Genomic DNA, 224,414 nt, shown 5'->3' with positions numbered 1-224,414 from the left:
TCACGTCATCGCGCTCAAGCAAGGAGCGCGTGGCCGAATGGCGCATCCGGTCGATCGCCTCGTTGGTCGAACTTTCCTTTTCGATATAGGTGTCGGACCGGGGGACGTAGGCTTCTGGCTGATAATAGTCGTAGTAGGAGACGAAGTATTCCACCGCATTTTCGGGGAAGAAGCTCTTCATCTCGCCATAGAGCTGGGCGGCCAGGATCTTGTTTGGCGCCAGGATCAGGGCGGGGCGCTGCAGTTCTTCGATGACTTTTGCCATCGTGAAGGTCTTGCCCGAACCCGTGACGCCCAGCAGCACCTGCGTTTGATCGCCATCGAGGGTAGCGGCGACAAGATCGGCGATGGCGGTAGGTTGATCGCCTGCGGGCGAGTATTCCGAGACGACCTTGAACGGCCTGCCGCCCTCGATCTTGTCGGGGCGGGCGGGGCGATGCGGCACGAATGTGCCGGACGTGTCGGGCTCTTCGAGTCCCCTGCGGATAACGAGTTCAGCCATGCCGCCGGATATGGGGAACAAACCGCGTCCGCGCAACACTGCTTACGGGGCAGGGTGATGGGGGGCACTGGTGTGCGGCGCAAATGGTGATAGCCTGTCGGCCTGCACTGAAAATGGAGAGCCTCATGCGTGCCGCGATTGCCCTGATTCCGCTTATCCTTTTGGCCGCCTGCGGTTCTGACCCCACGGTCGAAAAGAAGAACGCCAGCACCGCCGAAGTGGCTAAGTCCGTGGCCGACGCCGGGATGAAGCTGAAGCCCGGGCGGTGGGAAATGACGATGAATTTCAAGAAGCTCGACATCGAAGGCATGCCGCCCGAAGCCAAGCAGGCGATGCAGCAGATGATGGCGCAGAGCCGCACGTTCAACTCCTGCCTGACCAAGGAAGAAGCGGACAAGCCCGATGGCGGCTTTTTCGGGCAGCAGGGTGAGGATTGCCGCTATGACAGCTTCACGATGGGCAACGGCAAGATTGACGCGACGATGACCTGCAAGGGAACAGGCGGTGATGCAGGTGCCGGGGCCAAGATGAAGATGGCAGGCACCTACAGCGCCGAAGCTTATGACATGACGATGGACATGAATGGCAAGGCCCCGAACGGCAAGACCATGGCGATGCAGATGGCGCTTTCATCCAAGCATGCCGGGGAATGCAAAGGCGACGAAACCTCCTGATCCGGCAAATAAGACGGTTCTTGACGCAAATTTGAAACAATTATGCAAAGCTGGCGTTCATCGGGCGTTAGGCCGATAGAGCGCAGGCAATGCCAATGATCTTGAACCAACCCGAGCAAATCAGCGGAATCGCGCAAATTTCTGCGCGAATCGCGCTGCTGCGCGTCGAAGTGGCGCGGCGCGGGGCGCTGGCGCTGCAACCGCGCCCGGAAGGCGTGCGCGGGCCAAAGTGGCAGGCCTTGCTGGGCGAATTGCGCACTCCGGTTGAGCATTGGCAGGCCCGGCGCCAGCCCTTGATCTTGGATGAACCGCAAGTCGCTTCACGCCCGGTCATGCTGCTGCCGGGTTTCGGCACCCACCCGGCGCGGATGAAGCCTTTGGGCCGCGCGCTGGAGGCGGCTGGACATAGGGTCAGCGACTGGGGCTTGGGCTTCAATTTCGGACCGTCCGAAGACCGCTTTGAGCGGCTGTGCGAACGTGTGGTGACCATGGCCCGCAAGGAAGGCGAGCCGCTGGTGCTGGTGGGCTGGAGCCTAGGCGGCATCTTCGCACGTGAAGTGGCCAAAGCGCACCCGGAGGCGGTGCGGCTGGTGGTGACGATGGGCACGCCGTTTTCCGGCGACCGCCGGGCCAACAACGCATGGCGTGCCTATCAACTGATCGCAGGCCATTCGGTGGATGAACCGCCCATCGGGCACGATATGGCGGGCAAACCGCCGGTCCCAACTGTGGCGCTGTGGAGCGCGCGCGACGGCATCGTATCGCCGCGATCATCCTGCGGGCGCAAGGGGGAGCGCGATCTGGCCATCCCGATGCGCTGCACACATCTGGGCTTTGCGGCCCATCCCGATGTTGCGGCCATGCTGATGCGGCTGGTGGCGGCGTACTGACTGCAATCGGGCACAAGGGCCCACCTTAATTCGCAAGTGCAACATGCGCGCGCTTGGCAAACCCGATCCGTTGTGCAAGCGTTGCGTGTGAACGGGATGTGCCTATGACAAAAACCTCGCCCTCGTTGTATGACGAGATGCTAAACGCCGATGGATCGGTGCGGCCTGCTTATGCAGGATACTGCAAATGGTATGATGAACAGCCACCCGATCTGTTGAGGCGCAAGGGTAGCGAGGCCGAGGCCTTTTTCCGCCGTACCGGTATCACCTTCAATGTCTATGGCAGCGAGGATGCCGAAGAACGGCTGATCCCGTTCGACATGGTGCCGCGTATCATTACCGCGCAGCAGTGGCGCAAGCTGCAGCGCGGGATCGAACAGCGGGTGCGGGCATTGAATGCCTTTCTGCACGACCTGTATCACCGGCAGGAAATCGTGCGGTCTGGCCGTTTGCCGGCACGCCTGCTGAAGAAAAACGATGCGTTCCTGCCCGAAATGGTCGGCTTCACGCCACCGGGCGGGGTCTACACGCATATCGTCGGGATCGACCTTGTCCGCACGGGCGAGGATGATTTCATGGTGCTGGAAGACAATGCCCGCACCCCCAGCGGCGTCTCCTATATGCTGGAGAACCGCGAAACGATGATGGCGATGTTCCCGGAACTGTTCACCCGCGTGCGGGTGCGCGAAGTTTCGGACTATCCGCGCCGTCTGGCCCGCAGCCTTGCCGCCTGTGCGCCCCCGGCCTTTGTCGGCAAAAAGCCGGTGGTCGCTGTGCTGACGCCGGGGATCTACAATTCAGCCTATTTCGAACACGCCTTTCTGGCCGACCAGATGGGGGCCGAACTGGTGGAAGGCAGCGATCTGCGGGTGGAAAATGGCCGCATCGCGATGCGCACCACGCGCGGTTACCTGCCGATCGATGTGCTTTATCGCCGCGTCGACGACGAATTCCTCGATCCGCTGACCTTCAATTCCAGCTCGGTGCTGGGCGTATCGGGCATCATGGATGTTTATCGTGCGGGCGGGATCACCATCGCCAATGCGCCGGGCACCGGCATTTGCGATGACAAGGCGATCTACTCGTTCATGCCCGAGATCGTGGAGTTCTATACCGGCGAAAAACCAATCCTGCAGAACGTGCCGACCTGGCGCTGTGCAGAGCCGGATGCGCTGGCTTATGTGCTTGATAATCTGTCTGATCTGGTGGTCAAGGAAGTGCATGGATCGGGCGGTTACGGCATGCTGATCGGGCCGACGTCTTCGAAAAAGGAACTGGCGGCGTTTGAAGTGAAGTTGCGTGCGCGTCCTGAAAACTACATCGCACAGCCTACGCTTTCACTTTCGACCGTGCCGATCCTGACCAAGGCGGGTCTTGCGCCTCGCCACGTCGATTTGCGTCCGTTCGTGCTGGTCAGCCCCAATGGCATCGACATCACGCCGGGTGGGCTGACGCGCGTGGCGCTCAAGAAGGGGTCGCTGGTGGTGAATTCGTCGCAAGGTGGCGGCACCAAGGACAGCTGGGTACTGGACGACTGATGTTAGGACGCTCTGCAAACGGCATATTCTGGCTGTTCCGCTATCTTGAACGGGCGGAGAACATCTCGCGCCTGATCGAGGCTGGCTTCCGCATGGCGCTGACCCGTGATGCTTCGGATGCTTCGGACGAATGGCGTTCGCTGATCGTCACGCTTGGCCTGCAGCCGGGTTTTGAGGCACGCCATGGCCGCGAATATACCGGCCCGCACGTGTTCAATTATATTCTGCGTGATCGAGACAATCCCGGCAGCGTGATGATGATGACCGAGATGGCGCGCACCAACGCACGCATGGTTCGCGCGGGCATCACGCGCGAGGTGTGGGAATCGGTCAACGATGGCTGGATGCGGCTGCGCGATGCGCTGGCGCGCCCGGTCACCGAAACCCGGCTGGGCGATGTGCTCGATCTGGTCCGCCGCCAATCCACGCAAGTGCGTGGGGCGATGGAAGGCACGATGCTGCGCAACGAGATCTACAATTTCGCGCGGCTGGGCAGCTTCATCGAACGGGCAGACAACACCGCGCGCATCTTGGACGTGAAGTATTACGTGCTGCTGCCTTCGGTCTCTTATGTCGGGTCGAGCCTGGACAACGTGCAGTGGGAAAACGTGCTGCGCTCCGTGGCTGGGGAGCGGGCCTATCGCTGGCTCAATGCCGGGCGGATGGACCCGCGCGGCATTGCCGAGTTCCTGATCCTGGACGGGCGTTTCCCGCGCAGTTTGGCGTTCTGCTATTCCAAGCTGCGGTCCAATCTGGCCAGTCTGGCGCGGGAATATGGCGGTGAAATGCATTGCCACGAAATCCTGCGCGATGCCGATTGCCAGTTTCACCACGCCACGATCGATGCGATTTTCGAGCAGGGCCTGCACGAATTCATCGGCACATTCATCCGCAACAACACCGCGCTGGCGCTGCAGATTCAGCGCGATTACCGTTTCATCGATTAGGCCACAGCTTCATGCGCCTCGCCATTGATCATACCACGCATTATGTCTTTTCCGGGCCGGTCAACCGCGGAATGCAACGGTTGCGGCTGATGCCCAAGACATCGTCGGGCCAGCGCGTGCTGGAATGGAACATGCACTTTGAAGGCGCGCAGTTGCAGGTCGAATATGAAGATCCGCATTGCAATCACGTGGCGCTGATCTCGTTCAACCCCGGCGTGCATGAGGTAACGATCCGTTGCGAAGGGCTGGTCGATACCAACGATGAAAACGGCATCATTGGCCGCCATGCCGGGTTCATGCCGATGTGGCAGTTCGTTGAACAGACCGACCTGACCCGGACCGGCACCCGCGTGCGTAGCCTGCTGGGCGCACTGGGGACAGAGGCAAGCCCGCTGGCGACGCTTCATGCCTTATCGGCCCTGATCCGGGAACGCGTGGAATATGCAGCAGGCCATACGGATTCGGCGACGACCGCAGAAGCCGTGCTGCAGACTGGGCGCGGGGTGTGTCAGGACCATGCCCATGTGTTCATCGCTGCGGCCCGCGCGCTGGGCACGCCAGCCCGCTACGTCAGCGGTTATCTGATGATGGATGACCGGATCGACCAGGAAGCAGGCCATGCCTGGGCCGAAGCCTTTGTCGAAGGACTGGGCTGGGTCGGATTTGATATTTCCAATGGCATCAGCCCCGATGCGCGCTATGTGCGCGTGGCTACGGGCCGTGATTATCGCGATGCTGCGCCGGTTACGGGGATAAGGTATGGTGAACGCGATGAGGCCATGCACGTGAAGCTTGCCGTGCAGCAACAGCGTGTGGAACAATAAACCGGACGAATGGCCTTGGTTGGGGAGATTCGGCGCGCGCGCCGGGTGAGGTCGTTTCGGTTAAATATGCTGGAAAAGCAGGAAAAAATCGGGGCAGGGAAATGACGTACTGTGTGGGAATGATGCTCGACAAGGGCCTCGTGCTGATGAGCGACACGCGGACCAATTCCGGCGTCGACAACATTTCCGTGTTCCGCAAGATGTTTCACTGGTCCGTGCCCGGTGAGCGCCAGATCACGATCATGACCGCAGGCAATCTTGCCACCACGCAAGCCGTGATTTCGCAACTGGAAGAACGCAACAAGGCACCGGGAGAGCGCAAGCCTTCGATCATGGAGGCGGAGACCATGTTTCAGGTGGCCACGCTGGTTGGCAATTTGCTGCGCAGCGTGATTGAAGGGCGCCAGGAGGGCGGCATGAAAGGCGAAGGCCCGCGCTTTACCGCATCAATGATCGTGGCGGGCCAGATCAAGGACATGGAGCCCCGCCTGTTCATGATTTACCCGGAAGGCAATTTCATCGAAGCCAGCTTTGACACGCCATTCTTCCAGATCGGAGAGACCAAGTATGGCCGCCCGATCCTGTTGCGCGGCTATGACAAGGCCATGGCATTTGAAGATGCAGTCAAGCTGCTGATGGTCTCGTTCGATTCAACGCTTGCAGCCAATCTTTCGGTCGGGCTGCCGCTTGACCTGATGGTGATGGAGCGCGACCGGTTCGAGCCGTTGCACCAGCGCCGCATCCTTGCCAGCGATCCTTACTTCAAATCCATTTCGTCAAGCTGGAGCGAAGCCTTGCGCCAAGCCTTCCATTCGCTGCCCGATTATACTTTCACGCAAGGTAGTGATCACGACGGCGCTGCATAGTCCCGATCGTCGTCTTGATGGCAGACTCGCCATGGCCAGATAGGTTACCCTATCCAGCGAGAATCGCGCGAATTTGCAGATTTTGGGCCAAACAGGCCCAACGAGGTCTTTCATGCTTAATGGCCGGGTAGGGATACATCCGTTCCCGACGCGATCTTCCTAAGGAAAAACGGCTAGAGGCGGCCAATCTGCCTTTGGTTTCGGTTCATTCCGAAACTAACCTTTGTGGCCAAATATTTCCTTAGGCGCATAGCAATCCTCATGGTTGAACGCGTCACACTCCACATCCTCGATGGTGATACTGCCCGCAGGGCGCAATTGGCGCGTCTTGCCTTTGCAGCTGGCCATCACGCTGAAATCTATGCCTCGGCCGACGAGTTGCTGGCCCATGCGCCCTCCGGGGGACTGGTGCTGGCGCAGGACGAGCCGGTGGGCGAAGGTATCCCGCGGTTGATTAGCAGCATGATGCGCGCTGGGCATTGGTTGCCAGTGATCGCCATTGCCGAAACGCCAGAGACTGGTGCGGTTGTTCGCGCGATCAAATCGGGTGCGCTCGATTATCTGGCCATGCCATCGCAAATCGCGCCCCTGAACGATGCGATCAGCCGCGCGGCAAAAGAAGCCGACGCATTCCGCGCCCAACGCGCCCGTGCCGCCGAAGCACGGCAGCGGATATCGCGCCTGTCTCTGCGCGAACGTGAAGTGCTGGATCGTCTTGCGGATGGATGCAGCAACAAGGCTATCGCCCGCGATCTGGACATCAGCCCGCGCACGGTGGAAATTCACCGCATGAAGATGATGGGCAAACTGGGGGCACGCCACGCGGCAGAAGCGGTCCGCCTGCGCATCGAAGCATCCGGGCTTGATGAGGTTGCCGCCTGAAATCCACTGTGGGCAGCCAGTATGCATGAAAAGAGGCGGGCACTATCCCGCCTCTTTTCACCTCAGCGGCAGAAAGGCCTTAATGCGCCCGGCTCCAAATGAAAATGATCGCGATGGGCCGCGTTGTAATCGGGTGAAAGCACTGTGCCGAACCGTTTGCACGCGCTGTCGCGCACAGTGCGCAGAAACGCGCGGACCTGTGGCGATGAGTTGTTCCAATCAGACAGCACGCTAATCCGCCGCCCGTCAGCCAGACGGAACGCTGCGATATCAACCGCATTGGCCGAAGCGTGTGCTGAAAGCCGCGTTGTGCCGGCCACATTGCGGCAGGAATAGCTGCCCATCGTTTCGATCCGCACCAGCGGGCTTCCCAGAATCTGCCGGGCTGCGCGGTCCACCCCGAATCGTGCCCATCCCTGCAGCGCCGTCGCCACCGGGCAGGTTACTGGACCGAGATTGGAAACCTCAAGCCGCCCTTCATCGCTTCGCAAGGCTGCCAGTTTGACTGTACCAAGGGTGGAACACCCGGCACCATGGTACTGGTCAGCCAAGGGCGTAAATCGTGCCTCGGCCGAACCTAGATTGGCAAGGCAAGCGCGTGCCTGGGGTGACTGCGATAATGTTGCCCCCGTGCCTCTGGCCGGTTTGCGCGGGGCCTTATCGGGCGTGCCGATGCAACCTGTTAGCAAGGCAGCCAAAGCTGCGGCAAGGATCATGGTCCGAGACATGGATAAAGCGTCGCATGTCATGGTTATCAAAGCGTTAACAGGTTGCTATGCAGTGCTGCACTTCATCGCAAATGAGGCCCGATAGCCCGCTGCAGAGCCGGGCCGGACCATACGGCCGTTCGGGTGCAAGGTGAGTGCCGGGGCAATGGTGGGCGCTGACGGGCTCGAACCGCCGACCCTCTCGGTGTAAACGAGATGCTCTACCAACTGAGCTAAGCGCCCCCGGCGGTTGCGCTATTGCGCGCAAAGCCGGGGGTAGTCAACCGTCGTCTGTCAATCTCCTCAACAGGGCCAATTCATCAGCAAGGTTGGGCTGCCCAATCGCCACGGACCCAGTGGTGAGCCTTGTGCTTCCATGGATCGATGACAATCAGATTGATCCAGCCGTTCTCCACCAGCCGGCCCACGGCATCATGCGCAAGCACGATGTCCTGTACGCGCTGCAGCGGTGCCTCGACGATCACGGCAAGACGGCGTGGGGTGTGGTAAGGGGCGCCATCGTCGCGGAACAGGGATTGGCGCGGAAGGCCCGTGCACAAGTCTCCGCCGCTGCCCTGCACCACGCCAAAGCCGCCGATGACGTTCTGCGTGGTCTTGTCGCCCGCTCCGAACACAGCGTTGTCGATCGCGGAAAACAGATACTGGCAGTTGATCCACTGGGCCACGATCATCGGCGCGGTCATGATCCCGGTTAATGCACTACCGTCTACATCCTGCTTCCAATCATAGCTGTGCAGAAACGCCTTGCCGCCAAGATCGATTTCCTGCGTCAATGCACGAGGGGCGATGATGAAAGCAGCGTTGTCAGACAGGCCCCATTCGGGCCGAACCTCGCCCCAATGTGCAGCACCGGTCAGCAGATCATCTGCCGTCCGCCCCAGCTTTGCCGCGCGCTCTTGTCTGCTCTTTGCACCGGCTTGAACCAAGGCCTTTTCCAGCCGCGCAAGATCACCTGCGTGGCTTGCCGGAACCAGCTGGCGGTCAAAGATTTCAACCGCGTCACGCGTGGTATCGTGCTGGGCAGCAATGAACCAGGTATCCTCTGGCAGGGCGAGACCCTGTTCGGCCAATCCTTCGCGGACAGCAGGCGTATTAAGTATGCCAGCCATCAGCCGGGCATTCGGTCCGCCCGGGTGCCCGCCGCACGCGCCGCAATCAAGGCTTGCGGCAAAGGCGTTGTTTGTGGTGCAGCCGCCATGGCCGACCAGTGCCACCAGCCTCGCGGTCTGCGCCGAAAGCCCGGTCAGGGCAAACATGCCCCGCGCATAGGCAATCTGCTGCTCAATCGGGATACCTCCGCCATGGCTGTGACCTGCATCTTGCGCATGGTCATTGCATGCCACCGGCACCAGTGAATGTCCGCGCTCGCCCATCAGGCGCTTGTGCAAGGCATCGGTCAGCCGCGGGGCGAGCGTGCGAGCCAGCATCGCCACCGCAGCCACAGGCCCTGCCGCTTCGGCTGTGGCAAAGCCGGTGGCACCGCTTTTGGTGGTATCAAGCATGGCCTGCGCATCGTCCATCGCTGCATGCCGCGCCAGCAATGCCCCGGCTTCGGCCTCGCGGCCCGGTGCGGCGCGTTCAGGCACCACATGCGAAGGGGACAGCAGCACCGGCAATTGGTTGCGGGTGGGTGCAGCGCAGGCCGGATTGATTGCTATCGGCAGACCAAAGAAGCCCGCATAGCCCAGCGTTTCATACCGCCCTTGTGCTTCAAGCGCGCGCCGCATCGGTTCTGAACGCACATCAATGCAGAACACAGCCTGCGCCTCTGGCCGAAGCGTCGATTGCGGCGCCGTCAGCCGGGCTGAAGCTCCTTCGAGCTGGGGCGCAAGCGTGGCCAGGAAGGTCGCTTCGGCGGCTTGCTGAAAAATCAGGCCCAGTTGACCATTGCTGTAAGAAGCCACGGTCTTCAACTTTGCCCGGCTTTGTTCGGGCCAATCAGCGGCTGCTCCGGCAGCAAGACCGAAATGGGCCAGCAGCGCCTCTTCGATTGCTTGCGGGTCCGTGGCATCTGGAACTGCGGCAGGGCCGGTACGCTCTACTCCTTGCAGCAATGCAACCAGCGCCATCAGATCAACCATCGTGGCAGGTGCGCCAAGGTTTGCTTCATGCCCGGCATGTTCTGCGCGCCAGCGCAGATGGGCTGCCCAGCCGGGCATCGCGGCCACCAGCGACCGTAACCAGGGCAAGCGCTGATCCAGCGCCACGGCATCGCGCCGTGTTGCAAACAACAACATTTCCACCGGATCGGCGGGAGCCTTGGCCAGCCAGTTGGCAGCAGTAATGTCGCTGATGCGTTGCAATGCTGGATCATGCCGCACGACTTCGCGCAGGCAAGCATAAAGCCCGTGCTCCCGCTTGGGCAAACGCAACGTGGCATTGCGATCAAAGAAGGCCGCCAGCCACCGCGCAAGAATGGCCATCGCCGGGGACAGCGGGCTACGAACCACCGGCACGTCCTGCGTATCCATCTCTGTCAGCCGCGCAACCAGCAGGTTATAGGCGTTGAGATCGGGGCCTAATGGGCCAAACGCTTCGTCCAGCCCGCCGAGATTTTCCACGATCGTCTTGCGCAAGGCAACATAATCGATCCGCCCTTCGGCCATAATCTGGCGCCATTCGGTCAGCGACAGCGATGGCCGCGCCCCGAACAGTTCTGCAGCTTCGAAAACGGCATCTTCAAAGGGTTGATCTTCAAATCCCGAAAGCGGGTTTACCGCAATTGCGCTGTCAAGCGGCCACAATGGCGCAACGGTCTGCCCGGCAATTGAAGCCAGCGCCAGCAATTGCGCGCGCTCTGCCTGAATATCAGGCGTCGAGGACAGGTTGGTGACCAGAGTTTCATGCGCGAGATTTCCGGTGGCGAGGTTCATGATAACGTGTCCTTCGGATCAGGCTGAAAGAGAAAGCAGGCCTAAGCAGTGTGGCTGATGGCATGCTGCTTTCGGGCATTGAGATTTCAGGCATGAAGATTTCAGGCATGAAGATTTCAGGCCTGAAGATTTCAGGCAGGGGGATTTCCCATGTGGATGAGCCGGGCAAACAGCGCCGGAGGCAGTGAAGCCTCGCCGCTGGCGATGCGCTGTTGCACCACCCACCCGGCCAGCAGCAACGAAAGAAGGCCGAACTGCGCGTAGTCGGGGATCAGCGGTTGTGCGGCGTTTGCCTGAAGGGCCGACATTACGGCCAGTGCCGCTGCATTCAGGGCAATCAGCAGGATCGGGGTTGCAGCCACCATCACACCCAGCGGGCTGCGGGGGAGGGCGCGCAGGCCGATTGCCAAGGCGCTGAGCAGCGCCGCGCATGCCAGGCCCACCGGCAGCAGGGCTGCACCTTCACCTGCCAGATTCAGGCACAGCGCACCTGCCAAGGTAGCTAGAGCAATGGCCGCGGGCCACGGCTTGGGCAGGCCCTTTGCGCCGGGCGAAGCAGTAGAAATCGTGCCAGCCGATCCGAGGAACAGCCACGCCTTGAACATCCCGTGCGCGACCATGTGCCACAGCGCTGCTGCATATGCTCCCAGCGCCACGGTCAGCAGCATGAAGCCCATCTGCGCCACGGTTGAGGCTGCGAGCGAGCCTTTCACATCGCTGCGCACCAGCATCATGGCGCTGCCGATCAGCGCGGCTGCTATGCCCACAACGAACAGCGCGAACCGGGCCGAGGTGGCGGCTTCGAGCACGGGGGCAAACCGGACCAGCAGAAAACCGCCCGCGTTGACAAAGCCTGCGTGCATAAGGGCCGAAACGGGAGTGGGCGCGGCAAGTGAGCGCATCAGCCATGACGAAAATGGGGGCAAGGCACACCGGGCCAGCGCTGCGATGACCAGTAGGAATGCAGCGGGGATCGTGAAGCTGCTTGTCATGGCAGGCACGGCTGCGGTGATGACGGAAATTTCGGTGGATCCTGCGCCGATGGCCAGCACGATAGCCGCACCAACCAGCGCCAGATCACCCACGGCGAATGAAATGCTGGCGCGGCGCGAGGCTGAGCGCGCCTCTGCCCATTCACCGACGTGGCCGATCAACCCTGCCATAAGCCGACCGCTTACCACCCAGGCTGCGGCCAGCAGAAGTGCATCGGCGGCAAGCCCCATCAGGACCGTGGCGATGGCAAGGCCGGTGGCCATCCGGGCAAACGATGCTGCGCGCGGATCGGCACGCAACTGGCGGCGCGCGAAGACAAGAACAACCAGCGTGACGAGCAGGCTCAACCCGGAAAGGGCAATGCCAGCCGCAGTCGGCACCGCATAGCCATAGGCCACGGTCGTGGTGAGCAATGCGCCAAGTGCAACAACCGGCAGGTCGGCCACGGTTATCGGAAAGCTTTGGGCAGGCGCACGGTTTGCCTGTCTTGCTCCCATTCCCATCCCTGCGCTCATCGAATTCTGGTTCATCTGCAGCTCCTTTTGCCCCGGAGACGGCGGGATCCCTGTTTGATGATTGTGCAGATGCAACATCAGCGATCATTTCAAAAACGACTTTATCCAATATTGAAGATTGCAAATGTAAATGATAAAAGCTTTCGCATGGCCCTACGCAACCTCGACATTGATCTGCTCCGCTGCTTCGTGACCATCGCTGACACGGCTAGCTTTACCCGTGCCGGGGAGCGGCTTGGCCGCACGCAATCAGCGATATCGTTGCAACTCAAACGCCTGGAAGAGCAGGTGGGGCGCAGCTTGTTCCTGCGTAGTCCCCGCAGCCTGTCGATCACGCCCGATGGAGAGCGGCTGATTGGTCCTGCGCGGCAGATTCTGCGATTGCATGATGCGACCGTGGCCGAGATGTTCGAACCCGATATTGCCGGCTCCGTACGGATCGGTGTGCCCGAGGATTTTGCCACAGCGCACCTGCCAGGGGTGCTTGCAGCCTTCACCCAGGCCCATCCCCTCGTCGAACTTGAGGTGACCTGCGATCTGACACTGAACCTGCTCGATCGCTTCCACGCCGGACACTTCGATCTTGCCATGATCAAGCGGCAACCCACGCTTGATCGGCAGGAAGGTGTCCGGGTCTGGCGTGAGCCGCTGGTCTGGGTGGCACGCGATTGGCAGTCTGCCGCCGATTTTGCGCGGGTGCCGCTGGTGGTCTCGCCCGAGCCTTGCGTCTATCGCAAGCGCGCAACCGAAGCGCTTGATGCGATGGGCCGTCCGTGGCGCGTGGCCTATACCTCCACCAGCCTTGCAGGCAGTCTTTCGGCTGTGCGCGCAGGCCTTGGCATCACGGTGCTGCCGCTGGAGATGGTTCCGGCCAACCTTGCCGCCGTGGGCGAAGATGCTGGCCTGCCGCCGCTTTATGATACGGAAATTGCGCTGATCGAAGCGCCCGGCCTGTCAGACACCGCCCATCTTCTGGCGCAACATATCATCGCTGCGCTGGAGCGTGGCGCCTGACAGTTTCTGCTAACCCGTTCAATCGTCTAGGTTGATGCTGGCAAAGCCGACCGGTTTCACGCAGCGCAGGCCGTCCTCCACCGGATTGGCACAGCGCGCCACCTGTTGGCGCAAGCTGCGCACGTGGGGCCGGGGCAAGTGATCGGACTGCGGCCCGTCGCTCACCACGCGCCAGCGAAGTTGCGCCTCTGCCCGATTGGCACAGACCGTAACACCGGGCGAAGTCGGGCAGCGCCGCTCCTCTTTTGCTGTGAGGTTTGTGGGAAGGCGAAAGCCATGGTGGCTGTCATGCGCAGGCTCAGCCCCGGCAAGAACTCCGGCAGCAATCAGTGTGGCGGCAAGCAAAGTCATCATGGTGCAGGCCTTTCGACCAAGGGGGCACAATAGCCCGGAATTGGGCTGGCAGCGCACCATGCCAGGGGGCCACGGTGCGCCGCCAGTGATCCACGTCCCTCGGCACGCCGCTCCCGGGAGCGGGCCGTATCGGGCCGTGGCGTGCTGCGCGCCCGGAAAAGGGGCAATCTGGCGCGCGGCGCGTCTTAAATCGTGTGGGGGCGGCGCTGAATGGCGGGGGTGCCGCCCCCTGCAAGGTAGGATGGGATAATCGTCCAGTTCGTGAAGAGGGGGGTTAACCTGAAGCGAACTTTGGGAGATCGATTATTCGGTTTTGGCATCCTCTCGGTCCTTGCCGAACCGTGTTGCCAAGCCGAACTTGTTGCGTCCAATCGAAAGATCGGGCACCTTTTGATAGAGTTTTTCTATCGGAGCAACCATGCCATCGGTCAGACAGCTTGAGTATTTCCTGGCTGTTGCTGAACAGAGTCATTTCGGCCGTGCAGCCCGTTTGTGCAATGTTTCGCAACCAACGCTCAGTCATCAGTTACGTGCGCTGGAAGAACGGCTTGGCGTGATTTTGATCGATCGAGCCACACAAAATGCAGAATTGACCCCGATCGGTCGCGAAATTGCCGAGCGGGCCAAGCGCGTCCTGTTGGAGATTCGCGATATTCGCACCGTTGCGGCCCGTTCGCGCAAGCAGCTTTCGGGAATTGTCCGATTCGGCATCACCCCCACCCTTGGTCCCTATCTGCTGCCCGCCCTGATCGGCGCGCTTAACGCCGAGCAGCCTGACCTGCGCTTTTACATCCGCGAAGGCATCCCCACAGATCAAGCGCGCGATCTGGCCTCGGGCAAGCTTGATCTGCTGGTGGGCCCAGCCCCGGTGGTGGGTGAAGAGCTTGAGGTGATGCCGCTGTTCGACGAACCTATGGCGATCGTGGCCAGCCGCCAGCATCGCCTTGCCGGAAATGCCCGGCTGGATCGCAAGGATTTGGCCGGAGAACGCTTTCTCACGCTCGATCCGCGCCATCACTATCACCAGCAGGTTCAGCGTGTCTGTGCGCAACTCGGGGCCGAAATGCTGCTCGATTACGAAGGCACCAGTCTCGATAGCATTCACCAGATGGTGGGCAGCGGCGTTGGCCTTGGGCTGATGCCCGAACTCTATCTGCGCTCTGAAGTGGGCGGCGATGCGATGGTCGTGCGCCTGCCCGTGCGCAACTGGCAGTGCGCTCGCCCGATTGTGGCGGCCTGGCGCAGCCGTTCCGCCAGTGCTGAGGATTATCGCGCTTTGGCTTCGCGCATCCGAGAAGAAGCGCTCAAACTTCTCGCCTGATCTGGCTTTACGGTTGCGGCGTTGTGATGATCCGATCGCGCGCGGCACGAATGTCACCTGCCTCGAATTGCAGCTTCAGCCGCTCCCGGTCACTCGCGCGAAACATGTCTTCGCTGCGGGCGATAGCTTCGGCTGAAATCCCCGCATCGGCCAGCGCAATCCGCGCCATCTTTACCGCCGATTCCATCACTTCGCGCACCACGCCCTTCACCGGTGCATCGCGCAGCCGGATCAGCGCCCGCCGGTCAAACGCGCGGACATAGATGGCGGCGCGCGGGAAGGCCTCGTGCACGGCTTCGACCAATTCGGGGTTCACCTGATCGCCGTCCATGCAGAAGAAGATCATTTCGGCGTCGGCTGCACCGGCCTGCCGCAGCAGGTCCAGTCGGGTGCCATCGCCGAAATAGACTTTCGATCCAAAGCTTGCCGCCACATCGATCATCTCGATGTCGGTATCGACCATCGTGACCGGGATGTTCGAAGCCAGCAACATCTGCGTCACGCCCTGACCGAACCGGCCAAAGCCCACCACCAGCGCATTGGCCCCATCGGGCTGCGGCCCTTCGCGCTCGCCCGGCGCGCTCTCCGCCTCGCGCCGGAAGCGGGCCGTGGCCATCATCAGGAACGGCGTAGTGGCCATGGACAGGGTTACGACCGCGCCGAACAGGCTGGCCGCATCAGGCGCGATCAGCAGCGCGCCTTGCGCCTGCGCAAACAGCACGAAGCCAAACTCGCCGCCCTGGCTCAGCAACAACCCCAGCGCCAGCGCCCCGCGCCACGCCATGCCAAACACCATGCCGATGCCAAAGATCACCACGCCCTTCACCGCAATCAGCGCCAGAGCCATGCTCGCCACGAACAATGGCCGCTCTGCAATCGCCTCAAGGTTCAGCATCATGCCCACGGCAAGGAAGAACAGGCCGAGCAGGATTGACCGAAACGGCTCGACATCGGCCTCCAATTCGTGCCGATAGGGGCTGTCAGCCAGCATCACGCCTGCCACGAATGCTCCCAACGCGGTGGAAAGCCCCAGCAGTTCCATCACAGCCGCCGATGCCATCACCGTGAACAGCGCGGCCACCACAAACATCTCGCGCTCGCCCAGATTGCCGATCAGGCGGAACAGTGGGCGGATGACAAACCGACCCGCCGCAATCAGTCCCACCAGCGCGCCTGCGGTATAGAGCGCCAGCAGCCACCCCGGAGGCCCGCCTGCATCCGCCGGATTGCGGCTCATCGCGCTAATGATCGTGATCAGCGGGATGATCGAAAGATCCTGAAACAGCAGCATGGCAAAGGCGCGTTCGCCAAAGGGTGTGCGCAACCGGCCCGATGATTGCAGCATCGGCAGCACCTGCGCCGTGGACGAAAGCGCCAGCGGCAATCCCAGCGCCAGCGCCGCTTCCCAGCTGAACGGCGTGAACAGCCCGATCACCGCCGTCACTGCCAGCCCGCACAGCACCACCTGCAACAGGCCCAGCCCCAGAATGTCGCGCTTCATCCGCCACAGCCGCGCCGGGTTCAGCTCCAACCCCACCAGAAACAGCAGCAGCGTGATGCCAAGTTCGGCAATGCCCAACTTCTCTTCCGCACCGCTGACAAGGCCCAGCACTTGCGGCCCCACAACCGCGCCTGCGACAAGGTATCCCAAGGTCGCACCCAGCCCCAGCCGCCGAAACAGCAGCACGAAGACCAGCGCAAAGCCCAGCAGCAGGAATCCGTCGCGAAGCAGGGAAGTGTGTTCGGCCATGCTTCTTCTTTACGCCGCGTTCGTTTCATCGCAACTGCCGTTCAGCGTGCGTTGATCTGCGGTCATGGAAAGTCTAGCCAGTGGGAAGCGACGGAGGGGGATTTCATGCGCAAGATTCTGGCATTCGCGGTGGCTACGCTGCCAGCATTGGCAAACGCCCAAACCGCCCCGGCGCCAGCGCCCCCATCTGCTCAGGGCGATGTCTCGCTCACCATCTACAACAACGATCTCGCGCTGGTGCAGGATGTGCGGCAGATGAACCTGCCCACCGGCCGCACCCGGCAGGAATTCCCCGACGTTTCCGCCACGATCCGGCCTGAAACGGTCACGCTGAATGCCAATGGCACCGGCATTGTTGAACAGAACTTCGATTACGATCTGCTCACCCCTGCAAAACTGATGGACAAGGCGGTCGGGCAGACCGTCACCGTCGTTCGCACCAATCCTGCTACTGGTGCCGAAACCCGCGAGGCCGCCACGATACTTGCCAACAATGGCGGCACCGTGGTGCGCATTGGCGATAGGATCGAAGTGCTGAACCAGTATGGTGCGCGGGTGATCTTCCCCAGCCTGCCCGCAGGCCTGCGCGCGCGGCCCACGCTCTCGGTCACGCTCGATACCACCACACCGGGCGCGCGCCCGGTATCGCTCAGCTATCTGTCACGCGGCTTCGGCTGGAAGGCGGATTACGTGGCCCTGTTCGATGAAACCGCTGGCAAGATCGATGTGCAGGGCTGGATCACGCTGAACAACAACAGCGGCACCACGTTTGGCCAGGCCAAAGTCCTGCTCGTTGCCGGAGCGGTCGGGCAGGAAAACAGCGGCTACAATCAGAACTACCGCCCACAGCGTCCGATGATGCCCGGCAACCGCCCCGGCACGCAGACCGCCAATCGCGAAAGCCTCGGCGATTTCTATGTCTATCCCATCGCGGGCCGCACCACTGTGGCCAATGCCCAGCAGAAGCAGGTGAGCTTCCTCGATGTGGCAGGCGCACCGGCCACCAAGGCCTATCACTTCCGCAACGGCTGGCTGCAGAATCAGACCGAGCCGCAAAGCGCCGATACCGTACTGCGCTTTTCCACATCGCGCGAAGCCGGCCTTGGCGATGCGCTGCCTGCAGGCACGGTGCGCGTCTATATGCGCGATGCACGCGGTCAGCCGCAATTCATTGGCGAAAACGGCATTGGCCACACCCCGATGGGCTCCTCGCTCGCGCTGAAAACCGGTGAGGCGTTTGATGTGAAAGTCCAGCCCATGCTGGACAAGCGTGAACGCATCGACAGCGGCGAATGGGAGCGTTCTTCCCGGTATCGGGTGACCAGGCCCGGTCAGGCCGTGCAAGAGGTTACCATTGATCGCGAACTGGTGTTCTGGCGCACGACGATGTCCTACAAGGTCACCAATGCCAAGGCCACGCCGGTTACCGTTGAAGTGGTGCAGGGCGGGCTCGACAACTGGTGGCACGATACCCGCGTTCCGTCTGAAACGATCAAGGGCGAACAGCGCTCTGCTGATGAGCGCGTGTGGCAAGTGCCCGTCCCTGCCAATGGCGAGACCACGCTGACCGTCCAGTTCGACAGTCGCTATTGAGCTATCCAGTGCGCCGCGCGCTCCTTGCCAGTCTTCTGATCTGCGCCAGCGCCCCCGCGCTGGGGCAGGGCATGGTCACATCGCCTGCGCCGGATTCCGTTTCCGTCAGCGTCTATCGCGCGCCTGATCGGGACAGCGACACCGCGATGGACCTCGATTGGCTGGAAGGCTACGCGCTCGTCACCGAAAAGCGCACGGTCGAAATTCCGGCGGGCAAGGCCACGATCCGTTTTGAAGGTGTCGCGGCGGGCCTGTTTCCCGAAAGCGCGATCATCACCGGCTTGCCTTCGGGCGTGCGCGAAAAGAACCTTGATGCCGATCTGCTGTCTCCGCGCAGCCTCTACGCGCGCATGTTCGGACGGCCAGTTACGCTGCGCCGCACGCTGCCGGGCAATGGCGGGGTGCGCGAAGAGCGCGCCGTCATCCGCTCCGGCCCCGATGGCGCGGCGATCCTGCAAACCGCTGCCGGGTTTGAAGTGGCCAATTGCGGCGGGCTGGACGACGAAATTCTCTATGCCGAGGCTCCGAAGGACCTGTCGGCCCGGCCCACACTCTCGATAGAAACGCAAAGCGCCACATCGCACAAGGTCACACTTTCCCTGTCCTACCTGGCCTGGGGCTTCGATTGGCAGACCAACTACGTCATCCACATGAATCCCGATGGCCGCACGGCAGACCTTGCCGCATGGGTCACGCTGGCCAGCAGCGATTCCACCAGTTTTGCCGATGCCGAAACAGCTGTGATCGCAGGCGAGGTAAACCGCGAGGATACAGAGCGCGGTCAGATGCCCTCTGGTGAAGAACTTGAGCTGCAGTGCGAGTTGTCCCCTGCTATGCTCCCACCACCCCCACCACCGGCACCGCCGCCGCCCATGGCCCCGGCACCAGCCATGATGATGGAAAGCGCTGATATAGTCGTTACAGGTCAGCGCGCTAAAGCCATGGCTGCGCCTGTCACCGTCCAGCAGGAAGGGCTGGGCGATCTGAAGCTGTACCGCGTGCCGGTGCCCGTCACCGTTGCCGCCAATGCGCAGAAACAGGTAGCCCTTGCACAAAAGACGGGCGTGAAGATGCAGGCGCTGTATCGCGCAGAAGTGTGGGAAGACAGCGTAAACGAAGTCCGCCAGATGCTCCGCACCCGCAACCGCAAGGAGGAGGGCCTTGGTCTGCCGCTGCCCAGTGGCCCGGTTGCCGTTTTCGAACCGATGGGCAGTGCGATGTTGCTTGCCGGGGAAGGCGGGCTTGCCGATCGCGCGGTGGGAGAGGACGTGGAAATTCTGCTGTCCCGCGCAACGCCGGTCACTGCCCGCATCGAAGAACTGGACAGCAACGACCGCAGCCGCACCTTGCGCCTCACGGCCACCAACGCGCGTCCTGTCGCGGTAAACTTCGAAGCGCGCATCGCCCGCAATGCCGTAACGCAGATCAAGGCGCTCGGTGCAAAGCTCACGCGCAAGGACGGACGGGATATCTGGGCCGTCACGATCCCCGCCAATGGAGTGAAAACGCTCACATACCGCCTGATCAGCCCGAACTGATACCCAAGGCATCATATCCAAGCGCACCACCGTGTCTGGCCCGGTAGCGTTTGCCGCATTTCGCACCAAACCGGCGACGAGATGGCTTGCATGGCCGGTAATGGCGCGGCAGAAAAGGTCGGAAGTGGGGGCACTGCCGATGATTTCAGCACGTATTCGCAAGCGGTTCGCCACTCTGGCCCTCGCGCTGTGCGGTTCGCTTATGCCGGTTGCTGCCCGCGCTGCATGGAATGAAGCGTCAACTACGCACTTCGTCATTTACGCAGACGAACCGGAAGACGTGCTGCGATCCTTCGCCCAGAATCTTGAGCGGTATCATTCGGCGCTGGCGCTGCTGACCAAGCAGGAAATGATCGATCCCAGCCCTTCGAACCGCGTAACCGTTTTCTCGGTGGGTAGTATCGACAAGGTGCGCAAACTCTACGGTGACAAGAAGGCCTCGCGCTACGTCAGCGGCTTTTACATCCCGCGTGCTGGGGGCACGGTCGCGATCGTGCCGGAAATCCCGACAGAACGCTCATCGGATTGGGACCAGTCACTGCAAACACTGCTCCACGAATACGCCCATCATTTCATCATGAGCACCACGCGGTTCCCCCTGCCGCGCTGGGCCAACGAAGGCATGGCCGAATACTTCGCTTCGGCCAGTTTCGGCAAGGACGGATCGATGAGCATCGGTCGCCCCAATCCCGGCCGATTGATGGAGAACGCCTACGCTGCGGATGTTTCGCTGGCAGAGCTGATGGACCCGACGCTCTATTCGGCAAAAAAGCGCACGCAGTACGATACTTTCTATGCCCGCAGCTGGATGCTTTATCACGCGCTCCACATGGAAAAGGCCCATGCCGGGAAGCTCAATGCCTACTATGCCGGTCTGGTGGCAGGAAAATCCTCGCTCGAATCCGCAAAGCAGGCATTCGGCGATCTCGATGCTTTCGATCGCGTGCTTGATGCCTACGGTCGCAAGCGTGCTTTTCACACGTTCGCCATAAAGCCGGTGCTGCTTCCGGTCGGCCCGGTCAAGGTCCGCCGCCTGCGGGTGGGTGAGGCGGCGGTGATGGCCTTGCGCATTCAGCAAAAACGCGGCGTGGACGAAGAAGAAGCGCAAACGATCGTCAAGAACATGCGCACCCTTGCGCAAAGCCATCAGACAGAACCAGCGGTCATGGCTGCCCTTGCTGAAGCGGAATACGATGCCGGCGATCCCGAAGCCGCGCTCGTCGCCGCCAATGCTGCGCTGGCACTTAACCCGGCAGAGGTCGATGCGCACGTCCAGAAAGGCTATGCTCTGTTCGCGCTGGCGATGAAATCAGGCGATGCGAAGGACTTCCGCACCGCGAACGCTGCATTTCTGAAGCTGAACGCCCTTGAAAACGATCATCCGGTGCCGCTGATCTACTTCTATCGCAATTTCATCGAACGCGGCGCAAAGCCCAACGAACTTGCGCTCCAGGGCCTGAACCGCGCTTCGGAAATCGCGCCATTCGATGATGGGTTGCGCCTCACGTTAGGCAGCTACTATGCGAAAGCCGGGAATGCCGAAATGGCCCAATACCACCTGGTTCCCGTTGCCTATGCGCCCCACGGCGGGAATCTGGCCGATGCCGCGCGCAAAATGCTGGATGAAATGAAGAAGCCGGACGAGCCCGCCGACAAGCCAGCGGTGGTTGCTACCCAGCGCTGAAATCCACGGACTCGAACAGAATTCGCGCACCGTTTTGTCTGCATTTAAGCGCCCCGATTTGTCGTGTTTAGGGCTTCTGAAGTGCGGTTAGGTGCTTCTAGGTGCTTCTAGGTGCAGTTCAGGATTTGCCCGCAGTTTGCAGCCTATGATGTCTGCCTCTTGTGGATTTATGTCATCCTTACAACGCGCAAACGTCTGTTCCCAATCCGTCAAAGTACCGCGCCATGCCATCTGCTGCGGTATCGGACAGGGCAATGAAGGCGCGGCGGCGATCGGTTGAATCTTCCGCTCTGCAAAACAGGCCAGCACTGGTCAGCTGGCTTATCCAGCGCAGCGCTGTGGTGGGCGGAACGCCCGAGGCAATACACAGCGAGGTGACCGAGACACGTTTGTGTTCGGCGCGGGCGGCGGTGAGATCGAGCAGCATGTCCCATGCGGGATCGGCAAACAGTTCGCCTTCGAAAAAGCGCGCGCGCAGCTGACGCTGGCGGATGATCTTGCGGACAAGGCGCGGATCAGGGAGCGATGCCTTTGCGCTGCGCACCAGCCTTTGCGAGGCAGGATCGCGGGAATTGCTGCCATCGAAGGAAAAGGCCGATGCTCCCACCCGGTCGCGGATATCGTGGTTGCTACCATGCCCGATGCCGCCCTGATCATCCATCGGGCTTCCAGACAGCGCTTCAAGCTTGTGGGCAATTTCCGAGACTTGCTGGGTCAACCGCAGAAGTGACATGCGATCGGTATCAGACAGTTCGCGCACGCGCGAACTTTGGCCACACAGAACCTGCCCAAGCGCAAGAATGCGATCCGCGCGGCTAGGGCTGACGAGAATCTGCGCCGCGGATTGGTCGAGGCAGCCGAACACATCATCTAGCGATCCCATGCTGGTGGAAACCACCATCTGCACACCTGCCGATGCTGCACGCTGATCAAGTTGTGAAAGGGCCGCCATTTCAACCGGTTCCAGCACCGGGCAATCCACCAGTACGAGGTCACCCAGCGGCATATTGGCGTTTGAGCAGTCCCGCCCGTCAGCCAAGGCTGCAAGTTCTGCAGTCTGTGCAACCCGCAGGCCGGCAGCAGCGGCATCGTGCGCCATTTCGCTGCGCAACCACGCGCGATCTGCAAATATTGAGACGGCAAGCGGCGTAAAAGTCCGCAGCAGTGCGGTATTATCGCTATCGTCAAACTGCGGCCAACCCGCATCGGCTGAATGGGGGTACTCGAACTGTGCCACTGCCTGCGCCATCGCCCTGTTCCTTAGTAGCTCTACTTATAGGAACAGGTGTGGAACAGATGTGGATCAGGTCAAGATCATGTACTTCGATTTTGGATGTAGTCGAAGTTACCACTTCCCAATGAGGGCAGCCAAAACATTGAAAAGATTAGTATTCCTTATGATGGATAAATCCACCAGCACAGGCCGCTAAAGTGCAGCAATCAGCCACAACGACGCGGATATGGCCGCTGTTGGCCGGAGTCCAAAAGAAGACGCGTGCCTGACGACTCGCTGCTGGCCTGAACCCCGGCTCTCGGGCGATTAATCCACGAACGGATCGCGCACCAAAATTGTGTCCTCACGCTCGGGCGATGTGCTGACCAGTGCCACTGGCGTTTCGATCAGTTCCTGCACGCGCTGGATATACTTGATGGCCTGTGCGGGCAGATCGGCCCACGAACGTGCGCCAGCAGTCGTGCCGCTCCAACCGTCCATCTCCTCGTAGATCGGTTCAACCTCGGCCTGATCAGCCGCGTGGCTGGGGAAATAGTCGAGCACTTTTCCGCGCAGGCGATAACCGGTGCAGATGCGCACCTTGTCGAACCCGTCGAGCACATCGACTTTGGTCAGCGCGATGCCGGTGACGCCCGAGATGGCGCAGGACTGGCGCACCAGCACGGCATCGAACCAACCGCAGCGGCGCTTGCGGCCCGTGACGGTGCCGAATTCGTGGCCGCGTTCGCCCAGACGCTGGCCGGTTTCATCTTCCAACTCTGTTGGGAAGGGGCCTGATCCTACGCGGGTGGTGTAGGCCTTGACGATGCCCAGCACGAAGCCGGTCGAATTCGGACCTAGGCCCGATCCCGAAGCTGCCGTGCCCGATACAGTGTTGGACGAGGTGACGAACGGGTAGGTGCCGTGATCAACATCGAGCAGCACGCCTTGCGCACCTTCGAACAGGATGCGCGCACCGGCCTTGCGCACCTGATTCAGCCGCTTCCACACCGGTTGCGCAAATTGCAAAACGTAGGGCGCAATCTCGCGCAATTCGTTGACGAGTGCCGTGCGGTCTACCGGCGGCTGGCCGAAGCCTGCACGCAGCGCATCGTGGTGCGCGCAAAGCCGGTCAAGCTGCGAATCCAGCGCATCCAAGTGGGCCAAATCGCACACGCGGATTGCACGGCGGCCAACCTTGTCTTCATAGGCAGGCCCAATGCCGCGCCCAGTGGTGCCGATCTTGCCCGCGCCTGCGGCCTGTTCGCGCAGCCCATCAAGATCACGGTGCAGGGGCAGGATCAGCGGGCAATTGTCGGCAATCGCAAAGTTTTCGGCGTTGATTTCCACGCCTTGGCCAGTGAGTTTTTCAATCTCAGCCTTCAGCGCCCACGGATCGAGCACCACGCCATTGCCGATGATCGACAGTGTGCCAGTGACAATGCCCGAAGGGAGCAGCGAAAGCTTATAGACCTGATCGCCCACCACCAGCGTGTGCCCGGCGTTGTGACCGCCTTGGAAGCGCACCACGGCATCGGCGCGGCTGGCCAGCCAGTCAACGATCTTGCCCTTGCCTTCATCGCCCCACTGGGCACCGATTACGGTAACATTGGCCATGGATACACTCCTCCACCCTGCCCGGGTGGATCCTTAAAACGCCCTTCGACAGGACTCGGCGTAGTGGACGGGATGAACGAGGCACGGCCCCGGATTTCGGTCCGCGCACTAGGAGCGGAAGGTGGCCCAAGTCAAGGCTGTGAGTTTACAGCGTAGTCCTCAATGCGCTTTTTGGAGATGCTGGTTGGAGATGCTGGGCCATTCTGCTTTCATCAGGGCATTTGGCATCAGGACATCTGGCATCAGGGCACCTGGCTCTAAATCCGGCTTCCCCCTTCGCAAATTCTGCGTCATGTTGGCAATGCTGGTGCCGGGGCAAAAATCGATGCTGAGTTCCGAAGGTGTGAACACTTCGTCCGAGTCAGGTGGGTCCGAGTCAGATGGGGTCTTGGCCAGTTGGCCCGTGATTGATGCCATTCTCGATCAGGCGCTTGATCTTGACCCTGCGCAGCGCGAAGACTGGGTTTTCGCCCAGTTGAAGCACGATCCTCAGGCCCTTGAGCACGCCTTGCAATTGTTGCGCGCACTTGATCAAGCACCTGATTTTCTTGAAGCGGCAATAGACTCTCGTCAATCGTCAGTGGCTGCCGACACAGCCGGGGGCCGCCTTGGCGTGTGGCAGATCGATGGCGTGCTGGGCCAGGGCGGGATGGGCGTGGTCCATGCGGTTACCCGTGCTGAAGGCGGCTTTGAGCAGCGCGGTGCGCTGAAGCGTATCCGGGCCGATGGCCTGATCGATGCCACTCGCTTTGCCACAGAGCGGCAGTTGCTGGCCGAACTGGATCATCCCGGCATCGCGCGCCTGCTGGATGGTGGCGTTGACCAGGAGGGCCGTCCATGGATGGTCATGGAACGCATTGATGGCGTGCCGATCGACCGCTGGTGTCAGGATCAATCGCTTCCTCTGGCACGCCGCATTGCGCTGGTGATCGATCTGGCCGAGGCGGTCAGCGCGGCGCACCGGATGCTGGTGCTGCATCGCGATCTGAAACCCGGCAATGTGCTGGTGGGGAAGGATGGCCGCCCGCGCGTGATCGATTTCGGCATTGCCAAGCGGCTGAATCTTTCGAACCGGACTGAAGGCGCGCTGCCGCTATCGGCACCTTATGCCGCGCCCGAATTGCTTACCGGCACGCCACCCGGCCCGCCTGTCGATGTTTATGGCGCTGCAGCGGTGCTTTATGAACTGGCCTGCGGCGTGCCGCCGATCAACCTTGATGGACTGCCGATTGCGTTGGCCGTCGGGCGCATTGTCGATCAACCGCCAGAGCGATTGATGGCGCGGCGGGCGCAGGTTCCGCTGCTGTCACAAGCATCTACTGCGCTGGTCGAGGATCTTGACGCTATTCTGGCGCGGGCGCTGCGCAAGGAACCGGCGGATCGCTATCCTTCGCTTGATGCCTTTGCCGAAGATTTGCGCCGTGCGCTTGATGGCCGGGCGGTCAGCGCGCGGTCGGGCGACAAGGCCTATCGCCTGCGCCGCGCGGTGTGGCGCGCACGCTGGCCGATTGCGGCGTCCCTGGCGCTGATCGTGGCGCTTTCGGGAGGTCTGGTGGCCACGCTGGTGCAAATGCGCGAGGCCGAGGCCGCGCGTGACCGGGCGCTGGCCGAAGAGGAGCGCGGCGAAGCAGTGCGGCAGTCGCTTTACCTCGTGCTGGCAGAAAGCGCCGATACGGCAGGGGCCGATGCCACATCGCGCGAGGTGCTGGACCGTGCCACCGCGCGCATCACCGCCAACTTCGCGCGTGATCCGGCAGAATCCGCGCGAGTCCTGCATGCGCTGGGCGAATTGTACTTCTACCTTGGCGATTATGAAGCGGCGCAAACTGCTTTGCAGCCCTTGCTATCAGCGCCTGTAGACAAGGTCCCCGCTGAAACGCTGGCTGCAGGGCGTTATGACATGGCGCAAGTGCGGGTCAGGCTTGGCAAGACCGACGAGGCCCGCACGCTGCTGGCGCAGGCGCAGGATTACTGGCGGCAAGACACGGCGAAATGGAGCGCCCGCCTGCTTGATAGCCGTGTGGTTGAAGCGCAACTGGTGCGCGCCACCGATCCGGCAGCGGCCATTGCGCTGCTGCGCGATGCGCTGGTGCAGCACACCGCCATGCACGGGGCTGACAACCGGCAGGCAGGCGTGTTTCACAACAATCTGGGCGTGACATTGCAGGCTTCGGGCGATCTTGAAGGGGCAGCAGAGGCATTGCGCAAGGCCCAGCAAGTTTGGCAGCGTACAGGCCTGATCGAAACACCCGATGCGCTGAATACGGCCAACAACCTTGCCGCGATTGAAACGCTTTCGGGCAGGCCGGAAGCCGCCGAACCGCTATTTGCGCAGGCGGTGCGGGTGCGGCGCAAGCTGTTTGGTGCATCGGGGGGAACAGCGGCGCTGCTCAGCAATCATGGCAAAGTGCTGCTGCAACTGGGCCGGGTCGATCAGGCTTTGGCCGCATTGACCGAGTCTGCGGCCATGGCCGAGACTTATACTGGCACCGGCAGCATGGGCCATGTGGCGGCGCTGTCTGGACTTGCCGATGCGCAACTGGCCAAGCCCTTGTCCGAAGCGCTGGGCACGGCGCGGCGTGCGGTGGCGGCGGCAGCGGGCGGGAAGACTCCGCCCCCGGCAAAGGCGATGGCGTTGCTGTCGCTCGCGCGGGCGGAAAAGGCGTTTGGATCGCGCGCAGCGGCGGTTGAGGCGCTGGGTCAGGCCGATGCGGTCATCGCGGCCCTTGGCCCGGCAGGCGCAAGGATTGCGGCGGCGGCAAAGCAGGTGCGCAGCAGCCTGTAGCCAGTGTTATGGTGCTGCGTTGGTATCGCCCATGTCCACCAGCAGGAGGGCACGCGCTTTCACCCAGTCACGCCGCACCGTGCGTTCGTTGCAACTGAGCATTTTGGCGATTTCCGGTTCGGAATAGCCGCCATAAAAGCGCAGCTCCACCACTTGCGCCAGACGTGGGGCGAAAGCTGCCAGCCGATCAAGCGCGGCATCGAGCGCCACCAATCGGTCGTCGCTTTCCCAGTAGACATCGGGCAGATCGTCTTCGAACGTTTCCGCCACTTGGCCGCCACCGCGCTTGGCTGCGATCCGTGCCTGGGCATGGTTGACCAGAATCTGCCGCATGGCGCGGGCCGATGTGCGCAGGAAATGGGCCTCATCAGCGAAATGGCCTACCTGCCGCAATTTCAGGAAGGATTCGTTGACCAGCGCGGTGGAGCGCAGCGTTTCCCCCGCGCCATAGCGCCACCGCAGATCGCGCGCGATGCGCTTCAATTGCGGATAAAGCGCTTCGATCAGCGGACGGTCTTGGGCGGTGTCCAGCACTTGCACTGCGCGATTCACTCCATTCAGGAAGCAGGTGCGGAATAGGTGACAGTCACCTGCAGCGAACCATCATCTTCGCCGCTGGGGCTGGTGGTGATCTGCATGGCCGGGCTGCTGGTCTCACCCTTGCCCATGGCCAGCATGCGCGCTTCGCCGGTGGCCATTTCCGTAACCACCGCCATGCCCGCAGCCGTACCCTGTTTGCGATAGTGATCGATCACGGATTGCGGTTGCGCTTTGACGGAATAGGCCAGCAGGCCTTCGGCGGTTTCCCCCGGTTTGCTGGCCACGGTGATGACTTTTGCGCCCGGATAGACCGCAGCAAAGACGGGAAGGTTATCGGGCAGGGCAATGCCGCCGCCATCCACGCTGGTGCTGACCGTCACCTTCTCACCGGTTTCGCGGTTTTCAATCGTCTGCTCGGCAGTGTTGCTGCCACAGCCAGATGTGGCCAGGGCAATCGACAGTACGGGAATCAGCAAGCGCATGGTCTACTCCATCGTAGTGTTATGTATGACGTGTGGTGGCATCGGCTGGCAGTGATCCATCGCACCAGTTTTGTGGTTTTTCCGGCAAATGCTGAACGATTAGCGGGCGCGGAGGGAAACTGAGCCGCCCAAGCTGAGTTGCACGCTGCGCGCCGATGGCCAGCATCAGCCGGTTAAGCACGGCCACTGGATCGGGCGCTCCCTCGTAGGACGCGGGATGCCGCAGCAGCAAGGTGGCGCGCCCATCGGCATGGCAGGCCAGCCAGATACTCTCATCGTCAAGCGTGATAGCGAACGGGGCTGAGTCAGGCGGCGGGTTTGTTCGGCGGCCGATCCAGCAGTGCAATTGGCCGCAAGGAGCGCCGCCCGATCCTGCGGCAAAGGCGCTGGGCTGGGCAGATATCTCGCCGGGGCCGGGAATGGCCTCGTCGCGCTCTGTCCAGACGCCTGCGGCGTCAACGCGCAGAACTTTGCCGATCAATGTGCTCACGCTGCCAACCTCGCGACCTGTTTTGCTGAACCCTTTCAAGATTAAACAGGAAGCGCGCGCGAAACCGGACATGCGCCGCACAGATACAGGCAGCGCGCACGAAGATTTTTTGCAAGCCGCAATGTCCGGTTTCATCCGCAATCCCTGTTTTGATCCTGTGAGGGGGTTGCAACCGCATCACCGGGCCCCCGAAACAAGGGGATAGTCCATGCGCACTGCCACCACTCGCCGGATCGGTTTTCAGCACTTCACCACCAGCCGTACTGCCATTGTGGCGGCGCTCATGCTTGCGCCGGTTTGCTGGTCTGAGGCTGCGAACGCGCAAGCCTGCATTCTCGACACCAACGGAAACGACATATCTGATGCAGGAGACTCCGCACGTGGGGCAGAAGCATACGATACAGGTCCGGCAGACTTCGCCGGTACGGCTTGCGGTCGCGGTGCGAGCGCCGACGGAATTCAATCTGTGGCAATCGGCAATCGTGCCTTTGCATCGGATGTGAACACCGTTGCAATTGGCTCCTTCACCTTCGCAACGGCCGAGGGCGCATTAGCTGTTGGCAATTTTGCCGAGGCGGCCGAGACATTCAGCACTTCAGTTGGAATATACAGCAGCGCCAACGGCAACAGGAGTTCTGCATTCGGGTCGTCTAGTGAGGCCTTGGGCTTGTCTTCTGTTGCGATGGGGTATTTCGCGCGCACCACGGATGACGGGTCCGTAGCAATAGGGGGGCAATCGTTGGCTGACGGATTGGGAACAGTCGCGATCGGTGGCGATGCTTTTGGCAGCACAAATCCCGGAGCAAAGGCAACGGCGAGCAGGGCTGTGGCTGTTGGCAGCAGCTCGGAGGCAACAGGTAGCGGCGCAATTGCGATTGGAACTGTCGCCCGCGGATTTGGCGACGAAAGCATTTCAATCGGCCTGACTTCGCGAGCGACCGCTCTTAGTACAATTGCGATTGGCGCCTTGTCCAACAGCAGCGCATCGTATGCAACAGCAATCGGCAGAGCCGCTGAGGCGACTGGAGTTGGTTCAGTGGCTATCGGCAGCGACGACGGTGACCAGGACATCGTCGGCGCACGCGCATCAGGCGTAGGCTCAACCGCTGTCGGCAATGATGCGACAGCCACGGCCAACTTTGCTGCTGCTTTCGGTAATTCAGCTGCCGCCACAGGGTTGAGCAGTCTTGCTGTGGGCGCTGGCGCAAAGAGCGTTGGACAGCTTTCGGTCTCCGTTGGCACTCTTGCCAATGCCACCGCAATCAACACTACGGCGATTGGATCAGACACCAATGCCAACGGCGCAAACGCCACCGCAGTTGGTGCCAGCACCCGCGCCGATGGCGAGAGCAGTGTGGTAATCGGTTATCAGTCCGGCGCAGATGGCTTTGCCAGCATTGCCATTGGCGCGGAATCGGTGGCCGATGGTGATCAGGCGATCACGCTGGGCGGCACCGCGCGCGGCATCGGCGCGATTGCGCTGGGCGGATCGTCGAGCGCTGGGGATGGCAATGCCACGGCGCTGGGGGCCGGGGCCAATGCTTCTGCCGGAGCATCAACCGCGATTGGCGCAAGCGCACAAAGCGCCGGTCAGTCTGCCGTTGCGCTAGGTTCAAACGCCAACGCTGCGGGCGCAACCTCGGTCGCGCTGGGCAGCCTCGCCACGGCGCAGGGCAACAACAGCTTTGCCGCCGGGCACAACACACAGGCCTTTGCCGAGGAAGCGACTGCAGTTGGAGCGGGCAGCTATGCCGGTGCGGCCTATGCCACGGTCTTCGGCGTGCAGAGCACGGCGCTGGGCGCACGCTCGGTCGTGATCGGGCCGCAGGCAACGGCGATGACCGACAACAGCATTGCGCTGGGATCGACAGCGCGGGCAGAGGGGCTGAGTTCTACCGTGATCGGGACCGGTGCGAACGTCATCAGCACCGCCAGCAATGCCGTTGCGCTTGGCGCAGGTTCTGTCGCTGACCGAGAAAACAGTGTCTCGATTGGCACCTTGGGGGCAGAGCGGGTTATCGCCAATGTCGCCAGCGGCGTGGAAAAGACCGACGCTGTCAACCTTGCGCAGCTGGAAAACGTGGCGGTAACCGCGCAACTGGCGCAAACAAGCGCGGCCTCTGCCGTGACCACCGCAAACCGCGCTGCCGCCGATGCAGCTGCCGTGCTGGGCACTGCAACGGCTGCCGATACCAAAGCTACGACCGCGCTGGCCACGGCCAACCAAGCGGCAACAGATGCCAGCACCGCCCTTGCGGCAGTCACCGGTGCGCAAGGTGCGGCTGGAACGGCTCTGCAAGCCGCAACCGAGGCCCGAACTGCCGCTACGGCTGCCCAAGGCACCGCTGACACTGCTCTGGCAGCGTCTGGTGCAGCGCAGGGCACAGCCGATAGCGCTCTGGCCGCTGCAGGTGCCGCACAAGGCACGGCGAACACGGCCCTTAGCGCCGCCAGCGCCGCAGATGCAAAAGCCACCACCGCCCTTGCCGCCGCCACCGGAGCCGCCGCGATCAGCGCCGGGATCGATGGCCGGATCAGCGCGGTCGAAGACAAGAATCTGGTGCAGGACGGCCGCATTCAGACGCTGGAAAACCTCACCGGCACCGCCATCGGCAATGCTGCCGTGGCCAAGGACCGCGCGGATCAGGCGCTTGCCGCCAACACCGCGCAGGATCAGGCCATCGGCACCGTGCGCACGCTGGCCGAAGACAATGCCTCGCGGTTGACGGCGGTGGAGGCCGATGTCGCCACGCTGTTCGGTGCGATCCCTTCGCAAGCCAATGGCATGAATGCGCTGGCGCTGGGCAGCGGTAGCTTGGCGCAAAGCGATGACTCAGTTGCCATCGGCAGCGGCGCGATGGCGGGTGATGGTGCGGCTGTGGCCATCGGCCTTGCCAACCAGGCGATGGGCAATGGCGCGGTGGCCATCGGTGACCCGAACTTTGCCACGGGCGACGGCGCAGTGGCTGTGGGCAAGGATAATACCGCCACTGGCCAAGCCGCCATTGCGCTGGGCGATACCAGCGTGGCCAACGGCGCATCGGCCTTTGCCGCCGGGCTTCAGGCCAATGCCACCGGGGCAAGCGCGATTGCGCTGGGGCAAGAGGCGCAGGCAACCGGTGCAGGGGCCATTGCCATTGGCGCTGGCGCAACGGCGGGCTTTGCCGGGTCAGTGGCCATCGGGGACGAGGCCCATACCGTGCGCGACAACCAGATCCTGCTGGGCAGCCTTGCCAAGACTTACACGATGCCCGGCATCTCCACTGCCGCCAGCCGTGCGGCGCAGCAGGGTGCTGTGAAGCTGGTTACCACCGATGCGGCGGGCAATCTGGCCACCACCGATTTCGATATTGCCCGCTTTGGCCAGCTGGAAAGCAGCGTTGCGGCCAATGGCGTGCAAGTGGTGGAACTGCGCAACCAGCTGGCCAGCTTTGAACGGTCGGCCAATGGCGGGATTGCAGCAGCCATGGCGATGGGCGGCACGATGATCCCGCCCGACGCCTCGTTCGCGGTCAGCTTCAACCTTGCGACCTATCGCGGGCAACAGGGCTTTTCGGGAGCATTGGTGGCTCGCGCTTCTGAAAACGTGTGGGTTTCGGGCGGCATCGCCGGTTCCACCGCGCGCGGCTCCACCGGTGGGCGCGTGGGCGTGACGTTCGGCTGGTAAAGGCTTCAGGTCGGCATTGCTCTTGGGGGGCAATGCCGACCGTTCTCTGGCCGCTTGGCCCTCGATACTTGCCAGCCCCGGATCGAAACGGCATAGCCCGCCCATGCATGATATCCGTTTGATCCGCGAAAACCCCGAAGCTTTCGATGCCGCTCTTGCCCGCCGTGGCGTGGATCCTGTGGCGGCATCGATCCTCGAAATGGACACCCGCCGCCGCGATATCGCCACGCGAATGCAGGAAGTGCAGGCCCGCCGCAACGAGGCGTCCAAAGCCATCGGCGCGGCCATGGGCAGGGGCGATGCGGCAACGGCAGAGGCGCTGAAAGCCGAAGTGGCCGCCCTCAAGACCGAACTGCCTGCACTGGAAGAGGACGAACGCCATCAGACCGCGCTGCAGAACGCGGCGCTTTCTGCCATCCCGAACCTGCCCGCCGATGGCGTGCCCGAAGGTGAGGATGAGGCGGGGAACGTCGAGGTCAGCCGCTGGGGCACGCCGCGCAGTTTTGTCTTTCCGCCAAAGGAACATGCCGACATCGGCCCGGTCCTCGGCCTTGATTTTGAAACCGGCGCGCTGATTGCAGGCGCGCGCTTTACGTTCCTGAAGGGCGGCATGGCCCGGCTGCATCGCGCACTGGCGCAGTTCATGCTGGACCGGCAGACCGGCGAAAACGGCTATCTGGAATGCATACCGCCGCTGCTGGTGAAGGACGAGGCCGTGTTCGGCACCGGCCAGTTGCCCAAGTTTGCCGACGACCTGTTTCGTACGACTGACCGCCGCTGGCTGATCCCAACTGCCGAGGTTTCACTCACTAACTACGTTCGCGAAACAATTATAGAGCCCGGGGCCCTGCCCTTGCGAATGACCGCGCTCACGCCCTGCTTCCGGTCCGAAGCGGGTGCTGCGGGGCGCGATACGCGCGGGTTTATCCGCCAGCACCAGTTCGAAAAGGTCGAACTGGTGTCAATCACGCGGCCTGAGGATTCCGAGGCTGAGCATGAGCGCATGACCGCTTGTGCCGAAGGCGTGCTGCAGGCGCTGGGCCTGCCCTATCGCAAGATGCTGCTGTGCACCGGCGACATGGGCTTTACAGCGCGCAAGACTTATGACCTTGAAGTGTGGCTGCCGGGGCAGAACGCCTATCGCGAAATCTCGTCCTGCTCCAACTGCGGCGATTTCCAAGCGCGGCGGATGAATGCGCGTTACCGCCCCGAAGGTGCAAAAGGTACCGAATTCGTCCATACGCTCAACGGTTCGGGCCTTGCCGTGGGCCGCACTCTGGTGGCAGTCTTGGAAAACTACCAGCAGGAGGACGGATCGGTGGACGTGCCCGAAGTGCTGCTTCCCTATATGGGCGGGCTAACCCGTCTGGTGCCGATCAGCGGATGAGGCATCTGCTGGCCGCGTTGGTGTTGTCGGGAGCATGGCTCACCGCAACGCCGCTCGTGGCGCAAGGCAGCGCGCGCGCGCCCATCGTGGCGTGGACGTATACCGTGCAGACGGGGGACACATTTGCCCAGATCGCCCGCCGCTGGGGCGTGGATATGGCGGCACTGGGTGAAGCAAACGGCATTCCCAGCCCCTATGTGATCCGCATCGGTCAGGTATTGAAGCGCCCCGATCCCAAAGGTGCGCCCAAAACTGTTCCGACGCCGGAACCGGCAGCAAAGCCAATTGCCGCTCCAGTTGCAACCCCCACTGCCGTGCCGCGCCCTGCGCCCACCATGCGCCCGCCTCCACCACGGCGGCCGCCCCTGACCCCGCGCGAATCCGATGCGCCCCGGCTGCAATGGCCCACCGAAGGCGCGGTGGTTACGCGGTTCGGTGAGCGGGTTTCGGGCATTCCTTCGAACGGCATCGATCTTGCCGCGCTTTATGGCACCAAGGTGCGCGCGGCGGCTGCGGGAACGGTGCTCTATGCGGGCAAGGAACCGGAACGCTTTGGCCAGTTGATCCTGATCGATCACGGCAACGGCTTCGTCACCGCCTATGCCTATCTCGGCACGATGACGGTGAAGGAGGGCGACAAGGTGACCGCGTTTGAACGCATCGCGCTGGTCGGCAAGAGCGGCGAGGCGACGCGCCCGACGGTCCATTTCGAACTGCGCCGCAACAATGTGCCGCGTGACCCGGAACTTTACCTTCCGCCGCGGTTGTAGGGGCATGGACCTGAACCTTTTGCGGCGCGGTGGCCAGAAGCCCGGAAACTTGCTGCGGCGCGCGCTGAAAGTGCCGGTCTGGGCCGATCTTGGCCTGCGGTTGGGGGCGGCCTTCGGGCTTATCAGCATTGTCGTGCTGGTCCACTGGATCGACCGCGCGGGCCTGAAAGACACGCACGACGGGCAGATCAGCTTTCTCGATGTCGTCTATTTCACGATGATTTCGATCACCACCACCGGCTTTGGCGATATTGCGCCGGTCAGTGACCGTTCGCGCCTGATCGAGGCGGTGATCGTCACGCCGATCCGCATTGCAGTGCTCTTCATCTTCGTCGGCACGGCCTACAATTTCATTATCAAGCGCAGCTGGGAAAGGTTTCGCATGGCGCAGATCCAGAAGAACCTCACCGACCACATCGTCGTGCTCGGCTTTGGCGTATCGGGCGCAGAAGCGGTGGCGGAACTGATCGCGCGGGGCACTTCGCCCGAATGCATCGTGGTGATTGACCCCAGCGAGGCGCGGCTGGAGGCAGCCTCTAAACTGGGCTGCAATGTGATGGAAGGCGATGCCACGCGCGATGCCACGCTGATCGATGTGCATATCGCCAAGGCGCGTGCCGTGCTCGTTTCTGCCGGGCGGGATGATACCTCGATCCTGATCACGCTGACCGCGCGCCATATTGCGCCCGCTGTGCCGATCAGCACCGTGGTGCGCGCGGCTGATAATGAAGTGCTGGCCAAGCAGGCAGGCGCGTCCACCGTCATCAATCCCGTGCGGTTCACCGGCCTGCTGATGGCCGGATGCGCCAATGGCACGCATGTGGCGGAATATCTGACCGACCTTGCCTCAATCGAAGGGCGCGTCCAGCTGGTCGAGCGGCAGATCACATCGGCGGAGGCGGGCAAGGCGCTGTCCGAACTCACCAGTGGCCGGGGCCTGCGTATTCTGCGCGCGGGCAGAACGATCGGTTTTTGGGAGCCCGAAGCGGCGCAACTGCAATCAGGCGATGTGATCGTGGAGATCGTGCCGACGGCTTCAGCAGTCTGACGGTCACACCAGCAGGAACGCCAGCCCCATCGTCAGGTAAGCCACCAGCCAGAACCCGCCATCAATCAGCGCCAACCGCGTGCTGATGCGTTGCTGGGAATAGCTGATCCACAGCGAGGGGATAACAAAGGCAATCGCAAGGCCGCCCGACATCATGAAATAAAGCCACCACTTCACGTCCAGCGTGGCCTGCCCGACGCGCGCAAACATGTGGCCCATCATGGCTGATGTCACGAACAGGAGCACGGCAGACAGCGCGGCGGTGCGGGCGGGCGAGCGGCGGATGCCCAGTTTGCCCGGCCCCACTTCCTCAAGCCGCGCACGGCCAAACACCGGCCCATACCACAGCGCCGAGACGGCAAGGGCCGCAAGTGTTGCAACCACGACGGCTATCCAGTTGACCGGACCCATTATTTCCTACTTCACCAAGCCCCCGCTGACGCTAACGCTACGCCCCTGTGCCCCGCTTGGCAACGCCATGCGGACCCATGTTGGACACGAGTTTAAGGGCACACGTGACGGGGCGTGCATTTTCGCCTATGGGCCGCGCCATAATGGCAAGCATGACACCCCCTATCGTCCTTCCCGAAGCGCCCAAAGTCGGCATGGTCAGCCTTGGCTGTCCCAAGGCGCTGGTCGATTCCGAACGCATCCTCACGCGCCTGCGCGCCGATGGCTATGCGATGAGCGCTGACTATGCCGGCGCAGATGTGGTGCTGGTCAACACTTGCGGCTTCCTCGATTCCGCCAAGGAGGAAAGCCTTGCCGCAATTGGCGAGGCGATTGCCGAAAACGGCCGTGTGATCGTGACCGGGTGCATGGGCAACGAGGCCGAAGCGATCCGCGCGCGCTTTCCCTCTGTGCTGGCCGTCACCGGTGCGCACCAGTACGAAGCCGTGGTGGAGGCCGTGCATGCGGCCGCGCCGCCCAGCATGGGGCCGTATATTGACCTGATTCCGCAGGCCGAACCGGGCGATGTGAAGCTTACCCCGCGCCACTATGGCTACCTGAAGATTTCCGAAGGCTGCAACCACGCCTGTTCGTTCTGCATTATCCCCTCGCTGCGCGGCAAACTCGCCAGCCGCCGCATCGATGCATGCTTGCGCGAAGCGGAAAAGCTGGTGGCTGCGGGCACCAAGGAACTGCTGGTCATCAGCCAGGACACCTCGGCCTATGGCGTCGATGTGCGGCATGAGGAGCGCCTGTGGAAGGGCAACCCGGTGCGCACGCACATGACCGATCTGGCGCGCGAACTGGGCCAGTTGCGCACACCCGAAGGCGACACCCCTTGGGTGCGCCTGCACTATGTCTATCCCTATCCCCACGTCGATGCGGTGATCCCGCTTATGGCGCAGGGGCTGGTCACGCCCTATCTCGACATCCCGTTCCAGCACGCCAGCCCCTCGGTCCTGCGCGCGATGAAGCGCCCGGCGAACGAGGCCAAGGTGCTCGACCGGATCAAGGCGTGGCGCGCAATTTGCCCGGACCTCACGATCCGCTCCAGCTTCGTCGTCGGCTTCCCCGGAGAGACCGAGGCCGATTTCGAATACCTGCTCGAATGGCTGGAAGAAGCGCAACTCGATCGCGTCGGCGGCTTCCGCTTCGAACCAGTCGCGGGTGCTGCGGCCAATGACCTGCCAAACCCGGTGCCCGAAGCGGTGAAGGAAGAGCGCTACGCCCGCCTGATGGAAAAGACCGAAGCCATCAGCGCCGCCAAACTCGCCGCCAAGGTCGGCCGCACGATCAAAGTGATCATCGACGAAGTGGGCGAACCCGACGAAGATGGCGACATAGGTGCCACCGCCCGCTCACAGGCCGACGCGCCGGAGATCGACGGCGCGGTCTATTTGCGCAATGTGCCTGCGGACCTGCAGCCGGGTGACTTCGCGCATGTCCTGGTCGAGGATGCCGATGCGCATGATCTGTATGGGGTCATCGAAGAGTAAGGCGGTTACTGCTGCTGCGCCAACATCAGCCCATATTGCTTACCAATCATCGTCACCCCGGGCTCGACCCGGGGTCCCGCTCCTTGCGCGCAAGGTTCATAATCCCGCTATTGGCCAAGAAAAAAGCGGGACCACGGGTCAAGCCCGGGGCGACGGCAGGTTTTGGAGAATTTGAACTTGCGGTTTTGCGGCTGATTGTGGGTGGGAAGTTGAAGGTCTGCTTTACCAGTGGTCAGGCTTTAGCGCGCACTGTAAAAACGTGTCATGATGTACGTTTCAGCCGTGACTCCCTTCGCCCCTGGATGTGAATCTGCCGAGGTAATTGTCACAGATGGGCAGTATTCCTGTCGCGCTTTCAGTTATCCATGTGACGCAGTCGAAGGCGAGGTTGTCACAGAGCCATTGCAGCTCTTCGACGAAGTCATCTGCCTGATGTTCGAAGACGCGGGACCTCGGATAGAAAGCACGGGAGACGAAAATTTTCGGCATTGCGGCGTTGCGAAAGTTTTGGATGTCGAAAACGACTTGCTGTCTGTTGGCGAGTTGATCCTCCAAGCCGGAGGACAATTGCCGGGCGGGCTGGCTGTCGGCGACGCAGTGGAGTTCGAGTGCGTGCGTATCGACCTTCGCTAGGAGAGTGTTCGAAGGGCAGGACTTCGAAATGTCCGAAACGGGGTCTTCACCAGAACGGCAGCTTTTAGCCGCAAAACCCGGAAAGTCGCCCCTCACAAAAAGTTGTTCGGCCAGATCATCGTGCGCCACATGTGCGCGGTGGGGGAGCCGTCGAAGCCCAGACCTTCTTCCGGTTCGCGGAAGGTGCGGGTGATGACGTCTTGCAGGTCTTCGGGTTCCACTGCGGGGAAATCGTCGAAGAAGTAGGTATCGTAGAGCGTCACCAATCGCGCGGTCATGTACCATTCGTGGGCTTTCGCATATTCGGCATCGCGCAGCAGGTATGCGGGCACTTCGTAATCGGGGCCGAAGAACTTGTTGTAACTTTCGGGGTAGGCATAGCCGACGCTTTCATCGGGCACATAGCGCAGCGCCTGATGGTACTTCATCGCGAAAGCCACCTCGGGATCGACATAGGGCGCGATCAGTTGCGCGCTCCAGTATCCGTGGTCTGAGCGGATCAGGCAGCCGTTCGAGATATCGTGCAGCAGGCAGGCGATCACCACTTTGTCGGGCAGGCCATCGTCCAGCGCGCGCTTGGCGCTGACCAGCAGGTGCCGCATGGTGATATCGCCAAAGCGGCAGCGGAAGAAATCGAGCAGGCGGGGGCGTTCGGGCATGCGGGGCAGGGCGGGATTGTCTCCCATCATGAACACCGTTTTCGGGTTCAGCCGCCGCAGCAGTTCTTCTTCGTTATCAACGAAATCGGTGCCCTTCCAGCCCACGGGCGAAGGGTAGATCATGCGCTCGCGCCCGGCTTGGGGGTAGGGGCGTTCGGTGGGGTTTTCGGTCATGCGTTGAGGGTAGGCGGGGTATCTTTGTGCGGCAAGTGTCGGAAGCCCACCCCCGACCCCTCCCGCATGCGGGAGGGGTTGGGGGTGGGCATTCCAGCCTATCGGCTCAAAGCACCTCGAACAGCCCGGCAGCGCCCATGCCGCCGCCGACGCACATCGTCACGACCACATGCTTGGCCCCACGGCGCTTGCCCTCGATCAGCGCGTGCATCGTGGCGCGCGCGCCGGTCATGCCATAGGGGTGGCCGATGGAAATGGCCCCGCCGTTGACGTTGAGCAGATCGTTCGGGATGCCCAGCGTGTCACGGCAGTAGAGCACCTGCACCGCAAAAGCCTCGTTCAGTTCCCACAGCCCGATGTCGTCCATCTTCAGGCCGAAGCGCTGCAGCAGCTTGGGGATCGCGAAGACCGGGCCGATGCCCATCTCGTCCGGCTCGGTACCCGCCACCGCCATGCCCACATATCGGCCCAGCGGGGTGAGGCCGCGCTTGGCGGCAAGCTCTGCTTCCATCACGATCACGGCGGCTGACCCATCGGAAAGCTGGCTGGCGTTGCCCGCCGTCACGATCCCGCCTTCGATCACGGGCTTCAGGGCCTGCAGGTTTTCCAGAGTGGTCGAGGGCCGGTTGCCTTCGTCCTTGGTCAGGTGGACGTCGGTGAAGGTGATTTCACCCGTTTCCTTGTTCTGCACGCCCATCGAGCTATTGGTGGCCACGATTTCGTCATCGAACTTGCCCGCGGCCTGCGCCGCCGCCGTGCGCTGCTGCGATTGCAGCGCGTATTCGTCGCAAGCTTCGCGGCTGACGCCATAGCGCTGGCCGACGATCTCGGCGGTTTGCAGCATGGGCATGTAGATGGCCTTGTGCATCGCCATCAGGCTCTTGTCCGGGGCCATGCGCATGTCCGTAGTCTGGACAAGGCTGATCGATTCCTGCCCGCCTGCGGCCACCACATCCATGCGGTCGATGATCACCTGCTTGGCGGCGGTGGCGATGGTCATCAGGCCCGATGAGCACTGGCGATCAAGACTCATGCCCGAAGTGGTAACCGGAAGCCCTGCGCGCAGGGCCACCTGCCGCGCGATGTTGCCGGCCTGCGCGCCCTGCTGCAGCGCGCTGCCCCACAGCACGTCGTCCACTTCGGCAGGATCGATCCCGGCGCGCGCGACAGCGGCTTCAAGCGAAAGCGCGCCAAGCGTTGCGCCCGGCGTGGCGTTGAATGCGCCCTTGTAGGCGCGCCCGATAGGCGTGCGGGCGGCAGATACGATTACGGCGTCACGCATGGGGTAATCTCCTTCGAATGATGATGAACGGCTCAGCCGTTGAATTTCTCGCCAGCAGCGGCCTTGCGCTCCAGCAGCGGGGCCACGGGAAGCCCGTGCTTCTTCAGCCCCGCAACCACGGTATCCAGCCCGATATGGTCGGCCCAGAACATCGGCCCACCGGTCCACACCGGCCAGCCATAGCCATTGAGCCACACGGTATCGATATCACTCGCGCGCTGCGAAATGCCCTCATCAAGGATCAGCGCGCCTTCGCTGATCATCGGATAGAGCAGGCGTTCGCGGATTTCGTCCTTGTCGATGGCGCGCTGCGGTTTGCCTTCCTTGGCGGCGAAATCGGCAATGATCGCCTTCACTTCATCCGAAGGCGTGCGCTGGCGGTTGTCGTCGTAGTCATAGAAGCCCTTCTTGGTCTTCTGCCCCCAGCGGCCCACGGCGCACAGAGCATCGCGCAAGGTTTCAATCCGAGTGGGATCGCGGTGCCAGCCGATGTCTACCCCGGCAAGGTCGGCCATCTGCCACGGCCCCATCGGGAAGCCGAATTCCAGCAGCGCCTCGTCCACGTCCCAGTAATTCGCGCCTTCCATGATCAGCGCATGGGCCTGCGCCTGACGCGGGCTGAGCATGCGGTTGCCGATGAAGCCATGGCATACGCCCGAGACGACCGGGACTTTCCCGATCTTCACCGACAGCGCCATGACCGTGGCGAGCTGTGCAGCACCGGTGGCCTTGCCGCGCACCACTTCCAGCAGCTTCATGATATTGGCCGGCGAGAAGAAGTGCGTGCCCAGCACCGCTTCGGGGCGCGAGGTAACTGCGGCGATTTCGTCAATGTCGAGATAGCTGGTGTTCGATGCCAGGATCGCACCGGGCTTGGCCACCTTGTCGAGCCGCCCGAACACGTCCTTCTTAACGTCCATGCTTTCATAGACGGCTTCGATCACCATGTCGGCATCGGCGAGCGCGCTAAAGTCCAGCGTCGGCGTCAGCCGCGCCATGGCGGCTTGCGCTTCGGCAGCATCCATTTTGCCGCGCTTGACGGTGTTCTCGTAGTTCTTGGCCATAGTCGCCACGCCGCGATCCAGCGCTTCCTGCGTCATTTCCACGATGGTCACGGGAATGCCTGCAGTGAGGAAGTTCATGGTGATGCCGCCGCCCATCGTGCCTGCGCCGATCACGCCCACGCGGTTTATGGGTAGCAGGGCCGTGTCGGCCGGAATGTCGTCGATGGTGGCGGCCAGTTTGCGGGCGGCGTCGATGTGCTCTTTGGCACCGGAAATAGGGTCAGACATTGGTTCTCTCCTGTGGGTCAGGCGCGGCTTGTTGCCAGCGCGCTATAGATCAGCGTCTTCAACTGACGCCGGATGGGGTAGATGAACGAGGGGTAGAGTTGGGTCATGAAAACCGCGTGGATCTTTTCCACCGGGTCCACAAAGAACGCGGTCGAAAAGATTCCGCCCCAGTAAAATTCGCCCGCAGACCCGGGCACCAGTGCGCGGGCCGGATCGATGGTCACGCCAAAGCCCAGACCAAAGCCTGCGCCTGCGTTATAGGCTTCGCTGAACAGCGCGCGCGAGACTTGCGTCAGGTCTGCGCCGCCGGGGAGGTGATTGGCGGTCATCAGTTGGAGGGTTTTCGGGGAAAGGATGCGCACGCCATCTGCCGCGCCGCCGCCCACCAGCATCCGGCAGAAGCGGTGGTAGTCCGCCGTGGTAGAGAGCAGACCGCCACCGCCACTTTCAAAGCGCGGCACCCGGCGCGTGCCCGATTTCTCTGCCGGGTCAAACAGTTGTGGCGGCTCTCCGGCCTGATAGGCCCAGGCATCACCCAGCCGGTGCGCCTTGTCGTCAGGGCAGAAGAAGCCGGTGTCCACCATGCCCAGCGGTTCAAAAATGCGGGTGCGGAAAAACTCGCCCAGACTCATGCCGGAAAGCCGCGCCACGATCACGCCCAGCACATCGGTGCCCACCGAATAGTTCCAAGCTTGTCCCGGCTCGAACTCCAGCGGAAGCTTGGCCAGTTCGGCAATGAAGTGGTCGTTCCCCGGCAGACTGGCGTGCCCGTCCAGCCGCCCCTTGCGATAGGCCGCATCCACGTTGGTACGGTTCTGGATTCCATACGTCAGACCCGACTGATGCGTGATCAGATCCACCATCCGCATTAGCGGCGCAGGCCGTGCGGGAAAGAAGTCCGCATCCCCGCCGCCGCCCGCATAAACACCAAGCCCTGCAAATTCGGGCACGACGCCGGTCACTGGATCGTCCAGCGCTACTTTGCCTTCTTCGACCAGCATCATGAACGCAACCGAGGTGAGCGGCTTGGTCATCGAGGCGATGCGGCACAGCGTGTCCGCAGCCATCGGGGTGCCATCGGCGCGCGCGAGGCCGCTGGTGTGGCGGTAAACCGGCTCGCCATCGCGGGCGACCAGCACATCAAGGCCGGGCAGGCGACCGCTGGCGATATAGCGTTCGTCCAGAAACGCGCCGATCCGGTTAAGGCGGTCCGGTTCAAATCCCAGAGCCTTTGCGTCTGCAAGCAGCATCTTCACCATCCCTCAGCCAAAAATTGCAACGCTTTGAATGCCTTGCATTACCTGCACGCCATCGGTGTTCCACATCCTCAAAGTCTCGCTGCTGAACCCTTCGGCCATGTGGTTCGATGCGGTTTCCAGCAGCCACCAGCCATCGCGCGTGGCGGGGCTGTCTCCCAGCAGGGTGAACGACCAGTTGATTGAACTGATCGGGCCTTGGCGCTCCATCGCCCGGATCGATCCGGGCGGCAGCGTATCGCCGATCAGCACCAGCTCGCCGATGGGGTCGAGCCCATCGCGGTCCTTCAGGCGTACCCAGCGGCGCACTACGCCGGGGCGCACATCGCCTTTGGCCTCTCCGCGGCGCAATTCGAAGTTGTTCACGAAGTGCAGCCCTTCGGGCGAGCCCAGCGTCTCCATCTCGTCATAGGGCACGAAGTTCTCGGCGCGGGGTGCTGCAATCGTGCCATTCGATGGCCGGGCGCGGCCGAACACCCATGCCGCGCGATGGGCAAGGCCTCCACCGCTGTGCAGATCGGTCTGGACATTGGCCACGCTCTTGCCTTCGCGTAGCAAGCTGACAGCAATGTCCACATCGGGGCCAACAGGCGCGATAAAGCCGATTTGCCCGCCTCGCAGCGGGGGCAGATCAGGCCGGGCCTTGCGCGCGGCAGCATAGGCCAGGAACGACGATGCCCCGCCATACATGGTGCGGCCTTGCAACCAGCCGTCAACGGCGCGCAGCGAAAACTCGCTGCCGTCTGCGGCGTTCGGGCTGCTTTCCATTTCCGCAGCAATCTGGCCAATGGCCTGACCTGGCATTTCTGGATGTCGCTCCAATATCCACTCCCGCCTTTTTTGCCGTGTTCCCACGACTCTTCTGCCCAAGGGCTAATGTAAGTTTACGTAAAGGGAAAGGGGTGGAATTGGACGTTTGCGGTGGCCTGTCGTGCTTACGCTACGGCATGCTACTTTCATTGCGCGCAAAAAAATCGGCCCCGGCGATGGTCCTGAAACCGTCACCGGGGCCGCAAGGACCGGCTTTTGGCCGGGTGGATCGGATCAGTGCAGGCTTTCGCGTTCCGCGCGGCGCAGCACCGGGGCCTTGGCAGCGCTGGCGGCGAACATGGCCAGCAGGACGTAGCACGCCAGCGGCAACAGGTATGAGGCGAAGATTCCCGCCGCATCGGTCACCGCGCCCACCAGCGCCGGGATCAGCGCGCCGCCGATGATGCCGGTGCAGAGCAGGCCGGCCGTCGCCTCTTCGCTGGCCGACGATCGCTCCAGCGTCAGCGTGAAGATCACCGGGTACATGATCGAATTGAACAGGCCGATGGACAGCGCGATGTATCCGGCAGACACGCCGCCGACGAGGAACAGGTAAGCGCACATCGCTGCGGCAATCGCGGCAAACAGCATCATCAGCTTTGCCGCAGGGAAGCGCGCCAGCAGCACCGTGCCGACAGCGCGGCCTACCATCGCTCCACCCCAATAGAACGAGACGGCCTTGCCCGCCTGTTCAAGACTGGCACCCCAGATCGCCTTGTCGCTTAGATAGAACGCCATCTGCGTGCCGATGGCCACTTCTGCGCCCACATAGATGAAGATCGCGCCAGCACCCAGCACGGCCCAGCGTGAGGAGAACGCTTGAGCCAGCAGCGCGCCGATCCCGCCGGTAGGCTGGGCTGGTGGGGCCGCAGCGGAAATGCGCGCGCGGTTAAAGAAAAAGAAAGCCAGCAGCACGATAAGCAGCCCGCAAATCCAGAAATAGGCGCGGTCGATCCCGGCCAGCGCCGCCTCGCGCACTTCGGGCGTCAAGGCCACACCGTCAGAAACTTCCACGCCCTTCAGGAACAGCGAAGCCCCAAGTGCTGGCCCGAGAAACGTGCCGAACGAATTGAACGTCTGCGACAGCGTCAGCCGGAAATGGCTGCCCTCGGGATTTCCGAGCGCAGCGGCCAATGGGTTGGCGGCTACTTGTAACACGGTAATGCCAGCAGCCAGCATGAACAGCCCGGTCAGCACCAGCGGATACGATGCGATGTTCGCCGCCCACAGCATCACCAGACAGGCCAGTGTCATCGTGGTCAGCGCCAGCAAGATTGCCGGAACCGCGCGGATGCGCCCGATGATCGCGGCGGCGGGAAAACTCATCACGCCATAGGCAATGAAGAAAGCAAAGGCGGAAAGCTGCGCCTCCAGCGTGGTCAAGGTGAAGATGCCCTTCACGGCGGCCACCAGCGGATCGATCAGCGATGTGATGAAGCCCCAGGCGAAGAACAGCACGGTCAGCGCGGCAAAGGCGGCTTTCTTGGATGCAGATTTCTGGGAAATAGGGCTTGCCGACACGTCTCTCTCCTCCACCAGCCGCTGACGGGCTGCTTGTTTCCGGTCTAGCCGCACGGGCCGACCATGTCATGCCGCCTGCATAGCTATTTATGTGAACGTTGCCATCCCTGATTTTCCGGCCATTCAGAGGGTGCGTTATCCCTGAAGCAGGCTTGACGGCAGTTCGCGGCGCAGCTTGTCGATCAGGCGCTGCACTTTGGGCAGGAGATGGCGGCGCTGCGGATAGACCGCCCAGATCGGATCGTCCTCGGGCCGAAAATCGCCAAGAACTTCCACCAGTGTGCCGTCAGCCACCGCGCGGCTGACATAGAACTCCGGCAACTGGCACAGCCCCATGCCGGCAATGGCCGCATCGAATACTGCCGCACCGTTGCTGCACCGCCAGCGCCCGCGCGGCCGGATCGCGCGCGTCTCGCCGTCCACGCGATAGCGCCAGGTGTCGGATGTGGCTGGAATGCACTCATGTCCCTCCAAGTCATCCACCGTTTGCGGCGTGCCTTGCGCGGCAAGGTAGGCAGGCGCGGCACAAGTGACGATCCCGCGCGTGGCAATCTGTGTGCGGATCAGGCGGCTGTCGGGCAGGGTGCCGGTGCGGATGGCAAGGTCAAAGCCTTCGGACACCAGCTCCACCACGCGGTTCGAAAGGTCCAGTTCCACCGAAAGCTTCGGATAGTCCTGCACATAGGCGCGCACGATGGGAGCCACGAAGCGTTCGCCCAGCGCCGTCGGGCAGGTGATGCGCAAATGCCCCTGCGGCTCGCCCTGCAGGTCGAGCATCGCAATCGCCTCGTCCCGCTCGGCAATCAACCGGCGGAACTGGTCCACCAGCGTGCGTCCGGTATCGGTGAGGCTGACCGCGCGGGTGGTGCGGTGAAAGAACTGCGCGCCAAGGCTCTGTTCCAGCCGCGCCACGGCGCGGCTTACGTGCGATGTGGACGATCCCAGCCGCTTGGCCGCCGCCACAAAGGTGCCCGCATCAGCCACCGCCACCACTTCATCAATCCCGTCCCAGCGATTGCTCATTGTTCTCGTCTTGCAACAGTGTTTATCATATCAGGCGATTTAACACTATCGTAGCAATTATGCTAACAGCCGCCCAACAGATAATGGCCATTCCAAAGGGAGCCGCCAGACCATGAAGACCCGCGCCGCAGTAGCCTTCGCCGCCAAGCAACCGCTTGAGATCGTAGAGCTCGATCTTGAAGGCCCTAAAGCTGGCGAAGTGCTCGTCGAAATCATGGCAACAGGTGTATGCCACACCGATGCCTACACACTCGACGGGTTTGACAGCGAAGGCCTGTTCCCCAGCGTGCTGGGCCATGAAGGCGCAGGCATTGTGCGCGAAGTGGGCGCTGGCGTAACCTCGGTGAAGCCGGGAGACCATGTGATCCCGCTATACACGCCCGAATGCGGCAAGTGCAAAACCTGCCTGTCGGGCAAATCGAACCTCTGCACCGCGATCCGCGCCACGCAGGGCAAGGGCCTGATGCCCGATGGCACTTCGCGCTTTTCCTACAAGGGTCAGACCATTTTTCACTACATGGGTTGCAGCACGTTCTCGAACTTCACCGTCCTGCCCGAAATCGCGGTGGCAAAAATCCGCGAAGACGCCCCGTTCCAGTCCGCCTGCTACATCGGTTGTGGCGTGACCACCGGCGTCGGTGCCGTCACCAAGACCGCCAATGTGCAGCCCGGTGACAATGTTGTCGTATTCGGCCTTGGCGGCATCGGCCTCAACGTGCTGCAAGGCGCGCGGATGGCAGGGGCCAACAAGATCATCGGCGTCGATATCAACCCTGACCGCGAAGAGTGGGGCCGCCGCTTTGGCATGACGGACTTCCTCAATTCGCGAGGTTTGAGCCGCGAGGACACCGTGGCCAAGATCGTCGAGATGACCGATGGCGGCGCGGACTACACTTTCGACGCTACCGGCAATACCGAAGTGATGCGCACCGCATTGGAAGCCTGCCACCGCGGCTGGGGTACCAGCATCATCATCGGCGTGGCCGAAGCAGGCAAGGAAATCAGTACCCGCCCGTTCCAACTCGTCACGGGCCGCAACTGGCGCGGCACCGCCTTCGGCGGGGCCAAGGGCCGCACCGATGTGCCGCAGATCGTCGACATGTACATGACCGGCAAGATCGAGATCGACCCGATGATCACCCACGTCATGGGTCTGGAAGAAATCAACACCGCGTTCGACCTGATGCACGCAGGCAAGTCGATCCGCTCGGTCGTGGTGTTCTGAGCCCGTCGCGGATTTGAGTTTAGCCAGGGCCGGTCGGACGTTACGTTCAACCGGCCCTTTGCCTTTTTCACATCGCCGAAATGCCGCCGTCCAGCTTCAGCTCAGCGCCGGTCATGAAACGGCTCTCGTCGCTCGCCAGATAGAGCACGCCTGCCGCAATATCGTCAGGTTCGCCCACGCGGCCCAGTGGGATCTGGCGGGCGAGTTTGCTCATGACCACCGATTTTTCGATGTTGGCATTGGTGGCGATGCCATCAAGGATCGGTGTATCGACAAAGGTCGGGTGGACCGAATTGCAGCGGATGTCCCAGCCGCGCTTGGCGCAATAGAGCGCAACCGATTTGGACAGCATCCACACCGCCGCCTTGCTGGCGTTGTATCCGGGCATGGTGTCCGATGCGATCAGCCCGGCGATGGAGCTGATGTTGACGATCGATGCAGGCTGGCTTTCACGCAGCAGCGGTAGGGCCTTCTGGCAGCCGAGGAAAACGCTGTCGACGTTGATGGCAAAGCCGCGATGCCATTCCTCCAGCGTGCAGGTTTCGATATTGCCCTTCACGCCAACGCCTGCGTTGTTCACCAGCACCGAAAGCCCGCCCATTTTCTCGGCAGCAAGCGCGACGGCCTTGTCCCAATCATCCGCGCTTGTCACATCGTGGCGCATGGCAAAGGCGGTGCCGCTTCCCAGTTCGGCGTTGATGGCTTCGGCCTGCGCAGCAGCGCCTTCGCCGTTGATATCGGTCAGCAGCACCTTCGCGCCTTCGCGCGCCAGCATCCATGCGTGCGCTGCGCCAAGGCCCTGTGCCGCGCCGGTGATGAGGGCTTTCTTGCCCTGAACTCTGCCCATGTATCTCTCCCGATTATCTACGCGCCCACCACCCAAACAACTCACGCGCCCCCGCGAAGGCGGGGGCCTCAGGCCGTTTACGCGAGTGTTCCGTAACATCCACGAGGCCCTCGCCTACGCGGGGGCGCATGCAGTTTGGCGTGTTGGGAAAGCAGACAAGCAACTTGCGCGGCAACGCGCAAGCGGCAGAAGTATCAGCGCAGAATCGACGGCGAGAGCAACAACAGCATCCGCGTATCGATGGCATACCCCTCAGCCCGCTTGGCCGAAAGGAAGCTCTCGATTTCCGTAAGGGCAACCCGGTGCACGGTAATACCTTCACCTTCCACGCCGCCACCTTCGGATATTTTTTCCAGATCCAGCGCGCGGAACAAGGTGAAAGCCTCGGTCACCATGCCGGGGGAGGAGTGGAACTCGCCCAGTGATTCGATCCGGCCTGCACGATAGCCGGTTTCCTCTTCCAACTCGCGCGCTGCAGCCACCGCAGCGTCCTCGTTCTCCGCACCTGCCTCATCGCCGATCAGTCCTGCGGGCAATTCGATGCACGGACGGCCCAGCGGCACGCGGAACTGCTCCACCAGCAGCACGTGCCCATCCTCGATGGCAAGGATCACGGCGGCCTTGATGTTGCGATTGCGGCCGACATATTCCCACCGCCCGCGCGTCTTGGCCACGATGTAGCGGCCTTCCCAACGCACAAGTTCGGGATGGTCGCGGTACTCTTCTTCAAGGCTCATACTTCGATCAACCTGTCTGGCAGTTCGTTGGTATCATCGGCACTGCGGGGGAAATGTTGGGCCAGAACCGTGCCCACTTCGCCCACCGCAGCAGCCATGCCTTGCGCGATCTGTCCGGCGCGCAAGGGATCGAGCATCGCCTTCATTGCGTGGCCCCATGTTTCGGGCGCAACCTTTGACGCGATAGCTGCGTCGGCGATGATCTCGGCATGGTGTTCGTCAAGGCTGACATAGATCAGCACGCCGGTGCGGCCCGACGTGCGGCTCTCTGCGCCCACCCGAAAGCAGGTCAGCGCCCGCGCCCGCACGCGCGCATTGCGGACGAAGCGCGGGGTCAGCCACAGGCCTAGAGGGGTAAACCGCATCAGCAGGTACATGGCGATAAACTTGAGCGCAGCCACCGTGATGGCCACGCCAAGCACGCCACGTGGGGTCCATTCATGGCCCCACAGGCCTAGCATGCGCTCGACCAGCCCGAGATAGAGCGCAGGTGCAATCTCAAGCGCAGTCAGCGCGAGCAAAGCGGCCACCGCCGACCAGATCAACGCGATGTCGTGATAGGCGTCAGACCGCGAAGTCACGATGGTAACGATCTCACCTGCACTGTGGGCCTCTGCCGCCGCCACGGCGTCGGAAACCAGCTTGTGGTCGGCGGCGGTCATCTTTGGCTGTGCCATTACCAGTCCCCCTACCAGTCACCCGAGGCGCCGCCGCCGCCGGAGTCACCTCCGCCGAAACCGCCAAAGCCTCCGCCACCGCCCCAGTCGGAGCCGCCGCCACCGCTCCAGCCAGAGCCGCGATTGCCGTCCGATGCGGAGCGTGCCAGTTCGCTCAGGCCCCAGAGCACGATGCCGGGATCAATGCCGCTGCGACGCTGCACGTACCCTTTGTTGCGGCGGCCGAACATGGCGATGAGCACCACGATCAGCACCACCCAGAAAATGGCACCGGCGATCACCGATCCGCCGGAACCTTCGCCTTTGCTCGCGGCTGCGGCAGCTTCGGCCACGGCCTTGGCATCAGCGGGATTGCGGTTGAGCTGGGTGAGGATCTGCTCAACCCCGGCCGTGATGCCGCCGGGATAATCCCCTTCCTTGAAACGCGGCGTGACCGCGCTTGCGAGGATGCGTCCCGCCAATACGTCTGGCAGATATTCCTCAAGGCCATAGCCGACCTCGATGCGCACCTTTCGCTCGTTCGGGGCAATCAGGAACAGCAGGCCTTGATCGGTAGATTTTCCGCCCACGCCCCAGGCACGGAACAGTGCGTTGGCATAAGTATCAACGTCCTGATCTTCGAGCGAAGCGATGGTGGCTACCACAATCGCTCGTCCGGTCTGCGCATTGTAGGCAGACAGGCGTTGGGTCAGCGCGGCTTCCTGATCGTCGGGAATGATATTGGCTTGATCCAGCACCGGGCCGGTGGGCTGCGCAGGCATGGCGGCCTGTGCTGTTCCTGCCATCAGCAGAAACAGCACGGCACACAATTGCCAAATGGCCCGCGTCAATGCCCCTTGGGGGCGGGTCATATTACTGGCCAGTCGCCGGAGCAGCGTTCGGCGCAGCAGGCGCGTTCATGTCAAAGTTCACCGTCGGCGCGGCTTCCGCACCGGCAGCAGCCTTGAACGGCACCATCGGCTTGGCCCCATGGATCAGCTTTGCGCCAATCGCATCGGGGAAGGTGCGGATCGTGGTGTTATAGGCCTGCACCGCCTCGTTATAGCGCGTGCGGCTCACGTTGATGCGGTTCTCGGTGCCTTCCAGCTGCACCATCAGATCGGCAAAGCGCGCTTGGCTTTGCAGCTGCGGATAGTTTTCCACCACCGTTCGCAGCTGGCCCAGTGCCTGGGTCAACTGGTTTTGCGCGTTCTGGAATTTCTCGAACTCGGCAGGGTTCGAAAGATCGTCAGTCGTGATGTTGATCGATGTGGCCGCGGCGCGCGCATTGGTCACGTTCGTCAGGATCGTGGTTTCCGATGCCGCTGCACCCTTGGCCGTGGCAACAAGGTTCGGGATCAGGTCAGCGCGGCGCTGATAGGAGCTTTCCACGTCGGCCCAGCGCGCCTTGGCCTCTTCCTCGGCCGTCGGCACGGAATTGATCCCGCAGGCCGAAAGGCTGACCACGGCAACGCTGGCAAAGGCGATCTGGCTGAAGCGACCCATCTTGTTCAAAACGTGTGCGGCCATCGAAAAATCATCCCCTAGATAAGGCCGCATGCACGGCCCGGATGCTACAACAGATAGAGGTATTGCGCACCCGTTCAAGTATGGAACCGGATTGCAACCGTTTGTGTCTTGTCGCTTCGGGGGGTGGATGGCAAACGGGTTGGCCAAAATGGTTAATGTTTCTTAGGGGGAACCGGTCGACATGCTCTCAGAATTCAAGGCATTCATCGCACGTGGCAGCGTGCTCGATCTCGCGGTCGGTGTAATCATTGGCGCGGCTTTCGGCAAGATCGTCTCGTCGCTGACCGACGATGTGCTGATGCCGCTCATCAGCCTGATCACCGGCGGCATTGATTTCAGCCAGAAGTTTGTGGTGCTCGGAGACATCCCCGCAGACTACAAGGGCGAGATGACATACGCCGCGCTCAAGACGGCTGGCGTCGCCATGCTGGGTTGGGGGTCGTTTATCACGGCCATCATCAATTTCCTGATCCTGGCCTTCGTGATCTTCCTGATCGTGCGGCAGGCGAACAAGGTGATGCCGAAACCTGCTGAAGCCCCTGCCGCACCTGTCGGGCCGACCGAAGTTGAACTGCTCGCAGAAATCCGCGATGCCTTGAAGAAGTAAGCTCACTGTCAGCAGTACCGAAAGGGGCGGGCGCAATCCTGCCCCTTTTCATTTCCGCAACACACCCTATATGCACTCCTGCCGGTTTCGACCGGCTATGGTGATAAACTGCGGCGTGCAATAGGCACAGCGGACCCGGGGGCGGTACCCGGCGGCTCCACCATCACTACAGGTTTTGTCCGGGCAACCGGGTAAGATTTGGCCTTGTTGTCGCAAGGGTGTTGATGGGGCCGAACTAGGATCGACGTGTGTTGAAAAGCGCTGTTTTTGCCCAGGCTGAGTAACCTGTTATAGGCTCACAACTCACAAGTGCCAACGACAACGAAGCACTTGCTCTCGCAGCATAATTCTAGGGGCTAACGCCCTGAAGTTATAAAGCGAAAGCACGGTTCGGACCGAACCGGGTAACAGAATCGGAAACCGGGGGCTGGGGGCGAGCCTAGCAACAGAATCGCCCTATTTCCTTTTTCGCTGACGTTCTGTCATCCTTCGATCCTTCGACAAGCTCAGGATGAGCGGGGGGTGAAGATCAGTAGTCATTTCCAAAAAGTCCGCTCATGCTGAGCTTGTCGAAGCATGCTCCACAAGGCTCAGGCCTCGGAGATGGCCTCCGCCCGCTCGCGCTCCATCCTCACCGCGTCCAGAATCTTGGCCCCGGCGATGAACACTGCGCCCGTCGCTGCCAGAAACAGCAGCTGCCCGCCAAATCCCGGATATTCGGTAAGGTAGGCCTTGCCGCGCTCCACTGCGCCCAGCGACAGTGCATAGATCACCGCAAAGGCTTCGAACCGGGTCTTGATAACGAAGAGGCGACCAAACTTGCGAAGCATCCTGAGCGGTGTCCTTTTGTCTTTCCACTGTCACAGCAATGATCGTGCCAGATCATATGGGGCGGGGTGGCAGCTTGGTTAACGCAGGCTTCACTGTAAAGCGCAGCGACAAGCGGACAAGGCCCTTATGTCAGGGATGTGCCAGAGATACGCGCAAGGTTTCAGGCGAGTTCCCGCAATTCCAGCGTTTCCAGCAGCGCGGCGCGCGCCGTTCTCACGCTGTGCGCCAGTGATTCCCGCCCCAGATCAACAGGATCGATTTGTTCGGACCACATAGCTGCCACCACAGCCTCAACCCGTGCAATCTTGGCCTCATCCAGCAGAAAGCGCGGATCGACAGTGGCAGGATCGGCGACAACGCGCAGCCGCAGGCAGGCAGGCCCACCGCCATTGGCCATCGATTGCTTCACATCCACCGGAAACACCCGCCGGATCGGCCCGTTCGAGGCCACGTGGCCCTCCAGCCAGCCACGCACCGAGGGCATTTCCCACGCCTCTGTCGGGATCATGAGCCCCATCTCACCCGTCGGAAGGGTGAGCAGTTGTGCGTTGAACAGGTAACTTCTGATCGCATCGCCAAGGCTGACCGCGCTGGCGGGCACGACGACGATTTCGGCCTCGGGCATCCGTTCACGGATCGCGGCATACGTCCCTGCAGGATCGGCAAAGGCCTGTTCGTGGGTAAACAGCACCCGCTCATTGGCCACGGCAACCACATCATTGTGGAATGCGCCTGCCGCGATGGCCTCGGCCGATTGCTCCACAAACAGGCACCGCGCCGGATTAAGCCCGTGCACCCGCGCCACGGCCCGGCTGGCCTGTTCATGCTGACGCGCCGGGAAGGCACCGCCGGTCTTGCCATAGACGAAGATCTCCAGCCCCGGCGCATCGTGGCGCACGCACATGCGCATATGATTGGCCGCCCCCTCATCGCCAAAGCAGGCAGGCACCGCATCGTGCACCGCAAAGTGCGCGCGGTCCGCAAAGGCCAGCCTCAACTGGCGCACGGTATCGGGCCATTCCTGCGACCGGTGCGGCATCGTGACAAGGTTCGCCGCGCTCAGATGGCAGCGCCCGTCGGCCGTATCCGGCGCGGGGCTCACCGTGGCCGCATTGGCCGTCCACATCGCCGAGGCAGACCATGCCGCCGCGCGCAACCGTCGCTGCGCAGGGTCGGTCTCATCAATGCTGCTAAGCCCTAGCGCGCTCAAAAGCACAGGGTTGGGCCGTGGCAGCGGCGCAAACAGACCCTGCGTCAGGCCCAGCCCCAGATTGTGCCGCATCTTGGCCAACCCCTGCAGCGCCGCCGCACGCGGGTAGGATACTTCGCCGGCATGGTTGGACGAAGCCAGATTGCCAAGGCTCAGCCCCGCATAGTTATGGCTGGGGCCAACAAGGCCATCGAAATTGATTTCAACGAGAGGCATCTTGCACCGGTTTCCAGTTTGATCCGTTCGTATCGAGCGAAGTTGAGACACATGAGTGGGCGTGTGTCTCGACTTCGCTCGACATGAACGAGGAGGGACGGTTAGCGGTTCACAAAGAAGACGTTATCACCCACGCTCACACCCAGCGCAGCCGCCGCCACCGGATCAAGCGTCAATCCATCATCCGTCACGCAAACCTCGGCAAAGGCGCAGCGATAGTCCGCAAGTTTCCCTGTCGCCACCAGCGCCTTCACCATGCCACCTTCGCCTTCGGGTGCCCGCACATGCGCCACTGGCAGTTCCTTCGCTTCACAGATTGACCTGACCCGGTCGGTCCGGGCTGTCATGGTCGGCCCACCGTCGAAGATGTCGACATAGCCTTCATAGGCAAAGCCCTCCTCCTCCAGCATCCGCATCGCCGCGCGGCCCGATGGGTGGGGCAGACCAATGGCAGAGCGCGCGGTTTCGGGCAGCATGGCGATGTAAACGGGATGCTTGGGCATCAGATCGGCGATGAACTGGTTGCCGTTAATCGCGTTGAAATAGTCCGCTTCCTGAAAGCTCATGCCGAAAAAGCGCCCCGCGACGCCATCCCAGAACGGCGATCCACCGCGCTCGTCGATCACGCCGCGCAGTTCGGCCAGGATCTTCTCGCCAAAGCGCTGGCGGTGCATGGCGATGAACAGATAGCGGCTGCGCGCCAGCAGCATGCCAAGGCCGCCAGCGCGTTCGTTTGGGTGCAGGAACAACCCGCCCACTTCGCTTGATCCTTCCAGATCGGTGACGAGGTTCAGCATCTCGGCGCGGAACGTGCGGTTCAGCTCCTTCGAATGCTGCGTCAGCGTGGCCATGCGATAGGAATAGAACGGCCATTTGCGGCCCACGTTGGTGAAGATCTGCGATGTCCCGCGCACTTCGCCGGTGGCCGCATTTTCCAGCACGAAGACGAACAGTTCGTCGTGCGGATTGCGCGGATCGCCCGGATCGGTGTTGGCATAGGCCTCCGCCGCGCGGCCCAGTTTGGTGGTCAGTGCCTTGCGGTCAGCGGGCAGATTGGTAAATCCCCCGCCGGTCAGCTTGGCCATTTCATACAACGGCTGCAGATCACTCGCGCGCGCGGCGCGGATACGGAACGTCATCAATTTCCCCCGGAAAGGCGGTGCAGCACTAGCGCTGATAGCGCGGCGCGCTCGGCCAGCGATGGCACGATCAGGAACTCCTGATCCGAATGGATGGAACCACCGCGCACGCCCATCGTATCAACCACAGGCACCCCGCAGGCGGCAATGTTGTTGCCGTCGCACACCCCGCCTGAATCCTGCCAGCGGATCAATTGCCCCAGCGCCTCACCACATTTGCGCACCAGCCCGAACAACGCGGTGGCCTCGGGCGTCAGCGGCTTGGGCGGGCGCGAAACGCCGCCGTGCAGGTGGATCACCACATCGTGCAGCTTCTCGATCACGCGCACCGCCTCGCGCAGCGCGGCTTCGAACCGGCCAGCCTGTTCGGCCATGCGGGGACGCACATTGAAGCGCAGCACCGCGTGATCGGGCACGACATTGTTCGCACTGCCGCCATCGATCCGCGCCGGGTTCACCGATAGCCCCGGCTCCTCCAGCGCCTTCAACCGCAATGCCAGATCAGCCGCGGCCAGAATGGCATTGCGCCCCTCCTGCGGATTGCGTCCGGCATGGGCAGAGCGTCCTTTGATGATCGCGCTATAGTTGCCGCTGCCGGGGCGTTCGCCCGCCAAGGTGCCATCGGGCAGGGCAGAGGGTTCATAAGTCAGCGCCGCCGCCTTGCCCTTGGCCAGTTCGGCAATCAGCGGCGCGGAGGACAAGCTTCCCGTTTCCTCGTCGGCGTTGATCAGCACGTCATAGCCCACCGAACCGGCCACCGGGCTGGCTTCGAACGCCTGCAACGCCGCCAGCATCACCGCAATGCCCCCCTTCATGTCGGCCACGCCGGGGCCGTTCAGCGTCTCGCCATCCAGCCAGCGCAGCGTCTGGAATGGGTGAGCGGGCGCAAAAACAGTGTCCATGTGCCCCGTCAGCAGATAGCGGCGTGGGGCCTGCGGGCGCACCGCCAGCACCAGATGCGCGCCGTTGGCTGTCTCTTTCTCGGTCCCGTCAGCCGCAATGGCGCTGACCGGGGCGGGATCGACCTTGCGGATATCGCCCGGTAGCACGGCAAAGGCCTGCGCCAGCAAGTCCCACTGCTGTGCAAGGCCGGGCAGATTGCCGGTGCCCGTGTTGACCGCGCACCATTGTTCCACCTGCGCAAGCATCGCGGCGGCATCAATCAGCGCGAGCAGCGCGTGTTCGGTGGAGGAAAGCTGTTGCATCTGCAACCAGCCTAGCGGTTCGGGCGCGCGGGGTGAACCCCTCAAGTCGCTCGTATCTTTGCGCAAGCCCGCAGCGGCGGGCTTGGCCTTGAATACGCTACTTTGTCAGCACTCGCGCGATGGACACAAACTCCTCCACGCTCAAAGTCTCAGCCCGGCGTTGCACATCGATGCCCAGCACCTCCAACGCATCAATCGCGCCCGGCAGGCCCTTCAATGATTGCCGCAGCATCTTGCGCCGCTGGCCAAACGCAGCCTCGGTCACCCGCTCCAGCATCCGCGCTGAAACGCCCTCGGGCATCACGCCCGGCTCCACATGCACGATAGCCGACATAACCTTTGGCGGCGGGGTGAAAGCGCTGCGATGCACCTTCATCGCAATGCGCGGGGCGCTGCGCCACTGTGCCAGCACCGCCAGCCGCCCGTAAGCATCAGACCCGGCCTGCGCCACGATCCGCTCAGCCACTTCCAACTGGAACATCAGCGTCAAAGATTTCCACTGCGGCGGCCAGTCCTGACCGGAAAGCCATCCGGTAAACAGCCCCGTCCCCACATTGTAGGGCAGGTTCGCCGCCACATGCCACGGCCCGTCAAACAGCGATGCCGCATCGATCTTCGTCGCATCGCCCGCAATCACGGTAAGCTGCCCTGGAAAGGCATCCGAAAGCTCAGCCAAGGCAGGCAGGCACCGCTTGTCCATTTCGATGGCGGTGACCTTAGCGCCCGCGCGCAGCAAAGCCCGGGTCAATCCGCCCGGGCCGGGGCCAACTTCCAGCACATTCTCGCCCGCCAGCTTGCCGGGCACCCGTGCGATGCGATCCAGCAACTGCTCGTCAAACAGGAAGTTCTGCCCCAGCGCCTTGGTGGCAAACAGGCCGTGGCGGTTGATGACATCGCGTAATGGCGGAAGGTCGGTCATTGTTGCTGGCATCCTTCGACAGGCTCAGGATGAGCGGTGGGGAGAAGATTGTTCAAGAAAATCCGCTCATCCTGAGCCTGTCGAAGGATGGAATACCCAAGCAACCTCACGGCAAAGCCCTGCGCGCAGCACACTCGCCCGCCATCCGCAGGGCCGCAATCGTTGGCCCCACCCGCGCCGCGCCCGTCCCGGCAATGCCAAACGCCGTGCCATGATCGGGCGAGGTGCGCACGATCGGCAGGCCCAGCGTCACGTTCACCCCTTCATCGAAATCGAGCGCTTTCATCGGGATCAACGCCTGATCGTGATACATGCAGATCGCCACGTCATAGGTTTCGCGCGCCTGCGCATGAAACATCGTGTCGGGCGGCAACGGGCCGAAGGCATCGATCCCGGCCTCACGCAGCATCGCCACAGCCGGGGCCACCACTTCGATATCCTCGCGCCCCATCCGCCCGTCCTCGCCCGCATGGGGGTTAAGGCCCGCCACTGCCAGACGCGGGCGCGCGATGCCATAGTCGCGCACCAGCCCCGCCGCGGCAATCGCCGCGCGGGAACGGATCAGTTCGATGGTCAGAACCTGCGGCACATCGCGCAGCGCCATGTGGACGGTAATCGGCACCACCTTCAGGCTTGGCCCGGCCAGCATCATCACGGCGTTTTCGGGCGTAATGCCACAAGCCTGCGCGACAAACTCGGTCTGCCCCGGATGGGTAAAGCCCACACGCGCCAAGCGGCTCTTGGCAATTGGCCCGGTCACCAGCCCCGCCGCCGCGCCCGAACGGACCAGCCCGGTCGCCACCTCCAGCGTGCGCAGCGCCAGCGTTGCCCCCTCATCATCGGGCGCGCCGGGGCGATAGTCCAGATCGCCCAGATCCAGCACCGGCAGCGCATCGGCAAAGCATCCGGCTACCTGATCAGGCGTGGTCACCGCGCACACTGGCCCAGTCAGCCCCCGCGCCCGCGCTGCCCGCTCCACCAGCCGGGCAGAGCCGACCACGAAGAACGGCGGCAGCCCTTCGGCATCGCGCAAAGCCCACGAAGCCGCAGCAAGCTCGGGGCCAATCCCGGCAGGATCGCCAATGGTCAGGGCAAGGGGAGGCAGCACGCCCACGGCCTTAGCCCGTCCGCCCCATGCTGGCGAGGGCTTCCAGAGCGGGCACCAGTTCGTCAAAATGGTCGATCACCGCATCGGCGCCCAGTTCGTGCGCGGGCAGATCGTTGAAGCCGAACCGCACCGCCACCACCGGCAGCCCCGCCGCCTTGGCCGCGCCCACATCAAACGTCGTATCCCCCACAAACGCCGCCGCCCCGCCGCCGCAGCGCGCCACCATCTCGTGCAGCATGTCAGGCTTCGGCTTGGCACGGCCCGGCCCCAGCGTATCGCCGCCGATCACGCAGGCAAAGCGGTGGAGGATACCCAGCTCCTCAAACAGCCGCACCGCCAGCGCTTCCTTCTTGTTCGTGGCAATCGCGACCTTCACCCCGCGCGCATCCAGCGCATCGAGCATGGCCTCTCCGCCCGGAAAGAACGCGGTGTAGTGCGCGATGTTGTCGGCATAGAACGCCACCAGCGCCGCCTGCAGCCCGTCAAACGCGGCCTCGTCCACCCCGCCCGATTCCGTCAGCGCCGAACGCAGCATCTGCGCGGCCCCGCCGCCGATGTGGCGCGAAACGTCCTCCACCGGCACCGGCGGCCGTCCAGCCAGCCCCAAGGCATGGTTCAGCGCCACACCCAGATCGCGCGAGGTATCGAGCAGCGTGCCGTCGAGATCGAATCCGACGATTGCATAAGGAAAATCGGCCATAGCGTGGGCAAGTGCCGTCCCGTTCTGGAAAGCGCAAGAATTGTCTGGCAAGGATGCGCGTATGACTGTTCAAACGCCCGCCGCTTCGCCCCCCATGTCGCCGCTCGCCATCATCGTCCTCGCCGCCGGAAAAGGCACCCGCATGAAGAGCGACCTGCACAAGGTTCTCCACCCCATCGCAGGCCGCCCCATGCTGATGCACCTGCTGGCCAGCGCCGCGCAGCTTGCGCCAGAGCGGCAAGTCGTCGTCGCAGGCCACGGGCGCGATCAGCTGGAAAAGGCGCTGGGCAGCAGCGCCACCATCGCCGTGCAGGACCCGCAGCTTGGCACCGCCCACGCCGTGCAGCAGGCCGAAGGCGCGCTGGCAGGCTTCGATGGCGATGTGCTGATCCTCTATGGCGATGTGCCCTTCGTTCGCACCGAAACGATGCAGGCCATGATCGCCCGCCTGCACGAAGCAGACGCCCCCGCCGCCGTCGTGCTCGGCTTCACGCCCGCAGACCCGCTGCAATATGGCCGCATCATCACCGAAGGCAGCCGCATCGTGAAAATGGTCGAGCACAAGGACGCGACCGAGGAAGAGCGCCAGTGCCGCACCTGCAATTCGGGCCTGATGGCCCTGCGCAGCGCCGACCTGTTCGGCCTCCTCGCCCGCGTGGGCAACGACAACGCGCAGGGCGAATACTACCTGCCCGACGTGGTCAACATCGCGCTGGCCGATGGCCGCACTTGCGCGGTCGTCGTTACGACGGATGAAGACGAAGTCGCCGGGATCAACTCCCGCGCCGAACTGGCCAAAGCCGAAGCCCGCTGGCAACAGCGTCGCCGCGCCCAGGCCATGGCCGATGGCGCAACCCTGATCGCGCCCAAAACCGTGTGGTTTGCGTGGGACACAAAGATCGGCCGCGATGTGCTGATCGAACCCAACGTGTTCTTCGGCCCCGGCGTGACCGTGGCCGATCACGTCACGATCCACGCCTTCAGCCACCTCGAAGGCGCAACCTTGGCGCAAGGCGTCCAGATCGGCCCCTACGCCCGCCTGCGCCCCGGCGCGGACTTGCGCGAAAAGGCCAAGGTCGGCAATTTCGTCGAAATCAAGAACGCCGTCCTGCACAAAGGCGCCAAGGCCAACCACCTGACCTACCTCGGCGATGCCGATGTGGGCGCAGGCGCCAACATCGGCGCAGGCACCATCACCTGCAACTACGACGGCTATTTCAAACACAAAACCGTCATAGGCGAACGCGCCTTCATCGGCTCGAATTCAGCCCTGATCGCGCCGGTAAAGATCGGCGCGGACGCGATTGTGGCGGCAGGCAGCGCGGTGTCACGCGATGTGGCCGATGGAGAGTTGCGCATGGTGCGCGCGGAGCAGCTGGTGAAGCCGGGCTGGGCGGATCGGTTTCATGATGCGATGAAGAAGAAGAAGGGGTGAAGTAGCATGAAGATCAAGGTTTAAGCACTGCTAAATTTCCTAAGGAACAAAAAGATGAACAGTGTTGCAACCGCTAAGGCACTAGCAGGAAGTTTCCGCGTCGGAGGGCGGGAATGGTCATATAAATACCGTGAAATTCAAAAATTCCGAGAAAATTCTCTTACGAAATATACCCAGTCTCAGCAGAAAAAATATTCGAAAATGGCAAAAAGCTGGTCAAAATATGTAAACTCGGAATGGATTTGTCGCATTTACCTTTCGGCGAAGATGGTAATGATGGCGACTTTGCAATTAAATGCGCTTGAGTTTGGAAACGAAAGGAACTTAAGAATTGTTGGGCCATATCTTTCGTACTATTCAATTTTTTCCCTTTTAAGAGGAGTTGTTTTCACCCTTCCAAATGTCGACTGGTCGAATGGATCCCTTATAACTATGTCGCACAGTAAGGTTGTGAAATTGGCATTTGATCAATTGCGATACCTAGATGATGATTGGGCATCCAATTCGAAAAAAGCCGTTGAACGTCTTAGGCATGAGCGTGAGCTATTATCTTATTGGCATCCGTCTAGTGGTGATGAAAAATTTCAAAAATTTCCTGAAATTCTTCTATTGGCTACGCAACTCGCGGAAATTATGCAAATAAATTCGGAGATGTTGGAAAAGTCAATTATCTCCAACGCCAAGAATGATAGTTTTGTTTTTTTACCTAATTACGCTGAGAATCTTTCCCAAGTCGAGCTTGTTGGGCAGATGCATGTTGATTGGAATGATGCCTACAGACTAAGTTATTTGGCCAGAAAGTGGCCGAGGCCAACTAGTGTTCAACATACGATAACTGAGGGCCACGTTGATGATTTTTTCGGTGCCTGGTGTGCAGATCATCTATCCGATAATGAATCGTTTGATCCCGATTGTGGAAATCAACTAATTTTTGATATGCCCTAAAAGTTAGCCGGATCGGTGGATAATTCACGAACTCACTACACCCTCAATCAGCCCGAAGCCGCTCCCCAACTCTCACCATCAGATTCATCTGCTCGTGCAGAATGGCTACGATCATCGCCGGGGCTTCGTCCTGCGGCAGGCAGAAAACGTAGTGATGCTCACAACGACCGACACGCAGGCGTGGGTGGATTTCATCGAGTCTCCGGTAATGCTCTTCGCCCGCAGCAAGGCGTGCCATACCGTGTTCCAGCGCCTTTACGTACTTGCGCGTCTGGGCATCGCCCCATCGGTTTCGGGTGTATCGGATCACACCCCGCAAGTCAGCTTCCGCTGCTGCGGTCAATACATAGCCACCGCTCAAACTGCGTTATCCGCTCTCAACTCATCCTCAAGGATTGCGCTAACGCTCTTGCCAGAAACTGCGCCACCCAGCCCGTGACCAATCCGCTCTTCCAGTAGGCCCTTGAGTTCCTGCCACGCTTGTTCGTCGTCGGTTGAAGCAGGAAAAAGCCGCTCCAACGCATATTGACGGATCGTCTTGCCCTGCAGCGCCGCGATGGCTTTCAAACGTTGGTGCTGCTGGTCGCTGATGTCGATGGTAAGGCGGCTCATCATGCTGCTCCGATGTGGGTTACCACATTATCAGAAACGTGGGTGCAGCGAAAGACGAACCGCTCGGGATTACGGTGACACTCAACTAAATCCCGAGCCTCACTTTCAATGCACACCAGCACCCACAAAACCCCGTCGCCCCGGAGGTGATCCGGGGCATGGCTGCCTTTTCGAACACATCATCCAAAAACGCCCCAAACGCCCCCTAAACGCCGAATTAACCACAATCCTCTACTACCCCCGCCATGTCGCGCGTCTTTGTCAGCCTGCTTTGCATCATCGGCCTGTCGCCGTGGCACGCGGCACATGCGCAGGGTGTGTTTGATCGTTCGACGCTTTCGGGCGTGATCGTGGCCGGGGCGGTGGTGGCTACGGATGCGCCAGCGTGGACCGGCGGCGGCCTTGGAAAGGTGGAGCATCGCGGGGTGCAGGCCGATGCCGATGCGGTTGTTGCCTGGCGGCCCGATCTGACGCCGCGCCTGTCATCGCACATCGCGCTGGCGCTGCAATCATCGGTGCGCGGAGTGGTGGGGCTTGATGAAGCCTATCTGCGCCTGCGCCGTGATCCCGAAGCGGCGGTTGGCCTTACCGCGCGGGCCGGGCTGTTCTTCCCGCCGGCTTCGCTCGAACATGATGGCGCGGAATGGACCACGCACCACACGCTGACGCCTTCGGCCATCGGCAGCTGGATTGCCGAAGAGGTCAAAGTGCTGGGCGCAGAGGCCACCGTTCACACCGCCCTTGCCGGCAAGCCCACCAGCCTGACCTTCGCGGCCTTCGCGGCCAACGATACGGCGGGCACCCTGCTCACTTTTCGCGGATGGGCCTTGCATGATCTGCGCGCCACCGCCGGTCAGACTCTGCCGCTGCCCCCGGTCACTCCGGCCTTCTTCGAACAGGCCCCCCGCACGCGGCCCGTGATCGAACTCGATGGCCGCATTGGCGCTTATGCCAAGGCAGAGGTAGCCCTTTCCGATGCCTTGAGCCTGAGCACGATGGTCTATTCCAATCAGGGCGATCTCGTGGCGCTGCGCAATGGCCAATATGCTTGGGAAACCCGCTTTGCAACCGTAGGAGCCAGCCTGCGCACGCCCGGAAACACCACCGTTCTGACGCAAGTCCTGTTCGGCACATCGCGCATGGGACTTAATGCAGACCGACAGGCGGTGACCGACGTGTCGTTCGGCTCGGCCTATCTGCTGGTATCAAAGCCCTTGCGCAAAGGCGCGCTGACCGGGCGGATCGAAGCTTTCGCCATCGATGATCATTCCTTCCTCGATATGGAAGACAATCAGGAAAAGGGCGCCGCGCTGACCGGGGCATGGACCCGTCCCCTGTCCGGCACGACTGAGCTGGTGACCGAAGTCGTCGGCGTCTGGAGCGACCGGCCCGCTCGCGTGCGGCTGGGCACCCGCGCCGATCAGGTTGACGTTCAGACGAAAGTTGCCCTGCGCACCCGGTTTTGAAGACGACTTGCAATTGGCCGATCGCGCAAGGGCCAGAACATACCATTTTCCTACAGCGCAGAGATCATGGCAGAGTCCGGCCATGCCACACCCCTCGTCGCCATGCCCTGAACACTCGCTGCAACCGCGTGCGCAGCACCGTGCGGCGCATGTCCCCGGGCGGTTGCCCAGCCAGTGAAATGCCCCTCGCGTTTTTCTCCATGGACTGTGTAAACAGTGTAAACCTTGTCAGGAAAACCGCCGCGAACCTGAACGGAAACACCCCTTCAACCCCGGTTCATTCACCGCTGGACAAAACCCCGCGCGCTCGCAATTGGAAAGACAATCCCAAGGTTTTCATGCGACAGCACGAACACAAACATTTCAGGATCAAGCCAGAACCATGTGCGGAATCATCGGAATTGTCGGCAAGGAACAAGTGGCAGACCGGCTGGTCGATGGCCTGCGCCGCATGGAATATCGCGGCTATGACAGCGCGGGCGTCTGCATGGTTGATGGCGGGGCGCTCGTCCGCCGCCGCGCCGAGGGCAAGCTGCAGAACCTCGTGCTTGAACTTGAACGCAATCCCGCTTCCGGCCTGATCGGCATCGCCCACACCCGCTGGGCCACCCACGGCGCGCCCACCACCAGTAACGCCCACCCCCACGCCACGGGCGAAGTCGCGCTGGTCCACAACGGTATCATCGAGAATTTCAAGCCGCTGCGCGAAGGCCTGATCGCGCGCGGGCGCACGTTTGAAAGCGAGACCGATACCGAAGTCGTCGCCCACCTCGTGTCCGAACTGGTCGAGACGGGGCAGTCGCCGCAGGATGCGGTCAAGGCCGTACTGCCGCAATTGCGCGGGGCCTTCGCGCTGGCCATCGCGTTTCGGCAGCATGACAACATGCTGATCGGCGCGCGCCTCGGCTCGCCGCTGGTGGTGGGTTACGGGGAAGGGGAAACCTACCTCGGGTCTGACGCGCTGGCGCTCGCCCCGCTGACGCAGCGCATCACTTATCTTGAAGAGGGTGACTGGGTGGTCATCACCCGCGATGGTGCGCAGATCTTCGATGCGGACAACACCGCGGTGACGCGCCCAGTCGTCGCATCGGGCGCAACCGCCGCTGCCATCGAAAAGGGCAATTACCGCCACTTCATGCAGAAGGAAATCTTCGAACAGCCGGTCGTCGTCGCGCAAACCTTGCGCAGCTATTTGCGCCGGGTGGAGCAGACCGTGGCCCTGCCGCAGATCGATTTTGATCTTGCCTCCATCAACCGCGTCACCATCGTCGCCTGCGGCACCAGCTTCTACGCCGCGATGGTCGCCAAATACTGGTTCGAGCAGTTCGCGCGGCTGCCGGTGGACATCGATGTGGCGTCCGAATTCCGCTACCGCGATCCCGTGTTGGAAGAGGGCGGTCTGTCGCTGTTCATTTCGCAGAGCGGCGAGACGGCGGACACGCTGGCCGCGCTGCGCCATTGCAAGGCGGCGGGGCAGACCATCGCGGTGGTCGTCAACGTGCCTACCAGCACGATGGCGCGCGAGGCGGACCTGCTGCTGCCCACCCACGCCGGGCCGGAAATCGGTGTCGCTTCCACCAAAGCCTTTACCTGCCAGCTTGCCGTACTGGCGGCGCTCGCGGCTCACCTTGCGGTCAAGCGCGGGCGCATGAACCGCGCCGAAGAGGCCGCGATTGTCGAGCATCTGGTCGAAGTGCCCGCTGCGCTCAACGCCGCGCTCAGCCACGATGACGAGATCGCAGGCATGGCGCACCTGATCGCGCCTGCACGCGATGTGCTTTATCTCGGGCGCGGTGCGGATTATCCGCTGGCGCTGGAAGGCGCACTGAAGCTTAAGGAAATCAGCTACATCCATGCCGAAGGCTATGCCAGTGGCGAGATGAAGCACGGGCCGATTGCGCTGATCGACGAACTTGTCCCGGTCATCGTCCTCGCGCCATCCGGCCCGCTGTTCGAAAAGACCGTCAGCAACATGCAGGAAGTGCGCGCGCGTGGCGGCAAGGTGGTGCTGATCTCGGATGCTGAGGGCATTGCCGAAGCGGGCGAGGGGTGCCTTGCCACCATCGAAATGCCCAAAGTCCACCCGCTGATCGCGCCGCTGGTCTATGCGGTGCCGGTGCAGTTGCTGGCCTATCACGTAGCCGTGGCCAAGGGCACCGATGTGGACCAGCCGCGCAATCTGGCCAAGTCCGTTACGGTGGAATGAACCGGTTACCCCTGCGCCGCGATATGTCGCGGCTCAGGGGAATGCTGGCAGCCTCGCCCTGAATCAGGTCAGAATCTGGGTGCTGGGCAAAGCGAGTGCAGACGTTATTGCGCCATAGGCATCGGCAAAAGAATGTTTCGGAGGACCAATGACAGCGATACCGTCTGAACAAGATCAGCGCGAACACTTTGCCTTTTGCGTGCAAGTGCTTGGCGGGGTCACCGCAGCTTCGCGGCGGCTGGGCATTGATGAGCGCGCACTGCGCCGGTTCATCAGTGGTGAAAAGCCGTTCGGGGTAGGGCTGCTTGAAGACACTGCCCATGCCCTGCGCGCGCTGATAGCCGAAGCGACGGAAGCCGAACGCCAGATTGCCGCAATGCTGCCCGGTCAGTCTTCCACCACGTAGTGGATCGGCTTGAAGCTTCCGCCGTTTGATGCCCCTGCCGAGCACGCCGTAAGGCCTACTATCAGATCGCGGCAGGCGCGCAGGCGGATGAAGTCGCCGGATTTGCTGATCGGTGGCAGGACTTCGATCTTGCCGGTGCGTGCGTCTACCGGCACGTTCATGAAAATGTTGAACGCCACCGGTATGGCGTCGGGTTCAACGCCATAAGGTTCGAGCGCTGCGGCTAGATTCCCAAAGCAGCCCCGGTGCACGGGCTCTTGCGGGTAAAAGTGGCGGAAGGTCGCCTCGCTGCAGGGCGTCAGCAGAAAATCGTGGCAGCCCACAGTGTCCTCGATGATTTTCAGCATCGGGTTTGATCGGTTGGACCACAGCACGTTGCCGGTGGTCAGGCGGATCGTCTCTTCATAATCGAATGTGCGCCCGGACGAGATGACCTCGCGCAGGTCATGCGCGTCAAATGCCAGCAGATCGCTCACCTGCACGCCGCGCGGATCGATCACGCGCAGCACTTGCCCCTTGGCCAGCGGGAAAGCGGTGCCACTGCGGGGTGGGATCTCATGGGGCGTCATGCTGCGTTCGCGCGTTTGTCGCTGAACGGGCAGCGCCATGTTTCGTCCACCAGCCTGCCGCTGTATTGTGCCGCTTCGCTGGCCTCGCCATGGCGGGCGAGCATGGGATTGATATCCCCTGCCAGTGCCACATCGCGGTTGAGGATGGTGGCGCGCATCTTGTCATAGCGGCCGTCCTCGCGCAGCTTTTCGAACTGATCATGCAGATTGAATACGAGCGTGGGCCGGGCAAACCGCCGGGCCGGGCGCGAAGCATTGGGGTGCAGGCCGACCACGAAAAAGGCCTCGCCGCCAAAGCTCAGCGAGAAATGCGGGTCAGCCGGATCGGCGCTGACACGGTGATCATAGGGATGGCCCAGCCACGCATCCTTGTCGGCAAAGGACTGGATGCGCTGCCACATCAGTTCTTCGAACCGCGATTCGTCGATATCAGCAGGGCCTTCAAATGTCACCGCAAGGCTGCGCAGGCCACCCGGATCGGCGCGATATTCAGCTGCCCAGTTCATCAGCGCCTGATGGATGATCAGATCATCCCACGAACTGTCGAGGCTGTGGCAAGCGAGCACCTTGAGCGTGCCGCGCGCCATCGCGGATTTGGCACCAACGCAAGGAAATGCAGCGTTGCCAATGGTTTCGAACAAGGCGTTTTCTGCCACGGCTTGGGTATGCTGGTCGGTCAACATGCGTTTTGTTCCCTTGGCTCCGTCGAACGATCGAGTGGCAAAGGGGTTCCATCACGCGTTGGTTGCTGCGGTTGCCCTGACCTTGTCCCACGGGAACGTTGACTTGCCTGCCGTTGCGCGCCAGTGGCGCGCTTGTCCTGTTCTATCGTGGCAGACTAAACACTCGCCCGGACGGGACAGATGCAGAATGACAGCGGCACCGCGCGGATCGACGCGGTCATCACATGGGTAGATGGCGACGACCCGCGCCATATCGCCAAGCGTTTGCATCATCAGCCGCAAGCGCCGCGCAATGTGAACGGCACCAATCCGCATCGCTGGGCGTGCAACGATGAATTGGGCTATTGCCTTCGCTCAATCGCCAACCATGCGCCGTGGATCGGGCGGATATGGATCATCACCGATGCACAAGTGCCGGACCTGTCCCGCCTTCCGTCGGATCTGGTCAACCGTATCGCAATCGTCGATCACCTGACGCTGTTTGCGGGCCATGAAAGCGTTCTGCCAACCTTCAACTCGCTGGCCATCGAAACGTTATTGTGGCGCATTCCGGGTTTGGCTGAACGGTTCGTCTACTTCAATGACGACGTGTTCCTAACCGGGCCGCTAGAGCCCGAAGACGTGTTCTGCGGTGATGCCCCCGTGCTGCGCGGCGGATGGGTGGATCAGCGCGCCATCGCCGCCGATCCTGCCAGCCGCGATGATCCCACTCTGCTCAATGCACTGACGCAGATCAACGCGGCGGCGCTGGCAGGCTTTGGTGCAGAGCGATTGTTCCGCGCGGCCCATGTTGTCCACCCGCTGCGCCGGTCGGTGCTGGCCCGGCTTTATGATCAGCATCGTGCCGCATTTGTGGCAAATATCAGCCACCGTTTCCGCTGCGTTTCGCAGTTCCTGCCACAAGGATTGCATAACCATGCATGTATCGCAGCCGGAGAGGTAGTGCTGCAGGTGGCGGAAGATCATCTGCATTTGCGCACCGGCGCGGTGCTGGATTATCCGCTGCCGCATGTGCGGGCCTATTTGGCTCGCGCGCTGCAACCCCAATTCAAGTTCCTGTGCGTCAACGATTTGCCGCAGGTCGAAGCCGTCATCCCCGATACACGCGAGTGGATCGAACGCGCTATTGCGGCGTAGTGGCCCTTATCCGAAGTCCGCCACATTGCGCCGATTTCGCAAATGCGGCTCCAGCGTCTTGACTTGAAGCAATCGCAGCGGTGCCCGCTGAAGATGGGTTTCAACCGCAATGCCACAGTCGTAGCGTTTTTCCGCCAGACAAGGGATGTCTTGCTGCCGCTGTACTGAAAGCGCGGCAAAGCTGGGTCAGGTCTTGATGGCGCGGCCGGCAGTGGTGGTGCATGATCTTAAGATCAGTCAGCCAGAATGCGTCCGCGTTGACCCTGATTTGCAGCGGATTCAATGCGTGAAGGCCATATCTACCAACGATAATTCCGCAGGAGTACAGTCACCATCACAGAGGACCCGGGCCAATCCCGAGCAGACATCGCGCGAGCAGGATGAGATGGAAAAGCTGGATTCGATCGACTTCAAGATCCTTGCGCATTTGCAGGAGAACAGCCGGATCACTAACATTGCGCTGGCTGACGCCGTCGGCCTTACGGCAAGCCCCTGCCTGCAAAGGGTGAAGCGGCTGGAAAGCATCGGCCTCATCCGGTCCTATGGAGCAAGGCTGGCGCTGGGCATGTTGGGTGAGCATGTCATGGTGTTCACAGAGGTGACCCTGACCGGCCATCGCACGTTCCGCTTCGAGAAGTTTCTCGATTGCGCCCGCCAGATCCCCGAAGTGCTGGAGTGCCACCATGTTACGGGCGGCTACGACTATCTGCTGCGTATCGTTGCCCGCAGTGTTTCGCACTACAGCCGGGTTCTTGAACGGCTATTCGAAGGCAATGTCGGCATCGGCAAGATTTCGAGCTACATTGTTCTGAGTTCGCCGATCGAGCGGGACAGTCTGCCGCTGGGGGAGTTGTTTGATATCGGCGCAAGCGAAGGCGCTTGATCAGGCACTTGTAAGCTTAAATCTGATGCCCGCGGCATTTCGGCTACTTTATCCTGCTGATGACATTCGCAAGTTCGGCACAAACCTCTGCTCCTCACTGCGTAGACATCAATCAGAAAGTTTGCGGAGGTTTGCAAATGGCTGTGTTTCGTCCGAAGTTCGTGACCTTTGATTGTCATGGCACCCTGATCAACTTCCAGATGGCCGATGTTGCCCGGGAGTTGTATGCAGAGATGCTGGACGAGGCTCGGATGGCCGAGTTTATCAAGAATTTCCAAGCCTATCGGATTGATGAAGTTTCGCAGGACTGGAAGCCCTATGCTGATGTCGTGCACAACGCACTCGAACGGGCCTGCCGCCGCAACAAGGTTTCGTTCAAGCCTGAAGACGCGGACCTGATCTACAACCGGATTCCGACATGGGGACCGCACCCGGATGTTCCAGCAGGGCTTGCCCGTCTGGCGCAGCACATCCCGCTGGTTATCCTCACCAACTCGATGGTGACGCAGATTTCGTCCAACGTCGCCAAACTTGGCGCACCATTTCATGCAGTGATCACTGCTGAGGAGGCGGGGTCCTACAAGCCCCATCTGCGCGCGTTCGAATACATGTTCGATGTGCTGGGCTGCGGGCCTGAGGATATCACGCACGTGTCTTCATCGTTCCGCCATGATCTCATGTCCGCTTACGATATCGGGATCAAAAGCAAGGTCTGGGTCAACCGTGGGCATGAACCAGCCAATCCGTTCTATGAATATACCGAAATTGCCGATATTTCTCAGCTGCCTGCAGTTTTCGGGTTCTGAGTGGCGCAGGGCTGATGGCGCAAGTCGATCTCATCCGGCCGCTGCGATGCAGGGGGAAAAGCGAAGCCGAATACAGGGCGGCTGCCGCATTGCTTGCCCTGCCGCCTTATATCCCTGCCGCTGATTTTCCGCTCGATCTGCTTGAGCGCCATTATGGCTCGACAGGTTCGGTCACAGTCCTCGCTTCGGAATTTGAACGTACTCTTGGCGTGGAGGAGGCGAGTGGACGGCGGCTGATCCTGAAGCTGTCCAATCGGCCCGAGGCAAGGGCGAGCTTCCAGTTTCAGAGCACTGTGCTGCGGGGGCTGGAAGATGCGTCCGATCTGCCGCTGCCGCGCATCGTAACGACGGTGAATGGCGATGATCTGTTCCGTGATGGAGAGGTGTGCGGTTATCTGCAGACGCAGATCATCGGGGCGCCGCTTCATACGCTTGCGCCAACCGCGCCTCTGCTGCGGCAGGTTGGAGCAACGCTGGCGCGGCTGGGGATGGCACTGAGCGGCATTGATGCGCCCACGTCTGATCGGCCGGTGCTCTGGCAGATCGGATCATGGCCGTGGTTAAAAGAACTGCTGACCTATCTTCCCGCTGGGTCGACATCGGACCGGGCCAAGACAGCACTGGCCCACTACCAGACCCACGTTGAACCGCACATCGGCGAGCTGGACTGGCAAATCACGCACAATGATCCCAGCCCGTTCAACATGTTTCAGACCAACAGCGGGATCGCCTTCATCGACTTTGGCGATGGCGGCTGGAACCCCCGGATTCAGGACCTGGTCATCGCGGCCAGCCATTTCGTAACCGATCCGGGCCAGACGCTTGGTGGGGCCGAACCGATCATCGCAGGTTATCATGCGGTGCGGCCGCTGACGGCGCTCGAAATGCGCCTGCTCGTCAGCATGATCCGCGCGAGGCAGACCGCTCTCATCCTGATCAATCACTGGCGCGCCAATCTCTTTCCAGACGAGGCGCAATACATCATGAAAAACGTCAAACGCGCCGAGACTGGCCTTCTCATTCTGTCAGCCCTTGATGCCAATGTTTATGCCAATGCTCATTCGGATGCTGCTGAACGCGCTGTACACGCTGCCGTTGCCGCCAGTTGCTGATGCCCGAATACAATAAACGCGAGTGTTTGAACGGAAAGCCAGCCATGTCGACCGACCTGATGCCAAACCGGTACCGCCCCGGCGAAGTCCTGCTCCCCGAACGCGAAGCGGCGCTCATCGCCCGCCGCGATGCTGTGCTGGGCGCGTCCTATCGGCTGCAGTATCGCAAGCCGGTACACTTCGTGCGCGGCGAAGGGATGTGGCTCTTCGACCCTGACGGCAAGCCCTATCTCGATTTTTACAACAACGTGCCCTCGCTTGGCCACTGCAACGCTGAAGTGAATGCTGCAATGATGGAGCAGGCGGGCCGTCTCAGCGCCAATACCCGCTACCTTGAACCGCGGCTGGTGGACTATGCAGAACGGCTGGTCGGCACCTTTCCGCCAGAGTTGAACCGCGTGGTCTTCACCTGCACTGGCAGTGAGTCCAATGATCTGGCGCTGCGGATTGCGCGGCTTGCCACCGGCAATGAGGGCGTGATCGTATCAGCTTATGCCTACCACGGGACCAGCGCTGCCGATGCTGCAGTTTCGCCGAACTTGGGGGATGCGGTAGACCTCAGCCCGTTTGTGCGGATGGTGAACCTGCCTGGCCCTGCCGGAATTCCAGACGCACAGGCCGCCGATTTCTTTGAAGCCGAAGTGCGTGCCGCCATTCATGACCTGCGCCGTCGCGGGATTGGCGTTGCCGCGTTCCTGTTCGACAGCATTTTTTCAAGCGATGGGGTGTGGGTCGATCCTCCGGGTTTCCTGCAGGGCGCGGTCGACGCAGTCCGGGAAGCTGGCGGCCTTGTGATCGCTGATGAAGTGCAGCCAGGGTTTGGCCGCACTGGCGCGCACTTCTGGGGCTTTGAACGTCATGCCATCGTCCCTGATCTGGTTACGCTGGGCAAGCCGATGGGCAACGGATTTCCGATCGGCGCAGTGGTGGGCCGCCAGAGCCCGGTCGAGACATTTGGCGTGACGGCCCGCTATTCCAATACCTTTGCTGGCAACACGGTGGGTATCGCTACGGCAGACGCCGTTCTGACGATTCTTCAGCGCGACAGGATCCCCGAAAATGTCGTCGCCGTAAGCAAAAGCCTGCGGCGAGGTCTTGAGGAGATCGCCTGCAGGGTGCCCGGCATACTGGGCATCCGCAACGCCGGCCTGTTCTTCGGCATCGATATTGGCCGTTCAACAAGCGACGCCAAGGCGCGCCGTTCCATGGCGCTTGATCTGGTAAATGCCATGCGCGATGATGGCGTGCTGATCAGCACCACCGGAGCCAATGAAGACACGCTCAAAGTGCGGCCGCCGCTGATTTGCCAGCACAGCCACGTTAAGGCGTTTCTGGGTTCCTTCGAAAAAGCGCTGAGTACTGTGAGCCAAAGCTGACACTATCACGGCCGCTGCTTGCCGCTGCCCAGACGCGCGTGCGCATGTCCAGCCCGGTAGCTCGGCTTTTATGTCAAACAGGTCCAAACCCGCACATTATTCAATTTGATGCCTGTCCGCGCTTGACCGAAGGAGCGATCGGCTGCGTCGCATCCGGGGACACGCGGATGATGCCGATGCCGCCCGCAATCTCGATCTTCGTGCCGAAGGGCTCGGAAAACTTCTGCAGGTCGGTGAGGATTCTGCGGGCCATTTCCGGCGATGGAGTTTGAGGAATGCTCGATCGTGACCATGGCACTTTGGCATGGTCTGCACCCAGATCGACGGGATAGATCCGAATTTCTGCCAGCCGCCCTTTGTCATACTTTGCCTGCGCAACATAAGCTGTGAGGTTGATATGCTGCTGCAACCAATCGTTGCGCAGTTCGTCTGCCTCGATATTGGTCAAGCCCTCGGGATTGGGCGGGCTATCATCTGAACCAAACCGCTGCACCGAGAAATTGCCCGGATTGTAGAAAATCGGACGGCCCTTGTAGATCTCGATGCCCTGCATGGTGTGGTTGCCACTCCCCAGAAACATGTCCGCCCCATTCTCGATCAATTCGCGCGCCAAGGTGCGCACATAATCGGGTGGGTAATGATCCTGCGAGTATGCCTGAAAAGCATAGCGGTTTTCATGAATGTGCGTGGTGAACACGACGAAATCGGCATATTCCTTGGCATTGCGCACGGCAAGCACCTGCGACTGCCGGTCAACTGTGTTCATCTCGTAGCGAAACTCGCCGGGCTTTTCATCAACAAGGTAATTTTTGCCGAAGAAGCTCAATCGGCCCGGACGGTCATTGGGAAGCGCGGTCGGCCTTGCTACATCGGCTTCATTGCGGCGCGCTACAATCGCGTCGCGCATCGCCTCCAACTGGTCGAACTGCGCCTGCGTTACCGTCATCCATTGCGTCAGCCGCAGGGGATTGAGGCCTGCCTGCTCGCCATTGTCGTTACCGGTCTTGTTCTGGGCGATCGGATCTGTCCCGACCGGGCCGAACGGAAATGCCGCCACCATGGCAACACGGCCCTGAGGCAATTCCTGAAACGCCGGTTGGCGCGCAATCGAGAGGTTAGGGCCATAGCCGGGGCGTTTGATCCCGGCGGCATCAAGATACTTCATCGTCTCGATCTGTTCGTCCGGCCCGCCATCGGCCTCGCCGGGCGCCACCAGATCAAAACCCATGTCGGCAATGTCCGCCGCCACTTCCTTGGGCGCCCAGTTATTCCGATAGCCGTGCGGTCCGGCCCATGTCTGCCGATCGACAAGGTAGACTTCCAGATTGCCAATCGTCGTGTCGGCATCTTTCAGCACGGCCTTGATTGCAGGGCTGATGCGCTTGCTCGCAGGTTCCTGAAAAAGCAGATCGCCGGTAACGGCAACGGTGTAGACCCCGTCCATCTTGTTGCGCAGTTCGTTCTGCAGATCGCGGTAGGGAAATGTCGCTGCGTCAGGAGTTGAACGATAGGGCTGGGCATTGGCCGACTGCAGGCTGATTGCAGCCGCAGCAAGCATCAGGGAACGGCGTGTCGCATGGGCCATGGTTTCAGACATCCATCGTTGTTGTTTTCGTTACGCTTACGGTAACTGGCTTCACTTTCGCGAGCCTTTCATGCGGGCCTTCTTCACTACAAACCCGAAGCGGACCAGCAGTCCCTTACCCCCTTGGCCCTCATCAAGCTGGATCGCTGCGCCTGTGGCTTCGGCGAGCGATCTGACAATGGCAAGGCCAAGGCCGCTGCCATCCAGTTCACGGTCGCGGTTGAGGCGATAAAATCGGTTGAAGACCAGCGGCCGTTGGTCCGTGGGAATGCCGGGACCGTCATCTTCCACCTCGATGAACGCGTGCGACTCTTCCTTTATACAGCGAACCGCTATCCGGCCGCCCGACGGGATATAGCGGATGGCATTGTCGATAACATTGCCGATCATTTCCGATACGATCAGCGGGTCGCCATTGATCAGCATGGGTTCCTCTGCCTCAAGCGTGATCTCTATGCCATTGCGCACTGCATCGGGCGCATGTTCACCGGTCACTTCACGCGCCACTTGGGCAAGATCGAATGATTGGCGCTGGCCAATGCCTGATGCCAGCGCATCATCAGAACGAGCCAGTGCCAGCAACTGCCCAAGCAGCCGCTGTAAACGAATGGCCGCAGATTCCACTTCGGCAAGGGCAGAACGGCCATCTGCGCTTTGTGTGCCATGGCGCCGTACCAGCATCAGGTGCGTGCGTAACGCGGCAAGCGGGGTGCGCATCTGGTGCGACGCATCACCGGTAAAATCCCGCACCCGCCTGATTGACGCATCAAGACGCCCGAGCAGCAAGTTGAATGTGTCCACCAGACCGCGCAGTTCGAACGGGACGCCGGCTGTTTCTATGGGTTGATTGGCTGGAAGATGTGGCTCGCGTTCCGATATCTGCCGCTGCAGTTTCGTTAACGGCAACAACCCCCAGCGGATGGCGGGCCGGATCAGCAGCGCGGCCATGATGACCAGCAAGGCTTCCAGCAACACAAGCCGAAACAACATCGCCCGTGACAGGGCCTGGCGCTCGTCAAGTGTCTCGGCAACTTCCACGATCACGGGCTGACTGTTGCGGGGCAAATACCTTGCCTGCGTTGCGACGCGCACCGGCTGATCAAGGTATCGATCATAACGAAACAGCGTCTCGTCCGCTGAAACGATCGCGCCCTTCACTTGCGGAAAATCCCGATACCCTGTGATCGTATTTGCGCCGATCCTGACCGCATAATAAACGTTATCCCGCGCTGTGTCTTCCAGCATGCCAAACGCACCGGGCGGCACCTCAAGCGTGATCTGCCCGTTTTCGACCGCAACCGTCTCGGCAATGGCATTGACCGATGCGCGCAATACGCGATCGGATGTGCGCTCGCTAAAACCCTGAATGTACCAGGCGCCACCAAGCCCCAGCAGCAGGGCTATTATCGTCAGCGATGAGGCCAGCAGGAATAGCTGCCTGTTGGCCAGGGACCAATTCCGTGCACGCCACATCTAGTTCGCATCCATCATGTAGCCCAATCCGCGCAAGGCCCGGATGGTAGGGCCTGCTGCACCCAGCTTCTTGCGAAGGCGGGTGACATATACCTCGACCGCGTTGGTGCCTACAGGGTCATCATAGCCGAACACTTCTGCCACCAATCGGTCTTTACCCACGACTTTGCCCGCCCGTGACGCCAGCGCATAGAGCACTGACCATTCCCGCTTGCGCAGGTCCAGTTGGTGCCCTGCTACTTGCGCACTGCAGGCCGAAGCATCGCACACCAGCGCACCGACCGTGATCAGCGGTGATGCCTGCCCCATCGATCGGCGGATGAGCGCGCGGACATGGGCAAGCAGTTCTGGCCCGTCAAACGGTTTGCCCAGATAATCGTCAGCTCCAAGATCAAGGCCCTTGATGCGATCCCCCCGCTCATCGCGCGCTGTCAGAATCAGTACAGGCACCGTGCCGCCCCGGCTGCGCAGCTTTTGCAGCGCCTCAAAACCGTCCATGCCCGGTAGGCCGACATCGAGAATCAACAGCTGGTACGGCTCGCTCCCTTCGATTTCGAGAGCCTCCTCGGCAGAGGCTACTGCATCGGTCGCAAAGCCTTCGCTGCGCAGCAAAGAGACTAGGCCCCGCGCCAGCGAGCTATCGTCCTCGACAAGTAGTATGCGAGCCATGGATCAAGGTCTCCGGTCGTGAAAGGCTCACGAAAGCGTGCCGGTTTAATTGGCAGGAAAGGATGTTGGAGTGGAGAGGAAAATGATCGCGAAGGTGCGTCCTGGCAAGGGCGCGTTCCTTCTTGGCTTACTGGCCATCGGAGCTGCAGTTGCTGCAGCGGGCTTTTTGCTGCGCAATATGCAGTTGTCACCTGCTGCAGGCGGGACAGGTACTTTGCTGATCTACAGCTCTACCGATGAAGACCATTTCGCCACCATTCTCTACAGCTTCAAAAAGGCGAATCCGGCCATCCGGGTCGTCTACAAATCGCTTCCTGCGCGCAACGTCTATGATCGTACGCGCAATGAAATTGACCGGGGCGAGCCGGGGGCCGATCTCGTTATCTCGTCATCGATGGACCTGCAGATCAAGCTGGTCAACGATCGCTACGCGCGGGCCTATTCTTCGCCTCATCGTGTTCACCTGCCGAACTGGGCGGTGTGGAAAAACGAGGCTTATGCTGTAACCTCGGAACCAATTGTCATTGGCTACAACAAGCGGCTTCTGACGGGCAGTGAAGTGCCAAGCAGCCATGATGAACTGGCTGCGATGCTGCATAGTGATCCTGCCAGATTCCACAACCGGATCGGCTTGTACGATCCTCAACAAAGCCCGACCGGGTACATGTATATCCGGCAAGACTTGCATTTCGACAACGACAGCTGGGATTTGATCGGCGGTATTGGCCGTGCAGGTCCGCGCCTGTTCACGTCAACCAAGGAAATGATTGATCGCGTCAGCGCAGGCGACCTGATCTTCGCCTACAACATCATCGGCTCCTACGCCCTGCAACGCGCAAAGACCGATCCCAATTTCGGGGTCATCGTGCCACGCGATTATGTCCTGATCGGCTCACGCGTGGCGCTGATCTCGCGAACGGCAATGAACCCTGATGCTGCGCAGCAATTCCTGGATTTCATGCTTTCAGTTGGAGGCCAGAAGCTGCTCGGGAAAAACAACATGATCCCGTTGCGTGCTGATGCTGTGCATGGCGATTGGGGCCTTGGCGGCGCCAATGAACGGGCAATCCACGTCGGGCCTGCGCTGATGGCAGATCTTGATCGCGTTAATCAGGAGCGATTCTTTTCAAAATGGAAGTCAAGCATGGGCCGTTCCCTGAACGCTCAGGCAAAATCTCAAAAACAGGGAGAGGAAAGCAATGAAAAGCCCACTATTGATGAAAGCGTCAGTTAGCCTTCTGGCATTTATGGTAGTAGTTCCTGCAGCGTTCGCGCAGGACGCCGCTGCAACGGCAGCAGCCGGGGTTGACGCTCTGGTAAGCGACGAAGAAATCATAGTCACCGGATCGCGCATCGAGGGCAATTCGACCTTCAAGGCACCCACACCTGTCACCACGCTCAGCCAGGATCAACTGGTGGCTGCAGCGCCTGCAACAATTGCTGACGCGCTCAGATTGCTGCCATCCATCGTGCCTGCAGGTGGCCCGACGGCCGGCGGCGGCACTGCTAACGGCGGCCAGAACTTTATCAACATGCGCGGCCTTGGCAACGATCGCACCCTCGTGCTCGTCAATGGCATGCGTTTTGTGCCAGCAGGCCCCAGCGGCCTGATCGATACGAATCTCATCCCGCAAGGTCTGGTATCGCGCGTTGATGTTGTTACCGGCGGCGCATCTGCCGCTTACGGATCAGACGCTGTTGCCGGTGTTGCCAACTTCGTGATCGACACCCGCTTCAAGGGGCTCAAGCTGGACACCTACCTTGGCGTGTCACAGCAGGGCGACAATCAGGAATTCAAGATTCAGGCCAGCGGCGGTTTTGATGCGCTGGATGGCCGTCTGCGTGTGGTCGCCAGTGGCGAACATTATAACAGCAAGGGCGTTTCTGGCGATGCGCGCGATTTTCGCAGGGTTGCCGGGAACCAGATCCGTAACCCAGCCGCGACAGCGAACTTTATCCGCGCAGACGATGTGCGCACGCCGTTTACACTTGGCGGGCTTGTCGTCGTTGGAGGAGGTGGCACCACAGCCAACAACAACCTGATCAGCGGTTTGAAGTTTGAACAGGGCGGCGGAACCACGGCGTACGATTACGGTCTGAATGCCACCACCGTTCGCGCAACGTCTGGCACCCAAGATGGCGGCGACGGGTACTCGGTCTCGATCGGCCAGGAAATTGTGCGCCCTTTGAAGCGTGATACGGCCTATCTCCACACCGAATTCGATGTGCTCGACGACTTGACGCTGATTGCCGAAGGCAATTACGGCAAGACAGAGTCGGTGTTCGAGAACAGCCCGACGGTGGCAACTCTGACCGTCCAACGAGGCAATCCGTTCCTTGCCGTTGCTGACCCGGCGCTGGTTGGCAGGATGTCGACACTGGGCGTTACCAGCCTTCGCCTCAATCGCCTGATCCTTGAACGTGGCCCGACGCTAACCACGAACAAGAATGAAACCTTGCGCGGCATGTTTGGCATCAAGGCTGAACTGTTTGGATTGAACTGGAACGCGGCCTATCAATATGGCCGCAACGACAACCATTCTGAAACCGCAAACAACCTGATTACCGCCAACCTGACCCGCGCGGTCAATGCGGTGTCATCGGGCGGCCAGGTCGTCTGTTCCGATACCCTTAGCGCTTCGGCCGCAACGCGCGCCGCTGCAGCAGGCTGCGTTGCCTTCAACCCGCTGGGCTTCAACAGCCCAAGCGATCCTGCGCTCGATTATGTATTTGGCACTTCGGTGTTCGATACACGCACCACGCAAAATGTGTTCGATGCTACCGTGTCCGGCCCGCTCTTTGAATTGCCTGCAGGCCCGCTGCAATTTGCTGCCGGCTATGAATGGCGCAAGATTTCGGCAAACACTGTTGCTGATGCACTCTCGCTGACAGGCGCTTACCGTCTGGTAAACCAGCAGAACTTTGCCGGTAGATATAGCATCAACGAATTCTTCGGAGAGCTTCAAGTCCCGATCCTGAAGGATTCGGTCATTGCGCAAAGCTTGGACATCAACCTTGCTGCACGCCACACCGATTATTCCACCAGCGGCGGCGTCGATACTTGGAAGGTTGGCTTCAGCTGGGAAATCAACGACTGGCTCCGCCTGCGTGGCACCCGCTCACGCGATATTCGTGCGCCTAACCTTGAAGAACTCTACGCAACCGGCCGCCAGAACAACATCACCATTATCGACAGTCTGACCCAGCAGACCTACACCGCTGTGCCCAACCAGACGTTCGGTAATCTGGCCTTGCAACCGGAACGCGCCAACACACTGGTGCTTGGTGCAGTGTTCCAGCCGACCTCCAACCTCAACTTTGCGGTCGATTATTATTCGATCAAGATCAATGGCGCGATCCGCTCTATCGGTGGTGCCCAGGCGGTTGAGCAATGCAATCTCAGCAGCCAGACTTCCTCGATCTGCTCCTTCGTCACGCGCGATCCTGTAACCCGGGCCGTGATCCGCACCCAGACCGCGCCCTTCAACCTGACTTCGCAGGAAACCAGCGGGGTCGATTTCGAAGGACGCTGGAAGATTGGTCTGGGCAGCGGCGCCACAAAGCTGACACTCCGTCTGCTTGGTAGCTACGTACATAAGAACATTGTGTTTTCGCCTCTTATCGCCAACCCCGTCAACGATGTGGGTAATCTGATTTCTCAGTCACTTGGCGGAGCAACAAGCCAGCCGCGCTGGCGCGTGACCGGTACGGCCAACTTCGAAACCGGGCCGTTCGCAGCTTATGTGCAAACGCGATATATCGGCGCATTTACTTGGGACAAGACCCGCACCTTGGGCGTCGATACCGATTTCAACTACGTCGCGCCGCAGGTTTACGTTGATACGCAATTGAGTTTCAAAGTCCCGTTCATGGACCACGATCAGGAGTTCTACCTGAACATCCAGAACCTGCTTAACAAGCAGCCCCCGTATGCACCGATCCCTACCGGGGCCACGCCGCTGCCAACCCAGCCGGGACTTTATGATCAGGTTAGGCGCATGTTCCGCGTTGGTCTGCGCGCACGCTTCTAAGCAAACGCTCCCGCCGGCCAGTGCCGGCGGGAGCCATCAGACCATCACCTGCCACACTTCAATACCTTCTTGAAAGGCCGGAGCGCCATGCCTGCATCGACCAATACCAAAGCCGGACGCATGAAGTCCGTGTTCATTGTTTCCAGCGGCAATTTTCTGGAAATGTATGATTTCATGGTCTTCGGCTATTATGCCAAGGCCATCGGGCAGGCGTTCTTTCCATCAGCGAATGCAACTGCATCCCTGCTTCTTGCCTTTATGACATTCGGCGCAGGCTTCCTGATGCGTCCTGTCGGGGCCATCCTGCTTGGATCCTACATGGACCGCCATGGCAGACGGAAGGGGTTGCTGCTTACACTGGCGCTGATGGGTGTCGGCACGCTGACAATCGCCGCCATGCCCGGCTATGCGACCATAGGTCTTGCGGCACCGGCGCTTGTGCTGGTCGGGCGTCTGATCCAGGGCCTTTCAGCAGGCGTCGAAGTGGGCGGCGCATCCGTCTATCTGGCTGAAGTGGCAACGCCAGGGCGCAAAGGCTTTTTTGTGGCGTGGCAATCAGCCAGCCAGCAGGTTGCAGTGATGTTCGCGGCCCTACTGGGCCTATTGCTGAACAGCCTTTATCCGCCTGAAGTGATGAACGATTGGGGGTGGCGCATCCCGTTCGTCATCGGCTCGCTGATGCTGCCGTTTCTCCTCATTATCCGTGGCGCCCTCAAAGAGACGGAACAGTTCGAGAAATCGACACACCGCCCCGATCTCAAAGCGTCGTTCAAGGCAATCAGCGCCAACTTCGGACTGGTCGGCCTTGGCACAGGCATGGTCATGATGACCACGGTCTTCTTCTACATGATCACCGCCTATACCCCTACTTACGGTAATTCTGTGCTTGGCTTTACCGCAGTTCAGGCGATGCTTGTGCCTCTGCTGGTCGGCCTGACCAACTTCATCCTGTTGCCGATCATGGGGGCGCTGTCGGATCGCGTTGGCCGCCGGCCACAGTTGATTGCATTTTCGGCGCTGGCGCTGGTCACCGGCTATGCCGCGCTCAGCTGGATGGTGGCAGAACCATCCTTTGCGCGGCTGATCTGTGTCGAGCTTTGGCTGGCGTTCGTATACGCCGGATATAACGGCGCCATGATCGTCCACCTTACCGAAATGATGCCAAGCAGCGTCCGCACAACAGGCTTCTCGCTGGCGTACAGTCTGGCAACGGCAATCTTCGGCGGATTTACACCTGCTTTGGCCACATGGTTGATAGACGAGACCGGGAACAAGGCGTCACCCGGAATTTGGCTGACGGTCGCGGCAGGCGTGAGTCTTTTGTGCGCGCTTCTGGCGGGAAAAAGCATTGAGAAAACCGAACCCGACCTTCAAGCCCAAGCTGCGTGAAGACTAGCATGTTTCGCAGCGTAGTTGCGTCTCGACAAGGCCGGATGAACTGATTGGTCGATCTTTTGCGGGGACCTTGCATTTGAGGAACAGATAGCGGCTAGGAAATGATAGCCAACACGCAGAAGTCGTTGCCGGTAAGTCTGCCAGCCTAGCTGAACCGAGCAAAGAGAACCTATGCCCTGTCGTAGACTTTGTGAACAATCACCGGAAAGATTTTGGAGCGTCGTAATTTGGGGCGGCAGCCAACACCGTATAGTTCGGGCCAAGAATAGCGGCTAAAGTAAGGCGGTAGGTCCGTATTCCACCCATCTCTAGTGATGTGCGGGGACGATGTTTATTCCCCAAAGCGGTATTGCGGCTTCGGGAGGAATCGGACCTTCAAATTGATCTTCGTGAACGACGCAGTCTGGTCGAGAACTGCCTGACGACAACTGCTTCGGCAGTTCACTAGTTTCGCTCGACTGTCAGCGTTGTAGTTGCCTATGTCCGCTGCAGCGTTGCGCTTTTATATGCAGCTTCGCATACGCCAGCTTCAACGCATCTAAGATAAGGCTGTTGAACGGGGTGATCTCAATCAGGCAAGATTGGCACTGGAGCAAGCTGCGCGTGAGGCAGGAAACACCTTCGTGAGATCGTGAACACGAAGTGCTGGAAGCGTTAACTCGCTCTTTGCGTTGTCGATCCAGAGCATATTGTTGCCGATCGCTATTGGGGCAATGCAGTCACGCGCTCAAGCCCAATAAAGCGGCAGGATTAACCAAATCCTGCCGCTAAGACAGTCACAACCTTGGTTAGCTCGCTCCAAAATTGCATCGCTGGAACTTACCCTTCAATCAGCTTCGATACGCTCACAATGACGATCGACCAACTGCTTTACATGCGCGCGAAATGACTTTCGTTTATTGTTTCTCGACTGTCGTCTTTTCAAGATAGCTGGTGATCTGAAGTACGGTTTCGAGGTCATCAATCGGCGCTGCCACCATCTTCGTGCCGGGATAGTAGGATTGCGGGTTTGAGATGAACGATACCAGTGTATCGCGATCCCATTGGACGCTCGTTTTCGGATCACGCAAGGCCGCCGAATAGCTGTACCCGGGCAACTGCCCCGACCGGCGCGTAGCCACGCCGTTCAGGTTCGGACCGATCTCGCCGGTGGTAAAGCTTCCGGCAACATGACAACTGGCGCAATTCTGGCCGAAGAGTTTGCTGGCGCGTGCTTCGTCATACTTGAAGTTGAACAAGGTCTGCGTGAAGCGCTCCTGATAAACCCCGCGGCTGTTGAAATCGCCTATCATGTCGCCGGTAACCGGGTTCTGGAAGGGCATCGCCACGCGCTTGGCTTCGTCCGCCGAAGGTGCGCCGGGCCGGATGCGGAGCAGGCGTCCCTTTGCGGAGTCAGTAATCGCATATATGTAGCCGTCGGGGCCAGCTGCAACGGATCGGATGCGCTCTTTGAGGTTGTCGAGCAAGGCTTCTTCCTGCACCACAACATTGTCCTTGACGCGCAGGCGTCTGACGACATGGCCCATCAGTTCGCTCGTGAACAGGTCGCCGCGCCAGCGCGGAAACTGTGTTCCGTTGTAGTAGGTCAGGTCGGACGGCGCGCGCGACGGCGACCAGGATGCCACAGGGTCGACGAAGTCGGGATCCTCCTGCTTTTCGGACATAGGGCGCCCAGTATAGTCGAAACCCCAAGTGACGAGCGGCCAACCATAGTTGCCGCCGGGGGTAACAAGATTCAGTTCGTCACCCCCCTTGGGTCCGATGTCGATAACAAAAATTTTGCCGTCCTCGGTGCGGGTGATGCCGGCAGAGTTTCGGAAGCCTGTTGCCCAGATCTCGGGAAGAGCGCCGTCAATCTTGCTGAACGGGCCATTCGGCACCGCGCGACCATTTCTGTCGATATGGATGATCTTGCCTGACTGGTTGTCGAACCGCTGGACCATGCCCCGGTTCCCCTGACCGCCGGAACCGACGCCCACGAGCATCGTCTTGTCGGGCAGGAACAGAATTCGAAGAATGCTGGGACCGCCCGGAGGAGCTGGCCTGGCCGTGCTGAAGATGATCTGCTGATCGGTCAGTCTCTCACCATCAAATCGTGCTTTCAGGATTGAACCGGTTCTGGCGCTGTCGGTGCCTGTTACTATGGTGAGGTAAAGTGTGTTGTTCACGGCAAAGTCGGGATCGAGCTTGACGTCGAGCAGGCCGTCGAAAATGCTGCCGTTCAGCACCTCGGGCACGCCTTCAACTGCCTTTGGCTGCAGCGAGCCCTTCTTCACTATCCGCAATTTTCCAGGGCGCTCGGTGATCAGCATGTCGCCATTCGGCAGCCAGGTCATCGCCCATGGGTGATCCAGTCCATTGACTACTTCTTCGACCCAGTATTCCCGATCTTCGCCGCGGCCGGCGGGCGCAGCGCGTCCCAAGCCCGTCATCAGAAGTGCAGCGCTTGCGATTGCGGCCATCGCCGGCAGGCCATAAGCCCGCACCCGCGCAAGCGCACTTCTGTTCCGCGTCATGACCATCTCGAAAAACTCCTTGCCTGCGCACCTACTTTTGTAGAACGCAAAAATTCCCGCGGACGTTTGCTGCCTGCAGCAGCACTCGAACTGTGCGTTGTCAGCAAAAGCCCTCTTTCGCCTGACTTAAAAAATTGAAATCTATAGTCTTCGACCAAATTCTTCGGACATGATCGGGAATGAAAAGCAGCGATACCGGTAAACCCATGGCGGCCCCCAAACGCCGCAGGTATACGAGCGCGATCATGACCGAGCGGCGCCAGCGCATCGTTGACTGCGCCCACCGCATTCTGGGAGAAGGCAACGTTCCCGCGCTCACGATTGAACGGCTGTGCCGTGAAGCCGAAGTGGCGCCGCGCACGATTTACCGTCTGTTCGGTAACAAGGAAGGCGTGATCCAAGCGACCGTGCAAGACCGCCTGAGCGAGGTGCGGAGGCATCTGGCATCGCGACAGGCTGAATACTCGATCGACGTTGTCTTTGCAGAACTGGACTGGATGGTCTCGGAGATGGAGCGCGACGACGAATACGCCCGGGTCGTCATCGGCTTCTATTTCTCGATGGAGCAGCGTGAAGCGGCCATCCAGGAATTGCGCTCGGTCGCCTACAACCGCTGCCGCAACTGGCTTGACCGTGAGATCGTCGCAGGAAACACCGACGTGCGGCTCGATCTTGAGCGCACTGCCCAGGAATTCGTGTCGATGGAATTTCTGGTCTATCAGCGCTGGGCGATGCGCAAGGTCACAGCCGAACATTGTCGGCTGGAGCTGCACAGCAACTTTCTGAAAATGGCTGCGCTGGTGCTCACAGGGTCTGCCCGCGAAGCCTGCATCGAAATGCTTGTGGCAAAGCAGAAGCAACTCGGCAGCAGCGCAATCGGCGCAGCGGCCTCGACCAACAGGGCGGAACGCGATGCCGGTCTGCAGTTTGCTGGCGCGGTTTCTAACGGGGAAGAGCATAAGCTATGATCTCGTCAGCGCGCCCAGTCTGAAACCACATGTGCTGTCCCGACGCGACAACGACGTACTGACGCCCACCTGCCATGTAGCTCATCGGCGTCGTCTGGCTGCCGCCGGGCAACTTGTCCCGCCAAAGTTCCTTGCCGCTGGCCATGTCGAACCCGCGCAGATAGCCGTCCATGGTTGCTGCGATAAAAAGCACACCCCCTGCCGTGGTGATCGGACCGCCGATATTGGGTGTGCCAAGTTCGACATCGAACCAGAGGGGAACCGGGAACTCGTGATTGATCGTGCCCAAGGGAACGTCCCACAAGGTCTTGCCGGTTGCCAGATCGATGGCCGTAAGCCCGCCCCATGGCGGCTTCGTGCAGGGCGCCCCGAGCGGTGACAGCAGCCATTCGCGCTTAACCTCATAGGGCGTGCCAGCCATGGGCGAGACATCTTCGTGCGCCGAAAGTTGCACCGTACCGCTGCCATCGCCCTGGCGCTTGCGCAGCTTGATCACCGAGGCAACGCGGCTGCTGTTGATGTAATAGATCTGCCGCATAGGATCGATGGCGCCAGCACCCCAATTGGCCCCGCCTGATGCGGCCGGATAAGTGATGGTGCCGCGCTCGGTAATCGGCGTGAACAGGCCCTCGCTGCGATACTGGGCAATCAGATCACGACATTTGGCCCTGTCGAGGAAAGTAAAACCCCAAGCATCGTCTGGCGTTACCTGTTGCGGAACGATCGGCGCAGGCAAACGCGGGCGAGGCTGCGTGGGTGACAGCCATTCGCCGGGTACGCCGCCCTGCGGCACGGGCACCTCGTCGATCGGATAGACAGGAGCGCCGTTTCGCCGGTCTAGGATGAACACATAGCCCTGCTTGGTCGGCTGAACGAGTGCAGGAATCGTCTGACCGTTGCGCACGATATCGATCAGCGTCGGCTGGGCCGGAGTATCGTAGTCCCAGATGTCATGATGAATGAGCTGGCGGGCCCATACCAGCCGGCCGCTGAGCGCATCAAGCGCGACGATGCTGTTTGCATGCCGATTGTCTCCCGGCCTAAGCCCGCCATAATAGTCGGGCGATGCGCTCGAAGTCGGCAGAAAGACAAGACCGCGCTCTTCGTCCGCGGCCATGACCGACCACATGTTGGCCGCGCCGGTGGTATGGCGACTGTCGCCGCCCCACTCGCTGTCTGATCCGCCCTCTTGCGGAATGGGGTCGAATGTCCAGACTGGCGCGCCTGTTCTCACATCAAAGGCGCGAATGATCCCGCGCGGCGCAGCGGCACGGACATTGTCCAGAACCGAGGAGCCGACGATGATCCGGTCGGACACGACTGTTGCCGGAGCGGCCAGCTTGACCTCGCCCTTGTGATGAACCGGACCGGGATCGACACGCACGATCCCCGCTACGCCAAAGTCCGTGCAGGGCTTGCCATTGCGGGCATCCAGAGCGACCAGTTGCAAGTCGACGCTGGCAAGGACGATCCGCGTCTGGCAGGCTGCGCTCTGAGGCAACGTGTTGTCCTGCCATTGCGACAGGCCACGGCAGGCATACTGATCGGGCAGCGCCAGCTGCGGATCGACCTTTGCATCGTAGACCCACTTTTCCTGCCCTGTGACCGGATCGAGCGCGATGACACGCGAGAACGGCGTGCAGGTAATCAGGCTTCCTGAAGCAAGGATCGGCGTCGTCTCATTCGTGCTGTTGGTGAGTTGCGCAGGGTTGCGCCGTTTCAGCTCCCCGGTGTTGTAGCGCCATGCGACTTTGAGATGTGCGACGTTGCCCGGGGTTATCTGCGCCGCTGCCGTATAGCGGGTGCCCGCATTGCTTGCGCCCCATTGTGCCCAATCGGTGTTGGCCGGGCCACCTTGCGGGATCACCAGTGGCGGCAGCGCCGGATTGGCCCGCCACCAAACCGCTCCGACAATCAGAACGATCACTGCAATGATGACAAGCCGCCGACGCTTCATGGCCTTACACTTCCAGCGTGGCAATGTGCGCCCGTACGTCGACCGTATCGCCTTCTTCGGCAACGATCTCGATCAGTGTGCCAGCCGCGGGCGAAGGCACCTCCACGGTCGTCTTGGCAGCCTCGATTTCCACCAGCGGTTCACCATCGGCCACGGTTTCACCGATGGCTTTGAGCCAGCGGACGATCTCGCCATCCTGCATGCCCATACCGAACTGCGGCAGAAGAACCTTGAGTTTTGGCATTTCCGTTTCCTCAGACGTGTGTGCGTGCAGCGGCGCGCACCAGTTGGCTGGCAGCCGCGACGATGCGATCGACAGTGGGGTAAAGCGGCTTTTCGATATGTGGGGAAAACGGCAGATGTGTATCGGCCGTTGCAACGCGCAGGACCGGACCGCGCAAGGCGTCGAACGCGCGTTCAACGATCTGCGCCGATATCTCGCTGGCGGCGCTGCAGTTCTGGTGCGCAGGATCAACGATGATCGCCCGCCCCGTTTTGCGCACCGATTTCAGGATCAGGTCGATGTCCAGTGGCACGAGTGTGCGAGGATCGACCACCTCTGCCGAAATGCCTTCCTTCGCCAGCTTTTTGGCCGCCTTGAGCGCAAGCGGCACGCCGCCTGCGATGGCGATGATGGAAACGTCGGTCCCCTCTTGCTTGATGTCGCCGCAACCCAGCGGGATCATGAAGTCCGGGTCGTCAGGGACTTCCATTTTGCCTGACCAGCAGGTGCTGTCTTCGAAGCACAACACCGGGTCATCGTCCCTGATGGCAGCCTTGAGCAGACCCAGCGCATCATAAGCGTTGGAGGGCACGATGATCTTAAGCCCCGGCACGTTCATGAACATGGAATAGGGCCGGTCACTGTGCTGGGCAGCGTTTGAATTGCCGTAGAACATGCAGCTGCGGATCACCAGTGGAAGCCGGGCCTGCCCGCCATAGATGTAGCGCGATTTAGCGATGATGCTGATGATCTGATCCATCGCCGGGTACAGGAAGGACGAGATGGTCGCATCGACAATCGGGCGTGTGCCGACCATGGCAGCACCGGCAGCCGCGCCGATGAATCCGTTTTCGGAAATAGGCGTATCGCGCACGCGCTCGGTGCCGAACGCCTCGACTAGGCCGGTGGCCGTGCCGAACACGTTGCAGACGAGATCCTCACCCATCAGGAATACGGTGCGATCGCGCGTCATCTCATCGAATTGCGCTTGCCGGATCGCCTCCAGATACGTTAATTTTGCCATTATTGTGTCCGTTCAAATCTGGACGAATGCAGGAATCGGCAGGCGATCCACAAAAACATCGTCGAAGGCTTCGGCCTGAGAGGGGTAACTGCTGTCGCGCGCGAACTGCAGCGCGTCGGCCACTTCGGTCACGACCTCTTGCTCGATTTGGTCCAGCACCTCCTGCGTGACCCCCGAAGCCAGCAAGCGGACACGGTAAAGGTCAATGGGATCGCGCTTTTTCCATTCGTCGACCTCAGCTCCACGGTCGAGCAGCACCCGGCCCATGTTCACCGCGTGGTCGGCGTAACGGTAGGTCAGGGTTTCGATGAAGGTAGGTCCGCCGCCGCTTCGCGCCCTTGCCACAGCTTCGACCATGGCTGCTTCGACGGCATCGACGTCCTGCCCGTCCACTTGCAAAGAAGGCATGTCATAGGCTTTGGCACGGTCTGTCATCTGCTTTACCGGCACCCCCGCCGAGGCTGGCGTAGAGACAGCGTAGCCATTGTTTTCACAGCAGAAGATGACCGGAAGCTGCCACACTGCAGCAAGGTTCATCCCTTCGTGAAAGGCACCCTCGCCGGTTGCGCCGTCACCAAAGAAGCACAGGGTGACGCGGCCGTTGCCGAGCAGCTTGGAGCCGAGGCCGGCCCCTGCTGCCACCGGCACGCCCGAACCGACGATGCTGGTCTCTCCCAGGCTACCGACAGAGAAGTCCGACAGATGCATTGATCCACCCTTGCCCTTGCAGATGCCCGTGGCCTTGCCCAGCAATTCCGCCATCAGTGGGCGGAGCGCCGCGCCCTTTGCAATCGGGTGCCCGTGGCTGCGGTGCGTGCCGACCATGTAATCGTTGTTGTTCAGGACGATGCAGGTGCCGACGCCGGAGGCCTCCTGCCCTGCATAAGTATGGAGGGCACCGGGGATTTCGCCTTTGGCGTGGATCGTTTCAGCCACGGTTTCAAAATGCCGGATTCGCAGCATTCGCCGCAGTTTTTCCAACGCATTGCTGTTTGAGATGTCGGACATCGTCATCTTCCTCATTGGTATCCGGCGTGTGCCGGCGCCGCTTCGGCGACGATCAGTTCCAGTGGTGCAAAATACATTGGTTCCGGCGCGCCGCTGGTGATGGCGTAGACATTTTCCATGTGGCAGGGCCCGTGACGGGTGCCGAAGAACAGGCTGTCCAGGCTGATGAGCATCCCCTCTTCCATAACGAAGCCCTGCTTCACGCCCGCAAGGCCAGCCGAGGGATACGGCAAGGGGATTTCCAGCGGCATCAGGCCAATGCCATGCGCCACGACAAGCAGCTTTTCCGGCGAAGGGACGCCGTTTTCACGCAGATGTTCCAACCCGATCGCAGGCAGGCTGTTGGTCGAAACACCCGGCCGCAAATGCTCTACCATCTTCAGGAACCCATCGCGCAGGATGTCGTGCAACTGCTGATAGCCCGGTGTGGGCTTGCCGATCACCGCGGTACGGTTGATGTCGATCCACATCCCGTCATGCAGTCCCTGGGTTTCAAGAATGACGATGTCGCCGCTGCGCAACGCGCGATTGCCCGCGGTACGGAAGAGGTCGGGAATGAAGTCGTCGCCCTCGTAACTTCCCCCGAACAGCATACCCCCGTCATCCACCGGGATGACCTTGTTGCGGACCATGAAATCACACAGACGCGCCTGAACATCGTTCCAGTCGGCACCTTCGTGCAGGAGCCCCCCGGCGTGGGCAATGATCTTGTCCGCCAATTGGCCGACCTTACGATAGCGTGCCAGTTCCTCGGGAGACTTGACCACGCGCACCTGCATGATCAGGTCGAGTGCATCGACGAAAGTGTGCGGCGTATGGCGCGCGACCGCCGCCGACATCCGGTGCTCGTCAAACCCGATCGCGGTGTTTGCCAGCCCGTGATCGACAAGTGCCGCGCTGATGGCTGCGGCCACGTCGGGTTGGCAGGTGCCACGGATCGCGCCGGCAATGGACAGGGCATCGGCGGCCAATCGGTCAGGTTTGCGGTCCGGGTCGATATAGCGACTGACCTCGCAGAAATTCAGCATGTCGAAGGTGCGAATTTCATCGAAATGGCAGGTCTTCGTATCGCGATTCAAGACTGCCACCACTCCGACAGTCGCCTCTGGAATGACCAGAATGACCGGGGACGATGCACTTGCCGGGACAATTGCTGCGGCAAACGGCTCCATTTGCGTCCAGCGCTCCAGCACCGAATGATACCCGGTAACATGGCGCACGTCGTGAGGATGGGTCAGCACCAGCGCCGAAAGGCCCTCGGCACTCATGCGTGATCGCAGGCGGGTGATATGCTGGCCAGTCATGCTTCAGGCCGCAGCCTTGGATACATCCGCCTGCAGGGCGCCGGTACTAAGATCGCGGAGAAATTCGTGGTTCAGGATAAAGCGGACGTCCCCCGCATCATCGGTGAAGGCAACCGCGCCGTGGCCCATGAAAAGGTATTCGGTTGGCACATCGCAACGCGCCTCGCTGTGGCGGGAACCGATCGGCTCATAACCGTATGTGCCCGCTGGAGCCGACCCGACATCATAGATCAATTCACCGCTGACCACGAAGTACTGGCCATGTCCAAGGTGCCAATGCGGCGCAAACGTGGCGCCGGGCTGCATCGACACCCACAGCACCCAGTCCCCGGTCTCCTCGCTGTAGCGGAGCAGGCGAACACTCGTGCCTTCACCAAGCTCGTGCGTTGCGACATCGGCAATGTTAACGATCAGGTCACCGACTTTTCCGGCATCATGCTGCAGTATCATCATCACTCTCCCTTGGCCTCGTTGAGGAGGCTCACATTGTTGCGGTGAGGCCCTCGTCCGCCGCGATCACGGCGCCATGCAGCGCACTCGATGCTGGACTGACGAGGAAAAGGATCAGGTCGGCGATCTGGGCGGGTTCCATGAAGAACTGCCGTCGCGGGCTGGGATGGCCTTCCATCAGTGCGGCGATTGCTCCTTCGCCCTCGGGCGTGCGCAAGGGCGCAGTCAGTGGCGTCGCCACCGCGCCGGGGCAGACGCAGTTTATCCGGATGCCCTTGGGGCCTTGCTCGGTCGCAAGCGCCCGCGCCAGCATGGCGACCCCGGCCTTTGAAGCGGAATACGCACTGTCGCCAGCCCGACCGGCGGTGCCGCTGACCGAACTGACAAAGACGATGCGCCCTTCTCCCCTGGCAATCATGGCAGGCAAAGCCGCCTGCGTGACATAAAAGCTGCCCTTCAGGTTGACGTCGATATGGCGATCGAACAGCGCGATCGGGCTTTCCGGCACCGGGTTCGATTGCCAGATTGCCGCATTGTTGATCAGAATGCTGGCTGGCCCCATCGCTTCGGCAAGCTCAGCAACCCCGCGCATCACAGCATCCGCATCGGCCAGATCAAGCCGCCGCGCACAGGCGATGTCGCCCCGGGCAATTGCAGCATCGAGTTCATCCTGCGGCGCGTTGGAAAGGACCCCGACGCGAACCCCTTGTTCAGTCAATGCCCGCGACACGGCCTCACCAATGCCCGAGGTGCCGCCTGTCACCAAGGCCACCTGGCCTGCGAGCACCGTCATTGCGGCATCACTCCGGCCGCGTCTGCATCGGTCAACGGCGTGCAGCGCATCACGACCGGCTCTCCCTCGACACATGCCCATCCTGCGGCGGACATGGCCTTGTGATACGGCATGTCAGGATGGGCCACATAGGCAGCTTCGTTCGCGAACACTTCGGTAACCACGAACAACGCGGGATCCTCGTCCGAGCGCATCACCTGATACACCAACACATCGGGCTCGTTGCTCCGCACGTCCTTCTGGAGCTGGACCATCAGCTGCGCAAAGTCGTTTGACTTGTCCGGTCTGGTGCGGACATGCATCACGATACCGATCATCAATCAGGCCCCTTTCAAATGAACGAGAGAATGCTGCAAAGCGCCGCGAAACTGGCCCAGGGTCCACGGCCCGAAGAGGCTCGCGGACTGATTGCCCAGTTGCTCGCCGCAGCGCCGGACAATGCCGATGCGCTGACCCTGCTGGGTATCGTTGAGCAGCGCGCCGCCAACATTCCGGCTGCGCTGGCCGCGCTGGGACGGGCAAGGGAATGTGACCCGTCCAACCCCGCGCGGCTGGGCAATCATGCACTTGCCCTCAAGCGCGCCGGGCACCTCGAAGAAGCCATAGCCGCGTTGCATGAAGCGCTGGCGTTGCGCCCGCACGCGCCTGTAACCCTTGCCAATCTTGCCGCCTGCCTGATCGAATCCGGCCGCCCCGGCGAAGCGGTTCCCCATCTCGAAGCAGCGCTCGCGATCGACGGGCAGCATTTCGATGCGCTGAACAACCTTGCCATCGCCTTCACCCGCATCGGCAAGGCAGCGCAGGCCCTGCCGCTCTATGACCGCGCCCTTCGGTTGCGCGCCGGCCACCTTGAGACGCTCTTGAACCGGATCGATGCGCTTGCCACGCTCGACACCGATGCTGCGATCAACGACGTTCGCGCCATCCTGGCTACCCACCCTGGCCATCCCCGCGGCTCGAACCAGCTGGGCATGCTGCTCGAGGCCGGTGGCGAGCATGATGCAGCGATAGCCGTCTATCGCGCAGCTCTTGAAACGGGCGGATTGTTTCATCCCATCGGAGTCAATCTTGCCCGCGTGCTTGTGCAGACCGGCCGTCATGAGGAGGCCGTGGCACTCACCGACAGGCTGATCAACGACCTGCCAAGCGTCACCACGCCTATTGCGCTGAAATGCGCGGCCCTCGCACGAGCCGGGCTGCACAAAGAACTTGAAGCAAGCCTTGGTCTCGATCGCTTCGTCAAGGTCATCGACTTTACGCAGGTCGATGGCTTCCCGGACCGGAATACCTTCGATGCCCAACTGGCGCGGGAACTTTCCAGCCAGGCCTCGCTGACTTTTGATCCCAAAGGTTTGGTAACCCGCAAGGGCTGGCAGAGCGACGATCTGGCCAAGGCCGCCACGCCAGCGCTTCGGGCACTCATCAGCATGGCGAATACGGCAATTTGCACCTATCTGGCCGACCTTCCCGAAGGAGATCACCCGTTCCAGCGCGCGCGCCCGAACGAATGGTCGCTCACGATGTGGGGCACCATGCTCGATCCCGGCGGGGAAGTGGGTGCGCACATCCATGCCCCCAACTGGCTTTCGGGGGTGTACTACCCTGCTTTGCCCAACATCGTTGCTGCCAATCAGGAGGGCTGGCTCGTCATGGACAGCCTGCCTGACGAACTGGGCGGTGGTGGAACACAGCGGCGCTATGAACCGGCTGCGGGCCGAATGATCCTGTTTCCGTCCTATATCTGGCACGGCACCCTGCCATTCTCCGGAGACGAGCGTCGACTGAGCTTCGCGTTTGACTGCGTTCCCGCAGGGGTCGGGCGGCCACACCGCCTGACCGGCTAACCATGCCGGTCCGGTTAAAGGCATGAGCCTGACCGGACCGGCAGGTCGGCTCCAAGCACGCTGAGGGACGCGTGCTTGAGCCGGAACCAGGAAACGCCTTTGGAGGGCCATCAGAATTTTGCAGCCAACTCGATGCCATAAGTTCTTGGGGGGGCGTAGTTGGTGAAGTTGAACAGTCCCGCTACCGAGTTCGCCGATACCCGATAGACCTTGTTGAGAAGGTTTCGGCCAAATGCCGACACACGATATCGGTCGCTTGGCGAAGACCAGATCAGGCTGGCGCCAACTAGAGTACGCGCCTCGCCTTGCGTCCGCTCGGCGTTGAGCGTGACCGATTCGTATTCGGACTGATAATTCATATCAGCGTTCATGCTGACCGTGCCCCACGGCTGCGGTGGGAATTCGTAATTGGCAGTCAGGTTGGCGGTGACTTCGGGAACATTGCGCAGCTTCAGAAAGCTTGCGTCGACATTCGTGCCACTGCCGTCGATATCCGTGAAGAACTGAAGATACTTTGCCTTCTGCCAGCCAAACGCAGCCCCAAGTGTAAGGCCGTTCGCAGGGACGGCTGCAAATTCGAGTTCAAGGCCGTAAACCTCTGCCGATCCGGCATTGGTGGTGCGGGTTTCCTGTCCGGGCAGGCCTGTGATCGGATCTGTAAACGGCACCACTGCATCGCGCTGCAGGTCATCATACTTTACGTAGAATCCAGCCGCATTGAAGCGCAGCTTGCGGTCTGCCGTCTCGGTCTTGATCCCGATTTCAAAGCTGTCTGCGGTTTCTTCGGCAAACGGCAGAGCAGAAGTGGCCGACATGGCCTGTTCGTTGTATCCGCCTGATTTGTACCCTTGGCTGTAAGTAGCGTAGGTGTTCACGCCATCGGCGATTTCCCAGCGGACGCCAGCCCGGATGGTCGGCTTCGAGAAGCTGGCGCTGTCGGAATACTCCGGCCAGAACCCAGTGGCGATGGTTGAACGCCGCACCTGTGGCCGCACTGAAAACGACTTGTCCTCCTTGGTGTAGCGCGCACCGAAGAAAACGTGGAGCGGATCGGCGATCTTGTATTCGGCTTCCCCAAACACGGCATAACTGTCGACCTTGTAATCGGCGGTCGACTGGTTGGGATCGCTCAATGCAGTTGGGTCACCCAGGAAGCGCAGGAAGCCGAGAAACGACGTCGCACTGGCGTCGAGGGTTTGGCCCCAATACATGCCCCCAACGGTTATCTTGAACCGGTCGGAAAAGTCGGAACTGAACCGCCCTTCGATGCTGTATTGCTCGCGAACGTCATCACGGGTGGAGACGAATAGAAAAGCGTTCTCACCGGTGTAGTCCGATGGCAGGATTGATTTAGCCCGGCGATAGCCACCGACCAAGGTGAAGGCACCCAGATCCGCGGCGCGGTGTTCTGCCCGCAGATATGCACCATCCACATCGATGCGATGGCCGTTCAGCGTCCCCACGCAGGTTGGCGCATTAGCGTCGCCCGGGCACAGCGTCGTGCCGGTATCAAAGGGGCTGGCTCCGGTCGTCTGAATGCCGGGGAAACCCAGAACGTCGAAGAGGAAACCACTCGGGCTCTCGTTGACGCTTGGCGGGCTGCCGCCGCGGTCACGCAGGATTTCATAGGTCAGCATGATGTCCGTATCGGACGACGGCTCCCACAGCAGCTTGGCGCGGCCGCTGAAGTATTCCGGGCTGCCGAGCGGGCGATTATCGCCGGGCGTCTGCCCCGGAACGACATCGACAGTGTTCGATTTCGTCTGCCGATAAAATCCATCGCCCTTGAGATACGATCCCGAAGCACGGAAATACAGGTTGGAACTGATAGGCACGTTCAGCGATGCTTTTGCCGAAAACGTGTTGAAGTTGGCATAGCCAAGCCGAAGTTCTGCGGCCAGCTTGTCGTCCGGTCGCTTGGTCATCACGTTCACCACGCCGCCTACAGTGTTCTTGCCGAACAGCGTGCCTTGCGGACCGCGCAAAACTTCGATGCGTTCGATGTCGAACAGATCGAACAATTGCGTCTGGACGTGCGCCAAGACGAAGTCATCGACAACGACCCCGATGGCCGGCTCAAACGTCAGGATGATATCGCCAGTCGACTGGCCACGGATGCCGATCGAGGCCGCGTTGAAGCCCGGAACGTTGGTAATGACGACGTTCGGAATGTCGCCGGTTAGCGCACGGATATCCACTGCGAACTTGCGGTCGATTGCCTGCGATGAAAACGAGGTCACGGCCACTGGAGTATCTTGCAGAGACTCCGACACGCGCCGCGCCGTTACGACAATGGCTTCGAGGCTCGAGGTCTGACTTTGCTCGGTATCGCTTTGCGCTTCAGTCTGCGCCAGGGCTGTTGTGCTAACCCCCGAAAGCATAGCAGCAAAAATTGCCGAACAGGCAATAGATTTGCGTTGGCGGAAACCACCCATAGCACTCTCCCAAGTGGCACTCGGCCGTTTTGGCACGGCTCGCAGTGTGACGCGCCGTTCTCCGGCGCAGCCATAAACAAACATATATGTTCATTTTTTGGAAGAAGAAAAATCAAGCAAGTTTGATTTTATTTTTTGGGATAAGCATCATGTTGTATTTGCAAAGAAAGTCGTGCTTGTTGGCAACTGCGAGCCCCGCCGTTGCCTTCCTCTTCGACTCTGAGGGAAAAACCTATAGCTGCCAGCGAAAACCTCATTCTTCGGCTGGCAATCATGGTGGCCACCGGCGTGGTTCGGAGTTTGAAAAAGGATACCTGGGCGGAGTCGGTCACGCGAGCCACGATCTGGCATCCGCGGCCACGGCAGGCTATGCTCACGCCGCTTTATGCTCCTACTGAGCGCCTCAGGTGGCTCACGACATCGACCTTCTTGGCGACACATAAACCGTAACTGGAAAGTTGAAGACGGTAGCCGTAGGCTAGAGCAGATTCCGATCACTCTGGCTCATACCCGGCGGCGATAAAACAGTTGGTGCATTCGTTCGGTGTGAAGCGTGGCAGCGCGTCTCGAATGGCATCCCAGAGCTCGGGGACGGCCCGTGCCGCGGCCTTTCTCAGGATCGCCTTCAACTTTGAGAATGCGTTCTCGATGGGGTTGAAGTCCGGGCTATAGGGGGGAAGGAAGAGCATCCTTGCGCTGAAGGCTTCGATGGCTTCACGCGCTGCAGCAACCTTGTGGGCTGGCAGGTTGTCGAGGATGACGATGTCACCGGGCCGCAATGGCTGCGCGAGGACTTGCTGCGGGTAACCGTCGCAAGTTCACTTTGGCCGGCCGTTTTGATGCATCTGGGAGGGGGCAGAAAGGAACCAGTTTCCGTTTTCCGCTTCGGGCGAAGTTCACTGGCTGACCCGATTTTCTCGGCGGGCTTTGTTTTGTGGTTCCGTTCTGCGGAAAAAGTCTCACGAATACGCGCATTCGCCGCCCGGGAGCGGCCATTCAGGGAAAAATTTGTCTGAAGTGAATGGCGGAGACGGAGTCCGCCAAACTAGTGTCCAACTGCATCCGCACACCGCCAGAAAAACATTAAAAATAAAGGGGTTTAATGAAGTTCCGACCCTCTTCCCGTCCGAATGTGTCCCGTTGCGTTCCCATAAAACCGCGCTATTATAGGGGAATGATTGTGGGAACGCTCTGCTCTTGGTGCCATGGTGGCTCAACTTAGGCAGGTTCGATTCCCGGATAGGGAGCCATAATGCCCAAGAAACTGAGCAACGCGCTCACCCCCTTGGCGGTGAAGAATGCAAAGCCCGGTCGCCATGCCGATGGTGGCGGGCTGCATTTGCTGGTGAAGGAAAGCGGCGCGCGGTCGTGGGTCTATCGCTTCATGCTCAGCGGTAAGTCGCGGGACATTGGCCTTGGCACAGCTGGACCGGACGGCATTTCCCTTGCCGATGCCCGCGACGCCCGCGACGCACTGCGCCTCAAGGTGAGGGCGGGGATTGATCCCCTTGAGGAACGCCAGCGGGTGGCGGCAGTGGCTCTTGCGGCGGCTCAGGCGGCACAGGTTGCCGGAATCACGTTCAAGGCCGTGGCCGAAACTTACATCGGCGCGAATGAGGGAAGCTGGCGCAATGACAAGCACCGGCAGCAATGGAAGAACACGCTGGCCACCTATGTCTATCCGGTGATCGGGGATCTGCCCGTTTCCAAGGTCGGGACTGCTCATGTTTTGCAAATCCTTGAGCCGATCTGGAAAGCCAAGGCCGAGACTGCCAGCCGCGTGCGCGGTCGCATGGAAACGATCCTCGACGCCGCCAAGGCGCGCGGATACCGGGAGGGCGAAAACCCGGCCCGGTGGCGCGGCCATATCGCGCAAATCCTGCCTGTCCGTTCACGGCTCACGCGCGGCCATCACAAGGCTATGCCGTATGATGCGATCCCCGCATTTATAGGCGCGCTGCACAAGCGTGAGGCCGTGGCTGCGCTGGCGCTGGAATTTACGATCCTGACTGCTGCCCGCACTGGTGAGGTGATCGGCGCAAAGTGGGATGAGGTCGATCTGGACAAGGCAATCTGGACGATCCCGGCCAGCCGTATGAAGGCGGGCAAGGAACATCGCGTGCCTCTGTCAGCGCGTGCTGTGGAGATTTTGGAGTCCACGCAAGGGCTGCGCAAGGAATGGCTGTTCCCAGCGACCAAGGGTGGGAGCATGTCCGGCATGGCCATGACCATGCTGCTACGCCGGATGAAAGTTGACGTGACCGTGCACGGCTTCCGGTCGGGCTTCCGCGACTGGTCCGCCGAATGCACCGGCTATGCCCATGAAGTCGCCGAAATGGCCTTGGCGCATACTATCGAGAACAAGGTGGAGCGAGCCTATCGGCGCGGCGACCTCTTCGACAAGCGGCGGCGGCTCATGGACGATTGGGCCACCTATTGCGCCAGGATCCTGGCGGCTGGTGCCAACGTAACGCCCATTCGCAGAGCAGACGCGAAATAGTGGCCAGTCGCGTCTGCGGGTTATGGACGCTTACCCCCTCCTACATTCGCTATAAAATTTGTTTCGCGGTCTCAATTTGGCCGAGCAAAAGGAAGATCGCTTGGTTCATCAGTTGGAATGCCGATACCTGTGTGGCCCACGACCACGAATCTTTTGAAGAAGATCAATCATTTCTCGCCCCAAGACGTTGTTGAGCAACGACTATGATTGCCGCTTATGAAAACAGGTGCCGCTGAATATCAATGAACGCCCCACGTATTTCGGGGATCGAGCCGAGCACCCTCTTGGCGTCGTTTGTTCCGCCGTATCGGATCTGGAGGAAATCGCTGATTCGGTGGGGTGCCAACTCGTCGATGCCCTGAATCTCGTACGCCTGCAGGACGTACGCCAGGAACGCCCGCATTTCCTCCTCGTACCCCGTCAGGCCGGTGGCCTTGGCGGCTTCCACCCGTTCGGATCGTGACATCGGCGCGAGGGTGAAGCGGACGTAGGCGAGGACGTCGAACACGTCGCTTTGGGGGGCGTCGATCAGGCGGCGCATGTCGTCCATGCGGTCGCGGTCGTAGCCCATTTCCTCCAACCGGCGGAGGAACGCCAGACGTCGGTCGGGGTCCGTCCAGACGTTACGCAGTTCGTCCGCGTCCGCGACCATCGTGCTAAGGTCACCAAACAGTTGCTGCATGAACTCCCGTGCCGTGATCTGGCGCCCGTTGAACCAGTACGTCGTCTCCGCGACGTAGCGGATCCTGCGCTCCTTGCCGTCCGCCAGCTTTACGACCACGCGCTCCACAGGTGGACGGGGTTCCATACCCCCACCATCCCTGTCGTCGCCGTCACCCTCCGTGCCGTCGTGGCCACCTCCCCCACGACCGCCGCCGCCACCTCCCGTCGGCTCCTCCGGCTCGCCATCCCATGCAGGATCCTTGAAGTGCTCATAGGCCTTCACGAAGTCGTAGATCGTGAAGAAGTCCTTCCCGTCGAAGGTGCGCGTGCCCCGGCCGATGATCTGCTTGAACTCGATCATCGACTTCACCGGCCGCAGCAGCACGATGTTGCGCACGTTGCGCGCATCCACTCCGGTCGACAGCTTCTGCGACGTCGTGAGGATCGTCGGCAGCGTCTTCTCGTTGTCCTGGAACTCGCGCAGGTGCTGTTCGCCCAGCTTGCCATCGTCGGCTGTCACCCGCTCGCAGTAATGCGGGTCTGGGTTGGTCTTCACCTGGTTGATGAAATTGCGGACCCGGGCGGCGTGATCCTGTGTCGCGCAGAACACCAGCGTCTTCTGGCGCTGGTCGATCTGGTCCATGAACTCGCACACGCGGCTCATCTCGCGCTCATCGATGATCAGCTTCGTGTTGAAATCCGCCTCGGTGTATTCCTTGTCGGGGTCAATCTCCCCGCTCACCACCTCGTCCTCGTCGCTGAAGGTGTAGGTGTCCATCGTGCTCGCCATCTGGCGCACCTTGAATGGGGTGAGGAAGCCGTCGCCGATCCCCTCCTTCAGCGCATAGGTGTAAACCGGGTCGCCGAAATAGCGGTAGGTATCCGCGTTCACGTCCCGCTTGGGGGTGGCGGTAAGGCCCAGCTGCACGGCGGGCGCGAAGTATTCGAGGATCCCGCGCCAAGTGCTTTCGTCTCGCGCGCCGCCGCGGTGGCATTCGTCGATCACGATGAAATCGAAGAAGTCCGGCTGGTAGCCTTCGAATGTCAGGCCGCTTTCCACGCTCTTGCCGTCCGTCATGAAGGTCTGGAAGATCGTGAAGAACACGCTCGCATTGGTGGGCACCTTGCCCTGCTTGCGGATTTCCTCAGGGCTGATCCGGCATAGCGCATCCGGTGGGAAGGCGCTGAAGGCGTTGTAAGCCTGATCGGCAAGAATGTTGCGATCGGCGAGGAACAGGATGCGCGGGCGGCGGACCGGCTCGCGGGTCAGGTTCCAGCGCGACTGGAACAGCTTCCACGCGATCTGGAACGCGATCGAGGTTTTGCCCGTGCCCGTGGCGAGCGTCAGCAGGATGCGCTGCTGATCCTTGGCAATCGCCTCGAGCACGGCGGTGATGGCGTTGTGCTGATAATAGCGCGGCTGCCACTTGCCGCCACCGGTCTCGAAAGGAACTGCGCCGAAGCGTTCGCGCCAGGCATTACCGGTGGGGAAGCAGCGCTGCCAAAGCTCATCGGGCGTCGGGAAAGGCGGGGCGATGTTGCCCTCCTTGCCCGTGTGCATATCGACCTCATACCACTGGGCCCCGTCAGAGGCGTAGGCGAAGCGGGCCTTCAGCCGGGTCGAGTAATCCTTGGCCTGGCCGACGCCCGCGCCTGCACCCTTGCCGTGGCGCTTGGCCTCCATCGTCGCGAGCTTGTGGCCGCGGTATTCAAAGACGTAGTCGGCCGAGAGCGGAGCGCCGCGCTGACCGCCGGGCATGATGCGACCGGGGCAGATCGCCTCGCGCCGGATGTGCGCACCCTCGACCACGCCCCACCCGGCATCACGCAGCACGGGATCGATGCGATTGGCGCGGGTATCGGCTTCGGTTTCCTGCATTGGCTCAGACCAGTTCCCCGGCGAACGCCTTTTGAAGGAAGGATTGGCGGAGACTCGCGATGTCATCAAGCTTAGCCTTGATCTGACTTTCCATCAGCGAGAACTTATCCTGCAATCCCTTAAGCGCTGACGCTTGTTGGTCTTGGGTGTGTCTTTCAGGAACCGGCACCAAGCTTGGCGCTAGGGATTGCCTAGTGATCTGTGGCTGCGCGGCGCCCGTTATGACCGTGCTCCAGTCCATGGCTCCTCTGAAGAATTGCTCAAGATAGTCGACGGAAATCCGATCATCTTTCGGGCGCACGACCATCGCGTTGCCAGTGATCCAACTGAATGGCTCGGAAATGTTGACGCTGCCACAGGTGGCCCCACGGCATGTCACCAGCAACTGCGGCGCTTCGTGGTTGAACTTGTCGTAGCGCCCGATCGGGCCGTTCGCGCCAAACACGATGTATGCGCCATCTGGCTTCAAATCCTTGGCCGAGATGGTTTTTGGCTGATAGATTTCGCACAGGTCGCCGAGCTTCAGCCAGTCGCCGCCGACACCATCAAAGACGGCCCGGCTGGCGGACGCTGAGAGGTTTTCGAGGTCAGTCAGATTGGCTTCGGCGAGGGCGCGGGCGCGGTCGAGGGCTGCGAAGGCCTGATCCAGCACCGCAACAATCCGCTTCTGCTCCTCAAGCGGGGGGAGTGGCACTTCCAGCTTGGAGATGTGACGATAGTGGCGTGCATAGCCTAGGGATGGGAACGGGTTGGCCTCAAGGAAGTATCGGAGAAACTTGGCATCTAAGAAATTTCTTGGTTTGAGGATTTTCACCCCGTCGGCCCCGACGACAAAGTCGAAGTCGATAAGCTTCAATACCTGAGTGTGGTCTCCGAAAATGACCATGGGAGACGACACTTTCACAGCGTCGTTATCGTTGTTCCAATAGCCATTGATAAAATCCGCTTCCTGCGAAACGATTGGAACAGCGCCAGCGTCCAGAAACGATTTTCGCGGAACCTTGGCGGGAATGCGGACATTTTCGATGCATTCCGAGAGCGGCCGAGCCCCCCAAGTCACAGCATTCCCCTGATCTCTTCGAGGATCTGCCGCGTCTCCTCGTCGCGGGCGAGCATGTCGGCGATGATCTGGTCGGGCGCGCGCAGCGGCGCCTCCTCGGGCACGGTGGGGTTGCGGACCGACAAGTCCCACGTCGCCTTGTCGAGATCGTCGACATCCACCGTCCAGCTTTTTGCGCTATCCGCCTTGTCCGGCTGGAGCGCGACGAACTCAGCGAGGTCACCATCGTTGAGCGCGTTGGTTTTGCCCATCGAGCGGCCCGGATCGAGCTGGTAATACCAGACCTGCCGGGTGGGCGCGCCCTTTTCGAAGAACAGCACCACGGTCTTCACGCCCGCACCCTGGAATGTGCCGCCGGGGCAATCGAGCACGGTGTGGAGGTTGCAGCTGGTCAGCAGTTCCTTGCGCAGCTCGACGCTGGCGTTGTCGGTGTTGCTGAGGAACGTATTCTTGATCACCACCGCCCCGCGCCCGCCCGCCTTTAGCTTGCGGATGAAGTGCTGCGTAAAGAGGTAGGCGGTCTCCCCTGACTTGATCGGGAAGTTCTGCTGCACCTCCTTGCGCTCACCCCCGCCGAAGGGCGGGTTGGCAAGCACGATGTCGTGACGATCAGCCTGCTGGATGTCCATCACGTTCTCGGTGAGCGTGTTGGTGTGGCGGATCTGCGGCGCCTCGATCCCGTGCAGGATCATGTTCATGACGCCGAGCACGTAGGCGAGCGACTTCTTCTCCTGCCCGTAGAAGGTCTTGCGCTGGAGGATGTCCCACTCGGCAGCGGACAGGTCAGGCCGGCGCAGGTATTCGAACGCCTCGCACAGGAACCCTGCCGAGCCTGCCGCGCCGTCGTAGATCGTCTCGCCGATCTTGGGGTCTACCACCTTGATCATGGCGCGAATGAGCGGGCGCGGCGTGTAGTATTCGCCGCCATTGCGCCCGGCATTGCCCATGCGCTTGATGCGGGTCTCGTATAGGTCGGACAGCTCGTGCTTGGCTTTGCTGCTGCCGAAATCGAGCGTGTCGACAATGTCGATCACCTCGCGCAGGGAATAGCCGGAGCGGAAGCGGTTGATGATCTCGTTGAAGATCTCGCCGATCTTGTATTCGATCGTATCGGGATCGTCGGCGTCGGCGCTGAAGGTTTTGAGGTAGGGGAACAGGTCACCGTTGACGAAGTCGATCAGGTCCTGGCCAGTCATGGCGATCTGGTGATCGATCTCGCCATCATCGCGCTTGGGCGCGGCCCACACGTCCCAGCGGTATTCGGGATCGAGGATGGGCTGGTATGCGCGACCTTCGAGCTCGGCCTCGTCCTCCTGCGCGGCCTCGAAGTCGTCGAGGTATTTCAGGAACAGTAGCCAGCTGGTCTGCTCGGCATAATCGAGCTCGGACGCGAGGCCCTCGTCGTTGCGCATGGCCCGGTCGATGTTGTTGAAAGCGTTTTCGAACATGGGTGACGGCTAGCCAGCAATCGCCCAAACGACAAGCGGTTCCGGCTGTTCAATTGCAGCCGAATTAGCGTTATGCTGTGTATTCTTGCAGACATAGCAACACTGATTGTCCGATTGGAACACACTTTGGCAAAGTACGGCCTTGGACAGACCGATCTCAATTTGTTGGTCCAACTAAGCCTAGCTGGTTTGATCGCAGAACCTGAACGCCACCTCTCGAATCTCCTGAAGTCACAGCAGCCCATCGAGTGGGAGACGAGGAAAGCTTTATCCGACGCGCTCAATGGCCGACTGACAACGGCGAGTTTAAAAGTGACGCCGACGAAAGCGAATGACTTCGTGCGTCGATTCAGAAAGCTGAGGTCACAGATCAAGATTGGTCGGCGCGCCAAGGAAAGAGAGCTGGAGATCGGTTACGACAAAGCCATTTATGAAGCCGCCGCAAGAAGTTCTTATGCCTCTAAGACAGTCGAAGGGTTTTATACCACGGCCAAAAAGCTCGACACTTGGATTGAAGAATGCCGTAAAAATAAGTTCTCACACTCAGATTTAGCTTTTGAGGTAGCCTATATCTACAGTTGCTTGAAGCAGCAAAACGCAGAGACTGGCTTGAAAGCATCAATCGAAACACTGTTAGAGATTGTCCAAGCCTTCGATGATCTCGTGATCGAGGCAGCAGATAGATCCATCCATCCCGAAAAACTGATGATAGCCGTTGTGACGCCATGATCAGATGTCACCCTGAATCGGAATTTTGAATAAGGGTGAAATGCCACCCTACAAACTCATAGCCACGTCATCGGTCCTCTAGAGACGGAGACGGACAATGAGTGATAAAAGAAATGTTCAGCCCAAGCTGGCCTATAGCATTCGCGAAGCTTGCCATGCATCAAGCCTAGGCCGTTCCACGATTTATGGTCATATCGCTGCCGGACGGCTTCGCGCAGTTCGTGTCGGTGGTCGCACGGTCATCCCAGCAGATGCGCTTCAAGCGCTAATCTCTGGCGAGGCGTGAACCATGCCCCAAAAACAAAACCCGACCACCGAAAGCGGACGGGTTTCGCGGAACAGCTTGGTCGGCACTTCCGCGAAATCTCTTAGCCCGATCCGGACTGCACTGCAACTTCCGCCAATCATTGCTCAGCATCTTTGGCGACCCGATGAGCTGATTGTCATCGAGACAACTGTCATGCTCGCAATCTCGCTGTTTGGAGGCTCGGCACATGGCTGAGCGCGGAAGCGAAGAACAGGGAACGCCCGACATCGGGGCGCTGACAGATCAACTACGGCGAGCGCGGCTATGGGCCTGGAGCATTCTTGAGCAACGTGCTCCTGGTGCTGCTCGCGAGCTTGCCTGGGCAACGATCAACCTTGCCCGTGACCACGACCCTGACACCTACAGCCCTTGGCTCAAGGTTCCAGCATTGGAGCCAGAGGCGCTGCACCGCGCGCTTGATCTTGCTAGCGACATTGCTCGCCTGATCCGAAAAGCCGACGCGCTGCAACCTCACCTGATCAGGACGCATGGGAGGTGCACATGAGTCACCCAATCGACTTGGTCCATGCGTTCATCGGTCGATTTGTGTCCTATCCGTCATGCGAAGCTCAGACAGCCCATGCGCTATGGATCGGTCACACCCATCTCATGCAGCATTGGGATTCGACCCCACGCCTAGCCTTTCTCTCGCCCGAGCCCGGCAGCGGGAAGAGCCGCGCGCTGGAGGTGACGGCACTTTTGGTTCCGCGCCCCGTTGAAACCGTGAATGCCACACCCGCTTACCTGTTCCGCAAAGTTGCCGACCCAGCCGGTTTGCCAACCCTTCTCTACGACGAGATCGATACGGTGTTCGGCCCAAAGGCCAAGGACAACGAAGACGTGCGCGGTATGCTGAATGCGGGGCACCGCCGAGGCGCAGTTGCTGGTCGCTGCATCATGAAGGGTAAGGTGGTGGAGACCGAGGAATTGCCTGCCTTCTGCGCTGTTGCGCTGGCCGGGCTCGGGAACCTCCCTGACACTATCATGACCCGTGCAGTAGTCATCGCCATGCGAAGGCGCGCACCCGATGAGGTGGTCGAACCTTTCCGGGACCGCCTCCAGCGGGAAGAGGCTGCCCCCATACTTGCAGCAATCTCGAGATGGGCCACTACAATTAAGGGGGTTACCTTTCCAGACATGCCGGCGGGTATAGCAGATCGCGACGCCGACGTCTGGGAGGCATTGATTGTCGTTGCCGATCTGGTCGGCGGTGATTGGCCAGGACGCGCTCGTGCGGCAGCCGTCAAACTGGTGGCAGCTGCCAAAGCTAAACCGCCAAGTCTCGGTGTTCGGCTGCTCGCCGACATTCGCGAAGTATTCGCCGAAGCCGATCAGATGACCACGGCAGCCCTGCTCGACGCATTGAATGCCAAGGAAGACGCACCTTGGGGTGATCTCAAAGGGAAAGCACTGGACGGCAGGCGGTTGGCCCGCATGCTTTCCAGTTACGATGTAAAGCCCAGAAAGATACGTGTCGGTCAGGCAACTCAAAACGGTTATCGTCGAGCCGACGTTTACGATGTCTGGCAACGGTACCTGCCTCCCACTCCCGATGTAGAGGGAACAAGTGGAACATCTGGAACAGTCGCATGCTCCGGTGTTTCATATGTTCCGGATGTTCCGCTTACCGGGGAGGAGAAAGCCCGCAATGGGAAAACACGCGTGTGCCAACGGTGTGCCGGCGACGGTTGTAGGTGGTGCGAGGATTAGGATGACAGGTAGAGCGAAGTCTGACCTGGCTCCGTGGCGCACCGGTTTTTGCGGGTGCTGTTGTTCAGGCGCAGGCCCTAGGGCGAGCATCAACCGTCAACGTATTTCGGCACGCCGGAGACGTGATGCGTATGACTCTGACGTCCTTGAGTGGGGAACGAGGAAGACACTATGACTTACGCTCTCGTGGCGCTTCCAACCAAATGCAAACGCAGTTGGGACGTACCCGACCCCTCATCCACTTACTCAGGGGTTAACACATGAGACGCCTGCCAAACGTCGTCAAAAGGCGCATCGTCGAACACCTTGCATGCCATCAAACGCATGCCGAGGTTTCAGATTTGATCTTGGAAGAGTTTGACGTCCCGGTGACTCCTAGGCACGTCCGCGCCTACGACCCCACGTCATTCCAATTCGCCGGTTCGTACAAGTGGCTGGAGTACTACCAAACCGTGCGAAAGCGTTATGCGGACGAAATCGGTGGAGTTGCTATCGCGCAGCGAGCCTACAGAATGCGCCAACTTCAACGCCTCTACGATAAGGCGGTCGAACGAGGCGATCTGAATGAAGCGAGGAGCGTGTTGGAGCAGGCCGCACGCGAGGCGGGCAACATGTTTGTGAGAGCGTGAGTCCGAAGTGGCTGAAAGTTAATGCGCATTCGTTGTTTATGAAACAAGTCTCCATCTGAACGGCTGGGCTTGGGACTTTACAGTCATTCCCGGCGGACGGCTTTCGTGGCGGGTTCACTGCCAAAAACAGCCACTCTGCTGTTTTGGAGATGCACCTGAATTTCGACCGGTACTGGGCCGAAAGCGGAACGCCACTTCGTGGGACGAAGCCGTCGGTCCGAGCCGTGGCCGTGAACCTCAAGTTACGCTGAAACCTGCCATTCTCCTGATCTCGAAGCCCGTCTCTCCTATATCAGTGCTTGAGACATTCCGAAAAGGCTCTTCTGGGACGCGGATTGCCCAAGCTGACTTTTGTTTACACGAATGGTGCATTTTCCGGCACGAGTAGAACTTCGCCGCGCACCATGGGGCGTGTCATACCATCGGCAATTTCGTAGGCCACGGTTTGGGCATGGACTATCAGATCGCGGGTCTTCAACTTCTGTCCGTCTGCCTCCTCTAAGGCCGGCTTGATGCTGGTATCCGCTCTGCCAAAGCCGTTAAGCCGTTGAAGCAGCTCCCAGTCGCGCAGGACATGGATCTGTCCCGCCGCATCGCGCCAGACGCCAATAACGATTCGGTTCACTCTTTGGCTCTGCCCCGTCACTTCGTCGCTAATCGATGCCACCAGAAGCGGCGCATCAAGCCGAGTGCAGCGGGCAAGGAATGCTTCGCGGCCATTTGCCTCCTTCAGCGCCCGATCAAACAGGCTATGTCCCACTCCGATCAGCCGTGTGGGTGCTTGCTTTCTGTCGATTGGAGCGTTGCGATCAAACACAAGGCCCGCATACCGCTTGGCAATCGCGTAGTCGCTCCTGCTCCATTCCTCGGGCGCGATGACCTCCAGCCCATCGGCACGGTTCATTGGCCGCTTGCCCTGGCGTTCCAACTCCAGCTTCAGGAAACGTTCCAGATCGGGCAGATCGACCTTGGGAATATTCCGCCCCACCTGGGCAAAATCGAAACGAGCTACGCTACCAAGCATGTCGCGCACGCTCTTGACCAGATCCTCACCCCCGATCGTGGCCGATGCCTTGTCAAACCAATCAGACAACCCTTGGCGACCAGCTTGTCCGGTCCCGCTGAACTGAGCCTTTCCTTCAGAGAATATCGATTCTATTGAAGGCCCGCTCAGCCCTACAACCAACTGTGAGATATCCTCACGCTCATCCATTGCAACATCAAGCGTGGCCTGAATGCGCTCCAGCTTGGCGTTGAGCAGATCCCATATTCGCGCTTCAACAGTATCGGGATTACGCATGATGAAAACCCGCACGTCGCGCTTCTGGCCATAACGCGACAATCGCCCGACACGCTGATGTAGGCGCATCGGATTCCATGGCATGTCGACGTGGATCAGCGTTGCGCAACGCTCCTGAAGGTCGATACCCTCGCCCGCAGCTTCGGTTGAAACGAGGAAGCGCACCTTGCCTGCGTTGAAATCATCCGCTGCCGCCTCGCGCGTCCAGCTGCGCGGGCCTCGGCCCCCGTCGGCACGCGACAGATCATCAAGCTTACCATCACCGTTGATAAAAGCGCAGCAACCATGCCCGAAGCGCGCGTGGAGGGCATCCACGACAAGGGCCTGCGTTGCCTTGTATTCCGTGAACAGCAGGACCGGTTCGCCCGCAGGCAACTCGTCGCCGATCAGGCTTATCAAGCGCTCGATCTTCTGCTCACGGGCTATCGGTTCGGCCAGCGCAAGCAGTTCCTCCAGACGAGCGACCTCGCCGTCCATCAGTTCAACGAGCAGGCGGGCAGCCGCGTTTTCCACCTGTATCGCGGCGTCATCGAGCGTTTCGGGCTCCTCGGGCGCAGCTATGCTGGCGCGGGCGTTCTGCGCGATGGCCGCCAGCTTGTCGCGCCGCTTGACCAGCGCGCTGCGAATGGCGGCAATGGAGCTGGCTGCCAGCTTTTGCAGCGCGATCAGCAGAAGCATCCGCGCGGTAGCGGCCTGACCGGACAGATTCGAGGCATAGGCCCGGCCATCGAGGATGAACGCGCTTAGCGTATCGTAGAATGCGGCCTCTGCTTCCGAGAAAGCGTATTGGCGCGTCTCGACCGTTACTGGGGTGAACAGTCGCTCGCCCTTTAGATCGGTTACGGTCGCCTTATTGTTGCGTATCATGAACTCGGGCAGCGCAGCCAATTGCTGATCGATATCCTTGTCGGGGCCAAAGCGATCGGCATCCAGCAGACTTAGCAGCGCGAAAAATCCGTGATCCTTGCCGCGATGGGGCGTACCGGTGAACAGCAGCAACGACTTGATCTTCTGGCGGCGCTCCATTTCCTTGAGCAGTTCGAGCGACAGTGTCTCACCCGTGCGCTCATCAGCATGAAGGTGGTGGGCTTCATCGACCACCACAGCGTCCCATGGCTCGGCATCCAGAAACGCACTGGCTTCTGCCCTGCCTTCGGCTACTTCCTGTCGCAGCGTGTGAATGGATGCGACGACCATCTGGGTCACGCCCCAGAAATCGGCAGAGGCCTTGGCGATTTCCCGGCCGTACATCTGCACACGCAGGTCGAACATCGTGTGCAGGCGCTTCTGCCACTGCGGCACCAGCTTGGCGGGGGCGAGTATCAGCAGGCGGCGCACTTGGGCGCGCGCGACCAGCGGCATCAGCACGAGGCCTGCCTCAATCGTTTTGCCGAGGCCTACATCGTCGGCAACCAGCCACCGGAACGGCCATTGCCGATTGACCTTGTGGCACACCCAAAGCTGGTGCGGCAGCAACTGAACACGCGAGCGGGAAAATACGCCCCACTGATCGTTGACCGACCGTATCGCGAGCGCGCTTGCGCGCAGCAAGCCATCAGCGCTGTCATCCCAGCGACCTTGCGACAGTGCAAGTTCTAGCGAACGCGCCAGTGACAGGTCGCTGCGCAGCACGGCGTGAATATCGGCGCCAAACCGAACCACGACGGTTGCGCCGGTATCCGCGATAACCTGCCCCGCCCCATGAACGGGGTGGGAGACTGGGGTTTCGGCTGCCAGAACTGTCACAGCCTCAAGCATAGGTCATCTCTTTCCAAGGATCGGCTGCGCACCATGTGCCGCCAAGGATCTGGCCACGTGCCGCCGGCCAACCACTGCCGCGTTCACGTGTATTCAGCAGTTCGAACGGGAGATCGCCATCGATCCCGAACCGAGTCTCTTCACCAAGCGTATCGCAGACGGCGCGGTGGATTTGCAGCCCTTGTGCGACACCCGAATCAAAATCGCCCAAGCCGATCTTCTGCATGAAATTGCGGATCCGCAGCCGCGCGCTCCAGGCATAAGGTTGGACCCGCGTCGCCTCGTCGGCATCATAAATTCCGCGCCGCGCCAGTTCGCGCACTATCCAGTTTGCCCCCATGCCAAGCGACTTTGCCAGTGGCGCGGCGTCCAGCCCCATCCGGCCGACAATCTGGCTGCTGCTCGGACGAAACAGATCCGTGAGCACCACGTGGGAGCCGTGCTGGGCGATCATTTGTGGCAAGGCCAGCAGGATTTCGCGGTAGGTGCAAAGGTTGCGTGCGATCAGGCACATATCGCCAAGACAGCGGCGCCAGAGGAGATAATCCTCGTCCGCGCCGATGGCGCTCCATTCGATCAGCCGGTCAACATAGGGGCGCAGTTCGTGATCATGCTCGCCAACTCTCGCCAGATCTTGCCACCAATCTTCTTTCAAGCCGCGCAGCACAATCCCGCGTGACTGTTGCGGGGTGATCCGCCCCAGCGTTTGAAACGAGCCGAGCGCCAGCATGGTGAACCAGGCAACGTCGTCACCCGCTTGCAAGGCATTGGCCCCGCACACTTCGTCAAGTTCGCCATACGTCAGCTTGTCATGGCGCGCGGAGAGTTCCTCGCGGTTCTCCTGCCACCATTCGGCTACGTCATTCAGGATTTCCTCGGCGCTGCGTCCGCTATCGTCTGGGCCAATCGTATCGTCGGTGGGAGGTGGGTCTTCAATGCCCAACCAAGCTTCAAGCGTGCCGCGTTGCTGCCGCGTCAGGATATCATAGGCGGGCAGGCCACGAAGAGCCTCGACTGAGGGAAGCCAGTTCAATCCAAGGATCTGCCTAGGGCGATCAGCGAGGTAGATCAGTGCCGCAAGGCATCTTTCTGGCTCCGAATAGGCAGTGGCCAGATGCTGCCGTTCAACATGGGCAAGATAGCGCCGGGCTAATTGAGCAAATTCCACCGCGTCGCCCTGGTAGTCGGGATGCAGCCGGGCCTCAGGCGGCATGAAAGCAGCACGCAGACGCTCAGTTCTTCCCTCATCGTTTTCACGGCTGTCCTGCGGAAACCAAAGTTGGTTAGAAGGAACGTAATTGCCACTTTCCGCACGCAGTTGCACCGTGCGAAGCGCTCCATCAACGCGCTGGCGTTCTTCTGGGTGCCAGCTATCTCGGGCGCTGGAATTGAAGACGGAACCAACCATGGCAGCGAGTCCGGCATCGACTTCGGCGCTCCAGAACAGTTCCTGCGCGAGCGTGCCCAAATCGATCCCGCGTGGAGCATCGAACCCAAGGTGTTCCAACCGCTGCGCCCACAGGTCCTCAGTCGCTTTGACGCAAGCACCGAACTGCGGCCGCCAGCTATAGACCTTTTCGCGGACGGACTTATCCGTGAGCGTGTGGCGGTAGACGCCGTCCACTTCCCCGGCGCAGACTAGGCCTCCCGCGGCCAGTGGCACCACTCCGCATTCGGCGAACAGCTTGGTCAGTCCGTAATGCGCGCCAATCTGATTCGTTCGCGTTTCCGTGCCGTGCAGTTCGCAGGCCAGATGATCGGATGTGTCTCCGATCATGTCTTTGATCAGCCGGGCGAAGAAGGCATCTCGGCCTTCAAGCGCCAATCCAGCAGTCGGTGCAATCGCGCTCCAGCCTTCGAACAGTTCGACAAGCCGTTCACCCAGCGGCCCGCTGAGTCGGCGCATCGCGGCTCGTTTGTCGTCAGCCTGACCATGAAGCCCGCGGCGGCCCTGGTCCATCTCGAACGCACCGTCTATCAGCCACGCGACTTTCAGATCCTCGCCGTCAAGCGGGGCAAGGTTCCACAACCGGCCCCAGCCAAGCGCGAAGGGCACCGGCACTCCTTCGAGCAGCTTGAGATACAGCTGGTGCTTTGGCCCGAGATCGAGCCGCAGCGCGTGCTGATCTCCGCCGTAGGTGACATGTGCGATCTGTTCGCTGGGTGTCGGCGTCACTTCCGCCTTGCCGCTGAGCACCCCTTCGCCGCCACCATCGATCAGGATCACTTGGCCAATATCAGGTGCGGTGACAGGGAGGAACTTGGCCACTTTGGTGAATTCGTCCCATGCGCGGCCAGCATCCCGCTCACGGCCCGGTGCTATCGGCAAATCGACGATCGTCGCCTGCGCTGCGCGGGTGTTGTAGTGCTGTTGAAGCACACGGCCTTCCTCCCATGGGTAGGGGATCATGCCACCACGGATGCCGAACAGCAGCCGCCCACTCGCCACCCGCGTATTGTCACTCAGCATATGGCACGTTTTGAAGCCGAGGCCGTGCTTGCCGCGATCCTCGCCCTCCTTCTCCGACGAATCGAGATCCAGCATGTTGTCGAGATCGCGTTCGTAGCGAAGCGGGGTTTTTGGCCCGCCCGGCACATTGATGGGCCGTCCCCAATGGATAAACCGCAAGTGGCAGATCGCGCTTTTCTCATCGCGCGTCGCCTCAACGCGCACGTCGGACTTTTCGCCTTTCTGGTGGGCCGCATCGACGGCGTTTTGAAACAGTTCAAACAGCGTGCGCTCGGGTGCATAATTGCGGCGCACCATCTTTTCGCGGATCGCTGCAAGCAGCTCGCCTGCTGCTTCAGGCTTCTCGATTGCGGCCCAGAGGTTCTCCTTGGCGCGTCGGCGCGACTGGGTATCGTCGGCGTCGTGTCGGCCCTGCTTGCGATCGGCATCATGGCGTGTGAGCGCAGCCTTGAGGTAATCGCCGCGGGTCAGCTTCTTGATGCGCTCCGCCAAACCGTCTTTGATGTCGGCGATCAGTTCATCAAGCGTGGCCTGATCGGATTTCAGGTACCCGTCGAATTGTGCGAGAACCGCATTCAACTGGTTCGGCATTCGCATGCCGATCGGCTCGACCAGTTTTTTCACCGCGTCGCGCAACAGTCCGGTCGCGTGGTTCAGGTCGCGCGGTTCGATCGGCGACATCGACAATTGCCAGCTGTTTGCGGACCCAGCTGCCTTGATGCAGCCATAGAGCAGCGCGCCTTCACGTTCCGCGCGGGCAAGCATGGGCATCCCCGCGGCCGAAAGTACAAGCGCCTGCCCTTGGCTCAACGGCACCACGTCCAACTTCATCTGGGCCATGTGGTCTGGCAGAGGATCGCAAAGTCCGAGAAGCTGCTTGGAAGCGGCGTCGAGATCTCCGCAAATGGTATCGAAACCCGGGTTGCCTTGAAACTGCTCAGCCACGCGGCGGATCGCTGGCCCACGGCCCAGCATCGCCAGCACCACAAGTGCCGCACTGTGCAATTCATGAAACAGCCGGAATGGGGTGAACAGTTCCTGCGCCTTTTCAGCGATGGGGACGCTTGGGACGTCTTTGCCAGAGCTCGTCGGTACGTAGTTTGCAGGAAGATCGAAGTGCCAGCGGGCGGCGAGGCTATCGCGGTCCTCAACCCCTGTGGCTATGAGCGCCAGCTTGTCGGCCCGCGCAAATGGGCCCGCCTCGCTTTCGACCAGCAGATCGGCAGGGAGGAACTGTGTGGCAGAACGCAAAACCTGATTGTGTGCGGTGAACCCTGCGCGCCACAGACGCCGTGCCGCATCTCCCACTCTGCCATCGCGCTGGGTGGAGATTGCCAGTGCATTGAGCTGGTCGACCACCGAGTCGGTATCAGGCGCGGCGAATTTAACACCAGTCAAGACGGGCCGAAGCGCGTCCTCGCTATCAAAGGCGCGCAGGGTGCTCGCCAGCATCGGCCAGGCCGCTTCCTCGAGATCGCAGTTGGCCTTGGCGAGCACCGTGAGATCAGCCTGATCATCCATCAGATCGACGACCAGCCCGTTAATTCCGTTTGCCGCCATGGCGCACAACACCCGGTGATAGGACTTCGCGCGATCATCGATAAGCCCATGGCGATCAAGCTGGCTCAGCAGGGATTCGGGCAGCTCGCTGCGAAGAACCGGTGCCGGTCCTGCCATGACCTCGCCCCACGCGGTGAGCGCGCAAGGCAACAGATCGTGCACTGCATTCGGCGCGGCGCCGATGCCATTTACAGTAAGCCATGCCCTCTGGCGCAGCTCGTCAAGCAGAGCGGGCCCCAGCGTTGAAATCCGGCCCAGCGCCTCCTGTATTTCAGCACAGAACTGGTGTGGCTCGGCATCGGCCAGCGCGAGCTCAATCTGGCGTTGTGGTGTCCAGTCGTCGATCAGCCCGATCTGACCCGCCTCAGCCTTGCGATCGGGCCACGGATCAACGATCCGCACCAACTTGCGCATTGCCACTGGAACCGCATCAAGCCGGCCGCGCAGCAACGCATCAGGGCGGTGCAATCCATCCTCGCCCGTCACCTTATGCAAAGCCAGCTTCACCAGCACGTCCCTGCTCAAGCCCGAGCCGAGCAGCGCCATCGCCTCCTCATCTGAAAATGGTTCGACTAGAGCGCGGCGGCGCACCAGCTGATCCCCCAGCCAGGCGAGATCGAAGTCGGTTACATTGGCCTTCTCTGCATAATCAGGAAATTGCTTGCCGAAGAACGCAGGGTCGACCATCCGAACGCTGTTATCGGCTGCGATCAGCTTGGTGGCGATGTCCGTCAGTGCGGAGGGCAGACCGACGATGCGTGCAAGGCTATCCGCATCCTTGAGGCCCACATCACCAGCAATCAGGCGGCGCAGCAGCGAAGCGGGCAGGTCTTTGTGCAGATCATCAAACAGGGCGATCCGATCACCCAATGTTCCAAAACGCAGCACTTTTCCGACAACCGCAACCTTATCTGCCGGGCGGTTGGCTGACGCCAGCTCATGGCCCTTCGGCAGTTTGATCGAAACATTGGCGCGCAACTGATAGATTGTTGGTTCAACCACAGCAGCCGCCAGTTTCACGATGCTGCCAACCCCTCGATCAAACAACAGCCTTTCGCCCACCAGTCCCAACACAGTGGAAGGGGACAGCAGCACCGAAGCCTGATCAGAAGCGCGCACAGTGGGGATGATTTTCAGCAAAACCGCTTTGCCGTCGTGTGCAAGCTCGTCCAGCGCTGGTCCGTGCTCCAGCACAAGGGCGATCAGCGTCACGGCCTGATCGGCTACGCGGCCTTGCCTTGCTGCCAGCGGTTCCAGCGCGGTCAGCAGATCAACCGCCTCAGCCTGTGGCAGCGGGCGGGTATGGGGTTCGTGTCCGTCCTCGAGCCATTCGGCCCGGATGCAAAGGGCCTGAGTTTGCACGGCAATATGTGCGAGCAGATCCGGCTCGATCACTGCCTTGGGCAGCACGATCAGCCGATCGGTTGGCAAGTGGCGTGTCAGCAGTTTGATCTGGACCATCGGCGCCATTTTCGCCTTGTCCCGCATGGCGGTGCGGAATGCCTTGGCCATGGCGGAGAGCGCCAGCGGCCCGAGCGCTCCTTCCCTGCCGACCACATCATCGAGGATCGCGGCCAGCGTCTGTGCCGCATCCCTTGCGCCAAGCGCAGCCGGGGCCATTCCGGCGATCAACTCGGCGAGTTCACGGTCACTCCATCGCGGGCGTGCTTCACCCAGCGTTGTACCTTGCGCCAGCACGAAGCCGTGAGCCTCGCGCCACTCTTCAAAGCCTTTCCATGCCTCAGTCAGGCGGCGCGGGTGGGTCGCGTCTGATTCCGGGATCGGGCGCAGCTTGTATGCCTGTTCAATCGACCAGGTCTCCCCGCTCGTATCGAGCAGCCTCGCGAGCGCCCGGCCATGGCAGATCGCACCGGCGTTCTGTGGCCACCACCCTTTTTCATTCCCCAGTGCGCGCACCAGGTCATAGCGGTCTTTGTTGGTCGGCAGCGACTGCACCGCGCTGGCCACTGCATCAAGCACGCATGGCAACGTGGCTTCCCGCTCAAGTGCCTCGTTCCAGCAGATCTTCGCCGTGTCCTGTCGCTCGCTGCCGTCGCCCCTCAGGATCGAAGAGCGATTGCTCGAGACAAAGAAATCACCATGGATGACGAGATCGACGTTCTCATTGCCGTTGAGTCCAGCTTCATCAAGGATGGCATTGGAATCCTTGGCAGGATCGCCAAGCGGCAGATAGACACCCTGCCAGATGCGCAGCCGTGCCGCAGTGCCGTGCTGTGCCGGGTGGCGGCAGACCACCGCCGCACCGTGAGGAGACGCCTTGACCGCTTTAAACCCAGTCAGTGTCCACGCTTTTGGCCATTCCGATCGTTCGCGTAGCGCCATGGCTTCGCCTTCGGGAGCTTGGCTCTGGACGCCATGGACACTGGCGTGCCCGCCATTGACGATGAACTGGCCGCCAAATGCAGAATGCATCGCTGACTGCGCTTCGCTTCCTGGACCGGACAGACGCGTGAACCCGGCTTTCACATCTACACACCAGTCGCTTTCACCGGGGCACCTGATCTCGATTCGCTCAAGATGGCGAAGGCATGCAATGGCAGCGTGAAGTTGAACGCTATCGACGATGTCCTTCAAAGCCTCACGCGGTGTCCACTGCGCTGGCATAATGCGCATCTGGGGATCGTGGCCGGGGCGCAGCGTGGCAGAGCGCAGCGGAATATAGAGCACCAGCCCTCGTTCCATCCGGGCCTGCTCTGCCCAGTCGGACACGATGTCGTCGTCGCGTGTGGACATCGTCTTCCAGGCGTGCGCGTGGTCTGCGGTCTCGATATCCTCGTAGGGGTTCAAGACCATGCTTGTGGGCGTTTGGCTGCCATCCAACCGGGCAAACACCACGTAGGCATCACAGAGGTGGTAAAGTGCCTTTTGCCCCAGGCCAAAGCGGCCGACTGCCTGAGCATCGCCTCCCTTGCCGCCGCCCGCCGCCAGTTGCAGCGCTTCCCAGTTGGCCGCGCTGACAAGCCCACTATTAGCTACGAAGATCCCGGGTGCCCGAAGCAATGCATTGTCGGCCCAAGCGAAGCCTTCATGTCCAGCCAACAGCAGTCGCTTAGCGCCGACATCGTCCGCGTTCTGGACCAATTCCTTGAATATCGTGAAGCCGGAGCCGTAACCTTCAGTGAGCAGGGTCTGGATCTGCTGAATTGTCGCTTCTGGTGGGGTCTTTAGGGCGGTCATGCAGGCTTCCAGTTGGCCCGAGTATAGCCATGGCAGTAGGTATAGTGATTATCTGCATTTTCAACGTGCGATTTATTACCTTGAATGGCTGACATATATATTCAGTACTGAGTGCTGCATAGGCCAACCCCTTGACCGTGAACCATTTTCGCACCCGGGACTCAATGTTAGCCTCCGGCCTTCATCTGCCGACTTCCGACTGAGCGAGGTGTGAGGCCGTTATTCGTTTTTGACCCTTCGCCACGCGTCGATTTTACCCTTGTGTGCTTTCTATTTGAAGTGCGAATGTCCGATCGGAGTGTAGCATTTTGCCGTGGGTGGGGCGAGCCCCACCCACGGCAACAAAGTTCACGTCGCTATCAGAGCGTTGATTTGCTCTCCAACGACCTCGGTTGGTGTTCGAAATCCGAGGCACTTGCGCGGCGTGTTGCTGAGCCTCTGGGTAATAGCTGCCAGATCAGAATCGGGCAGTGCGGCGATGTCAGTATCAAGCGACAGAAATCGGCGGATACGGCCGTTGCTGTTCTCGACGCTTGCCGCGCGATTTTCGATGTCAAAGCCCGCCGTCTCCCAGCACCTTTCCATTCTCGAGAATGCAGGTTTAATAGCCAGTGAAAAACGTGGCCAGTTCGTGATCCACCGTCTGATTCCAGACAATTTGGTCAACACGCTGGATTCCTATGTGCAGGAAGTGTGCCCGGTTTCGCGCCCCCTGAAGCGCGAAAGTGCAGAGCTATCATCGGTCGATGCGCTGGAACGCGAGGCATCCTCTCGGGATTGGCGCATTTCATCGCGTGATGACCGTAGTTTTGCAAAAGGGCAGTCACAGTAATTTGGAGACGGCTGCCAATATCAAGGTGGGGTCAGTCGATATATCATTGGGGCAGAATCCCAGATGCAGTATTCGCTCTCGCGCAACGGTAGCTTGCGCCGCGCAAAGTTGCCATCGAGAAGTGCCCGGCGCCCGGGCTTTCGCCGCGTGGGGACATATGGCCATCGCCCATATCAAAACCGGGGCCGAAAGTCGCGGAGTTCCGGTCGTTTGCGGGGACCATATGGCCTTCAACGGCATACCCGCTGCCGAGCAGCCCCAGCATCTCACGCACTGATTTTACGGTGTTTTTCCCCGTACTTCAGCAGTGTAACTGCGTAGGGTGTGCCCCTGTTCACAGCTTTTGGCGTCGCCGCCTGAATGCGATCCCCTCTTGAATGACCGTCATGGAATCCACTTCGGCAGGGAGGTGCGGCCAGCGCCTTCCGAGCGGAATTGTCCCGTGGTGTCCAGCTTTAAGCAAGCGCGCTATCGGGGAGCGATTATGGGAACCAAGGGCCTTGCTTAAATTTTAGCAAAGAAAATCAAGGTGCAGTGGCGGAGACGGAGGGATTCGAACCCTCGGTACCGGATTTACCAGTACGACGGTTTAGCAAACCGTTGGTTTCAGCCACTCACCCACGTCTCCGGATCGCAGCGGCGAAGCGGGGCTATAGCGAGGGTCATGGGGGGCGGCAAGGGCTTGGGTGGCAAAAATCAGCATCAGGCGACTTTCCGCACAAATCGGCGCTTGGCCGTGTTTCTGACTCGACTCATCGCCCGTTCATTGTCGGCAACGCATCGTTCGATTCTGTTGGAGATTGGACAGTTTCGCACATGGTCCGCTGAAGGGCGGCAACAGGCGTGCGGAATGACGGGATGGGTATCAGGCTGATGAAACGACTCAAAAACCGGATGTTTGCGTCTGCTCTGGCAGCGATGCTGGTGTGGGCTGGCAATCCCGTCGCCGCGCAAGTTCAAACGGTTGATCCCAATGCGGTGATTGACGGAGATCTGATCGCGCCGGGTTCTGCGCCTCCTGCCCCTGTGGCCAAGCCTGCCGGATCAGAAGTGGGCACGCTTCCTGCTTTGCCCGCAGATCAGCCAGCGCCTCCGCCCGCAGGCGCGCCTTATGTCCCGCCCGTGAACGGCCAGCCTGCGGATATGCTACCAGCGGGGCCTGCGCCTGCGGCCTCGCCGTCGGCTGGCGCTGCGTCCTACAAGGAAGATGATCTGATCGGCGCAGCCGAGGGCGTGTTTGGCAAAGGGGCTGCGGGCCTTGCCGATGTGATCAAGGATCTGCTGAAAAAGCAGGGTGAGCCCAATGCCTATATCGTCGGGCGAGAGGCTGGCGGTGCGCTGGTGGTCGGCGTCCGGTATGGTTCGGGCACGCTGCATCATAAGGTTGAGGGCGAGCTTCCGGTATATTGGACCGGGCCTTCGATCGGCTTTGATGCCGGGGCCAATGCCGCCAGCACGTTCGTGCTGGTCTATAACCTCTATGACAGCAACGAGTTGTATACGCGGTTTGCTGCGGGTGAGGGCCAAGCCTATCTGATTGGCGGGTTCCACGTCAGCTATATGCGCAAGGGCGACAAAGTGCTGATCCCGGTGCGGTCAGGGGCGGGGCTGCGGCTTGGCGTCAATGGCGGCTACATGAAGTTCTCGCGCAAGCAGAACTGGTTCCCGTTCTGAGGCGTTTTCGCAACTTCCCACCGAAATTGGCGTCACCGCCCTTATATTCGCAATGCGGGGCTTGCTCCTGAAGTGTTCCGGCGGCATGGAGCCGCCGCGTTTGCTACCCGCAATGGAAGGCCTAAGCCCATGCTCGAGAACCTTGCCGCACAGCCCGCCGATGCTCTGCTGGCGCTGATCAAGCTTCACAATGCCGATCCGCGCGCTGACAAGATTGACCTTGGCGTGGGCGTTTACCGCACTTCCGAAGGCGATACGCCGGTGTTCAAGGCGATAAAGGCGGCCGAAGCGCAGCTGCTCGAAACGCAAGGCTCGAAGGCCTATCTTGGCCCCGAAGGCGACATGGGCTTTGTCCACGCGCTGATTCCTTATGTGTTCGGCAAGGACTTTGACCGTTCTACCGTGGAAGGCATGCAGGCGCCCGGCGGCACCGGCGCGGTGCGGCTGGCGGTGGAAGTGGCCAAGCGTTCGGGCGTGAAGCGCATCTGGATGGGCACGCCTTCGTGGCCCAACCATGCGCAGATCGTTGCGGCAGTGGGCGTTGAGCTGAAGACATTCAGCCACATGACCGCCGATGGCTTTGCCGATCTTGACGCGCTGAAGGGCGCGCTGGCGCAGGCAGAACCGGGCGATGCGGTGCTGCTGCACGGCTGCTGCCACAACCCTACGGGCGTGGACTATACCGAAGCGCAGTGGGACGAAATTGCGCCGCTGTTGGCAGAGCGCAAGGTGCTGCCGCTGATGGACCTTGCCTATCAGGGCCTCGGCGCGGGCATGGAAGCCGATGCCTATGGCCTGCGCAAGGTGCTGTCGGTGGTGCCAGAGGCTCTGGTCGCCTATTCGTGTGACAAGAACTTCGGGCTTTATCGTGATCGCGTCGGCGCGTTCTATGCGGTGACGTCAGATGCGACCGCGCTGGCAAATGCCATGGCCAATGGCGCAACGATTGCGCGCGCATCGTGGTCGATGCCGCCCGATCATGGTGCGGCTGCAGTGCGTCTGATCCTTGCCGATGAAGCGTTGACCGCGATGTGGCTGGCAGAGCTTGATGACATGCGCGACCGGATGCGCTGGGTGCGCGATCGTCTGGCCGCTGCGCTACAGGTGGGGCCGATCAACATGGCGCCGCTGGGTGTGCAAAACGGACTGTTCTCGATGCTGCCGCTGAAGGCTGAGCAGATCTTGGCGATCCGTGAGAAGCACGGGGTCTATATGGCAGGGTCGGGCCGCATCAACATTGCGGGGCTGACCACGGGCAATATCGACCAGTTCGTCGAGGCGCTGCGCGACGTGGCTTAAGGCACGCTGCAATCTAGGGCTGTGCGCCCCCGCCCTTCGATGAACTCAGGGTAAACTTCCGGCAAAGCCGGAAGGCGGGGGCCTCAGGCCGTTTAAACCACCGTTGCGTAACCACCGGCGCTTGCAACACCCCTTCTGTAACAACACCGAGGTCCCCGCCTGCCCTGCGGGCAGTTTATCCTGAGCGGCTGGCTTGCCAGCCAGCCGAAGGGCGGGGACGCCAGGCATCAGCTTGCCTCGCGCGCTTCCTTCAACCTGCCCTGCCGCGCGATCTCCTCGGTGATTGCAGGATTGCGGAACAGCATCGCGAAGGTCTGCTTGTACTCCGGGTTCTCCGGCAGATGCGTCTGCACCGCTGCCGTGGTGGCAAGGCCGCGTTCTTCCACGCCGGTGAGGAATTCGGCGTGAGTCAGGATGTAGAGTTCGTCATTGAGGATGCCTTCCAGCACGCGTTCGCCCACCTGCTCCTTGGTCTGATACAGGTGCATGAAGTTGCCGCCTGATGCACGGCGTTTGTCCGCCTCGGCATAGCCGGTGTCGGCAAGGTCTGCGGGCCGGGTCTTGGCGGCATCGGCGATGTTCGATTGCACCGCACCGGGGCAAAAGGCGCTGCAGATCACGCCACGTGATTCCAGTTCGGGACGCATGCATTCCATCATCGATGTGACGGCGGCCTTGCCCGATGAATAGATCGTGGTCATGCCCACTGGCACCAGTGCGCTCATCGATGCGGTGCATACGATGTGCCCACCTTCGCCGTGCGCCAGAATGCGCGGGAGCATGGTGACGATGCCGTTGATCGAGCCGCCAAGGTTCACACCCATGACCCAGTCCCAATCGGCATAAGTCGCAAGTTCTGTCGGGCCGACAACGGCAACCCCGGCATTGTTGACCAGCAAGTGAATCTTACCGAATCGGGCCTCAACCGCATCGGCAACTTCTGCGAATTGCGCGCGGTTGGTGACGTCCAGTTTCACGGCCAGCACGCGGTCACCGCCTGCCAGTTCTTCCACCGCCGAATCGAGGTGGTCCTGACGGATATCGGCGATGGTCACATTCATGCCCGCGCCCAGCAGGGCTTTGGCAATGCCAAGCCCGATCCCGCTGGCTCCACCTGTCACGAACGCCGTCTTGCCCGGCAGATTTTGCATTGGCCTCTCCTCAAGTGTCTGCCCCGGCATGCTGATACCGCTGCCGGGAATCATTTTTCACGCTTGGTATTCACCAGCCGGGAATTGTATGCAAGACTAACAATATCGACGCTGCAAAAAGTCCGGGAATGGGCAGGTGCGGCAAGAGAGGAAACGTCATGGCAGGTGTTGTCGCGCACATGGATTCTGGGGCGAGTCCCGAAGCGAATATGGTGATGGAGCGCGAATGGCCGTCAAGCGGCTCAGCCTACTGGGCGCTGTTCGTGATCGTGCTGGCCACGTTCCTGACGTTCTTCGATGCGGTCACGTTCGGCATGCTGGCCGAGCGGATAAAGCGCGATTTCGGGCTCACCGACTCGCAACTGGGCTTTCTGGCCGGGCCTGCCAGCATCATCTGCTATTTCTTCGTTGGCATTCCTTTGGCGCGCTTGGCCGATATCTATCCGCGCAAATATGTGCTGGGGGCAGGGGCAGCGCTGGTTGGTGTGATCATCGCTGCGGGCGGCCTTGCGCAAAGCTTCGGGCAGTTCGTGGGCAGCCGCGTGTTTCTGGCAGCAGGCGGATCGGCCCATGCGCCATCGTCCTATTCGCTGCTGGCTGATGCTTTTCCGCCCAAGAAGCTGACGCGGGCTTTCGCGCTGCTGCAATTCGGCTTCATCGGCGGGACCACGTTGGGGCCCCTGATAGGCGGGATGCTGGTCATGGCAACCGCAGGCTGGGGCGCGACGCAACTGGGGCCGCTCACGATCCTGGGCTGGCAGTGGATCCTGATTTTCATGGGGCTGCCATCGTTGCTTGTGGCGCTGCTGTTCCTGACTGTGAAGGAGCCGATGCGGATGGCCCCGGTGGCAGATGCGCCGCAGGTTGTGACCGGCGGCGGTTTCTGGCGCAGCGTAGCGACTTTCATGGGGCTTGACGCCTTCCGCGCGATCAATGCCAAGCCGCGCGTCTACTACCCGCTGTTCGGCGCATTGGCGCTCAGCGCGGTGGAGACGTTTGGCCTGCAATTCTGGCGCGTGCCTTTCATGATCCGCACCTTCGGCTGGAATGAAGGGCAGATCGGTGCGGCGCTGGGCGGGACGATTCTGGTGGCATCGCTTTCAGGGTTGCTGCTGGGCGGAATCTTGGTGGAATGGCTGGCCAAGCGCTACAAGGACGCCAATGTGCGGGCGGCCACGTGCTGCTTTGCGGGCGTTACCGTTTGCACCATCGCCGCCATCCTGATGCCGACCGCGTGGGGTTCGCTGATCCTGTTCGGCTTTTCGGGCATGTTCGGTATCGCAGGAGCTGTACCGCAGAACGCTGCGGTTCAGCGCGTGGCGCCCAATGACATGCGCGGACAGGTGACGGCATTCTACCTGTTCATGTTCACCTTCTTCGGCGCGATGGGCAGCTATGTGGTGGGCAAAGTGCAGGATGTGGTGATCGGCGATCCAGCACAATTGTGGAAGGCGTTGCTGATTACCGCCTGCGTGCTGATGCCGCTGGCCACCTTCCTGATGTTCAGGGCGATCAAGCCCTATCGCGAAGAAGTTGAGCGGCTGGAAGCGCTTGGGCGTTGACAGGCCAGATTGCATCACGCATTTAGTTAGTAACACAAACTAAATAACATGGGAGCTGGACGTGTCTGACGATAACCAGATTGCCGCGCTCGAAGCGCGCCTGAACGACCTTGAGAAGCGCCTGACCGTCCGCGAGGACGAGCTGGACATCCGCAAGCTGCAGCACCTCTATGGCTACCTGATCGACAAGTGTATGTATAACGAGACGGTGGACCTGTGGACCGACGATGGCGAAGTGCGCTTCTTCGGCGGGGTGTGGAAAGGCAAGGAAGGCGTGCGCCGCCTCTATGTCGAACGCTTCCAGAAGCGTTTCACTTATGGCAACAATGGCCCAATCGATGGCTTCCTGCTCGATCATCCGCAGATGCAGGACATCATCAACATCCAGCCCGATGGCGTAACCGCGCTGGGCCGCGCGCGTTCGATGATGCAGGCCGGACGCCATAAGGATTATGAAGGCGATGCCCCGCACCTGAAGGCGCGCCAGTGGTGGGAAGGTGGCATCTACGAGAACACCTACAAGAAGGTGGACGGCGTATGGCGTATGCATATCCTGAACTACATGCCGATCTGGCATGGTGATTTTGAATCCGGCTGGGCCAACACGCCGCATGAATATGTGCCGTTTCCCAAGGTGACCTTCCCCGAAGATCCGACAGGCCCCGACGAACTGCTCGAAGGTCACTGGCTGTGGCCGACGCACAAGGTCAATGCCTTCCACATGAAGCACCCGGTGACCGGCGAGGAAATGATTCCGCAGCGCTGGCAGGGCGATATCGACCGCGAGAACGCGCGCGGCTAACAGCTTGCGGGCAGGTGCCTCCCACCTCCCGGCACCTGCCCGCAAACCTGATGGAACAGAGATGACCCAGTATCCTTCGCTTCACATGATCATTGATGGCCAGCGCGTGAGCGGTGGCGGACGCCGCACCCACGGGGTCGTCAATCCGGCCACGGGCGAGACCATTGGTGAATTGCCGCTGGCCAAGGCGGCTGATCTCGACCGCGCGCTGGAAGTGGCTGCCGAAGGCTTTCGTATCTGGCGAGGCAGCACGCCGCAACAGCGCGCTGCCGTGCTGCAAGGTGCAGCGCGGCTGATGCTGGAGCGGCAGGAGGATCTGGCGCGCATCGCGGTGATGGAAGAGGGCAAGACTCTGCCAGAAGCGCGCATCGAAGTGATGATGAACGTCGGCCTGTTCAATTTTTACGCAGGCGAAGTGTTCCGCCTTTATGGCCGCACGCTGGTGCGCCCGGCGGGGCAGCGCAGCACGGTGAGCCATGAACCGGTCGGCCCGGTCGCCGCATTTGCGCCGTGGAACTTCCCGCTCGGCAATCCGGGGCGAAAGCTGGGCGCGCCGATTGCTGCGGGCTGTTCGGTGATCCTCAAGGCGGCGGAAGAGACGCCTGCATCGGCCTTGGGCGTGCTTCAGTGCCTGCTGGACGCCGGTTTGCCCGCCCAAGTTGCGCAGGCGGTATTCGGCGTGCCCGATGAAGTCAGCCGCCATCTGCTCGGCTCTCCGGTCATCCGCAAGCTGTCGTTCACCGGGTCCACCGTGGTCGGGAAGCACCTGATGCGGCTGGCGGCGGATAACATGCTGCGCACCACGATGGAGCTGGGCGGGCATGGGCCAGTGCTGGTGTTCGGCGATGCCGATATCGACAAGGCGCTCGATATCATGGTCGCCTCCAAGTTCCGCAATGCGGGCCAAGTCTGCGTAAGCCCTACGCGCTTTATCGTGGAAGAGAACGTGTTCGAACGCTTCCGCGATGGCTTTGTGGACCGGGCCGGGAAGATCAGGGTCGGCAACGGGCTTGAAGACGGCGTGCAGATGGGGCCGATGGCCAATCCCCGCCGCCCCGAAGCGATGGACCGGCTGATAGCCGATGCCAAGTCGCGCGGCGCGACATTGCACACAGGCGGTGAGCGGATCGGCAACTCCGGGTATTTCTATGCGCCCAGCGTCCTGTCCGATGTGCCATTGGACGCCGATATCATGAACGAAGAGCCGTTCGGCCCGGTGGTGATGATCAATCCTTATCGCGGTGAAGAGGCGATGATCGCCGAGGCCAATCGCCTGCCCTATGGCCTTGCCGCCTATGCCTGGACCGATAGCGCGGCGCGGCAGAAGCGCTTGGCGCGCGAGATCGAAACCGGCATGCTGGGCATCAACACCACGATGATCGGCGGCGCAGATTCTCCATTTGGCGGGGTCAAATGGTCGGGCCACGGGGCAGAGGATGGCCCGGAAGGCGTGATGGCCTGCATGGTGACCAAGGCCGTGCACGAAGGCTGACCGCCAAGGTGTCGAACCTGTTGTCCAATCCGGGGCGCTCGCTCTATGGAAGGCATCGCGCTCCTGCCCGATTCCCTTACGGACATTGCCATGTTCAGACACCTTGCCGCCGGTGTCCTGCTTGCAATCCTGCCCCTGTCGACCGCTCAGGCCGCGCAGGAGGACGAACAGGTCTGGCTGGCCCAGTTCTCGACGATCAACCTCGACAAGCGCGTGCTGCTCTTCGCCGAAGCGCAAATGCGGCTGACCGATGGCGCGGATCGGCCCAGCCAGTTCTTTCTTCGCCCGGCGCTCGGCTATCAGGCCAGCGATGCGGTGAGCGTCTACGGCGGATATGCGTGGGTCCGCGTCGAGCCGCTGAACGGCGCGGCGGTGACCGAACACCGTGCCTATCAGCAATTGTCGGTGCGGCTGGTCGGTGGCCCCGGAAAAGTCACCGTCAACAGCCGCACCCGGCTGGAACAGCGCTTCATTGTGGGCAGGTCAGATATGGGCTGGCGCCTGCGCAGTCTGGTGCGGGTCGATGTGCCGCTGGGCAAGGGCTTTGGTGCCATCGTAACCACCGAACCCTTCGCCAATCTGGACACGACCACGTGGGGCCAGCGCGCCGGGTTCGATCAGATCCGTGGCTTTGCCGGAATCGGCATCCCGGTGGCGCCCGGCATCGCGCTCGAAGCGGGCTATGCCGGGCAATATGTCAATCGCTTTGCGGCCCCGGACCGCATGAATCATATCGGCAGCGTGTCGTTCAACATTCGGCGTTGATGCGCGGCAGGCTGCCCTTGCCCAAAGGGAGGCCTGTTTGACCCATGACCTGAACACCGGCGGTGATCGCGGATATTTGCGCATCGCCACCGAAGAAGCCTTTGCCACGCAGGAGATCATCGATGTCTATCTGCGCATGATCCGCGAAGGGACGGCGGATAAGGGCATGGTCTCGCTCTGGGGCTTTTACGCCACATCTCCTTCAGAACGCGCGATGCAGATCATGGAGCGGCTGCTCGATCTGGGCGAGCGGCGGCTGGCCGATATGGACGCAACCGGCATCGACAAGGCGATCCTGGCGCTGACATCGCCCGGCGTGCAGCCCTTGCTGGATGCAGGCGAGGCCAAGGCCATCGCCACGCGCGCCAACGATGCGCTGGCCGCTGCCTGCGAAAAGCACCCCACTCGCTTCATCGGCATGGGCACGGTCGCGCCGCAGGACCCGGAATGGTCGGCGCAGGAAATCCGGCGCGGCGCGACCGAACTGAGCTTCAAGGGCATCCAGATCAACAGCCACACGCAGGGGCGCTATCTGGACGAGGAATTCTACGACCCGATCTTCCGCGCGCTCGTCGATGTGGACCAGCCGCTGTACATCCATCCGGCCACGCCGCCGGATTCGATGATTGCGCCGATGCTCGAAGCGGGGCTGGACGGCGCGATCTTCGGCTTCGGGGTGGAAACCGGCATGCACTTGCTGCGCCTGATCACCATCGGCATTTTTGACAAATACCCGAGCCTGCAGATCATGGTCGGCCACATGGGCGAGGCGCTGCCCTATTGGCTCTACCGGCTGGATTACATGCATCAGGCGGGCGTGCGGTCTCAGCGCTATGAGCGCATGAAGCCGCTGAAAAAGACCATTGCCGAATATATGCGGACCAACGTGCTGGTCACCAATTCGGGCATGGCGTGGGAACCTGCGATCAAGTTTTGCCAGCAGGTGATGGGCGAGGATCGCGTGATGTATGCGATGGACTATCCCTATCAATATGTGGCGCAGGAAGTGCGCGATATGGATTCCATGGACATGAGCGCAGAAACGAAGAAGAAGTTCTTCCAGACGAATGCGGAGAAGTGGTTCAAGCTTTGAAGCAGCGCTGCGTCCCCGCGAAGGCGGGGACCTCGGTGGTGTTACAGAACGGTTGCTTAAAACGCCTGAGGCCCCCGCCTTCGCGGGGGAGCAGGGGCTTTTGTTGGTGGCGTTGAGAACAAGATGACGGGAGAGCCAATGACCACGCAGCAGCGCCGTACCCTTGCCCCCGGCGCATGGTACGCGCTTGTCCTCGTCGCGCTGACCAACGCGATGAGCCTGCTGGACCGGCAGATTCTGGCGATCCTTGCGCCTGCGATCAAGAAGGACCTGAACATCGGTGATGCCGAGATGGGGCTGCTCTATGGCACTGTCTTTGCACTGTTTTACGCGCTGTTCTCATTGCCGGTAGGGCGCTTGGCCGATGGCTGGGTGCGCACGCGCTTGCTAGCGATCAGCCTGCTGTTCTGGTCTGCGGCAACGGGTCTTGCCGGCTTTGCCAGCAGCTTTGCGATGCTCGCCCTCTCGCGGCTGGGTGTGGGGATTGGCGAGGCGGCAACCGCGCCTGCGGGGACGTCTTTGCTCTATGACTTCTGGCCAAAGCACCGGCGCGGCTTTGTGATGTCGGTGATGGCATCGGCCATCGCGCTGGGCCTTGGCGGATCGCTGGTTCTGGGTGGTGTGGCCGCCGGATGGTGGGACGCAAATCACGCTGCGGGGGGCCTGAAAGGCTGGCAATTCGCTTTCCTCGTTGCCGCCGCGCCCGGCTTCGTGCTTGCCGCTTTTCTGTGGACGCTGAAAGAGCCGACGCGCGGTCAGATGGATGGGATCGATACGGCACCCGATCCGCGCCCGTTCCGCGCCAGCCTTGCGCTGCTCGGCTCGGTTACGCCGGGGGTACACTGGATCGGCATGAAGGGCAGGGGTGCCAGCGCAGGCATGGTGCGCGGCAATCTGCTGGCGCTGGCGGGCATTGCCACCGCTGCCGTGCTGCTGACGATGCTCAGCACGGCCATAAGCCCCAAACCCGCCATGGCTTTCGGCGCGATTTCGCTCAATCCCCACGCGCTGCAATGGACCGTGATTGGCCTTGGCGTGTTCGTGATCGTCAACCTGATGCAGGGCATGAAACTGGGTGATGCTCAGGCGTTTCGCGTGATTTCGCGTTCGCCCACGCTGATGATGTGCATCGCTGTGGGCACGCTGCAATCGGTCCTGAACTATGGGATGATGGCGTTCAACCCCAGCTTCCTGATCCGCAGCTATGGCCTGACGATGCAGGAAACCGCGCTGCAATTCGGCTTGCTGTCTGCCGCCATGGGCATTGTCGGGCCGCTGGTGTGGGGGCCGCTGTCGGACTGGCTGAACCAGCGCTTTCCCGGCGGCGGGCGGGCGTGGGTCGCGCTGTTTGCGATGGGCGTTTCGCCGCTCATGTCGTTCTGGGTTTACTACGCGGGTGATCCCGGCAGCTTCTACGCGCGGTTCATGATCTACAGCTTCATACTGACCGGGTGGATGCCCCCGCTCTATGCGATCATGTATGACCAAGTGCTGCCTCGGATGCGCGGGCTGACGGCGAGCCTGTACCTGCTGGTGATGACCATTCTGGGCATGGGTATCGGGCCCTATGTGGTGGGGCTACTTTCCGACGCGACCGGATCTTTGCGCACCGCGATGCTCTCGATCAACGTGGTGGCGATCCCGATTGCTGTGCTGATGGTGCTGATTGCGCGCCGCGCGGAGCGAGATGAGGCGGCGCTGCTGGAGCGGGCCGCGCCGTAACTCGCGCGTCCCCGCGAAGGCGGGGACCTCAGGGTTGTTACGGAACGCTTCAGTAAACCGCCTGAGGCCCCCGCCTTCGCGGGGGCGCGGGAAGTTTATCCTGAGCTTGTCGAAGGGCGGAGGCGCGGGAGGAATGCTGCAGTTCTATCTCCCCCTTCTCTTCAGAGTAGGGGGCTCAAGCAGCCTCAAGTCACCCGCCACACCCACAACTTGATTCCCAGCGGATACCTTGCGCCCGAGCAGATGAAAATCGACCGGTTCATCCAGTCATATTTGCCCACTGGCGCGATGAATTCGGGCACGGTGCGGAAATAGTATTCCGCCGGGTCAACCTCTTGCCCAGATGCCAGCCGCTGTATCACCTCCGGCGGGCCGTGGCGCAGACCACGGTTGCGGATCTGGATGACCACGCCGTCGTCGGTTTCCAGCGCATAGATCGCATCGGCCACCGTCACGCCATCGGGCCGGGTCACTTGCCAATCGGCCGCGTTGCCGATCAGCTTACCCTGGATCAGAGGCCCTTCCACGCGCCCGCCACCCACGATGGGAATGATGCGGCGGGTGCCGTCGAAAGTCTCGCCAATTGGGATCGGCGGTTCGAGTTCACCATGCGCTTCGTAGACGAATTCAAGGCCGGGCTGGATCATGCTGCTGATACTCTCAAGACGGGCTTGATAACGCGGCCGCTTTCGCTGGCTTCGAAGGCTGCGTTGATGTCATCGAACGCGAACATTTCCATCAACCGATCAAACGGATAGCGGCCTGCCACGTGGTGCGCGATCAGTTCGGGGATGAACACTTGCGGGTCGCTGTCGCCTTCCAGAATGCCCATCACGCGCTTGCCGCCGCCCATCAGCGAGGTTTCGTTGAAATGGACCATTGCGTCGGCATCGGACGCGCCGACAAGACCAAGGATGCCGCGCGGGGCCAGTTGTTCAAACGCCAGTTCGATCAGCTTGCCAAGGCCAGTGGTATCGAACGCATAGTTGAGGCCAGTGGGGCATATCTCGCGCAGGGCGGCGGCCACATCGGCATCGCCCTTGATCGTATGCGTTGCACCCAGTTCGCGGGCGAGGGCGAGGCGGTTTTCATGCAGGTCTATTGCGATGATCGGATCGGCCCCGGCAATACGCGCAGCCATGATGGCCGAAAGGCCCACCGCGCCTGCACCGAACACGGCGATGGAGCGCCCAGCCTTGACCGCCATAGAATTGAGCACGGCGCCAGCGCCGGTCTGCAACCCGCAGCCGAGCGGACCGAGCAGTTCGAGTGGCACGTGCGCAGCACTGGCGGGCACTTTCACCACGTTGCGCGCGGTGGCCATCGCGTGGGTGGCGAATGATGACTGGCCGAAGAAGTGGCTGTGGATCGGGCCTTGGTCCGTGCGGATCGCAGTGCTGCCATCGGGGCGGGCGCTGGCAAAGTTGTGCAGGCCAAAGGCATAGCAATAGGCAGGCGCATGGTCAGTGCAGTTCAGGCATTCGCCGCAACTGCCGAACGACAGAACCACCGCATCGCCGGGAGCAACATGCGTGACGCCTTCGCCGACGGCCTCGACGATGCCCGATCCTTCGTGGCCCAGCACCACCGGCAGCGGCACCGGCAATTGCCGGTCACGCACGGCCATATCAGTGTGGCACACGCCAGCGCCGACAATGCGCACCAGCACTTCGCCCGCGCGGGGTGCGTCGATCCGGGCATCTTCGATGGAAAATGCCGATGAGCCCTCACGGCAGATGGCGGCACGAATATCGGTCATGCGGCAAGTTCCTTTTCAGCGAGCCCGATTTCGTCGGCATTCGCCCAGTTGCCATGCAGGCCAAAGCGCAGCCGGATCGGGATGTTGACGGTTGCCACGGGGCCTTTTGCGATGTCGAGTGCATCAAAGATCAGGAGATCGCTGCGCTGGTCTTCCAGCCGGTTGCAGACTTGCACGATCCAGCCATCGCCTTCAGGGGCGTCTTTGGAGCGCGGGACGAAGCATGGTTCTTGCAGGCTCGAAACTGGGCCGCACCACCAGTGCTGTTCGTGGCCTGTCTCGAAGTCCTTGTGGAACAGGCAGTTCATCAGCAACCCGCCAGCGCTGCCGCCGCGCAATTCCACGGGGCGCTTCATGTCCATTTCAAGGAACCAGCCGTAGCGGGTCTTGCGCCCCACGAAGCGGTCATCAATACGCGGGAATTCCGATGCCGTATCGGTCAGCCGCACCACTTCAGCAAAGGCCTCGCCGTTGCTGGCCATGTCCACCACCCAGTCGGTGGGGTAGCTCATCGCCTCCATGCCGTTGAACGGGGCGCCGTGCACGTCGGGGAAGAACGGGAACATGTTGTTCTTCGCCTCGCAGGTCACGAAGTGAATTTTCGTGCCTTCCTGCCATGCGTTCAGCACGTGGCTGGCAAAGCAGTTATCGCGCGTGAACCAGCGGATGTCTTCGTTCGTTATACCATCGCGGCGCGGGATGATCCCCAGATGCACCGGCATGGTAGTGTCGAAGCCGAAGTGCGGCATGCCCTTTTCCAGCCGTTCCCAGCTGCCGATCGATGGCACGATATGCAAGACGAGGTAATCCTCGGTAATGCCGAAATCGTGCATCATGCAGTAGTAGGGCACCTTGAACCACACTTCGCGGATCAGTTCGCCCTCGGGGCTCACTTCCATGTACGTCACGTCATCGGTGCACAGCCCGCTTGCGGCATAGCCGATGGCGACCATGTTGCCGGTCTTCGGATCGATCTTGGGGTGCGAGGTGAAGGTCTGCCCGGTCATCTTGCCGCCGAACTTTTCGAACCCGAACGTCTCCATCGTTGCCGGGTCCATGGTCAGGGCGGGGCTGTCTTCCTTCATCGCCCAAAGCTTTCCGGCAAAGATGAAGGCGTTGGTGTTGGCGGTGGAGCGGTATTCACCTTGCACGCTTTCATCATCGGTCAACGGATTGCGATAGGCCCCGAACAGCGCCTTTCCGGCGGCGTTTTCCAGCTTCCACTTGTCGGTCTTGGCCCAGCGCTGGCGAAAGTCCACTTGGCCGTCATGGATGTGAAAGCGGGTGATCATGCCATCGCCATTGAAGGCGATATCGTCGGCCAGCCGGGGAGGAAACTGCGGGTCGGGCTGGACGCGATAGAATGCGCCGTTTAATCCTGTCGGAATCGTGCCCTCGTGCGCGAGGTCGGCAATGTCCGCCTCGATCCGCGAAGGCGTGTTAAAGCCTGAGAAGCTGGGGGTGTTCGGAAATTGGGCCATGGCATCCTCCTTCCAACATTGTATGTATTGCTAACAAATAGACAAGCGGATTTGCCAAGAGTTTCGGGAGCAGGGCATTGATCAGAGACAAGTTTGCCGATGCCATTGCGCCGGCCGGGCACACTGATGAAGCTGATGTTGGTGCAATCAACGATATTCTGGGCTTCCACATCCGTCTGGCGCACGGCGCGTGTCTGCGGCATTTTACCGAAACGTTCACCGATCTGGATCTGACGCAGAAGCAGGTCTCGGTGCTCTGGCTGGTCGATGATCACCCTGGCATCGCTCAGACCGACCTTGCCCAGCGCTTGCGGATGGACCGCGCGACCACGATGGCCATCATCAACCGGTTGCAGGCCAAGCATTTTCTGCGCCGCGACCGCTCGCCCAAGGATGGCCGCAAGCAGGCGCTGTTCCTCCAGCCGGAAGGTCAGGCCATGCTTGCGCAGGCCAAAACCGCGATTGGTGAGCATGAGGCCTGGGTAAAAAGCCGCTTTTCCGACAAGGAAGTGAAGCAGCTCATTGAACTGCTTTCCCGAATCCACGAATAAGTTATAAGCGATAGCAATTAACAGTTTGGACGAGGACCAAGGGCCGCATGACACAGACCCCGCGCGAGGTGATCGAGCAGACGCCGATGGGCGCGCGCCAATGGATCGTTGTGGTCCTGATGGTGCTGTTGAACGCACTTGATGGGTTCGACGTCCTGTCGAGCGCCTTTGCCGCGCCGGGGATCACCGCCGATTGGGGCATTGCCCGTCCGGCGCTGGGCGTGGTGCTTTCGGCCGAACTGCTCGGCATGGGCTTCGGTTCTGTGCTGCTGGGCGGGGCGGCAGACCGTTATGGTCGCAAATTTACCATGATTGCCTGCCTCGTATTGATGGCGATTGGCATGTATCTGGCGAGCATTGCGGCGGCGGTTCAGCCGATGGTTGCCTACCGGTTCCTCACCGGCATCGGCATCGGCGGGATGCTAACCACCACCAACGCGGTCGTTGCCGAAAGCACCAACAGCCGTTGGCGCTCTGTTGCCATTGCGGTTTATGTGGCGGGCTATCCGCTGGGCGCGATCATTGGCGGAGTTGCGGCATCGGAATGGCTGCTACCCACCTACAGCTGGCACGCTGTGTTTCTGTTCGGCGCGGTGGTGACCGCAGTTCTGATCCCCGTCATTCTGCTGCTGGTGCCCGAAACAGCAGCCTATCTGGCGACGAAGCGCGATCTGACGGGCGTGAACCGCACGCTTGCCGCGTTCGGCAAGCCTGCCATCAGCGATCTGCCGGTGATCGTGGCGGGCACCGTCAAGCCGCGCGTAACCGATATCCTGTCCAACCCCAAACTGCGTCCGGTCACCCTGCTGTTATCGTTCGGCTACACATTCCACTGCATCACTTTCTATTACATCCTGAAGTTTGGTGTTCAGATCGTGTCCGATTATCCGCCGGGCTATCCTCCATCGCAGGCGGCCACGGTGCTGACATACGCCAACGTCGGCGGTTTCCTGGGCAGCGCGCTTTTCGGCTTCGTGATGGCGCGGCTGGGAGTCAGATGGCCCACCGCGCTGATGCTGCTGATCGGCGCGATGATGGTGGCCTATTTCGGCACAGGGCGAGATACGCTGAACGCGTGGCAAATGGCGACGATGATCGCTGGTTTCTTTACCAATGCGGCGATCAGTGGGTTTTATGCCGCCTTTGCGCGCGGCTTCCCGGCTTATGCGCGGGCCACCGGCACGGGTTTCGCGCTGGGCGTGGGGCGGCTGGGCGCTGCGGGCAGTCCGTTGCTGGCGGGCACCCTGTTTGGCTGGTTGGGAGACGACCAACTGTTGACGGTGTCGATAATCATGGCGATGGGCTCGATTATCAGCCTCGCGCTGTTTCTGATGCTGCCCGAGCGCGATGGTGACGACGTGATGTCGGAATAGGTTGTCGAGTAAGATCACTTCATCGACAAGCCGGTACTCCATGAAGACCCGCACTGCTTTGGCTTTTGCGCGCAAGGCCACCCTTTTGCGCCGCATGGTTGAGTGCAGGGCCGGTTCGGGCAAGGATGCGGGCATTAAACACGCGCTCATCCTCGCCCCCTTGGCCCTCGCCCTGATCGCCGCCACCCCGCCCAAAGGTCCCGAGGCGGTGGCAGACGCCGCATTGCGCGCCGCGCCAGTGTTCGATGGGCACAACGATGTGCCCGAACAATTGCGCGAACGCCGCCGGGATATGCTCGAAGGCTTCGATTTCCGCGACACCCGCAGCACCGGCGATGTGGCCAAGGGCCTGCCGCCAATGATGACCGACATCTCGCGTATGCGCGCGGGCAAAGTCGGCGCGCAGTTCTGGTCGGTCTATGTCTCGGCCAATCTGCCAGAACCGCAGGCGGTGCAGGCAACGCTTGAACAGATCGACGTAACGCGGCGTCTCATTGCGCAATACCCCGAAGATCTGCAGTTCTGCACCGACAGCAAATGTGTCGAAGCCTCAGGCAAGGCCGGGCGCATCGCCTCGCTGATCGGCATGGAGGGTGGTCATTCGATCGGCGGATCGCTGGCCGTGCTGCGCCAGATGCACGCCCTTGGTGCGCGCTACATGACGCTGACGCACTTCAAGAACACCGCTTGGGCCGATAGCGCCACCGATGCGCCCGCGCATGATGGCCTGACCCCATTCGGCGAACAGGTGGTGCGCGAAATGCAGCGGCTGGGTATGCTGGTAGATATGGCGCACGTGAGCGAGGCGACGATGCGCGATGCGCTCGCCTTGAAAGGCCCGCCGCCGATTGTCAGCCATTCCAATGCGCGCGCGATCAACCACCATTCGCGCAACGTTTCGGACGAAACACTGAAGGCTATCGGGGCTACAGGCGGCATCGTGATGGTAAACTTCTATCCGCCCTACGTGGTTGAAGCCGCGCGCCAATGGTCGGCGGCACGCGATGCCCAAATCGCGCGCGCCAAGGCGCTGAACCGTGGGGACCCAGCCGCAGAAGCCGCCGATCTTGCCGCTTGGGACAAGGCCAATCCGATGCCGCGCGGCACTGTAGGGGATGTGGCAGATCACATCCAGCATATCGCAAAACTGATCGGGGCTGACCATGTCGGCCTTGGCGGGGATCTGGATGGGGTGGAAAACACCGTCACCGGGCTTGAGGACGTATCCACTTATCCCGCCCTGTTTACGGAACTGGCGCGGCGCGGCTGGTCGCAAGCGGACCTTGAAAAGCTGGCGAGCCGCAACATGTTGCGCGTGATGAAAGCTGCCGAAGCCTATGCTGCGGCCCATCGTGCCGATCCTGTGTTGGAAAACCCGACAACTTTCTGATGTCGCGCTGCGAAATATGTGCAGAAACCCTCTCGACGCAGGACTATGATCCGGGCAGAAATAGTTCGGTTCAATAACAATCTTGACGGAGAGTTCCCGATGTTCACCCACAGCTTTCTTGGCACCAATGACGTTGAAAAATCGCGCCAGTTCTACACCGCCGTCATGGGCGCGCTGGGCCACACCACGGCAGTGCCGCTGCCGATGGGCACGGTATTTCCTTCGGCGGCAGGTTCGTTGATTGTTGGCAAGCCAGCCAATGGCGAAGCGCACACCGTTTCCAACGGACACACCTTGGGCTTAAAAGCTGTGAATTCGGGTGCGGTAGATGCCTTCCATGCGGCAGGCCTTGCCAATGGCGGCACTTGTGAAGGCGCTCCTGGTGTCCGCGAAAATTCTCCGGGCCAGCAGTATGGCGCATACTTGCGCGATCCTGATGGCAACAAGATCTGCGCCTTTGCGCCCAACCCAAACGCCTGACATCGATCAAATAAAAATATTGCGGGGCAGAGGTTTAGGTCCTTGCCCCGCAATCGCTTGGGCAACTGTTCACCGCGCCTCGGCACCATTTGGCCGGTTGCTGCGTTATACTGCGCATGAAACCTTGGCTTGTGCACACTCTGATTCTGCCTGCCCTTTGGATTCTCTCCGGGTGCGATGGTGGTTTGGACGGCGGAAAGCCAGTGCGGACGGTTGATGCAATCTCAGTCAAGCCAGCCCCCTCCTTGATCACGGTGCCGGTTGAGGCTGATCTGGCGGATCTTTCCCGTGTGCTCGAACGGTCGGTTCCGATCCAGCTCTGGACGATCGACAAGGAGGGTCAGACCTGCATGAAGAGCAAAGGGCTTGATATCGGAATCGCCACGATCAAGACGCCCAAGCTCAAATGCCGGATCGTCGGAACGGTAACACGCGGACCGATGCGTCTTGAAGGTTCGGGCCGGGATATTCGCATAGCGATGCCGATCCATGCCCGCATCCGGGCCGAAAATGTTGCCGGATTGATCGATGAAACGGCAACGGCGGATGCCATGGCTCATGCCGTTGTTCGGCTTGATATTGCTGAGGATTGGACCCCGCGCGGCAAAGTTGACATCAGCTATGCGTGGCAGGACTCACCCCATATTGATTTCATGGGACAACGTATTGAATTCGCCGAGCAGGCCAACGAGAAGCTGGCGCCCGTGATCGCGAAGCTGGAACGCGATCTTCCCGGAGAACTGGGCAAATTGCACTTGCGTGAAGCCGTGGCCAAAGCATGGTCAGATGCCTTTACCACTGTGTCATTGAACCGCAAAAATCCCCCGGTCTGGATGCGCATCACGCCCCTGGAGTTCCAGTATGGCGGCTACGAAGTGGTTGCCGGAAAGCTGCGCTTGAACCTTGGCCTTCAGGCATTGACCGAGACGTTTGTTGGCAAGCGGCCGGTTGACCCTAAACCCACGCCGCTTCCGCCTGTCAGACGTCTTCAACAGGCGCAGGGGAAGCTGGAGTTCTTCCTTCCGGTCTTTGCCGATTACCGTGAACTTGAACCGGTGCTGATGAAGGCTCTCGTCAAGCGGTCGGCCCGGCCATTTGACGTTCCGGGCGTCGGGCCGGTGATGGCCCAGTTCAAGACGGCCGAGATTTATGGAACCAAGGGCGGAAGGATTGCAGTGGGGATCAATTTTGCCGCACGTCCACAGGCCGGTAGCGAACAAGCCAGCGGCACGGTCTGGCTTACCGGCAAGCCGGTGAATGCGAAAGATTCACGCCGCGTCGGATTTGAAGATTTGAGCGTTACAGGCACTTCCGACGTGACCGGCGGCGACCTGATCATCAACCTGATCAATGCGCCGGGCGTCATCCAGTATCTTGCCGGGTCGCTTACCCAGGATTTCGAACGCGATTACGCCAAACTGCTGGGCAAGGTTGACCGGGCAATTGAAACAGAGCGCGAAGGTGCGTTCATCGTCAAGGCCGATCTGCTGCGCACTCGTTCAGGCCAGCTACAAGCCGCGGGGGAGGGGCTTTATCTTCCGGTATGGGCGGAGGGAACGGCAACTGTGCGCGTGGTTCAGTGAGCTTTACGCGTCGATGATGCCGTAGGGAACAAGATCGCGCGCATGGGGATCGACCACGATCGCGCGGTCACTTGGCGGGAAGGCGCGCTGGTCGCAGGTGTCGCGCGGACAGATGCGGCAGGAAATGCCAATCCGCGTGATGGCTTCGGTCCGGTTCAGATTGATTCCGTCAGCGTAGATGAATTCGTCCGCCAGCGCTGCTTCGCAACCCAAGGCCACGGCATAGCGGCGGGGCTGGCGGTAATAGCTGCCCGATGGTTTGACGAGGCCTTTGGCGATGGAAACATAGCGCACGCCATCGGGCATTTCGGCGGCTTGCACATGGATGCGGTCGGGGATCGCCACGGCCTCATGCACGACCCACAACGGGCAGGCTCCGCCAAAGCGGGCGAATTGCAGGCGGGTTGCCGAATGGCGCTTGGTGATATTGCCCGCCATGTCCACCCGGCAGAAGAACATCGGGATGCCGCGCGCCTGAGGGCGTTGCAGCGTGGACAGGCGGTGGCAGACCTGTTCGAAACTGGCCCCGAAGATCTGGCGCAACTGATCGATATCGTGGCGCAGCGCGCGGGCGCGGGTGCGGAACCATTCATAGGGCATGATCAGCGCCCCTGCGGCATAATTGCCAAGGCCAACGGTCAGCAACTGGCGGGCGGCGTCCGATTGCAGGGTCGCACTTTCGACAATCGCGGCAATTTCTTCGCGCAGGCCCTCGGCGGCAACCTGATAGGCCATCTGAAAGCGCCCGCTTTCAATCGGCTGGTTGGGGTCGAGCGTTAGCCGCCGTGCTGTGGGATCGAAGCGGCGCATCGCCCCGCCGCTCACTTGCTCCACCGCAATGCCCCTGCTTTCCAGCCATATCGCCATTTGCCCCATCGTGGGCGACATACCGGTCCCTGAAAGGCGCACCGCCAGCCTTTCGGCTGCACGATCAATGCTGTCGACATAGTTGTTCGCATGGTGAAACCAGTCGCGCACTTCCTCCCACGGCAGGCGTCCGCCTGTGACATTGTCTGATCCCAGCGCCTCATCAATCGCTTCCAGCCGCTGCACCGATCGACGGTGCTGTTCCCACAGCGTCGCAAAAGCCTGCGCAAAGGCCGGGTATTGTTCGGCCACACGCTCTACCTGATCACCGGGAAGCGTGGCGCCGATCATCGGGTCAGCGGCAGCATCACGCAAAGCGGTCAGCACTGGTTCCACCCGGTCGGCGGCGAAATCCTGCCATTCCACCGGGAAACTGTGTTGCAACCGGTCGGCCAGAACGGGCGTCAACGGGCGCTCATCGTTCTCGATCTGCGAAAGGTAGGACGCGCTGATGCCCAGCAGGCTGGCCATTTCACCCTGACGCAACTTTCGCGTCGTGCGCAGGGCTTTGAGCTGTTCGCCCGCAAAGAGGCGGCGTCTTGCCATTTCCAACGATCCGATTTTGCAAACTTATCCTTCGCAAGTTTGCAGAATAACATTGGACTTGGCAAGCGCGCTGGCGCAGGTGGAAAGCCAATCCGTGGTCTTGCCTTTGGCAGGGCTGCGGTTCCGGCTCTGGCCTTGCACCCCGGGGAGGGGGTGCGGGCTGGAACCGGGCATTTGATCCGGCTTATCAACAAAAGGGTGCCCCGCATGTCCGCCAATATTGCCGAGATGGAAAAACGCCGTCAGGCAGCACGCATGGGCGGCGGGCAAAAGCGCATCGATGCGCAGCACGCCAAAGGCAAGCTTACCGCGCGCGAACGGCTGAAGGTGCTGCTCGACGAAGGCAGCTTCGAAGAAGTCGACATGTATGTCGAACACAACTGCGTCGATTTCGGCATGCCCGATACGGTCATTCCCGGCGATGGCGTGGTGACGGGTTCGGGCACGATCAATGGCCGTCTGGTCTATGTGTTCAGTCAGGATTTCACCGTGTTCGGTGGCTCGCTGTCTGAGCGGCACGCGCAGAAGATCTGCAAGATCATGGATACCGCGCTGAAGGTCGGCGCGCCAGTGATCGGGCTCAACGATTCCGGCGGCGCGCGCATTCAGGAAGGGGTGGCCTCGCTCGGCGGCTATGCCGAAGTGTTCCAGCGCAATGTGCTGGCCAGCGGCGTGGTGCCGCAGCTTTCGCTGATCATGGGGCCTTGCGCGGGCGGCGCGGTTTATTCGCCCGCCATGACCGACTTCATCTTCATGGTGAAGGACAGCAGCTACATGTTCGTCACCGGCCCCGACGTGGTCAAGACCGTCACCAACGAGATCGTGACGCAAGAGGAACTGGGCGGCGCGGTCACGCACACCACCAAGACCTCGGTCGCCGATCTGGCGTTGGAGAACGACATCGAAGCGCTGCTCGCGGCGCGCGATTTCTTCGATTACCTGCCGCTGTCCAACCGCCACGACGTGCCAGAACGGCCCACGTCCGACCCCTATGACCGCGCTGAACACAGCCTCGATAGCATCGTCCCCGCATCGGCCAACCAGCCCTATGACATGCACGAAGTCATCGCCAAGACGGTGGACGAGGGCGAATTCTTCGAAATCCAGCCCAAGCACGCGGGAAACATCATCTGCGGTTTCGGTCGCATCGAAGGCCGCACCGTGGGCATCGTCGCCAACCAGCCGATGGTGCTGGCAGGGGTCCTCGATATCAACTCATCGAAAAAGGCCGCGCGGTTCGTGCGCTTTTGCGATGCCTTCAGCATCCCGATTGTGACTTTCGTCGACGTCCCCGGCTTCCTCCCCGGCACGGCGCAGGAACACAACGGCATCATCAAGCACGGTGCAAAGCTGCTGTTCGCCTATGCCGAAGCCACCGTGCCCAAGATCACCGTCATCACCCGCAAGGCCTATGGCGGCGCCTATGACGTGATGGCCTCCAAGCATTTGCGAGGTGACCTTAATTACGCCTGGCCGACTGCCGAAATCGCGGTGATGGGTGCCAAGGGTGCGGTTGAAATCATCTTCCGCGGCCTGTCTGCTGAAGAGCAGGCGGTCAAGACCCGCGAATACGAAGACCGCTTCGCGAACCCCTTCGTGGCAGCCAGCAAGGGCTTCATCGACGAAGTGATCCACCCCCATTCCACGCGGCGGCGCATCGCGCTGGGCTTGCGCAAGCTCAAGACCAAGAGCTTGGAAAACCCATGGAAAAAGCACGACAACATCCCGCTCTGATTGAGCGCTTCAGTCTGGAAGACCTGACATGACCGACATTTTCATCGTCTCGGGCGCTCGCACCGCCATTGGCTCGTTCGGTGGCGGACTTGCCTCGATGCGTCCGGCAGAAACCGGCGCAATCGTGATCAAGGAAGCCATCGCCCGCGCCGGGATCAGCGCGGACAAGGTGCAGAACGTGGTCATCGGCACGGTCGTGCCGACGCAGCCCAAGGACGCCTACGTCAGCCGCGTTGCCGCCGTGAATGCGGGCGTGCCGATCGAAGCGCCTGCGATGAACGTCAATCGCCTGTGCGGCTCGGGCCTGCAGGCCATTGTCTCGGCGGCGCAAGGGATTGCGCTGGGCGAGCAGGACATTGCCATTGGCGGCGGTGCGGAAAGCATGTCGAACGCGCCGCACATGGTGCTGACCGCGCGCAATGGCCAGAAGATGGGCGATCAGGTGCTGATGGACGCCATGCTTGGCGCGCTGCACGATCCTTTTGAGAACATCCACATGGGCGTGACCGCAGAAAACGTGGCCGAACGCTGCAGCATCAGCCGTGAAGAGCAGGATGCTCTGGCGGTGCAAAGCCACCAGCGCGCCGCCGCTGCTATTGCGGCAGGTTACTTCAAGGAGCAGATCGTCCCGGTCGAAATCAAGACGCGCAAGGGCACTGTCGTGTTCGACACCGACGAGCACGTGCGCGCCGATGCCAGTGTCGAAGCGATGGCGGCCCTGCGCCCGGTGTTCAAGAAGGACGGTACCGTCACCGCAGGCAACGCCAGCGGCATCAACGATGGCGCGGCAGCGGTCGTGCTGGCCAGCGGCAAGGCTGTGGAAGAGCATGGGTTGAAGCCGATGGCCAAGATCCTCGGCTGGGGCCATGCGGGCGTTGAACCGAACGTCATGGGGCTCGGCCCGGTCAAGGCCGTGCCGGTGGCGCTTGCCCGCGCAGGGCTGACGCTAGACCAGATCGATGTGATCGAAAGCAACGAGGCGTTCGCCGCGCAGGCCTGCGGTGTCGCCAAGGAACTGGGCTTCGATCCGGCCAAGACCAACGTCAACGGCTCGGGTATTTCGCTCGGCCATCCCATCGGCGCGACGGGCGCGATTCTGACGATCAAGGCGATGTATGAACTGCACCGCACCGGTGGCCGCTATGGCTTGATCACGATGTGCATCGGCGGCGGTCAGGGCATCGCCATGGTCATCGAGAAGGTCTGATCATGAAACTGGGTCGCCTCAACCACGTCGGCGTCGCCACGCCCGATATCGACGCTTCGATCGCGTTCTACCGCGATGTGATGGGCGCGAGCGACATTACCGAGCCGTTCGTGCTGGAAAGCCAGCAGGTGCGGGTGTGCTTCGTCAATACGCCGGGCGAGAACGGCACCGCTGGCACGCAGATCGAGCTGATCCAGCCAACCAGACCGGACAGCGCGGTGGGCAAGTGGCTCGCGGCCAATCCCTTGGGCGGCCAGCATCACCTTTGCTACGAAGTGCCCGATATTCATGCGGCTAAGGCAGCGTTCGAGGCACTGGGCAAGCGTGTGCTGGGCGAGCCGCGGATCGGCGCGCATGGGACGCTGATCTTCTTCGTCCACCCCAAGGACATGGGCGGCGTGCTGACCGAGATCATGGAAGTGCCGCAGGGGCATCACTGAGGTTTGAGGTAACCGTCACCCCGGGCTTGACCCGGGGTCCCGCTGCCTTCGGACGGCGGTGCGGTCAAAGAAAAGCGGGACCCCGGATCAAGTCCGGGGTGACGATTGAGGGATAGAATAATGAGCGACAAGACACTGGCCGACTGGCAGGCCGCAGCCGCCAAGGAAGTCAAGGGCAAAGACCTCACGTGGCAGACGCCCGAAGGCATTGCCGTCAAGCCGCTCTACACGGCCGAGGACGTGACCGTCGATCCGGGCCTGCCGGGCTTTGCGCCGTTCACGCGCGGCGTTCGCGCCTCGATGTATGCAGGGCGTCCCTGGACCATCCGCCAGTACGCGGGTTTCTCCACCGCCGAGGAATCGAACGCCTTCTACCGCCGCAATCTGGCTGCGGGCCAGAAGGGCCTCTCGGTCGCCTTCGATCTGGCCACGCACCGCGGATATGACTCCGACCACCCACGCGTAACCGGCGATGTCGGCAAGGCTGGCGTCGCCATCGACTCTGTCGAGGACATGAAGATCCTGTTCGACGGCATCCCGCTCGATCAGATGTCCGTCTCGATGACCATGAACGGCGCAGTGATCCCCATCCTCGCGTTCTTCATCGTCGCGGGCGAAGAGCAGGGCGTTGATCGCAAGCTGCTCGACGGGACCATCCAGAACGACATCCTCAAGGAGTTCATGGTCCGCAACACCTATATCTATCCGCCCGAGCCCTCGATGCGGATCATCTCGGACATCTTCGGCTATACCAGCCGCGAGATGCCGAAGTTCAATTCGATCTCGATTTCCGGCTATCACATGCAGGAAGCGGGCGCGACGCAGGTGCAGGAGCTAGCGTTCACCATCGCCGACGGCATGGAATATGTGAAGTACGGCGTGGCTTCTGGCCTCGACATCGACAAATTCGCAGGCCGTCTGTCATTCTTCTTCGCCATCGGCATGAACTTCTTCATGGAAGTGGCCAAGCTGCGCGCCGCGCGCGTGCTGTGGCACCGCGTGATGACCAAGCTGGGCGCGCAGGACGAACGCAGCAAGATGCTGCGCACCCACTGCCAGACTTCGGGCGTGAGCTTGCAGGAGCAAGACCCCTACAACAACGTCATCCGCACCACGATTGAAGCGATGGCTGCGATGCTGGGCGGCACCCAGTCGCTCCACACCAACGCGCTCGATGAAGCCATCGCGCTGCCGACCGACTTTTCCGCACGCATCGCCCGCAACACGCAGATCGTGATTCAGGAAGAGACGGGCATGTGCAACGTGGTCGATCCGCTGGGCGGGTCGTACTACATTGAGAGCCTGACGCAGGAACTGGTCGACAAGGCGTGGGAGATCATCGAGCGCGTTGAAAGCGAAGGCGGCATGGCCAAGGCTGTGGCCGCTGGTTGGCCCAAGGCGATGATCGAGGAAGCCGCTGCCGGACGGCAAGCGCGTGTCGACCGTGCCGAAGACGTGATCGTCGGCGTCAACAAGTACCGCCTCGCCACCGAAGACCTGCTCGACACGCTCGACATCGATAACGACAAGGTCCGCCAGGGCCAGATCGCCCGCCTGAAATGGGTGCGCGAAACCCGCGATGAAACCAAGTGCCGCGCGGCGCTGAACGCCTTGACCGAAGGCGCAAAGACCGGTGGAAACCTGCTCGAACTCGCGGTCGAAGCCGCCCGCTACCGCGCCACGTTGGGCGAAATTTCTGATGCGATGGAAGTCGTGTTCGGGCGTCACGGCACTTTCCCTACACCGGTCAAGGGCGTCTACGGCGCAGCCTACGCGGGCGATGCGCGCTATCAGCAGGTAGTCGATGGCGTCGAAGCCGTGACGCGCCGCCTCGGCCGCACCCCGCGCATGCTGGTCGCCAAGATGGGCCAAGACGGCCACGATCGCGGCGCAAACGTGATCGCCTCGGCCTTCTCCGACATCGGCTTTGACGTGACCTCCGGCCCACTGTTCCAAACGCCCGAGGAAGCCGCCAAGCTGGCGCTGGAAAACGATGTGGACGCCATCGGCGCATCGTCGTTGGCGGCAGGACACAAGACGCTGATCCCCGAACTGATCGGCCACCTGCGCGCAGCGGGCCGCAGTGACATCAAGGTCGTGGCAGGCGGCGTGATCCCGCCGCAAGACTACGATTACCTGCGCGAAGCCGGCGTGCAGGGCATCTACGGTCCGGGCTCAAACGTGGTGGAATGCGCCGCTGATATGCTGCGCCTGCTGGGCCACAACATGCCGCCAGTGGATGCCTGATTCATGCCAACGCTGCTGCGCATCGGTGCGTTCCGGTTCTACTTTTACAGTCACGAACCGAATGAGCCGCCGCACATCCACGTGGATCGCGGGGCAGCAACGATCAAGGTGTGGCTCGGCAGCCTGGAAGTGGCCAGCAGCCGTGGCTTTCGTGCTCATGAAATAGGTGGCATTGTGGCAATGGTTGAAGCGCATCGCGACGAGTTTCTGGAGGCTTGGCATGGGTATTTTGGCTAAAGTTGCTGATGAGCGCGTGCTGGACGTTCGCTGCAACGAGCACAGCCTGATTGTCGATCTGATGGATGGTCGGACCATTTCAGTTCCGCTCGCTTGGTATCCACGGTTGCTGCATGCCACGCCTGAGCAGCGGGCAAATTGGGAGCACGCAGGCGCAGGCTTTGGCATTCATTGGCCCGAGATTGACGAAGATCTGAGCACCGAGGGCCTGTTGCGCGGCGCACCTGCGCCTGAGGCGCGGTAAAAAGTCCGGCAAGGAGAGATGCCATGACGCAGAAGCTTGAAACGCTGTCAGTCCACGCAGGGTGTGAGCCTGATCCGACGACGAATGCGCGGATCACGCCGATCTACCAGACGGCTAGCTACGTGTTCGACAGTGCCGAACATGCCGCGAACCTGTTCGCGCTGGCCGAATTCGGCAATATCTACACGCGCATCATGAACCCCACCAATGCCGCGCTTGAAGCCAAGATTGCGGCGCTTGAGGGCGGCGTAGGTGCACTTGGCGTCGCTTCAGGCCATGCCGCGCAGTTCATCGTGTTCCACACACTGATGGAACCTGGCTGCGAGATCGTGGCGGCCAAAAAGCTCTATGGCGGCACGCTCAACCAGTTCGCGCACAGCTTTGCCAAGTTCGGCTGGAAGGCGATATTCGTCGATGCCGATGATCCCGCAGCCGTTGCCGCTGCGATCACCGACAAGACGCGCGGCGTGTTCATCGAAAGCCTCGCCAACCCCGGCGGCGTGGTGCAGGACATCGCGGCGATTGCCGAGGTCGCTCATGCCGCAGGCGTGCCGCTGATCGTCGACAACACGATGGCGAGCCCCGCGCTGTGCCGCCCGATCGAACATGGCGCGGACATTGTCGTCCATTCGTGCACCAAGTTCCTCAACGGCCACGGCAATTCTATCGGCGGGCTGATCGTGGATTCGGGCAAGTTCGATTGGGCGGCGAGTGACAAGTTCCCCTCGCTCACCCAGCCCAACCCAAGCTACCACGGCGCGGTGCTGACCGAGGCGTTGAAGCCCGTCGGTCCCATCGCCTTCATCATCGGCTGCCGCGTGCTGGGCCTGCGCGATCTCGGGCCGTCGATGGCGCCGATGAATGCGTTCCTGACGCTGACCGGCATGGAAACGCTGGCGCTACGCATGGAGCGGCACTGCAGCAATGCACTGCATCTGGCGCAGTGGCTGCGCAGCCATCCCAAGGTGGCGTGGGTTTCCTATGCGGGCCTGCCGGAAGACCCCTATCACCAACTGGCCCAGCAGTACCTCGGCGGCAAGGGCGGCGCGGTGTTCACCTTCGGCGTGAAGGGCGGATACGAGGCAGGCGTGAAGCTGGTCCAGTCGGTCAAGCTGTTCAGCCACCTCGCCAACATCGGCGACACCCGCTCGCTGATCATCCACCCCGCTTCCACCACGCACAGCCAGTTGGGCGAGGCGGAATTGGTTGCCGCAGGTGCCGGGCCGGATACGGTGCGTGTGTCGGTGGGGATCGAACACATCGACGACATTGTGGCCGATTTAGCGCAGGCGCTGGAGCTGGTGTGAGCTTGGCCTTCGCCTCCCTCTTCCCCGTCGCCCCGGGCTTGACCCGTGGCCCCGCTGCCTTTTGCGAGGTCGCAGGAAAAGCGGGACCCCGGGTCAAGCCCGGGGTGACGATTGAAGTAGGGGCATCGAGATGAATTTTTTGCGCTTCGCCTTCATCGTATTAGTGATCGTCGCGTGCTGGTTGTTCCTAGGTATTTCCGCTTTGGACTATGCGGAAACGAATTGGCACATCTGCGGAATTCCTGATGCAAGCAATCCAACAGCTCTTTGTGAATTCAGAGAGGCAATTGCGATTGTATTTCTTGTTTCCTTGCTTGTTGCTCTTTGCGGGGCAGTTTACTGGCTCAACAATAGGTCTCGCTGAATGTTCAAGAAAATCCTCATCGCCAACCGTGGTGAAATTGCCTGCCGTGTGATCAAGACGGCCCGCCGCATGGGTATTGCGACCGTTGCCGTCTATTCCGATGCGGATGCTCGCGCGCCGTTCGTGCAGATGGCCGATGAAGCCGTGCACATCGGCCCGGCACCTGCTGCGCAGTCCTATCTGATAGCCGACAAGATCATCGCGGCATGCAAGCAGACGGGCGCAGATGCGGTCCACCCCGGCTATGGCTTCCTGTCCGAACGCACTTCGTTCGCCGAGGCGCTGGCGGCAGAGGGCATCGCGTTTGTCGGGCCTCCGGTGAATGCCATTGCCGCGATGGGTGACAAGATCGAATCCAAGAAGCTGGCGATGAAAGCTGGCGTGAACGTCGTCCCCGGCTTCGTGGGCGAGATCGAGGATACCGAACACGCCGTGCGCATCTCGGAAGAGATCGGCTATCCGGTGATGATGAAGGCCTCTGCTGGCGGCGGTGGCAAGGGCATGCGCCTTGCCTATTCCGAGCAGGACGTGCGCGAGGGCTTTGAAGCAACCAAGCGGGAAGGGCTGAACTCGTTCGGCGATGATCGCGTGTTCATCGAGAAGTTCATCCTCAACCCGCGCCACATCGAAATCCAGATCCTGGGCGATAAGCACGGCAACATTCTTTACCTGAACGAGCGTGAATGCTCGATCCAGCGCCGCCACCAGAAGGTGGTGGAAGAAGCGCCCTCGCCGTTCGTAACACCCAAGATGCGCAAGGCGATGGGCGAGCAGTGCGTCGCGCTGTCACGCGCGGTCGGCTACCATTCGGCAGGCACGGTGGAATTGATCGTTTCGGGCGCGGACCCCTCAGGCGAGAGCTTCTACTTCCTCGAAATGAACACCCGCCTGCAGGTAGAGCATCCCGTCACCGAAGCCATCACTGGCATCGACCTTGTCGAGCAGATGATCCGCGTGGCCGCTGGCGAAAAGTTGGCGATGACGCAGGATGACGTGAAGATCGACGGTTGGGCCATCGAAAACCGCGTCTATGCCGAAGACCCCTATCGCGGCTTCCTGCCCTCCACCGGCCGCCTGATCCGCTATCAGCCGCCACTGGCAGGTTGGACCGACGATGGGCAGGCTAATGGCCGTCGCGGTGTGGACGGCGTTCGTGTGGACGATGGCGTCTATGAAGGCGGCGAAGTGTCGATGTTCTATGACCCGATGATCGCCAAGCTAATCACTTGGGGGCCTACGCGCGATGAAGCGGCGGACAAGCAGATCGCAGCGCTTGATGCGTTCGAGATCGAAGGCCTTGGCCATAACGTCGATTTCGTCAATGCCATCATGCAGCACCCGCGCTTCCGCTCGGGCGAATTGACCACGGGCTTCATTGCCGAGGAATATCCCGAAGGCTTCCACGGCGCGGCCACGTCTGACGAATTGAAGCAGACGCTGGCAGCGTTGGCAGGCTTCCTCGCCACCGCCCGCGCCGACCGTGCCCGCCGCGTGGACCAGCAATTGGGCGACGAGCTTGATCCGCCCTACGAATGGGCGGTGAAGATCGGCGATACGACTTATGCGGTCACACTCGACGAAGATGAAGTGACAGTGGACGGCAAGGCCATCGACCTCGCGCTGGAATACACGCCAGGCGACCGGATCGTGCATTGCGAGATCGATGACAAGCCGCTGTCGGTGAAGGTTGAACCAACCCGCGCAGGCTTCAAGCTGACGACGCGCGGCGCGATCCAGCACGTGCAGGTCTTGCCCGCCCACATCGCGCCTTACACGCAGCACATGATCGAAAAGATCCCGCCCGATCTGTCCAAATTCCTGATCTGCCCGATGCCGGGCCTGCTCGTCACGCTCAACGTCGGCGAGGGCGACACGGTGGAAGCGGGGCAGCCGCTGGCCGTGGTCGAAGCGATGAAGATGGAAAACATCCTGCGCGCGGAGAAGGCGGGCAAGGTGAAGGCGGTCAACGCCAAGGCGGGCGATAGTCTGGCCGTAGATGCGATCATTCTTGAGATGGAGTGAGGCCCCAATGCCCACCCCGCTGCGACTAACTTCGCTTATCGCTCAGTAAGTCTCGCGGCCCTCCCGCAAGCGGGAGGGCGAAAGCAGAGCTGTCAACTCCCCTCCCGCAAGCGGGAGGGGTTGGGGGTGGGCTTGCTCAGATGCGGAAAATCTTACCCGGATTGAACAGGTTGTCCGGGTCCAGCGCCTGCTTGACCATGCGCATCACGTCCACCGCATTTTCGCCCAGTTCGTCGATCAGGCACTGCTGCTTACCAATGCCGATGCCGTGTTCGCCGGTGCAGGTGCCGTCCATCGCCAGTGCGCGGGCGACCATGCGGTGGTTGAGCGCTTCGACCTCGGCCATCTCCTCTGGCGCGTTCGGATCAATCGAGAAGATCAGGTGGAAATTGCCATCGCCCACATGCCCGACGATGGTAGCGGGCACACTGCACACATCCAGTTCGGCGCGGGTGGCAAGGATGCACTCGGCCAGGCGGCTCATCGGCACGCACACATCGGTCGTCAGGCCAATCGCGCCGGGGCGCAGCGCAATCGCCGCATAATAGGCCTCATGCCGCGCGCGCCACAGGCGGTTGCGGTCCTCGGCCAGCGCGGCCCACTGGAACTCCCCGCCGCCGTTGGATGCCGCCACTGCCTTCACCGTCTCCACCTGCTCGGCCACGCCCGCCGCGCTGCCGTGGAATTCGAAGAACAGCGTTGGCACTTCGGGCAGGCCCAGCTTGCTGCGCAAATTCACCGCGCGCACCTGCATCGCATCAAGCAATTCGATCCGCGCCATCGGCACGCTGCAATGGAATGCCTGCACCACTGTCTCTACCGCACCTGCCAAAGTCTCGAACGGGCAAGTGGCGGCAAGGATCGCTTCGGGCACCGGGTGCAAGCGCAGCGTGATGCCGGTGATGACACCCAAGGTGCCTTCAGACCCGATGTAGAGGCGCGTCAGGTCATACCCGGCGGCAGACTTCTTTGCCCGCCTGCCGGTGCGGATGACCTTGCCCTGCGCGGTAACGACTTCCAGCCCCAGCACCGCCTCGCGCATCGTGCCATACCGCACCGCGTTGGTCCCCGATGCCCGCGTCGCTGCCATGCCGCCGATGGTGGCATTTGCGCCCGGATCAATCGGAAAGAACAGGCCGGTATCGCGCAAATGCGCATTCAGCGCCTCGCGCCGGATGCCGGGCTGCACGGTGCAATCGAAATCGGCGTGGTTCACGCTCAACACGGCGTCCATGCGCGACAGGTCAAGGCAGACGCCCCCTTCCAGCGGCAGGGTATGCCCCTCCAGCGAGGTGCCCGCGCCATAAGGCACGATGGCCACCCGCGCCTCGCGGCACAGGTTCACGCAATCGACCACATCCTGCGTCGATCCGGCATAGACCACCGCATCGGGCAAGACGGTGGCATATTGCGATTCGCTGGCCCCATGCTGCGCGCGGATCGCCTCGCCCGTCTGGCAAGCCTCGCTAAAGCGCTGGGCCAGATGGTCGAGAAAGCCGGGAGGCAGTGGGCGCGGGGGGTGAGCCATGTTGGTTTCCATGACTCCACCTAGCGGGCAATTCCACCTTTTTGAATGCGCACGCCGTTTTGGCTCTGGTGCAAAACTGTTCAGGCAGGATAAAGCGCACGAGCTTGATATACGGTCGAGAGCCTCACAGTGAGGTTTTGACGGGTTTAGAACAGGGCAGGTTTCCAGATGGGCAAATTGACGGGCGCAGTGTTGATTGCAGGTCTTACGGTTTCGGCACTTGCGGGCGGAACAGCTTTTGCGCAGGCAAAGGGTGATCCGGTCGCGGGCAAGAAGGTGTTTATGCGCTGCGTTGCCTGCCACGCCGTTCAGCCTTCTGCCGGCCCGAAGATGGGGCCAAACCTTGCCGGCGTCGCTGGCCGCAAGGCTGGTGCTGCCGCCAACTTCAAGTATTCTGCAGCGATGCAGAAGGCCAATCTCAAATGGGATGACGCCACGCTCGACAAGTGGCTGGCAAAGCCTTCGGCCGTCGTACCGGGTACCTCGATGGCCTTTGCCGGGCTTTCAAACCCAGTAGAGCGCGCGAACGTGATCGCTTACCTGAAAAAGCCGGTTCCTTAAGAGCACCATCCCGAACCCGCCAGTTGAAAGCTGGCGGGCGAGGCACTGTTGCCGATAAAGCAGGCATGTAGCGGCAATCAGCCAAACAGCCGCTGCAGCCAACTACGCCTGGGTGGTGCAGGCATTTCCTGCCCGGTCAGGCGCATAAGATATTGTGCCAGCAGCATGGCCTGATTGCGCGTCATCAACAGGTGGTGCGTGTCAACCGATCCGGGGGTTGGCTTTGCACGGACGGTTGATTGCACGGTCAGCTGGATATTGCGTGAAATGGACTGGTGGCCCCACCCGATCACAACACCAGACAATTCCTGAGGCAGATCATCTTCCTGTGGCTTTGCTGTGGCCATTGTACCCTTCCCCCCAAACCGTGTTGAGGATAGGAATCGCAATTGCCTATCTTGGTCAAGCCATTTTGGTTCTTTTAATCACGTTCTGCCCAACACCTTGGAAGGGTTCAAGGGAAGGGTTCAGGCAGCCAATTGATACGGCGCGATCTCGCCAGTCAGATATAGTTTCTTGGCTTTGGCTCGGCTCAGCTTTCCTGAACTGGTGCGGGGCAGGGTGCGCGGCGGCACCAATTCCACGACGCAGTTCATGCCGGTAATCGAACGCACCTTGTCGCGGATTTGGTCGCGCAGTTTCACGCGCTCAACCGGATCGGACACGCGGCAATGCACCAGCACGGCGGGGGTTTCTTCGCCGTTTTCCGCCTCGACCGAGAAAGCGGCAATATCGCCCTGGTGGAAGCCCGGAAGCTGTTCCACCGCCCATTCAATGTCCTGCGGCCAGTGGTTCTTGCCGTTGATGATGATCATGTCCTTGGCGCGGCCAACGATGAACAAATAGCCCTTTTCATCGACATAGCCCATGTCGCCAGTGTCCAGCCAGCCATCGACCATGCAGGCCTCTGTCGCCTCGGGGTCACGGAAATAGGAGTGCATGACCGACGATCCCCGGCACCACACTTTGCCGATGTGATGGTGGGCCAATTCTTGGCCGCTCTCGCCCCGGATCGCCACTTCCATGCCCAGCACCGGCACGCCGCAGTTGACCATGGCGCGATAGCGGGCAGGGCGTGAAAGATCGCGCGGACTGCCCGACAGGCGCTCTTCTTCTACCAACTCTACGCGGATGCCTTCACCCGGCGGCATGACGGTCACAGCCAGCGTTGCTTCGGCCAGACCATAGCTTGGCAGGAATGCATCGGCGCGGAAACCGGCCTCGGCAAAGGCATTGACGAAGCTTTGCATCACATCAGGACGGATCATGTCTGCGCCGTTGCCCGCCACGCGCCAGCGCGAAAGGTCAAACCGGTCGGCCACATGGCTTTGGCTGGAGATGCGGCGGGCGCAAATGTCATAGCCGAAGGTGGGTGAGTAAGACAGCGTGGTTCCCTGATTACGGCTGATCAGATCGAGCCAGGCCAGCGGGCGCCGCGCGAAATCTTCGGTTTTCAGGAAGTCGACCGAAACGCCGTTGGCAATGGGCGACAGGAAGCACCCGACCAGACCCATGTCATGATACCACGGCAGCCACGACACGGCGCGGTCAGGGTTGTCGATCTTCATGCCGTGCGAATGGCCTGCCAGATTGGCCAGCAGCGCGCGGTGGGTTACGGCAACACCATGGGGAAAGCGGGTCGATCCGCTGGAATATTGTAAATAGCTGATCGCATCGGGATCGGGCTTGGGCAGGTCGGCCGCGCTTTCCTCACCGGCGTGGAATTCGTCCCACGAAAGCCCGGCGCAGCCTTGGCGGGCCGCAGCGGCACCTGCCATTTCGGCGATTTCATCGGGATAGACCAGCATCTTGGGGTCAGAACTGGAAAGCTGCACAGCAAGCTGATCGATGTAGCTTTCCTTGCCGCCAAAGCTGGTCGGCAGCGGCAGCGGCACGGGCCATGCACCTGCGTACATTGCACCACAGAAGATGGCCGAAAAATCGGGGCCGGTTTGCGCCACCAGTGCCACCCTGTCACCCGGTGCAACGCCCATCGCGAGCAGTTTGCGTGCGGCCAACAGCGCATCTGCGCGCAGTTCGGAATAGGGGTATACCCGCGCCAGATTGCCGCGCGGATCGTGGAAGTTGAAGCCCAGAACGCCCTTGGCGGCATAATCCAGCGCATCGCAGAATGTATCGAAGTCCGCATAACGGCGTGGTTGCACGTCGATATTCGGTGTGGGAACGAGGGTCGCCTGTTCAGCGACAGCGTTCGAAACAGTCATGCGATACCCCGATGTTCTCTTCTATTGACCTGCAGGCATCTGCGCGCCTGCTTCTGAACGGCCCATTACTGGTCCGTGATGGAAAAATCACGCAATCACGGCTCGGACGTTCTCATTTAACCCCGACTGTGGCACGAATGTGGCGCATGAGGCGCTTCTCTTCCAATGACCCGGCGCACAAGCGCGAACGAACAACCGAGCGCAAGCCTCCGCGCCCGATTAATGCTGCGCGGTTGAACGAGATGGCGCTGGCCTATGTTGCGCGCTTTGCCACCAGCGGGGGCAAACTGGCCGACTATCTCAAGCGCAAGCTGCGTGAGCGGGGCTGGGACGGTGAGGGCGAGGCCGATATCGCCGGGATCGTCGCCCGGTTCGTGGAATTGGGCTATGTCGATGATGCCGGGTATGCGCGTGGCAAGGCGCAAAGCCTGCTGCGGCGCGGCTATGGCGTGCGGCGGATCGATCAGGCGCTGGGCGCTGCGGGCATTGCCGAAGAGGTGCGCGAAGATGTGCGCGGCAGCGAAGGCGAACGGCGGCGCGCGGCGCTGGTCATGGCGCGCAAACGGCGGTTCGGTCCGTTTGGAGAGAGTGGCAGGCTTGACCCGGCGCTGCGGGAAAAGCAAACCGCAGCCATGCTGCGCGCCGGACACCCTCTTGCACATGTGCGCGCGGTGGTGAATGCCGTGTCGGCGCAGGCAGTGGACGAGTGGATCGATGAAGCAGATGAATAGACTGGCGGCATTTGCCGCTCTTGCGATACTGGCTGGCTGCTCACCCGGCACGGCGGACGCCGGGACGAAGGCTTCGGCTAAGGCGGCTGCGGCTGATGCGGTTCATCCGATCTCTGGCCTGCAAGTGGCTCCGGTCACCGTGGTCAGCGGCAACACACGCCATGTCTTCAAAACCGAATTCGCGCGCAGTGCGCCGGAACAGGCCAAGGGCCTGATGTTCCGCACCAGCCTGGGCGATGACGAGGCGATGATCTTCCTTCGCAATCCACCCGATCGCGCTTCGTTCTGGATGCGCAACACGGTGATTACGCTTGATATCATCTACATCGGCCTTGATCGCCGCATCCTGAACATTGCGGCCAATGCTGTGCCATATGATGAAACGCCGTTGCATTCGGCGGGCCCGACGCTGGCCGTGTTCGAGATCAATGGCGGCCTTGCGGCAAAGCTTGGCATAAAGCCGGGCGACAAGGTGGAATGGTAAACCGGATTCACAAGGCAAATGGGCGCAGTACTCGCTTGCCGACTCCCCCTTTGAACGGCTAAGCGCAACCGTCATGAGCATCCTCGGCAAAATCTTCACCTGGTGGAATGGCGCGACCGTGACCACCATGCTCGACAGCGCGCTCAAGGGCGAACAGGTCGGCACTGACGCGCAGGGCAACAAGTACTACCGCGCCAAGAAGCCCTTTCCCAAGGGCCACCCCTTTGCCGGCCGTGAACGTCGCTGGGTTATCTATAACGGCTCCAATGATGCCAGCCGCGTGCCGGCTGAATGGCATGGCTGGCTCCATGGCTCGTTCGATGGCGTGCCAGAAAGCAACCTGCCGCCCGCGCGCATCTGGGAAGTGGATTACACCCCCAACGCCACCGGCACTGCCACTGCCTATCGCCCGCAAGGCGCGCTTGAGCGTGGCGGAAAGCGCGCTGCTGCCACCGGCGATTACGAAGCCTGGGTGCCGGAAGCCTGATGCCATCGGTCGCACCGTCGGCTTGCAGTTCTGCGCTCGCTGTGGCGTGCGTGCTGCTGCTTTCCGGGTGCGAAAAGGACGTTCCTGCACCGCCGCCCGAAGCGGTCGCTACCAGTGTCCCGACCGCCGCCGTATCGGGCGCTGCGCTTGAAAGCGAATATGGCACCCCAATCAAGGATCGCGTCGCAACCCTCGGATTCCTGAACAAGCGCAACAATATCACGCAGGACATCGTGCTGAAAAGCGGCGAATCGCGCCGCATCGGCAACGCCATCGTCAAGCTGGCCACTTGCGAGAAGACCGCGCCGTGGGAAGATCCGGCGGAGACTGGTGCCTTCGTGCAGTTGTTTGTCGAAGAGCGCGCAACGACTGATCAGCCGCTGGCCTGGCGCAAGGTGTTTTCAGGCTGGCTGTTCCGCAATTCGCCTTCGCTCAACGTGGTGGAGCACCCGATCTACGATGTCTGGGTAAAGGATTGCGCGATGAGCTTCCCCGGCGAAGAAGAGCCGGTGGCCTCGGCCCGCAGTACAGCAAAGCCTGCTGGAAGCGCCAGCGGGGCACCTTCACCTGCCCCCAGTCCTAGCCCGAGCGCATCACCCAGCGCCCGCGCGCCATCGGCTTCGCCTGCCGAATAGGGCCGCTGCGCCGCTGACAGCAGTTTCAGATACTGGCTTTGCGGAATCTCCACTGCGCCAAGCGATGCGAGATGCGATGTGGTGAACTGGCAATCGAGCAGTTCTGCCCCGATTCGCCGCAACGCTGCAACCAGCCAGGTTAGCGCCACTTTTGAAGCATCGGCCTCGCGGCTGAACATCGATTCGCCACAGAACACCCGTGCAAACCCCACGCCGTAAAGCCCGCCAACGAGCCGCCCCTCGCGCCAGCATTCGATCGAGTGGGCATGGCCATGTTCGTGCAGACCGATATAGCTTTCGCGGATTCGCGTGCTGATCCAGCTTTCTTCGGCACCCGGACGCGGCGCAGCGCAGGCATCGATGACTGCCTCGAACGCGGCGTTGCAGGTGACGGTAAAGCGTTCGCGCCGCAGGGTACGGGCCAGCGAATGTGACATATGGAAGCCATCAAGCGGCAGAATCGCCCGCATTCGCGGCTCTACCCAGAAAACTTCGGGATCGTCGCGGCTGTCCGCCATCGGAAAGATCCCGGCGCGATAGGCCTTCAGCAGAAGGTCGGGCGGAATGGTGTGGGGATCGTTTCTGGCCATAATGTGCAAGAATGTGTTTCGGTCGGTTGCATCCCCCGCGTCAACCCTTTAAGGGCCGCTGCGGCACAGGAGTGTAGCTCAGTTGGTAGAGCATCGGTCTCCAAAACCGAGGGCCGTGGGTTCGAGTCCCCCCACTCCTGCCATTTTTACCGTAGTAGGGTGCGAAAAGCGCCTCAGGTTCATCATCTGAAATTCGAATAAGGGCGCAAAGCCCTCTCGAAAAGCCCTCTCATTGCAGGGCGGTTCGCGCGCTGACGGTGTGTCGAAAAATGGCGTGAAGCTATCTCGTGCCATCAGACTTGCCATTTTGCGCCTGCTCCCCTAAATCAAAGGCACTTCCGACATCGGATAATCGTCAGCCCCTCCCGGACCCGTCCGGGGCGGCGATTTCCCCTAGGCGGAAGAAATGATTTCAACGCGGCCGATGCCGCAGCAAGCAAGGCGTTCGATCGATGGCCAAGACCAGCCCCGGCGAGTTCTTCAACCAGGTGAAAGCCGAAGCGCGCAAGGTTGTCTGGCCGACTCGTCAGGAAACCACCACCACCGCCATCTTTGTCGGCATCATGATGCTGATACTGGCAGTGTTCTTCCTTGGCATCGATACGCTGTTCGGCATGACCGTGAAGTTTCTGCTGTCGCTCGCCTGATTAGTGGATTGATTTTGACATTTGCGCCCCTTGGCGGATGGGATGGGTCTGCAAATGTCAAAATCGTAAAATCCACTAGATTCTTTTAATGGATAGTGGTCCGAAGAGATTTTGACATTCGAGCGCTACCAAGCCTCAAACAGTATCGAATGTCAGAATCGGACCACTAGAAACCTACAGGACCCGAAAGAACAACATGGCCCGCTGGTATATCATTCACGCCTATTCCGGTTTCGAGAACAAGGTCAAAGAGGCGATCGTTTCCGAGGCTGAGCGCATCGGCCTTTCGCAGCTGGTCGAGGCGGTGGAAGTGCCCACCGAGACGATCACCGAAGTGAAGCGCGGCAAGAAGGTGCAAGTAGAGCGCAAGTTCATGCCCGGCTACGTGTTGGCCAAGCTGGCGATGAATGACGATATCTATCACCTCGTCAAGAACACGCCCAAGGTTACCGGCTTCCTTGGCACCAACAACAAGCCACAGCCGATTTCCGACAAGGAAGCCGCCCGCTACTTTGGCGCGCGCGAACAGGCCGCTGCCGAGCCGCGCAAGAGCGTGGTGGTCGATTACGAAATCGGCGATTCGGTCAAGGTCAACGCAGGTCCCTTCGCGACGTTCAACGGCGTGGTCGAGGAACTGGACTTCGACAAGAGCCGCGTGAAGGTTTCGGTTTCCATCTTTGGCCGCGCAACGCCGGTGGAGCTGGGCTTCGAGGAAGTCGAACTGGTTCGCGGCTGACGCACCAGTACTTGCATTTGCGGGCCGATAGCTCTATCGGCACGCGCTTCGCTGCCTGAAAAGGCGGTGATTCCGCGCGGGAGTCTCGGATGGTCCGGGGCGTCTAACCGCTCACTCTGAGGTCCGGCCTGAACAAGGGCGGCCAACAGGAAGAAAGGAGGCCCATCGTGGCCAAGAAGATTGAAGGCTATATTAAGTTGCAGGTATCGGCTGGCGAAGCCAAGCCGTCCCCGCCGATCGGCCCAGCACTGGGTCAGCGCGGCGTAAACATCATGGAATTCTGCAAGCAGTTCAACGCTGCCACGCAGGAAGTGGAAAAGGGCACGCCGCTCCCCACCGTGATCACCGTTTACGCTGACCGTTCGTTCACTTTCGTAACCAAGACCCCGCCAGCCACCTTCTTCATCAAGAAGGCAGCCGGCATCAAGTCTGGTTCGAAGACTCCGGGCAAGGCTTCGGCCGGCACGATCACGCGCGCACAGCTGTCGGAAATCGCACAGGCCAAGATGAAGGACCTGAACGCGAACGACATTGAAGCCGCAACGAAGATCATCGAAGGCTCCGCACGTGCGATGGGCCTCACCGTGGTGGAGGGCTGAGACCGTGGCCAACCTGACCAAGAAGCAGAAGTCGCTCAACGAAAAGCTGGGTGACAATCAGAAGCTCTATGCAATCGACGACGCGATCAAGCTCCTCAAGGAACTCAAGAGCGCCAAGTTCGACCAGAGCCTTGAAGTATCGCTGAACCTCGGCGTTGATCCGCGCCACGCCGACCAGATGGTCCGTGGCATGGTGTCGCTGCCTTCGGGCACCGGCAAGGACGTGAAGGTTGCCGTGTTCGCCCGTGGCGACAAGGCTGAAGCCGCGCTTGCTGCAGGCGCTGACAAGGTCGGTGCCGAAGATCTGCTGGAAGACATGCAGAACGGCAATCTCGACTATGGCCGCGTGATCGCCACGCCCGACATGATGGGCATTGTCGGTCGTCTTGGCAAGGTACTGGGTCCCAAGGGCCTGATGCCAAACCCAAAGCTGGGCACGGTTACCCCGAACGTCGCTGATGCGGTCAAGGCAGCCAAGAGCGGCCAGATCGAATTCCGCGTCGAAAAGGCTGGCATCATTCACGGCGGCATCGGCAAGCTCTCGTTCTCGGACGAAGCGCTGCGCGCCAACTTCGATGCTTTCGTCGATGCGATCGTCAAGGCCAAGCCATCGGGTGCCAAGGGCAAGTACCTGCGCAAGGTCGGCCTGTCCTCGTCGATGGGCCCCGGCCTGAAGATCGACGTGTCCGAAGTGCACGGCGGATAATGTCCCGATGCGTCCCCGCGCAGGCGGGGACCTCAGGCGGTACAAGACAGAAAAAGAGCCGGGGAGGGAAACCTCTCCGGCTCTTTTTCTGTCTGCGCTTCACGGCTAGGAACCAACAATGCCCGAAGACCAAGCGCCGCTGAACCCCGTGACCGCCGCCCGATTGCAGGTGGAGGCTGTGATCCCGCCCGAAAAGCGCGGCCCTGGCTGGGATCGGCATTGGCGTGAGCTTGAAGCCTATGCCGATGCGGCCATGGTCGGCGCTGTCGGCGACTGGACAGTCAATCCGCGCTGACATTGGCGCGGGTATAGCATTCCACTACCAGGCTGATCGCGCGGCCATCTGGCAGTTTCAGCGCTGCGCGGTGCGACAGCAGGGTATCGACGGGGCATTCCGGCATTGCCCCGCGCTGCTGCGCCAACCGTTCGCGCCGAAAGCCCAGTGGGCTGACGACTTTGCCGAACGGCATATCGCTCGTCTCCAGTATCCGGTTCATCTCGGGCGTAAGGCGCGCAGGGACATACCAATTGTGCGCCACGGACAGCACGGTGGTTCCGCACACAAGCTGGACATGGCGGTAGCGCACCGGCTCATCGCTGGCTACGCCCAGCGTTGCGCGGATTTGAGGTGAGGCGGGGGCCTGTGCCGATCGATCAGCCAAGGCGCGGATCACGGGTGGGTCAGCTATCCGCTGCGTCTGGCACCATTGCCCCAGCGCAGCTGTTGCACTGTCATTGGCGGCCAGCACGTTCTCCAAGCGCGAAAGATCGGGGCCCGCGCACCCGCCGAGCAGCGCTACGATCAGAAGCGCTTCAGGGCGCGGGCGCAGGGACCGGTTCCGCCATGCGGCGCGCGGTGATGATCTTCACCGGCTTGGCCAGAATCTGCCCACGCATGATGCCTTCACCTTCGGTTTCGGAGATCGGCGCATCGAAAATCGCGCGGACCACGTCCATGCCTTCGATCACCTGCCCAAATGCGGCATAGCCTGCCTTGGCTTCGGGGTCGGTGGATTCGGGCTGGGCGTCCAGTCCGGGCTGATCAGACACCATGATAGAAAAGTCACCGGTAGCTGTGCCGGGAGCGTAGCGCGCCATCGAAAGCGTGCCCGCCTTGTGCAGAATGCCGGTCTGGTCAGTCGGTTCGTGCGCGATGGGCGGCAGGTTGCGCTTTGGATCGCCGCGCGTACCGGCCTGAATCAGGCCGTTGGGCTGCTCGCCCCACTTCAGGTGCATGGCGCGGTAGAACACCGTGCCATCAAGGCGCTTGGTTTCGGCATAGCGGACGAAGTTGGTGGCGCTCGCAGGCGCACGCTTCACATCCAGTTCCACGACGATGCGTCCCGCCTCGGTCTCCAGCGCCACGCGCACCATATCGGGCAGGGGAGCTTTCGATGGTGCGGGATAGGCAGGTGTGGGTTGGCGCGGCGCGGCTGTGCGCTTCTTGACCGGCGTTGCGGCGATCAGCACGAAGGCGAGGGGAGCCAAGAGGGCAAGCCGCCGATCCAGCATCAGGTGGTGATCCCGCCAGCCACAGGTGTGCGGCCCAATGCGGTGAGGCCTTCCTCAAGCGTTTCCACGCAGGCGGCAATCTGGCTTTCGCTGACCGAGCGGACCACGAAGTTTGCCCCGGTGCGGCCTTCGCGAAAGAAGGGATAGCTGCCGATCTGCACGCCATCGAAGGCCTTTTCCGTCTCGCGCAAAAGGTCGGCAATCTCGCTCTCGGCAACCCAGCAGCCGAGTGTGGCCGACAGCAGCGGCAGGCCGCCTTCAAGCTGGCCGGTCAATCCGTCAAGCATTTGCGCAGTGATGCCGGGCACGCCTGCCATCAGATATACATTGCCCGCGCGGATGCCCGGTGCGCCCGATACCTTGTTGTCGATCAGGTCTGCGCCTTCGGGCACGCGCGCCATACGCAGGCGGGCATCGTTCAGCCCGCCGCGCGTGGTGTAATAGCTTTCAAGGATAGCGCGGGCTTTGGGGTGGATCACCACCGGAACGCCCAGCGCGGCGGCGACGGCATCAACCGTGATGTCATCATGCGTCGGCCCAATGCCACCGGTGGTGAAGAGGTAATCGTTGCGCACTCGCAGCGTGTTCACCGCCTCGATGATGGCGTCCATGTCATCAGGTACCACCCGCACCTCGCGCAGGCGGATGCCCTGCACGCCAAGCCACGTGGCGATCTGGGCGATATTCTTGTCCTGCGTGCGGCCGGACAGGATCTCATCACCAACCACAACCAGTGCGGCGGTCCATATGCGGGATTCGTTGGTCATATCCCAAAGGCTTACCGCATGGCACCTTCACGCAAAAGCGCTATTGCACCGCTGCCATATGCGCCTTGTGCACGGTTGTGCCGCGCGCTTGGCCAAATTGAAGCACACCATCCTCGATCGGATCAGCCTTCATCCACGCCACATCGCGCACATAATCCTGATTCAGCCGCCAGCGCATGTCGCTGGCGGATTTGGGCAAAAGATGGCGCGCCCGTTCGATGTAGCCTGACGACAGATCGTAGATATTGTCCTCGTCCAACTGGTGGTTGGGCGCGAGCTTCGGCACGGCCAGATCGGCGTCCTTGACCCTCATCGCGTTCAACACATCGCATACATAGCGCGCATTGATATCGGCGCGCAGAGTCCATGATGCATTGAGATAGCCGAACACCGCTGCAAGGTTCGGCACGTTCGAGAACATCGCGCCCTTGTAGTAATAACGGTCGGCAAAATCGATCGGATTGCCATCGATGCTGAGCGCGATCTTGCCGGCCATGACCATCTTCAGGCCGGTTGCAGTCACGATCACATCGGCATCCAGATGCTTGCCCGATTTCAGCTTGATCCCAGTGGCGTCGAAACGGTCGATATGGTCGGTCACCACGCTGGCTTTGCCCGCCTTGATCGCCTCGAACAAATCTGAATCAGGCACCAGACACAGGCGCTGGTCCCATGGATCATAGGGCGGGGTGAACGCCTTTTCATCATACTTGTCGCCCAGTGCGGCCTTGATCTTCTTGGTCAGGAAATCGCGCACTTTATCGGGCCGGGCGCGCGCGCGTTTGAAGAAATAGTTCTGTAGCTTGACGTTTTTCCAGCGTGTGATCTTGTAAGCCAGCTCTTCGGGCAGGAACTTGCGCATCATGTTGGCGATGCCGTCCTTCGCTGGACGGGTGGCATACCATGTCGGCGTGCGTTGCAGCATGGTAACGTGAGCGGCTGCACCAGCCATTGATGGCACAATCGTCACTGCGGTGGCACCCGATCCGATCACCACCACACGCTTGCCTGCATAATCAAGGTTTTCTGGCCAAAACTGCGGGTGGATGACCTGCCCCTGAAAATCCTCGCGCCCTTCGAACTGCGCTTCGTGGGGCTTGTCGTAATCGTAATAGCCTGACCCAAGATAGAGCCAGCGCGCGGTGACGCGGCTGCGCTGGCCGTCACCGCTTTCCAGCGTCACCACCCATTGCGCCATGCCGCTGTCGAAATCGGCGCTGACGACCTTGCTGTCAAAGCGGATGTGGCGGCGGATATCGCGTTCGTCAGCGATGCGGTTGAGGTAATCGAGAATCGCCGGGCCATCGGCAATCGACTTTTCATGCTTCCACGGCTCGAACACGAAGCCCAGCGTGTGCATATCGGAATCCGAACGCACACCGGGATAGCGGAACAGGTCCCACGTGCCGCCAATCTGCCCGCGTCGCTCCACAATGGTATAGCTGCGGTCCGGGCACAGCATCTTCATGTGCGCGGCCATGCCGATGCCGGATATGCCCGCGCCGACGATCAGGACGTCAACGTCGGGCTGAATTACGGTGATGGCGGCCTGCTGTGCGCCCACAATCTCTCTCCATGGTTTCTATTTACAGTGATGTTAACACACTCGCAGGCGATTGCCAGTGCCGCGAAGGTTTGCCAGTGAAGTGTTATGACCGTGATTGCCGCCCGCCGTTACAGCAATGGTATCGCCCACGAACAGGCAATCGGCCTTACCGGTGAGCCCGTTGTTGCCCTGCCGCTTCACAGCTTTGACTGGATCGGCCTGTGCGAACCGGATACGGCAGAGATGGAGCTCGTCCGGCAGCAATATGGCTTACACCCTCTGGCTGTCGAAGATGCGCTGAACCCGCGGCAATTGCCCAAGGTCGAGGTCTATGGAAAAACACTGTTCGTGGTCGCACGAACGGCAGAACTCCAAGCTGGCGAGGAAATTGGCTACGGCCAGACAGCGTTCTTTGTTGGCCCTGGTTTCCTGATCAGCGTCCGCTTTGGCAGCAGCCGGGCGCATTTGGGTCTGCGCGCGGACCTTGAAGGCAAGGGTGAGCGTCTGGCCGAAGGGCCGGACTACGTGCTCCATGCCGTGCTGGACTTTATCGTCGACGGCTACCTCCCCCTGCTTGAACGACTGGAGGAAGTGGCGCAGGAGATGGAGGAAGCGGCCATAGATGTGTTTCCCGAACAGGCCGTCATCCGGCGCATTTTCCGGCTACGCCGCCAGTTGCGCCGATTTGAACGGGTGATCGGGCCGATGGAGGAAGTGTGCGCGAGGCTGGTCGTGGCCGATCTGCCCTGTATCGATGCGGGCGCGCGCATCTGGTTTCGCGATGTGCTTGATCACGTACGCCGCGCGATGGCCCGGATGCGAGGATTGAAAGAGACGCTGGCGGCTATTGTCGAGACGGCGGGCTTGCTTGAACAGCATCGGCAGGGCGAGATGACCAGGCAGCTTGCGGCGTGGGCGGCAATCCTTGCCGTGCCCACCGCGATTGCCGGGATCTATGGCATGAACTTCGATTATCTGCCCGAACTGCACTGGCGCTACGGCTATTTCGCGGTGTGGGGTGTGATCATCACCATCTGCGGCGGGCTTTGGCTGCGCTTCCGCAAAATTGGCTGGCTTTAAGGAAGTTTCGCTAACGCCCGACAGTCAGTGTTTCCACCGGAGCTGGCGGCTTGCGAAATAAAGGGACCCGCTTGCGCCAAAGCTTCAGCGCTTCCCAATGAATGCCTGCTGTAACCTTGAGCGTTGCCAGCGGGTAGGTGAGGGCGGTTTTCAAAAGGCTGCGGTCGGTCAGCGGAGCCTTGCGCGCGGTATGGATCGCTGCAAGGATCGGCCCTTCAACGTCCGAAACCGTGATGCCAAGTGCCAGCCTTTCTCCAGGCGGTAAAACCCGGAACGCATAGTCCATGGTCATGGGCAGGAATGGTGAGACGTGAAAGCTTTTGGGCGCGAACTGGTGCAGCGTCGGTGCGCCGTCTCGGGCTGGGATCACGTAATTGTGCCGCTCGCCAAAGGTATTGGACACTTCATAAATCACCGCGCGCAATGCGCCGTCCATGCCATGGCAGAACCAGGTGTTGAGCGGATTGAACGCGTATCCCAGAAGGCGCGGCATTGTCAGCAACCGGATCGGCCCGCCATCCGGGTCTATACCCGCTGCGCGAAGAAGGCTTTCCGCATGGGCACGCAAGTTTGTGCTGCCAGACTGCCGTATGTCGCCGTGATCGGCATCGTGAAATGCAAACAAGTTAAAGCGGTTGTGCGAAAACAGCCGCAACCGCGCGGCCAGTTCGTCGATCCTGTCAATATCGAGCAGCAGGTGGAACACGCGGTAGCGCAAGCGGTGCCGTGCCGGCCGCAATCTCCGATGCAACACATCGCCATGATAGAGCGCGTGCTCCACAGTTCAGGCAGGCTCTGATATGCGTTGATCGATCGGCCCGGAATTATGGGTTACGTAAATTCGCCCGGATTCATTTGCGACCTGCCAGGGACGGCGCAAGCCGCCCAGTTGCTCTGCCACCGCAAGGCCTGCCTGCAGTCCGTCTTCATGGAAACCAGCGCCAAACCACGCGCCGCAGAACCATGTGTTGCGACTGCCCTGAAGTGCCCACAAACGGCTCTGAGCTGCACCTGCCTGCGCATCAAACACCGGATGATGATAGATATCGCGCCGGTACACCAGTTCAGGGTCGGGTTCGACCAAGGGGTTCAAGGTCACGAACAGATCGCGCTGCGTCGGCAGGTGCTGCAGCCGGTTCATCCAGTAAGTGACCGACAGTTGGTGCACGCTTTCACCCCGCTGCGCTGCATAGTTCCAGGCCGACCAGACTTTGCGCCGCCGCGGCATTAGCGCGGGATCGCTGTGCAGCACGGCTTCATTGCGGCGATAGGGAAAAGCGCCAAGCAGGCGGGTTTCCAGTGCATCGGGATCTGCCAGCATGCCCAATGCCTGATCGGCGTGGGTGGCGATGACAACGTGATCGAACCGCTCCCATCCGCCGCCTGCATCAAGTTCAACCGTCGTGCCGGTGCGGCGGATCTGCCGCACGGGTGAGGACAGCCGCACCCGATCAGCAAAGGCTGCGCTGATTCGCTTCACATATTCGCGACTTCCACCTTCAACCGTGCGCCATTTCGGGCGTTCGCGGAATTGCAGCAGCCCATGGTTTTCGAAGAAGCGAATGAAGGCCGCGGCCGGGTGATGCGGTATGTCCTTTACTGGTGTCGACCAGATTGCCGCCGCCATGGGATAAAGATGATCATCGCGAAATGCCGCGCCGCAGCCCAGCCCATCAAGATAATCGCCCAGGCCCAACTGGCCCAGTACCGGCAGATCGCGTGGAGCCGCTTTGTAGAACCGGGCTACATCGCGCAGCATTGACCAAAAGCGTGGTGACACAAGGTTGCGCCGCTGCGCAAACAGGCCACGCAGGTCCCCGGAATACTCCAGCTTTCCGCGATCGAGCGATACAGCAAAGCTCATCACCGTTTCCCGCGTTGGCACATCCAGATGCCTGAGCAGCGCGGTGAGATTGGGATAGGTCTTTTCATTGAAGACAATGAAACCGGTATCTACAGGAATGCCATCGGCCAGGACCGTATTGCTGTGTCCGCCCAATCTGTCGTCCGCTTCGAATACGGTAACCCTGTGGCCCTGCGATAGCAGCCATGCGGCGGACAGACCCGATATCCCGCTTCCCACCACAGCAATATCCAGCGCTTGTCCGCTGCTCATAAACCCAGAAACCCCCATCAAACCGTCGTATAGCAGCCATCAAGCGAGTGCCAACATACGTCTTGTAAAGCCCTTAGTCTTTCCCCGACCATTGTTGTGCGTTCCCGTGCTGACACATTGACACGGTTTCGATCCCTATGACTTGGTACGTCGCATGAACCTCTTTGCTTCTGCCGCCGCGCTCGTCGAGCGCCTGCCTTTACCCGATGCCCTGACCCGTCTGGGCGTTGACATCATGTGCAACCAGCGCCGTCGTCAGATCCACCACACCCAGCCCACAGATGCGGCTTTTGCTGCGTGGATGGCGCAGCGCCCGGTGGCGGAGCATACGGATGCTGCAAACCAGCAGCACTACGAACTTCCCCCACGCTTTTTTGAACTGAGCCTTGGGCCGAACGCCAAATACTCCTGCTGTCTCTATCCAACCGGCACCGAAACGCTGGAGCAGGCAGAGCTCGCCGCCTTGGCAGAAACGGTGGTCCACGCTGCGCTGGCAGACGGTCAGGACATTCTGGAGCTTGGCTGCGGCTGGGGATCGCTCAGCCTGTATATGGCGGCGCAATTCCCGAACGCACGAATCACGTCTGTGTCAAATTCGCGCCCTCAAGGGGATCACATCCGCGCCATGGCTGCGGCGCGAGGCCTGACAAACCTGACGGTTCTGACCGCCGACATGAACGGGTTCCAGCCCGAAGGACGTTTCGACCGTGTTGTATCGGTTGAAATGTTCGAACACATGGCTAACTGGCGAGAATTGCTGGGGCGGGTGCAGGACTGGTTGAGGCCGGATGGCAGGCTTTTTCTCCATGTGTTCAGCCATGAACGCTACCCCTACCGATTCGACCTAGCTGACAAGTCCAGCTGGATTGCGCAATATTTCTTCACCGGCGGCGTGATGCCTAGCCATGGACTGATCGGGCAGTTCGATGACCTGTTCACGCTGGAGCATGCCTGGCGCTGGGACGGCACGCATTACGAGAGAACCGCGTTAGACTGGTTGGCGCTGTTCGATGCCCGGGCCGACGATATCAGGCCAGTGCTGCAAGGCGTCTATGGAGAAGATACCGCCCTGTGGATGCGGCGCTGGCGCCTGTTCTATCTGGCCACAGCAGGCCTGTTTGGAAACAATGGCGGGCGTGATTGGGGTGTCAGCCACTGGTTGCTCAAACCGGCGTCAAATCACGGTTAAACAGGTTCGATAGGTACTTATCCTGATCGCTTGGGCTGCATTCGGTTTGTCCTGATACCCTAGGACAGGCCGCATGCCATTTGCGGACCTGCCATGCTCAAGCGTGTAGATACCGAAGAAATCGAACTGGGAATGTTCATCCACAAGCTGGAAGGGAGCTGGTTCAGCCACCCCTTCTGGAAGAGCCGCTTCCTGCTTGAAGATCCCGGCATGCTGGAAGCGTTGAAGGCCAGCGCAGTGGGTGCGGTTGTTATTGATACTGCGCGGGGCAAGGATACGGCAGGCCTGCCCGCAATGGCGGCAGAAAATGTCGAAACAGCTGCCACGCCTCGCCCGCCTGCTGCCTTTGGACGAAGCGCGCGCACGGCTCTGGCCCCTGTTCCTCAACGGATCGGCTTTGCCCGACCTGCGCCGACCATGCCAATTGCTCGCGAATTTGGCCGGGCGAAGCGCACCGCCGGTGATGCGCTTAAGGTGGTGAGCCGCACTTTCATCGAAATGCGTCTGGGAAAGGCCATACGCGCCCATGGTGTCGAACCAATGCTCGACACGGTCTATGCCTCGGTCCAGCGCAATCTATATGCTTTCAACGGGTTGCTGCGGTGCCAGAGCGATAGCGAACCTCTCTATCGCCATTCTCTGGCTGTCAGCGCGCTGATGATCGCGCTTGCCACGCATCTGAAATTTTCTCCTGGCGAAGTTCGCGATGCGGGTATGGCAGGGTTGCTTATGGATGTGGGGGCAGGGCAGCTTCCTGTCGATCTTGCCACAGTTGGTGGCGATTACACGCTGCTGCGCAAGGATTTGCGCGAACAGCATGTGCTGCACGGCTATTCGTTCCTGAAAGCTGCTGGCGACATTCCCGATGAAGTGCTGCGCGCCGTACTTCATCATCATGAGCGGCTTGATGGCAGCGGCTATCCGCAGCAATTGACCGGGCCGGTCATCGATCTTCTGGGCCGTATGGCCGCGATCTGTGACACGTACGACACGCTGATTTCTGGCGGTAATCCGGCGCAGCGCCTTGATCCGGCTGACGCCATTCAGCAGCTGCGCGATCAGCCCGAAAAGTTCGATGCGACGCTGGTTGAACGCTTTATCGAAACCGTGGGAATTTACCCCATCGGCGCTTTCGTGCGGCTGCGTTCGCAACGTCTGGCGATGGTGGTGGACGAGGACCCTGTTGATACGCACCTGCCCACTGTCCGCACGTTCTGGTCTCTCCCGCAAGACAAGCGTCTGAAAGGAGAGAACATTGCGCTGGCCCATTGCTATGGCGAAGACGCGATCGATGGCGTGGCCGACCTGACCGGGCTTGATCTGCCCGATATTGCAAAACTGCGCGAAAGCTTGCTGGCCGCTGCCTGTAAGGAAGCCGGTTAGAGCTGAGCAGCCTCGTCGCGCCCGGCCTTGCTGGCAAAGCCGTTAAGCCCCAGCCACCATTGCAGCGCGATCACGCCGCCCTTGGCCGGCTGCAGGATGCTGCCAATCAGCACCAGCGCCAGCGATGCGACGATCAGCATCATCGCCCAGGCGGGCAGGGTAGAATTGAGGCCCAGTTCGATGATCACCGGAGCCATGATGTGCCCGGTCAGGATGATTGCGATATAGGGTGGGAAATCATCGGCACCGTGCAGCGTCCAGTTCTGGCCGCATATCCCGCAGCGATCGACCGGCTTCAGAAACTTGGCGAAGAGATGCGTGCCGCCACAGCGCGGGCACTTGCCCCGCACCCCGCGCCACAGGGCCGCGCCAGTTCCTTGGGGAAGCGATGCGCGGTTGAGAGGCAGGGCGAGGTTGGGCATGGCTATTTCGCGAAGGGATTTTTGGGGCTGCGCAGTGTCATGCGGATCGGCACCGCATCAAAGCCCAATTCGCGGCGAATGCTGTTGATCAGATAGCGCCGGTAGCTTTCGGGCAATTGATCGAGCCGGGTGCCAAACAGGATGAAACCTGGAGGCCGTGTCTTGGCCTGCGTGATGTAACGCAGCTTGATGCGGCGGCCACCCGGAGCAGGCGGCGGATTGGCGGCCAGCGCATCATCGAACCAGCGGTTGAGCGCTGCGGTGGCCACACGCTTTGACCATGCGGCGCGGATTTCGAACGCGGCCTTCAACAGATCGTCCAATCCTTTGCCCGTGCGGCCCGAGATCGCCAGCAGTGGCACGCCGCGCACTTGCGCAAGGCCGTCTTCCAAGGCGGCACGGATGCCTTGGAACAAGCCCGAAGGGTCTTCGGCAATGTCCCACTTGTTGATGGCGATCATCAGCGCGCGACCTTCTTCGAGCACCATCGAGGCGATTTTCAGATCCTGATGTTCCAGCCCGCGGGTTGCATCGAGCATCAGCACGACAACTTCGGCAAAATCGATGGCGTGGCGCGCATCGGCAACCGACATCTTCTCTAACTTTTCAACTACTTGCGCCTTCTTGCGCATGCCTGCGGTGTCAATCAGGCGAACCGGGCGATAGCCTTCGCGCTCCGGGTCGAACCACTGCCAGTCAATCGCGATGGAATCGCGGGTAATGCCCGCTTCCGGGCCGGTCAGCAGGCGGTCTTCGCCAAGCAGGCGATTGATCAGGGTTGATTTGCCCGCGTTTGGACGCCCGACGATGGCCAGTTTCAAAACGGATTCGGGATCAAACTCCTCCTCGTCCTCTTCGGCTTCGGCGTCTTCATCCACTTCGGCCTGCTTGGGCTCCAAATGCGGGCGCAGCGCTTCGAACAGGTCGGCAAGGCCCTGTCCATGTTCGGCAGAGAACGCCACCGGCTCACCAAAGCCCAGCGCAAAGGCGTCATAAATGCCCGGGTCGCCTTGACGGCCTTCGGCCTTGTTGGCCATCAGCACGATGGGCACACGGCTGGACCTGAGATAGCGGGCGATTTCCTCGTCAAGCGGAGTGACGCCTGCACGTGCGTCGATCACGAATAGTGCAACGTCAGCGCCGACCAGCGAAGCTTCGGTCTGCTTGCGCATGCGGCCGGGCAGCGTTTCAGGATCGAGATCTTCCCAGCCTGCGGTGTCGACGATGGTGAAATCAAGGCCGAGCAGCGACGCTTCGCCAAAGCGGCGATCGCGTGTGACGCCGGGCTGATCGTCCACCAGCGCAAGCTTTTTGCCCACCAACCGATTAAACAGCGTGGATTTGCCGACGTTGGGGCGACCGATAATGATGACTTGAGGACGCATGGGCCTCCCGTGGCTGTTCCTGCGCATGAACGCAAGGGGCGGTTTAAGTCAGGGTGATTGATTAGGCCTGCGTTAACCAAGGATCGAAGCTACGCTATAACCAAAGCAATGCAAAACGCAGGGTATGAGAACCCGCTTTTGCTCCATCGCCGTGTTGGGCGTATTGGCCATGCCAGTGGCAGACGGCAATGCTGCAGAGTTTCGTGATTCTGCGCGGTATTCGGCCATTTCGGATGATGCGCACGATCAAATGCCTTATTTGCAATGCGTGCCCTATGCGCGGCAAATCAGCGGCATCCAGATCTATGGCGATGCGCTGACTTGGTGGGAACAGGCCGAAGGGCGTTATGCCAAGGGGCGCAAGCCAAAGCCCGGTGCGGTGATGAGTTTTGCCCCCACTGGCCGGATGGTTCTGGGCCACGTGGCAGCGGTCAGCCGGATCATCGATTCGCGCACCGTGCTTTTGCGCCACGCCAACTGGTCGCCGATTGATGGGCGACGCGGGCAAATCGAAGACGATGTGCGCGCGGTGGATGTGTCCGAACGCAACGATTGGTCACAAGTGCGCGTGTGGTATGCGCCCATCGGCAATCTGGGCACAACGGCATGGCCGGTGAACGGGTTCATCTATCCTGACAAGCCAGGCCGCCAGAATGGCTTCACGCTGCTGGCAGCCAAACCTGCCTCGGCCCCAGCATCGGCTAAAGCCAAAGCCGCCGAAGCCCCCAAATCCCTCAAAGCGTTGGTCGGTGCAGACTTTCTGAAAGGTATCCGGCCCGAGGTGGATACGAAGACAGCGCCAGCGCGGCGGCACCTTGCGACCAACTATAGCTCGTCTGGAACAACGCCGCGGAAATCCGCATCGGTCCAAGCGTCAGCGTCTCGTCAGGCCATGTCGGACGATCCGATTGGCCGCATCATCGCCGCTAAGACCCGCTGACGCTTTCCTGACCAGAAGCTGAGCTCAGTTCAGTTCAGTTCAGTCCTTTTAATTTAGGCAGCAGCACGCATCTGCGGCACGTCCCGCTTCATCGAAAAGTGCTCCAGCGTCTTCAGCAGCGCACCTGCTTCTGTCGAAAGCGAATGCAGGGCGGCGTTGCTTTCCTCGACCATGGCGGCATTTTGCTGAGTGGATTTGTCAATCGCGCCAAACGCATCCTGAAAACCGGTCAAGGCTGTTGCGGTGGTATTGGCGGCATCGGCAATGTCTGAAACCCGCGTCCCTACTTGGGATACGTCTGCTAGCATTTCGTGCAGAACCGTCTCGGCTTGCGTCACGTATTCCACACCCTCGCTCACTTGCGCGTTGGAGGATTCGATCAGTGTCTTGATGTTCCGTGCAGCATCCGTGGTGCGTTGCGCCAATGCGCGCACTTCAGTTGCCACCACGGCAAAGCCCTTACCAGATTCACCGGCCCGCGCTGCCTCTACACCGGCGTTCAGCGCGAGAAGATTGGTTTGGAACGCAATCCCATCGATCAGTACGACGATTTTTGAGATTTCGTTGGCGGATTGTTCGATCTTTTGCACACTGGTCATCGCGCGGGTCACGGTTTCTGTGCCATGCGCAGCGCGCTGCTGCGATTCGCCTAGTGCCTCCTGCACCGCGTTGGCATGTGCCGCCGTTGTATGAGCCGATGCGGTAAGCTGGGTGATGACTTGTGTCGCGCGTTCGAGCGCAGCAGCATCAGTTTCGGTCCTTCGTGCCAGATCGGCAGCGGCTTGATAGATCTCGCTAACCCCGCCTTCGATTTGCCGTGACGTGTTTGAAACCTCCAGAACAAGCTGCCGCAAAGTGCCGATCGTGTTGTTGAAATCCCTGCGCAAGGCATCGAATCCCTGCGGGAAGGGCTGCGAAATCGCACATTCGAGATCGCCTGAGGCCAGAGCATTCAGCCCCGCGGCAAGATTCTGGACGATCATGCGCTGTTCCGCGTCGCGCTTGTCCCGCTCGGCCTGTGCGGCCTTTTCAAGTTCCGCCTTGGTCTGCTCTGCTGCCATTTGCGCAACGATCAGCGCTTCCATGCGCTGGGTCATCAGCACGAGCACGGCGGTTTCCATAACCACAATGAAGGCATGGAGCAGCACTCTGCCAAGGTCCGATGCGCCCGAGAAAACCAGCGAGGGGGCAAGGAAATTGAGCAGCAAGTGATGCACCGCTGTAACCGCTGCCGCTGCCAGCACTGGCCGCCAATCTGCGAAGATCGCCAGGATGGCGATCATCGCAAAGAAGGCCATGTGCAAGTCCACCTGCCACGCACGGCCCGACCACTGCATCAACAGGATCGCGCAATACAAGGGCATCGTGCCGCCAAGGACAATGCGCGTGAGCGGGTCGGAAAGCTTGCGGGCAAAGGCAATCGTTGGAAACACGCTGATGATCAACGCAAGGCCGACAGTCAGGAAGCTGCCGCCTGAGATAAACCAATCCAGAAGGATGATGGCACTGCACAGCCACGCTACGCATGCGATAAGCCCAAGGCCATTTTGCCGGAATGCCTTCAGATCATTCATTGCCTTGTCCAATTGTGAATGCCCAAAGTGTTGAGAGCGCTTTGGCCAAGTCTAGTTGGTTGGCCGCACAAGACAGCCGGGGCTGCCAAGGGAAGAAATCCCAGATGAAGAACGGCCGATACCGGAAATTTTTCAGCATGATAAACGACCAGCGTGCGCGACAACCGACCGGGGCCCACCAGCGCAAGACCGTGCGCTGACAAAGCTGACAGGCTTGTCGCATCCTGCTGGTTCAGCGGCACGAGCAGGACGGGTTGACCAGCGCGAGGCGCAAGTGTGGCCATAACAAGCACGACCATACCGAGTACCGCCTGAACAACAGGTAAGGTTGCAGGCTTCAATGGATCGGTCTTTTCATGTTGATACCAATTACCAAACTGGGAAAGGCATCAAATATCCGTGCAGCACCAAAAAATCGGCCCCCTTGCGCTAAGGGTATTCCCATAGCGCTGTGGTTCTTCTGTCGGGCGTTGTAAGGCGCGTCGGGTCGTCAACGGTGTTTTGCGAACACTTATTAGAGCGACTTGATGATCGCCGAAAAATCCAGACCTGCGTTCCCGGCATCGGCAAAGGCAGCATAAAGTTCTTCAGCCCGCGCACCCATTGGCACATTTGCGCCGGCGTCCTGCGCCGCTGCCATGGCCAGCTTCAGATCCTTGAGCATCAGCGCGGTGGCAAAGCCGCCCTGATAGTCATTGTCCGCAGGCGTCTGCGGGCCAACGCCGGGGACCGGACAGTACGATGTCATCGACCAGCACTGGCCCGATGCCTTGGATGAGATGTCGAAGAAGGTCTGCAGGTCCAGCCCGAGCTTTTCGGCCATGGCAAAGGTCTCGCACGTGGCGACCATTGATGCGCCGAGCAGCATGTTGTTGCAGATCTTGGCCGCCTGTCCCGCACCGCTGGCACCGGCATGGATCACCGCCTTGCCCATCGACGCAAGGATCAGTTCGGCGCGCGCGAAAGCATCCGGCGCGCCGCCGACCATGAACGTGAGCGTGCCGCCATTGGCCGCCGCTATGCCGCCTGAAACCGGCGCATCGACCATCGCATAACCCGCAGCGTCGGCTGTTGAGGCCACTTCGCGCGCGGTGGCAACGTCAATGGTGGAGCAATCGAGAAGGAGTGCCGTTGCGGGCGCGTGTCCGATCACATCGGCGGCATAGACGGACTTCACGATGGCCCCGTTTGGGAGCATCGAAACGACCGCGTCTGCGCCCTGAACCGCTTCCTTCACCGAAGTGTAAGTGGTGCAGCCGTTCTCCTGCGCACGGGCGAGCGCGGCTTCTGCAAGGTCGAAGGCGTGGACATCGTGTCCGGCCTTCACCAGATTTGCGGCCATGCCGCCGCCCATATTGCCAAGGCCGATGAATGCGATTTTCATGTTGAATCTCCCCTCCCGCCTGCGGGAGGGGCCGGGGGAGGGCCTGTTCCCGAACGGAAGATTGCTACCGAGGGCCAACATGCCCTCCCCTAACCCCTCCCGCAGGCGGGAGGGGGACTTGGTTGACTTACCGCCCCTTCCACACTCCCGGGCGCTTCTCGACAAAGGCCTTCATGCCCTCAGCCTTGTCCTCGGTGGCGGTCAGCACCTGGAACAGGCGGCGTTCGAACAGCAGGCCCTGGTCCAGCGTCGTTTCGAACGCTGCATTGACCATTTCCTTGTTGGCGACAGCGGCCATCGGCGGCATCGCGGCAATGGCAGTCGCGGTTTTCAGCGCTTCGGCCATAAGGTCGGCAAGCGGTACCACGCGGCTGACAAGGCCCGAGCGTTCAGCCTCGGCGGCGTCCATCATGCGCCCGGTCAGGCACATGTCCATCGCCTTGGCTTTGCCCACCGCGCGGGTCAGGCGCTGCGATCCGCCCATGCCGGGAGCCACGCCCAGCTTGATTTCGGGCTGGCCGAACTTGGCCGTGTCAGACGCGATGATGAAATCGGCCATCATCGCCAGTTCGCACCCGCCGCCCAGTGCAAAGCCATTGACCGCCGCAATCCAAGGCTTGCGCGTAGTCTTGACCAAGTGGCTGGTCCACTTTGCAAAGAAGTCCTCGTTGAAGAAATCGGCCGCCGGTTTGTCGGCCATTTCCTTGATGTCCGCCCCTGCGGCAAAGGCCTTCTCGCCCGATCCGGTCAGCACCGCGCAGCGCTGCGAGGCATCTGCTTCGAATGTGGCGAAGGCATCGATCAGATCAGCCAAAACCTGTGAATTCAGCGCATTGAGCGCCTGCGGGCGGTTGAGTGTGATCAGGGTGACGGCACCCTGTTGTTCGACGAGGATGGTTTCGTACGTCATAGTGGTTTCCATTCGTCAGCAGCGCCCAGCGGCGCAAAGATGGCATCGAGCAGATCGTCGGTCACGCCCTCAGGCGTCAGAGGCGACCACTTCGGCGCGTGGTCCTTGTCGATGATGACAGCGCGCACACCTTCGGCAAAGTCCGGCAGCACCAGCACGCGCGCGCCCACGCGATATTCCATCGCCATGTTCGCGGCAAAATCGGGCAGGGTCAGGCTGGTGGCCAATTGGCGTAGCGCCACCTTGCAGGTCTGCGGGCTCTTGGTGTGGAGCGTTTTCAGCGTCTCTTGCGCGAAGTCCGAGCCATCGGTTGCCAGTGCAGCCAGAATATCTTCATAGCGGCTTCCGGCAAACAGCCGCTCGATCTCGGCAGCGTGCGCTGCGATCTTTGGTTCGGGCGGCACCGCCGATAGTTCGCGCAGGATTGCGGGAATGTTCTCAGGGTCAGCGGCAATCCGCGCTTTGGCTTCGGCCAGATTTGCCGAGGGCAGATAATGCGTGGCAAGGCCCGCCCAGAGGCATTCCGCACCATCCAGCCGCGCTCCGGTCAGCGCCAGATATTGCCCCATGCGCCCGCGCAAACGCGACAGGAACCAGCCGCCGCCGACATCGGGGAACAGGCCGATGCCGGTTTCGGGCATCGCCAGCTTGGTGTTTTCGGTGGCAATGCGATAGGTTGCCGGCGCAGAAATGCCCACGCCGCCGCCCATCGTGATGCCATCCATGAACGCCACCACGGGCTTGCCATAGGTCATCAGCAAGTGGTTGAGCTGGTATTCATCGTGGAAAAACTTGCGCCCCGATGCGCCGCCATCGTTCAGCGCCGAATTGCGCAGGAAGGCGATATCGCCGCCTGCGCAAAAACCGCGTGAAAGCTTGGGGTCACCATCCGGTGCGGCAGCGTGATCGATCATCACAACCGCCACCGCCGGATCATCACGCCATTCCAACAGCGCCGCCGTCATCGCGTGGACCATTTCCAGCGTCAGGGCGTGCAAGGCCTTGGGTCGGTTCAGCGAGAGGATGCCTGCCTGCGCCTTGGTGCTCTTCAGGACGCTTTCAGTGCTGTTCGGAACGCTCACTTCAGCAGGTCCCTTCCCACGATCATGCGCATTACCTCGTTGGTGCCTTCAAGGATGCGGTGGACCCGCAGATCACGCCAGAACCGCTCAATCGGATAGTCGCGCAAGTAGCCATAGCCGCCGAACATTTGCAGCGCGCGATCAACGATGGACGATCCGCTGTCGGTCGAAAGCTTCTTGGCCATCGCGGAAAACCGCGTCTTGTCAGGGGCATTGGCCGTCACTTTGGCAGCGGCCAGATAGAGCAGCGCCCGCGCTGCTTCCAGATCGGTCGCCATATCGGCCAGCACGAATTGGGTGTTCTGGAATTCGGCAATCGCTTTGCCGAACTGGCGGCGGTCCTTGACGTATTGCACTGCTTCATCAAGGCAGCGCTGCGCCCCGCCGAGCGAGCAGGCACCGATGTTCAGCCGTCCGCCATCGAGCCCGGCCATCGCAAATCGAAAGCCATCGCCCTCTTCGCCCACGCGGTTGGCCACAGGCACGCGTGCATTGTCAAAGATCACTTGCGCTGTGGGCGAGGCGTTCCAGCCCAGCTTACGTTCGGGTGCGCCGAAGCTGACGCCGGGGGTATCCTTGTCCACCACCACGCAGGAAATGCCCTTCGGCCCATCCTCGCCCGTCCGCACCATCACCACATAGACATCGTTCACCCCACCGCCCGAGATGAACTGCTTGGTGCCATTGAGCACATAATCATCGCCATCGCGCCGGGCGGTGGTCTTGAGCGCGGCAGCATCAGAGCCAGAGCCTGGTTCGGTCAGGCAGTAGCTGGCAAACAGGTCCATGCTGACAAGGCCGGGCAGATAGCGCGCCTTCAGATCATCATTGCCGAAGCAGTCAATCATCCACGCGGCCATGTTGTGTATCGAAATGAACGCGCTGGTGGTGGGGCAGCCATAGGCCATCGCTTCCATGATCAGCGCTGCTTCCAACCGGCCAAGTCCGATGCCGCCCGATTCCTCGCTAACATAGATTGCGGCAAAGCCCAGTTCCGCTGCGGCCTTGATCGTGTCGCGCGGGAACAAATGCTCCTCGTCCCACTGCGCGGCAAAGGGCGTGATCGCATCGGCGGTAAAGCGCCGCGCCATGTCCTGAATGGCGATCTGGTCTTCGGTCAGCGAAAACTGGTCGGTCATCTCTCTCTTCCCGTCACACGGATTACACCGCGCCCTTGGTTTTGCTGGACGGCGGGTATGGTCCGCCGTCCATGCTGCCTGCACCTATCCGCAGGAAATGCGAACAATCGTGTAGGTATCATCATAACTCACCGTCAGCCGGTCCGCCCGGTAATCCATCGTCACCGCCGAACGCGGCGGCACCCAGCGCAAGGTCCGGGCACCCGCCAGCCGCAGCAGCTCTGCCCCGCTGGCGGCACTGGCCTTGTGCCCGATATGCGATTGCAACGGCTCTGCATTGCAGGTGCCTTCAGGCATGGCGGGCAGGTCTTCAGCCGGGGCCGGGGCCATGCAGCCCCCAAGCCCGAGCGATGCGGCAGCGGCGCAGATCAGAAACGGCTTCATTGAGGAATACTCCGGTGTTGCATGCAGAATGAAATCCCAACGCCCACCGAAGCATTCCTTTCCAAAACCGCGCGGCTTCAGCCCATCGTCGGGATGACGAAGGCGTTGGCAAGATCACCCACGCCGCCATCGGGCCAGCGCTGCGTCACGGTCTTGACCTTGGTCCAGAACTTGACGCCTTCCATGCCGTGCTGGTTGGTATCGCCAAAGGCCGACCGCTTCCACCCGCCAAAGGTGTGATAGGCCACCGGAACCGGGATCGGCACGTTGATGCCGACCATGCCGACATTGACCCGCGCCGCAAATTCGCGCGCCGCATGGCCGTTGCGCGTGAAGATCGCCACGCCATTGCCGTACTGATGCTTGCTGGCGAGTTCGAGCGCGCCTTCGAAGTTCTCGGCCCGCACGATCTGCAGCACGGGGCCGAAGATTTCGTTGTGGTAGCTGTCCATGTCGGGGGTGACATGATCGATCAGCGTCGGGCCGACGAAGAAGCCGTTTTCATGCCCCTGCAGCGTGAAGCCGCGCCCGTCGACAACCATTTCGCCGCCTTCTTCCACGCACTTAGCGATCCAGGCTTCGACCTTTTCCTTGTGCGCTTGGGTCACGACAGGGCCATAATGGGCTTCGGGATCGGTCGAGATGCCAACCTTGAGCGCATGGATTGCGGGGATCAACTTGGCGCGCAGACGCTCTGCCGTGTCATGCCCCACCGGCACCACCACCGGCAGGGCCATGCAGCGTTCGCCTGCCGAGCCGAAGGCAGCGCCGCACAGGTCGTTCACCACCTGATCGAGATCGGCATCGGGCATGACCACGCCGTGGTTCTTGGCCCCGCCCATCGCCTGCACACGCTTACCGGCGGCAACGCCCCGATTATAGACATAGTGTGCGATGTCGGACGATCCGACAAAGCTGATCGCGCCGATGGCCGGGTGATCAAGGATGGCGTCGACCATTTCCTTGTCGCCATGCACCACCTGGCAGATGCCCTCGGGCAGGCCGGCTTCGATGAACAGTTCGGCCAGCCGCACGGGCAGCGAAGGGTCACGCTCGCTCGGCTTGATGATGAAGGCGTTGCCAGTGGCAATGGCAATCGCGCTCATCCACAGCGGGATCATGCCGGGGAAGTTGAACGGGGTGATGCCCGCGCCAATGCCGATCGGCTGGCGGAACGAATAGACATCGATGCCGGGGCCAGCGCCCTGGGTAAATTCGCCCTTCATCACGTGCGGGATGCCGCAGGCAAATTCCACCACTTCAAGGCCACGCTGAATATCGCCCTTCGAATCGGCGATGACCTTGCCATGTTCGGACGAAAGGATGTGGGCGAGGGCATCGATATTGGCTTCGACCAGTTCCTTGAAACGGAACATCACGCGGGCGCGGCGCTGCGGGTTGGTTGCGGCCCATGCGGGCTGGGCCCTCAGCGCGGCCTGCACGGCGCGCTCCAGCGTTTCGGCCGTGCCAAGTGCGACTTGGGCTTGTACGCCGCCGTTGTTGGGATCGAAGATATCGCCCTTGCGCGCAGGCGCTTCGCCAGAGCCGCCGACGATGAAATGGTCTACCAAGCGCATTGAAAATCCTCTTTCAAAACAAGCTTGCTGCATCACATGCGCCACCTCATGATTGCAGGCAACCGGTGAATGTGCGAGGTAGACCTGCAGATTTGCAGGTGCCCTTATGCAGTCCAGCGACTGGAACGATTTTCAGGCCTTCCTTGCCGTGGCCCGTGCAGGCCAGCTTGCCCGCGCGGCCAGCGCCCTTGGCGTTGATGCCACCACCGTGGGCCGCCGCCTGCGCCGGTTGGAGACGCGCACCGGCGTGACCCTGTTCGAGCAGACTCGCGAGGGCCAGGTGCTGACCGAAGCCGGGGAGGCCATGCTTGCCGAAGTTGAGGCCATGGCCCAAGCCGCCAGCCGTATTGCCGAGCACGCCGCCAGCGGCAGCGGCCCTGCAGGCCTGTTGCGCATCAGCCTGTCCGAGGGCTTTGCCAGCTGGATCGTGGCGCCTGCGCTGCGCAGCTTTGTCGAGGCATATCCGCGGCTGGTGGTCGATCTGGTAGCGTCATCGGGCTTCCTCAGCCCGTCCAAACGCGAAGCTGATCTGGCCGTTACCCTATCGCGCCCACGTGCAGGGCCAGTGATCGCGGGCAAGCTTTCAGATTATACTCTGCGGCTCTATGCCACGCGCGGCTATCTGGCGCAGCGGGGGCTTCCGGGCAAGCCGCAGGAACTGGCGCGCGGGCACCGGCTGGTGGGATACATTCCCGATCTGCTCTACGCGCCCGAACTGCGCTATCTGGCGGAAATTGAACCCGATCTGTCCGCCACGGTGCGCTCATCCTCGATCAATGCGCAGCACCGGATGATTGCAGCCGGGGCCGGGATCGGGGTGCTGCCCTGCTTCATCGGCGATGCTGACAAGTGGCTGGTGCCGGTCCTGCCAGACCAGCGCATCACCCGCTCGTTCTGGCTGGTCACGCACAAGGACACGCACAATCTTGCGCGGGTGCGCGCGTTCAAGGACTGGCTGACGGCGCTGGTTGTGCGTGAGCGGGGGCGGTTGTTGCCGCGTTGATCGTCACAATTACCGATGCGCCCCCGCACTTCGACAAGCTCAGGATAAACTTCCTGCGTAGCCGGAAGGCGGGGGCCTCAGGCCGTTTAAGCCAGCGTTCCGTAACAACACCGAGGTCCCCGCCTTCGCGGGGACGCCGTAGCTTATGAAAAGCCTTAAGCTTTCGCCACCGGCGCGCCTTCGCCCAGATCTTCGTACCATGCCTCGACTGGGCCGTTCAGCTTGATCGTGAGCGGGTTGCCCTTGCGGTCCATGCTCTTGCCCGCCTGCACGCGCACCCAGCCTTCGGAAATGCAATATTCCTCGACATTGGTGCGCACCACATCCTTGAACCGGATGCCCACGCCCCGGCGCAGTTTGTCTGCATCGAAATGCGGACTGCGCGGATTGATCGCCAACCGGTCGGGCGGCACATCGGGACCAGAAGCAGCAACAGGTGCTGTGGTGTCGGTTGCGGATTCGGGCTGATTGGTTTCGTCGGTCATGGCCCGCGCAATTATCTTGATTGCCCCACTTGTCAATCAAACCGCTTCATCGTAATGGCCCGCCCCTGTCATGCGGGTGCGCCAAACGCCACCCCCGACGGGCGCGTAGCTCAGCGGTAGAGCACACCCTTCACACGGGTGGGGTCGCAGGTTCAATCCCTGCCGCGCCCACCATCTTCGGATGGCTGAAAACCTAGCATTACACCGGCTTTCGTTCAACAACATTCTTCCCACCTTTTCCGACTGTGGTCAGAGAGTGGTCAGAGGCGAATTGTTTGGCCAGCGTGTGAACCTGCACCCAAAGCGTGGTCAGGGCCTTTGTGACGGCTGACAATCGGGAGGGATCATACTTGGCGTAAATGCGGGTGGTGCGGGCAAGTTTGCCATCGTGTCCAAGCAGTTCGACAATCTCGCGCTCTGGCACGTTGGGGTCGGCATAGAGGATCGTGGCGACGGTGTGCCGGATGGTCTTGGGATGAACGTCCTCTGACAGGCCCAGTGTGCGCCGCATGATCCGCCAAGCTGTCTTGCGCGATGCGACCGGCGTTGACTTGTCGCTGGCCCATTTGCGCAAGACGTGCCGCAGCGGACGAATAGCGGGCAGGACGGCGTTGCGCTTCTTGGTCTGTGGCGATGCGCCGGGTTGCAGATCGATCAGGCCTGTCTCGGCATTGAATTGCGTGCGCGGGTCAAATGCCAGCGCGGCTTGCGGTCTGACTGCCGTAGCGAATTGCAGCGCCACGAACCGGAACAGGTCGGCGTTGTGGCTGGCATACCAAGCGATGCGCGCCATTTCGTCCAGGCTCAAAACCCGTTCACGCGGTGGCGATTGATAGCGCTGGTCCAGATCGGCGATGCGCGGGGCCATTGGTATCCGCAAGTTCGCTTCGGCATGATGCACGGCGGCGCGAATATCGTTAATGTTCCGCTGCACGGTCGCGCCTGCAACACCCTCACTGGCATAGTTGAACGTCTCGCCAAACCATTCCAGATCGAAGCTATGCGGACCCATGCGCCACTCCCGGAACCGCTCAAACAGGGAAGGGGTCAGGTCAGTAATCACCGCGCCAACGCCTGCTGTGTCCTGCATAAGGAACGCGGCGAAGGTGCGCAGGGAACGTCCTGTCTGGTCGGCGTTGACAGCCTTGCGGCCCTTCTCTTTCCAGTAGAGAACCAGATGCGCGATAACGTTGGCTTCGTGCGCCTGTTGCTTTCCGAGTGATCGAAGTTCAAACAGGTGTGCATCGAGAACCGCCTTTGCTTTCTCTAGTTCGCCCGTGCGAGTGCTGCGATAAATGACCGTGCCTCGTTCGGCGCGGGCAATCTGCCAGATGCCTTTCGCCCGTCCGTCGCGGCGGTGGTCAAGCCAGAATTCACCGACAACGTAAGGGCTGGTGTCGCGGGGCATAGTTCCTCGGTTTCTGCACGGGATAGAGTGTCGAGCAAGCCGTGCTGTGCGACCAATTCGCGGATTTGCTCTGCGGTCAAGGTCAGTCCGGTTTCCTTGCGGAGTGCCCGCCTGATTTTCGATGCGATGGCTTGGGCGGTCACCTCAAAGCCCTTTCCAGCTTGTCCCGCAGTTCCCATCCCTCGATCAGCACCTTCATGCGCTCCGATGGCGGGTATTGATCTAGCGCGTCCTGTTCGGCTTCCATTAGGCGGCGGCGGTGCCATTGGGTGGGGGTTAGGGTCATCAGAACGGTATCCGATCACCGTAATCGCAATCGTCATCGCCAAAGCGCTCAACTGTCACGCGGCGCTCGGTGTATCGTGCGAGACATGGAAGGATGCAGAACGACTTGCCGGGGTTCTGTCGTGCAAGTCGTTCGGCCTCGCGCTCGGCGGCGGCGCGGCTTGCTTGCTTCACGCGCGGCTCACCACCATTTTCACACCAGACAAGCCAAAATGGAACGTCACTCATAATCCCTACCGGGCGACTTATTAGGCCGCCCGGTTCCCTGTGAAATCAATCAATGCCCAGCGCGTTCTTGTAGGTCTCAAGAACGGCTTCCATTTCGCGGCGATCATCGGGCTTCATGGCGCGCAGCTTGACGATCTGCTTCATGATTTTGGCATCGTAGCCGGTGGATTTGGCCTCCGAGTAGACATCGGTGATATCGTCAGCGAGGCCCTTCTTTTCCTCTTCAAGGCGTTCGATGCGCTCGATAAGCAGGCGCAGGCGGTCGTCGGCAGATTCAGCCATCATGCATTCCTTTCAGTGATAGCAGCCTCAGCCCGCGCTCGAACATCAGGCGATGCATTGACATAGCGCACGCGGTGGCCACGTTCAGACGTGACGTAGCAATTCGAGCGCAGGGCGTTTAGGCGGCGTTCGGCGCGGTTCAGGCTGCGTTGGTAGATGATTGTGGATGCCAGCAGCAGAACTGCCGACAGGGCGAAAAGGATGGTTGGCAGGTCCATGGTCATTCTTCCCAGCCTTCGCCGCCGAACAGTGTGGTGCCGTCCTTGGCGGTGCCGTCGAACTGGTCGCCGTGTTCTTCGTCGGCGCGGCCTTCCTGCAGCGGCTCGTCCACAACTTCGGCGTCCTCGATCCGGCTTTCCAGCGCTTCTAGGCGTGAAACCTTGGGGGCTTCATCGGTATCGGTTTCGACAGCGACCGGGCGCATATCGGTGGCCAGCGTTTCGTCGCGGCTGAAAATCTCGTCTTCAAGATCGGTGCTGGACGGCAAGCGCTTGGCAAACCGGCGCATCACGGTCTTGCGCGCCATTTCGTCCCACCAGTCCACCCAAGGCCCTTTGTCCTTTGACCGGCTGACGTTGCGGACCTTGTTGATCTGGTCCACGTTCATGATCTCCGGCGGGACGACTTCGCCGCTCTTCAACGTGGCGATGGCATAGGCACCGATGGGCGTGCCACGGTCGCCAAACCAGTCAGGCTCAAAAACTGGCGCGGTGTCGATGCCAGGGCGATACGTGAACTTGTCGTTTGAGTAGACGACATGGCAATCCACGCTGGCCACTTCACCGGACTGACGCACCTTTTTCAGGACGCCCGCGATCATCGGCATGGCCTGAACCTTCTTGTCCCAGCCACCGCTACGGTTCTTCTGGTTGAAGATGACGAGAGCCGCCTCGCGATTGTCGGGTAGCAGGCCGTCTTGTGCCAGCTTGGTAAGCGCGCCGAACAGGGAGTGCTTGTCGGCATTGCGCAGGTCGGGGTTGGTATTGATGGCAGTCAGGGCAACGCGCGTGAATTTCTTCACATCGATATGCGACGGCAGCGCGGCCTGAAATTCCGGGGCCATTTTGGTGATAGCGCCGCGCAATGGGTCTTTTTCCTCGCGGACTGCAACAGCATTGGTCATTGGGTCAACTCCTTCACGGTGTAACGGCGGTAGGCTTTACGCCCCCGGATGATTTCGCCTGCAACGGCCTCGCGATCAGGCACGGCGGCAATGGTTGTGGCGCGAAACCGGAAGCCCGACAGCAGCGCCTCAGAAGCCTTGCCCATCTTGTCCACCAACTCAGCCTTGGCGGCGTCCCGGCGCTTCTCTGCGGCCTTCACAGCCTCGTCTGCGGCAAGGTATTCAGCAGCGGCAATCGCGGCCAAGTTGTCGCCAGTCAGGTCCACGATATCAGCGGTGCCATCGCGGTAGAGTTCGGACAGCGGGTCAAGGTCGCGGGTGTAATCAGGGCGCGGCGGGGTCTGGTCAGCAATGCTCTGCCAAAATGCCACGGTGCGGCGCCCTGCCTCTGCGAACAGTTTGGGCCGAAACTCATACTGGAACCGGCGCAAGTCATTGCCACCAACCAGCACAATCAGATCGAACCAAGCCACGCCTTCAAGGCCAGCGTAGGTGTTGCCCTGTAGCAGGTAGTGCAGCGGCGGTTCATCACCCCATGACTTGACCTGCAGCCAGTCCACCATCTTGACCTCAAGCAGGCCATTGCCGCGTTCCGGGCAGGTCACACACTGGTCAGGATGCCCGCCAAGGCCCTTGCCGTTTGATAGGCGGCGCGGTGTCTGGCGCTTGGTATAGCCCCACTTGTCGCAGGCCCAGTCGATGATAACCGGCTCAAGACGAATGCCTGCCTCGATACGTTCATCCCCGCCAAAGTCAGGCGTGGCAATCGTGCCGTTCTTGCGGTGCCACAGCTCAAAATGCGTCAACCAAGGGTTTGCATCGAACAGCGCCGACACTTCGGAACCACCGACCACTTTTGCGCGGAAAGCGTCGTCGCCGTCGCCAAGCTGGGGTTTTGGTTTGGCTGTCACCGCGCCCTCTCCCTACGCAACCGCCAAAACAAGCGATCCTCGTCGCTCATGGGTAGCAGCGGCAGTGTTTCGCGCATCGGGTGCGGGTTCACGCGGATCGGGCGCGCGGTCGGGTTGCGGCGGATTGTGGCGCGGGCGGTCATTTGGCGCGCTCCTTCTGCCAGCCCATTGCGGCAATGATAACATTCAGCGCGTCCAGTTCGCCACGCGCCTTGCGGAATGCGTCGTCACTGCCATCGCCTTTGTGACCGCCTGTCTCGTGATACAACAGCAGGTTTTCCAGCGCCGGTAACATTGGCTCAACCATTGCCCCGCTCCTTCTTGTATTGGGCAACGGTAGGCTGTGTCAGTTCAGTCTTGCGTTTCTCGAACCACACGCGAGCGTCACGAATGCGCGTTTCGCGTTCAGCGCTTGCGCTATTCAGTTTCTCGGCAATCTTGGTGGCTTGTTCCTCGGTATAGCCGCCGCCCAAAACCTTGTTTGAATAAGTGCGGAACTCTTTGACCTCTCCAAACCAGCGCGCGCCCTTGCAAATCGTCATTTGCGCGGTGGCCTTGATGACTTCGACAGGCAACGCCTTGTAGTCATCCATGTAAATTGCCCAATTGCTCACGCCTTCATTCCTTCCATAATTGATGCGGCAAAGCTGACGATCAGCGGAATAGCCGCCAGACCAGCCACCAGCGCGAAGGCTATGGCGGTCAGGTGCGCGGCTAGGTGGCGGTAGCTGCGGAACGGGGCGGTCGGCTTATCCACAAACCACCTCCCCGCCATCGCGGCCCACAACGTCTGCACGCTCCCAAAGCGCGGTTTCGCCTTCACGGAAGCCAAGCCGACGATTCACCGCAGACAGGAAAAGTAATTCGCAGGGACGCGGCTTGCGGGCACCTTTGACCTGATTGCACTTCTCGTGCGCGAGCATGACGTTGCCTTCGAATGAGTTGGCCCCGGCAATGCGGCACACCGGCCACACGTGATCGAACGTCAGTTTGGGGGACCGGTATTTCTGCGGAATAGCTTGGCCGCACAGGTGACATTTGCCGCCTTGGGCATGCCACAGCACGCGCTTGACCAAGCCCTGCAGAAACACGGCGCGTTCGGGGGAAAAGGTGCCGTGCATTACGCCACACTCCGCATCGGAATGCCGGGGACATACAGGTCGGTCCCGCCCATCTTGACCGTCGGCACCACGGGTTGAAGCGCGCGCTGGGCCTTGGCGAGATATTCAAGCGCGCGGTCGGTTTCGCCGCACTTGATGGCAGAGATTGCCCATTCGACGTGTGCAGCAGTGGCACCGAGGGCGGCGCTGCGGGCGTGGTCTTGGTCGATGTTCATGCATGATCTCCCATGCAGTTAGGGCCGGTGCAGCGACGGGGGCCGTAAAGCGCATCAAAGTGCGGCTTCATGCGGATGTGCCAGTCGCGGGCGTAGGCGAGGCGGGCGGCGCGTTCCTGGGGGTCGCGGATGTAGGTGCCGGTGGTGCGGGTCACGCTGCCAGCCTCCGATCTTCGGCGGCATCACGCAGATACTCACCACGATCAGCGACCCATTCGGCAAAAGCCTGCTCACAGACGCCAGCGACGGCATCCTGACAGCTTTCCCATTCCCAATCGGTGAGTTCGCGGCCTTCGGTCAGGTCACGCGCATCGGTGATTTCGAAGTCGCTGCCGTCGAAGGTGTAATCGATCTCGACCTCGATCTCGCGTTCCGTGTGGCCGCGTGTGAGATAGGTCGATGTTGTGAAGGTGGGCTTTGACATTGCCGGGGCTCCAACTTGGCAGCGGGGTGGCTGCTTGTTGGATTGTTTATTACATGGGGTGTAAGCATGGTCAACAGGAATTTACATGGGGTGTAAAAAAAGATAGCTCAAGCCGGGGCGCAAAAAGCCGCGCCCGAACGAGCGAGGTTGTGATGAGTGATCTAGGGAAGTTTCTGGTGCGGACGCATATCAGGATCGAAACGCCGGTCAGTTCACCTGATCTGGCAGGTCCGACAATCGCGCGATTCTTGGCTGATCATCCCGGCGGCACTGTGTCGCATGCCCGATGCCAAGGCTCTGGCGATCTGCTGATCGATCTGCGCTCGGAAGTTATCCAGCCAGTTGAATGATGCCGAAAAGGACAGAGAAATGACCGTAGCGATTATCGCAATCTGCAACCTGATTCAGGTGCTCTTTTTCTGGCGCGCAATCGTCCTTTTGACGCAGCGCATGTCCATCCTTGAAGCAAAAGTCACCAAGAGCACCGCGCTGTCGGAGGATCAGGCATGACGCTCAGAGATTACTTCCACATCGTCGTGCTACTCGTAGTGATCTACGTCAATTGGGAGACGATGCGGATCAACCGAAGGTTGAAGGTCGAGGCCATGTGCCGCGAGCTGAACCGGATCAAAGCCCAAGAGCACGAAACGTCGAACGATGGCACCATCCGCAACGAGGGCGGCGTCAGCACTCTAGTGGAGGACGGGAAGTCTTCAGAAATCAATGAGCCGCCATTGTCGTAAGTAGACACGCCGATAAGGAAACGCGCGCGCGGCGGCCAAACCATGCGTATCCAGTCAACCTGCCAATGCTCGGCGTTCGGGCCAGCGAGTTTGAAAACCTCGCGGGATTCGTAGCAGGTTTTACTGGGGTAAGGCCGGTTCAGCGCGCTGCTTTTCTGGGATGCCCTATACGAGAGCAGCGATATCAGCAGTGCGGCGGCGGCAATGATGTCGGCTCGATAGGGCGCGATTGCAGTCCAATCCACCATCACCACTCCTAAGGATCATTCCGCTGGCAATGCGGGCAGACCGTGGCGTCTAGGCGGACGGGTTCGCGACACCAGACGCAGCGCACCAGTTTGCCGGTCGCAAGCCCGCGCCGAATCTCCTGCGCGGGATCGCGGCTGATCACGATGGCGGCAAGCAAGGCCACCGGGCCGAACAGGATGGCCAGCAGCAGGAACCCGCAGCCACTCCTGCCCTTCGACCATGCGATAATTGCAGCGAGAATGGCGCAGACAGGCCAGACGACGACAAGCAGCGCTAGTTCGATCATCCAAGCGTTCCGTTGCCTGCCTCTAGCCCACGAATGAACGCCTCGACCTTCGACTGATTCAGTGCGTCCAGTCGCGCAACCATGTCGATGACCAGACCAGCCTTTGTCGGATCACGTGATAGCAGCTCGCCAGGTTCGCAATCGTAAATCTCGGCCAGCGCCTCAAGAATCCGCTGCGTGTAGATTTGCTTGCCGTTCTCGATGCGCGACAAGCTGGCGTTGGTTTTTGGGATTAGCGGATCTTCGAAAACCGCCAGTCGGTTCAGCACCTCATCTTGGGTCAAGCCCCGATGTTTTCGCCATTGGCGGAAATAAATGCGGTGCGGTGCCATGCCAGCAACATTCCTACATACCGCGTAAGAAATGAATGCCGCCGGGTGTAATCTGGGCTTGACCGTTGGGTTACATGGGGTGTAACTAATCGTCATGACCTTAGACGCCTATCTCTCGCAAGACGGCATGACCGCTGCGGCCCTCGCCAAGCTGGCCGGAACGACCGGCGCTTCCATCAACCGACTTCTGTACGGCGAGCAAAAACCGTCCGCCGATATGATCCGGGCCATTGTCGGAGCAACTGGCGGGAAGGTCACTGCCGACGATCTAATTTTCGGCGCTCCCCGCGCCAAATCTCCCAAGCAGGCAGCCTGATGACCGAAGCCCTCCAACTCCTGACCTACGCCATCGCCGTGATCGCATGGCTGTGCATCGCGCTGCCCACCATCGCCACGCCGGGCTGGCAGGATGATGAGGGCTTTCACGCTTTCGCCGACGGGTTTCTCAATTCGTTCCATAACGGAAGCTTCTAACCATGCCGCCGAAGCAAAAATATCTCTTTGATATTCCGCCATCTAGCAAAATTGCCGAGGCGGCACGGTCCATCATCCTGTCGGTGAAGCGTGACCACGTGGTCACCAATGCGCAGATCGGCGCGCTGTTCGATGCCAGCGCAGACACGGTGCAGCGGCTTGAGGACATGGAAACCAAGAAGGTTCCAGCGTCCTTTATCACTGCCATCGGTGCCGCATTCGGAACCCAATACATCCAGCCTTACATGGCGCTGTTCGGGTGCCGTGCCGTTCCGCAGCACTGCGAAGAGGTGATCAACGCGGTTCCGGCTGTGGCGCTGTTCATGTCCAAGCTGGCCAGTGCATCGATCAACGGTGGGGCGCGGATCAATCATCAGGCGCTGGCCGATATCATGCCCAGCCTGCGCGATGTGGATGCCGTGGTTTCCAGCCTGCGGGCGATGGCGGCTGATCAGGGGATTGCGGCGTGAGCTATCAGATCCTCCACGGCGTTCTTATGGCCGCGCACCGCGTTGGCCGCATCCGCCCTGATCAGATCATGAGCAAAACGCGCAATCATGGTGTGGTCAGAGTGCGCCAAGCCGTGATGTATGCGCTTTGCCAGCGAACTGAGTGGACGACGATCCTGATCGGCCGGCATATGGGGCGCGACCATTCTACGGTTATCTACGCCCGCGACTTTGTGGCTGGGATGATCGGGGCGGATGCGCATTTGGCCCGACTGGTCAACTCGATGATGCAAGCGCCCGAAGTGTCAATGGCTGATTATGACCGGTGGGTGCGCGGGCTAAACGGTATCGTCGAACCGAAGCCACGACCCTTGATGCTCAAACCGGTTGAACGCGGCGCACCAACGCCAGCGAAAGCCGTCTGCATCGAAGGTCTCTCTGCCAAGAAGATCAAGTGGTTCTCGTCGATAGACGAGGATGGCCACTGCTATGGCGAACGTTTCATGCAGCATGATTTGCGGCGCGGTTCTGAGCGGCTGCGCAAGGCGATTGTAAGGGCGCTGGCCGCGTGATGCCCCTGCGCGCCTCCGAACATGCCATCGAGCGCTATATTGAGCGCGTGCAAGCCCTGCCCCGCGAGGAAGTGGTGGGCATTCTGACCGGTGCGTCTTTCCGTGCCGCCGTCCGCATCGGTGCGCGTGTCGTGCGCTTCCCCGGGCGGGCGCGTGCCCTGATCGCATATGGCCGCAACAACGCGGTCGTCGTCACCGTCGTGCCTGAGCGCGGCATTCCGAAAACGCTGTGGCCCTACCGTTTGGGTGGGCCGGTTCCGATCCGGTGTTACCGGCAATGGGGGGACTGTTGATGACTGACGTTTCCGCGAAAGAAGCGCGCTGGGCCGAACAGGATCGCATCGCGATGGCCATGCTCACCAAGGCTGCTGACATGGGTGATCAGTGCCCGTCGAACTATGTGCTGGCGTTCGCATGCGGTGTCTCTGCGGCGAATGGTGCGTGTGTCATCATTGCCCGACTTGAACAACGCGGGCTGATCACGGTGCAGCGCAGTTCACGTCAGCGCAAGGTCACCATTGTCGCAACGGGCAAATCGACCAACGAAGTGATTCACGTCGAGCGTGATTATGGGCACGGCAAGAGGTCAAAGACCCAAGTTTCGGTAGCGCAACGCATCGCTGATCTAGCCGAGCGCGTTGCCGATGGCGCCACCATCCGCGCGGCTGCTGTCGCTATGGGCATCGGGGAGAGCACTGCGCTTGCCTATTGGGCGCAGATCAAGCGCGAACTGGGGTGGCAGGCTGTATGAGCAGAACAGGCATCCTTGCCGCGCTCAAAACGGGGCCGAAAACGACAGCGGAAATACTGCGCATCACCGGCACGTGTTCCGGTGATGTTGCGCGGACATGCGCCGAGTTGATCAAGAACGGCCTGATCAAGCGCGTTGATGGCACTTCGGGCCGTGGTTCCCGCGCAATCTATGCGCTGGTTGCCGAGACGCGCGCTGCGCCCGAACTCAAGCCACAGACCCGCTTTTTCCGTGGCCGATCAGGTGTGTCGCAACCGGAAATCCCAGACACCTATGTCGAGCGTGACCCGTGCTTTCGGTGTGGCGTGCGCGGCGATGTCGGCTGCAGCCATCGGAGGGCAGCATGACCCGCGAAGAACAACAGGCCGTCGCATGGGCGGTGAAGCTGCTCGACGGCTTTTTCGCGCTTACCGGCATGGACCCAAAGCCCGAGAACCGTGCGCGGTTTGAGACGCTGCGTGGGTTGGCGCGGGGGGTGCGGGGGTGATCCAGCTCAGGCCCTATCAGCAGGCCATGATCGATGGCGGACGCGCTGCGTATCGTGATCGCAAGCGCGCTGTGCTGTTCAACCTGCCGACCGGTGGCGGCAAGACCGTGACGGCTTCGACTATCGTGCATGGCGCTGCGCAGAAGCAGAATGTCGTCTGGTGGTTGTGCCATCGGCGCGAATTGGTTGCGCAGGCCAGTCAGACCTTCCACGCGCTGGGCATTCCGCACGGCACGGTGCAGGCTGGTTATGTCTCGAACCCGCAAGCGCTGGTGCAGGTCGGTTCCATCCAGACCGTGGCCAAGCGCCTGGCTGAATTGCCCGAACCAGCGCTGATCGTGTTCGACGAATGCCACCATATCGGGGCGGCGTCGTGGTCGGACATTTTCAACGCATTCCCGCGCGCCAAAGTGCTGGGCCTGACTGCAACGCCATGGCGGCTTGACGGGCAAGGTTTGGGCCGGTGGTTCGAGGTGATGATCGAAGGGCCTACGGTCGCCGAGCTGATCGAAAATGGCAGCCTTTGCCGGTATCGCCTGTTCGCGCCTGCCACGCCCGATCTGTCTGGAGTAGGCACAACAGCGGGCGATTATCAGCGTGGCGCATTGGCCAAGGCGATGGATAAGCCGCAGATCGTGGGTGATGCGATTGGGCATTACCTGAAGCTGTGCCCCGGCAAGCGCGCGGTTGCCTTCGCTGCTGGTGTCGAAAATTCAAAGCACATCGTGGCGCAATTCATCGCCGCTGGCATTCGGGCCGAACATGTCGATGGGGCGATGACCGCCGATGAACGTGACGCGGCGGTTGACCGGTTCCGCCGCGGTGAAACGCTGGTGCTGTCAAATTCTGACCTTTTCGGTGAGGGTTTTGACGTTCCGGCGATTGAAGCGGCAATCCTGTTGCGGCCTACCAAGTCGCTGAGCCTTTATCTGCAACAGGTTGGGCGCGCGCTTAGGCCGTGCGATGGCAAGACTGAAGCCATCATCCTCGATCACGCGGGCAATTCGCTGATCCATGGCCTGCCCGATGACGTGCGCGAATGGAGCCTAGAGGACCGCGAAAAGAAGTCCCGCGCGGTTCCGTCCGAAGTGCCGATCAAGCAGTGCTCGGAATGCTTCTTCGTCTACCGGCCCGCGCCGAAGTGTCCGCAGTGTGGGCATGCGCCTGAGGTCAAGGCGCGCGAGATTGAGGTGGTTGAGGGGACGCTGGCTGAGGTCACCGCTGTGCCGCGCGCCAAGTTCAAGGAACAAGGCCGCGCCAATAGCCTTGATGATCTGATCCGGTTGGGCCGCGAGCGTGGGTATAAGTCGCCGGAATTTTGGGCGCGCAAGGTCTGGGCGTCTCGGCAGGGCAAATCCTCTCAGGGGAGGCGCGCGGCATGAGCTGGTCCCCGCAACAAGAGCGCGCCATTGCCGATGTGACGGCATGGCTGAAAGACCCGCGCGGCAAGCAGGTATTTCGCCTGTTCGGTTATGCTGGCACCGGCAAGACGACGCTGGCCAAGGAACTGGCTGCGACGGTGAATGGTACGGTGCTTTACGCCACGTTCACCGGCAAGGCGGCGCTGGTCCTGCGCAAGAAGGGTTGCGAGGGCGCGTCGACGATTCACAGCCTGATTTACAAGGTGGATGTCAACGAGCGCACCGGTGAGGCGACGTTCAGCCTGAATTCCGAAAGCGATCTGGCCGACGCGAAACTGCTGATCGTGGACGAGGTGTCCATGGTTGGCGAGGAACTGGCCAAAGACCTGCTGACATTCGGCAAGCGCATTCTGGTGCTGGGCGATCCGGCGCAGTTGCCGCCGGTCAACGATGAGGGCTTTTTCATCAACTGCGCGCCCGACGTGATGCTGACCGAAGTGCATCGCCAGGCACAGGACAACCCAATCATCCGCATGAGCATGGATATTCGCGAGGGAAACCGCCTGAAGCTTGGAACCTATGGCGACAGCCTTGTGACCACGCGCGCCGATATTGGCGGCGACCGGCTGCGCGAACTGGTCATTGGAGCTGATCAATTGCTGTGCGGCCTGAACCGCACCCGCATTTCCTACAACCGCCGTATTCGCGCGATCAAGGGCCTGCGCGGCAAGGTAGAGGAATGGCACCCGACCGCTGGCGACCGCCTGATTTGCCTGAAAAACAAGAAGGACAAGGCGCTTTTTAACGGCGGCATGTGGTCCACCGATGCTGTGGCTGACAAATTCGGTTGCCTGTCGATTGAAGTCACATCGCTGGATGAAGAGCGCGACCCGCTGACTGTGGAAGTTGCCGAGGAATTTTTCGTTGGCGCGGAACACAAGATCGAATGGCGCGAACGTCGCAAGTATGACGAGTTCACCTTTGGCTGGGCGATCACGTGCCACAAGTCGCAGGGCAGCCAGTGGAACGACGTTGTCATTTTTGATGAAAGCGGCGCGTTTCGCGATGCCCGGGCGAACTGGCTTTACACTGCTGTGACCCGTGCAGCCGAGAAAGTGACGGTGGTTCAATGACCCAGCGCCACACCGACCTCGTCCACGAAATCCGCCTGTTCATCAGCGAAATCGGCGGCTTTTCCGTCCCTGTCGATACTCCCGGCCTGCTCTACACCCGCGACGGACGCCCGGCCAAATTCGGCACCAAGGGCGCGCTCGATATCGCGGCGACGGTAAAGGGCAAGTCGGTCTGGATCGACGCCAAAACCGGCTCCGACCGCCTGAAGCCTGAACAGGTCAAGTTCGCCAACGCGGTCAACCGGGCCGGTGGCATCGCGTTCGCGGCCTATTCCACGGACGATGTGCGCGACCGCCTGACATTGGAGGGCCTGATTGATGGCAACTAGCCCTTACGACGCCGAAGTGATCACGGCGGCCCACTGGATCGCAGCCACGCACGAAAACCCTATCGAAGCGATGGGGCCTGATGGCTGGAACTACTTCCGGGCATATCGCCGCGATATCGAGCGCGAGACGCCGGCAAAGGTGTGGTGGCATCTGCCGTTCGATCATCCCGCAATCGCCAGAGCACTGCGCATTGATCGCACCCAACCCGGCGCGACTTATGCGCTGGCACCGTTCCGCTACCTTAAGGACGGCGACCGGCATTTGATCCTTGCGGCCTATCCGTGTCCACACGTGTTCGCACCGATCGATATGGATTGGCTAGGCATCGAAACCGTGATGGCTTGGGAGCCTGCCACCGGCAAGGTTGAAGTGCTGACGGATGACCGGCCGCAACTGGTCGGACGCCTGACCGAAGACGACAATACCGTTTTTGCAGATCCGCGCGCGTTCTTCACCGCATGGATGCGCGCGCGGGCTTGGTATGCGACCGCGAGGCAACAGGCTGCATACCAGACATGGACCGCTGTTCCGCCGGAACTGGACGTGCTGCCCGGCGCGCTGATCGTTGGTGATCCCGATGCCGTCCACTGGCCCACCGCGACCATGCCGCGCCATATCCAGTGCGTTGGCATCGAACCCAAGCGCGTCAATCGCGCAATCCTGAAATCCGCCTGTTTGCCCATGTGCACCGGCTTTGACACCGCGAGGGCAGCATGATCATGGCTGAAGTTATCGACCTCTATTCATGGAAAGGGCGGCTTTCCGTCTCGAAGCAGGGCGTCAAAAAAACTGTGACCAACCTGCTCATGTATCTCGAAAACCTGCCGCAATTTGGCGAAAATCTGCGCTGGAATTCGCTGGCCCACACTGTCGAATGGAACGGTCGCCCGCTTGAAGAGCACCAGCTGATCGACATTCGTGTCATCCTCGAAGCGCACCAGTTTGAACCGCAGAAGGGCGACCTTTTGCCGGCTGTCATCAGCCACGCGCGCACCAACACATATCACCCAATCCTCGACTATCTTGAGCCGTTGAAATGGGATGGCACCAATCGCCTCGACCATTGGCTGCGCGTCTGCATGGGTGCTGTCGATACGCCGTTCACTCGCGCCGTTGGCCGCAAAACACTGATCGCTGCTGTGGCGCGCGCTTTTCAGCCAGGGTGCAAGGTTGATACGATCCTGATCTTCGAAGGACCGCAAGGCATCCGCAAATCAACCGCAATCGCCACACTTTTCAGCCCCGCCCTGACTATGGAAACGGTGAACCTGTTCGACCAGCACAACAAGATGGTCATGAACATGATGGGCAAGTGGTGTGTCGAACTGGCCGAATTTGTCGCGGCGCTGCGCAAGGACGAGGATTCGGTCAAAGGCCTTGTCTCGATGCGCACCGACCGCGTGGCACTGCCCTACGCGAAATCGTCAACCGATCATCCCCGCAGCGTGGTTTTCATCGGCACCTACAACCCAGATGGCATGGGTTACTTCAACGACACCACCGGCAATCGCCGCTATTGGCCGGTGCAGGTCACCAAAGCCAATATCGAGAAGATTGCAGAGGTTCGCGATCAACTCTGGGCAGAGGCGGTGCACCTCTATCGCGCTGGCGAACAGTGGTGGCTGTCTGATGATGAGGAGGCGCTGGCAAAGGCTGAGGTCGAAAAGCGCGAATCCGTCGATGTGTGGCAGGAAATTCTTTTCGAGAAGCTGGTGCGCGCTGGTATCGCCAGCACATCTGTTGGCGCGGCCTTGAAAGAGATCGGCGTTCCAGCTGAGCGCATGGACAAGAAGGCCCGCAACCGCGCGGCCAAAGTCCTGCGAAACCTTGGCTATGAGGCGGAAAAGAGCCCCGGCAAAGATGAGGAAGGCCGGTCGATAAAAATCTTCAGGAGGGCCACGGGATGACCCTCTACCAACTCCTCTACCATCGTTCTACCATCTCGTTTTTCGGGAAAGATGGTAGCGCGCGCCGTTCATGTAACTGCCGCGCTAGATTAACACACCTTCTATCATCATCTCCGTTTCGGGAGATGGTAGAAAGGATGGTAGAATGCCGTTTTTTGCAAAAGTCCGCCATTTTTGACCTCTTTTTCTACTATCTACCTTCTACCTTCTTAAAGAGAGAAAATAAGAAAGAGGGGGGAGAATACGCCGCTAGAAAGAATACGCGCGTAAGGGTGGTAGTTGGTAGAGTGATCGCTGCACGCCCCGTGACAGGAGGCGCGCATGTCTGAGGCTCAATTCTACACCGGCCCCATCGACGCCGACCTGTCCAACCTCGATCCACGCGACACCGCTGCGTTCTGGGCCGAAGCTCTGAACACGAAAGCCACGGTGCGCGCGTCCATGCGTCAACGCTGGCCCGAATATCGCGGCAAGGTGCCTGATGCGCTGGCCCGCGACCTGATCAACGATATCGAAGCAAAGGGGGCGTCACATGCTTGAAGCTGCGACCATGACGCGCAAAACGATCCACATCCGCAACCAGGTCGAAACGCTGCCTCTGTTCGCTTGGAGCATGCAGGCGCGTCGTGGTGGCCGTCCCCGTTCCGGAACGCAGCCGACAAAGCACTGCCGCACCTGTGGCGTCCAGATCAGCCGCTACAGCCGTGGTCATTGTCGGGCTTGTGGTTACGTTGGCCTGAAGCGCAATTGCCCCGACGATTTCATGGCGGTGCTGCATCGGCTTGGATCACAGGGCGCTGCAAAGCACTTCAACGCCAGCCTGAGCACCGTGACCCGCTGGCGTCGTGAGGCTGGGATGGCGATGCATGAGCGGGCGCGTCGTGCCAGATCGGGTGGCCTGCCAAAACCGCGCGGTATCATCTGTTCCGGCCTGTTGCAGCGCGACGTGACCCTGCCCGGCCAAGCAGCGGACTACCTGCGGCAATACGGGTCGGTGCATCGCTGTGACGAGAAAGGACGCCCGAACGCCAAGGGCCGGTTCTGGCGGCGCAACTTCTCGGTGCTGAGTGATGACGAGATTATGGCCCGTGCTGTGAGGCTGGGCTGGAAGGCGATGGAGGTTTGATTATGAGCTGGATGAAACAGATCGACCGCAGCAAGTTCCCACGTAATGCATGGGTCATGTGCTCGTGGAATAAACAGGCGCGCAAGTGGTTCTGCGCTTTGTTCCCAAACGCCGAAAGCACCAATGATGAACCCATTGCGATGGGCAAGGGTGATGATCCTGTTGAAGCGATGCTTTCGATGACCGTTGCGCTCGGCGCCCTTTCTGAAACTGGCGAATGGAGGGGGTGATGGGTCTCACCGACAAGCAGCATAGGTTCGTCCAAGAGTATCTCAAGGATTTGAACGGCAAGCAGGCGGCCATACGGGCAGGTTACAGCGCGAAGACGGCTGAGATGCAGGCATCGCGCCTGCTAAGCTATGCCAAGGTCTCACAGGCTGTCTCAGAGGCGAAAGCGGAAAGGTCCGAAAAGACCAAAATCGATGCGCAATGGGTTCTGACTCGCCTTGCCAGCGATGCGACGGCTGACCTTGCGGAGCTTTACGACGAGGCGGGCAATCTGAAGCCGATTCACGACTGGCCGATGGTGTTCCGCACCGGCTTGGTCGCGGGCATTGAGGTTGAGGAATTGTTCGAGGGGCGCGGGGAGGACAGAGCGCCGATCGGTCGTGTCCGCAAGATCAAACTGCTTGATCGCACCAAAGTGGTTGAGCTGGTTGGCAAGCACGTCGATGTGTCGGCCTTTAAGGAAGGGGGCGGCTCCACAGTCAACGTCAACATCTCCGCCCCCACCTACCGCGTCGTCCAAGAATGACCTCCGAAGTCATCGACATCTTTCCGGCCTATCGCGACTACCTGCAGCCCGCCCGCTTCAAGGTGGCCTATGGTGGCCGTGGTAGCGCCAAGACGCGCACGTTCTGCACGATCCTGACCAGTAACGTGCTCTACCATGGCTGGAGGGTTGTCGGGTTTCGAGAAGTAATGGAATCGATTGCCGACAGCGTTTATCAGGAGTTCGTCGCTGAGATCGAACGGCGCGGGCTCGATGATCATTTCGAAATCCTGAAAACCGAGATCAACTGCCGCACGTCCGGCGGCTGCATCAAATTCAGCGGCATCAAAGCCAACGCGACCCGCCTGAACACCCAGAAGCTCAAAGGCTTTTCGAACTTCGACGCGGCATGGCTTGAGGAAGCAAATCCGGTATCGGCGGAAAGTTGGCGCGCGCTGATCCCGACAATGCGCAAAGAGGGTTCGGAGATATGGGTATCGTTCAACCCTGAAAATCCGCTTGAAGACACCTACCAGCGCTTTGTCGCGGATCCGATGTATCCGGCTGAAAAGGATGGCCGCGCCTATTGCATCGTCAAGAAGATCAACTTCACCGACAACCCGCGTTTCCCCCGCGAATTGCGCGACGATGCCGAAATCATGCGGCAATCAGACCCAGAGCTTTATCGGCACGTCTATCTTGGCGAACCTGTGGCCGACAATGCGCTGTCGATCATCAAGCCGATGTGGATAGAGGCGGCGGTAGATGCTCACCTGCTCATCCCGAATTTTCCGACCGGCGGCGGCAAGATCGGTGGCTTCGACGTGTCCGGCGGTGTCGAGGGCGATGTCGCGGCACCGAAGACGCAAGACCCGAACGCGATGGCATGGCGCTATGGCTGCATCCTGTCCGGCCTTGAGGAATGGCACGACGACAACCCCAACGCAGCGGCGGCCCATGCCTATGCCTTGGCGCGGCGCGAACTGCTCGATACGCTGCACATCGACGATATCGGCGTCGGCGCATCGGTGCCGGGCGAATTGCGCAGGCTTGAGACAGAGGCGCGCAATCATGCTTCTGTGACCGGCATTGCGTTCCGGTCCTGTCGTTTCAATGGCTGGACTGCGTCGGAATCACCGGATCGGCCGGAGCGCGAATATCAGCCCGGAAAGACGCACGGCGACATGTTCGCCAACCTGAAGGCGCAAGGCTGGGGACTGCTTGCCGACCGGTTCCGCAACACCTGGCAGGCGCGCAATGGCCTGCCCTTTGACAGCAAGATGCTGATTGCAATCCCGTCCGGCCTGCCCATGCGTGACAAACTGGCCGCTGAACTTGCCCAGCCACGTCGGGAAAGCATCAACGGACGCATGAAGGTGGAGAGCAAGAAGTCGCTCAAGAAGCGCGGCATTCCGTCGCATAACCTTGCCGACGCTGCTGTCATGGCGTTCTGGGAAGGGCGTGGCGGTATGATCATCAACCCCGACGCCCTACGCGCCGCTTAATCCGGCCCGCGCACGATGCGCATCACCGCCTCGGTATCACGCTCACCCACTGCCAACCGCACCGCTTCGACCTCGGCATCATCCAGCCCAAGCCCGCGCAACATCGCCTCCTGATCGGCCCAACTGGCGGTGGCTTCGAACGCGGCGATGAGCAAATCGTCAAGACTGAGCATCGGCGCACCGTAGCACATCGCAGACGCGCGTAACATGGACCTTACACGTTCGGCCCAAGAGGTTTCATGTTCAACCGCATTCGAGCCGCATGGCGCGCGCTGTTCAGGTCCACCACTGCCATGCCGGTTCACGCCGAAGTCATGGCCCCTGAGCCGCGTCGTGGCATTTCCATGGCTGCGATCTGGGAAGCGGGTAGGCATAGCGGCTCTGTGGTCTACATGCCGGAACAGACCTTTGCGCGCGCTGAACCGATGCCCGGAACGCTACCCGCTGGCATGGCGCTGGATAGCATGCCCGGCACTGGCGACATCAGCTCCTACGCCGCGCAACAGGCCTATCACGAGGGCTTGGGCTTTCTCGGCTACCCCTATCTCGCTGAACTTTCCCAGCGCGCCGAATACCGGCACGTCGCATCGATCTGGGCGGAACACTGCACCCGCAAGTGGATCAAGATCGTTGGCCCGGACGCGAAGGTGAAGGCCATCGAAGCTGAGTTGCAGCGCCTTGCCGTGCGCGAACTGTTCCGGGAAGCCATCGAGAAAGAATGCTTCTTCGGGCGTGTGCAAATCTTCATGGACTTCGGCGATTACGACCGCCCCGTTGAACTGGCTGCACCGCTGGTCATGGACAACCGCAAGATCAGCCAGAAGCGGCCCTTGAAGCGCTTGGCCGTGGTGGAGCCGATGTGGAGCTACCCCGGCGTCTACGATGCGACGAACCCGCTCGCCCCGGATTTCTACAAGCCAGCATCGTGGTATATGTCAGGCCGGATCGTGCATGCCTCGCGCCTGCTGACCATGGTGGGCCGTCCGATGCCCAACATGCTGAAACCGGCCTATGCGTTCGGCGGTGTGGCCCTGACGCAAATGTGCAAGCCCTACGTCGATAACTGGTTGCGCGCCCGGCAATCGGTGTCGGACCTGATCCATTCTTTTTCGGTGATGGTGCTGAAGACGAACATGGAGGCTGTTCTTGGCGGGGACGCTGGCGACGGCTTGTTCATGCGTGTCGATATGATGAACAAGACCCGCGACAATCGCGGCACCTACGTCATCGACAAAAACATGGAGGATTTCAGCAACGTCTCCGCCCCTGTCGCTGGCCTCGACAAGCTCCAGGCACAGGCGTTGGAGCAAATCGCGTCCGTCTCCGGCATTCCGCTGGTGATCCTGCTCGGCATCACGCCATCGGGCTTGAACGCCAGCTCTGAGGGCGAAATCCGCGTCTTCTACGATAAGATCATGGCCTACCTCGAAAAGGTCTGCGGTCCCGAACTGCACAACCTGTTGCAGGTGATCCAGCTCAGCCTGTTCGGCGATATCGACCCCAAGGTCACGTTCGAGTTCGAATCGCTGTGGGAAATGTCGGACGCGGACAAGGCGCTGATCCGCAAGACCGATGCCGAAGCCGATGGCGTCTACATCGACAAGGGCGTGATTGATCCCGATGAATCGCGCGCCCGTCTGAACGATGAGGTGGGCGGGATGTATGCCGGCGCGTTGTCTGGGCCTGCTCCGGGGGTGCCTTATGATCCGTTTGAGGACGAGCCGGAGCCGACTGAGGCGGCGTAATGCTCACCCCCATCCGCCCCGCAGCCGCGATCCGCAACCGCTACGAAGCGCGCGTTCATGCCCTGCTCGACATCATGAGCGCGGACCTGATCAAGGCGATCAAGCGGCAATGGAACAGCGACGAGCCCGAAACCGTGCTGCTCGGCGCGGACAAGTCGGCATCGGCGGCGCTGGGCGAATTGATGGCGCGGCTTGGCAAGCATTGGCAGAGCCGGTTTGATGATCTGGCTGACAACATGGCGGATTACTTCGCGTCTGCGGTCAAGAAACGCTGCGACCTTACCCTTGCCGGCCAATTGCGCAAAGCAGGCTTCACGGTGCAGTTCAAGATGACGCCAGCGATGCGTGACGCCTATAACGCCGTGCGCACCGAGAACGTCAGCCTGATCAAGTCCATCGGAAGCCAGCACCTCGACAAGGTGGAGCAATTGGTGATGCAATCGGTATCGCAGGGCCGCGATCTGGGCGCGCTGACCAAGGAATTGCAGCGGCAAACCGGCGTATCGAAGCGGCGGGCGTCGTTCATCGCGCGCGACCAGAACAACAAGGCCACGGCCACGATGCGCTCCGTCCGCGAACAGGAATCAGGCATCACCGAAGGCATCTGGATGCACAGCGGCGGCGGAAAAGAACCGCGCGCGGAGCATAAGTCATTCTCCGGCAAGCGCTTCAAGCTGTCCGAGGGGCACGACTTCGGCGACGGCTTCGGAAAAGTGCTGCCGGGACAGGCAATCAACTGCCGATGCACGTGGCGGCCTGTAATCCCCGGCTTCGAGTAAGCCCGCGCGCCTGCGTATCCTGACATTACGGAGGAACATTACGCATGGCATCGTCTCTCGTCGATCTGGTCAAGATCAATGTCAGCAACAGCGGAACCGGCGCAATCACGCTTGGCTCTGCGGTTGAAGGCTACCGGGGCCGCGAAGTCCTGACCAACGGCACGGTCTATTCCTATTCGATCCAGCAAGGTTCGGCATGGGAGTTCGGGCGCGGAACCTACCTTGCGGAATCGGCGCAGTTCATCCGGTCGGTGGCCGATAGCTCGAACGGTGGTGCGGCGATTGCGTTGAAGGCTGGGGCGCAGGTGGCGTTTACGGCGCTGAGCGCGGACCTGACGCCACAGGTGCAGTTGACGGAGCAGATTGCCGCTGATCGAACGGCGGCTGAGACTGCGGCGGGCGTTGCTACAACTGCGGCGGGCACGGCTACTACTGCGGCCGGGACTGCCACTACCAAGGCTGGTGAGGCTGCGGCGAGTGCGCAGGATGCTGCTGACCAAATCCCGCTTGTCGAGGCAGCGGGGGCTGAACAATCCGCGCTTGTCACAGCAGCCGGAACCGCAGTCGCCAGCACAGCCGCGCTCTACGCCAACGGCCTGTCCAACAACGACTACGCCATCGAATACGAAAGCGTCGGCGCCCTCAATCAAGCCACGCTGGCGTCAAACGTCGGCGTCTATCAGGTTGGTCTGGTCAACGGGACGCACATCTTTACCGGCGATGTGGTCACTGGGTTGCGATGGCTTTGGGCGGCTGCAACCGGCACTGTGACCACAGAAATCCGGGTATGGGAGCGCAACGTCGCGGGTGCGACCGGCGCGGGCACGCTGAACAATGCAGCCCCTATCGCCACGCATGACACGCTGATTGCGACGATCACGACCACACCGGCAGCGCTGGGCATCACGACCGGCACAAGCAATCCGGCACAAACGAACAATCTTGCTCTTGCCGTGCCGATCACGGTGAAGGCGGGCTTTGATCTGATGTTCCAATTCCGCAACTTGGGCGGCTCAAGCGCTGTCGTGAACTGCGGTATTGCCTACATCGCGGGCACGGCGGGCAGTCAACGGCGCGCGGGCTTCACGGCATTGACCGCCACGCCCACCACGTTCGTTGCTATCAGCACGACACGCCTACCTTCGATCACGCTGCTCAAGAACGTGCAGAAAACGCGCCTGCCTGCGACGGACGAAACGCTGCGCACGCTGTCTGACAACAAGGCAATCGAGACGCTGGCCAGCATGAACCAGCGCAACGTGCAAAACCTCTATGCGTCGGCTTCTCTGTTCCCGACAACGCTTGCCACGCCTGCCTCTTTCTGGGGTGACAGCCTGACGTTTGACGCAACCGCAGGGCAACCGATCACCGGCTATCGTCTGACCGAAGTTGTGGACGCACTGACGGTCGGCACGGTGAACAACTACGGCATCAACGGGCAGACTTCGGCACAGATTACCGCGCGTGTCTCGGCGGCGTCGGGCACCGATCTGGCAGGCTTCAACCGGGTGATGCAGGGCACCAACGACCTCGCCGCTGGCCTGCCGTCTGCCATCCTTGCGAACTATGCCACGTGCGCCGCTGCGTTCACGAATACCAACTTCCTTATGTCGTCCCCGTGGATGACGGGTGTGCAGGCGGGTTCGGTCAATGGCCGCAAGATTGGCGATATCCGCACCGGCCTGCTTTCTACCTACGGGGCAAAGGCGCTGGACAGCCAAGCATTCTGGGCGCGGTATGGTTTTAATGCGACTGACCAGGTTGCAGCACGGCGCGGGGCGGTTCCGACCGATCTGACCGTTGACCAGTTGCACAAGGCAACGGCGGGCGGGCTTATTCATGGCCATATCCACGCCGCCGCACTGATTGCACAAGCAGGCGGTGCGCCGTTCGTGCATGACGATATCGTGGGCATCAAGAACGGCGATGCATCGGGCACGGCCATCATCACGCCGCGCATATTGGGCACTGGTTACAACTTCACGATCCTTGCCGGGAATGAAGACGGCGCGGTGCAAATCAACCGGACGACCGGCGCTATCACGCGCACCGCAAGCCCTATTCTCCAACCCTACCGCGAAGTGTTTGTGGAAGGCGAAAACAACCGTGGGCGCGGTCGCAATGGCCGTATCATCACGGTGCAGCAGATGGACGGCACGACGCCGAACAAGGTGGTCCGCGTGCGGGGTAATGGCGCGTCTCTGCTTATGCCGCGCTTTGACTTCGCGGCAACGGCGGGGCCTGAGGCAACTATCGTCTTGGCCGTTCGCCAGACGCGGCGCGCAAGTGGTGTATCGAACCTGATGACCTACGGCGGCAACAACGGGGGGATCCTTGATCAAACCGGATGGGATATGCGCGTCAACTGGCGCGGTGCGGCGGGCGCAAGTTTGGGTACGCAAACAGTGAACGTGGAAAGTCCTAGCCTCGTCAACTTTTACGCCTTCACTTTGAAAACCGACACGGGTGTGATGCGGTCGCGGTTGAACCTTGGCACGCCGGTAACATCGGGCGCGGTCACAGCAGCAAACATCGACCTTGCTGGCATCGCCTACCTGTTCAGCAATGGCGGTGATACCGCACCGTGGGCTGGCGATATCCTGATGATGGCCGTCTATGGGGCCTATTACGATATCACCAGTGACGCGATTATCGGCAACTGGTGGGACAATACCACTCGCCTGCCAAAGGACATTGGTAACGGCACGGCGGGCGGGGCTTTCGCTGTACCGCTGATCTACGTTCGCGGCATGGCTGGCGATTACATCCTTGGCAAGAACTACGGAACCGGTGGCGATCTGCACGCGCAAATTCCGCTGTCTGGGCGGGATGTTGGGTTTGTGGACGTGGATTTGTAACCGCGCCAGAAAGGATACCAAAATGACCACCCTCCTCCTGGCCATGGACCGCGCCACAGTCCGCCGCCGCGATGTCAACGGCTACATGCACGTCGAGGTGTCGAACATCTCGAAGGCGAACGTGTGCCCTTACTACGGTTCGGAGATCCCCGAATGGCAGACGCTCGGCCTCGAACCGGACAAGCTCTATCAGCTCTACCGCTGCCCTGATGAACTGGCGCGCGGTGCCGATACGTTCAACAACGTGCCCCTGCTTTCCCAGCATGTGCCGGTGGTTCCCGAAGACGGCCTGCCCGAAGACCTGATCATCGGATCAACCGGCACCGATGCGATGTTCGATGGCGTCTATCTGCGCAACAGCCTCGTGGTCTGGTCTGCGCTCTATCAGGAAGCAATCGAGGATGGCCGCCAGCGCGAACTCAGCTGCGGCTATCGGTATCGTGCCGACATGACTGCCGGGCAGACGCCAGAGGGTTTGCGTTACGACGGTGTAATGCGTGACATCATGGGCAACCACGTTGCGCTGGTGATTGAAGGGCGCGCGGGACCAGACGTTGTAGTCGGAGATGACGTTATGAAGCTCAAGTCGCGCACAGCGCTGATGATTTCCGGGGCTTTGCAGTCCCATATTCGCCCGCTGCTTGCCGCAGACGCCAAGGTCGATCTGGCCCCAGTGCTGATCGCGTGTGACGCGGCCAGCCTTGCAAAGGACGGTTCGGCCAAGAAGCTGGCTGACAAGGTCGCTGCGCTGGTGACCCCGCATCTTGCCACTGACAAGGCTCTGGACCCCAACGTCCTTGCCGCTGCCATCGGTGCCGTCACTCCTCTCGCGCTCGACGAAGACAAGATCGCCGAAGACGAGGACGAGGACGACGAGGTCAAGGGCGAAGATGAAGACCCCGAGGCCAAGGAAGCCGAGGACGAGGACGACGACAAGGACGACGTGAAGGGCATGGATGCCACTTCGGTCCGCAAGCTCATTTCCGAAGCCGAACAGCGTGGAGCCCGTCGGGTCGCAGCGATGGATCAGGCCAAAGCCGATGTTGCGCCACTGGTCGGCGAAGTCGTCGGAATGGACAGCGCAGAGGCGATCTACCGCTTCGCGCTCGACAGCGTCGGTTTCGACAAGTCGGCCACGGACAAGGCTCCGCTGGCCACGTTGCGCGCGATGGTTGGCCGTGAGGCTGAGCGCACCAATTCCGCCTCAACCAAGATCACCTTCGATGCTGCCGCCGCCAAACGGGCGAACGACAGCTTCGCAGAACTCTACGGGAGCAAGTAAGTCATGCCCGGTTTCCAGACCTCCGTCGGCCTGAATCAGGCCTATGCTGTCCCCGGTACGCTGCTTGTCACGTACCCTTTCACCAGCGTTGCCGCGACAACCGGTGAACTGCTTGCAGGCTCTGCTGGCGTCACCATGGCCCGATTTGCTTGGGCGCACAACACGACCGGCGTCGTTTCGAACGGCAAGCCCAATCAGTTGCTGTCCGCGCGCTGCGGTCTTGTGACGCGCTCCAGCGGCGTTGCTTCGATCACTGATTATCTCGGCGAAGCCAGCATGCTTATCGCGCCGGGCCGTGAAGTCACGCTTTACGACAGCGGCCATGCCATCATTGCATGCCCTGCCAGCGGTGCAGCTCCCGGCCAGAAGGTGTTCGCATCCTACTTCGACGGCTCGTTCACGGTAGGCACCGCAGGCACCCCCACAACCTCGACACTATCGGTCACCACGACCAGCGGCTCGGCGACGATTAGCTTTACCGGCGGCAATCTTGCTCCTGGCATGCCGATCACGGGCACTGGCATTCCGGCAAGCTCGTTTGTCGCTACCGTCAATGCAGGCGCGGGCACGGCAACACTCGCCAACGCCGCTGGTGCAGCCGCGAACGCCACAGCCAGCGCCACCGTGACCGCAACCATCTCCGCATACGAAACTCGCTTCTTCGTGAAGACGGGCGGCGTGTCCGGCGAAGCCATCATCATTTCCGACAAGGGTTTCTGATATGCTGACCGCACGTCTCGCAGACCACCGCGCCCGCCTTGCTCAAGACGGCATCATCCTCGATGGTGTCCGCGAGTATCTCCCTGCCGATTGGCGCAACAAGAACGGCGGCACGTCCATTGCCATGGACGCTCAACCCGCGTTGTTCACCGCGCCAAACGCTGGTGTGCCGTCGCTGTTCACCACTTACGTCGATCCTCGCACCATCAAGGTGGTCTATGCACCAACCGTGGCGGCCGAGTTCTACGGCGAAGAGAAGATCGGCGATTGGACAACGACCGAATTCAAGTTCCCGCTGACCGAACTGACCGGCCACGTGACCGCCTATGGCGACTTCAACGAGGGCGGCGATTCCAGCGCGAATGCCAACTGGGTTACGCGCCAGTCGCACTATTTCCAGACCCACACCAAGTGGGGCGAACGCGAACTGGCCATGTATGGCGAGGCGCGCGTTGACTGGGCTTCGCTGCAGTCGGAATCGTCGGCCAACACCATCGCGCGCGCGCAGAACGAATTCCAGTTCTTCGGCGTGGCTGGCCTGCGCTGCTACGGCGGCATGAACGATCCGGCGCTGCCCGCTGCAATTTCGCCCACCACGAAAACTGCAGGCGGCCTGACATGGGCTGTCGGCACGGTGATCGAAATCTACAACGACTTCGTGAAAATGTATACCGCGCTGCAGACCGCCTTGCCCGCGCTGGTGAACATGTCCAGCGAGCTTGATGTGGGCATTCCGAACACGCTTGAGCCGTTCCTTGCCAAGACCAACGACTTCGGCAAGACGGTCAAGGAAATCATTCAGCAGTCGTTCCCGAACGTCCGCTTTGTGGTCATTCCGCAGTTCGTCACCGGCTCGGGCAACCTGATCCAGATGAAGCTGCGTTCGCTTAACGCGCTGCCCGTCACCATGGCGCAGTTCACGGAAAAGATGCGCATGCATCCTGTGATCACCATGGAATCGGGCTGGAAGCAGAAGCAGTCGGCGGGCACTGCTGGCACGACCATCCGCTATCCCATGGCTATTGTTCAGATGTTGGGAGCGTAAGATATGGCTGCTGCAAACACCGTCACCGTCTGTTCGAAACTGCCTTGGGATTTCGTCGCCGAAGCTGGTGGCAAGTCCGTCACCTTTGCGGGTGCCAAGGCGATTGACCCTATCGACGGCAAGTCCGCTTACCTGACGGCGGGTTACGGCCTGACGCCGGGTGTCGATGCCGAATGGTTCGACCTCTGGCAGAAGGAAGTGACGCCGGAGTTCGGCCCGCTCAAGAACATGTCGGTCTTCGCCGAAGCCACCCCCAAGGCCGCTGATGCTGCCAAGGAACTCGCCAAGTCCGTGAAGTCTGGCCTCGAACAAAAGTCGGACAAGGAAGTCGGCGTAGAAGCGGCGAAGGAATAACCTCATGGCCGTAGCGGTGTTCAACTACGCCGCGTGGATTGCGAGGTATCCAGAGTTCACAGGGGCGGTCAGCGAAGAGCGGGCCGCCCTCTTCTTTGCCGAAGCTGGGCTTTATCTCGACAATACCGACGCTTCGATTGTGCAGGACGCGGCTGTGCGGCTCGTTCTGCTCAACATGCTCGTCGCCCACATCGCGGTGTTGGCGGGGGCTCTGGAACCGGGCGGCAAACCTTCCGGGCTGGTGGGGCGTGTGTCGTCGGCATCAGAGGGGGCGGTTTCGGTTTCGACCGATACCGGCCTGATGCCTGGCACTGCCGTCTGGTTCCAGCAGACTGCTTACGGTCTGTCGTTCTGGCAGGCGACCAAGCCCTACCGATCCGCGCGCTATGTCGCTGCTCCGGCCTACAACTTCGAACCGCGAGGGCGTTCGCTGTGGCAGAGGTAAAGGGCGGCGAGAGGCTGGAACAAGCGCTGAGGCAAATCCGCGACAAGGTTCGCAAGGGTTCTGAAGTGCGCGTCGGCTTTCTCGAAAATGCCACCTATCCCGATGGCACCAAGGTTGCGACCGTGGCAGCGCTCAACAATTTCGGTGCGCCCGCTGCTGGCATTCCGGCCCGTCCGTTCTTTTCGCAGATGATCGCCAAGCAGTCACCGGGATGGGGCGACAAGTTCGCCACCGTGCTGACAGCCGTGGATTATGACGCAGACGCAGCGCTGGGCATGATGGGCGACGGTATCGCAGGGCAATTGCGACAGGCGATTGTCGAGACCGATTCCCCGCCGAACAGCCCTGTTACAAACCTGTTGAAGCAGCGATTCCCGATGGGCGATGGCATGGACTTCTCTGACGTGCAGCAGGCCCGTGCCGATGTTGCAGCGGGCGCGACGGCTCCGGCGGGCAAGCCATTGAGTTGGTCGGGGAACATGCTGGCTTCGGTGGATAGGGAGGTAAAATGATCCGCCTCCGCTCCATGGCCAACCGGCTGACGTCCGGCGTCAACCCCAACGTGCCCGCCACGCTGCTGGTCAGCACTGGCTACACCACGAACACGGCGGGGCTTCAGGTGCCGTCCTATGCCGCGCCGGAGACGGTCACGCTTCAGGTGCAGGCATTGACGCAAAAGGAGTTGCAGCACCTCGACAAGCTCAACATCACGAACGGGCAGGCCGGTGTGTTCATTGATCGCCAGTTGAACAGCGCCGATCGCACCACGGGCAGCGGCGGCGATATGTTCGAGTTTGCTAATTCGCCCAGTATTCCGGCCGATCTGCGCGGCTCAAAATGGCTGGTGGTGGCTTTGCTTGAAGGCTGGCCCGGTTCTGGCTGGTGCCGCGCCGCAATCACAAGGCAGATGGCATGACGCCCTCTCTCACCCTGACCGATGCCTTCACGGCGTTGCGGGCTTTCCTTGTCAGCATTCTGCCTGCCCAGACTGAAATTGTGCAGGGGCAGACCAATCGTGTGCCGATGCCGCAGCGTGGTGATTTCGTCGTCATGACCCCGGTGCGCTTCGAACAGATGGCCCAGACCGTGCATGCGCTGACACCACCGACCTCGCCCGCCCCAGCCCTTGGCACGGACGAAATTGCGCGGTCCATGGCGCTGCATCTCCAGATCGACGTCTACGGCCCTGTGTCCGCAAATAATGCCACGGTGATCACGACGTTGCTGCGCGACAGCTATGGCACCGAAGCATTCACCGGCACCGGGCTTAATCCGCTCTATGCCGAAGACCCGTTTCAAATGCCCCTTGTCGCGGGCGAACAGCAGTGGATTCAGCGCTGGACAATCCGCGCCGCGTTGCATGGCCACTTCGCCGTGACCGTGCCGCAGGGCTTTGCTGATACGCTGATTACAGAGTTGTCGGAGGTTTCTTCATGATATCCAGCATTCCCGCGTCGGCGATTGTCAGCGTTCAACCCGCCGTTATCGATGCCGGTGGTTCGGGCCTTGATCTTGTCGGCCTTTTCCTCACCGATTCTGCGCAGGCCCCTGTCGGCTCTGTGCTGTCGTTTGCCACCGCCGCCGATGTTGCCGCCTATTTCGGGCCGCTCAGCACGGAAGCGACACTGGCGGCCACGTATTTCGCTGGTTACGACGGCTCGCTGATCAAGCCCGCAAACCTGCTGATCAGCCGATACGCGACCGCTGATGCTGCGTCCTATCTGCGCGGTGGCAGTGTCGCCAGCCTCACCCTGACGCAGTTGCAGGCGCTTACCGGCACACTGACGATCACGGTCAACGGTTCGGCCAAGACCAGCTCGTCAATCAACCTCAGCGCCGCCACCTCGTTCAGCAACGCCGCCACGATCATTGCGGCGGCCTTCACCACCCCCGGCTTCGTCGTCAGCTATGACAGCATTTCGGGCGGCTTCCTGTTCACCAACTCCACCGCTGGTGCAGCCTCCACAATCACCGTGGCAACCGGCACGCTGGCCGCCGGGCTTAAGCTGACCACGGCAACCGGCGCGATCACGTCGCAGGGTGCTGATGCCTATGTCCCCGGCGTTGCAATGGCGGCGGTCATTGCCCTGACGCAGGACTTTGTGTCGTTCTCCACCACGTTCGAACCCACCGATGCCGACAAGCTGGCGTTCGCGGCATGGGTCGATGCGCAGAACAGCCGCTATCTCTATGTGGGCTGGGATGATGACAGCGCGGCCACGGTCAACGGCGATACCACGTCGTTCGGCTCGAAGGTGCGCGATGATGGCCTTGGCAGCGTTGCGCCGATCTATGATCCGAACAATGGTGCCAGCGTTGCAGCGTTCCTGATGGGCGCGATTGCGTCGATTGACTTCAACGCCGAGAATGGCCGCGCCACGTTGGCATTCCGCACCGGTGCCGTCACGCCCGGTGTTTCGAACGCCACCATCGCGAACAACCTGCAGGCGAATGGTTACAACTACGTCGGCAGGTTCGCCACGGCCAATGACCAGTTCGTGTTCCTCTACCCCGGCCAGTGCAGCGGCGATTTCGATTGGATCGATTCGTTCATCTGCCAGGCATGGATGAACAACGCATTCCAGCTCGCGCTCATGAACCTGCTGACCGGCGTCGGTTCGGTGCCGTATAATGCCGAGGGCTACGCTTTGATCGAAGCCAGCCTTCGCGGCGTAATCGATCAGGCGCTGTCGTTCGGTGCGATCCGGGCTGGCGTGGCTCTGTCCGCTCAGCAGATTGCCGAGGTCAACGCAGCAGCCGGTGGCGATATCGCGCAGGCTTTGGAACAGCAGGGTTGGTTCGTGCAGGTCGGTGTTGCATCGGCTCAGGTGCGCACCGCACGTGGTTCGCCGCCGATCAAGGTATTTTACCTTGATGGCCAGTCTGTGCAGCAAATCAGCCTCACCTCTGTGAACGTCCAGTAAGGGGATCGGGACATGGCCAACAACCGCACTTTGACTGCCGCCAACGCGATCCTGCTTATCGGTGTCGAAAGCCTGTACCCTGCTGCCGTGCGCATTCAGGGCTTCAGTTCTGACGACATCACCGACATGGATTCGATTGATCTGACCGAAACCAGCATGGGCATTGATGGCCGTCTCAGCGCGGGCTTCGTGCCCGCGCCGGTACGCCAGAACATCACCCTGCAGGCGGACAGCGTCTCGAACGACATCTTCGAGGCTTGGTCGAATTACGAACGCAACAACAAGGAAAAGCTGATTGCGTTCGGCTCCATCATCCTGCCCGCGACGAACCGGCAGTACATCATGCAGCGCGGATTCCTGCGCACCTATTCGCCGTTCCCAGCTGCCCGCAAGACGCTGCAACCGCGCCGGTTCACGCTGGAATGGCAGTCGGTCACTCCAGTCCCCTATCTTCTCTGAGGTCTAGATGGCGCGCAAATTTAAGACAGTCACAATCGAGGCGGAGGGCCGCGACAAAGGCAAGTCGTTCCTGATCGTGGAAATGTCGGCGTACAGCGCTGAACGCTGGGCAACGCGGGCGCTACTAGCTCTGTCGCGGGCTGGCGCAGAAGTGCCCGACGATGCGCTCTCAGCAGGCTCTCTGGGCCTTGTGCTGGTCGGCCTCAATGCGCTGCGCAAGCTGCCTTATGAGGAAGCGGAGCCGTTGCTGGAAGAAATGCTCGGGTGCGTTCATTTCGTTCCCGATGTGACGAAGACGGACCCCATGTCGGGCCGTCCTGTCACACGTGGGCTGATGCAGCCTGATGCGTTCAACGACGGCGATATCGAGGAAGTCGCCACCCTTCTGAAGTTGCGGGAGGAAGCAGTCGGCCTGCACTTGGGTTTTTCTCTGGCCGCCGCGCTGCAGACTATGGCGGCGACACTAAATTCACGCCGGCAGAGTTCATCAATGTCCCCCGAACCTGTGGTGCCGTCATCGGAGCAGGCCGAGCCAGCCTGATCGAGCTGCAGTCCGTCTATTCGGTTGAGGACGTTTACGATCTGCTAGAAGTCATGAGTGTGGACGCTGAAAACGAGCGGCGCGCGCATGAGGCGGCGACAAAGGAATAGGGGCGACCCTTTCGGATCGCCCCTACCGGATTAGCCTGCCAAGCGGAGCCTAGGCCCGCCTCGCCGTACCTAGCCAAACCACACCTTGCCTGCCTTGCCACGCCTTACCAAGCCTAGCCGTGCCCAGCCTCGCCTGCCATGTTTCGGACCCTCAGGCGGCCCGAGCCTGATCGATCGCAGCAAAAACATCCGCCAGTTCGATCAGCTCTGCATAGCGCTTCCGCCATGCCTCCAGTTCCGCGAATGCTTGGGTGACAACCTGCCTGCGCAGATCCTCGTCGGACATCGCATGTTGCACGCTGGTATAGGACCGGTCGCGTTCCTGCACCACCGAAACAAACGCCCGCATCGGCTTCATATCGGGCGCTTCTTCAACCACGACTTCGACAGACCGAATAACCTGCCGGGCCTGTTCGACGCGGTAATTCTGTGCCGCTACGTTGTCGTCCCACTCAAACAGATCATGCAGCGGATTGCGGGCCGACTTGGCGTTGTGGACGACCCACTCCGGCTCAAGCCTGCCATTGTGCTTGGTGCGGATGCGCTCCAGTTCTTCGCCAGCCTTCTGGGCATCGACCGAGACGGGCAACCGCGCACCCTGTTTCCATTTGTAAATCATTCACCTTCGCTCCCGACATGGAACCGACCATAAAGTCCGTTGCGTTCCGGCCGCCATTCACCGATCCCGACGCCAAACCCTGCGACATTCAGCAAGTTGGCGATCTGCTCTGCACTGATGGCGGATGTGTTGAATTTGATCGGTACAGGGATGCGCCATGTCGGAAATTCAGGGCGGTAGCGAATATCTGCTGTGCCCATACCGACGCGCACCATATCTTCGCGCGGTCGCGGTTCACCGATCACCGGCAACATCTCGGTGTCGATGTGGAAGGCACCGCGCAGGACCGTCATCTTGGCATCGACGTATCGAGCCGCGGAAACCATTGCAGCCTTCACCCCGATGGCCGGGAAGCCATAGCCGCCTGTCTCGGTGCGGTAGAAACAGGCTTCATAATCGGCTTCGGGGTCTTTCGCCTCCTTGCCCTTGCTGGCCTTTTTCATCTGCTTGTCGAGCATCTGGCGCTTGGCCTTCTCCGACCATGCGTGAACAATCAACGGGCTGTCTCCGACTAGCATCAACGTGATGGTCTGGATCGAGAGGGCGGGAAGTTCGATTTTCTGTGCAGCGGCCACAATGACCTCCTGTAGTTAAAGGTAAGAAGGGCGGTAGACACCAACCACGCCGCCCAAGATGCGCATCCCGTTGCGGGCAGCATTGGCTGCGCTTGTGATCTCTGGGCATGCGCCGAATGTCTTGGCCCAAACACTGCCGGTTGTTGGACGGCGTTTCAGGTCAACCATAAGGTATCGGCCAGACTGATCACGTGCCGCGCTGTGATCGTCGGGGATGAATTGGAAAGTGCGCATCACTTCGCCTCACGCGCTGCGAGGTAAGCGGCCAGATCGCGGTCAGCGATGATCTTGGCGCCAGTGCTGGCAACAGCAGCTTGGAACGAAGCGCGGTTCGATGTAGGAGCGGGATTAGCCATAGCGTGTAGCCTCACGTTGGTGGTTAGGGCCGGTTGGAAGTTACCGCTTCCTTCCGGCCTGTTTTCGTGTTAACGCGCAATCATGGACATGTCAACTCGTGATAACGTGAAAACACCAAAAAAGAGACCAGAACAAACTGGGGCTCTTGTTGGCACCCGTTTTCAGCCGGAAGCGCTGGCTATGATTGATGCATGGCGGGCGGCACAATCCGATCTGCCCACGCGCCCAGAAGCGATCCGCAGGCTTGTCGAGAAAGCGCTGGCGGGGTAGCCATCGAACCCGAGGGGGAGTCGATGTTCCTGATCACGCTATTTCTCTGGTTTTGTTGCGCGTTGGTGTGTGAAGCAGTCGCTTCATCAAAGGGGCGTAGTGGACTTCTCTGGGCTGTTGGTGGGTTACTTTTCGGACCTTTCGCCATCCTTGTTATTGCCGTCCTGCCGAAGGATCAGGAAGCTATCGACTGGAGAGAGGTCGCGCGCGGGAGGAAGCGCAAGTGCCCGACTTGCGCGGAATTGGTTCAACGGGAGGCTTTGGTCTGTAGATACTGCAGCACAGACTTGCCGCTATCGGTTGATGATCGCTCCGCGCTTGGCCGGGCCTTCGATTGGTTTCTGCGCATCTAACCCATGCCCTACCCTGAGGTTACAACCTCGGAGCGGTCATGGGCACGCATGTTTTAGACGCATTCTTGATCACGTTCGGCTTGGACCCCAAGGGGTTCGAGGATGGGTCGCGGCGCGTAGAGGACGAATCAAAGAAGCTGCAAGAGAACCAGAAACAGCTTTTTGACGGCATTGAAGAGACGGGCCGCAAAGCTGGGGAAACGATCAAGGGTCTGAGCCGGGAAGTCGTTGGCCTAGGCATGGCGTTCCTTGGTGCAAAGTCGATCACCGGCTTCCTGTCTGACATCGCAACCGGCGCGGCGTCTGCTGATCGCTTTGGTCAGATTATCGGGATGTCCACCGAGAAGGTCTATGCTTGGCGCAAGGCCGTCTCGGAAATCGACCCAAGCGGCGGCGCGGCGGCGGCTGACACCTCCCTCTCTGCTATCCAGAACGTCAAGATGGGCTTGGTAACTGGCCGCCCGGATGCTCAGGCACTCGGCACATACGCACGCCTTGGCATAACGGCTGGAGACCTTCGAAATAGTGATGCCGGTTCCATCCTGTCCAAGCTGGCGGGTGCGAAAGACGGCATGGACCCGCAGTTGTACGCAAACCTGCTGCAGCAGATCGGATTGCCCGCTTCCACGATAAGCCTTCTGATGCAGGGAAAGTCGTCCGTTGATAAGCTGATTGCCAAATATGAGGCAGACACAGAGGGCCTGAAAGAAGCCGCCGAAGAGCAGAAGAAGCTGCAGACTGCGATTGTTGAATTGCAATCTGCTATTTCCGAAGACTTAGTGCCCGTCCTCACCAAGGACATCCTTCCGGCGCTGCGCACCATTGCCAATTGGATCAAGATGGCAGCTGGCGGCGTTGAAGACCCCCAAAGTGCAAGCGAGTGGGGGCAGCGGATCGTCAGCGACTTGTTCACTGGCAAGCGCAATGCATGGGAAAACCTTTACGAATATCTTGGCCCTGAAAACGGCAAATGGATACCAGATTCGTGGAAGAAGGGCGGCGGCGACAACTCAAAGCTGCATGCGATCACCATGCAAAGTGAGTCCGCTGGGAACCCGAATGCCGTTTCGGTCAAGGGTGCGCGCGGACTGATGCAGGTCATGCCAGGCACTTCCCGCGACCCCGGTTTCGGTATCCGGCCATCTAACGGCACAAAAGCTGATGATGTGCGTGTTGGCAAAGAATACTTTGATAAGATGATGGAACGCTATGGCGGCGATCCCGCAAAGGCGTGGGCTGCTTATAATTGGGGGCCGGGCAATCTTGATAAGGCGCTCAAGCTACACGGCGGCAACTGGCTTGCGCATGCGCCCGACGAGACAAAGGGGTATGTCGCCAAAAACATGGCATTGCTTCGAGGGTCCACCCCCAACGCTGGCCTGATGAGAATGCAACAATCAGCAGGTCAGAAATCAGGCGGCTTCGGCTTCCAGACAGTCACGATCAACGGCATGGTTATCCACACCAAAGCCACCGACGCCCAAGGCATCGCCCGCGATATCCACGGCGCGCTGAACAGGCGTTCGGCGATGGTAAATGCAGACCGCGTGGTGAACCCCTGATGGCTGGTCCTGTCTTTCCCGATGTGCCCAAGGTTCCCGGCGTTCCTGCGGTTGCGCGCAGTGCGCTTAATCCTGGCACCGCGACAGAACCGCAACTGACGCAGGATAGCATCACGGTCACGGCGGCGGCGCGTGACCAGTGGGGTGTTTACTCTGCTGACGGAGCGCAAGTCCTTTTCCCCGATTCAATTGAAGCAATCGGGTATGATGCCGAATACCGCATTGCAGACTATCCTCTCGAAGAGGGTAAATTCGAAAGCTACGACAAGGTTGCACTGCCGTTCCAGAACCGCGTCATTCTGACCAAGGGCGGGACGTTAATAGAGCGGCAGGCCTTCATTCGTAGCGTCGAGGAAATTCGCAGCGACCTCAAACTCTATTCCATCGTCACGCCGGAATGGGTCTATCTCAATGCCAACGTTACGCGCGTATCCATTGACCGAAGCCGCGAACAGGGCGGAGGAATGCTGCGAGTTGAGCTTCAACTGCAAGAGGTGAGGCAGAACGCGACCGCATCGTTCACGCAGACCCGCGATCCGGCCAGCGCCAAGCCGGTCAACAATGGCTCTGTGCAGGCCAAGCCGACCAACACCGAAACGGCGGTGGTGCAATGACCTATGATATCCCTCTGTCCGCTGTGCCTTCGCAAGTGCTTACGGTTCAGCTTGCGGGCAATTCGTGCCGCATCGCCGTCTACCAGAAGCGCACCGGACTCTACCTCGATGCCAGCGTGAACGACCGGCTTGTGCTGTCTGGCATCCTTGGCCGCGACCGAACATGGCTGGTGCGTGGCGCACATATCGGTTTTCCGGGCGATCTGACGTTCGTTGATGATCAGGGCACCAGCGATCCGCACTACACCGGTCTTGGCGCGCGTTACCGGCTTGTCTGGCAGGCATGACCTTCGCGCGGCGCATCATCAACCTGCAGTTCCAGCTTGGCCAAGGCAACTTCGGCGAGGCGGGCAGCGATACCGTGACGCTTGAAGGCCTGCGGTGCAGTGTGGACATTGTCCGCGCGGGCATCGCCTTCTCGCAGGCGCAGGTTCGGGTTTGGGGTATGCCGCTGGATCTGATGAAGCGGCTGACGGTCACGCAGCAGTTCTATGTCGAGCAGCGTGTCAACAATCGCGTTTTGATCGAGGTTGGCGAAGAGCGCGACGGCAAACAGTTCGTCGGCACATGCTTCATTGGTACGATCTGGGAGGCGTGGGTTGATGCCCGTAACGCGCCGGATGTTTCATTCAACGTCGGCGCCAATTCCTCCCTTCTGCAGACCAGCAGGCCCGTGCCACCTCTCAGCTTCAAGGGAGGCGTAGATATTGGCATCGCCATGCAAGGCATCGCTGACCAGATGGGATATGACTTCGAGAACGCTGGCGTGATTGCAACGCTGCAGAACCCTTACAAACCCGGCAACCTCAAGAGCCAGATCATTTCGCTCTGCAAAGATGTCGGCTGCAATGTCGATGTGGATGAGGCCCGCAAGATCATAGCGATCTGGCCGAAGAACGGGCGGCGCGGCGGAGAGGTGGTGAGGGTCGCTCCAGACAGCGGCCTCGTCGGATATCCTTCGTTCACACAAGGTGGGATCACCTTCACCACACTCTACAATCCGAACATCACTTTTGGTCGAAACATCAGCATGGAAAGTATCGTTCCGGCCGCCAATGGCGAATGGACGGTCATGGGGTTGGCGCATCGCTTGGAATCCAACATCCCCGGCGGCCAGTGGTTCACCGATGTGGAATGCTATTATCCTGGGGGTCCGCAATGACAGAGCGCGTAAGCGGCCAAGGCAGTATCTTGAACGGCCAGACTGACGAGGCGCTGATGCGCTTCATAGCCCAGCAGGAAGTCAACGGCTTGGCGACCACAACGCTTGTCGAAGTGGTGGCAGTTGAAGGCGATACCGTGGATGTGCAGCCGCTGGTGAAGCAGGTGGACGGCGCGGGCAATGGTATCGACCACGGCATTATCCACGGCTTGCCGATTCATGCGATCAGGGCTGGGGCATGCGTGATCCGCATCACACCGCGCGTTGGTGATATCGGCGCGGCACTGTTCTGTCACAGCGATATTTCAGGCGTGAAGGCCAATTTGAAAGCATCGGTGCCGGGGTCGGGGCGGCGCTATGACTGGTCCGATGGGCTTTATCTAGGCGGCTTTTTGCCCAAGACCACACCAACCACGATCATCGAAATAGACGCCGACGACAATGTCAGCATTGCGGCCCCGGCGGTCAAAATCGACGTCTCTGATGCGGTCGAAATCACTGGCCCGGTCACCACGGACACCGAATATCGCGTGGACGGGGTGAAGGTAGTGGGCGCGCAAGGCGGTGCGATTACAGACCCGACCGGTGGCGCGACAATCGATGCCGAATCGCGCACTGCCATCGGCTCCATTCTATCGGCTTTGAGGGCGCATGGCCTGATAGCGTAGCCTAGATTATCATGGCTGCAACGCTTCTCCTTGACCGTCAGACTTGGGATTTGGCGCTCACCGCCAACGGCGACATTGCTGTGGCGACAGAGCCTTATGCGTTGGAGCAGGACGTCGCATCGGAGTGCCGCGTATTCGAGGGCGAATGCTACTACGACACGGCGCGCGGCATTCCCTACCTGACATCGATCCTTGGCCGACCAGTGCCGGTGCAAATCCTGAAAGAACAGCTTTCGCAGGCCGCCCGGCGCGTTCCCGGTGTCCGTTTCGCGACCGCATACCTGACTGACATTTCGGGCCGCTCCGTCTCTGGGCAGGTCCAGTTCAATGCCGGGACAACCACGCTATGACCACCAACGTCCCCTCGGCGCAGTTCACCGCCGCTGGCCTTGTCGTACCCACCGAAGAGCAGATCAGGGCTGGCCTGTGGGCTGATTTTCAGGCCGCGTTCGGGGGCAATCTCAACGAATCCGATGCGACACCACAGGGGCAGTTGGTCACCAGTCTGGCCGCGACCATTGGCGCCAGCAATGACCTGTTGCTGCAGCTCGTCAATTTCGTGGACCCTGCCTTTTCCTCGGGCCGGATGCAGGATGCCATCGGGCGCATCTACTTCCTGACGCGCATCGCTGCCACGTCCACGCTGGTGCAGGCGACATGCACGGGCGCAACGGGCACGCTCATTCCGGCGGGCAGTCTGGCGCTGGCCAGTGATGGCACGATCTACCAAAGCCTTGGCGATGCAACGGTTGGTTCCGGCGGTTCGGTGGTGACGACCTTTGCCGCAATCGACACCGGGCCGATTGCCTGCCCTGCTGGTTCGCTTTCCACGATCTACCGCGTCGTGCCAGGCTGGGATACGATCAACAACCTTGCCGACGGCATCATTGGCCGCGACGAGGAAACGGCGGCAGAGTTCGAGAAGCGCAGAGCCGCATCGGTGGCTGGCAATGCGTCTGGCATCCTTCCTGCGGTGCGCGCGGCTGTTCTGGCTGTTGATGGCGTGATCGATGCTTATGTGACCGAGAACGCGACCGATACGGCGGTCACGACCGGCGGCGTCACCATCGCGGCCAATTCGATCTATGTCGCGGCGGCAGGCGGCACCAACGCTGATGTTGCGCGGGCGATCTGGTCCAAAAAGCCGCCGGGTTGCGCTTACACCGGATCAACGACCGTCACCGTCACCGATACCGAAGGCTATGTGCCGCCCTATCCGACATATTCGGTGAAGTTCACGCGGCCTGTTGCGCTCCCGATCTATTTCGCCATCGACCTTGCCGACAACGGTATCGTGCCGGCCGATGCTGCGGACCAAATCAGGGCGGCGATTGTGGCGGCATTCAATGGTGACGACGGCGGCCAGCGCGCGCGCATCGGGTCAACAATCTATGCGCTGAGGTTCGCGGCCACGGTCACATCGCTCGGGCCATGGGCGCAACTGGTCAACATTACCATCGGCACGACTTCAACGCCGACGGCCAGCGAAATTGCCGTCGATATCGACAGCCTGCCCACCATTGATCCCGATGACATCGCGGTCGCACTGGTATGACCACGCTTGTCGCCTTTTCCTCGGAACCGCTGGGTTTTACCGGTGGCATGGACGGCGGCACCGCTGTTGCGTTCGATGCGCGGCAGACCCTGCTCAGCCAATACGCGAACAGCCCGATTATTGTGGCACTGGTGGAAGCGCTCAGCACCGCGCTGGACCGGCAAGCGGCGGTCAACCAGTTCTATGACGTGGTGTGGAACGTCGAGACGGCGCAGGGCTTCGGGCTTGATATCTGGGGCCGCATTGTCGGTGTGACGCGGGCGCTGTTCGTGTCGGACAGCCTCTACCTCGGGTTCAGCGACAGCAGCGATGCCACGCCGTTCGGTTCTGGCATCTTCTGGGGCGCGGCGCGATTGACGCCGAATTTCAAGCTCAGCGATATCGCGTTTCGTCGCCTGATCCTCGCCAAGGCTGCGCTCAACATCACCGACGGCTCAGTGCCCGCGATCAACGCCATTTTGCGCGCGCTCTTCCCCGAATACGGCAACGTCTATGTGCGCGACAACGGCGACATGACGATGACCTATGTGTTCGGCGCTGCACTGTCCAAAGTAGATTACGCAATCGTTTCGCAGTCCGGTGCCCTGCCAAAGCCGGTCGGTGTCAGTTTCGATGTGGAACAACCCTGATGCAGCAATCCGATCTCCCCACCCGCTTCCCGATTCCTTTCGCTGCCAGCGCAGGGGGGAGCTATATCCGCTCGATCCCGACTGATGCGGTAGCTCCGTCCAGTTCTGATGCCCCTGCCAGCCTGACAGAGGGTTTCCCGCCCGAGACATTCCTGCCCGAAAGCAGCGGCGGCATTCCACCCAACGGCAAGGACTTCAACGGCATCCTGAACCAGATCACGGCGGCGCTGCGGTGGATGGCTGCGGGCGGTGGCGCGATTTTCAATTCTGATTTTGCAACGGCCATCGGTGGTTACCCCAAGGGCGCGCGGCTGATTTCGACTGTGACCGCTGGTGTCGAATGGATTTCGACTGCCGACAACAACACCACCGATCCTGATGGTGGCAGCCCAGCGAATTGGGTGCGCGCGACACCTTATCGCGTCCTGAAAGAGGGCACGCTTTCGTCCACGCTGGTGGCAGGCAGCCAATATACGATCACGTTTCCAGAGCCGTTCGCGACGGCATGCACCAGTTATTCGATCATCCCGATCAACGCGACGGCATCGGCCACCCGCGACAACTGGGTGCAGCGCGTCTCGTTCAACCGCTTCGGCATCACGTTTGTCTGTCAAGGCACGGTGACCGGCGGCGACAACACGCTCGATGGCGTGGACTGGCTTGCGCACGGGTATTGATGATGAACCAAGGACCAAACATGACCAACGTGACGCGGGCCGAGTGGATTTCCTTTGGCGCGCTGGCCCTGAATGTCGCCACCCTGATCTTTGGCTTGGGCGTGATCTGGGCAGACGTGCAGGACCATGACAGGCGCATTTCTGTGCAGGAAGTGAAGATGGATACGCTCGTGCCCAAGGTTGAGCGCATCGACGCCAACGTGGAATTTCTGGCCGAACGTGCGCGGGAAGACAGGGAGCGGCGGAAATGAACCTTATCGACGACGCCCGCCAGTGGTGGCGGCTGCGGTCAAACCAGCTTGCCCTAGTGGCAGGCGCAGTGATGACGGCGGCAATCGAAAACCGTGCCGAACTGCTGGTGCTGATCGATCACCTGCCCGCGTGGGTCCGCCCGATCATCACGATCACGCTGTTCAGCGTGCTGCCAATCGCGGTGCGCATCAGCAAGCAAAGGGACAAGAGCAATGGTTGATCGTGACAATCGGCCAAAGCCCGTCACCGCGCTGAAGCGGGGCACGCTGGCATCGGTGATCGGCATCGCGGCGGCAGCGCTGGTTATGCAAACCGTTCCCGAAGATGAAAGCGGCCGGCATGTGAAAGTGACCATCGCGCAAGATGGCACGGCCAACGTGCAGCACGTGCGCGGGCCGCAATACTTGCGCGCCTATCTGGACATCGCAGGAATCCCAACCGCGTGTGATGGGATCACCAAAGGCGTGAAGATGGGGCAGGTCTATACCGAAGCCGAGTGCGCCTTGCTGCTGGAGCGCGAACTGGTGATCCACGCCCAAGGCGTGATGAACTGCACGCCGGGGCTTCGGCCGGAAAGGCTGGCACCACAACGCGCGGCGGCGGTTTCGCTGGCCTATAACATCGGCGTGGCAGGCTTTTGCCGATCGACCGCCGCGCGCCGGTTCAACGCTGGTGACATTCGCGGCGGATGCGAGGCGTTCATGCCGTGGAACAAGGCCCGCGTGAACGGCGTGTTGCGCCCGGTTCAGGGCCTGACCAACCGGCGCGCGCGCGAACGGGCCATGTGCCTGCGCGGTGTGGCATGATCGCCCGTCTCTTTGCCCCGATGGCCATGAAGGTTGCCGGGGGCATCATCGCTGCCTTGCTGGCCTTCGTTGCCTTGCTGCTGATCCAGATCCACGGACTGCCAATCATCGGCGGCGGGCTGATCGCGCGGCTCGACCGCATGACCGCACTCAACGCCGCCAACGTCGCCAACCACCGCACCACGAAGCGCAACTATGCGCAGGCCATGGTAGACGCGCGCCGCAATGAAGCGCTGCGCCTCGCCCGCGTGAAGGCCGAACAGGAAAGGATCAATGATGACCGGAAAGCCGCTGCGAATGCTCGCCTTGATGCTCTGCGCCACAGGTATGAGCGCATGCTCTCGCAATCCAGAGCCGGAACTGCGGGTGCAGCCGGTGGTAAGCCAGTGCCCAGCCTTCCCGCGCCCGCCTTCGGTGCTGATGCAACGCCCGGTGCGGAAGGACTATCTGCAGCCGAATTGACGCTGGCCGAACGATATGAGTGCAGTGTCAGCGCCACGCAGCTAGACGAACTGATTTCGTGGGTTGAAGCTCAGGTCAAAATCAATCCAAATGGAAAGAACTAAACATGGGAACTTACTCAACAGCAGCCGCAATGCGTGGCATCGCAGCGGGCCGGAACGCATTCTTGGACGCCAATTCGGCAGCGCTAAACGGCGGTTCGGTGCGCATCTACAGTGGCACGGCCCCGGCTGACGCAAATGCATCGCTTTCGGGCAATACCCTAATTGCACAAGCAACGCTGGGCAGTCCTGCATTCGGCGCGGCGTCTGGTGGTGTGGCAACGGCCAACGCGATCACGGCAGACGCAAGCGCCGATGCGACCGGAACGCCAACATTCTTTCGTCTGCACACAAGCGCGGGCGCTGCGGAATATCAGGGCAGCGCAGGCACGAGCGGCACGGAGCTCATCCTTTCTGGCTTGACCGGCGGGCAGATCGTAGCGGGCGGAACGGTTGCGATTACGTCGCTTATCATGACGCAAACGGCAAGCATGGCATGAGCCTGTATAACCGCGTAAAGGTGGCAACGGCCACCACGGGCACCGGGACGATCACGCTGGGCGCAGCGGCGT

General features: G+C 60.9%; 227 protein-coding genes, 4 tRNA genes, 1 other RNA gene and 4 pseudogenes (1 of these 236 running past the window's edge). 130 read left to right on the top strand and 106 right to left on the bottom strand.

The genetic code is table 11. The annotated features are described in order from the left end of the window. Positions 1-502 carry the 5' end (the start) of an excinuclease ABC subunit UvrB gene (gene uvrB / locus AC2A1F_RS16325; protein WP_484209838.1) on the bottom strand. Its footprint begins 1,688 nt before the window's first position, so 502 of the gene's 2,190 nt are visible here — the first part of the coding sequence; it begins with the start codon at positions 500-502; the stop codon falls past the left edge of the window. Positions 503-627: 125 nt separating this feature from the next. Between uvrB and AC2A1F_RS16320 the strand changes: the two genes are divergently transcribed. The 7 genes from AC2A1F_RS16320 (at position 628) to AC2A1F_RS16290 (ending at position 7,123) form a co-directional block, all read left to right on the top strand. After that, positions 628-1,176 (top strand): DUF3617 domain-containing protein, encoded by a 549-nt coding sequence (locus tag AC2A1F_RS16320; RefSeq protein WP_484209837.1) that lies wholly within the window; start codon positions 628-630, stop codon positions 1,174-1,176. 95 nt (positions 1,177-1,271) lie between these two features. Continuing rightward, positions 1,272-2,066 carry an esterase/lipase family protein gene (locus tag AC2A1F_RS16315; protein WP_484209836.1) on the top strand — a complete coding sequence of 265 codons (795 nt, stop codon included), beginning with the start codon at positions 1,272-1,274 and terminating at the stop codon, positions 2,064-2,066. Positions 2,067-2,170: 104 nt separating this feature from the next. Beyond that, the gene (locus AC2A1F_RS16310) at positions 2,171-3,604 is read left to right on the top strand and encodes a circularly permuted type 2 ATP-grasp protein (RefSeq protein WP_484209835.1); all 1,434 of its coding nucleotides are present in this window, start codon (positions 2,171-2,173) and stop codon (positions 3,602-3,604) included. Further along, entirely contained in the window at positions 3,604-4,551 is a 948-nt protein-coding gene (locus AC2A1F_RS16305; protein WP_484209834.1) for an alpha-E domain-containing protein, read from the top strand. The genes AC2A1F_RS16310 and AC2A1F_RS16305 overlap by 1 nt, the downstream gene beginning before the upstream one ends. An 11-nt stretch (positions 4,552-4,562) precedes the next feature. After that, entirely contained in the window at positions 4,563-5,375 is an 813-nt protein-coding gene (locus tag AC2A1F_RS16300) for a transglutaminase family protein (protein WP_484209833.1), read from the top strand. Positions 5,376-5,476: 101 nt separating this feature from the next. Then, positions 5,477-6,241, top strand: a complete 765-nt coding sequence (locus tag AC2A1F_RS16295; RefSeq protein ID WP_484209832.1) for a proteasome-type protease — start codon at positions 5,477-5,479, stop codon at positions 6,239-6,241. Positions 6,242-6,502: 261 nt separating this feature from the next. Next, positions 6,503-7,123 carry a response regulator transcription factor gene (locus tag AC2A1F_RS16290; protein ID WP_484209831.1) on the top strand — a complete coding sequence of 207 codons (621 nt, stop codon included), beginning with the start codon at positions 6,503-6,505 and terminating at the stop codon, positions 7,121-7,123. A 62-nt stretch (positions 7,124-7,185) separates the two neighbouring features. Here the strand turns inward: AC2A1F_RS16290 and AC2A1F_RS16285 are convergent, their stop codons facing one another. The 4 genes from AC2A1F_RS16285 to AC2A1F_RS16270 form a co-directional block, all read right to left on the bottom strand. After that, positions 7,186-7,839, bottom strand: a complete 654-nt coding sequence (locus tag AC2A1F_RS16285; protein ID WP_484209830.1) for an extensin family protein — start codon at positions 7,837-7,839, stop codon at positions 7,186-7,188. 158 nt (positions 7,840-7,997) lie between these two features. Further along, positions 7,998-8,073 (bottom strand) — tRNA-Val (locus AC2A1F_RS16280). A gap of 77 nt (positions 8,074-8,150) precedes the next feature. Further along, positions 8,151-10,724, bottom strand: a complete 2,574-nt coding sequence (locus AC2A1F_RS16275) for a DUF2309 domain-containing protein (RefSeq protein ID WP_484209829.1) — start codon at positions 10,722-10,724, stop codon at positions 8,151-8,153. 131 nt (positions 10,725-10,855) lie between these two features. Further along, the gene (locus tag AC2A1F_RS16270) at positions 10,856-12,247 is read right to left on the bottom strand and encodes a proton-conducting transporter transmembrane domain-containing protein (RefSeq protein ID WP_484209828.1); all 1,392 of its coding nucleotides are present in this window, start codon (positions 12,245-12,247) and stop codon (positions 10,856-10,858) included. A 132-nt stretch (positions 12,248-12,379) separates the two neighbouring features. On the opposite strand from AC2A1F_RS16270, the gene AC2A1F_RS16265 reads away from it, so the two are divergent. Further along, on the top strand, positions 12,380-13,246 hold the full coding sequence (locus tag AC2A1F_RS16265; protein ID WP_484209827.1) for a LysR substrate-binding domain-containing protein: 867 nt from the start codon (positions 12,380-12,382) through the stop codon (positions 13,244-13,246). 18 nt (positions 13,247-13,264) lie between these two features. Here AC2A1F_RS16265 and AC2A1F_RS16260 read toward each other — a convergent pair whose 3' ends face one another. Beyond that, a complete protein-coding gene (locus tag AC2A1F_RS16260) occupies positions 13,265-13,600 on the bottom strand; it encodes a hypothetical protein (RefSeq protein WP_484209826.1) in 336 nt (111 codons plus the stop codon). A gap of 418 nt (positions 13,601-14,018) precedes the next feature. Here AC2A1F_RS16260 and AC2A1F_RS16255 point away from each other — a divergent pair, with 418 nt between their 5' ends. Next, the gene (locus AC2A1F_RS16255) at positions 14,019-14,921 is read left to right on the top strand and encodes a hydrogen peroxide-inducible genes activator (RefSeq protein ID WP_484209825.1); all 903 of its coding nucleotides are present in this window, start codon (positions 14,019-14,021) and stop codon (positions 14,919-14,921) included. 7 nt (positions 14,922-14,928) lie between these two features. On the opposite strand, the gene AC2A1F_RS16250 is transcribed toward AC2A1F_RS16255, so the two are convergent. Next, entirely contained in the window at positions 14,929-16,671 is a 1,743-nt protein-coding gene (locus AC2A1F_RS16250; RefSeq protein WP_484209824.1) for a cation:proton antiporter domain-containing protein, read from the bottom strand. A gap of 105 nt (positions 16,672-16,776) precedes the next feature. On the opposite strand from AC2A1F_RS16250, the gene AC2A1F_RS16245 reads away from it, so the two are divergent. The 3 genes from AC2A1F_RS16245 to AC2A1F_RS16235 all read left to right on the top strand — a co-directional run bounded on the left by AC2A1F_RS16245 (position 16,777) and on the right by AC2A1F_RS16235 (position 21,486). Beyond that, on the top strand, positions 16,777-18,264 hold the full coding sequence (locus tag AC2A1F_RS16245) for a DUF4139 domain-containing protein (RefSeq protein WP_484209823.1): 1,488 nt from the start codon (positions 16,777-16,779) through the stop codon (positions 18,262-18,264). Between the two features lie 8 nt (positions 18,265-18,272). Then, positions 18,273-19,802: a DUF4139 domain-containing protein gene (locus AC2A1F_RS16240; RefSeq protein WP_484209822.1), complete on the top strand. Its 1,530-nt coding sequence runs from the start codon at positions 18,273-18,275 to the stop codon at positions 19,800-19,802. 100 nt (positions 19,803-19,902) lie between these two features. Next, complete coding sequence (locus tag AC2A1F_RS16235; RefSeq protein WP_484209821.1) at positions 19,903-21,486, top strand: hypothetical protein; 1,584 nt, start codon at positions 19,903-19,905, stop codon at positions 21,484-21,486. A 178-nt stretch (positions 21,487-21,664) separates the two neighbouring features. Here AC2A1F_RS16235 and AC2A1F_RS16230 read toward each other — a convergent pair whose 3' ends face one another. From AC2A1F_RS16230 to AC2A1F_RS16220, 3 genes are all read right to left on the bottom strand, one after another. Continuing rightward, the gene (locus AC2A1F_RS16230; protein WP_484209820.1) at positions 21,665-22,735 is read right to left on the bottom strand and encodes a MarR family transcriptional regulator; all 1,071 of its coding nucleotides are present in this window, start codon (positions 22,733-22,735) and stop codon (positions 21,665-21,667) included. A 291-nt stretch (positions 22,736-23,026) separates the two neighbouring features. Then, a complete protein-coding gene (locus AC2A1F_RS16225) occupies positions 23,027-24,316 on the bottom strand; it encodes an adenylosuccinate synthase (protein ID WP_484209819.1) in 1,290 nt (429 codons plus the stop codon). A gap of 159 nt (positions 24,317-24,475) precedes the next feature. Further along, on the bottom strand, positions 24,476-24,733 hold the full coding sequence (locus tag AC2A1F_RS16220) for a hypothetical protein (RefSeq protein ID WP_484209818.1): 258 nt from the start codon (positions 24,731-24,733) through the stop codon (positions 24,476-24,478). Here AC2A1F_RS16220 and AC2A1F_RS16215 point away from each other — a divergent pair. After that, complete coding sequence (locus tag AC2A1F_RS16215; RefSeq protein WP_484209817.1) at positions 24,720-27,101, top strand: serine/threonine protein kinase; 2,382 nt, start codon at positions 24,720-24,722, stop codon at positions 27,099-27,101. The genes AC2A1F_RS16220 and AC2A1F_RS16215 overlap by 14 nt on opposite strands. Before the next feature lie 6 nt (positions 27,102-27,107). On the opposite strand, the gene AC2A1F_RS16210 is transcribed toward AC2A1F_RS16215, so the two are convergent. From AC2A1F_RS16210 to AC2A1F_RS16200, 3 genes are read right to left on the bottom strand one after another with little or no spacing between them, the layout of a single operon-like run. Continuing rightward, positions 27,108-27,653, bottom strand: coding sequence for an ECF-type sigma factor (locus AC2A1F_RS16210; protein WP_484209816.1), 546 nt, complete (start codon positions 27,651-27,653; stop codon positions 27,108-27,110). Between the two features lie 5 nt (positions 27,654-27,658). Further along, positions 27,659-28,123: a hypothetical protein gene (locus AC2A1F_RS16205; RefSeq protein WP_484209815.1), complete on the bottom strand. Its 465-nt coding sequence runs from the start codon at positions 28,121-28,123 to the stop codon at positions 27,659-27,661. A gap of 19 nt (positions 28,124-28,142) precedes the next feature. Further along, positions 28,143-28,613, bottom strand: a complete 471-nt coding sequence (locus AC2A1F_RS16200; protein ID WP_484209814.1) for a hypothetical protein — start codon at positions 28,611-28,613, stop codon at positions 28,143-28,145. Positions 28,614-28,821: 208 nt separating this feature from the next. Here AC2A1F_RS16200 and AC2A1F_RS16195 point away from each other — a divergent pair, with 208 nt between their 5' ends. The 4 genes from AC2A1F_RS16195 to AC2A1F_RS16180 all read left to right on the top strand — a co-directional run bounded on the left by AC2A1F_RS16195 (position 28,822) and on the right by AC2A1F_RS16180 (position 35,485). Then, a complete protein-coding gene (locus AC2A1F_RS16195) occupies positions 28,822-32,280 on the top strand; it encodes a hypothetical protein (protein ID WP_484209813.1) in 3,459 nt (1,152 codons plus the stop codon). A gap of 103 nt (positions 32,281-32,383) precedes the next feature. Then, on the top strand, positions 32,384-33,667 hold the full coding sequence (gene serS, locus AC2A1F_RS16190; RefSeq protein WP_484209812.1) for a serine--tRNA ligase: 1,284 nt from the start codon (positions 32,384-32,386) through the stop codon (positions 33,665-33,667). Continuing rightward, the gene (locus AC2A1F_RS16185; protein WP_484209811.1) at positions 33,664-34,437 is read left to right on the top strand and encodes a peptidoglycan DD-metalloendopeptidase family protein; all 774 of its coding nucleotides are present in this window, start codon (positions 33,664-33,666) and stop codon (positions 34,435-34,437) included. The genes serS and AC2A1F_RS16185 overlap by 4 nt, the downstream gene beginning before the upstream one ends. Positions 34,438-34,441: 4 nt before the next feature. Further along, entirely contained in the window at positions 34,442-35,485 is a 1,044-nt protein-coding gene (locus AC2A1F_RS16180; RefSeq protein WP_484209810.1) for a potassium channel family protein, read from the top strand. Positions 35,486-35,488: 3 nt separating this feature from the next. Here the strand turns inward: AC2A1F_RS16180 and AC2A1F_RS16175 are convergent, their stop codons facing one another. Then, positions 35,489-35,869, bottom strand: a complete 381-nt coding sequence (locus AC2A1F_RS16175; RefSeq protein WP_484209809.1) for a DUF1761 domain-containing protein — start codon at positions 35,867-35,869, stop codon at positions 35,489-35,491. A gap of 155 nt (positions 35,870-36,024) precedes the next feature. On the opposite strand from AC2A1F_RS16175, the gene rimO reads away from it, so the two are divergent. Then, the gene (gene rimO, locus AC2A1F_RS16170) at positions 36,025-37,431 is read left to right on the top strand and encodes a 30S ribosomal protein S12 methylthiotransferase RimO (protein ID WP_484209808.1); all 1,407 of its coding nucleotides are present in this window, start codon (positions 36,025-36,027) and stop codon (positions 37,429-37,431) included. A 402-nt stretch (positions 37,432-37,833) separates the two neighbouring features. Then, positions 37,834-38,064, top strand: a complete 231-nt coding sequence (locus AC2A1F_RS16165; protein ID WP_484209807.1) for a hypothetical protein — start codon at positions 37,834-37,836, stop codon at positions 38,062-38,064. A 92-nt stretch (positions 38,065-38,156) separates the two neighbouring features. Here the strand turns inward: AC2A1F_RS16165 and AC2A1F_RS16160 are convergent, their stop codons facing one another. The 7 genes and pseudogenes from AC2A1F_RS16160 to AC2A1F_RS16130 form a co-directional block, all read right to left on the bottom strand. After that, entirely contained in the window at positions 38,157-38,897 is a 741-nt protein-coding gene (locus AC2A1F_RS16160; RefSeq protein ID WP_484209806.1) for a hypothetical protein, read from the bottom strand. Positions 38,898-39,003: 106 nt separating this feature from the next. Continuing rightward, complete coding sequence (locus AC2A1F_RS16155; protein ID WP_484209805.1) at positions 39,004-40,179, bottom strand: acetyl-CoA C-acyltransferase; 1,176 nt, start codon at positions 40,177-40,179, stop codon at positions 39,004-39,006. 32 nt (positions 40,180-40,211) lie between these two features. Further along, positions 40,212-41,456 (bottom strand): annotated as a pseudogene (locus AC2A1F_RS16150) (3-hydroxyacyl-CoA dehydrogenase); the annotation flags it as partial. Positions 41,457-41,488: 32 nt separating this feature from the next. After that, positions 41,489-42,721: a serine hydrolase domain-containing protein gene (locus tag AC2A1F_RS16145; protein ID WP_484209804.1), complete on the bottom strand. Its 1,233-nt coding sequence runs from the start codon at positions 42,719-42,721 to the stop codon at positions 41,489-41,491. A 12-nt stretch (positions 42,722-42,733) separates the two neighbouring features. Next, positions 42,734-43,531 carry a thioesterase family protein gene (locus AC2A1F_RS16140; RefSeq protein WP_484209803.1) on the bottom strand — a complete coding sequence of 266 codons (798 nt, stop codon included), beginning with the start codon at positions 43,529-43,531 and terminating at the stop codon, positions 42,734-42,736. Between the two features lie 240 nt (positions 43,532-43,771). Continuing rightward, the gene (locus AC2A1F_RS16135; RefSeq protein ID WP_484209802.1) at positions 43,772-45,058 is read right to left on the bottom strand and encodes an MFS transporter; all 1,287 of its coding nucleotides are present in this window, start codon (positions 45,056-45,058) and stop codon (positions 43,772-43,774) included. Positions 45,059-45,193: 135 nt separating this feature from the next. Beyond that, positions 45,194-46,081 carry a LysR family transcriptional regulator gene (locus tag AC2A1F_RS16130; protein ID WP_484209801.1) on the bottom strand — a complete coding sequence of 296 codons (888 nt, stop codon included), beginning with the start codon at positions 46,079-46,081 and terminating at the stop codon, positions 45,194-45,196. 112 nt (positions 46,082-46,193) lie between these two features. On the opposite strand from AC2A1F_RS16130, the gene AC2A1F_RS16125 reads away from it, so the two are divergent. Next, a complete protein-coding gene (locus AC2A1F_RS16125) occupies positions 46,194-47,306 on the top strand; it encodes an S-(hydroxymethyl)glutathione dehydrogenase/class III alcohol dehydrogenase (protein WP_484209800.1) in 1,113 nt (370 codons plus the stop codon). Positions 47,307-47,373: 67 nt separating this feature from the next. Here the strand turns inward: AC2A1F_RS16125 and AC2A1F_RS16120 are convergent, their stop codons facing one another. The 5 genes from AC2A1F_RS16120 to AC2A1F_RS16100 form a co-directional block, all read right to left on the bottom strand. Next, positions 47,374-48,153, bottom strand: coding sequence for an SDR family oxidoreductase (locus tag AC2A1F_RS16120; RefSeq protein ID WP_484209799.1), 780 nt, complete (start codon positions 48,151-48,153; stop codon positions 47,374-47,376). 194 nt (positions 48,154-48,347) lie between these two features. Next, positions 48,348-48,890: an NUDIX hydrolase gene (locus tag AC2A1F_RS16115; protein WP_484209798.1), complete on the bottom strand. Its 543-nt coding sequence runs from the start codon at positions 48,888-48,890 to the stop codon at positions 48,348-48,350. Then, positions 48,887-49,567 carry a TPM domain-containing protein gene (locus AC2A1F_RS16110; protein WP_484209797.1) on the bottom strand — a complete coding sequence of 227 codons (681 nt, stop codon included), beginning with the start codon at positions 49,565-49,567 and terminating at the stop codon, positions 48,887-48,889. The genes AC2A1F_RS16115 and AC2A1F_RS16110 overlap by 4 nt, the downstream gene beginning before the upstream one ends. A gap of 11 nt (positions 49,568-49,578) precedes the next feature. After that, positions 49,579-50,418, bottom strand: a complete 840-nt coding sequence (locus AC2A1F_RS16105; protein ID WP_484209796.1) for a TPM domain-containing protein — start codon at positions 50,416-50,418, stop codon at positions 49,579-49,581. A 1-nt stretch (position 50,419) separates the two neighbouring features. After that, the gene (locus tag AC2A1F_RS16100; RefSeq protein ID WP_484209795.1) at positions 50,420-51,076 is read right to left on the bottom strand and encodes a LemA family protein; all 657 of its coding nucleotides are present in this window, start codon (positions 51,074-51,076) and stop codon (positions 50,420-50,422) included. Positions 51,077-51,257: 181 nt separating this feature from the next. Here AC2A1F_RS16100 and mscL point away from each other — a divergent pair, with 181 nt between their 5' ends. Both mscL and ssrA read left to right on the top strand, forming a co-directional pair. After that, a complete protein-coding gene (gene mscL / locus AC2A1F_RS16095; protein WP_484209794.1) occupies positions 51,258-51,683 on the top strand; it encodes a large conductance mechanosensitive channel protein MscL in 426 nt (141 codons plus the stop codon). 41 nt (positions 51,684-51,724) lie between these two features. Beyond that, positions 51,725-52,105, top strand: a transfer-messenger RNA (tmRNA) gene (gene ssrA, locus AC2A1F_RS16090). Between the two features lie 168 nt (positions 52,106-52,273). On the opposite strand, the gene AC2A1F_RS16085 is transcribed toward ssrA, so the two are convergent. From AC2A1F_RS16085 to AC2A1F_RS16055, 7 genes are all read right to left on the bottom strand, one after another. Beyond that, positions 52,274-52,513 carry a hypothetical protein gene (locus AC2A1F_RS16085; RefSeq protein ID WP_484209793.1) on the bottom strand — a complete coding sequence of 80 codons (240 nt, stop codon included), beginning with the start codon at positions 52,511-52,513 and terminating at the stop codon, positions 52,274-52,276. Between the two features lie 161 nt (positions 52,514-52,674). Further along, positions 52,675-53,940 carry an N-succinylarginine dihydrolase gene (locus tag AC2A1F_RS16080; RefSeq protein ID WP_484209792.1) on the bottom strand — a complete coding sequence of 422 codons (1,266 nt, stop codon included), beginning with the start codon at positions 53,938-53,940 and terminating at the stop codon, positions 52,675-52,677. 101 nt (positions 53,941-54,041) lie between these two features. Continuing rightward, positions 54,042-55,079 carry an arginine N-succinyltransferase gene (locus AC2A1F_RS16075; protein ID WP_484209791.1) on the bottom strand — a complete coding sequence of 346 codons (1,038 nt, stop codon included), beginning with the start codon at positions 55,077-55,079 and terminating at the stop codon, positions 54,042-54,044. Next, entirely contained in the window at positions 55,079-56,284 is a 1,206-nt protein-coding gene (locus AC2A1F_RS16070) for a hydrolase (protein WP_484209984.1), read from the bottom strand. Before AC2A1F_RS16070 ends, AC2A1F_RS16075 begins: the two co-directional genes overlap by 1 nt. 97 nt (positions 56,285-56,381) lie before the next feature. After that, complete coding sequence (rsmA, locus tag AC2A1F_RS16065; protein ID WP_484209790.1) at positions 56,382-57,203, bottom strand: 16S rRNA (adenine(1518)-N(6)/adenine(1519)-N(6))-dimethyltransferase RsmA; 822 nt, start codon at positions 57,201-57,203, stop codon at positions 56,382-56,384. A 106-nt stretch (positions 57,204-57,309) separates the two neighbouring features. Then, positions 57,310-58,308 carry a 4-hydroxythreonine-4-phosphate dehydrogenase PdxA gene (gene pdxA, locus AC2A1F_RS16060; protein WP_484209983.1) on the bottom strand — a complete coding sequence of 333 codons (999 nt, stop codon included), beginning with the start codon at positions 58,306-58,308 and terminating at the stop codon, positions 57,310-57,312. A 13-nt stretch (positions 58,309-58,321) separates the two neighbouring features. Next, positions 58,322-59,011: an HAD-IA family hydrolase gene (locus tag AC2A1F_RS16055; RefSeq protein WP_484209789.1), complete on the bottom strand. Its 690-nt coding sequence runs from the start codon at positions 59,009-59,011 to the stop codon at positions 58,322-58,324. 61 nt (positions 59,012-59,072) lie between these two features. Between AC2A1F_RS16055 and glmU the strand changes: the two genes are divergently transcribed. Both glmU and AC2A1F_RS16045 read left to right on the top strand, forming a co-directional pair. Continuing rightward, positions 59,073-60,446, top strand: coding sequence for a bifunctional UDP-N-acetylglucosamine diphosphorylase/glucosamine-1-phosphate N-acetyltransferase GlmU (glmU, locus tag AC2A1F_RS16050; RefSeq protein ID WP_484209788.1), 1,374 nt, complete (start codon positions 59,073-59,075; stop codon positions 60,444-60,446). A gap of 54 nt (positions 60,447-60,500) precedes the next feature. After that, a complete protein-coding gene (locus tag AC2A1F_RS16045) occupies positions 60,501-61,391 on the top strand; it encodes a hypothetical protein (RefSeq protein WP_484209787.1) in 891 nt (296 codons plus the stop codon). A gap of 43 nt (positions 61,392-61,434) precedes the next feature. Here the strand turns inward: AC2A1F_RS16045 and AC2A1F_RS16040 are convergent, their stop codons facing one another. Next, positions 61,435-61,734 carry a type II toxin-antitoxin system RelE/ParE family toxin gene (locus AC2A1F_RS16040; RefSeq protein WP_484209786.1) on the bottom strand — a complete coding sequence of 100 codons (300 nt, stop codon included), beginning with the start codon at positions 61,732-61,734 and terminating at the stop codon, positions 61,435-61,437. A 14-nt stretch (positions 61,735-61,748) separates the two neighbouring features. After that, entirely contained in the window at positions 61,749-62,003 is a 255-nt protein-coding gene (locus AC2A1F_RS16035) for an antitoxin (protein ID WP_484209785.1), read from the bottom strand. Between the two features lie 245 nt (positions 62,004-62,248). On the opposite strand from AC2A1F_RS16035, the gene AC2A1F_RS16030 reads away from it, so the two are divergent. The 3 genes from AC2A1F_RS16030 to AC2A1F_RS16020 all read left to right on the top strand — a co-directional run bounded on the left by AC2A1F_RS16030 (position 62,249) and on the right by AC2A1F_RS16020 (position 66,081). Beyond that, positions 62,249-63,469 carry a hypothetical protein gene (locus tag AC2A1F_RS16030; protein WP_484209784.1) on the top strand — a complete coding sequence of 407 codons (1,221 nt, stop codon included), beginning with the start codon at positions 62,249-62,251 and terminating at the stop codon, positions 63,467-63,469. 382 nt (positions 63,470-63,851) lie between these two features. Continuing rightward, on the top strand, positions 63,852-65,675 hold the full coding sequence (gene glmS, locus AC2A1F_RS16025) for a glutamine--fructose-6-phosphate transaminase (isomerizing) (protein ID WP_484209783.1): 1,824 nt from the start codon (positions 63,852-63,854) through the stop codon (positions 65,673-65,675). 148 nt (positions 65,676-65,823) lie between these two features. Continuing rightward, a complete protein-coding gene (locus tag AC2A1F_RS16020; RefSeq protein ID WP_484209782.1) occupies positions 65,824-66,081 on the top strand; it encodes a hypothetical protein in 258 nt (85 codons plus the stop codon). Here the strand turns inward: AC2A1F_RS16020 and AC2A1F_RS16015 are convergent. Together AC2A1F_RS16015 and gntA are read right to left on the bottom strand one after the other, a co-directional pair. After that, a complete protein-coding gene (locus tag AC2A1F_RS16015; protein WP_484209781.1) occupies positions 66,063-66,650 on the bottom strand; it encodes a DUF1989 domain-containing protein in 588 nt (195 codons plus the stop codon). The genes AC2A1F_RS16020 and AC2A1F_RS16015 overlap by 19 nt on opposite strands. Continuing rightward, positions 66,647-67,333 (bottom strand): guanitoxin biosynthesis heme-dependent pre-guanitoxin N-hydroxylase GntA, encoded by a 687-nt coding sequence (gntA, locus tag AC2A1F_RS16010; RefSeq protein ID WP_484209780.1) that lies wholly within the window; start codon positions 67,331-67,333, stop codon positions 66,647-66,649. Before gntA ends, AC2A1F_RS16015 begins: the two co-directional genes overlap by 4 nt. 180 nt (positions 67,334-67,513) lie before the next feature. Between gntA and AC2A1F_RS16005 the strand changes: the two genes are divergently transcribed. The 5 genes from AC2A1F_RS16005 (at position 67,514) to AC2A1F_RS15985 (ending at position 72,647) form a co-directional block, all read left to right on the top strand. Then, positions 67,514-68,470: a Stealth CR1 domain-containing protein gene (locus AC2A1F_RS16005; RefSeq protein ID WP_484209779.1), complete on the top strand. Its 957-nt coding sequence runs from the start codon at positions 67,514-67,516 to the stop codon at positions 68,468-68,470. Between the two features lie 385 nt (positions 68,471-68,855). Further along, positions 68,856-69,353 (top strand): Lrp/AsnC family transcriptional regulator, encoded by a 498-nt coding sequence (locus AC2A1F_RS16000; protein WP_484209778.1) that lies wholly within the window; start codon positions 68,856-68,858, stop codon positions 69,351-69,353. A gap of 137 nt (positions 69,354-69,490) precedes the next feature. Then, positions 69,491-70,159, top strand: a complete 669-nt coding sequence (locus AC2A1F_RS15995; protein WP_484209777.1) for a haloacid dehalogenase type II — start codon at positions 69,491-69,493, stop codon at positions 70,157-70,159. Positions 70,160-70,173: 14 nt separating this feature from the next. Next, positions 70,174-71,271, top strand: a complete 1,098-nt coding sequence (locus AC2A1F_RS15990; protein ID WP_484209776.1) for a phosphotransferase — start codon at positions 70,174-70,176, stop codon at positions 71,269-71,271. 44 nt (positions 71,272-71,315) lie between these two features. Continuing rightward, positions 71,316-72,647, top strand: a complete 1,332-nt coding sequence (locus AC2A1F_RS15985; RefSeq protein WP_484209775.1) for an aspartate aminotransferase family protein — start codon at positions 71,316-71,318, stop codon at positions 72,645-72,647. A 100-nt stretch (positions 72,648-72,747) separates the two neighbouring features. Here AC2A1F_RS15985 and AC2A1F_RS15980 read toward each other — a convergent pair whose 3' ends face one another. The 3 genes from AC2A1F_RS15980 to AC2A1F_RS15970 all read right to left on the bottom strand — a co-directional run bounded on the left by AC2A1F_RS15980 (position 72,748) and on the right by AC2A1F_RS15970 (position 76,374). Continuing rightward, entirely contained in the window at positions 72,748-74,205 is a 1,458-nt protein-coding gene (locus AC2A1F_RS15980; protein ID WP_484209774.1) for a CapA family protein, read from the bottom strand. A gap of 78 nt (positions 74,206-74,283) precedes the next feature. Beyond that, positions 74,284-75,705: a sensor histidine kinase gene (locus AC2A1F_RS15975; RefSeq protein WP_484209773.1), complete on the bottom strand. Its 1,422-nt coding sequence runs from the start codon at positions 75,703-75,705 to the stop codon at positions 74,284-74,286. After that, complete coding sequence (locus AC2A1F_RS15970; RefSeq protein WP_484209772.1) at positions 75,706-76,374, bottom strand: response regulator transcription factor; 669 nt, start codon at positions 76,372-76,374, stop codon at positions 75,706-75,708. It abuts the gene before it with no gap. Positions 76,375-76,456: 82 nt separating this feature from the next. Between AC2A1F_RS15970 and AC2A1F_RS15965 the strand changes: the two genes are divergently transcribed. The 3 genes from AC2A1F_RS15965 (at position 76,457) to tcuC (ending at position 81,794) form a co-directional block, all read left to right on the top strand. Then, positions 76,457-77,608: an ABC transporter substrate-binding protein gene (locus AC2A1F_RS15965; protein ID WP_484209771.1), complete on the top strand. Its 1,152-nt coding sequence runs from the start codon at positions 76,457-76,459 to the stop codon at positions 77,606-77,608. A 13-nt stretch (positions 77,609-77,621) separates the two neighbouring features. Continuing rightward, a complete protein-coding gene (locus tag AC2A1F_RS15960; protein WP_484209770.1) occupies positions 77,622-80,405 on the top strand; it encodes a TonB-dependent receptor domain-containing protein in 2,784 nt (927 codons plus the stop codon). Positions 80,406-80,492: 87 nt separating this feature from the next. Next, a complete protein-coding gene (tcuC, locus tag AC2A1F_RS15955; protein WP_484209769.1) occupies positions 80,493-81,794 on the top strand; it encodes a tricarballylate/proton symporter TcuC in 1,302 nt (433 codons plus the stop codon). A 902-nt stretch (positions 81,795-82,696) separates the two neighbouring features. On the opposite strand, the gene AC2A1F_RS15950 is transcribed toward tcuC, so the two are convergent. After that, the gene (locus AC2A1F_RS15950) at positions 82,697-84,322 is read right to left on the bottom strand and encodes a PQQ-dependent sugar dehydrogenase (RefSeq protein WP_484209768.1); all 1,626 of its coding nucleotides are present in this window, start codon (positions 84,320-84,322) and stop codon (positions 82,697-82,699) included. Positions 84,323-84,561: 239 nt separating this feature from the next. On the opposite strand from AC2A1F_RS15950, the gene AC2A1F_RS15945 reads away from it, so the two are divergent. Then, the gene (locus tag AC2A1F_RS15945; RefSeq protein WP_484209767.1) at positions 84,562-85,284 is read left to right on the top strand and encodes a TetR/AcrR family transcriptional regulator; all 723 of its coding nucleotides are present in this window, start codon (positions 84,562-84,564) and stop codon (positions 85,282-85,284) included. Here the strand turns inward: AC2A1F_RS15945 and AC2A1F_RS15940 are convergent. From AC2A1F_RS15940 to AC2A1F_RS15905, 8 genes are read right to left on the bottom strand one after another with little or no spacing between them, the layout of a single operon-like run. Beyond that, positions 85,259-87,241, bottom strand: coding sequence for a pyrroloquinoline quinone-dependent dehydrogenase (locus AC2A1F_RS15940; RefSeq protein WP_484209766.1), 1,983 nt, complete (start codon positions 87,239-87,241; stop codon positions 85,259-85,261). The two genes, AC2A1F_RS15945 and AC2A1F_RS15940, sit on opposite strands and share 26 nt — an antisense overlap. Positions 87,242-87,245: 4 nt before the next feature. Continuing rightward, positions 87,246-87,485, bottom strand: a complete 240-nt coding sequence (locus AC2A1F_RS15935) for a biotin/lipoyl-containing protein (protein ID WP_484209765.1) — start codon at positions 87,483-87,485, stop codon at positions 87,246-87,248. A 10-nt stretch (positions 87,486-87,495) separates the two neighbouring features. Continuing rightward, positions 87,496-88,488, bottom strand: coding sequence for an alpha-ketoacid dehydrogenase subunit beta (locus tag AC2A1F_RS15930; RefSeq protein ID WP_484209764.1), 993 nt, complete (start codon positions 88,486-88,488; stop codon positions 87,496-87,498). Between the two features lie 12 nt (positions 88,489-88,500). Next, positions 88,501-89,496: a thiamine pyrophosphate-dependent dehydrogenase E1 component subunit alpha gene (locus tag AC2A1F_RS15925; RefSeq protein ID WP_484209763.1), complete on the bottom strand. Its 996-nt coding sequence runs from the start codon at positions 89,494-89,496 to the stop codon at positions 88,501-88,503. An 11-nt stretch (positions 89,497-89,507) separates the two neighbouring features. Further along, entirely contained in the window at positions 89,508-90,800 is a 1,293-nt protein-coding gene (locus AC2A1F_RS15920) for a M24 family metallopeptidase (protein ID WP_484209762.1), read from the bottom strand. A gap of 3 nt (positions 90,801-90,803) precedes the next feature. Beyond that, entirely contained in the window at positions 90,804-91,250 is a 447-nt protein-coding gene (locus AC2A1F_RS15915; protein ID WP_484209761.1) for a cupin domain-containing protein, read from the bottom strand. Between the two features lie 31 nt (positions 91,251-91,281). After that, positions 91,282-92,043: an SDR family NAD(P)-dependent oxidoreductase gene (locus AC2A1F_RS15910; protein WP_484209760.1), complete on the bottom strand. Its 762-nt coding sequence runs from the start codon at positions 92,041-92,043 to the stop codon at positions 91,282-91,284. After that, the gene (locus AC2A1F_RS15905) at positions 92,040-92,360 is read right to left on the bottom strand and encodes a putative quinol monooxygenase (protein WP_484209759.1); all 321 of its coding nucleotides are present in this window, start codon (positions 92,358-92,360) and stop codon (positions 92,040-92,042) included. Before AC2A1F_RS15905 ends, AC2A1F_RS15910 begins: the two co-directional genes overlap by 4 nt. Before the next feature lie 18 nt (positions 92,361-92,378). On the opposite strand from AC2A1F_RS15905, the gene AC2A1F_RS15900 reads away from it, so the two are divergent. Continuing rightward, a complete protein-coding gene (locus AC2A1F_RS15900) occupies positions 92,379-93,887 on the top strand; it encodes a tetratricopeptide repeat protein (RefSeq protein WP_484209758.1) in 1,509 nt (502 codons plus the stop codon). A 110-nt stretch (positions 93,888-93,997) separates the two neighbouring features. Here the strand turns inward: AC2A1F_RS15900 and AC2A1F_RS15895 are convergent, their stop codons facing one another. Together AC2A1F_RS15895 and AC2A1F_RS15890 are read right to left on the bottom strand one after the other, a co-directional pair. Then, positions 93,998-96,268, bottom strand: coding sequence for a TonB-dependent receptor (locus tag AC2A1F_RS15895; RefSeq protein WP_484209757.1), 2,271 nt, complete (start codon positions 96,266-96,268; stop codon positions 93,998-94,000). 548 nt (positions 96,269-96,816) lie between these two features. Further along, positions 96,817-97,107 (bottom strand): annotated as a pseudogene (locus AC2A1F_RS15890) (transposase); the annotation flags it as partial. A gap of 467 nt (positions 97,108-97,574) precedes the next feature. Between AC2A1F_RS15890 and AC2A1F_RS15885 the strand changes: the two are divergent. Continuing rightward, positions 97,575-98,822 (top strand): tyrosine-type recombinase/integrase, encoded by a 1,248-nt coding sequence (locus AC2A1F_RS15885; protein ID WP_484209756.1) that lies wholly within the window; start codon positions 97,575-97,577, stop codon positions 98,820-98,822. A 214-nt stretch (positions 98,823-99,036) separates the two neighbouring features. Here the strand turns inward: AC2A1F_RS15885 and hsdR are convergent, their stop codons facing one another. From hsdR to AC2A1F_RS15870, 3 genes are read right to left on the bottom strand one after another with little or no spacing between them, the layout of a single operon-like run. After that, the gene (gene hsdR / locus AC2A1F_RS15880; protein WP_484209755.1) at positions 99,037-101,364 is read right to left on the bottom strand and encodes an EcoAI/FtnUII family type I restriction enzme subunit R; all 2,328 of its coding nucleotides are present in this window, start codon (positions 101,362-101,364) and stop codon (positions 99,037-99,039) included. Positions 101,365-101,368: 4 nt separating this feature from the next. Next, complete coding sequence (locus tag AC2A1F_RS15875) at positions 101,369-102,424, bottom strand: restriction endonuclease subunit S (protein ID WP_484209754.1); 1,056 nt, start codon at positions 102,422-102,424, stop codon at positions 101,369-101,371. Then, positions 102,421-103,872: a type I restriction-modification system subunit M gene (locus AC2A1F_RS15870; RefSeq protein WP_484209753.1), complete on the bottom strand. Its 1,452-nt coding sequence runs from the start codon at positions 103,870-103,872 to the stop codon at positions 102,421-102,423. Before AC2A1F_RS15870 ends, AC2A1F_RS15875 begins: the two co-directional genes overlap by 4 nt. Before the next feature lie 114 nt (positions 103,873-103,986). Here AC2A1F_RS15870 and AC2A1F_RS15865 point away from each other — a divergent pair, with 114 nt between their 5' ends. The 4 genes from AC2A1F_RS15865 to AC2A1F_RS15850 all read left to right on the top strand — a co-directional run bounded on the left by AC2A1F_RS15865 (position 103,987) and on the right by AC2A1F_RS15850 (position 107,247). Beyond that, on the top strand, positions 103,987-104,601 hold the full coding sequence (locus tag AC2A1F_RS15865) for a hypothetical protein (protein WP_484209752.1): 615 nt from the start codon (positions 103,987-103,989) through the stop codon (positions 104,599-104,601). 97 nt (positions 104,602-104,698) lie between these two features. After that, the gene (locus AC2A1F_RS15860) at positions 104,699-104,887 is read left to right on the top strand and encodes a helix-turn-helix domain-containing protein (RefSeq protein ID WP_484209751.1); all 189 of its coding nucleotides are present in this window, start codon (positions 104,699-104,701) and stop codon (positions 104,885-104,887) included. Between the two features lie 1,005 nt (positions 104,888-105,892). Next, complete coding sequence (locus AC2A1F_RS15855; RefSeq protein WP_484209982.1) at positions 105,893-106,618, top strand: DUF3631 domain-containing protein; 726 nt, start codon at positions 105,893-105,895, stop codon at positions 106,616-106,618. Positions 106,619-106,878: 260 nt separating this feature from the next. Next, the gene (locus AC2A1F_RS15850; protein ID WP_484209750.1) at positions 106,879-107,247 is read left to right on the top strand and encodes a DUF2280 domain-containing protein; all 369 of its coding nucleotides are present in this window, start codon (positions 106,879-106,881) and stop codon (positions 107,245-107,247) included. Positions 107,248-107,602: 355 nt separating this feature from the next. Here the strand turns inward: AC2A1F_RS15850 and AC2A1F_RS15845 are convergent, their stop codons facing one another. The 3 genes and pseudogenes from AC2A1F_RS15845 to AC2A1F_RS15835 all read right to left on the bottom strand — a co-directional run. Beyond that, on the bottom strand, positions 107,603-110,305 hold the full coding sequence (locus AC2A1F_RS15845) for a DEAD/DEAH box helicase (RefSeq protein WP_484209749.1): 2,703 nt from the start codon (positions 110,303-110,305) through the stop codon (positions 107,603-107,605). After that, positions 110,298-117,533: a sacsin N-terminal ATP-binding-like domain-containing protein gene (locus AC2A1F_RS15840; RefSeq protein WP_484209748.1), complete on the bottom strand. Its 7,236-nt coding sequence runs from the start codon at positions 117,531-117,533 to the stop codon at positions 110,298-110,300. Before AC2A1F_RS15840 ends, AC2A1F_RS15845 begins: the two co-directional genes overlap by 8 nt. Positions 117,534-117,881: 348 nt before the next feature. Next, positions 117,882-118,067: pseudogene (locus tag AC2A1F_RS15835) on the bottom strand (IS30 family transposase); the annotation flags it as partial. 16 nt (positions 118,068-118,083) lie between these two features. Between AC2A1F_RS15835 and AC2A1F_RS15830 the strand changes: the two are divergent. Beyond that, positions 118,084-118,365, top strand: coding sequence for an ArsR family transcriptional regulator (locus AC2A1F_RS15830; RefSeq protein ID WP_484209747.1), 282 nt, complete (start codon positions 118,084-118,086; stop codon positions 118,363-118,365). Between the two features lie 535 nt (positions 118,366-118,900). Here the strand turns inward: AC2A1F_RS15830 and AC2A1F_RS15825 are convergent. After that, positions 118,901-118,993: transfer RNA gene (locus AC2A1F_RS15825), tRNA-Ser, on the bottom strand. A gap of 245 nt (positions 118,994-119,238) precedes the next feature. Here AC2A1F_RS15825 and AC2A1F_RS15820 point away from each other — a divergent pair. Further along, positions 119,239-120,039: a DUF1134 domain-containing protein gene (locus tag AC2A1F_RS15820; RefSeq protein WP_484209746.1), complete on the top strand. Its 801-nt coding sequence runs from the start codon at positions 119,239-119,241 to the stop codon at positions 120,037-120,039. Positions 120,040-120,168: 129 nt separating this feature from the next. Next, positions 120,169-121,338 (top strand): amino acid aminotransferase, encoded by a 1,170-nt coding sequence (locus AC2A1F_RS15815; RefSeq protein ID WP_484209745.1) that lies wholly within the window; start codon positions 120,169-120,171, stop codon positions 121,336-121,338. A gap of 227 nt (positions 121,339-121,565) precedes the next feature. On the opposite strand, the gene AC2A1F_RS15810 is transcribed toward AC2A1F_RS15815, so the two are convergent. Then, positions 121,566-122,489 (bottom strand): SDR family NAD(P)-dependent oxidoreductase, encoded by a 924-nt coding sequence (locus AC2A1F_RS15810; protein ID WP_484209744.1) that lies wholly within the window; start codon positions 122,487-122,489, stop codon positions 121,566-121,568. Positions 122,490-122,647: 158 nt separating this feature from the next. On the opposite strand from AC2A1F_RS15810, the gene AC2A1F_RS15805 reads away from it, so the two are divergent. The 6 genes from AC2A1F_RS15805 (at position 122,648) to AC2A1F_RS15780 (ending at position 129,925) form a co-directional block, all read left to right on the top strand. Then, positions 122,648-124,051: an MFS transporter gene (locus tag AC2A1F_RS15805; protein ID WP_484209743.1), complete on the top strand. Its 1,404-nt coding sequence runs from the start codon at positions 122,648-122,650 to the stop codon at positions 124,049-124,051. A gap of 61 nt (positions 124,052-124,112) precedes the next feature. Continuing rightward, positions 124,113-124,853: a nuclear transport factor 2 family protein gene (locus AC2A1F_RS15800; RefSeq protein WP_484209742.1), complete on the top strand. Its 741-nt coding sequence runs from the start codon at positions 124,113-124,115 to the stop codon at positions 124,851-124,853. 61 nt (positions 124,854-124,914) lie between these two features. After that, positions 124,915-126,345: an NAD-dependent succinate-semialdehyde dehydrogenase gene (locus AC2A1F_RS15795; RefSeq protein ID WP_484209741.1), complete on the top strand. Its 1,431-nt coding sequence runs from the start codon at positions 124,915-124,917 to the stop codon at positions 126,343-126,345. Positions 126,346-126,435: 90 nt separating this feature from the next. Continuing rightward, positions 126,436-127,110 carry a DUF2490 domain-containing protein gene (locus tag AC2A1F_RS15790; RefSeq protein ID WP_484209740.1) on the top strand — a complete coding sequence of 225 codons (675 nt, stop codon included), beginning with the start codon at positions 126,436-126,438 and terminating at the stop codon, positions 127,108-127,110. Between the two features lie 37 nt (positions 127,111-127,147). Next, entirely contained in the window at positions 127,148-128,203 is a 1,056-nt protein-coding gene (locus tag AC2A1F_RS15785; RefSeq protein ID WP_484209739.1) for an amidohydrolase family protein, read from the top strand. Positions 128,204-128,341: 138 nt separating this feature from the next. Next, positions 128,342-129,925, top strand: a complete 1,584-nt coding sequence (locus AC2A1F_RS15780; protein WP_484209738.1) for an MFS transporter — start codon at positions 128,342-128,344, stop codon at positions 129,923-129,925. A gap of 185 nt (positions 129,926-130,110) precedes the next feature. Here the strand turns inward: AC2A1F_RS15780 and AC2A1F_RS15775 are convergent, their stop codons facing one another. Genes AC2A1F_RS15775 through AC2A1F_RS15765 form a run of 3 tightly spaced genes read right to left on the bottom strand, consistent with a single transcriptional unit; the run spans position 130,111 to position 133,165 of the window. Continuing rightward, a complete protein-coding gene (locus tag AC2A1F_RS15775) occupies positions 130,111-130,572 on the bottom strand; it encodes a DUF3237 domain-containing protein (RefSeq protein ID WP_484209737.1) in 462 nt (153 codons plus the stop codon). Next, complete coding sequence (locus tag AC2A1F_RS15770) at positions 130,569-131,684, bottom strand: NAD(P)-dependent alcohol dehydrogenase (RefSeq protein ID WP_484209736.1); 1,116 nt, start codon at positions 131,682-131,684, stop codon at positions 130,569-130,571. Before AC2A1F_RS15770 ends, AC2A1F_RS15775 begins: the two co-directional genes overlap by 4 nt. Continuing rightward, complete coding sequence (locus AC2A1F_RS15765; RefSeq protein ID WP_484209735.1) at positions 131,681-133,165, bottom strand: lignostilbene-alpha,beta-dioxygenase; 1,485 nt, start codon at positions 133,163-133,165, stop codon at positions 131,681-131,683. Before AC2A1F_RS15765 ends, AC2A1F_RS15770 begins: the two co-directional genes overlap by 4 nt. 77 nt (positions 133,166-133,242) lie before the next feature. On the opposite strand from AC2A1F_RS15765, the gene AC2A1F_RS15760 reads away from it, so the two are divergent. From AC2A1F_RS15760 to AC2A1F_RS15740, 5 genes are all read left to right on the top strand, one after another. Then, complete coding sequence (locus tag AC2A1F_RS15760; protein ID WP_484209734.1) at positions 133,243-133,716, top strand: Saro_0803 family transcriptional regulator; 474 nt, start codon at positions 133,243-133,245, stop codon at positions 133,714-133,716. Between the two features lie 47 nt (positions 133,717-133,763). Continuing rightward, the gene (locus AC2A1F_RS15755; protein WP_484209733.1) at positions 133,764-135,089 is read left to right on the top strand and encodes an MFS transporter; all 1,326 of its coding nucleotides are present in this window, start codon (positions 133,764-133,766) and stop codon (positions 135,087-135,089) included. A gap of 94 nt (positions 135,090-135,183) precedes the next feature. Beyond that, complete coding sequence (locus tag AC2A1F_RS15750) at positions 135,184-136,479, top strand: dipeptidase (protein WP_484209981.1); 1,296 nt, start codon at positions 135,184-135,186, stop codon at positions 136,477-136,479. A 99-nt stretch (positions 136,480-136,578) separates the two neighbouring features. Further along, a complete protein-coding gene (locus AC2A1F_RS15745) occupies positions 136,579-136,959 on the top strand; it encodes a VOC family protein (protein ID WP_484209732.1) in 381 nt (126 codons plus the stop codon). Between the two features lie 245 nt (positions 136,960-137,204). Next, positions 137,205-138,542 (top strand): DUF4403 family protein, encoded by a 1,338-nt coding sequence (locus AC2A1F_RS15740; protein ID WP_484209731.1) that lies wholly within the window; start codon positions 137,205-137,207, stop codon positions 138,540-138,542. Between the two features lie 3 nt (positions 138,543-138,545). Here the strand turns inward: AC2A1F_RS15740 and AC2A1F_RS15735 are convergent, their stop codons facing one another. Then, the gene (locus AC2A1F_RS15735) at positions 138,546-139,955 is read right to left on the bottom strand and encodes a helix-turn-helix domain-containing protein (RefSeq protein WP_484209730.1); all 1,410 of its coding nucleotides are present in this window, start codon (positions 139,953-139,955) and stop codon (positions 138,546-138,548) included. Positions 139,956-140,162: 207 nt separating this feature from the next. On the opposite strand from AC2A1F_RS15735, the gene AC2A1F_RS15730 reads away from it, so the two are divergent. The 8 genes from AC2A1F_RS15730 to AC2A1F_RS15695 all read left to right on the top strand — a co-directional run bounded on the left by AC2A1F_RS15730 (position 140,163) and on the right by AC2A1F_RS15695 (position 149,757). Beyond that, positions 140,163-141,689: an acyl-CoA carboxylase subunit beta gene (locus AC2A1F_RS15730; RefSeq protein ID WP_484209729.1), complete on the top strand. Its 1,527-nt coding sequence runs from the start codon at positions 140,163-140,165 to the stop codon at positions 141,687-141,689. A gap of 28 nt (positions 141,690-141,717) precedes the next feature. Continuing rightward, positions 141,718-142,896 (top strand): acetyl-CoA C-acyltransferase family protein, encoded by a 1,179-nt coding sequence (locus AC2A1F_RS15725; RefSeq protein WP_484209728.1) that lies wholly within the window; start codon positions 141,718-141,720, stop codon positions 142,894-142,896. 2 nt (positions 142,897-142,898) lie between these two features. Continuing rightward, positions 142,899-143,336 (top strand): methylmalonyl-CoA epimerase, encoded by a 438-nt coding sequence (gene mce / locus AC2A1F_RS15720; RefSeq protein WP_484209727.1) that lies wholly within the window; start codon positions 142,899-142,901, stop codon positions 143,334-143,336. A gap of 120 nt (positions 143,337-143,456) precedes the next feature. Then, a complete protein-coding gene (scpA, locus tag AC2A1F_RS15715) occupies positions 143,457-145,583 on the top strand; it encodes a methylmalonyl-CoA mutase (protein ID WP_484209726.1) in 2,127 nt (708 codons plus the stop codon). Between the two features lie 3 nt (positions 145,584-145,586). Beyond that, complete coding sequence (locus AC2A1F_RS15710; protein ID WP_484209725.1) at positions 145,587-145,820, top strand: DUF4160 domain-containing protein; 234 nt, start codon at positions 145,587-145,589, stop codon at positions 145,818-145,820. Next, on the top strand, positions 145,804-146,064 hold the full coding sequence (locus AC2A1F_RS15705) for a DUF2442 domain-containing protein (RefSeq protein ID WP_484209724.1): 261 nt from the start codon (positions 145,804-145,806) through the stop codon (positions 146,062-146,064). The genes AC2A1F_RS15710 and AC2A1F_RS15705 overlap by 17 nt, the downstream gene beginning before the upstream one ends. Positions 146,065-146,087: 23 nt before the next feature. Further along, the gene (locus tag AC2A1F_RS15700) at positions 146,088-147,371 is read left to right on the top strand and encodes an O-acetylhomoserine aminocarboxypropyltransferase (protein WP_484209723.1); all 1,284 of its coding nucleotides are present in this window, start codon (positions 146,088-146,090) and stop codon (positions 147,369-147,371) included. 364 nt (positions 147,372-147,735) lie between these two features. Further along, a complete protein-coding gene (locus tag AC2A1F_RS15695; RefSeq protein WP_484209722.1) occupies positions 147,736-149,757 on the top strand; it encodes an ATP-binding protein in 2,022 nt (673 codons plus the stop codon). A gap of 136 nt (positions 149,758-149,893) precedes the next feature. On the opposite strand, the gene AC2A1F_RS15690 is transcribed toward AC2A1F_RS15695, so the two are convergent. Then, positions 149,894-151,285 (bottom strand): FAD-binding oxidoreductase, encoded by a 1,392-nt coding sequence (locus tag AC2A1F_RS15690; RefSeq protein WP_484209721.1) that lies wholly within the window; start codon positions 151,283-151,285, stop codon positions 149,894-149,896. 168 nt (positions 151,286-151,453) lie between these two features. On the opposite strand from AC2A1F_RS15690, the gene AC2A1F_RS15685 reads away from it, so the two are divergent. Further along, complete coding sequence (locus tag AC2A1F_RS15685; RefSeq protein ID WP_484209720.1) at positions 151,454-151,846, top strand: c-type cytochrome; 393 nt, start codon at positions 151,454-151,456, stop codon at positions 151,844-151,846. Between the two features lie 77 nt (positions 151,847-151,923). Here AC2A1F_RS15685 and AC2A1F_RS15680 read toward each other — a convergent pair whose 3' ends face one another. Beyond that, a complete protein-coding gene (locus AC2A1F_RS15680; RefSeq protein WP_484209719.1) occupies positions 151,924-152,193 on the bottom strand; it encodes a hypothetical protein in 270 nt (89 codons plus the stop codon). Positions 152,194-152,313: 120 nt separating this feature from the next. Beyond that, complete coding sequence (locus AC2A1F_RS15675) at positions 152,314-154,071, bottom strand: fatty acyl-AMP ligase (protein ID WP_484209718.1); 1,758 nt, start codon at positions 154,069-154,071, stop codon at positions 152,314-152,316. A 146-nt stretch (positions 154,072-154,217) separates the two neighbouring features. On the opposite strand from AC2A1F_RS15675, the gene AC2A1F_RS15670 reads away from it, so the two are divergent. The 4 genes and pseudogenes from AC2A1F_RS15670 to AC2A1F_RS15655 form a co-directional block, all read left to right on the top strand. Further along, positions 154,218-154,802, top strand: coding sequence for a regulatory protein RecX (locus AC2A1F_RS15670; protein ID WP_484209717.1), 585 nt, complete (start codon positions 154,218-154,220; stop codon positions 154,800-154,802). Further along, positions 154,786-155,286 (top strand): DUF192 domain-containing protein, encoded by a 501-nt coding sequence (locus tag AC2A1F_RS15665; RefSeq protein ID WP_484209716.1) that lies wholly within the window; start codon positions 154,786-154,788, stop codon positions 155,284-155,286. Before AC2A1F_RS15670 ends, AC2A1F_RS15665 begins: the two co-directional genes overlap by 17 nt. Positions 155,287-155,359: 73 nt before the next feature. Further along, the gene (locus AC2A1F_RS15660) at positions 155,360-155,773 is read left to right on the top strand and encodes an NADH:ubiquinone oxidoreductase subunit NDUFA12 (protein ID WP_484209715.1); all 414 of its coding nucleotides are present in this window, start codon (positions 155,360-155,362) and stop codon (positions 155,771-155,773) included. Then, positions 155,773-156,192, top strand: a pseudogene (locus tag AC2A1F_RS15655) (DUF2155 domain-containing protein); the annotation flags it as partial. The gene AC2A1F_RS15660 and the pseudogene AC2A1F_RS15655, both read left to right, overlap by 1 nt. A gap of 35 nt (positions 156,193-156,227) precedes the next feature. Here the strand turns inward: AC2A1F_RS15655 and aat are convergent. After that, positions 156,228-156,998, bottom strand: a complete 771-nt coding sequence (gene aat, locus AC2A1F_RS15650) for a leucyl/phenylalanyl-tRNA--protein transferase (RefSeq protein WP_484209714.1) — start codon at positions 156,996-156,998, stop codon at positions 156,228-156,230. 67 nt (positions 156,999-157,065) lie between these two features. On the opposite strand from aat, the gene AC2A1F_RS15645 reads away from it, so the two are divergent. From AC2A1F_RS15645 to AC2A1F_RS15620, 6 genes are all read left to right on the top strand, one after another. Further along, a tRNA-Trp gene (locus AC2A1F_RS15645) sits at positions 157,066-157,141 on the top strand. Between the two features lie 309 nt (positions 157,142-157,450). Next, on the top strand, positions 157,451-157,645 hold the full coding sequence (gene secE / locus AC2A1F_RS15640; protein WP_292632892.1) for a preprotein translocase subunit SecE: 195 nt from the start codon (positions 157,451-157,453) through the stop codon (positions 157,643-157,645). Positions 157,646-157,841: 196 nt separating this feature from the next. Further along, on the top strand, positions 157,842-158,381 hold the full coding sequence (gene nusG / locus AC2A1F_RS15635; protein ID WP_484209713.1) for a transcription termination/antitermination protein NusG: 540 nt from the start codon (positions 157,842-157,844) through the stop codon (positions 158,379-158,381). 167 nt (positions 158,382-158,548) lie between these two features. Then, complete coding sequence (rplK, locus tag AC2A1F_RS15630; RefSeq protein ID WP_484209712.1) at positions 158,549-158,980, top strand: 50S ribosomal protein L11; 432 nt, start codon at positions 158,549-158,551, stop codon at positions 158,978-158,980. 4 nt (positions 158,981-158,984) lie between these two features. Further along, positions 158,985-159,686: a 50S ribosomal protein L1 gene (gene rplA, locus AC2A1F_RS15625; protein ID WP_484209711.1), complete on the top strand. Its 702-nt coding sequence runs from the start codon at positions 158,985-158,987 to the stop codon at positions 159,684-159,686. A 118-nt stretch (positions 159,687-159,804) separates the two neighbouring features. Then, a complete protein-coding gene (locus tag AC2A1F_RS15620) occupies positions 159,805-159,981 on the top strand; it encodes a hypothetical protein (RefSeq protein ID WP_484209710.1) in 177 nt (58 codons plus the stop codon). Here AC2A1F_RS15620 and AC2A1F_RS15615 read toward each other — a convergent pair. The 4 genes from AC2A1F_RS15615 to AC2A1F_RS15600 form a co-directional block, all read right to left on the bottom strand. Continuing rightward, the gene (locus tag AC2A1F_RS15615) at positions 159,968-160,435 is read right to left on the bottom strand and encodes a hypothetical protein (protein ID WP_484209980.1); all 468 of its coding nucleotides are present in this window, start codon (positions 160,433-160,435) and stop codon (positions 159,968-159,970) included. The two genes, AC2A1F_RS15620 and AC2A1F_RS15615, sit on opposite strands and share 14 nt — an antisense overlap. A 64-nt stretch (positions 160,436-160,499) precedes the next feature. Further along, entirely contained in the window at positions 160,500-161,198 is a 699-nt protein-coding gene (locus AC2A1F_RS15610) for a peptidylprolyl isomerase (RefSeq protein ID WP_484209709.1), read from the bottom strand. Continuing rightward, positions 161,198-161,965, bottom strand: a complete 768-nt coding sequence (locus AC2A1F_RS15605; RefSeq protein WP_292632903.1) for a competence/damage-inducible protein A — start codon at positions 161,963-161,965, stop codon at positions 161,198-161,200. The genes AC2A1F_RS15610 and AC2A1F_RS15605 overlap by 1 nt, the downstream gene beginning before the upstream one ends. Before the next feature lie 40 nt (positions 161,966-162,005). Next, complete coding sequence (locus AC2A1F_RS15600; RefSeq protein ID WP_484209708.1) at positions 162,006-163,529, bottom strand: flavin-containing monooxygenase; 1,524 nt, start codon at positions 163,527-163,529, stop codon at positions 162,006-162,008. Positions 163,530-163,616: 87 nt separating this feature from the next. On the opposite strand from AC2A1F_RS15600, the gene AC2A1F_RS15595 reads away from it, so the two are divergent. Continuing rightward, positions 163,617-164,591 carry a magnesium and cobalt transport protein CorA gene (locus AC2A1F_RS15595; RefSeq protein ID WP_484209707.1) on the top strand — a complete coding sequence of 325 codons (975 nt, stop codon included), beginning with the start codon at positions 163,617-163,619 and terminating at the stop codon, positions 164,589-164,591. 10 nt (positions 164,592-164,601) lie between these two features. Here the strand turns inward: AC2A1F_RS15595 and AC2A1F_RS15590 are convergent, their stop codons facing one another. Next, complete coding sequence (locus tag AC2A1F_RS15590) at positions 164,602-165,372, bottom strand: DUF1365 domain-containing protein (RefSeq protein ID WP_484209706.1); 771 nt, start codon at positions 165,370-165,372, stop codon at positions 164,602-164,604. A gap of 3 nt (positions 165,373-165,375) precedes the next feature. Continuing rightward, entirely contained in the window at positions 165,376-166,707 is a 1,332-nt protein-coding gene (locus AC2A1F_RS15585) for an NAD(P)/FAD-dependent oxidoreductase (protein WP_484209705.1), read from the bottom strand. Between the two features lie 154 nt (positions 166,708-166,861). Between AC2A1F_RS15585 and AC2A1F_RS15580 the strand changes: the two genes are divergently transcribed. Continuing rightward, the gene (locus AC2A1F_RS15580; protein ID WP_484209704.1) at positions 166,862-167,896 is read left to right on the top strand and encodes an SAM-dependent methyltransferase; all 1,035 of its coding nucleotides are present in this window, start codon (positions 166,862-166,864) and stop codon (positions 167,894-167,896) included. A 93-nt stretch (positions 167,897-167,989) separates the two neighbouring features. Then, positions 167,990-169,279 carry an HD-GYP domain-containing protein gene (locus AC2A1F_RS15575; protein ID WP_484209703.1) on the top strand — a complete coding sequence of 430 codons (1,290 nt, stop codon included), beginning with the start codon at positions 167,990-167,992 and terminating at the stop codon, positions 169,277-169,279. Here AC2A1F_RS15575 and AC2A1F_RS15570 read toward each other — a convergent pair. Both AC2A1F_RS15570 and der read right to left on the bottom strand, forming a co-directional pair. After that, positions 169,276-169,701 carry a DUF983 domain-containing protein gene (locus tag AC2A1F_RS15570; protein WP_484209702.1) on the bottom strand — a complete coding sequence of 142 codons (426 nt, stop codon included), beginning with the start codon at positions 169,699-169,701 and terminating at the stop codon, positions 169,276-169,278. The two genes, AC2A1F_RS15575 and AC2A1F_RS15570, sit on opposite strands and share 4 nt — an antisense overlap. A 2-nt stretch (positions 169,702-169,703) precedes the next feature. After that, positions 169,704-171,086, bottom strand: coding sequence for a ribosome biogenesis GTPase Der (gene der / locus AC2A1F_RS15565; RefSeq protein ID WP_484209701.1), 1,383 nt, complete (start codon positions 171,084-171,086; stop codon positions 169,704-169,706). A gap of 124 nt (positions 171,087-171,210) precedes the next feature. Between der and AC2A1F_RS15560 the strand changes: the two genes are divergently transcribed. Beyond that, positions 171,211-172,026 carry a CHAP domain-containing protein gene (locus tag AC2A1F_RS15560; RefSeq protein WP_484209700.1) on the top strand — a complete coding sequence of 272 codons (816 nt, stop codon included), beginning with the start codon at positions 171,211-171,213 and terminating at the stop codon, positions 172,024-172,026. Between the two features lie 53 nt (positions 172,027-172,079). Here the strand turns inward: AC2A1F_RS15560 and AC2A1F_RS15555 are convergent, their stop codons facing one another. The 8 genes from AC2A1F_RS15555 to AC2A1F_RS15520 form a co-directional block, all read right to left on the bottom strand. Beyond that, complete coding sequence (locus AC2A1F_RS15555) at positions 172,080-173,600, bottom strand: methyl-accepting chemotaxis protein (protein WP_484209699.1); 1,521 nt, start codon at positions 173,598-173,600, stop codon at positions 172,080-172,082. Beyond that, the gene (locus AC2A1F_RS15550) at positions 173,597-173,941 is read right to left on the bottom strand and encodes a hypothetical protein (protein WP_484209698.1); all 345 of its coding nucleotides are present in this window, start codon (positions 173,939-173,941) and stop codon (positions 173,597-173,599) included. Before AC2A1F_RS15550 ends, AC2A1F_RS15555 begins: the two co-directional genes overlap by 4 nt. Before the next feature lie 173 nt (positions 173,942-174,114). Then, the gene (mmsB, locus tag AC2A1F_RS15545) at positions 174,115-174,984 is read right to left on the bottom strand and encodes a 3-hydroxyisobutyrate dehydrogenase (protein WP_484209697.1); all 870 of its coding nucleotides are present in this window, start codon (positions 174,982-174,984) and stop codon (positions 174,115-174,117) included. Positions 174,985-175,111: 127 nt separating this feature from the next. Beyond that, positions 175,112-175,894: an enoyl-CoA hydratase-related protein gene (locus tag AC2A1F_RS15540; protein ID WP_484209696.1), complete on the bottom strand. Its 783-nt coding sequence runs from the start codon at positions 175,892-175,894 to the stop codon at positions 175,112-175,114. After that, positions 175,891-176,976 carry an enoyl-CoA hydratase/isomerase family protein gene (locus AC2A1F_RS15535; RefSeq protein WP_484209695.1) on the bottom strand — a complete coding sequence of 362 codons (1,086 nt, stop codon included), beginning with the start codon at positions 176,974-176,976 and terminating at the stop codon, positions 175,891-175,893. Before AC2A1F_RS15535 ends, AC2A1F_RS15540 begins: the two co-directional genes overlap by 4 nt. Next, positions 176,973-178,115 carry an acyl-CoA dehydrogenase family protein gene (locus AC2A1F_RS15530; RefSeq protein ID WP_484209694.1) on the bottom strand — a complete coding sequence of 381 codons (1,143 nt, stop codon included), beginning with the start codon at positions 178,113-178,115 and terminating at the stop codon, positions 176,973-176,975. Before AC2A1F_RS15530 ends, AC2A1F_RS15535 begins: the two co-directional genes overlap by 4 nt. Positions 178,116-178,199: 84 nt before the next feature. Continuing rightward, complete coding sequence (locus tag AC2A1F_RS15525; RefSeq protein ID WP_484209693.1) at positions 178,200-178,499, bottom strand: I78 family peptidase inhibitor; 300 nt, start codon at positions 178,497-178,499, stop codon at positions 178,200-178,202. 77 nt (positions 178,500-178,576) lie between these two features. Next, positions 178,577-180,076 carry a CoA-acylating methylmalonate-semialdehyde dehydrogenase gene (locus AC2A1F_RS15520; RefSeq protein WP_484209692.1) on the bottom strand — a complete coding sequence of 500 codons (1,500 nt, stop codon included), beginning with the start codon at positions 180,074-180,076 and terminating at the stop codon, positions 178,577-178,579. A gap of 106 nt (positions 180,077-180,182) precedes the next feature. Here AC2A1F_RS15520 and AC2A1F_RS15515 point away from each other — a divergent pair, with 106 nt between their 5' ends. Beyond that, positions 180,183-181,079 carry a LysR family transcriptional regulator gene (locus AC2A1F_RS15515; RefSeq protein ID WP_484209691.1) on the top strand — a complete coding sequence of 299 codons (897 nt, stop codon included), beginning with the start codon at positions 180,183-180,185 and terminating at the stop codon, positions 181,077-181,079. Between the two features lie 155 nt (positions 181,080-181,234). Here AC2A1F_RS15515 and AC2A1F_RS15510 read toward each other — a convergent pair whose 3' ends face one another. Beyond that, the gene (locus AC2A1F_RS15510; protein WP_484209690.1) at positions 181,235-181,564 is read right to left on the bottom strand and encodes a DUF3297 family protein; all 330 of its coding nucleotides are present in this window, start codon (positions 181,562-181,564) and stop codon (positions 181,235-181,237) included. 99 nt (positions 181,565-181,663) lie between these two features. On the opposite strand from AC2A1F_RS15510, the gene AC2A1F_RS15505 reads away from it, so the two are divergent. Next, positions 181,664-181,738 (top strand) — tRNA-Val (locus tag AC2A1F_RS15505). A gap of 25 nt (positions 181,739-181,763) precedes the next feature. Here AC2A1F_RS15505 and AC2A1F_RS15500 read toward each other — a convergent pair. The 15 genes from AC2A1F_RS15500 to AC2A1F_RS15430 form a co-directional block, all read right to left on the bottom strand. Further along, the gene (locus AC2A1F_RS15500; RefSeq protein ID WP_484209689.1) at positions 181,764-182,972 is read right to left on the bottom strand and encodes a tyrosine-type recombinase/integrase; all 1,209 of its coding nucleotides are present in this window, start codon (positions 182,970-182,972) and stop codon (positions 181,764-181,766) included. A 139-nt stretch (positions 182,973-183,111) separates the two neighbouring features. Further along, a complete protein-coding gene (locus AC2A1F_RS15495; RefSeq protein ID WP_484209688.1) occupies positions 183,112-183,258 on the bottom strand; it encodes a hypothetical protein in 147 nt (48 codons plus the stop codon). Continuing rightward, complete coding sequence (locus AC2A1F_RS15490; protein WP_484209687.1) at positions 183,258-183,431, bottom strand: hypothetical protein; 174 nt, start codon at positions 183,429-183,431, stop codon at positions 183,258-183,260. The genes AC2A1F_RS15495 and AC2A1F_RS15490 overlap by 1 nt, the downstream gene beginning before the upstream one ends. Before the next feature lie 99 nt (positions 183,432-183,530). Further along, a complete protein-coding gene (locus AC2A1F_RS15485; protein ID WP_484209686.1) occupies positions 183,531-183,767 on the bottom strand; it encodes a DUF2312 domain-containing protein in 237 nt (78 codons plus the stop codon). Further along, the gene (locus AC2A1F_RS15480) at positions 183,767-183,985 is read right to left on the bottom strand and encodes a hypothetical protein (protein WP_484209685.1); all 219 of its coding nucleotides are present in this window, start codon (positions 183,983-183,985) and stop codon (positions 183,767-183,769) included. Before AC2A1F_RS15480 ends, AC2A1F_RS15485 begins: the two co-directional genes overlap by 1 nt. A gap of 2 nt (positions 183,986-183,987) precedes the next feature. Continuing rightward, positions 183,988-184,890 (bottom strand): recombinase RecT, encoded by a 903-nt coding sequence (locus AC2A1F_RS15475; protein WP_484209684.1) that lies wholly within the window; start codon positions 184,888-184,890, stop codon positions 183,988-183,990. Next, positions 184,887-185,801 (bottom strand): YqaJ viral recombinase family protein, encoded by a 915-nt coding sequence (locus AC2A1F_RS15470; protein ID WP_484209683.1) that lies wholly within the window; start codon positions 185,799-185,801, stop codon positions 184,887-184,889. Before AC2A1F_RS15470 ends, AC2A1F_RS15475 begins: the two co-directional genes overlap by 4 nt. Then, a complete protein-coding gene (locus AC2A1F_RS15465; protein ID WP_484209682.1) occupies positions 185,798-185,944 on the bottom strand; it encodes a hypothetical protein in 147 nt (48 codons plus the stop codon). The genes AC2A1F_RS15470 and AC2A1F_RS15465 overlap by 4 nt, the downstream gene beginning before the upstream one ends. Next, the gene (locus AC2A1F_RS15460; protein ID WP_484209681.1) at positions 185,941-186,108 is read right to left on the bottom strand and encodes a hypothetical protein; all 168 of its coding nucleotides are present in this window, start codon (positions 186,106-186,108) and stop codon (positions 185,941-185,943) included. The genes AC2A1F_RS15465 and AC2A1F_RS15460 overlap by 4 nt, the downstream gene beginning before the upstream one ends. Further along, positions 186,101-186,415 carry a hypothetical protein gene (locus AC2A1F_RS15455; RefSeq protein ID WP_484209680.1) on the bottom strand — a complete coding sequence of 105 codons (315 nt, stop codon included), beginning with the start codon at positions 186,413-186,415 and terminating at the stop codon, positions 186,101-186,103. The genes AC2A1F_RS15460 and AC2A1F_RS15455 overlap by 8 nt, the downstream gene beginning before the upstream one ends. Continuing rightward, complete coding sequence (locus AC2A1F_RS15450; RefSeq protein ID WP_484209679.1) at positions 186,412-186,558, bottom strand: hypothetical protein; 147 nt, start codon at positions 186,556-186,558, stop codon at positions 186,412-186,414. The genes AC2A1F_RS15455 and AC2A1F_RS15450 overlap by 4 nt, the downstream gene beginning before the upstream one ends. Continuing rightward, positions 186,551-186,922 carry an HNH endonuclease gene (locus tag AC2A1F_RS15445; RefSeq protein WP_484209678.1) on the bottom strand — a complete coding sequence of 124 codons (372 nt, stop codon included), beginning with the start codon at positions 186,920-186,922 and terminating at the stop codon, positions 186,551-186,553. Before AC2A1F_RS15445 ends, AC2A1F_RS15450 begins: the two co-directional genes overlap by 8 nt. Continuing rightward, positions 186,922-187,137 carry a hypothetical protein gene (locus AC2A1F_RS15440; protein WP_484209677.1) on the bottom strand — a complete coding sequence of 72 codons (216 nt, stop codon included), beginning with the start codon at positions 187,135-187,137 and terminating at the stop codon, positions 186,922-186,924. Before AC2A1F_RS15440 ends, AC2A1F_RS15445 begins: the two co-directional genes overlap by 1 nt. Continuing rightward, entirely contained in the window at positions 187,134-187,292 is a 159-nt protein-coding gene (locus AC2A1F_RS15435; protein WP_484209676.1) for a hypothetical protein, read from the bottom strand. The genes AC2A1F_RS15440 and AC2A1F_RS15435 overlap by 4 nt, the downstream gene beginning before the upstream one ends. After that, positions 187,289-187,561 (bottom strand): hypothetical protein, encoded by a 273-nt coding sequence (locus AC2A1F_RS15430; RefSeq protein WP_484209675.1) that lies wholly within the window; start codon positions 187,559-187,561, stop codon positions 187,289-187,291. The genes AC2A1F_RS15435 and AC2A1F_RS15430 overlap by 4 nt, the downstream gene beginning before the upstream one ends. Before the next feature lie 152 nt (positions 187,562-187,713). Between AC2A1F_RS15430 and AC2A1F_RS15425 the strand changes: the two genes are divergently transcribed. Both AC2A1F_RS15425 and AC2A1F_RS15420 read left to right on the top strand, forming a co-directional pair. Then, complete coding sequence (locus AC2A1F_RS15425) at positions 187,714-187,911, top strand: hypothetical protein (protein ID WP_484209674.1); 198 nt, start codon at positions 187,714-187,716, stop codon at positions 187,909-187,911. 19 nt (positions 187,912-187,930) lie between these two features. Continuing rightward, on the top strand, positions 187,931-188,071 hold the full coding sequence (locus AC2A1F_RS15420; protein WP_484209673.1) for a hypothetical protein: 141 nt from the start codon (positions 187,931-187,933) through the stop codon (positions 188,069-188,071). Positions 188,072-188,114: 43 nt separating this feature from the next. On the opposite strand, the gene AC2A1F_RS15415 is transcribed toward AC2A1F_RS15420, so the two are convergent. The 3 genes from AC2A1F_RS15415 to AC2A1F_RS15405 are packed head-to-tail and all read right to left on the bottom strand — an operon-like array spanning position 188,115 to position 189,171. After that, a complete protein-coding gene (locus AC2A1F_RS15415) occupies positions 188,115-188,552 on the bottom strand; it encodes a hypothetical protein (protein ID WP_484209672.1) in 438 nt (145 codons plus the stop codon). 8 nt (positions 188,553-188,560) lie between these two features. Beyond that, on the bottom strand, positions 188,561-188,839 hold the full coding sequence (locus tag AC2A1F_RS15410) for a hypothetical protein (RefSeq protein ID WP_484209671.1): 279 nt from the start codon (positions 188,837-188,839) through the stop codon (positions 188,561-188,563). Further along, positions 188,836-189,171 carry a helix-turn-helix domain-containing protein gene (locus AC2A1F_RS15405; RefSeq protein ID WP_484209670.1) on the bottom strand — a complete coding sequence of 112 codons (336 nt, stop codon included), beginning with the start codon at positions 189,169-189,171 and terminating at the stop codon, positions 188,836-188,838. The genes AC2A1F_RS15410 and AC2A1F_RS15405 overlap by 4 nt, the downstream gene beginning before the upstream one ends. 94 nt (positions 189,172-189,265) lie before the next feature. Here AC2A1F_RS15405 and AC2A1F_RS15400 point away from each other — a divergent pair, with 94 nt between their 5' ends. The 18 genes from AC2A1F_RS15400 (at position 189,266) to AC2A1F_RS15315 (ending at position 199,978) form a co-directional block, all read left to right on the top strand. Then, the gene (locus AC2A1F_RS15400) at positions 189,266-189,487 is read left to right on the top strand and encodes a helix-turn-helix domain-containing protein (protein WP_484209669.1); all 222 of its coding nucleotides are present in this window, start codon (positions 189,266-189,268) and stop codon (positions 189,485-189,487) included. Next, a complete protein-coding gene (locus AC2A1F_RS15395; protein ID WP_484209668.1) occupies positions 189,487-189,645 on the top strand; it encodes a hypothetical protein in 159 nt (52 codons plus the stop codon). Before AC2A1F_RS15400 ends, AC2A1F_RS15395 begins: the two co-directional genes overlap by 1 nt. Before the next feature lie 2 nt (positions 189,646-189,647). Beyond that, positions 189,648-190,115 (top strand): hypothetical protein, encoded by a 468-nt coding sequence (locus AC2A1F_RS15390; protein ID WP_484209667.1) that lies wholly within the window; start codon positions 189,648-189,650, stop codon positions 190,113-190,115. Continuing rightward, positions 190,112-190,666, top strand: a complete 555-nt coding sequence (locus AC2A1F_RS15385; protein ID WP_484209666.1) for a helix-turn-helix domain-containing protein — start codon at positions 190,112-190,114, stop codon at positions 190,664-190,666. The genes AC2A1F_RS15390 and AC2A1F_RS15385 overlap by 4 nt, the downstream gene beginning before the upstream one ends. After that, entirely contained in the window at positions 190,666-190,959 is a 294-nt protein-coding gene (locus AC2A1F_RS15380) for a hypothetical protein (protein ID WP_484209665.1), read from the top strand. The genes AC2A1F_RS15385 and AC2A1F_RS15380 overlap by 1 nt, the downstream gene beginning before the upstream one ends. Further along, the gene (locus AC2A1F_RS15375) at positions 190,959-191,417 is read left to right on the top strand and encodes a hypothetical protein (RefSeq protein WP_484209664.1); all 459 of its coding nucleotides are present in this window, start codon (positions 190,959-190,961) and stop codon (positions 191,415-191,417) included. The genes AC2A1F_RS15380 and AC2A1F_RS15375 overlap by 1 nt, the downstream gene beginning before the upstream one ends. Beyond that, the gene (locus AC2A1F_RS15370; protein WP_484209663.1) at positions 191,414-191,764 is read left to right on the top strand and encodes a hypothetical protein; all 351 of its coding nucleotides are present in this window, start codon (positions 191,414-191,416) and stop codon (positions 191,762-191,764) included. The genes AC2A1F_RS15375 and AC2A1F_RS15370 overlap by 4 nt, the downstream gene beginning before the upstream one ends. Then, positions 191,761-191,904 (top strand): hypothetical protein, encoded by a 144-nt coding sequence (locus AC2A1F_RS15365; RefSeq protein WP_484209662.1) that lies wholly within the window; start codon positions 191,761-191,763, stop codon positions 191,902-191,904. The genes AC2A1F_RS15370 and AC2A1F_RS15365 overlap by 4 nt, the downstream gene beginning before the upstream one ends. Beyond that, the gene (locus AC2A1F_RS15360; protein ID WP_484209661.1) at positions 191,901-193,286 is read left to right on the top strand and encodes a DEAD/DEAH box helicase; all 1,386 of its coding nucleotides are present in this window, start codon (positions 191,901-191,903) and stop codon (positions 193,284-193,286) included. The genes AC2A1F_RS15365 and AC2A1F_RS15360 overlap by 4 nt, the downstream gene beginning before the upstream one ends. Next, positions 193,283-194,398 (top strand): ATP-dependent DNA helicase, encoded by a 1,116-nt coding sequence (locus AC2A1F_RS15355; RefSeq protein ID WP_484209660.1) that lies wholly within the window; start codon positions 193,283-193,285, stop codon positions 194,396-194,398. The genes AC2A1F_RS15360 and AC2A1F_RS15355 overlap by 4 nt, the downstream gene beginning before the upstream one ends. Then, positions 194,395-194,727 (top strand): hypothetical protein, encoded by a 333-nt coding sequence (locus tag AC2A1F_RS15350; RefSeq protein WP_484209659.1) that lies wholly within the window; start codon positions 194,395-194,397, stop codon positions 194,725-194,727. Before AC2A1F_RS15355 ends, AC2A1F_RS15350 begins: the two co-directional genes overlap by 4 nt. Continuing rightward, on the top strand, positions 194,717-195,445 hold the full coding sequence (locus AC2A1F_RS15345) for a hypothetical protein (RefSeq protein WP_484209658.1): 729 nt from the start codon (positions 194,717-194,719) through the stop codon (positions 195,443-195,445). Before AC2A1F_RS15350 ends, AC2A1F_RS15345 begins: the two co-directional genes overlap by 11 nt. A gap of 2 nt (positions 195,446-195,447) precedes the next feature. Beyond that, entirely contained in the window at positions 195,448-196,635 is a 1,188-nt protein-coding gene (locus AC2A1F_RS15340; protein ID WP_484209657.1) for a virulence-associated E family protein, read from the top strand. 321 nt (positions 196,636-196,956) lie between these two features. Continuing rightward, positions 196,957-197,175 carry a hypothetical protein gene (locus AC2A1F_RS15335; RefSeq protein WP_484209656.1) on the top strand — a complete coding sequence of 73 codons (219 nt, stop codon included), beginning with the start codon at positions 196,957-196,959 and terminating at the stop codon, positions 197,173-197,175. Continuing rightward, positions 197,168-197,761 carry a hypothetical protein gene (locus AC2A1F_RS15330; RefSeq protein ID WP_484209655.1) on the top strand — a complete coding sequence of 198 codons (594 nt, stop codon included), beginning with the start codon at positions 197,168-197,170 and terminating at the stop codon, positions 197,759-197,761. Before AC2A1F_RS15335 ends, AC2A1F_RS15330 begins: the two co-directional genes overlap by 8 nt. 2 nt (positions 197,762-197,763) lie before the next feature. Continuing rightward, the gene (locus tag AC2A1F_RS15325; RefSeq protein ID WP_484209654.1) at positions 197,764-197,991 is read left to right on the top strand and encodes a hypothetical protein; all 228 of its coding nucleotides are present in this window, start codon (positions 197,764-197,766) and stop codon (positions 197,989-197,991) included. Further along, positions 197,991-198,515 (top strand): terminase small subunit, encoded by a 525-nt coding sequence (locus AC2A1F_RS15320; protein ID WP_484209653.1) that lies wholly within the window; start codon positions 197,991-197,993, stop codon positions 198,513-198,515. The genes AC2A1F_RS15325 and AC2A1F_RS15320 overlap by 1 nt, the downstream gene beginning before the upstream one ends. After that, positions 198,512-199,978 (top strand): PBSX family phage terminase large subunit, encoded by a 1,467-nt coding sequence (locus AC2A1F_RS15315; RefSeq protein ID WP_484209652.1) that lies wholly within the window; start codon positions 198,512-198,514, stop codon positions 199,976-199,978. The genes AC2A1F_RS15320 and AC2A1F_RS15315 overlap by 4 nt, the downstream gene beginning before the upstream one ends. On the opposite strand, the gene AC2A1F_RS15310 is transcribed toward AC2A1F_RS15315, so the two are convergent. Continuing rightward, positions 199,975-200,187 carry a hypothetical protein gene (locus AC2A1F_RS15310; RefSeq protein ID WP_484209651.1) on the bottom strand — a complete coding sequence of 71 codons (213 nt, stop codon included), beginning with the start codon at positions 200,185-200,187 and terminating at the stop codon, positions 199,975-199,977. The two genes, AC2A1F_RS15315 and AC2A1F_RS15310, sit on opposite strands and share 4 nt — an antisense overlap. Before the next feature lie 30 nt (positions 200,188-200,217). Between AC2A1F_RS15310 and AC2A1F_RS15305 the strand changes: the two genes are divergently transcribed. From AC2A1F_RS15305 to AC2A1F_RS15240, 14 genes are read left to right on the top strand one after another with little or no spacing between them, the layout of a single operon-like run. Continuing rightward, positions 200,218-201,723, top strand: a complete 1,506-nt coding sequence (locus AC2A1F_RS15305; protein ID WP_484209650.1) for a DUF1073 domain-containing protein — start codon at positions 200,218-200,220, stop codon at positions 201,721-201,723. After that, positions 201,723-202,502: a phage head morphogenesis protein gene (locus AC2A1F_RS15300; RefSeq protein WP_484209649.1), complete on the top strand. Its 780-nt coding sequence runs from the start codon at positions 201,723-201,725 to the stop codon at positions 202,500-202,502. Before AC2A1F_RS15305 ends, AC2A1F_RS15300 begins: the two co-directional genes overlap by 1 nt. 44 nt (positions 202,503-202,546) lie before the next feature. After that, the gene (locus AC2A1F_RS15295; protein ID WP_484209648.1) at positions 202,547-205,360 is read left to right on the top strand and encodes a hypothetical protein; all 2,814 of its coding nucleotides are present in this window, start codon (positions 202,547-202,549) and stop codon (positions 205,358-205,360) included. 22 nt (positions 205,361-205,382) lie between these two features. Next, the gene (locus AC2A1F_RS15290; protein ID WP_484209647.1) at positions 205,383-206,642 is read left to right on the top strand and encodes a DUF2213 domain-containing protein; all 1,260 of its coding nucleotides are present in this window, start codon (positions 205,383-205,385) and stop codon (positions 206,640-206,642) included. A gap of 3 nt (positions 206,643-206,645) precedes the next feature. Beyond that, entirely contained in the window at positions 206,646-207,362 is a 717-nt protein-coding gene (locus AC2A1F_RS15285) for a gp53 minor capsid family protein (RefSeq protein ID WP_484209646.1), read from the top strand. A 1-nt stretch (position 207,363) separates the two neighbouring features. Further along, positions 207,364-208,407, top strand: coding sequence for a hypothetical protein (locus AC2A1F_RS15280; RefSeq protein ID WP_484209645.1), 1,044 nt, complete (start codon positions 207,364-207,366; stop codon positions 208,405-208,407). 3 nt (positions 208,408-208,410) lie between these two features. After that, positions 208,411-208,761, top strand: a complete 351-nt coding sequence (locus tag AC2A1F_RS15275) for a hypothetical protein (protein WP_484209644.1) — start codon at positions 208,411-208,413, stop codon at positions 208,759-208,761. A gap of 4 nt (positions 208,762-208,765) precedes the next feature. Continuing rightward, positions 208,766-209,206: a DUF4054 domain-containing protein gene (locus AC2A1F_RS15270; RefSeq protein ID WP_484209643.1), complete on the top strand. Its 441-nt coding sequence runs from the start codon at positions 208,766-208,768 to the stop codon at positions 209,204-209,206. Continuing rightward, complete coding sequence (locus tag AC2A1F_RS15265) at positions 209,194-209,718, top strand: hypothetical protein (RefSeq protein WP_484209642.1); 525 nt, start codon at positions 209,194-209,196, stop codon at positions 209,716-209,718. The genes AC2A1F_RS15270 and AC2A1F_RS15265 overlap by 13 nt, the downstream gene beginning before the upstream one ends. Beyond that, positions 209,715-210,122 (top strand): hypothetical protein, encoded by a 408-nt coding sequence (locus AC2A1F_RS15260; RefSeq protein WP_484209641.1) that lies wholly within the window; start codon positions 209,715-209,717, stop codon positions 210,120-210,122. Before AC2A1F_RS15265 ends, AC2A1F_RS15260 begins: the two co-directional genes overlap by 4 nt. Next, positions 210,119-210,643, top strand: a complete 525-nt coding sequence (locus AC2A1F_RS15255; protein ID WP_484209640.1) for a phage neck terminator protein — start codon at positions 210,119-210,121, stop codon at positions 210,641-210,643. The genes AC2A1F_RS15260 and AC2A1F_RS15255 overlap by 4 nt, the downstream gene beginning before the upstream one ends. Further along, positions 210,640-212,130, top strand: a complete 1,491-nt coding sequence (locus tag AC2A1F_RS15250) for a DUF3383 domain-containing protein (RefSeq protein ID WP_484209639.1) — start codon at positions 210,640-210,642, stop codon at positions 212,128-212,130. The genes AC2A1F_RS15255 and AC2A1F_RS15250 overlap by 4 nt, the downstream gene beginning before the upstream one ends. A 12-nt stretch (positions 212,131-212,142) precedes the next feature. Next, on the top strand, positions 212,143-212,589 hold the full coding sequence (locus AC2A1F_RS15245) for a phage tail fiber protein (protein ID WP_484209638.1): 447 nt from the start codon (positions 212,143-212,145) through the stop codon (positions 212,587-212,589). Positions 212,590-212,596: 7 nt separating this feature from the next. Next, a complete protein-coding gene (locus tag AC2A1F_RS15240) occupies positions 212,597-213,130 on the top strand; it encodes a hypothetical protein (RefSeq protein ID WP_484209637.1) in 534 nt (177 codons plus the stop codon). A 261-nt stretch (positions 213,131-213,391) separates the two neighbouring features. Here AC2A1F_RS15240 and AC2A1F_RS15235 read toward each other — a convergent pair whose 3' ends face one another. The 3 genes from AC2A1F_RS15235 to AC2A1F_RS15225 form a co-directional block, all read right to left on the bottom strand. Continuing rightward, positions 213,392-213,859: a hypothetical protein gene (locus tag AC2A1F_RS15235; protein ID WP_484209636.1), complete on the bottom strand. Its 468-nt coding sequence runs from the start codon at positions 213,857-213,859 to the stop codon at positions 213,392-213,394. Next, the gene (locus tag AC2A1F_RS15230) at positions 213,856-214,434 is read right to left on the bottom strand and encodes a hypothetical protein (protein WP_484209635.1); all 579 of its coding nucleotides are present in this window, start codon (positions 214,432-214,434) and stop codon (positions 213,856-213,858) included. Before AC2A1F_RS15230 ends, AC2A1F_RS15235 begins: the two co-directional genes overlap by 4 nt. Before the next feature lie 233 nt (positions 214,435-214,667). Then, positions 214,668-214,790 (bottom strand): hypothetical protein, encoded by a 123-nt coding sequence (locus AC2A1F_RS15225; RefSeq protein WP_484209634.1) that lies wholly within the window; start codon positions 214,788-214,790, stop codon positions 214,668-214,670. 82 nt (positions 214,791-214,872) lie between these two features. On the opposite strand from AC2A1F_RS15225, the gene AC2A1F_RS15220 reads away from it, so the two are divergent. The 15 genes from AC2A1F_RS15220 to AC2A1F_RS15150 all read left to right on the top strand — a co-directional run bounded on the left by AC2A1F_RS15220 (position 214,873) and on the right by AC2A1F_RS15150 (position 224,342). After that, positions 214,873-215,061, top strand: coding sequence for a hypothetical protein (locus AC2A1F_RS15220; protein ID WP_484209633.1), 189 nt, complete (start codon positions 214,873-214,875; stop codon positions 215,059-215,061). A 391-nt stretch (positions 215,062-215,452) separates the two neighbouring features. Beyond that, positions 215,453-216,976 (top strand): lytic transglycosylase domain-containing protein, encoded by a 1,524-nt coding sequence (locus AC2A1F_RS15215; protein WP_484209632.1) that lies wholly within the window; start codon positions 215,453-215,455, stop codon positions 216,974-216,976. Then, the gene (locus AC2A1F_RS15210; protein ID WP_484209631.1) at positions 216,976-217,590 is read left to right on the top strand and encodes a hypothetical protein; all 615 of its coding nucleotides are present in this window, start codon (positions 216,976-216,978) and stop codon (positions 217,588-217,590) included. Before AC2A1F_RS15215 ends, AC2A1F_RS15210 begins: the two co-directional genes overlap by 1 nt. Next, positions 217,587-217,877, top strand: coding sequence for a phage baseplate plug family protein (locus AC2A1F_RS15205; RefSeq protein WP_484209630.1), 291 nt, complete (start codon positions 217,587-217,589; stop codon positions 217,875-217,877). The genes AC2A1F_RS15210 and AC2A1F_RS15205 overlap by 4 nt, the downstream gene beginning before the upstream one ends. Then, positions 217,874-218,752, top strand: coding sequence for a baseplate hub protein (locus AC2A1F_RS15200; RefSeq protein ID WP_484209629.1), 879 nt, complete (start codon positions 217,874-217,876; stop codon positions 218,750-218,752). The genes AC2A1F_RS15205 and AC2A1F_RS15200 overlap by 4 nt, the downstream gene beginning before the upstream one ends. A gap of 29 nt (positions 218,753-218,781) precedes the next feature. Further along, positions 218,782-219,420 (top strand): hypothetical protein, encoded by a 639-nt coding sequence (locus AC2A1F_RS15195; protein ID WP_484209628.1) that lies wholly within the window; start codon positions 218,782-218,784, stop codon positions 219,418-219,420. Between the two features lie 11 nt (positions 219,421-219,431). Beyond that, complete coding sequence (locus AC2A1F_RS15190; RefSeq protein ID WP_484209627.1) at positions 219,432-219,770, top strand: contractile injection system sheath initiator; 339 nt, start codon at positions 219,432-219,434, stop codon at positions 219,768-219,770. Next, entirely contained in the window at positions 219,767-220,975 is a 1,209-nt protein-coding gene (locus AC2A1F_RS15185) for a baseplate J/gp47 family protein (RefSeq protein ID WP_484209626.1), read from the top strand. Before AC2A1F_RS15190 ends, AC2A1F_RS15185 begins: the two co-directional genes overlap by 4 nt. Then, entirely contained in the window at positions 220,972-221,604 is a 633-nt protein-coding gene (locus AC2A1F_RS15180; protein WP_484209625.1) for a DUF2612 domain-containing protein, read from the top strand. Before AC2A1F_RS15185 ends, AC2A1F_RS15180 begins: the two co-directional genes overlap by 4 nt. Then, positions 221,604-222,281: a gp53-like domain-containing protein gene (locus AC2A1F_RS15175; RefSeq protein ID WP_484209624.1), complete on the top strand. Its 678-nt coding sequence runs from the start codon at positions 221,604-221,606 to the stop codon at positions 222,279-222,281. The genes AC2A1F_RS15180 and AC2A1F_RS15175 overlap by 1 nt, the downstream gene beginning before the upstream one ends. Positions 222,282-222,301: 20 nt before the next feature. After that, positions 222,302-222,532: a hypothetical protein gene (locus AC2A1F_RS15170; protein WP_484209623.1), complete on the top strand. Its 231-nt coding sequence runs from the start codon at positions 222,302-222,304 to the stop codon at positions 222,530-222,532. Then, positions 222,529-222,753, top strand: coding sequence for a DUF7940 domain-containing protein (locus AC2A1F_RS15165; RefSeq protein ID WP_484209622.1), 225 nt, complete (start codon positions 222,529-222,531; stop codon positions 222,751-222,753). Before AC2A1F_RS15170 ends, AC2A1F_RS15165 begins: the two co-directional genes overlap by 4 nt. Next, positions 222,746-223,339 (top strand): lysozyme, encoded by a 594-nt coding sequence (locus tag AC2A1F_RS15160; RefSeq protein ID WP_484209621.1) that lies wholly within the window; start codon positions 222,746-222,748, stop codon positions 223,337-223,339. Before AC2A1F_RS15165 ends, AC2A1F_RS15160 begins: the two co-directional genes overlap by 8 nt. Continuing rightward, positions 223,336-223,905 carry a hypothetical protein gene (locus AC2A1F_RS15155; protein WP_484209620.1) on the top strand — a complete coding sequence of 190 codons (570 nt, stop codon included), beginning with the start codon at positions 223,336-223,338 and terminating at the stop codon, positions 223,903-223,905. The genes AC2A1F_RS15160 and AC2A1F_RS15155 overlap by 4 nt, the downstream gene beginning before the upstream one ends. 62 nt (positions 223,906-223,967) lie before the next feature. Beyond that, entirely contained in the window at positions 223,968-224,342 is a 375-nt protein-coding gene (locus AC2A1F_RS15150; RefSeq protein WP_484209619.1) for a hypothetical protein, read from the top strand. Positions 224,343-224,414: the final 72 nt, after the last annotated feature.

The sequence above is a fragment of the Novosphingobium sp. HNCC26BN242 genome, assembly GCF_057180525.1.
Note: the sequence above shows the minus strand (reverse complement) of the source record. Positions and strands in the feature narration are given on the sequence as shown.

Coding starts and splice junctions, on each gene's coding strand:
- nusG (WP_484209713.1), top strand. CDS start 157,842: ATGGCCCGCTGGTATATCATTCACGCCTATTCCGGTTTCGAGAACAAG.
- tcuC (WP_484209769.1), top strand. CDS start 80,493: ATGCCTGCATCGACCAATACCAAAGCCGGACGCATGAAGTCCGTGTTC.
- AC2A1F_RS15965 (WP_484209771.1), top strand. CDS start 76,457: ATGATCGCGAAGGTGCGTCCTGGCAAGGGCGCGTTCCTTCTTGGCTTA.
- AC2A1F_RS16180 (WP_484209810.1), top strand. CDS start 34,442: ATGGACCTGAACCTTTTGCGGCGCGGTGGCCAGAAGCCCGGAAACTTG.
- AC2A1F_RS16030 (WP_484209784.1), top strand. CDS start 62,249: ATGTCGCGCGTCTTTGTCAGCCTGCTTTGCATCATCGGCCTGTCGCCG.
- AC2A1F_RS15370 (WP_484209663.1), top strand. CDS start 191,414: ATGAGCAGAACAGGCATCCTTGCCGCGCTCAAAACGGGGCCGAAAACG.
- AC2A1F_RS15495 (WP_484209688.1), bottom strand. CDS start 183,258: ATGACCCTAACCCCCACCCAATGGCACCGCCGCCGCCTAATGGAAGCC.
- AC2A1F_RS16250 (WP_484209824.1), bottom strand. CDS start 16,671: ATGGCCGAACACACTTCCCTGCTTCGCGACGGATTCCTGCTGCTGGGC.
- AC2A1F_RS16075 (WP_484209791.1), bottom strand. CDS start 55,079: ATGACGTTCCGTATCCGCGCCGCGCGCGCGAGTGATCTGCAGCCGTTG.
- AC2A1F_RS15405 (WP_484209670.1), bottom strand. CDS start 189,171: ATGGCACCGCACCGCATTTATTTCCGCCAATGGCGAAAACATCGGGGC.
- AC2A1F_RS15780 (WP_484209738.1), top strand. CDS start 128,342: ATGACCACGCAGCAGCGCCGTACCCTTGCCCCCGGCGCATGGTACGCG.
- AC2A1F_RS15485 (WP_484209686.1), bottom strand. CDS start 183,767: ATGGCTGAATCTGCCGACGACCGCCTGCGCCTGCTTATCGAGCGCATC.
- AC2A1F_RS15610 (WP_484209709.1), bottom strand. CDS start 161,198: ATGCTGGATCGGCGGCTTGCCCTCTTGGCTCCCCTCGCCTTCGTGCTG.
- AC2A1F_RS16100 (WP_484209795.1), bottom strand. CDS start 51,076: ATGGCCGCACACGTTTTGAACAAGATGGGTCGCTTCAGCCAGATCGCC.
- mce (WP_484209727.1), top strand. CDS start 142,899: ATGAAACTGGGTCGCCTCAACCACGTCGGCGTCGCCACGCCCGATATC.
- AC2A1F_RS15810 (WP_484209744.1), bottom strand. CDS start 122,489: ATGCAAAATCTGCCGGGCAAGACGGCGTTCGTGACAGGTGGAGCCAGC.
- AC2A1F_RS16070 (WP_484209984.1), bottom strand. CDS start 56,284: ATGCAACAGCTTTCCTCCACCGAACACGCGCTGCTCGCGCTGATTGAT.
- AC2A1F_RS15475 (WP_484209684.1), bottom strand. CDS start 184,890: ATGACCAATGCTGTTGCAGTCCGCGAGGAAAAAGACCCATTGCGCGGC.
- AC2A1F_RS15305 (WP_484209650.1), top strand. CDS start 200,218: ATGTTCAACCGCATTCGAGCCGCATGGCGCGCGCTGTTCAGGTCCACC.
- AC2A1F_RS15660 (WP_484209715.1), top strand. CDS start 155,360: ATGAGCATCCTCGGCAAAATCTTCACCTGGTGGAATGGCGCGACCGTG.
- AC2A1F_RS15375 (WP_484209664.1), top strand. CDS start 190,959: ATGACTGACGTTTCCGCGAAAGAAGCGCGCTGGGCCGAACAGGATCGC.
- AC2A1F_RS15950 (WP_484209768.1), bottom strand. CDS start 84,322: ATGGTCATGACGCGGAACAGAAGTGCGCTTGCGCGGGTGCGGGCTTAT.
- AC2A1F_RS16105 (WP_484209796.1), bottom strand. CDS start 50,418: ATGACCCGCCCCCAAGGGGCATTGACGCGGGCCATTTGGCAATTGTGT.
- AC2A1F_RS15160 (WP_484209621.1), top strand. CDS start 222,746: ATGGTTGATCGTGACAATCGGCCAAAGCCCGTCACCGCGCTGAAGCGG.
- AC2A1F_RS15900 (WP_484209758.1), top strand. CDS start 92,379: ATGAACGAGAGAATGCTGCAAAGCGCCGCGAAACTGGCCCAGGGTCCA.
- AC2A1F_RS15985 (WP_484209775.1), top strand. CDS start 71,316: ATGTCGACCGACCTGATGCCAAACCGGTACCGCCCCGGCGAAGTCCTG.
- aat (WP_484209714.1), bottom strand. CDS start 156,998: ATGGCCAGAAACGATCCCCACACCATTCCGCCCGACCTTCTGCTGAAG.
- AC2A1F_RS15175 (WP_484209624.1), top strand. CDS start 221,604: ATGCAGCAATCCGATCTCCCCACCCGCTTCCCGATTCCTTTCGCTGCC.
- AC2A1F_RS15685 (WP_484209720.1), top strand. CDS start 151,454: ATGGGCAAATTGACGGGCGCAGTGTTGATTGCAGGTCTTACGGTTTCG.
- AC2A1F_RS15245 (WP_484209638.1), top strand. CDS start 212,143: ATGGCCAACAACCGCACTTTGACTGCCGCCAACGCGATCCTGCTTATC.
- AC2A1F_RS16285 (WP_484209830.1), bottom strand. CDS start 7,839: ATGATCCTTGCCGCAGCTTTGGCTGCCTTGCTAACAGGTTGCATCGGC.
- AC2A1F_RS15410 (WP_484209671.1), bottom strand. CDS start 188,839: ATGATCGAACTAGCGCTGCTTGTCGTCGTCTGGCCTGTCTGCGCCATT.
- AC2A1F_RS15180 (WP_484209625.1), top strand. CDS start 220,972: ATGACCACGCTTGTCGCCTTTTCCTCGGAACCGCTGGGTTTTACCGGT.
- AC2A1F_RS15665 (WP_484209716.1), top strand. CDS start 154,786: ATGAAGCAGATGAATAGACTGGCGGCATTTGCCGCTCTTGCGATACTG.
- AC2A1F_RS16110 (WP_484209797.1), bottom strand. CDS start 49,567: ATGGCACAGCCAAAGATGACCGCCGCCGACCACAAGCTGGTTTCCGAC.
- AC2A1F_RS15925 (WP_484209763.1), bottom strand. CDS start 89,496: ATGTCCGACATCTCAAACAGCAATGCGTTGGAAAAACTGCGGCGAATG.
- AC2A1F_RS15480 (WP_484209685.1), bottom strand. CDS start 183,985: ATGGACCTGCCAACCATCCTTTTCGCCCTGTCGGCAGTTCTGCTGCTG.
- AC2A1F_RS15680 (WP_484209719.1), bottom strand. CDS start 152,193: ATGGCCACAGCAAAGCCACAGGAAGATGATCTGCCTCAGGAATTGTCT.
- AC2A1F_RS16235 (WP_484209821.1), top strand. CDS start 19,903: ATGGCGCGGCAGAAAAGGTCGGAAGTGGGGGCACTGCCGATGATTTCA.
- AC2A1F_RS15255 (WP_484209640.1), top strand. CDS start 210,119: ATGACGCCCTCTCTCACCCTGACCGATGCCTTCACGGCGTTGCGGGCT.
- AC2A1F_RS15940 (WP_484209766.1), bottom strand. CDS start 87,241: ATGAAGCGTCGGCGGCTTGTCATCATTGCAGTGATCGTTCTGATTGTC.
- AC2A1F_RS15620 (WP_484209710.1), top strand. CDS start 159,805: ATGCCCGAAGACCAAGCGCCGCTGAACCCCGTGACCGCCGCCCGATTG.
- AC2A1F_RS15320 (WP_484209653.1), top strand. CDS start 197,991: ATGGGTCTCACCGACAAGCAGCATAGGTTCGTCCAAGAGTATCTCAAG.
- AC2A1F_RS16255 (WP_484209825.1), top strand. CDS start 14,019: ATGCCATCGGTCAGACAGCTTGAGTATTTCCTGGCTGTTGCTGAACAG.
- AC2A1F_RS15915 (WP_484209761.1), bottom strand. CDS start 91,250: ATGATACTGCAGCATGATGCCGGAAAAGTCGGTGACCTGATCGTTAAC.
- AC2A1F_RS15770 (WP_484209736.1), bottom strand. CDS start 131,684: ATGACCGATATTCGTGCCGCCATCTGCCGTGAGGGCTCATCGGCATTT.
- AC2A1F_RS15445 (WP_484209678.1), bottom strand. CDS start 186,922: ATGCACGGCACCTTTTCCCCCGAACGCGCCGTGTTTCTGCAGGGCTTG.
- AC2A1F_RS15170 (WP_484209623.1), top strand. CDS start 222,302: ATGACCAACGTGACGCGGGCCGAGTGGATTTCCTTTGGCGCGCTGGCC.
- AC2A1F_RS15980 (WP_484209774.1), bottom strand. CDS start 74,205: ATGCTTGCTGCGGCTGCAATCAGCCTGCAGTCGGCCAATGCCCAGCCC.
- AC2A1F_RS15325 (WP_484209654.1), top strand. CDS start 197,764: ATGAGCTGGATGAAACAGATCGACCGCAGCAAGTTCCCACGTAATGCA.
- AC2A1F_RS15420 (WP_484209673.1), top strand. CDS start 187,931: ATGACCGTAGCGATTATCGCAATCTGCAACCTGATTCAGGTGCTCTTT.
- AC2A1F_RS15345 (WP_484209658.1), top strand. CDS start 194,717: ATGGCAACTAGCCCTTACGACGCCGAAGTGATCACGGCGGCCCACTGG.
- AC2A1F_RS15390 (WP_484209667.1), top strand. CDS start 189,648: ATGCCGCCGAAGCAAAAATATCTCTTTGATATTCCGCCATCTAGCAAA.
- AC2A1F_RS15670 (WP_484209717.1), top strand. CDS start 154,218: ATGAGGCGCTTCTCTTCCAATGACCCGGCGCACAAGCGCGAACGAACA.
- AC2A1F_RS15300 (WP_484209649.1), top strand. CDS start 201,723: ATGCTCACCCCCATCCGCCCCGCAGCCGCGATCCGCAACCGCTACGAA.
- AC2A1F_RS15220 (WP_484209633.1), top strand. CDS start 214,873: ATGGACATGTCAACTCGTGATAACGTGAAAACACCAAAAAAGAGACCA.
- AC2A1F_RS16195 (WP_484209813.1), top strand. CDS start 28,822: ATGCGCACTGCCACCACTCGCCGGATCGGTTTTCAGCACTTCACCACC.
- AC2A1F_RS15705 (WP_484209724.1), top strand. CDS start 145,804: ATGGGTATTTTGGCTAAAGTTGCTGATGAGCGCGTGCTGGACGTTCGC.
- AC2A1F_RS15350 (WP_484209659.1), top strand. CDS start 194,395: ATGACCCAGCGCCACACCGACCTCGTCCACGAAATCCGCCTGTTCATC.
- AC2A1F_RS16115 (WP_484209798.1), bottom strand. CDS start 48,890: ATGAGCCTTGAAGAAGAGTACCGCGACCATCCCGAACTTGTGCGTTGG.
- AC2A1F_RS16290 (WP_484209831.1), top strand. CDS start 6,503: ATGGTTGAACGCGTCACACTCCACATCCTCGATGGTGATACTGCCCGC.
- AC2A1F_RS15585 (WP_484209705.1), bottom strand. CDS start 166,707: ATGAGCAGCGGACAAGCGCTGGATATTGCTGTGGTGGGAAGCGGGATA.
- AC2A1F_RS15515 (WP_484209691.1), top strand. CDS start 180,183: ATGCAGTCCAGCGACTGGAACGATTTTCAGGCCTTCCTTGCCGTGGCC.
- AC2A1F_RS16315 (WP_484209836.1), top strand. CDS start 1,272: ATGATCTTGAACCAACCCGAGCAAATCAGCGGAATCGCGCAAATTTCT.
- AC2A1F_RS15935 (WP_484209765.1), bottom strand. CDS start 87,485: ATGCCAAAACTCAAGGTTCTTCTGCCGCAGTTCGGTATGGGCATGCAG.
- AC2A1F_RS15415 (WP_484209672.1), bottom strand. CDS start 188,552: ATGGTGGATTGGACTGCAATCGCGCCCTATCGAGCCGACATCATTGCC.
- AC2A1F_RS15275 (WP_484209644.1), top strand. CDS start 208,411: ATGGCTGCTGCAAACACCGTCACCGTCTGTTCGAAACTGCCTTGGGAT.
- AC2A1F_RS15425 (WP_484209674.1), top strand. CDS start 187,714: ATGAGTGATCTAGGGAAGTTTCTGGTGCGGACGCATATCAGGATCGAA.
- AC2A1F_RS16265 (WP_484209827.1), top strand. CDS start 12,380: ATGGCCCTACGCAACCTCGACATTGATCTGCTCCGCTGCTTCGTGACC.
- AC2A1F_RS15200 (WP_484209629.1), top strand. CDS start 217,874: ATGACCTTCGCGCGGCGCATCATCAACCTGCAGTTCCAGCTTGGCCAA.
- AC2A1F_RS15750 (WP_484209981.1), top strand. CDS start 135,184: ATGGTTGAGTGCAGGGCCGGTTCGGGCAAGGATGCGGGCATTAAACAC.
- AC2A1F_RS15870 (WP_484209753.1), bottom strand. CDS start 103,872: ATGTTCGAAAACGCTTTCAACAACATCGACCGGGCCATGCGCAACGAC.
- AC2A1F_RS15905 (WP_484209759.1), bottom strand. CDS start 92,360: ATGATCGGTATCGTGATGCATGTCCGCACCAGACCGGACAAGTCAAAC.
- AC2A1F_RS15895 (WP_484209757.1), bottom strand. CDS start 96,268: ATGCTTTCGGGGGTTAGCACAACAGCCCTGGCGCAGACTGAAGCGCAA.
- mmsB (WP_484209697.1), bottom strand. CDS start 174,984: ATGAAAATCGCATTCATCGGCCTTGGCAATATGGGCGGCGGCATGGCC.
- AC2A1F_RS16245 (WP_484209823.1), top strand. CDS start 16,777: ATGCGCAAGATTCTGGCATTCGCGGTGGCTACGCTGCCAGCATTGGCA.
- AC2A1F_RS15570 (WP_484209702.1), bottom strand. CDS start 169,701: ATGCCCAACCTCGCCCTGCCTCTCAACCGCGCATCGCTTCCCCAAGGA.
- AC2A1F_RS15730 (WP_484209729.1), top strand. CDS start 140,163: ATGTCCGCCAATATTGCCGAGATGGAAAAACGCCGTCAGGCAGCACGC.
- AC2A1F_RS15380 (WP_484209665.1), top strand. CDS start 190,666: ATGCCCCTGCGCGCCTCCGAACATGCCATCGAGCGCTATATTGAGCGC.
- AC2A1F_RS15520 (WP_484209692.1), bottom strand. CDS start 180,076: ATGCGCTTGGTAGACCATTTCATCGTCGGCGGCTCTGGCGAAGCGCCT.
- AC2A1F_RS15815 (WP_484209745.1), top strand. CDS start 120,169: ATGCTCGAGAACCTTGCCGCACAGCCCGCCGATGCTCTGCTGGCGCTG.
- AC2A1F_RS15795 (WP_484209741.1), top strand. CDS start 124,915: ATGACCCAGTATCCTTCGCTTCACATGATCATTGATGGCCAGCGCGTG.
- AC2A1F_RS15210 (WP_484209631.1), top strand. CDS start 216,976: ATGGCTGGTCCTGTCTTTCCCGATGTGCCCAAGGTTCCCGGCGTTCCT.
- glmU (WP_484209788.1), top strand. CDS start 59,073: ATGACTGTTCAAACGCCCGCCGCTTCGCCCCCCATGTCGCCGCTCGCC.
- AC2A1F_RS15710 (WP_484209725.1), top strand. CDS start 145,587: ATGCCAACGCTGCTGCGCATCGGTGCGTTCCGGTTCTACTTTTACAGT.
- AC2A1F_RS15335 (WP_484209656.1), top strand. CDS start 196,957: ATGTCTGAGGCTCAATTCTACACCGGCCCCATCGACGCCGACCTGTCC.
- AC2A1F_RS16055 (WP_484209789.1), bottom strand. CDS start 59,011: ATGGCCGATTTTCCTTATGCAATCGTCGGATTCGATCTCGACGGCACG.
- AC2A1F_RS15990 (WP_484209776.1), top strand. CDS start 70,174: ATGGCGCAAGTCGATCTCATCCGGCCGCTGCGATGCAGGGGGAAAAGC.
- rimO (WP_484209808.1), top strand. CDS start 36,025: ATGGGCCGCGCCATAATGGCAAGCATGACACCCCCTATCGTCCTTCCC.
- AC2A1F_RS15290 (WP_484209647.1), top strand. CDS start 205,383: ATGACCACCCTCCTCCTGGCCATGGACCGCGCCACAGTCCGCCGCCGC.
- AC2A1F_RS15860 (WP_484209751.1), top strand. CDS start 104,699: ATGAGTGATAAAAGAAATGTTCAGCCCAAGCTGGCCTATAGCATTCGC.
- serS (WP_484209812.1), top strand. CDS start 32,384: ATGCATGATATCCGTTTGATCCGCGAAAACCCCGAAGCTTTCGATGCC.
- AC2A1F_RS15945 (WP_484209767.1), top strand. CDS start 84,562: ATGACCGAGCGGCGCCAGCGCATCGTTGACTGCGCCCACCGCATTCTG.
- AC2A1F_RS16005 (WP_484209779.1), top strand. CDS start 67,514: ATGCAGAATGACAGCGGCACCGCGCGGATCGACGCGGTCATCACATGG.
- AC2A1F_RS15310 (WP_484209651.1), bottom strand. CDS start 200,187: ATGTTACGCGCGTCTGCGATGTGCTACGGTGCGCCGATGCTCAGTCTT.
- AC2A1F_RS15575 (WP_484209703.1), top strand. CDS start 167,990: ATGCTCAAGCGTGTAGATACCGAAGAAATCGAACTGGGAATGTTCATC.
- AC2A1F_RS15215 (WP_484209632.1), top strand. CDS start 215,453: ATGGGCACGCATGTTTTAGACGCATTCTTGATCACGTTCGGCTTGGAC.
- AC2A1F_RS16185 (WP_484209811.1), top strand. CDS start 33,664: ATGAGGCATCTGCTGGCCGCGTTGGTGTTGTCGGGAGCATGGCTCACC.
- AC2A1F_RS15920 (WP_484209762.1), bottom strand. CDS start 90,800: ATGACTGGCCAGCATATCACCCGCCTGCGATCACGCATGAGTGCCGAG.
- AC2A1F_RS15910 (WP_484209760.1), bottom strand. CDS start 92,043: ATGACGGTGCTCGCAGGCCAGGTGGCCTTGGTGACAGGCGGCACCTCG.
- gntA (WP_484209780.1), bottom strand. CDS start 67,333: ATGTTGACCGACCAGCATACCCAAGCCGTGGCAGAAAACGCCTTGTTC.
- AC2A1F_RS16320 (WP_484209837.1), top strand. CDS start 628: ATGCGTGCCGCGATTGCCCTGATTCCGCTTATCCTTTTGGCCGCCTGC.
- AC2A1F_RS15340 (WP_484209657.1), top strand. CDS start 195,448: ATGGCTGAAGTTATCGACCTCTATTCATGGAAAGGGCGGCTTTCCGTC.
- AC2A1F_RS15270 (WP_484209643.1), top strand. CDS start 208,766: ATGGCCGTAGCGGTGTTCAACTACGCCGCGTGGATTGCGAGGTATCCA.
- AC2A1F_RS16225 (WP_484209819.1), bottom strand. CDS start 24,316: ATGGCCAATGTTACCGTAATCGGTGCCCAGTGGGGCGATGAAGGCAAG.
- AC2A1F_RS16120 (WP_484209799.1), bottom strand. CDS start 48,153: ATGGGCAGAGTTCAGGGCAAGAAAGCCCTCATCACCGGCGCGGCACAG.
- AC2A1F_RS16230 (WP_484209820.1), bottom strand. CDS start 22,735: ATGGCGCAGGCAGTGGCACAGTTCGAGTACCCCCATTCAGCCGATGCG.
- AC2A1F_RS16220 (WP_484209818.1), bottom strand. CDS start 24,733: ATGGCATCAATCACGGGCCAACTGGCCAAGACCCCATCTGACTCGGAC.
- AC2A1F_RS15185 (WP_484209626.1), top strand. CDS start 219,767: ATGACCACCAACGTCCCCTCGGCGCAGTTCACCGCCGCTGGCCTTGTC.
- AC2A1F_RS15440 (WP_484209677.1), bottom strand. CDS start 187,137: ATGAACATCGACCAAGACCACGCCCGCAGCGCCGCCCTCGGTGCCACT.
- AC2A1F_RS15500 (WP_484209689.1), bottom strand. CDS start 182,972: ATGCCCCGCGACACCAGCCCTTACGTTGTCGGTGAATTCTGGCTTGAC.
- AC2A1F_RS15430 (WP_484209675.1), bottom strand. CDS start 187,561: ATGTCAAAGCCCACCTTCACAACATCGACCTATCTCACACGCGGCCAC.
- AC2A1F_RS15960 (WP_484209770.1), top strand. CDS start 77,622: ATGGTAGTAGTTCCTGCAGCGTTCGCGCAGGACGCCGCTGCAACGGCA.
- AC2A1F_RS15280 (WP_484209645.1), top strand. CDS start 207,364: ATGCTGACCGCACGTCTCGCAGACCACCGCGCCCGCCTTGCTCAAGAC.
- hsdR (WP_484209755.1), bottom strand. CDS start 101,364: ATGCAGGAAACCGAAGCCGATACCCGCGCCAATCGCATCGATCCCGTG.
- AC2A1F_RS15530 (WP_484209694.1), bottom strand. CDS start 178,115: ATGACCGACCAGTTTTCGCTGACCGAAGACCAGATCGCCATTCAGGAC.
- AC2A1F_RS15695 (WP_484209722.1), top strand. CDS start 147,736: ATGTTCAAGAAAATCCTCATCGCCAACCGTGGTGAAATTGCCTGCCGT.
- AC2A1F_RS15235 (WP_484209636.1), bottom strand. CDS start 213,859: ATGATTTACAAATGGAAACAGGGTGCGCGGTTGCCCGTCTCGGTCGAT.
- AC2A1F_RS16205 (WP_484209815.1), bottom strand. CDS start 28,123: ATGCGCTTGCTGATTCCCGTACTGTCGATTGCCCTGGCCACATCTGGC.
- AC2A1F_RS15755 (WP_484209733.1), top strand. CDS start 133,764: ATGACACAGACCCCGCGCGAGGTGATCGAGCAGACGCCGATGGGCGCG.
- AC2A1F_RS16300 (WP_484209833.1), top strand. CDS start 4,563: ATGCGCCTCGCCATTGATCATACCACGCATTATGTCTTTTCCGGGCCG.
- AC2A1F_RS15365 (WP_484209662.1), top strand. CDS start 191,761: ATGACCCGCGAAGAACAACAGGCCGTCGCATGGGCGGTGAAGCTGCTC.
- scpA (WP_484209726.1), top strand. CDS start 143,457: ATGAGCGACAAGACACTGGCCGACTGGCAGGCCGCAGCCGCCAAGGAA.
- AC2A1F_RS15355 (WP_484209660.1), top strand. CDS start 193,283: ATGAGCTGGTCCCCGCAACAAGAGCGCGCCATTGCCGATGTGACGGCA.
- AC2A1F_RS15330 (WP_484209655.1), top strand. CDS start 197,168: ATGCTTGAAGCTGCGACCATGACGCGCAAAACGATCCACATCCGCAAC.
- AC2A1F_RS15855 (WP_484209982.1), top strand. CDS start 105,893: ATGACCCGTGCAGTAGTCATCGCCATGCGAAGGCGCGCACCCGATGAG.
- AC2A1F_RS15295 (WP_484209648.1), top strand. CDS start 202,547: ATGGCATCGTCTCTCGTCGATCTGGTCAAGATCAATGTCAGCAACAGC.
- AC2A1F_RS16295 (WP_484209832.1), top strand. CDS start 5,477: ATGACGTACTGTGTGGGAATGATGCTCGACAAGGGCCTCGTGCTGATG.
- AC2A1F_RS15155 (WP_484209620.1), top strand. CDS start 223,336: ATGATCGCCCGTCTCTTTGCCCCGATGGCCATGAAGGTTGCCGGGGGC.
- AC2A1F_RS16260 (WP_484209826.1), bottom strand. CDS start 13,600: ATGATGACTTTGCTTGCCGCCACACTGATTGCTGCCGGAGTTCTTGCC.
- AC2A1F_RS15735 (WP_484209730.1), bottom strand. CDS start 139,955: ATGGCAAGACGCCGCCTCTTTGCGGGCGAACAGCTCAAAGCCCTGCGC.
- AC2A1F_RS15840 (WP_484209748.1), bottom strand. CDS start 117,533: ATGACCGCCCTAAAGACCCCACCAGAAGCGACAATTCAGCAGATCCAG.
- AC2A1F_RS15725 (WP_484209728.1), top strand. CDS start 141,718: ATGACCGACATTTTCATCGTCTCGGGCGCTCGCACCGCCATTGGCTCG.
- AC2A1F_RS15700 (WP_484209723.1), top strand. CDS start 146,088: ATGACGCAGAAGCTTGAAACGCTGTCAGTCCACGCAGGGTGTGAGCCT.
- rsmA (WP_484209790.1), bottom strand. CDS start 57,203: ATGACCGACCTTCCGCCATTACGCGATGTCATCAACCGCCACGGCCTG.
- AC2A1F_RS15395 (WP_484209668.1), top strand. CDS start 189,487: ATGACCGAAGCCCTCCAACTCCTGACCTACGCCATCGCCGTGATCGCA.
- AC2A1F_RS15975 (WP_484209773.1), bottom strand. CDS start 75,705: ATGTGGCGTGCACGGAATTGGTCCCTGGCCAACAGGCAGCTATTCCTG.
- AC2A1F_RS15465 (WP_484209682.1), bottom strand. CDS start 185,944: ATGACCGCCCGCGCCACAATCCGCCGCAACCCGACCGCGCGCCCGATC.
- mscL (WP_484209794.1), top strand. CDS start 51,258: ATGCTCTCAGAATTCAAGGCATTCATCGCACGTGGCAGCGTGCTCGAT.
- AC2A1F_RS15250 (WP_484209639.1), top strand. CDS start 210,640: ATGATATCCAGCATTCCCGCGTCGGCGATTGTCAGCGTTCAACCCGCC.
- AC2A1F_RS15850 (WP_484209750.1), top strand. CDS start 106,879: ATGAGACGCCTGCCAAACGTCGTCAAAAGGCGCATCGTCGAACACCTT.
- der (WP_484209701.1), bottom strand. CDS start 171,086: ATGCGTCCTCAAGTCATCATTATCGGTCGCCCCAACGTCGGCAAATCC.
- AC2A1F_RS15930 (WP_484209764.1), bottom strand. CDS start 88,488: ATGGCAAAATTAACGTATCTGGAGGCGATCCGGCAAGCGCAATTCGAT.
- AC2A1F_RS15285 (WP_484209646.1), top strand. CDS start 206,646: ATGCCCGGTTTCCAGACCTCCGTCGGCCTGAATCAGGCCTATGCTGTC.
- AC2A1F_RS15885 (WP_484209756.1), top strand. CDS start 97,575: ATGCCCAAGAAACTGAGCAACGCGCTCACCCCCTTGGCGGTGAAGAAT.
- AC2A1F_RS16125 (WP_484209800.1), top strand. CDS start 46,194: ATGAAGACCCGCGCCGCAGTAGCCTTCGCCGCCAAGCAACCGCTTGAG.
- AC2A1F_RS15165 (WP_484209622.1), top strand. CDS start 222,529: ATGAACCTTATCGACGACGCCCGCCAGTGGTGGCGGCTGCGGTCAAAC.
- AC2A1F_RS15400 (WP_484209669.1), top strand. CDS start 189,266: ATGACCTTAGACGCCTATCTCTCGCAAGACGGCATGACCGCTGCGGCC.
- AC2A1F_RS15605 (WP_292632903.1), bottom strand. CDS start 161,965: ATGACCAACGAATCCCGCATATGGACCGCCGCACTGGTTGTGGTTGGT.
- AC2A1F_RS15690 (WP_484209721.1), bottom strand. CDS start 151,285: ATGGCTCACCCCCCGCGCCCACTGCCTCCCGGCTTTCTCGACCATCTG.
- AC2A1F_RS15510 (WP_484209690.1), bottom strand. CDS start 181,564: ATGACCGACGAAACCAATCAGCCCGAATCCGCAACCGACACCACAGCA.
- AC2A1F_RS16275 (WP_484209829.1), bottom strand. CDS start 10,724: ATGAACCTCGCCACCGGAAATCTCGCGCATGAAACTCTGGTCACCAAC.
- AC2A1F_RS15775 (WP_484209737.1), bottom strand. CDS start 130,572: ATGATCCAGCCCGGCCTTGAATTCGTCTACGAAGCGCATGGTGAACTC.
- AC2A1F_RS15745 (WP_484209732.1), top strand. CDS start 136,579: ATGTTCACCCACAGCTTTCTTGGCACCAATGACGTTGAAAAATCGCGC.
- AC2A1F_RS15240 (WP_484209637.1), top strand. CDS start 212,597: ATGGCGCGCAAATTTAAGACAGTCACAATCGAGGCGGAGGGCCGCGAC.
- AC2A1F_RS16270 (WP_484209828.1), bottom strand. CDS start 12,247: ATGAACCAGAATTCGATGAGCGCAGGGATGGGAATGGGAGCAAGACAG.
- AC2A1F_RS16145 (WP_484209804.1), bottom strand. CDS start 42,721: ATGCTGCTTGCAGACGCAAAGGCTCTGGGATTTGAACCGGACCGCCTT.
- AC2A1F_RS16015 (WP_484209781.1), bottom strand. CDS start 66,650: ATGACGCCCCATGAGATCCCACCCCGCAGTGGCACCGCTTTCCCGCTG.
- AC2A1F_RS15765 (WP_484209735.1), bottom strand. CDS start 133,165: ATGGCCCAATTTCCGAACACCCCCAGCTTCTCAGGCTTTAACACGCCT.
- glmS (WP_484209783.1), top strand. CDS start 63,852: ATGTGCGGAATCATCGGAATTGTCGGCAAGGAACAAGTGGCAGACCGG.
- AC2A1F_RS15995 (WP_484209777.1), top strand. CDS start 69,491: ATGGCTGTGTTTCGTCCGAAGTTCGTGACCTTTGATTGTCATGGCACC.
- AC2A1F_RS15830 (WP_484209747.1), top strand. CDS start 118,084: ATGTCAAAGCCCGCCGTCTCCCAGCACCTTTCCATTCTCGAGAATGCA.
- AC2A1F_RS15460 (WP_484209681.1), bottom strand. CDS start 186,108: ATGGTTGAGCCAATGTTACCGGCGCTGGAAAACCTGCTGTTGTATCAC.
- AC2A1F_RS15675 (WP_484209718.1), bottom strand. CDS start 154,071: ATGACTGTTTCGAACGCTGTCGCTGAACAGGCGACCCTCGTTCCCACA.
- AC2A1F_RS16035 (WP_484209785.1), bottom strand. CDS start 62,003: ATGAGCCGCCTTACCATCGACATCAGCGACCAGCAGCACCAACGTTTG.
- AC2A1F_RS16020 (WP_484209782.1), top strand. CDS start 65,824: ATGACAGCGATACCGTCTGAACAAGATCAGCGCGAACACTTTGCCTTT.
- AC2A1F_RS15580 (WP_484209704.1), top strand. CDS start 166,862: ATGAACCTCTTTGCTTCTGCCGCCGCGCTCGTCGAGCGCCTGCCTTTA.
- AC2A1F_RS15790 (WP_484209740.1), top strand. CDS start 126,436: ATGTTCAGACACCTTGCCGCCGGTGTCCTGCTTGCAATCCTGCCCCTG.
- AC2A1F_RS16155 (WP_484209805.1), bottom strand. CDS start 40,179: ATGCGTGACGCCGTAATCGTATCTGCCGCCCGCACGCCTATCGGGCGC.
- AC2A1F_RS15540 (WP_484209696.1), bottom strand. CDS start 175,894: ATGACGTACGAAACCATCCTCGTCGAACAACAGGGTGCCGTCACCCTG.
- AC2A1F_RS15845 (WP_484209749.1), bottom strand. CDS start 110,305: ATGCTTGAGGCTGTGACAGTTCTGGCAGCCGAAACCCCAGTCTCCCAC.
- secE (WP_292632892.1), top strand. CDS start 157,451: ATGGCCAAGACCAGCCCCGGCGAGTTCTTCAACCAGGTGAAAGCCGAA.
- AC2A1F_RS16160 (WP_484209806.1), bottom strand. CDS start 38,897: ATGACCGAAAACCCCACCGAACGCCCCTACCCCCAAGCCGGGCGCGAG.
- AC2A1F_RS15205 (WP_484209630.1), top strand. CDS start 217,587: ATGACCTATGATATCCCTCTGTCCGCTGTGCCTTCGCAAGTGCTTACG.
- AC2A1F_RS15525 (WP_484209693.1), bottom strand. CDS start 178,499: ATGAAGCCGTTTCTGATCTGCGCCGCTGCCGCATCGCTCGGGCTTGGG.
- AC2A1F_RS16130 (WP_484209801.1), bottom strand. CDS start 46,081: ATGAGCAATCGCTGGGACGGGATTGATGAAGTGGTGGCGGTGGCTGAT.
- AC2A1F_RS16000 (WP_484209778.1), top strand. CDS start 68,856: ATGGAAAAGCTGGATTCGATCGACTTCAAGATCCTTGCGCATTTGCAG.
- AC2A1F_RS16045 (WP_484209787.1), top strand. CDS start 60,501: ATGAACAGTGTTGCAACCGCTAAGGCACTAGCAGGAAGTTTCCGCGTC.
- AC2A1F_RS15805 (WP_484209743.1), top strand. CDS start 122,648: ATGGCAGGTGTTGTCGCGCACATGGATTCTGGGGCGAGTCCCGAAGCG.
- AC2A1F_RS16140 (WP_484209803.1), bottom strand. CDS start 43,531: ATGCCAGGTCAGGCCATTGGCCAGATTGCTGCGGAAATGGAAAGCAGC.
- AC2A1F_RS15820 (WP_484209746.1), top strand. CDS start 119,239: ATGAAACGACTCAAAAACCGGATGTTTGCGTCTGCTCTGGCAGCGATG.
- AC2A1F_RS16080 (WP_484209792.1), bottom strand. CDS start 53,940: ATGCCTCTCGTTGAAATCAATTTCGATGGCCTTGTTGGCCCCAGCCAT.
- AC2A1F_RS15970 (WP_484209772.1), bottom strand. CDS start 76,374: ATGGCTCGCATACTACTTGTCGAGGACGATAGCTCGCTGGCGCGGGGC.
- AC2A1F_RS15260 (WP_484209641.1), top strand. CDS start 209,715: ATGATCCGCCTCCGCTCCATGGCCAACCGGCTGACGTCCGGCGTCAAC.
- AC2A1F_RS15595 (WP_484209707.1), top strand. CDS start 163,617: ATGACCGTGATTGCCGCCCGCCGTTACAGCAATGGTATCGCCCACGAA.
- AC2A1F_RS15560 (WP_484209700.1), top strand. CDS start 171,211: ATGAGAACCCGCTTTTGCTCCATCGCCGTGTTGGGCGTATTGGCCATG.
- AC2A1F_RS16305 (WP_484209834.1), top strand. CDS start 3,604: ATGTTAGGACGCTCTGCAAACGGCATATTCTGGCTGTTCCGCTATCTT.
- AC2A1F_RS16085 (WP_484209793.1), bottom strand. CDS start 52,513: ATGCTTCGCAAGTTTGGTCGCCTCTTCGTTATCAAGACCCGGTTCGAA.
- AC2A1F_RS16310 (WP_484209835.1), top strand. CDS start 2,171: ATGACAAAAACCTCGCCCTCGTTGTATGACGAGATGCTAAACGCCGAT.
- AC2A1F_RS15225 (WP_484209634.1), bottom strand. CDS start 214,790: ATGGCTAATCCCGCTCCTACATCGAACCGCGCTTCGTTCCAAGCTGCT.
- AC2A1F_RS15555 (WP_484209699.1), bottom strand. CDS start 173,600: ATGAATGATCTGAAGGCATTCCGGCAAAATGGCCTTGGGCTTATCGCA.
- AC2A1F_RS15190 (WP_484209627.1), top strand. CDS start 219,432: ATGGCTGCAACGCTTCTCCTTGACCGTCAGACTTGGGATTTGGCGCTC.
- AC2A1F_RS15315 (WP_484209652.1), top strand. CDS start 198,512: ATGACCTCCGAAGTCATCGACATCTTTCCGGCCTATCGCGACTACCTG.